The organism is Methanomassiliicoccaceae archaeon (assembly GCA_034928305.1).
In the GTDB taxonomy this organism is placed as follows: Archaea; Thermoplasmatota; Thermoplasmata; order Methanomassiliicoccales; family Methanomethylophilaceae; genus VadinCA11.
Genome location: JAYFOZ010000002.1, coordinates 453420 through 657181, shown reverse-complemented (window position 1 = coordinate 657181; position 203762 = coordinate 453420). Strand labels below are relative to the sequence as shown.

Sequence of the window (203762 nt, the reverse complement as noted above, 5' to 3'; positions counted from 1 at the left end):
GCGGATGGACATGTATTACATATATTGAGCTACGATTATATAAACTTCCGCTTTATATACGGTTTATATACGCTATATAAAGATAACAAGCTCATAAAAATGTAGCTACATACTTGTAGCTCGTCATTCGGGAATTACGGTATACACTCACATAGACGACGTCAAATAGCGCGAATTGTCTCCTTTAAATTTTTTCATATCACATTTGTGTTTGCCATAACCGAAAAGTAGAACCGATAATCTTTCCCATAATTATATCTCAAAAATATAAATTTAGATTATCGGAATGATAAATTCTGATCACATTGCATCCTTTCCGAGGCAAGAACATCTCGAATATCAAGAAATAATATAATAAAATTCTAAATTTATCGAATACGAGGTCGACACCTGTTTTGAAAACTATCGATATATGCACTATGCTCGCATTCGATTAGTTATCTTGCCATGTTTCTATCCTGGTTTGATACTTATGGCTATGACATGTTTAGCTAGCTGATAGTTGTTTAACCCGTAAACACAAACCGTACTCCATATACAGTGTTTAACGGTAATAATAAAAACCTGGCCGCTATATACGATACGATGGGGAATGGTAAAGGGTATACTTTCGGCAGCCTCTTTGCCGGAATCGGTGGCATTTGTATTGGATTCAGCCAAGCCGGGTTTACCTTAGAATGGGCTAACGAGCTCGATAAATATGCGTGCCAGACGTATCGCCACAACATGTCCAAAATCAACAAAAATCTCAACTTATCTGAAGGAGACATCTGTAAATTTTACCCGCCATATAAAGTGGACGTTCTTGGAGGTGGATTCCCTTGCCAGCCTTATTCCGTCGCTGGGCACATGAACGGCCTTAATGATAAACGGGGCCTCCCGATGTTCAAGGAAATAATCAGGATTGCAAAAAATTTTCAACCTAGGGCCATATTTCTTGAAAATGTTGGCAATCTGAAGACTTTCGACGACGGGAAAACCTTTTCAATCCTAATGGATCATCTCAAAGAAGCCAAATATCCTCACATATTTTCAGCTGTGCTCAATAGCAAGGACCATTCAGGAATCGCACAATTTAGGAATAGAATATATATTGTCGCTTTTAAGGACCCAAGTGATGCTGAAGCATTCAAAAAACTATATGGGGAAGGGTTATCGAAAGTGAAGATATCTTCTTCGTTTTACCAGATTGTCAGCAACAGTGACGTTCCTTTGAAATACTACTATAGTTCGGATGATAAGAATAAATGTAGATCCATTCGCTATAATGAGCATTTTGTCCCAAATGTTACCGAAAAAGGTGTATTTTACCAATATCGTCGCAATAAGATGAGGGCGAACAAGAATGGATTGTGCCCTGCATTAACGGCAAGTATGGGTGCCGGAGGCCATAACGTACCAATTATTATCGACGATTGCGGAATAAGAAAGCTAATGCCACTCGAATGTCTGAAAGCACAGGGCTTTCCAGATTGGTATAATTTTCCCGATGACATGGCGGATTGCCATAAGTACAAACAAGTTGGAAATTCCGTAACTGTTCCTGTGATCGAGCGTTTTGCAAATTTAATCCATAAAGCGTTTGAAGATGCAGATGCGAAACAGTAACGTTCATTTATCAGACGATGATCCGTCGTTCGAGGATTCAGAATTCAAGGTCAAGCGTACGTGTGCTACGATTCGGAGAAGCGCGGACGCACCGGTGGCCCGGCGAGCACACGCGGAAGTCTGCTGATCGAATCCCTGGCCCCGATGGTCGAGTCAGGATGCAGATAACGGCCTCGAGGAGCAAGTCGAAGAACCTCGCTGTGGAGAACGCGCTGATGTCCGCCGCGACGTACGGGTTCGTCAAAGCCACGGAGCGAACGTCAGTTCCTAGAAGGCCAAGCGCGCGAGGGATACATCCGAGGCGTTCGGGGTCAAAGACCCGAGCGCCTCGAACTCGTCAATCGGTGTTCATCGGATGCATAGCTCAATTCAGGAGATTTCGGCGGAAATAAAATCACTCTGTTTTGCTATATCCGAGTTAGATTCCCTTCATCACAGGTATGAAATAATTCATAGGGATGAGCGGGGAGATCCTGATAAGGTCAGATTACTTCGATCATTGTCTCAAAAACCATGAATTCAGATCATATGCGGAAGACGCCGTTGAATGCGGTTTGATGATTTTTTCTACGGAATACAACAAACAGACGGACGGAGCCTTCAAACTTTACGAGAGATATACTAGGATGGACGTGGTCCGTCTGTTGAATTGGGACAGTTATGAGATTCCTCTCAACATCGGCGGATATAAGATAAAGAACAACGCCATGCCTATTTTTATCACATACAATAAGGATGAAAATATAAGTTCAGTGGTTGAATATAAAGATGCTTTTATCGATCCTGGCACAATGCAATGGATGTCAAAACATTCACGTACAATGGAAAGCCCGGAAATAAAGAGGATAATAGGTAGCGATGAAGCGGGGATATCCAATTATCTTTTCGTAAAAAGAAGCGACTCTGATGATAATGCTGATTTCTACTATTTGGGAAGGGTTCATATCAAAGGTGCTTCAGACGACACAGACCTGGATGAGGATGGGAAAGAATACAATGTTGTAAAATTCAAACTGGGTTTGGAACATCCGGTTAGGAATGATATTTATGAATATCTTACGGCATGAGACACAAGACTAAATTACGATGAACAGCGATTGCCGTATGGTAAAAAAAAATGATTGTTTCGGTAGACGAGTCGGAATGCATCGGATGCGGAAAATGCGAAGAGGAATGCCCCATGATCTTCGAGCTTGACAGAGACCTCGTGTCGAAAGTAAAGCGCCAGCCCAAAGCAGACGAGGAGGAGTGCGCCGAAGCGGCGGCGGACGCCTGTCCGGCGACCGCCATATCCATAGAGTGATCAGTCCACTATTCTGAAACCGCCGCTTTCCTTGGCGCCGCCGGTCTCGAATTTGACCTGTCTGTCTTTCAGCATCGAGGCGATGGTCTTGACATGGACGCCCATGCCCACGTTCAGGAACTGGTTCTCCACGACCGTTTTTCCCTCGTATTCGACGGTTGGATGGAATCCCAGCGGGAGATGGACGGTCTGTGCCTGCATGCCGCATATCCTGCAGTCCTTGTCGTAGATCGGCCCTCCGGACTGTCCCCTCAGCCCCGGCGTGGACGTCTCGACGTAAAGCATCTCGTAGTTCCCGTCCACGCTGCGTCCTTTCAAAACGTTGCGTGTGTGCATCCCCTCGTTGGGGAACAGAGGCATGGGGAGGACGCCTTTACGTATCCTGAACGAGTTGGTCGTCTCGTCGAAGTCCGACGCCACGTTCACAAAGGGGAATCCAAGCCTGCAGAGGCTTGTACCGGGCCTCATCGTTTCAGGGTCCCTGAAGACGGGATATTCTTTCACCCAGCTCGGGTCGAAGGGCTCCAATTTCCCGATCGTGATGTCGATCTGCCTGTTGACATATGCGTTCGTCAGGCGTACGCCGTCCCACCCCCACCAGAAAGAATGGTTGGTGATCCAGGACGGGTCAGCTTTGATGTCGTTTTTAGGGAGTCCGGAGATGACAGTGTGCTTCTTGTTGAGTTCTTCTATCTCCTTCAGCTTGTTCTGGTCGGACTGGTATTTCACATAGGAATCGAAGACGTGTCCCGCTGTGATGATCCATCCCTCGTCGTTGATCACAAAGAATGTGGCGCACCCAGCATCCACGACCCCGTCGTAACGCCGGGTGGAGACTATCACCGGTCTGACGAACTTAGCTGCCCTTTCGCAGGCATCGGCGAACATGCCTCCGCAATACCATATCGGTATAATGAATTTGCTTATCCGTACGTTATTATTTTATCCGATGCGTGAATGACCGTCATCATGAGGGAAGAGGACGTCAGAGTGGTCAGGGACAACGAATCCGGCATTATGGAAGGAGAGGGGTACCGCGGAGTCTTCCGTAAATCGGACCACAAGGAGCGTTACGAGCTCCTGAAAGAGAGGCTCGTACACGACACCGAGGTCTTCTGCAGGAAAAACGACCCCGACACGCTGCTTGACCTTATCGAGGTGGCGTACGCGCTCAGCAGTCTGATGGGATATCCCGAGGAAGAGATGGCCAGGATGCGCAAGATAGTCAAATCCGAAAGAGGAAGCTACTCCCGCGGGACGGTATACGAGCCGGAAGAATAAACTCATCTTTCCATAAATTTCTGTAAGATAATTCGGATATGTTGCAGCGGCCGCACCGGACCCCGGGGCGGTCGATGCATCGTTAAAAACATGACAGAAATGATACAATGCGGTGCAAGCTCAGGTTCGTATCGACCCGATCGAAGAAACCAAAGCGATAACTATTTTTCAAAAAAGTCTCGAGGGCCGCGACACTTTGAATTTTCTGAAGCAAATGTTCCAATGAGCGGAAATAACGTCATTATTGAGGGATCGCATTTTTTCAGACGATCCCGATTCTATCGGCACAAGGTTCTGAAACTCCCTGAATTCAAGGAGATCGAGCCTCAATATTCACACAAAAATCCGTTCGGCTCAAAATTATATAGGGCGAATCAAATTATATCCTACGAAAAAGCAAAGGTCTTTGGAAAGAAAGGATAAAAGAACCGACAGAAGGAATTCTGTCATCCGTATCATCATTCTGTTCGGGATCGTCAGTCTTTTCGGGGATATGCTGTACGAAGGTGCCCGCAGCGCCAACGGTCAGTATTTGGAACTTCTCGGGGTGAGCGCCACTCTATTGGGCCTGGTCTACGGCATAGGGGAATTCTTGGGATACGCCCTGAGGCTCATTTCGGGATATCTTTCTGATAAGACGGGCAGACACTGGTTGTTTATATTTTTCGGATATGCAACGCTCATAGTCGTTCCCATAATGGGATTGACTACAAATTGGCAGATCATAATCATCCTTATTCTTCTGGAACGTGTAGGTAAGGGATTACGCGGTCCTCCCAAGGACACGGTGCTCTCCCGGGCGGCCGAACAAGGGGGCACGGGACTGGGGAGGGCGTTTGGCATACAGGAGGCAATAGATCAGTTAGGTGCGTTCTCAGGACCGCTGATATTCTCCTTGGCATTCTTCCTCAGCGGACAAGAAGGCATCGAGGGGTACCAGCTGGGATATCTGTCCCTTTTCATTGCATTTATTCTGCTTCTTGCGGCACTGTCCCTCGTATTTAAGAATTACAAGCACGGCAACTTCGATATCGATGTTATAACAGAAGAAAATAAAAAAGAAAAACTGACGCGTCACTTCTGGATGTTCACGCTGTTCGCTTCCCTGACCGTTATGGGACTTGTCAATTTCAGTCTTATAGGGTATTATCTCAAGGCTGAAAATATTCTGCCGGACCAAGCGATCGTACTATTGTATTCCTTGGCCATGATAGTCGATGCCGCGGTAGCATTATTGATCGGAAATCTATACGACTCGTTGAAGAAAAGGTCCGGCTCGAAAAGCGGAGGCATAATCGTCCTTGCATTTGTTCCGATAATTACAATGATGATACCGTTTTTCGGATTCAGCGGCACCGTCATCGGAGCGGTGGTCGGAATGGTCCTGTTCGGTACCGTCATGGGCGCCCACGAGACGGTCGTCCGTTCTTCGATAGCAGATCTGACATCGTTCCATAAACGCGGTACTGCTTACGGGGTATTCTTTACGGCATACGGCATATCCTTTTTGATCGGTAGCACAATGATGGGATCGATCTACGATAATTTTGGTACGATATATATCGGAATAGCTGTCGCAGCAGTGGAGATATTATCGCTTATAGTGTTCATGTGGATGAGGTCGGATATCAGGAGAAATATAACGGCCGCATCTTGATGGATGTTCAAATCGCACCCTATGTGGGGGCCGGACCAAGATTCTGTTCATGCGGTCGGTAGATTCAGCCGTGACGCAATAAAAAACCGAATGGTAATAGGTTTAGGAAAGGCCGTTCAATTATCCTTGTCATCATCGTCGAGGTCGAGCTTGTCCGCGATGCGTCTCAGGAAGTCGTTTATCGTCAGAACGTCGCCGCGCAGGCTCGAGATCTGCGCCCTCAGCGATGAAACGTCCCTCTTCAGGTCGTCCGTCTCGCCGTCGGAGGGTGCGGCGCACTGGGCCCTTTCTGCCTTCATGTCCTCGATGAGGTCCGAGCGCCTGGATTTCAGCGCGGAAAGGGACATCGACAGCTTCGTCGACCCGGTCATGTCGCCTTCTATCTGTGCGTTTATCAGCCGGACCTCCAGTTCGGAGATCTCCTTGGTTATGGACTCGATCTCGGACATAGGGGTCCTCTGAGGCTCCGGTGCATTATATCCGGTCGGCCGTGCAGCGGTCGATGCAGGGGCGTTCCTCTTGACCCTCATGGTCTCGAGATACTCTTCCATATCGTTCTCGATATAGGATTTTTCGATATCCCTGAGACGTTCGTCGAGCATTTCGACCTCGGCACTTATTTCTTTTTTACGGACCGCTACGAGCTTCTTTTCCTCATCGTCCCCGGTGATCGCATCCAGCGAGGTCAGCTGTCCGCGCAGGTTATCCATCTTGGACCATATGAACTGGAGTTCTCGGTCGTACTTGCATGTTGAAAACGCCATTTTTAATTCTCCGCGAGGGAGCATCCCGCAGAAAACTGCGGGACGCTCCGGTTTAATAAATTTTATTATCCGTTCCTGAAGGGAAGGATCTCACTTCTTCTTTTTCTTTCCCTTCTTCTTGGACTTCTTCGTACCCTTCTTGGAGCCCTTCTTCTTGGACTTTTTCACATCCTTCCTGTAAGGCGTGTCATCGTCATCTTCCTCGTCCCCGTCGCCCTCGGCGTCGGTGAATATCAGGTCGTAGAGCGAGTCCTCCATCACGGCGGCGCGTCCAAGCTCGGTGACGACGAAATCGCATTCGGCCACGGCATCCAGCAATTCTTCGCTGGAGAGTATCTTCATCCCTACGGCGTAGAAGACATCCTCGAGGATGTCGTCGCAGTAGTCGTTCCTTATCGAGTCGGCCAGGGTCTCGGCGTCTTTGTCCTTCTCGTTCAGTCCCTCGAGGTACTCGTTGTAGAGCTCCTCGCTGTCGTAATCGGGGACCTGGTCCGGGTCGTACTCAAGGTCGCTGAGGTCGCACTCGGCGTCGGTAAGGTCGGATATCACGGTGCGGTACCCGACTATGTCGGACACAAGGAAACTGATGAGGTCGCCGTATTTTTTCTTGTTGGCATCAGACCTGGCACGTGATTGTTTGCTTTTCAGCTCGGCTATCTCGCGGATCTTCCTGTCGACCGCGGCCTGCAGGATCTCCATGTCGTCGTAGTCCTGTTCCAGTTCCTGTTCCGCATCTGTCTCAACCTCGCAGATCTCGTCGGGTTTCTCCTCAGATGCAGTTTCAACGAATTTTTCATCGGTCATACGGAATCCTCCACGCGTATATTGTCCCCTCTTTATTATATCCTTACCGAACAACCGCCCCCGGCGGCCGTCCATCGGGAAAAATATCAGCAGGTCTTGGGAACCTGTTCGCACCTTTTACCGCAGAACGGGCACTCTTTCAGTACGACCTCCTGTCCCTTCTCGTCGAGGGCGCATATCGCCGGCCCCCTGTAGGTGTCGATGAAGTAGATGTCCCCGATCAGCACAAAGTCGAGCATATCTTTGCAGCATACAGCTTCGATGCCGTTCTCTGAGACCTGCAGGTCCAGCAGGGGGCGGGACCTGAGCAGTGCGGAACGCTCCCCGTCGTAGATCTTCTGAACACGGTCGTGGTCTTCTTCTGCCCCGGGGTATCCGAAGCTGGCGGCGAACGCGTACAGGCGTATTGCGCTCACAAGGTCCCTCGCGATGCAGTTCCCGGTCTCGTACATCATCGCCAGATAGTACAGCGAACGGGGGTCCATCCTGTCCACGGGCCCGCGCAGCAGGTCGTAGGCCTCGGTCTCCGTCCTTCCCTTCACGGACCCGGAGGCGATAAGGATCCCGAGCTCCCTGTTGGCAGGGAGATAGTTGTTCCCTGCGGCCCTGCGGAGCCATTTTTCCGCCAGCGAATAGTCCTGGGGGACCTCTTCCCCTCCGATGTATAGCATAGCAAGCTGATATTGCGCCTCGGGACTCCCGTCCTCGGCAGAAGATAATAACCCGTCGATGGCCATGCTGAATGGAAGGGCAACATCGTTTATAAGGTTCAGGTCTCGGTGCGATCCGAACCGTCCACCCCGTTATCGGCGGCGAGTTTCATCCATTTTTTCGATTCTTCGCCGTCGGCCTCGGTGCCGTAACCGTCCCTATAGCAGATCCCCACGGCGTACATCGAGTCGGCCATGCCCTCCAAGGCCGCGGCGAGGAACCATCCGAACGCCTTATCGGGATCCTCTCCGACGCCCTTAGAGTCCCTGGAATAAATTATTCCGAGGCGGTGCATCGCGAACGCATCGCCCTCCTTGGCGGCCCTGTCGTACCATTCCACGGCCTTCGTCAGATCCATGTCGGCACCTATGCCGTATTCGAAGCAGACCCCGCAGCGGAACATTCCGTTGATGTTGCCGGCCTTCGCCGCAATGCTGTAGAGCTTGAACGCCTTATTCTCATCCTTCGGAACTCCGAGCCCTTCCTCGTAGAGGTATGCAAGGCTGTTCCTCGCCTCCTGCACGCCGGCGTTGGCGGCCTGCCTGAAAAGGTCGGCGGCCATCGTGTAGTCGTTATCGACCGAGAGACCGTCCATGTACGCGGTCCCGAGGTACAGCTTCGCCTCGGGGATCCCGGCATCGGAGGCATGCCTCGCGTAATCTACCGCTTTGACCGGATCGATCCCGAGATATTGTCCCGAAAAGAACATCTTCACCAGGAACAGCATGGCATCGGCCTGTCCGCCCTCGGCGGCATCTTCGAGATATCCATATCCTGCCTGCTCGTCCACGTCGGTATCCAGGCCGAGCACCAGCGAAAGGCCGTAAGCGTACCGGCCGTCGATGTTTCCGGAATCGGCGAATTCCTTTACCTCATCGATGTCCATCTCGACCCTTCCTTCAGGGGTTTCGAAGACGTAGTTCTTCTCATTTCCGGCCATGTCAGGCAGAGCGCTTATGTCTACTTCAATCTATCCGGAAGACTGCTTAAAACGAAGAATTTATTCGAAAGATGGAGGTACTTTTACGTTATTTTCAGTCGGATTTAAGGCACCTTTATTTTTGCTCTCCCAGCCAAATTCTGGTTAAGAGTATTGCTTTAAACTCATAAGCATGGATTCAGAAATTATGGCAAAAGAAGCTGCCAAACCCGCTGACAAGAAGGCCCAGCCTGCTGCAAAGAAGGAAGAGCCTAAAAAGGGCGGATTTGTTCCGAAAAAGAAGTAAACGTCCGGAAGGATAGTTTTCAAACCTCAGCGGGGACAGGAGACTGTCCCCCTCCTTTTCATTTATTCCTCTTCTGTTTCTTCTTCATTTTCATCAGGTACTTTTCGCATTCCTCCCAGCCTGGGAACATGTGCTCCGATTCACGGAACGCAAGGTCATGCGCTCTGCGGTTCGGACGGTACCCGCGTCCGAGATGCAGGGACTCGTGATATGTCACGAAGTCCAGGACCTTCTCGGGGACGTCGGGGGAATCGAGGGAGGACGACACGGTAACAACGCGGAACATGGCGTTGCAGCTGCCCACCTTGGTGAAGCCGGGCCCCACGGTCCAAGTGAAGTATGAGTTGTCGATGTCGGAATCCGTCAGAAGTCCCGATTCCAAAAGCCTGTCCAACGATCCCCCTATGTCCCTGTGGGACCCGACGGTGCTCATAGATATGTTGCGGCTCCTCTCCAGGTATATGGGGCGTTTTGAAAGAATAAAGCTGTCAGAAGAGACCCACTCCATGTATTCTTGCCCATATCCTTTCTTGCGGCCTGTCATGCGGGATATCAGCGTATCTAGGAAATCGTACAGCACATCGTCCGGGGAATCAGAGATGTAGTCGGAGATCCTGTAGGATTTTTCGTTGCCGTTTCGATTCCAAGTTACCTTAAAATCCTTGAATTTTTCAAAGCTGGCACTTTTAACTTCATGCTCATATTCTTTCGCAACTTCGTTGATCAGACGGAAAAGGCGCTCATCTTCTTTCGTGCCCATCTCCCCTCTTGATGACGGCGTCCTTCTGTGCCTGTTTGCCCGAATCGGTACGTTCGACGAACACTTCGTCGCCGTCCATAGTCCTCCCGGTGCAGTACATCATGGTCGAAACGGTCGAGGGCGTCGGAGTGAATATCTGGACCTGCTCGGGGTTCGTTTTAAGTTTTGTTCCGCAGAACCTGCTCAGCTCGTCCATGTCCCTCTTCATACAGCCGGGATGTGCGGCCATGAGATAGTATGTGAGGAACTGCTTCTTGCCGAACTCCGCGTTGGCGTCATCGAACATGTCCTTGAATTCCAACAATCTGCCCTTTCCCGGTTTGCCCATAAGTGCCAGAACTCTGTCCGAAGAATGTTCCGGAGCGACCTTGAGCTGTCCTGAGACGTGGTTTTTCACTATTGCGTCCACATAATCGATCTTATTGTTTTCGTCGGCCAAAACCATGTCGTACCTTATTCCCGAGGTCACGAACACCTTCCTGACGCCCGGGACGTTCCTGGCCCTTTTCAGCAGGCGCATCTGCGCCGTGTGGTCAACGTGCAGGGACCGGCATACTTCGGGGAACAGGCACTGCTTGTCTTCGCACGCCCCCGTTTCCATCTTCTTTTTGCACTCGATCCCGTACATATTGGCGGTCGGCCCTCCAAGGTCGTAGATGATGCCGTTGAAGCCTTTTTCTTTGGAGAACTTCTCTATCTCTTTTATGATTGAGTCCTCGGACCTGCTGATCACCCTTCTGCCCTGATGGACGGCTATGGCGCAGTAGTTGCATCCTCCGTAGCAGCCGCGATGGGTGGTTATCGAGTTTTTTATGGTGTCTGCGGCCTTTACTTGGCCGTCTTTCAGGAACGAAGGGTGGACCTTGTTCTCGTAATCAGACGAATATATCCTGTCCAGTTCTTCGGTAGTAGGGTCCCTCTGCGGAGGGTTCTGGACGAGATATCTGTTACCGTGCTTCTGGCACAATCCTTTTGCCGTTATCGGGTCGCAGTTGTGGTAGAATTCACGGTATGCGTAGGCGAATTTTTCCATATCTTCGGAACATTCTTCGTAAGAAGGCAGCTCGATATGTCCTTCTTTCAGCTCTTTCGAGATATAGCATATCCCTCTTATCTGCGAAGGATCTTCGCCATCACGCAAGGCATTGGCAAGTGCCAGATTCGAAAATTCTGCCATTCCGTAAGTTATATAGTCGGCCTTGGCATCGAAAAGTACGCTTCTCCTGACAGAATCGGACCATACGTCGTAATGGGCTATCCGTCTTAGGGAGGCCTCTATCCCGCCGAGGACTATGGGTCTGTCCTTGCAGAATTTTTTGATCATGTTCGTATAGCTGATGGTGGCCCGGTCCGGACGTCTGTTGTTCATTCCTCCGGGCGTGAAGTCGTCGTCGTTCCTGATCTTTCCGGTCGGAGTGCGGTTGGCGACCATGGAATCGACGCAGCCGGCCGAGACGGACCAGAACAAATTGGGAACCCCGAGCTTGCCTATATCCCCTTCTCCGGGCTGCGGGATTATCCCCACCTTGTATCCGTTATCGATGAGCCAGTGACCGATTACCGAGCTACCGCTGTAAGATGTGTCATAATATGTGTCTCCTGATACCAGGATGATATCGAGGGATTTCCATCCCCTTTCTTTAGCCTCCTGCAACGTGGTGGGTATGAACATATCGGCCGTTCAACGCTGATAGATTATAGATTGATTTTGATTAAGTTGCTGAAGACGGAAACATGGATGGGGGTCGCATTCGGGATATGATCTTCCAAATGGCTGATATCTCCCACTTCCCAGCTCGAGTCGCGGCCGTATATCACCGGATCATCGGTCGTCTCGCAGAACATGAGGCCGGGATATCCGTCGAAGTTGCCCTCCAGGCCGGGGATGACCACGCCTCCCCCCATATGCACGATCATGGGGATCATGTAGACGTCGTACCCCATATATTCGGCGATGGAGACGAAGAGTATGGACGTATCTTCGCAGTCTCCCGACCTGATATACAGTATCTCATACGCCGTAGCGAAATATTCGTCAGTGCCGTAATTTTCTTCGTCGTACCTGTAATCCACAGTGAAGCTGACGAAGTCCAGAGCGCACTGGACCTTATCGATGTCGCTTGTGTACCCGGATGTTATTTTTTTGATGTTATCGGCGATCGTCTCGATCGTCGGGTCCTCTATGATTATATAGTCGAATAATTCCATCGAACGGAACAGCCTATCATAGGCACGGTTCCAGTTCGATGAGAAAAATCCGTTCAAGTCAAATTTTTCGGCGTCGAGTACCAAGAACATAGCGTATTCGTTGTACGCGTCGTCGACCGGGCTGTAATTTTTCCATGCGTACGAGCTTGTCTCGATGGAGCTGCTGAACGAAGTGCTGTCGGGATATGACGAAGTGTGGGTTATGGTCATGCTCCGAAGGTCGGAGAGCCTTCCGGAATTGCCATCGACCGTGAGGGTCCAGGAGCCAGGAGCATCCTCGTAGTAGTTGCATTCGAGGACCTCTTCGGTGCCGTCGGAACAGATGCCCGTCGCCGACCACGTATCTGTCGAATAAGGCGAGAACACGTCAAAGCAGGTGAAAGAGAAGGGTTCCACAAATCCGGTCTGCGTAAACGTGAAGCCCGCATCCTTTTCGATCGCAGAGCTGACGTAGAGCTCTGCATCTCCTCTGACCGTGTAGGAAATGGACGTTCCGTTACCGACAAGGGCACCGTCTTCGTTCCATTCGTCGACAACATGATATGGTTTTGCGACCGCTGTGAGCGATATGACCGTACCGTATTCGAACGTGCCCTGCCCGGTCACCGTTTCGATATTATCGTCGTACGAGACCGTTATTTCGTATGGTAATCTGTCGTCGGTCGATCTCTCTCCGTTGTATCCGTCCGTTGCCAGGCTGATACATGCCGTAACGGCGAATATGACTGTCAACAGGACGGCTGCCGTGCCGGCGGGGTTCACACACGCCTAAGGATTCGATAATATATCAGCTCTTGCCGACGGGCAGCTCCATGATATGGTCGCACATCAAGAATCCGTTCCCGATATCCCTATCGACGTCCTCCAAGGCGACGAATCCCATGTGCTCGTAGGCGGAGATCGCCCTGGCGTTTTTCCTGTGGACCGTCAGATAGATGGACCTGAGCCCCATCCTCTCGGCGATATCCACGATATGCCGTAAAGAGTACTTGGCAAGACCGGATCCTCTGTAGTCCTTCTTTATGTAGAATTTACTTAGGAACAGCCTTCCGTCGTCCTTTTTATACGCAATGAACCCCACGTCCTTGCCGTTTTCTACAATTAACTCATAGACCGTGCCTTCGGAGATCTGCTTTCCGATCGATCCCGTTGACAGATTCTTTTCAAGCATGTATTCGATCTGAGCATCGGTCACCATGTCCGCGTAGGCCTCATGCCAGATTTCGGATGCCATCGAGCTTGTCTACATAACGTCGTTCTTTTCCGTCACTGTCCGATGGCCTCTGACGCGGGAGACCCTGGCGCCGAAAGCGCTCAGGCTCGATTCGAAATTGACGCCGTTCTTGATGTCTTCTTTGTCCTCGACGGACTTACGGATGCTTGAGATGGTCAGGTCCTCGGTGATATCGACCGCATCGGGAAGCGACCATCCGTGGACCAAGGCCGCAACCAGCCCCGAACCGAAGATGTCCCCCGTGCCGTGATAGTATCCCGGTATGCGCTCCTTCATCACGTACTGCACCTGATGGGTCTTGCAGTCGTACGCTGCGGTCCCGAGCTCCGTTTCGTCGAAATATACGCCGGTGAGCACCACCTTTCCGGCCCCGAGGACTTCCGACTTCCTGAGCAGGCCCATAATATATTCTTCGGAGTAGGGGCCTTCTTTGTACGGTTCTCCGAGCATTAGTGTCAGTTCTGTGATGTTCGGCATTATTATGTCGGCGTCCCCGCACAGCTTGCGCATCTCGGGCGGGAAGTCGGGGCCGAACGTCGAGTACAGTTCGCCGTTGTCGGCCATGACGGGGTCCACGTACACTTTGGTGTCCGGTCCCTTCAGCATGGCGATAGCCCTTCTGACCACGTCGACCTGGTCCTTGGAGCCCAGGAACCCTGTGTATATTGCGTCGAATTCGAAGCCCATATCTTTCCAGTGCTCGACGATCGGAATGATATCCTCCGTCATATCCCGGTATGTGAATTTCGGAAACGGTCCGACGTATGTCGACAGGACCGCGGTCGGGATGACCGGGGTGTTGATGCCGGCGGCCGAAAGGATCGGCAGAGCTACAGTAAGCGAACATCTTCCGTAGCATGAGATGTCATGGATTGCGACGACCTTCTTTTGGGCCATATCGCAACGCATTGCGACAAACTAATAAAAACTTCTGTGAATGACAAAATAACGGCGCTATTCCGATGCTGTTGCGACTGCAATGCTTTTTAGCATCCTCCGTTATCATCGTGGGTGATGAGAAAGTCCGATCGGCACCTCGAAGAGGCACTTGAAGATTACAATAGAAAGGTGGAAGAGTACGAGGAGAACGGGACCAACGAGCAGCTTCTCGAAGCATACGTGAACAGAGGATGCGTCCTTTCGATGATGGACTCTTTCATTTCGGCGATGACGGACTTCGACGATGCAGAAGAAATCATGGACATCATGGGATCTCTTGGGGAAAAAGTCGATGCCGGCACCTATGTAAAGGCATACGTTTCGAGGGGCGAGATCCAAACATCCGACGGGGCCGCAGGAATGGCCGAGGACTATGCCACAGCGTCGGAACGTCTGGACGACCTCAATTCGAGCTCGAGGCATTTCGACCAGCGGGGCATCGTAAAAATGTGCATTTCATGTGCCGAAGACCTCTTGGACGAAGGATATCCGGGAAACCTGGAACCGTTCATCGTCAAAGCGGAGAAGATGCTGTTCGACAAGAATGATACATGGTCCAGGAACCGTTACGTCGAAGCCCTGAATCTGATGGGGCAGGCCGAGCACGAAATGGGCAGAAAAGAGGAATCCCTCCATTACTATGACCGTTCCATATCCGTCTGCCAGGAGCTCATGGGCGAAAACTCCCTCGATGACGAGATGGCGCTGATATTCGCACTTGTGTCGAGAGGGGACCTGGAGGTCGAAGACGAATCGTTCGAGGACGCCGTCAGGGACTATGAGGCCGCCATCGCGATATTGGAAGTGATGCTTTCGTTCCACCGTCCGGAGACCAGGGAGTTGCTTATGCAGGTCCACAGGGAGGTTTCCGAGGTGCTCATGGGGATGAACGAGTCCGGAGAGGCGGAAAAGCATCTCCTTCGCGCGCTGGAGCTGAACATCGGCAAAGCGGCGGTCAAATTCGCCGAGGACGACGAAGAGCACCCCTGATCCAGGCGGACCTCATACTTTCGGAACATTCGGGGGACCCCGGGGAACGGTTATAACAGGGACGGCATTATCCGAATTATGCAAGGTCTGTTCTGCAAACGCTGTAGAAGCCTGAACCTTCCGGGAGCTGAACGTTGCCGCATCTGCGGCACCCGGTTGAGCGAGGACGCCGTCAGCGCGCAGAGCTGTCTTCTGGAAACGGAAGACGGCAGCGAAGACACATTCGTCGAAGACACTCCGGCGTTCGCCGAAACCGAGAACGAGGCTGCCCCGTACCTACCGTACGTCCCGCGCCCCGGGCAGATATCGATAATCAGCGACATCAGGGGCTGTCTGGACTCCTCCCGCCATATCGTAATGGAATCCGGGACCGGTACAGGCAAGACCATAGTTTCCTTATCGGCCGCGCTGGAGCACGCCATTCCCAGGAAGAAGAAGGTCGTTTACCTCACACGAACGGTATCTCAGAGCAATCAGGTGATGAGCGAGCTTAAGGCCATATCCAGGGTTAGGCCCGTTTCGGGCCTCCCGATAACGGGGCGCGGACGTTCGTGCCTCCTTTTCAGGAACGAGTCGCTTCCCGCGAACGTCCTTTCCTCGCTGTGCGAGAACCGCAAGCGGGGAAAGGGGGACAAATGCAAATATTACGGGCGTACGAACCAGATGATCGAGGCAGTATGGGATTACTGCAGGACCCAATTCCCGACATCCGATCAGCTGGACAATTATTGCGAGGCCAGGGGCGTGTGCCCCTACGAGGCTAAAAAGGTGATAATGAAGTCTGCCGACGTAGTCGTGGCGCCCTATATCCACATCCTCTCGGACAACATACGGGATACGTTCATGGGCAACATGGACGTAGACAGTAAAGACATCGTGGTGATAGTCGACGAGGCCCACAACATAATCGATGCGGCAAGGGAGCAGGAGAGCTTCCGCATATCGGTCAAAATGGTGGATGCGGCGATAGACGAATGCACAACCTTCAAGGCCACCTCAATAGGTGAGGGGATAAAACTCGAGGATTTCCTAAAGCAGACAAAGTCAATCATCAAGAAAACTGCCGTCGATAAGCTGGAACTTGGAAAAAAAGAGGAGATCATAGAAAGGGACGTCCTCAAGGAAGGGCTGACCCAGAAATACGATATCGGCGAGAAAAGCTTGGATGTCGCCATATCAAACATGGCTAACATAGGTTCCGAGAGGACGGTGCTGCTGTCAGAGAGCGACGACCGCAAGGTATCGGACATAGATACGCTGGCAATATCTCTGCAGAGCTGGCTTGGCGCCACGGGAAGCAACTACATCAAATCGATAAAGGCCGGCGAAGACGGGGATTATCTTTACGCGGCATGCGTGGAACCGACCGACGTGTCGGACTTCATGCGGGGCCTGGACGGCGGGGTGCACATGTCCGGTACCCTGCGCCCCTTGGAACAGTATGTCAAGACAATGGGGCTTCCTACAGGGACGGTAAGCAAGACCTACCCGTCCCCGTTTCCAAGAGAGAACCGCCTCGTCGTCTACATGAACGATGTCACCACAAAATATGACGAGATGAAAAAGGATCCCAGCATCTTCTCCAGGATAGAGCGCAGGACCGCCAAGCTCTGCAATGCTGTCAACAAGAACACTCTCGTTTTCTTTACATCTTACGGAACAATGAACAAGATGAGGCCGTTCCTGGAGCGGGACATAACCCGGCCGATGTATTGGGAATGCTCCGGTCAGCCACGCCGTACAATGGAAGAGCTGGCACAGTTCAAAAAAGGGCGTGACGGAGTATTCTTCAGCGTAATGGGGGGGTCCATAGCAGAAGGAATGGACTTTCCCGGCGAGGAGCTTTCTCTGGCGGTTATAATCGGGATACCTTATCCGCCTCCCTCGCTGGAGGCCAACGCGCTTTCCGAACTATATGATACAAGGTTCGGCCAGGGTTCGGGATGGAAGTTCGTCAGCGAGGCCCCGGCCACAAGAAAGATAAAGCAGGCTATCGGACGTCTGATACGAAACGAGACCGACAGGGGCATGTGCGTGATCATGGACAAACGCGCCGCGAGATACGCTTCCGATCTGGACGCACGTCTGACCAAGGACCCTATCGCTGACGCAGAGCGGTTCTTTGAAAAGACCGATTCTGCTGAGAACCTGACCTGAGAGTTGATTTGGTGGAAAGCGATGATCTCAGGAGTCACTATGTATCGAATGCTATGATAAGTGCCGTCAGGGGGAACAATTTAAGTATCGTCTGCAACGTAGCAACGGTCAGTATTGGGTGGGTAACCAAATACGACAGAGGTGGGAAATATGGAGCAGAATGACAGGATTGTGTTCGTAACGATGAGCGGTAGCGAGTCTTGTACCAATTTTGCAACATATTGTTTGCGTTTCGCCCCCGAGATATCTTTCGAAGCTCCGATAAGCTCGTTCATTAAAGAGGAATCCGGTGTAGATGACGCTACGATTCACAAATTGGCATCGTATTACAGCAGCACGCTCAAATCCTTGAGCGAATGACGTGATTCTTCTTTAATATCTGACGCTACAGCTCTGACGAATCTATCGTTCTCGTCGGTGTTATTCTGGATTATGTATTCTGTATCGCACTATATGATCAATGCAGCGGTCATGAAGGCTGTGCGCTTGTTTCCTTCCATGAACGGGTGGCGGTGGCGATCCTGTGAAGTCTGATGACGAGCTCAGGAGTTATCTTCAGCACGGCAGCTTATATCCTTTATGAATAAACAATGTTGCGTTTTTTAAATATATTGCCAAAGATACAAACCCATGTGGGTGAATAATGGTGCGACTCTGATATTTTTGCCCTCATAATATGCGCATCTCTTTGCTGTAACCGATCTGGTCCAATGGCTTCGCATCTGTGATATGTTTCAGCAGCCTCCGGTGATGACGGTAGAAAGGAAGAGCCGATGAACGAGATCCAACCGAGGGCTCAACTGCAGTATAAAAGAACGCCAAAGCAATATCAAAATGATAAAGAATAAATCCAACGTGGTTCTGGTATGTTACGATGGCCCTTATCGATGTCTTTGCGGATCTCAAAGTCTGGATATCATTGGGATTCATCGCAGGTCTGCTGTTCGGTTCCATAGGGCAGGTCGCATCGTCCGTAATGATAATCGTGCTCATAATGCAGATGAGCGTTTCCCTGGATGGGCTGACCTTCCGCAAGGAAGATATGAAAAGTTACCGGAAACCTATACTTTGGGGAATAGTCTGCTGTTTTGTCGTAAATTCCGCGATAACGATATTCATCGGTTCGATGTTCATACCGACAAGCACAGCGATATGGTATGGCTGGGTCATGCTAGCGTCTGTGCCATCTGCGGTTTCCGTCGTTTCCGCATCCCTCTACCTTAACGGTGACACCAAGGCGACGGTCCTGATGACCAGTGCGATCTACATCTCGGCCCTGGCGATAACTCCTCTGATAAGTTGGGCCCTTTTGGGTTCGGCAGTGAGCCCGCTGGAAGTATTGCGGTACATAGCGCTTTTCATCGCGATACCATTGGTCGCGTCTCAGGTGTTAAAGAGATTTTCCCTTCCGCGGCGCGGAAAGATCGTATTCATCAACGTCATGATGTTCTTTTTGATGTTTCTGGCACTCGGGTCGAACAGGGATTACATAATCTCGGAGCTCGACATAGTGCTCTGGATAATCCTCGCATGTTTTGTTAAGATATTCGTGCTCGGCATCGTCGCGACATATATTCTGAAAAAATCGGCAGTGAGCCGCGACATGGGGATGATATACATCTTATTCACGGTATGGAAAAACTCCGGGATGGCTGTTTCCCTAAGCATGGTGCTCCTCGCAGGGATGACCGAGGCCGCAGTACCTTGCGCCATATCCCTCATAATGGAAACTATCTGGTTCACGATATTCACGACCTACAGCGAAAAGATATGGCCGAAAGAAAAGAAGGGCGCAGTTTTAAGCGGTTGACGATCTCGAAACCTCGATAACTAACACATAAATCCTGGTTTACGAGAGTTCCCGTTAAATATGGAGTCCTTTATTATTCGTGCGAGCGGAGGTAGCTCAGCCTGGACTAAGGCGCCGGTCTTGAAAACCGGTGGCGTCTCGCCCCGGGGGTTCGAATCCCTCCCTCCGCGCCTTTTACGTTTGTCCATTAAAGATCGCAATCAGTTTTTACGTCCGTCGGCAATACGGTGTTATGAATCCGGTCCTGGAGAATATCAACACCCGCGTATCCGTACGTGAATACACAGAAGAGAAAGTACCCGAAGAAACGATAATGGATCTTCTTAAGGCAGGATTCCGTGGCCCCAACGCAATGAACAGGCAGGCCCTGGCTTTTGCGGTTGTCGAGAACAGGGAACGTGCCAAGGAATACTCCGATAGGGCCAAGAACCTCAGGATAGAGGGCGAGAAGCTTAAGTGCAGTCCGAACGAGGGCATTATCGATAAGCTATCCCGCGAGGACTTCAATATATTCTTCAACTCCCCGGTACAGATATTCATTTTCGCATCGCCCGATGCCGTAGAGCCTGTGGAAGACGCATCGATCGCGGCCGAGAACATAATGCTTGCAGCCCATTCCATGGGCCTAGGAAGCTGTTTCATAGGCTTCGCCCAGGGACTGGGACGCGACACGGGATTCCGAAAGGACCTGGGCGTCCCTGACGATCATATGTATTTGGCTGCGATAACGCTTGGAAGGCCGGCCGGCCAGACTCCGGTAAAGCCCAGGAAAGAGGTCAAGGTCCTGGGCTGGATCAGATGATATATCCCGACACGGTCAGCGCAACTTTCATCGAGCGGCCCAACCGGTTCATCGCCAAAGTGGAACTTGACGGTGAAGAAGTGATATGCCACGTAAAGAACACGGGACGTTGCAGAGAGATATTGGTACCCGGAACAAAGGTAATACTGGCACATTCCGACGATTCCAAAAGGAAGACGTCTTATGACCTCATTTCGGCATACAAGGGGGATGTCCTCATCAACATCGATTCACAAGCGCCCAACGCCGTATATGCCGAGGCCATATCTCTCGGCAGGATCTACAACGGCCCGACACTGGTGAAAAGGGAGGCAAGGCACGGAGATTCGCGTTTCGACTTCTATATCGAGGATAATGGAAGGAAGATCTTCGCTGAGGTAAAAGGCGTGACGTTGGAAGACAACGGAAAGGTCCTTTTCCCCGATGCGCCTACAGAAAGAGGAGTCAAGCATCTAAGAGGTCTGGCACATTGTGTTTCAGAGGGATATTCGGCGTCATCGGTTTTCGTGGTACAGATGTCGGAGGCGGACTATTTCGTTCCGAATTACGAGATGCACGAGGAGTTCGGGATCGCACTGGAAGAAGCCGTCTCCGCAGGTGTGGAAGTTACGGCGTACACATGCGAAGTCAGTGAAAATTCTTTACATCTGGCACATCGCATTCCCATAAAATTGAGGAACGGAGTTACGCTATAAGTCTCCTGATCCTTTCCTGGGTCTCTTCGGGCGATGTGGTCGTGTTGACCAAGAATATCCTGCAGTTGTCGAAATATTTCCGCAGGAAATCGGTTCTCAGTTTCATCTTGTCCCCGGTGCGTACCAGCTGATGGGGGTTGCACAGGTCGTTCCGAAGCATGTACTCTATCGCCATCTCCGTGTCAAGCTCCGTCTCCAGGGCAGGGTCCGACCGGTCGCGCTTAAGGAATATCACGGTCCGTACGGAAGTGGAGGGGATAACGGACGATTCGCCGCGGACCCATCTTATGTTTGCGACGCACCGCCCTTTGTTATCGAACTCTGTGCACGTGACAAGCGGCCTGTACTCTTCCCAGACATCGCCGATATCGGCATCGATGTAGCAGTTTTTCTCGGAACCGAGGGCGGTCGGCCTCCCGTTCCCAAGGACGACAAAGTACCAGTCGTCCGATATCAAACGAGCGTTCTCCATCCTCAGGAGCCCCCAGGACTGAGTGGTCTTACCTGTCTTCGAGGGTGCGATAAGTGTCACTCCCGAGCCGTCGATGTCGATGACCGCCCCGTGTATCGAGTAGATATTATGGACGTCCTCCAGCAGATTGCCCGTGACGCCCAGGGCGATGCTCTTCACCCATCCGTAGTAATCGAAGTTAAAAATAAAAACCGTGGATGACAGCGGATCATAGTCCACATGGGCATCCTCGTCGGGGTCCGATACCTCGTATGCGCGGGCATGGGACCGCACACGGTCCCCCATCGCGTAGAAATTCTCGGTCCACATCTCGAGGTATCCTCGATTTTCGGTGTAAAGCTGGAAACAGACCCCGCATATGTCCGCCTTCGACGTGAAGAACTTTCGTTCGGAATATCGTTCCTTAAGCTCTCGCACACGTTCGGTGCTTATGATATCTACTCTGTAGCCCATCTTATCTTGGCTACATGCAGGTATGTCTATTAAAAACGGGCACGGCCGACATAAGGATAGTACACGGTCACTCTAACAATATAACGTCCTTGAACACGTTTTCGAGGCCCCATTTCGCCAGGCATCCGAGAACCGGGCCTAGGGAGCGGCCTCTGTCGGTCAGCGAATATTCAACTTTGAACAATCTGTCCCCAGTTACGTTCCGGTCGACTATACCGTCCGACTCCAATTCTCGTAATTGTTTGGTCAGTATCCGTGGGGATATCGGCGGTATCATTTTCCTGATCTCGGAGAAACGCAGGGTCCCGTGTTTGGACAGAAGGCACAGGATCGTGGTCTTCCATCTGCCTTCGATGACAGACATTGTGGCATCTGCAGCGCAGTCATATCTTGGCGGGTCCATGATGAGAGTTTATAGTATCAAAAGAATATTAAATCATTATCTACGTACCGATGACAGGACGAGGCCGAGAGGAAAAACAAAATGTCTGACATAATCGCAATCATTAGCAGCCCGAGGACCGGATGTAACTCAGAGACCATCGCCAGAGCTGTTGCGGAGGGCGCTGAGGAGAAAGGGAACAAAGTCAGGTTTGTCCACATAAAAGATCTGACCCTCAACCCGTGCAAAGCCTGCAACTACTGCAAAAAGAACGACAGGTGCATCATCAGGGACGAGATCTCGGAATTGATCGAAAGCATCAGGAAATGCGATGGGCTCATTCTCACGTCGCCGCTGTACTTCGGTCAGACATGTGCGCAGTACCGTGTGTTCGAGGACCGTCTGTATTCTGGTATCGGACCCAACGGAAGCAACATTCCTGCCGGTAAAAAGGTCGTATCCGTAGTTACGTGCGGTTCGGACGGCGACGACGCCCAGATCCGGGCCGATCATATGAACCACGTGCTCAAGAAATATTTCGGCGGAGTTCCCATCGGGACCGTTACATTCAAGGACATGGGCGACAAGGACGCCGCGTCCAAGGACCACGCGGTTCTTAAGAAGGCCAAGGACCTGGGAATGAAGTTCTGAGGTGACCTGATGACGGAGACCGTTGTGATTTACGCTTCAAAGCTGGGAAGCACGGGGAAAACCGCACATTACATCGCGGAAGAGCTCGGGGCCGACATATTCGACCTCAAGGAACAGTCCATCATCGATCTTTCGCGTTTCGACCGTGTTATAATCGGCACCGGAATATATGCGGGGAAGCCGAACAAACTTGTCGCCTCGTTCATACAGCACAACAAAGGACAGCTCGATGGGCGGAATGTCGGATTGTTCTTATGTTGTGCATTCAGGGACGATGAGGCCGCCGCCCAATGCGAGACCGTTTCAAAAGAGCTCGGAATCGGGGATGCTGTATTCTTCTCGGGTGTCAGGAAACAGCTCAGAAAAGGCCAGTTGCCCGGAGTGGACAGTTACATATCGAAGCTTAAGATCGTCGGATGAAGCGTTCCCTATGCAAGGCCTGAAGAAAAACTGCGCAATACGCCGCAGGGCATACATGCACAGACATGTATTTCGGAAAACCGAATAAGTCCGCTTTTTCTTCGGTCCGGAATAACACGGACCGGTCCGAGGAATGCAGTGTTCCTTTACGTGAATAATAGTGGTAGCAAGGCCAGCCTGTGCCTGAAATATACAGGCGCATGGCAAAGCCGAAGAACGGTCCCCTTTCCGATCTCATATCAAGACTTTGAAAAGGTCGCTTTTTGTCAATGTATTTTGAGCCTGCCGGCACAGACCTTCCTCACGTCCGTTTCCACACCGGGCGTTCCGAGTAGCACGACCCTGCTGTCGCGGCGCTCCTTAAGGACTTCCATGCCGATGAGTTCGCCTAATTCCGTCGAGAAATTCAGTATTCCTTCGAATGACGGCATGTTTGCCATCGAAAGGCGTTGCCTAGATCCTCCGACGAAAACATACCCCTTGGGCTCTATGAGGTCGGGGTCCGCAATTTTATCCAATTTTGCGTAACCTTCGGGATCGAAGAAATTGATCCCATCCACCAGGGTGTGCCTGATGACGGTCCTAGTATCCAATGACGGCAGAAGTTCCAGCGTTTTCACAATCTTTTCCCATCCGTCGTCTATCTTCGGCCTGCAGGCATCGACGTAGGTCTTTTTGTCGGGGGCGGCAACTGTCACGTAGAGCTGGCACGGCAGTTCGTCAAGGGCTTCCAGCCTCTCGGGATATGTGCCGTTCGTAACTAGGAAAGTAGTCATTCCGCGCATGTGGCATTCCTTGAAGAAATCCGAAAGGTACGGGTATGTGATAGGCTCCCCCGCCAGCGAGATGGCGACCTGATCCGGATTGCTGGCCTCTTCGAAGGCCTCCGGAGTGACCCGGGGATCTCCTTTGTATCCCGTTATGAGCATACGCTGCTGTTCGATCAGACGGTCCAGCATGTCCTTGGGCTCCATCCATTCCGTTACTTCGTAATCCCTGCCCTGGACACGCCAACAGAACGAGCACTGATGGCTGCATTCGTTGATCGCAGGCGTCATCTGAAGGCATCTGTGGCTCACGATCCCGTAAAAATCCTGCTTGTAACAATGTCTCCTTCCCGTTATGGATTCTTTCGCCCAGTGGCATAGCTTGACGGCCGCGTGGTCCCCGCAGAGACGGTATTGCTGTTTTTCGAGCAGGGATCTATATTTCGGGTCCATGTGCACCTCAGAAGTCGAAAAGGCTTTTCTGGGCCCCTTTCGGAGCGGGTTTTTCTTCGGCGACCTCTTTGACAGGCTCGGCGACCTCCGGATAGTCCTCCTTCAGGACCGGGGCCTTCGGGTCTACCTTCCTGTACGGTTCCGGCGCCGCCGCGGCGACGGCATCTGTAACTTCGGGCGAGTCGATCTTCTTCCTTATCAGGAAGGCCAGCTCTTCCGAGTCCAGGCCAACGTTTTTGACCAACATTGTTCTGAAATCCTTGTCCACGGACGCTATCTCCCTCAAGTAGGGTAAAATATCCAGCTCCACGCGCTTGGTGGACGTGTGCAGGTGAACGGCGAGTTTGAGGCAGACGCTCTTTTTGGTTCCGCGGACCTCTTTGCTGCGGGACATCTTCATGAGATATTGGGGAAAACGTATCCTTCCGTTGGCATAGATGTTCGAGTGTCTGGCCGTCGCCACTCCCGCGGTCATCATTTCCCCGGCGTACGACCAGAAACCATAATACTGGCGTCTGTGGACCCTGCCGAGATAGATGTCGGCGCGGCTGAGCTTCTCGTATCCTCTGACAAGGTCCCCCTTGTCGACATACTCGTAGGGCATGTTCTCGTCAACCCATATGATTGCGTTTTCCGGGTCGGTATCCGAATCGAGTAGCGCCCTTCTGGACCCGGCCGGGTCGTTCTTTCTGAAAACCGAGTATACCATATCGTACATCGAGGTGCGGTTGTCCCTCTCCGATAACATTTCTGCCGACGCATTGGTAACTATCGTCTTTCCCTCGGCGATCGACTGCAGGTCGCTGACCGCCGCCCTCATGTCGCCGTGGGCATTGTTTGCTATAGTCTCTATCGCCGTGGAGTCCATCTTGAAGTTTTCCCCTTCGGCGATCTTCCTCAGGGTCTTGGATATCGAAACGGAAGTGGGCCTCTTGAATGTTATCTGCAGCGTCTTCGTTTTTATCGAGGAACTTTTTTTGCTCAGCGAGTAGAAATCGTTCACGATCAGAACCACCGGCTGTTGCGTCTCGTTTATCAGTTTTACGATGGCCGGCATCGCCCCCCTGTCCTGGCGGCCGAACAGGCTGTCGGCCTCGTCGAGTATGATGAGTTTCCTTCCGCCGTCTGTAGTCCTAAGATATTCTCCTTTGTCGGTGAACGTGTTGAACATCGCTCCTCTGAGGGCGATGTCCTCGATGGCGTCCCCGGTGCGCTGGTCGGAGGCGTTCATCTCCACGACCCCCCAGCCCATGTCCGATGCGAGTGCCAATGCGGCAGAGGTCTTCCCGATGCCCGGCGAACCTATCAGCACGACGGCCCTTTTTTCCGGAACCCCGTTCTTCCACGACTCGCCCCAGGTTTTCAGATCTCCGACTGCGCCGGGGTTTCCCAGGACGTCTTTCAGCGTCCTCGGGCGGTACTTCTCGGCCCAGTCGTCAGACGTATCATTCCCTCCCGTAAGCCAGGGCCGTCACTTCCATAGACTGTCTGAAGAAAATGAAAAGCGATATCAGCATCACCATCGTGATGAAGTCCCCGGTCACGATATAGATATACCAATTCACTGCCGACATAGCCAGGAACATGACCCCTCTGGACCACTTTTTCAGTGCCAGGTGGCCAAGGCCGTATATGCCGAGGAACCCGAAAAGGAACGCCAGGCCCATGGCCAAGGCGCCGTTCTTCTTTAGAGTCATAGGAATTAATCCATATGACCTCCCCATCACTTTCTGGACGGGGACCGATTCCGTCTCGATGCCGCAGTGCCTGCAGAACTTTACGCCTTCGTCGATGGGTTTTCCGCAGTTGGGGCAGGGAACCTCTCCCAGATCCATGTTGCCGCCGTCTATCTTGAAAGCATCGCTCTTCAGGCTGCCGCATTGATAACAGAAATCCGAAACATACGGGATCTCGCTCCCGCATTCGGAACAAATATACCTGGTCACTCGTCCATCCTCATTGAATATATCCCTTTAATGCATTGTACATTAATAGGTTCATCGAAAAGCGCGCTCACGGTATCGGATGTAAGCAGCTCCGTTTTGGGTCCGTCGGCGAACACCCGCCCGTCTTTTATCATTATTATCCGGTCCAAAGTGACGGGGATGTCGGTAAGGTCGTGAGTTATCATGACTATGCTCACTCCCGTCTCGGTCATGATATCGAACATCTTTCTGAATCTCGACTTCATGACTATATCCAGTCCCGTCATAGGCTCGTCGAGCACAAGCATGTCGGGGCCCGTGACCAGCGCGCGTGCTATCAGTATGCGTCTCATCTCCCCCAGCGAAAGGTTGGACAGGTCCCTGTCGATAAGATGGCCCACGCCCATGTATTCGGCCGCGCGTATCGCGCCCGAACGCATCCGGTCCGTGATGTCGTGGTTGCGGAATATGTCAAGGCTGCTGAAGTATCCCGACAGTATGACGTCCACGACGACCGCATCGTTGCTGAACATGCTTTGCAGGTCCATCGAAACCACGCCCATCCTGCTTCTGACATCGTAAATGGACCACGTCTTTTCACCGAAGATCTTCATGACCGCCGGCCGGTCCTCATCATAATAGGGGAAGATGTCTCCCCTCAGAAGTTTGATCAGTGTCGTCTTCCCGGAACCGTTCGGACCTATCACGGCAACGTTCTCGGAGGCACCGATATCGAGGCTGACGGAATCCAGAATCCTCTTTCCGTCCCTGACCACCGAGACGTTCCTCAGCTCCATTGCCTTCTCCATGTTCCCTGCTATATCTTCAATTTATCTAAACATGGCGGACGTCGGAAAAGAAATTGCATATCAGTTATAACTCAGAAACATATACGGGTTTTCGTGAACAGCATAAGGTTCCGTGGGATGGACATATCTCCTGTGGGCATAGGCACCGCGGCATGGGGCGGCGGCATCAACGGCGGCGGTCAGATGTACGGCAGCAGCATTTCCGCCAACGAGCTGAGCTACATATTCAGACAGGCCGTGGTCCAAGGCATCAATCTGTTCGATACTTCTCCCGCTTTCGGCACGGGCGAGACCGCACTGGGCTACGCCAGCAGGTCGAACAAATCCGTAAAATTCTCCACAAAGTTCGTTCCATCAGGCTTCCAGACCAAGAAAGCGATGCGCAGGTCGGCCATGAACAGCATGGAGGCGATCGGAACGAACGCCATCGAATTCTATGGTATCCAGACGCCTGCCGATGTGAAAAAATGGACCGCTGAGCTAATCCCTCTCCTTGACGAAGGCATCGTCAAGAACGTAGGGGTATCGAACCATAATCTCGACGAGATCGTCCAGGCCCAGGAGATACTGGAAAAGGCCGGTCATTCCCTTGCGTACGTTCAGAATCACTACAGCATCATCAGCCACGAGGAGAGGGACGAAGGGATAATCGATTGGTGCAGAAACAACAACGCGCTTTTCTTCACATACATGGTACTGGAGCAGGGCGCGCTCACCAGGAGATATTCCAGTGCATCGCTTTTCGACGCCGGCACATATCGCGGACGCATTTACAATCTGCAGGTCATGAATGCGCTCTCTCCCCTGAAGACGGAGATGGAAAAGCTGGCCGACAGCTACAACGTATCAGATTCGCAGATCGCCATCGCTTGGAGCATAGGGCGCGGTGCGATACCCATCGTGGGCGTCACCCGCTCCTCGCACATAGGCGGAATCGTCTCCGCCCTGGACTTCTCCCTCGACGAAGACGACCTGAAGCATCTGGAGGACACTGCCAATTCCATAAAGGTGGATATAAAGGGTTTCTGGGAATTAGAGGTCTGAGGCCTCCGCTCCGGATCTGACCGTTTTTCTGTTAGCCAGCAGCACAACGAGCATCGCAATGATGGATATCGGCAACGCTATTATCATCGCGTCTATCTCCGACATAAATGTGCCCGGGAACAGCACGGCGCTTCCGGTGAGCATCTTGCATATGGGTAAAAAGCTCGCCGTTCCCGCATTGACGAACAGGGCCCAGATCATGTAAGTCACGGTTCCGGACGCCATGCTCGCTATCGCCGCCTTGGTGTTCGGGGCCTTGGAATACAAGGCATGCGCGAACGCCGGAAGCAGCGCGGCGGCCGTGAGCCCCATGAACACCGAAGTCGCCTTGGCTATGATATCTTTAGGCATAGCGTAACAGTATACCACCACCACGATCAGCATGATCATGGTGAATATCCTGTTCACCCTGATGGACTGCGAATCCCTGTCCTCTCCCGTTATGCGGTTCCTTACCAGGGTGAACATGTCGTAGCCCCCGGCCACCCCTATGGTGTGCATCAGCGCGCTCAAGGTGGAGATCGCCGCGCTTATCAGGGCGAGAAGGAACAGCGAGATGAACACATCGCCGAACGTGGTGTTACTGAATATTTCGGAGAGGAACTGCGGTATGATGAAGTCCGTCCCGAGCCCCAGACTTTTTATGTACTCGAAAGAGCCCATCCCGTACTCGTTGGCAAAGTAGATGTTGCTCAGAGGGCCGACCGTGTATGCCGACCCCACGACTACAAGCATGAAAATGCTGCCGATTATCAAAGATTTGTAAAGCGTCTTATCGTCCTTGGCGGACATGAATCTGACGACCAGCTGCGGTTGGGTCAGGGACCCTATGCCCACGCCCATCAGGAACGTGGTCACCACAAGCATCCATTCGGAGCTGCCGAACTCCGAGAAGCTCGTCCATCCTCTGGCGCCCTCCAGTGTGCCCAGCTGTTCTACTATGCCGGCATCCCACAGGTTCGTAAGCTGTCCGTTGGCCGACGTGACCCCGCCGAACATAACGTAAGTGAAGATCAGAATGACGGCCATTCCGATGAACATTATCGCCGCCTGCAACGCATCGTTGTACATCACGGCGATTATCCCGCCATACACCACATACAGTGCGACCACCAGGGCCAATACCACCAATACTACGTCGTAGTACTGCGTGAGGCCTGTGATGACGGAAAGCGAGTTGACTGCGCCCTTCAGCACCGCCGCGCAATAGATCGGCATCATAACTATGATCAGTATCGCGGTGAATGCGCGTATCCCTTTCGATTTGTATATTTTGCCGAGCAGGTCGGCGAACGTGGATGCCCCGAGCTTGGTTCCCAGCTTGCGGGTCCTCGGGCCGAAGACGACGAAAGCTACCACGAGACCGATGAACAGGTTCAGGAAGCACAGCCATAGTATGGACATCCCGTGCACGGCCGCCTGTCCGCCGAACCCTATTATCGCCGATGCGCTCAGGAAAGTGGCGCCGTACGACAGCGCGATTATCACGGGGCTCGTCTTGTTCCGCCCGAGCATGAACTGCTCGCTGTTGCGGGTGTTTTTATATCCGTAATAGCCCAAGATCGCGGTGGCGATCGCAAAAACCAAGGCCATGGCACCGAAGATGACAAGATTTACGCCATCAGTCATCGGCGTCATCCTCCTCTTCTCCGGTCCCCGCTTTTCCTTTGATGAGGCCAAAAATTATGCAGAATGCTGTTGTCAGGAAGCATGCCGCATAGGCTCCCCAGATGTATGGGTCGGTTATTCCGAACATTTAATTATCTCCGAGTTACGTGCTAACACATAGCACGGTATTTAACATTATTGATAAGATATATTCAAAATGCCGTCTGGATACAGGGAATAAATGTAAACACGTCACCGCATATGGGCTGTCATGCGGGACTTCACAGCGACGGTGGACGAACTGAAAACGATCGTACGTTTATTCTGCGAGGACAGAGACTGGGATAAATTCCACAACCCCAAGGACCTTGCGATCGGCATATCTACCGAAGCCTCGGAACTTCTTGACATTTTCAGGTTCAAAGACGCGTCCGAGTGCAAAGAGATCTTCGAGAATATGGAGAGCAGGGACGCCGTCCGCGATGAACTGGCGGACGTGCTCTATTTCGTACTGAGGTTCGCACAGATGAACAACATCGACCTGGCATCGGCATTGGTAGATAAGATCTACAAGAATGGTAACAAATATCCTGCAGATAAATTCAAAGGCTCGAATAAAAAATACAACGAGCAATGAAATATACTTCAGATGTGACAAGCGGTTAAATATCTGGTCGCTCGTTAGTGGACTGTTTGGCTTGACCGGGGAGTTCGGCGTGCCCTATACCTGAAATCGTCGATATGCTGGGGTGACAGCATGGGACGGCCCCGTTGAACATTCAAGCCCGTATTGGGACAATGAGGTCTTGTCCTGCAGAGTCGGAGCATGCGTCCGAAGCGGCCGGAGGGTCGCGGAAGCGCACTAATCGGGGGAACCGGGTCAGGTCCTGACGGGAGCAGCCTTACCCTGAGCTACTGACGTTTGCGGGATTGCAGGGCCGAGGAACGGTGCGGGGCTCTTGATTCGGGATGCGGGGTCAACCTATGTGGCCAAACACTTGTTCTTTTATTTTCCGTCTTTCGGGTGGCACCCAGTTATTATATCTTTGGAGAAGTCGAAAAGCACCCTGGTCTCTCCGCCCATTGTGAGCTTCAGCTCCCTGGAGCTGTCTACGCTGCCGACTACGGCGCCGGCGACCCCCACGGATTCGAAGAGTTCGATGACCCTCGCGGAATTCTTAGGCGGGCACGAGAACACAAAACCGAATCCCTGGTAAGAAAGACACCATTGTACGAGGTCGACCTTGTCCGGTATCGGGATTTTAGAAACATCTACGGTCCCTCCGATAGACGAGACCTCGAGCATCATTCCCAATGTCCCTATGCTCCCGGGGTTGCTCATGTCCTTGCCTGCGTTCACGAGGTGCTCGGCCGCAAGCTTCGGAAGGACGGCCATCTGTTTTTGGACCTCCGCATCTGACTTCAGGGTCGTGGTGTCCCATGCATAGGGGAGGTTCTTAGGATAGGATCCGTCGAGGTCGATGACGAACACGATATCGTCACCCGCCGCGGCGGTGGAGCTTAAGATTATATCGTCTTTGGGTACCGAGCCGACTATGGAGATCTCGATGGAATCGAAATCGCTGTCGGGATGGGTATGCCCCCCGACGATGGGGACATTGAACTTCTTGATGCCCGCCTCCATGCCGCGGAGTATCTGATTGCAGACCTTCGAGCTCTTCATGGATATTACATCGACCATCGCGATCGACTTTCCGCCCATGGCCGCTATATCGTTGACGTTAACGAGTACAGCAAAATATCCGGCGTAGAACGGATCGGACCTGACGAGCGTACTCATTATGCCGTCGGCGGCAAACAGGAGATAGTCGTCCCCGTAATCTATCGCAGCCGCGTCCTCGCCCTCGGCGGCGAAAACCTCAGGGAATTCTTTCAGGGGCAGAAGATCTACTATTTCGTGGATCGGACGTTTCCTGGTTACGCCCGGAAAGGTGCGTATTGCACCCACAAGTTCATCCAGCGACATGGGTCGATGATGAACCATCGTTGATAAAAGGATATTGTTCTCATATGAGGCGCATCTGTTTGGTCACAAGCACCAGGTGCGAAGAGTCCGTCGAGTCGACCAATATGTCCGAAAGTATCTCCGACATCTCGTTGGGGTAGTCGGAGCGGGGATAGAATGCATCTTGCGTGGGAACGATATTTCCTGACCGTTTCAGCAGTTTTCTGCATTCTGTAATTTCTTGTTGCTGGGCGAGGCGGCCGTTATGGTTCGTTGCCCCGGCCAGACGCAGTTCCGATTCGAAGACGGGACGTTTGAGCAGTTGGCACAGCATGTACACTATGATGTCGTCGTTTCCGGGATATTTCTTCTTGCATGACCGCCCGACCGACTCATATATGTTGTTGGACGGCGTTTTTATGATCTGATAGATCTTCGATGGAGGCACGGACCGTTCTCTTACAACGTTCATGTCGGCAAGGGCCCTGAGGTAACCTGTGAGAATGAGTCGATGGTGCTTGAAACCCAGCGCCTCCAGGTCCTTGGACAAGGCACTTATCGATTTGCCATCTTTCCCGAGACATCCCAGCAGTATTCTGAAGAAGTCTTTCTCAGGATTGAACATAAAGATTGGTAACAAATCTGGTAACTTAAACTTACTGTTGGGAGATGATCTCCTCTCGGCTTTTTTGAAGAATGCGCGTGCCATCTCGGGCACGGTTTTATTCAGATGTCCACATTGATGCAATATGTATCATTAATACATATTCTAAACATCTGGCCATTTAAATGATAACAATATTGGTAACAAATATGGTAATAAACAGTCGTCAATCTTTTACCAGTTATAGTTCAAAAAATACTTTATATCGACCAAGACCAAGCCGTATGGTCAGCCGAAAGAGAGGGGATAGGAAAGATGTACACGGAATCAGACAATATCATTAAGGGCGGATCCGAGTCCACGGATATAGGCCTCTTCGTCAGGTCTTCTGACGATAATCTTAAAAAGTGGGACAAAAAAAGGATTTATGACGCTCTCCTCAAAGAGACGGACATTACCGAACTCAATGCCATGCTCATAGCGAACGACGTCGACCGTATGGTCAAGCAGATCGGCATCCGCTATATCACCGCACCTCTGATCAGAGAGCTCACCAACGCCAAGCTCATGGAACACGGCCTCGAGGACATCAGGAAGCAACATACTCGCCTGGGTGTGCCGATATATGATGCGAGGGAGATCATCATGTCTCCCAACAGAGAGAACGCCAACGTGCCCCATGGCCCGGAAGCGACCAACCTTACGCTGGCGGAGAACATAAAAAAAGAGTTCGCACTCCTTGAAGTGTTTTCTCCCGATGTTGCAGACGCCCATATGTCCGGGCTCATTCATTTGCACGACCTCGGTATGGTCGACCGTCCGTACTGCAGCGGCCAATCTATAGAGTATGTAAAGAAGTTCGGACTGAACCTTCCCAATGCGATGTCTATCGCGAAGCCCGCAAAACATCCGGAGGTGCTCATAGAGCAGATCATCAAATTCTCCGCCGCGTTGCAGGGCCACTATGCCGGAGCGATAGGATGGGACGCATTCAACGTGTTCCTGTCCCCCTTCCTCGTGAACCTGGACGACAAGAGGATGCACCAGCTCGCGCAGATACTCGTATACGAATATGCGCAGCAGGCCGTCGCCAGAGGCGGCCAGTCCATATTCAGCGACCTAAACATCTACTGGGAGACGCCCAAGCATTTCATCGGCGTCCCGGCGATAGGTCCCGGAGGCGAATACACCGGGAAGAACTACGAGGACTACGAGGCCGAATCCCAGAGGTTCGCGATGGCGCTTATGGACGTCTATCTCGAGGGAGATGCGAACGGGAGGCCGTTCTTCTTCCCCAAACCCGAGGTCCATATCACAGACCGTTTCTTCCAGACGCCCGGAAACGAGGAATTCATGCTGAAGATCTGCCGTCTCGCTTCAGAGATGGGCAACACGTATTTCGTGTTCGACCGCGGAGACACCGCACGCGTCTCGGAATGTTGCAGGCTCTCATTCAATCTCGACGAGCAGGACATAGAGGATGCTAAGACCCCATGGAAGATGCGCTTCTCCGCCATGCAGAACGCCACGCTGAACCTCCCCCGCATCGCATATATGGCGAGAGGCGATGATAACGAGCTTTACAAGGGCATAAACGACGCTCTCGGGCTCGTGGTGAAGGCCCATAAGCAAAAGAAGGCATTCATAGAGGAGCTGCTCGCATTGGGCAACAGCGGCCCCCTGGGGCTGCTGACCATGAACCTTGACGGCGATCCGTATTACAGGATAGAGAAGTCTTCCTATCTTATCGGCATCCTCGGTCTAAACGAGATGGTCCAGTTCCATACCGGACAGGAGATGCATGAGTCCAAGGATTCGGTCAAATTCGGACTTAAGGTAATATCTTACATGAGGAAAGAGGCCGAGAGGATGTCCAAGGAGAGCGGGCTGAAACTGTCCCTCGAGCAGACCCCCGCCGAGTCGACCGCGTACAGGTTCGCAAAGCTGGACCTGAAGGATTTCCCGAAAGAAGCCGGTTCCGTGGTAAAGGGAAACCGCAACACCGGAGAGGTCTACTATACCAATTCCACATATCTGAACGTCGGAGCGGACGTCGGTCCCATCGAGCGTGTGAAGATAGAAGGGATGTTCCATCCCATCATAGACGCCGGAGCGCTCACCCATATCTGGCTGGGCGAATCGAAGCCGTCGGCGGAAAGTGTCGCATCTTTCGTGAAGAACACGTTCGAAAAGACACAGAACGGGCAGATCGCATTCAGCCCCGAGTTCACCTCCTGCCTGGATTGCGGCAAGACGTCGCGCGGACTCTCGGAGAAGTGCCCCTGCTGCGGGTCGGCCCGCATCGAAGGGATAACGCGCGTCACAGGCTTCTTCTCCAAGGTCTCCGGATGGAACAAAGGCAAGAAGGGCGAACTCGTGGACCGCCGCAAGGGCCAGTGTCTCTAAAACGGTTTCACTTCACAGGCGGCCCCCGAAAAGGGGCCGCAATCCGACCTTTCGGCCGGAGTGCGGTCATCTCCACAGATTACGTCTGCGCAGATATTCTATTCCGAAAACTACCGACACTACCATAAATATGATGATCGCCCAGAATCCCCATTCGTATCCCGAGAGGGGAATGAAGGAGAAGTTCATTCCGAATATCCCGGAGAGCATGGTGGGTATCGATATCACGAGTGTTATGGACGTCAGGAACTTCATAACGCTGGCCAGCGAGTTGTTGATATCGGATTCCACCAACTGGCGCGTACCTTTGATGATCTCGCTGTACGTCATGGTCATGTCTAGGGCCTGATCGGTCTCGATTGTCACGTCGTCCATTAGGTCGCGGTCATCGGGTTCCGTAATGAATTTGAACTGTTTGCTGAGCCTGTCGATCACCGAGAGGTTCATGCTGAGAGACGTCTTGAAGTATACCAGGTTGGACTCCAGCTCGTGCAGTTCGAACAGGTCGTTACGCTGGGTGCTGTTCCTTATCGATGCCTCGATGGCCATACGTTTCTTCTCGATGAGTTTGAGGTGGTTCTGGTACTGAAGAGCGACCCTGAACAGTATCTGCAGGGCGAATCGGGTGTGCTTTTCAACATTTATCGTGTTGATCGGCTTTACTTTACCGTTCATCAGCGAGCTTATGGCGAAGATGTTCTGCAAACACACCGTCACTATTGCGTTGGACGTTATGGTGATGGACAGCGGATAAGTGGTATACTCCTCGCGTTGGTTCCTGATCTCCGTTGCAGGAGCGTCGATCAATATAAGCGAATAATCGTTCTGCATCTCGAGCCTGGAGCCTTCTTCGTCATCCAGGGCCGCCGTGATACAGTCCCTGCTCACTTTCAGCTTTGTGCTCACCTCGATGATCTCCTCTTCCGTCGGTCTGATCATGTTGATCCATACATTGTCTTTTATCTCGTCGATCATGACCGCGCGACCGTCAACCATTCCATAGATCTCGTACATTCTTCACCCCCTTTAGAACATGATAGCAACGATAACTAGTATTAATAAGAATATCATGAGGCCCGATACCGCGCGCGTGACGTTTTCAGCCATGGCGTCCCTGGCCTTTTGATCCTTGTAATTCAGCCTGTTGAGCAGCTGGGTGACCCATCCTTTGAACAGGAATCCTCCATCGAAGGGGATCGCCGGGAGGGCATTCGTTATTCCCAAGAGGATGTTTACCCAGAACATCCAGTAGAAAAATGCTGCGACGATCCAGAAAATTTCTCCTCCGGGGGCGTCGAACCACCATTGGCAGTTTTCCGGGACGGGAGAGAACCCGCTCCACGCGATGAACGGATAACTGAGCAATGTCTGTATGCCGTCGGTAAGGCCCGTCGACCCGAAAGTGGGATCGGAAGCCGTCCCCATAATGTATCCGGGAGTAAGGAAGCTGATACCGCTGTAGGTGACCCCGATCCCTATGTATCCGACGCCGTTGTTGTTCCCAAGCGTGAGCGTCTTGCTTTCGGACGAGCCGTCGCTCAGAACGGTGTATGATATCGTCACTTCCTGGCCCTGCTCGGAGCCCGAAATGAAGTCTCTGAAATCCCTGATCCCGGTAATTGTATAGGACTCCGACCCTGTTGAGATGTTGTTGATAATGATGTTGTTCGGAAGTCCCGCCGATGAAGCGGGAGAATCTGACGACACGAATGACACGTAAAGGCCCAGCATCATTTCGGCGGTATGTTCCCCGTCTTCTGTGAGATAGGTCACGGTATGCGTAACACTGCCGTAATCCTCCTCCAGGGACAGAGTGAAGTATCCCATGTACTCGCTGGCGGTAACAGGCACATCGTCGATCATCGTTATCACCGCACCGGCCGGTATGCCCGCATCATCGGCAGGTGAGTCCGCGGTCACGCCGTAGACGCCTGCACCGTCGTCGGAGACGCCCGCGGCCGTCCCGACCGAGCCCAGCATCAATACTGCAAATATGAGGAACGAAACGACAGCGACAGCGAAATTGATCGAAATTCCGGCAGAAAATACGCTCATCTTACTGCGAAGAGACGCTTTCTCGGTATCTTCTTCGTTCATCTCGACGAATGCACCGAGAGGCACCACGGCATACATCAGTCCGGCGGACTCGACACGGATGCCGTTCGCCCTTGACTGAACGCCGTGGGCGAATTCGTGAATTACCATCGAAACGACCAGTGCGATCACTCCGAAAACAATGAACTGGGTCATATTGAGCCCGGCCGACACGAAAGAGGCGGTCCCGGAGGATGTGAACGCATAAGGCAGGTTGATGACCGCATTCGCCATGAAGAATATCATCACGGCCATCAGCACTATCGAAATTACACTGGATATCGCCGCGAACGCACCGCACAGCCTGCGGTGGGACCCGATGCTTCCCATAAGCTTCTGGCCCATATTCGTTCTGTACATCACCATCGGGCCACGGACCGAAAGCCCGAGCTCTGCGGCCTTAGGCGAACGCCAGACCCAGACAAAGATGGGTACATACAGAACGGCGAGCAGAATAATGATAATCCAGATAATGCTGATGCCAAATCCCTCGGACACACAATTACTTTGACTTATTAATCTTTACTTTATGCGATCCACAGACATAGGTATAGGCACGGCAAAGGAATTTCCCGGACCTGAACTTAAGGCATGACGATATCCACATCGGGAGGGTTCATCTCATAGATGATCCTCCGGGCCCATTCAAGCTTTTTCATTGAACGTTCCATATCGTCCCTGGGCTTAAGTCTGGGCTTTTTGAAATCGAATCCTTCGAGAAGTATCCTTTTGGCGCCGAAATGTCTCGCTGTGCAGACCGAACGGTCCCCGTCGGTGAATCCTCCGTAGTTCATGACCGTTCCGAACGGACGGCTCTGGGTCGTCAGTATGAGCGGTCCCCTGAACTCTCTAACATAACGCGCGACCGCGTCGTAATTGTCGCCGTGAGCCAGTACCAGCGTCACCGCGCCCGAGCCGCTGGCCTCGATCTGGGAGTCCACGTTTCCGTCGAGGTCGGTGACCACCATATGCGGCACGATCCCCGCTTCCAACACCCTCTCCGTCGCAGAGCCTGCAGATATCAGGGTCCCGCAAGGTTCTGTTTTTCCGATATCGTCTTCAAGCGATCCCGCGTCCCCGAAGACGGTGACATTGCGCCCTATAAGGTCGATGAGGACGTCGTCCATCACAAGGTCGGAGTTCAGCGTCAGAGCCTTCATGGCCCTGACCGAGTTCTCGTCCTCGTCGATCTCGAGGCCGAGGTCCTTCACTATTTCAAGGTATACGGGCTCCCACTCCGAATATTCCAACGTTCAGCCCCCTGCTTCCAAGGGGATACGCATCTCGCGTCTGAAATATGTCCTGACAATGGTCGCGACAAGTGCGAGCACAATTCCTATCACTATCTCGGCGGCGATGAGGCTGGTGATATTCAGGCCTATGCTTATGTAGGACAGCATAAGGTCTATCGCACCCGTGATGACCATTCCGATTCCCAGGACGTTTATGGAACCGGTTATGAAGCTGAGCTTGACCGCCCCTTTCGAAAGATATTCGTTTATGAAACTGCCCACGGAGAAGACCAATATCGAAAAAACTATAGGCCATGTGGCCACGGCGCAGAATCTGAGGATCATCTGATACTGCGAGGGGGAATAATAGTTCTGAACTGTCAGGACCCCCAATATCAGGCCCGACGCGGCGAGCGCCAGGGATATTAGGGAGAACGTGATGACCACGCTTCCGGACCTCAGATTCGCCGCCCAGCGCGACAGCCAACGCGAGACCCTGTCCACAAGGCTGTACCCATAGACGAGCAGGAGGGCACCTATTACCAGGATGGTCAGCACCCCGGATATTCTGGAGAAGCTGTTGGCGTCCAGCCCGTAGAAGTACATCATCGGCAGAATGTAGACGAACGTCATCAGCACCAGAAGCCACCCTACGGGCGTCATGTACCTCTTACGCTTTACGGGGTCCTCCAGCATCTTTGTTATTATGTAAACTGTACCTTCAAGCCCGGGGGACTGTTTCACGACGACCTTCCTGACGGAATCTATCGGGACCCGCGAAGAAATGACCGGGTAGACGTACTCGTCCTCCGCGCCGTCGCCTACAAGGATGATCCTGTCCGGATTCACTTCCTGTATGACCAGGTCCAGCTCCTCGATGACGGCCGAATCTGAACGGTATCCTATCTTCGAGTTGCCGCATATAAGGGCGATCTCGACGTGGGAGCCCTCGGTCAGCATGTCGCGGTAGATATTTATCGCGGCGTAAAGAGAATTTATGTCGGAGTCTTCTGGGTCGGCTATACCCAGGGCGGCCGCTGCCACGGAACAGTTCTCCACGCCGATGACAGGGGTCTCCACTCCCCCTTTGACGCCGAAATCGTCGTCCCTGTCGACAACAAGGACCAGTGTCTTCTTCACACGGGTAAACCGAATCCCAATGATAAACGCTTTGCCCCTTGGGAAATGATTAAAGACAGCGGTGCACTGTCATCGGTATGCTCATCAGATGGCACGGTCACTCATGTTTCGAGTTCGGATGCGAGCTCGGCACCATTGTAATCGACCCTCATGACGGTAAATCGATAGGTATCAAGGCACCTTCTCCGAGAAACGCGTCCGTGGTTCTGATGACCCACGACCATTACGATCATAACGTATCCCGGGTCATAAGCGGGGAACACAGGGACTATATGGGAAAGATCGGGAAGTTCAAGGTCGGACCGTTCGAGATCGAGGGCCTGCAATCATACCATGACGGCGAGCGCGGAACGAAACGAGGACTGAATACGATCTATCGTTTCGAGATGGATGGGGTATCTATATGCCATTGCGGGGACCTCGGCGCCATGCCCGATGAAAAAACGATGAACCGGGTCCGCGGAGCAGACATACTGTTCGTACCCGTAGGAGCCAATTACACCATGGAACTCCCGGAAGTGAAGGAATTTATAGCAAAGGCCGACCCAAGAGTGATAGTTCCGATGCACTATCGCGTGTTCGGCCTCTGTATAGCTTTGCTTCCGTTAGATGACTTTTTGAAGATGGTCCCTTCCGAAAATATCGACTATGTCGGCAACGAGATCGATCTGTCTCATGACGAGCTGCCGGAGCACAGCGAGTGCTGGGTGTTCGACCGTTGATCAGTCGTACAGGTCCAGCCCTTCTTCTATCCTTCCCATCTCGATGGGCATCGTAAGGTCGCCGACGAGTGCGCCTTTCGAATTGGCGATTATACCGGATGCGAGGAAATCGACGCCGTGGTTGACCGTCGTCCTCTTGCATTCGACCTTCAGGACCTCGGCTATCAGCCGTATTTCCTCGTCCGTCGTATCGTTATGACAGACGCATCCCTTGTTGGTCACTACGCAAACGGAACCGACGGTATCGCACCCCGCTATCGAGGAACGGACGCATTCGACACCGAAAACATCCGAGAATTCCTTAATGGCGGCATCCGTGTATATCGGATTCACGATCGCACCGCGGTCGTTTACAAGGATGTTGTTCCCCGCCGCGTTGAATCTTCCGGGGACTGTAGCTATGTTACCGGCGAACGACCTGATCTTTTCAAGTTCGTCATGCTCGGCCATTCCCGAGACCGCGATGCCGTTGGAGTTCATCGCCGTAAGCGATCCGACGACGAACGATCCGGCGACCGACGTAAGGATGGTTTTGACACCGAGGATTATCTCCAGGTCCCTCACGAAACCCGGTTCGGCGTCCCCGGCTACTAATGCAAGGTCCTCCCCCGCCGCGGCGAACACGCCGATATTGCAGTTTCCGCCGTAACGGGAGAGTCTTATCATGTTTATCACTCTGCGAGCGTTACTTCAACGAGCCCGTCATCAAATTTGGTGGCCTTCACGGCGACCTTCGAGGGCGGGTTCTGAATCCCGTTCTCCCAGATCTTCTCGTTGAGAGCGGTGTCCAGCCATACGTGTTCCTCGTCGACCTTCATGTGCCTCATCACGTGCTCCCTGACCTCTTTAACGGCGCGCTTGGCCCTCTTTGTGCGGGGTGCCTGCTTCGTCGCTCTGAGCGGGATAATGATGATCCTTTGAATTTCATCTGCCATCCGAATCACTCCTTGAGCTTTCCAATGCGCCACGATCTCCTCTTGGGGTGGCGGAGGAACTGTCTGCTAGTCCTTATCATAACCCAGGCCGGAACGCGGCGGTTCTGTTTGATCTTCTTGTTCAGCCTTGCCTTCATCGCAGGCGGTTTAGTGCTTGACATTTTTATCTCCTCTCGATTTTGATATCCCTTTTTTTAGGGGCGATCTGCTTGAGAAGTTCTTTGAGCATATCTTCGCTGATGACCTGCTGCAGTCTTCCCGACTGTGCAAGCTGGATAAGCTGATTCTCCACCATGTCGGCGTGCTGGGGGTCGGCCAATTTGACGTTGGCGAGCCTGTCCCTGGCCTCAGGAGTGAGAATCTGTCTTAGAATAGCCTGTTTTTGAGCTTCGTACTGCTGTCTCTGTTCATCTGCCTGCTGTTGCTGGGCGTACTGCTGCTGGGAAAACGACTGCTGCTGTTGCATTTCAGTCATCCTCTTTCTTCTCAAAGCTTCTAATTCAGGGTCATCCATATGCTCAAACCTCCTCATGCATTCATTTCGTCGTAGACCTCTTTGGCTGCGTTGTCGAGGAGCGACTGTCCTGCAGGAGAGATTGCCCTTCCCTGCTTGTCTTTAGAGACCAGCAGTCCTGCCGCCTCGAGCTGCATCATGCACTTTCTGGCGATGTTGCGGCTTCCCTTGACTGCCCTGTTGGGCATCGATCCCTTGTCAGCAAATCCTCCGTACTCGGCTGCGAGTTTGGAAGATCCCATCGGTCCTTTAACATAAAGCTTCCTAAGGATAGAGGCGGACCTGGTGTACCACCAGTCCTCCTGCATCGGAGCTTTTTCCGTGTGCCTGCCCGTCTTCGCATACTCGGCCCACTCAGGAGGGGAGATATTGTCATTCCTCTTGAGCTTTTCAGCCGCTTTAAGTATGAGTTTCTCGGCGGGAACATCATAGACAGTTACCATGCTTGTACCTCATGCGTCCGATACGTAAATATGCGGACAACAGCACTGGTATTGTGAAACTGTATAAAAGCATTGCTAGTAAAATAACAAAATACTTCAAACCCGCACGTTCGGCCACTTGCCCCCGTATGGACTGCGGACGAAATATCCGCCACGGCACCATGTCGGAACTGTCCGGCAGAGCGATCTCCGTGACAGGGACTAAGATGTTGCCGTATATTAATCATTTGGAACGGGCCGATACCTGAGAAACAATCTAATAAATGTTGATGATAATGGGAACATATGGGAGAAAATGTACAAGAGTTCTGCACCCATTGCGGGGCCAAGCTTGAAACGGGCTCGGCGTTCTGCCCCGAGTGCGGAAATCCTGTGGAGGGATCCGACTATCTGTACAGGTCCGGACCGGAAAGTGCAGGGTATGTCGTCGGCGTTCAGGATGCCGATAAGGCAAAAGCAGAAAAGAAACTGACCTGGATCTATTTCCTGATGGCAGGCTACGTGATTTTAGGTGTGATAATGGCTATCGTGTGCGTAAGCTTCGGGGCCCTTGTCGAATACATCGAATCAGACCCAGATTACATAGCCATGATGGCCGAATACGGGCTAACCTCCGCGGACATGTCCGCGCTCGTGGACTCCATGTTCATCCTCGGCATCATGTTCGCTGTTTCCGTGGCACTCGTGGCGATAAGTTTGGTCCTGAGCGTAACAAAGAGAAGGCACACTATCGCGGTCATACTCTGTCTCGCAGGCTCAGTGGTCTTGCTGTTCGGAGGGATCGATGGCATTCTGTTCCTTGCGGTAGGACTTCTGGTGTCGCATTTCTTATACAGAACGAAACCCGCGTTTAAAGACTGATAGCAAAACATTTTCCATAATTTCCGTAAATATCGGACGGAAATTATTATTATTTTTATTACTGGCACAATCCCTAATGAAAAAAAGTAAAGGGTTTGTCGAAGAGCGGTTCAGCTGAAGACGCCGTGCACGTAGTTCTTTGTAAGCTCGTTCTTGGGGTCGTTGAATATCTGCGCGGTCTCGCCGAACTCCGCGAGTTCGCCCATGTACATGAACGCGGTGTAGTCGGCGATGCGCATCGCCTGTTGCATATTGTGGGTCACGATGACCACGGTGTATTCTTTTGCAAGCTGGACGGCCAGTTCCTCGATCTTCTTCGTGGCCAACGGGTCCAGGGCGGAGGTCGGTTCGTCCATGAGAAGAACATCCGGATTGATCGACAGTGCGCGGGCGATGCACAGCCTCTGCTGCTGGCCCCCGGACAGTTTCATGGCATATGTGCTCAGCCGGTCCTTGACCTCGTCCCACAAAGCCGCTTTCTTAAGCGATTCCTCCACGATCTTGTCGAGCTTCCTCTCGTCCCTTATGCCGTGAATCTTGGGTCCATACGTTATGTTGTCCCTTATGGTCATCGGGAAGGGATTGGGGCTCTGGAAGATCATTCCGATCTGCGCCCTTACATCCAGCACGTTGGCCTCGGGCGCGTAGATGTTCTGCCCGTTGTATTCCACAAGTCCCTCCACCCTGCATCCGTCGACCAGGTCGTTCATTCTGTTGAAAACCCGTATCAGTGTCGACTTGCCGCATCCGGAGGGGCCGATGAGAGCTGTGATCTTGTTCCTCCTTATCGGCATCGAGACGTCGAATATCGCCTGGTTTTTTCCGTACCACAGGCTAAGGTTCTTAACATTCATAGCCAGATCTGTATCTTCGTTCAATATGATCACCATTTTGTGTTTTTAGAGTAATGATATCTGATCAGCGATGCCAACAGGAACATCGAAAGGACGATGCCCAAAAGCACGACCGCGGTGCCGTACTGGTTGGTAGTGGAACCTGTGACCTCGCCTGCCAGGAAATAAAGGTGGTATGGCAGGGCCATGACAGGTTCGAAAAGTGAAAACGACACCTGGGATTTGAATGCCACCGCAGCGGTGAACATGATCGGCGCGGTCTCTCCCGCGGCGCGCCCCAGGCTCAGGATTATTCCCGTGATGACCCCTCCTAAGGCCGCAGGAAGGACGACCTTGTAGATCGCCTGCCATTTGCTGGAACCCATTGCCATGGATGCTTCTATGAGGCTCTTGGGCACGGCTGAGACGGCCTGCTCGGTGGTCTTGATTATAACCGGCAATATCATGAACGCCAAAGTGACCGAGCCGGCGATCACGGAGTAGCCCCATCCGAGAGCCATCACAAGGGCGGACATACCGAAAAGTCCGAAAACTATGGACGGGGTCCCGTTTAGGGCGTCTACCGCGTTACGGACGGTGTGTGTGAACTTGTTTTCGCGTGCATACTGGGACAGATAGATTCCCGCGCCGATGCCCATGGGCAGTGCGATCAATGCGGTGAATGTCAGAAGCTCGAGGGTACCGGTGATCGCGGGCCAGATGCCCCCGGCGCGCCCTGAATCGCTGGGCATTCCGAAGATGAAATCGGTGGAGATCGCCGGAAGGCCCTTAATCAAGATATCCCCGATTATGATCGCCAGCAATATCAGCACAAAGACCATTAGTAACTTAAGTGACGCGTGCGCCGCCGTTTGTTTGTCGGTGGAACTGACATATTTCATCCCTTTCGATATCAGGACATATCCTATGGCGACAAGGCCGCCGATTATCAGTGCCAGATTGTTCGCGAAGAACAGGGAGAGCATCATCGAGGCCAACATGAACAATACCGCGGCCTTGAATACCATTTTTATGAGCGGCTTCAATCTGTGTATCGTTCTAAGGGTCTCGGCGTCGATCCTGCGGATTATCATGCTCTTAAGGTCGAAAGAATGTTCCGAGGCTTTGATTATACCGAGTTTCCTCTTCGTCCTTCTTCCGATCGCGTTCGCAGTGAGATTTACGATTATTACCGAAATAAGCAACAGAATTGCGACGGCGAACAACGAAGAATAGTGAATGCTGTTATAGGCCACTTCGGGCATTTCCAATGCAATGGTGGCCGTCAGCGTCCTGATGTTGGAAAATATGTTGAAAATGGGGTCCGGGATGATAGGTGAGTTGCCTGTGACCATTATCACTGCCATGGTCTCGCCCATTGCCCTTCCGATACCCAGTATCACCGCGGCGATAACTCCGGAAGATGCGGCCGGAAGAACGACCTTGGTGGTGGTCTCCCATCCGGTGGCTCCCATCGCCAGGGAAGCGCGGCGATATGAGACGGGCACAGCGCGGATGGCATCTTCGGATACAGATATGACCGTGGGGAGTGCCATGATTCCCAAAAGTATCGATCCTGCGATCCAGGATGTAGAATACATCAACTGGTCAGGGAAAAGATTTAAAAGGAACGGGCAAAGGACGACCATTCCAAAAAATCCGTAAACAATGCTGGGTATTCCCGCAAATACTTCGCATACAGGTTTCAATATGTTTCTGACCTTCTCCGAAGCTATCTCCGAAAGGTAGATCGCAGCTCCTACGCCCAGGGGGACCGCGAACAATATGGACCCGGCCGTCACCAATACCGTACCTGTGATCAGCGGAAGCGCCCCGTAGTATCCCTGGCTCGGATACCACAAATCTCCAGAAACGAATTCCCATATGCCGACTTCCCTAAAAGCCGGCAGGCTTAGGCCCGCGATGTAGATTATTATAAAAAATACTATGACCACGGCCGAGACGGCCGTGGCTGCCAAAACAAGTTTAGGTATGGCGTCCGGATTGAAGCGACGGGTCGTTATGCTCCTGCCTTTACCGTCGGGGGTTTCAAAACCCGTTCCGGTCTTTTCGACCTCTTCGAACCTGAACGCCATATTGCTGGAAGCCATGATCAGACCTCATGATTTGATGCAACAGGGGCGAACTCGTCCATGCATGACTGTTTGAATAACAGTTCTTTTCTTTTTTTGTGTTCCCCTTTTGTTGCATACATGTAAATCATCTCACAGCTCGGACAGACTGCCGAGGTTGACATACCCGATGGACCCGCCGATGCTCTTGCAGAGCGCAAGCATAGCGCCGGTCGAGTTAGTGGCAGAGTATCCCATCATGTTCTGACCGAATTCGCTGACGGTTATGCCGAGCGACTCGACCATCTTGGTGTCGAACGTCTCCCTGGTTCCGGATCCGTCCTCCCTTATTATGGGGGCGATATTGAGGTCATTTCCTCCGACTTGGTTCCAGTTTGTGTATTCGCCGTTGAAGATCTTGGCGATCTGGTTGGTGGTCAGGTCGGTCACGCCGGCGGCCTTGTCTACGACGATTATGACTCCGTCCTTGGCGATCGTCGTGGCTGTCAACGCGGACTCGGAGGGGGAGGAGGACTTAAGGTCCCTCGAGAGCATCCCTATGTCTGCGGTTCCGTTAATGGCTGCCGTTGCACCTGCTCCTGACCCTCCGCCGGTGACGTTGATCTCCACACCGGGGTACTTGGCTTCATATGCCTCGACGAATTTGACCATCATCGGCTGGACAGTGGTCGAACCGGCGACATTGAGTGTTCCGCTCGGGGCGGGGCTCATGGCCGTGTACTCTCCCTCGGTGAGCTCGACGAATCCTTCCTCAGAGACTATAGCCTGCCCTTCCGCGCTTAGGATCCACTCTATGAAATCCTGGGCCAGGCCGGTGGGCGCTCCATTCGTTGCAAGGATAAGGTCCCTATAGATCGTGTATGTACCGTCCTGGACCGTCTCGGCAGACGGCACCACGCCGTCTACGCTGAGTGCTATGTTCTCCATTTCGGAGCCGTTGTTTCCGTCCGACCCCCATACGAAGTAACCGGCACCGATGCCGATCCCGGCTCCGATAATTAAAAAGGTTGTCATAAGTGCTATTGTTTTGCCTTCCAAGGTTTACGCCTCACATTATAGGAGTATCGGATTGCATATATACCTCGTCGAAATATTATATGGTGGTCTATATATCGATATATTCTATTTTCACAATTAATGCGGGATAATTGGCACAGTTCAGGTTATCATGTCTGTATAATCGTTCATGTTGTTATTTTGGGAAGATACTTTAAAAAATTGCACCGGATCCCCATCGATCCGGGTTTGGATTTCTGTTTATCCATATCCAAACATGCTTGAAAACAATATCTTATTTTTAACTATATATGCAATATAGAAATATACATATTGATATAGATAAGCTTAAATCTAGATGTATCTTTAGTATGCTCGTGGATATAAGACGCATTCAGATCACTGGCGGATCATCTTTCATGGTTACGCTGCCCAAGGATTGGGCCGATTCCGTAGGACTTAAGAAAAACGACTCCGTCAGCCTTCAGGGTCAACCGGACGGCAGCATAGTCATCTATCCCCAAGGTACACGTAAGACAGCTGAACGGACGATCAAGACAATCGATGTAGACACTATAAACGACAGAGATTATCTCTATAGATTATTGGTGGGCTCATATATAGCCGGTCACAGTGCGATCGAACTGAAGTCGTCCGGGCAGATATCCAGTCTTGTTGCCGGAGTCGCTTCCTCGTTCACGCAGACCGCCATAGGCCTCGAGATCATGGACGAGAGCGACAACAGGATTCTGATAAAGGACCTTATGGACCAGACAGAGATGCGTCCCGCCAAATCGATAGAGCGCCTCCGGGTGCTTATAAAAAACCTTCTGACGGACGTTCTTGACGATGCCGAGGCCAAGAGGAAGAACATATATGAGGGCCTGGTAGACAAGGACAGAGAGATAGACCGTATCGATTGGCTCATCTCGCGCCAGGTCAACATCTATCAGAAGGAGTTCTCCCTTGCACGCAAGATAAGCTCGAACCTTTGCGAGATCACCAGAAGCAATACGGCCAGCAGGGCACTTGAACGCATAGGCGACCACACTCTTTTGGTCGCCAAGAATCTGGATATCCTACTTGCGGAACCCGGCACCGCTGAAATAGTCAAAGAAATCGTTTCGATCGGAAGGGAAGTGTGCGAGCAGATATCCACATCTGTCATCAATTGGCTGAACAAAGACGTGATTATGGCCAACAAGTGCATCGAGGAGAGCACCCGCCTTGTCAAGCGCACCGAACTGCTTTCGAGGATGGCCGCCAATCTGGACCAGAACGGAGGCACGTCCTCCAGTATGATCGCCGGGAGCCTTAGGCGTATGGCCGAGTACTCGATGGACCTGTCCGAACTCGCAATAAATTCGGCAATGGACTGACCGTCAGGTATTATATCTTCCGCGTACATCGGCAGGCATGAAATTCGCAGTCGCGATCACTGGCGCATCCGGTAGCATTTATGGCATCCGTTTGCTTCAGAATCTTCCCGGCGAGACGATGCTGATAGTTTCAAAGACCGCAAAGAAGATAATCCCCTCGGAGGCCGGGATGTCCATCGACGAAGTTTACGGCCTGGCGAACGAGGTCTACGAAGACGACGATCTTTTTGCTCCGCCTTCTTCTGGAAGCTACAGATACGATTGCCTTTTCGTCGCTCCCTGCAGCGAATCTTCTGTCGGGAAGTTCGCGAACGGCATAGCGGACACATTGATATCCAGGGCTGCCAGCGTCCGCATAAAGGAAAACGGCAGGCTTGTTCTGCTGATCAGGGAAACTCCGAAGAGCCAGATAATGCTAGAGAACGAGCTGAAACTCGCCCGTTGCGGAGCTGTCATACTGGACGCTAACCCGGGATTTTACTCCAACCCCAAAACTGTGGATGAAATCGTCGATTTCGTTGTGGGAAAGGCCATGGATTCGGCCGGAATCGACAACGAAATGTTCGCCAGATGGAAATGATCATTCCAGATATATGGCGGGCCTTCCGGGCACCGCCACGGATGATTTTCCCCTGGGGTCGTATTTCGTGCCGTCATCCGCGCTCAGCACAATGACCGGTATCCCTATCTCCTCGCTCATGAACCTGGATGCTTCCGAGAGGACCGCATGTTCGTCCGAGTCGGAATAAAGATGCAGTTTTGCGGGAGATTCCCTTACCATCTCCGTGGCGACCTTCTTGGCGAGCTCCGATGCCGCCTTTCCGTTGTTCCTTATCTCCGGGTCCGCCATGGATTCTTTCGTCAGGCCCGGAATGGTGAGTCCGTTGCCCGATTCTAAAATATCGGCGGCTATAGAGTAGATCTTTCTCTTCCAGGACGCTGCGGTGTAGATGTAGATCTTGGTGGCTTCTATGGATGCTACCTTCCTTATCTGTGCCACGTCCGATATGGTGGAACGTATCAGGTCCTCGCCGTACTCGGCCGAAGGGTCGGTCCCGCCGGATTCCGGATATAGCGAATCGGAAACGAAACCTTCGAATCCGGACATTTCCCAAAGCTCCTCTGCCATGTGCGGAGTTATCGGCATCATGCTCTGGATCCATATTCTCAGCGCATCGTTTATGACGGTCTTGTCCGAACCGCCGCGTCTGACGTACCACTTAAGGTCGTTGAACATTTCATAATATGCGGCGGTGGCCAACTGCCTGAGGTCGTACCTTTCCATAGAGCCACGTATGCCGGCCACATGGGCATGGAACCTCGAGTGCAGCCATCTGTCGATGTCCGACGTATTGCCGGACATCTGTATCAGGTCTTCCGTGAAGGAAAATATACGGTCGAGCCTCTGTTTATAGGATGCCACCATCTCTTCGTTCCACTCCACATCGACGAACATCGATGCGACGTGCGAATAATAGAGGCGCATGGCATCCACGCCGAAGGCCTCCACCGCTCCAGGAATGGGCTGGGCGCCCCCCTTGGATTTCGATATCTTGGACTTCTTACCTGTAATGTACCAGTTGACGATTATTCCTTTGGGCTGCATGTCCTCAGGCAGTATCGCCATATGATTGAACAGGAAGACGGGGAAATGGACCGTCATATGTTCCTTTCCTCCGAGGTTGACGTCCAGAGGATACCAGTATTTCACATCCTCGCGGATGTTGCCGAGCAGAGAAACACTGATCCCCGTCTCGGCGGCGACCTCCTTTGCGTCACCCCTGCCGAGCATAACATGATCGAAGAACTTCTCCGTCATGTTCTCCGGTTTGATGTTGCCATTGTTGGCATAGACTGAGATGATGTAGTATGCGGGATATAATGTAGAATCGGAGATGGCTTCGATGATCCACTTATCGTCGAACGGGAACCTCGTACCGAGCCAGTTTCCCTGTCTTACACAAGCGCGCTCCCTGAACCAGTCCAGTACGCCGTGGACGTTGGCGTAGTATTCCGGAGGATAGATGTCCATGTCCCTGCAATGCTCGGACGTCTTCCTTGTAAGCTCCTGATTGCCATAGTCGATGAACCACTGGTCGTCTACCCTTTTGACGTGTACGGTCTCGCCGCACCTGCATACGACCTCTTCCGAGAGGTCATAGAATATTTCGGCATCGCCGGAGTCGATCATCGCCTGCTTGATCTTGTCTTTGGCCTCGTCGACCCGCATTCCGGCATAGGGGCCGCAGGTCTCCCTCATACGGCCTGCATGGAAGCCGTCCTTGTAGACCTGCTTCTTGGCTTCTTCGAGCCTCGGATCGTCAGGGCCCGTGATGCCCATGGATTCAATGACGTCTTTTGCCGGCATGTCCCCGTATCCTTCGATTTTTATTATGGATATCGGATTGATCGAGGAGACGATCTTCTCGTCGAGACCGTATTTCGCGTAATCATTCGGGTGATCCTTGATATGTTTCAGGTTGATCCAGTCATCGGGCGAGTCGGAAGGTACGGACGTGACCATCCCCGTGCCCACTTCCGGGTCACAGAATGCGGCCGGAAGAATGAAAATAATGCGTCCGACAACAGGCGCCTTACAGGTCCATCCTATCATGTCGCGACCTCTTATCGTACCGATTACCTGGATATCGTCGAATTGCATGGCGAGCTTGTCTGCAGCGGTTTTGGATACGACCCATGTCTCGCCGTTGTGCGTGATTTTGACGTATTCCGTGTCAGGGTTGATCCAGAAGCAGACCTGACCGTAGACCGTCTCGGGCCTTAGTGTGGCCGCGACAAGTTTCATCTCTCCGAAGTCGAACTTCAGGAGAGTGTATTCCTGAGTCTCTGCGTTGCCGCCCTTGGAGATGTCCGTTTCCGATGCATCGATGGCTACGGGGCCGCAATTCGGACAAAATGGAGCGTAATATGGTTTCTGGATCAGCAGTCCCGCTTCCATGAGCTTTCTGAACTGCCATTTGATGAACATTCCGTAATCGGGATACAGGGTGCATGTGAATCTGCGCCAATCGGCCAGGAAACCAAACCTTTTCCAGTAGTCGTTCACATATACATTATTGAAGAAATCCACGACGGACATCGGGTCGTTGAGTTCCTTGAGCTGCCCGTCTGTGCAACCGTTGTCCTTCATGTATTTGATGATGTCCTGATCTTTACGTTTTATCCTTTTCGCAAGGCTGATGGCGCCGTTGCCTGTGGCGTGCGTTCCTACAGGGAACATTACGTTGTAGCCGAGGATTCTCTTGTATCTGCCTATGGCATCGGCATACGTGTAGCCGCGGAGATGCCCTACATGTAAGTATCCGGTCACCCCGGGATACGCGAATATTATCATGAATTTGGGCCTTTCGTCGCGAGAGGCCACGTTGATTCCGGCGGCCGACCACTTAGCCTGCCATTTTGTTTCCACATCAGTATAGTCGCGCGCCATAATTACTACCCGATACTGGCGATATGAAGTGCACACTGATTAAATAGTATTCTGTCGATCGAGCCATAGCCTGGTGGGGATCTTAAAGGCCCTGTCTTCGGCGTATTGTGTTCTTGTCGGACAAAGTAAGACAATGTCCGACAGTTTTAAATATCCTGTCATACATGTTATCGTAGAGCTAGAAGGGATGGGACTCTACAGGCTCTGCAGTGAGGTGGAATGGATGACTGACGACACAAAGGTCACGCTCAGGATGGGACCCGAGGAGATCCAATTGATGGATGACTATGTGGCTGAGCACCCCGAGGTCGGAACGAGGTCCAATTTCATACGCGCTGCGGTCCGTGCGTTCGTCGTCGGAGACGCAACCGACATCGACGGGCGTGCGGAGGAAAGCGGGATCTTCGTCCGCTTTCCCGAGGTACAGCTGATAGCCTTATCCTTGCTTAAGAAACAAGGAATATGCCTTAGCGAGGAAGAGTATGTCAGAACGTGTGTTCTGAAGAAGCTGATCACCGAGGAAACCGAAAAGGAATCCGCGGTGAACGCTTTCAAGACCGCGCAATATACCTCGAAATTGAAGTGAAGAGAAAAGGGATGGGATATCGAGCGCCCCGGCGGAGGGATGGGACGAGTCCGCCGGGTGTGCTTGGTCAAACGGTTTAAAGATGGGGGATGCACGAAATGGTTACGATCGGGACGGGCGATGGCGAGGTATACGTGGAGCCCCGCATCGCGGTAATCGGTGTCGGTGGCGCCGGATGCAATGCGGCAGGAAGATTCTACGATGATCTTAGGCCGGTAGACGTTATCGCTGTGAACACGGACAGGGCGGCGCTTGAGGACGCCCATGCCGACGTGAGGATCTTTATCTGCAAAGATGTGACCAAGGGAATAGGCACCCGAGGCGACGCAATTCTGGGAAAGAAGTGCGCCAGGATTCATGCCGAAGAAATCAGGGATGCTCTTAAGGGGCATGATATTGCAATAATCATCGCGGGAATGGGCGGCGGCACCGGTTCAGGTGCTGCAGCCGTAGTTGCGGAAATAGCACAGGGGCTGAACATGATCACAATGGCCATAGCCATCAGGCCTTTGTCCATGGAAGGAAGAGGCCTTGTGGCCGGAGAGGGCCTGAGGGCCCTGAGGTCCGTCTGCCCCAGCACGGTTGCTGTCGAGAACGACAGGATAGTCGAATTGTTCCCCGATATGACGATACAGCAGGCTTTCGATGCGGTAAACGAGGGCATCGAAGAGTATGTTATGAAAAAGGCGGACCATATCGCCGAGGCTTTAGCCGAGGAGAGCAATAAGGTCGGCCTGTCCGAGACCAAGGTAGGCGACGGACCGAGCGGTACCGCTTCCGCCGGAATGACGGTTTAAATAAAAGTAGCAGGAACGGCCCGGAGTCCTCCCCCGGGCCCGGTTCCTGATTTTAATTGGTTTTTGAGCGGTCCGCTCAAGCTTTCCCTTTCGAATTATAGTATTCGTACCCGAGGTCGAAGGCTTTCCTGTTGATGTCTGCGAACCTTTCGGGAACGGTCTCCAGAAGGGCGTCAAGCAAGATATCTCTCCCGATGGGGAATCCGTCGGCCGCGGCTACGGCGCCTATCATCACCGCGTTGGCGGCCACGGCCTTTCCCGCCTTCACTGCGAGGTCCGTGGCATTGATGGTTATCAGCCTCGGCGTTATCTTCCTCACGGCCTCTACAATTTCCTCTACGTCCGGATAGATATCAAAACCCGCCGCGACAGACGACGGAAAGATAGGCTCCATATTCATCAGTATGGCCGTATCCTTGTTGCACAGGACCAAGTTTCTGCAGGTCTCTGCAGGTTCGAAGCCCATCAACAGGTCCGCGCCCCCTATAGGTTCAAGAGGACTTGCAATGCCGTTTCCGAACCTGACCGTAGATAGTACGCTGCCGCCTCTCTGCGCCATGCCGTGGATCTCGCTCATAGCCACGTCATATCCTTCCTTCATGGCCGCATTTCCGAGCACCATAGAGGCCAAAAGAACACCCTGGCCTCCGACGCCGACGATCTGTACGGTATATTTCATTGCTTCACCTCCAACGCGCTTTTTGGACATACGTTGGCGCACATTCCGCATCCGATACATTGAACATCGTCTACGTTGACGGAGCCGTCTTTGCCCTTGAAAAGCGCCGGACATGCTATCGTCTTCAGACATGTGTAACATCTGATGCACTTGCTCTGGTCGATCTCGCATCTCTTGCTTACGAGCATCTTCTGCTTCTTGAGCTCGAGCGGACAGGCGCATTTAGCGATTACAACCGCTACCCCGTCGAATTCAATGGCCTCCTTGACCGTCTTCTGCATGGCCTTCACATCATACGGGTCCACGGTCTTCACGAATTTGACGCCTATGCCCTTCACCAGGTTCTCGATGTCTATCGGATCCGTCTTGATGCCTCCGAAGTCCCTCCCCGTGCCTGGGTTGGGCTGGTGGCCGGTCATCGCCGTCGTACGGTTGTCCATTATTATCATTTTGATCTTGTGGTCGTTGAAAAGGGCGGACATGAGGGGTTGAACTCCCGAATGGAAGAACGTAGAGTCCCCTATGAACGCAATCGGCATCTGGTCCGTAGACTGGGCGAACCCTCCTGCGGCCCCTGCTCCTCCGCCCATGCAGATGATGAAATCGGCAGCGTGGAACGGAGCCTGGGAACCCAGGGTGTAGCATCCGATGTCCGAGCAATAAACCACCTCCCTGTTGCCTACTGCCCGTTTGGTCGCGGCGAAGGTGCCGCGGTGGGGACACCCTGCGCATAGGGTCGGAGGCCTGCCCGGCAAAGATATGTCGGCCTTCGGCAGAGGTTTTCTGAAATCCTTAACCTTGACAAGGGTCGCTATGCCCGAAAGAACGTCGGGCGAGTACTCCCACTGCCGAGGGAAGTTACCGCTTCTTTTCCCGTAAATGGGAACTGCAAGGCCGTTCTGGGCCGAGATTCGGAGGACGGCGTCCTCAAGATAGGGCTCCAGTTCTTCAACGACGATTACTGCCTTCTTTCCTCTGACGAAGTCCGCCATCTTTTTCTCGGGAAGGGGCGCGGTGAATCCCAGCTTCAGCACCGAGACCCCGGATACGAACTCTTTGACGTAGGTGTAAGAGACGCCGGACGTGATGACCCCTACGTCACCTTCTCCCTCTATGAAATTAAGGGGGGATCTTTCGGAAAGCTCCATAGCTTTTTTCTGCTTCTCGAGCAACCTTACTCTGTTGGGCTTGGAATATGCAGGTATGTTCACGAACTTAGGGTCGTCCTTCACGAAATGTCCTTTTGCGACCGTTTCCCTGATAGGTCCAAGCTCCACGGGGCCGCGGGCGTGGTTCATCCTCGTGGTCGTACGGAATATGACCGGAAGCTCAACGGCCTCCGATATATCGTAGGCCGCCGATATCATGTCCTTGGCCTCGGCCGGCGTTGACGGCTCGACCATCGGAAGCAACGACAGTGTTGCGTAGTACCTGTTGTCCTGCTCGTTCTGAGAACTGTGGCATGACGGGTCGTCGGCCGTCATGATCAGCATGCCCGCCCTTACGCCGGAATAAGCCAACGTCATCATGGGATCTGCGGCCACGTTCAGTCCCACATGTTTCATGAATACGAATGAACGGACTCCGGAAGATGCCGCCGCTGCCGCGACCTCCATGGCCGTCTTTTCGTTCGTGGAGAATTCGAAGTACATCCCTCCTCTTTCAGCCTCCGTCTCCAACAGGTTCCCGACCTCGGAGGAAGGCGTGCCCGGGTATGTCGACGAGCACTTTACCCCCGCCTCGAACAGGCCCCTGGTGATGGCCTCGTTCCCGAGAAGGAGCTGCTTTCCATCTTTTGCCAATATATCCGACATTTTCATCCTCTTGTGTTGCTGTGTATTGCTACCGTTTTATTAAAATAGCTTACTTGAGTCATAAATAATAAAAACAAGTCCTACATACTTCGGCTGAGCGGGGGTTGCCAAGCTGGTCAACGGCGCAGGACTTAGGATCCTGTCCTTAGCGGTTCATGGGTTCGAATCCCATCCCCCGCACTTTCTCTGAATGGTTTCCGAACGAATACTTGCGGTATGTATACTGTGCCGTCGATTACTCCGTATGAAGAGACAGATGATCAAGATCGACGAAGAAAGGTGCAACGGCTGCGGACTGTGCATCGATGCATGCCAAGAGGGGGCATTGGCGCTCGTAGACGGCAAAGCCAAGTTGGTACGCGAGGACTACTGCGACGGACTTGGAAACTGTCTGCCGGCGTGCCCCCAAGATGCGATATCGTTCGAAGTGAGGGAGGCTCCGGCCTTCGTCGAGAACCCCGGTATCCAGAACGTCCCGTGCAGCTGTTCGGATGTGCCCTCGGTGATCTCCATCGGCGGCAACTCCACGGCCGAGGGGGAATTATCCCAGTGGCCGATACAGATCAAGCTCGTCCCGGTGAAAGCTCCTTGGTTCGAAGGAAGGGACCTCCTGATAGCGGCCGACTGCACCGCTTTCGCAGTGAAGAATTTCCACGAGAAGTTCATAAAAGGGCGTATCACGATCGTCGGATGCCCCAAGCTGGACTCAACCGACTACAGCGAGAAGCTCTCCGAGATATTCAGAAGCAACGATATCCGTTCCGTGACCTTGGTGAGGATGGAAGTTCCCTGCTGCGGGAGCATGACCCGCGCGGTGAGGGAAGCGCTCAAAATCAGCGGCAAGAACATTCCTCTGAAAGTATACACGGTATCGAGGGAAGGAAAAGTCCTGAGCGTCGAGTGACCCGGCAAACGGTTATCTTGTTGTACCTGCTTCCAGGAACCGAGGCGTAAGATGAAGATCGCCATATTAAGCGGGACACCTAGAAGCAACGGCTATACTTCGGAACTTATCAAGAATCTCAGCGCCGGGCTGAAAAACGCAGGATGCGATGTTGATGTCGTAACCCTTTTTGACAAGGACATCCGCGGATGCAGCAACTGCGGCGTCTGTCAGAAAAAAGGCAACGAAGGCAAGTGCACCATAGTGGACGACATGCAGCCCATATTCCATATCGTTGACGATTCCGAGCTGCTGATAATAGCCAGTCCGATCTATATGTGGCAGTTTACCGCATGCACCAAAGCGTTTTTGGAACGCCTGCATTGCATGTACGACTCCCTCGACGGCAAGAGGGTCGCCCTGGCAATGACCATGGGCGACGACGAATATGTCGCATCTTACGCGGTAAGCGGGATGCTGGATATGTGCGAATACTATCATATGACGTATTTATCGTCCTTCGCCGTCCCGTACGCGGACAAGGACGAGATAAACCGCCCCCTTTATACCGAGAAGATGAGGGACTTCATCAACCGCATCACGGGATGATCAATCGTATCTGCGCAGGTCCTTCACGTGGCAGGACTTCCCCTCGAACCTTTCGAGGGAGCCCGGCAGCGTAAGATGGACGGTCGCCTTGATGTTCAGGACATCTTTCAGGCGCGACTCCACAGAGCGGGCCATCTTGTCTATGGATACCGTATCCTCGGTCAGGGAGTCTTCACTGATCTCGACATCGACCGTCATGCTGTCCATGAAATTCTCGTTCGTGAGCGTTATCTTATAGAAAGGTGTCAGGAACGCGAACTCGCCGATCACGCCCTCGATCTGCGACGGGAAAACATTCACTCCGCGGACGATGAGCATATCGTCCGTACGTCCGGATATGCGCATCAGTCTCGGGTGTGTACGTCCGCAACCGCACTTCTCCCACGTAAGCGAGGAAATATCACCGATCTTGTAACGGATAAGCGGGAACGCCTCTTTCTTGAGCATTGTCACGACGAGCTCTCCCCTCTCCCCGTCGGCGCACTGATCGCCGTTCTTATCGAGCACCTCGACGTACGCAAGATCGGCCCATACATGCAATCCGTCCTGTTTGTCGCATTCCAGGAACATGGGCCCATAGAACTCGCTGGCACCGTAGCAGTTATGGACCTTTATCCCGGTCCTTTCCTGAAGCTTGTGCCTCATGCTCTCCGACCAGGGCTCGCCGCCTGCAATTGCATAGCGGACCTTCGTATCCCTCCTGATGTCGATGCCTTTCTGGTCGCATACATCGGCGATATGGAACATGTAAGAGGGCGTTCCCGCGAAAGAGGTGATGGGGAGGTCCTGCATCATCTTGATCTGCCTTTCGGTATTCCCGGTGCTTATCGGGAGGACGGTCACGCCCATCCTCTCTGCAGCGTAATGGACTCCGAGGCCCCCGGTGAATAGGCCGTATCCATGGAAGTTCTGAAGAATATCGTCCCTGGACATGCCGAAGGACGTCATTCCCCTGTCCAGCGATTCGGCCCAGTTGTCAAGGTCGTTCTGCGTATATCCCACGACGGTGGGATTCCCGGTCGTACCGGAGGAAACGTGAAGCCTCACAAGCTCGTGATAGGGTTTAACGAACAGGTTGTCCGGGTAATTGTCCCTCAGGTCCGTCTTTTTCATGAAGGGGACATTTCTGAATTTCTCGAAACTGTCGATATCCTCGGGGAGAAGACCGACAGACTTCATCTTGTCGTGTATGAACTTGGAGGAATCGTACATTGTCCGCAGCTCGTTCCTCAACAGAGCCAGCTGCATCTTCTGTAATTCTTCTTTCGGCTTGGTTTCCAATTCTTTGTTCCAGTATGCCATGCGATACACGCTCCGTGCTATCGACTAGCACGTTATTTCCCGAATATTGAGCTACGACTTATAGCTTTAGGTCTCCAGGCTTGAAAACGGCATCAGAGGGTCACGGTACCTGCGACCCTGAGCTTCCCGCCTTCCAAATACATCAGCACCGCCTTGTCGCCGGGCTTGTAGATCAGATCGGACTCCATGTTGAGAGTGACTTCTTCTCCCGAGACGGATACAACGCATGGGACCATCTGCATCCAATGTCCCAGATGCATGACCATCCCGTCCTTCAGCGGATTCTTCCAATACTTCACCATTTCTACTTTACCGGTGAACTTACGCGTCATCGTCACTTCGCGGTCGGTTGTGAGCACAAATCCCCTGTCGAGATCGTCGGACTCTATGCCCCTGAGCGCGAGTCCTACGTGGTCGCCTTTCACGGCGTCATCTGCGTCTATATCATGCTTCTGGATCGATTTCAGGACCACTTCCCGCTTGAGCGGCAGGAGGGTCATCTTGTCGTGCTTTCGGAAGTGTCCTTCGGCGACGGATCCGAGAACGACCGTCCCAACCCCCTTGACGTTGAAATGGCTGTCCACCGGGCAGGAACCGCTTGTACCGTCCCCCGGCTTCCTGTTCTGCTCGGCCACCAGCTTAAGGAGCTCGTCCCTCATCGTTATTGGCTCAAGCTCCTTGAATTCGTAATTTTCCATGCATGTTCCGGCAATCAGCGGTTTCAGCTGCTCGGGCTGAATGTAATTTCTGAGTACGATCCATCCTTTGGATATTCCGACGCAATCCGCCATCAATATGGTCTCGCCGAGGAACGAATCTATCTTATCGACGACCAGTATTGCGAATTCGGCCATCTCGACCGTGTAGAATATCGAAGACATCTTCTCCGGATATTTCGAAGGCTCCAGCAACGTGACGGAATCATTCCCTTTCTTGAGTTCGAAAAACGTGATATCGGTAACTGTGCCTTTCTTCCCGATATCCCCTGCGACATCCTTGGCGCCCAGTACAGCGACATTGAGGTTGCTCATCAGATATCCGTTCCTTTCACGAGGGCTATGCCTGCTTTTTTGAGTGCCGCTACGGCCCTGTGGGGGTCGTCGACACGGATGAAGAACGCAGAGAGTTTCTTTCCTGCATATGCGTATCCGTATTCGATGTTTATTCCCTCGCGGCCGCAGACATCGGCGGCATCGAAAAGAGAACCGGGCGCATCATTGATGACTATTCCTATCACCTGGGTCTTTTTGACGATTATGCCTTTCTGTTTTATCTTCTCGAACGACTCCTCGGGATCGTCGACGATTGCGCGCAGTATCCCGAACTCGGCGGACTCCGCAAGGTTGAACGCCTTCATGTTAACGTTGCTCTCCTTTAGCGTCCTGGCTATCGCGGCCAGACGTCCCGGCTCGTTGTTCACAAAAATTGAAAGCTGAATGATCACGTTCTCTTCTGGCATTATAACGACCTCTTGTCTTTCACTCTCGACGCTTTACCGTCGAACCTCGGTAGCTCTCCCGGGGCCTTGAGCTCCACGTGTACAGCAAGGTTGAGGTATTTTTTAAGTTCGCTCTCTATGTGGGAGCGCAGGGAAATCATGTCTTCGACCTTGTCGCTGAAAGATTCCGGATTTATCTCGACCTGTACAACCATGTTATCCAAAGCGCCGTCCCTGGTGAGCAGGATCATATATTGGTTGCCCACCTGCGGGACCTGCATGAGCGCGTACTCGATCTGGGATGGGAATACGTTGATGCCGCGGACGATAAGCATATCGTCCGACCTCCCTGATATCCTGGCGATGCGGGGGGAGCTCCTGCCGCATGCACATACGTCGTCATAAACCGCGGAGAGGTCGCGGATCCTGTACCTTACGAGCGGGAATGCTTCTTTCTTCAGCATGGTGATGACGAGTTCCCCTCTCTCTCCGGATTCCAGAGATTCGCCGCTGTCCGGGTCGATGGTCTCCATATAGGCCATGTCTCCGCATATGTGGATGCCGTTGCGCTCCTCGCATTCGGTGAACATCGGACCGGCCAGCTCGGACGTTCCGTAAATGTCGTAGGCTCTGATGCCGGAAGATTCCTCGATGCGTTTTCTGATCCCTTCGCTCCAAGGTTCGGCCCCGAGGACCGCCTTCCTCAGTTTGGTGTCCCTCAGGAAATCTATCCCTATCTCCTTGGCCACGTCCATCATGTGTATGAAGTACGAGGGGGTACATGCGATCACAGTGACCTCCAGGTCCTGCATCAGCTCGAGCTGGCGCTCGGTGCTTCCGGTGCTGGCAGGGAGCACGGAGGCCCCGACCCTCTCGGCACCGTAGTGGAGTCCCAGCCCTCCCGTGAACAGCCCATACCCATAGGAGACTTGCAGGGTATCGTCCTCGCCGACCCCTATGGACGTCAGCGAGCGTGCAAGCGCATCTGTCCAATAATCGAGGTCGTTCCTCGTATATCCGACGAGCGTGGGCTTACCGGTGGTACCGGAAGAGACGTGGTATCTTACGATGTCCGTGTTCGGAACAGAGAACATCTTGGTCGGATAGTTGTCCCTGAATTCCTGTTTGGTCATGAAGGGAAGCTTGGAAATGTCGGATAGGGATCTGATATCGTCCGGTTTTACATTTACGGAATCCATCTTGTGCTTGTAAAATGCGTTGGAAGAATAGAGCTTCGATATGAGGGACTTAATACTGCTGTACTGCAGTTTCCTCAATTCTTCCCTGGGCAAACATTCTATCTCGGAGTTCCAGAACATGGTAGTCCACTGCGTTTCCTTATCGAATCCCTTTATTTATATTGAGCGAGCCCGTTGCACTGCCAGTATGGAAGGGGACAGGAAAGCTTGGGACGAGCTGTACCGCAGGCAGCCGAGAGCATGGAGGGGGGCATCTAAGGTACCGGACCTGGGCCTTTCCGCAGGCAGCTCTGTTTTGGACGTGGGATGCGGGAACGGAAAGACGTCCACGGCACTTATGGAAATGGGTTTCGATGTCACAGGCATAGATTTCTCCCCCGGTGCGGTTAGTTCATGCGAGGAACGCCTGGGCGACAGCGCACGGTTCATCGTTTCCGACTGTACGGAAATGCCGTTTTCAGACGGGACTTTCGACGGGATATACGCCGTTCACGTCACGGAGCACCTGGACGACGACGGACTTGAGAAGTTCGCGTCCGAATGTTTCCGCATACTCCGTCCGGGAGGGAGGCTGTATATCAGATCGTTCTCGCCCGACGACATGCGGGCATCCGAGGGCGACACTGTCAGAAACGGGATATCGTACCGTTACAGGACGCCGGAAGAGATCGCTTCGCGATTTTCCATTTTTGTCAGAGGATGTCTTGAAACCGTTACCGACAGGACCCGTTTCGGGACCGTAAGGAGCCGTTCCGAGTGCAATTTCATAAAACCCGACGGTCTGGGCCCCTAAATTCTCCTGTTCCGATAGGGTTAAATCCAGGAAGAAAATGGCAGTGTTTATGATCTGTCCGAAATGCGGAACCGATAATCAAGAAGACACATTGTTCTGCGAAAACTGCGACTGGCGCATGGACATGCCGTTCAAGGCCGCAAAGAAACGCAACGTGAATGTGCTGGCATGTGCTGTTCTGGCATGTGGTGCGCTATCCATTGTTCTGGCGTTTTTTACGGCTTTCGCCGGGATAGCTCTCGGAGCGGTCGGACTGCTTATCGGCGGTTACGCGATCAATGCGGTCCGCATTGTGAAGCCCGACAAGGAGAAGGTCCTGATGGTGGCCGCGGCGGCGGGGCTTCTGCTCTCCATGGTGGGGTTCATCCTGGGATTCGCACACATCTGAGGGGCTTTTGAATGGCTGTATACAGGGGACGTTACGTTCTTCAGGGACTTGCAGAGATATCTGAGATGATGAAGAAGGATCTTGACCTTGCATATGGCATCTGTGAGCAGTACAATGCCTCTTTCCCATGCCAAGAATGCGGCAAATGTTGCCACCAAAAACGGATAACGATCCTCCCCGAAGAGGTCGATAGGATATCTTCCGCGGCCAGGGTCCCGCTCGGAGAATTCATGTCTAGATATGCGGCGGTCGCCGGGGACGGGAAGATAATGCTCCTTAAGACGAACCCATGCGCATTCCTGAGCAAAGACAAAGGATGCACCGTCTGGAAGGACCGCCCGGAAATATGCAGGGAGTTCCCCTATCTTGTTTCCACCTTCATGAGCCGCGTATATCTGGCCATAGTCAACGAGAACGCTGATATCTTGGAGCTCGTCGATTACATGGATGATTCCTGGCCATGCACGAAAAATATCAGGGATACGATCGCTTCCAAAGTAGAGGAAGCTAGACTCATCAGGTCCGACGGTTACCTTCCGTGAGACATCGCGAAGGAAAAATAACTTTCCACGTACTTGGAAGGCATGATGTTGTGGCCTTCGCCTCTAAGTCTTATCATGGTGCAGTCCCGTATCCTGTCCGCCAGCGCATCGCCGAACTCCGGCGGCACCATATAGTCTTCTGAACCATGTATCGAAAGGGTCGGCGCCATGATCATATGTGCGTTGTCTTCCGTCGAATAAAGGTCCACCGCTTTTATCTGGTCGGCCAAGCCGTCGACGCTGTATCCGAAATCCTCCGCAGCCGTCCTTTTCTTGACGATGAAATACCTTTCGGGGAAGCACATGGCCTTCAACGGAACACTGAGGTATTTCAGCGGCATCCCATCCCTTATGGCCTCGATCATACCGTTGAGCATGAAAGAGGAACGCTCCGGCCTCCGGAGATATGAAGAAACAAGTGCCAGCGTGGAAACGCGTTCAGGGTAGCCGATCGCGAGGGACTGCGCTATCTGGGACCCCATGGACCATCCAAGGACGTGGGCTTTTTCAAAAGACAGCTTTTTCAGGAGTTCGGCGACGTCCTCGGCCATGTCGTTTATGGTGAACGGGCCGTCATATTCTGTAGCACCGGACCCCCTGTTGTCGACCGTGACGACCGTAAAGCGTTCGGAAGCCTCGGGTATCACATCTTTCCAGAAATCCATGCTGCTGCCGAATCCCGCAAGGAGGACCAAGGGGTCTCCCGACCCCGTTACGGAGTAGGAGAACCTTACCCCGTTCAGCTTGGCTATGGGCATAGCTACGGATTATAATTCCCCTACATATACGTGACGAGCCCGTCGATGGGTCATTTATTAAAAGATAAAGCGCTTCTCCCGATTGCGAAAAGCAGGACGTCCAAATGAAAGTCACAGCATTCAATTGCAGCCCCCGTAAGAATGGGAACACAGCGCACATGTTAATGTCGGTATTGTCCGTCCTTGAAGAGAACGGCATCGAGACCGAGTTCGTGCAGGTCGGAGGAGTGGACATGCACACATGCCACGCCTGCGGAAGATGCAAAAAGAACCTGGACGGCAGATGTGTCCAAGACGACGATCCGCTAAACGAGTTCTCCCAGAAGATGGTGTCTTCCGACGGAGTGATCATAGGTTCGCCCACATATTACGCCGACCTGAGCCCGGAGGCGAAGATCCTCATGGACAGAATCGGTTACTCTTGCAAGACAAAAGACGGCAACCCTCTCAGAAGAAAGGTCGGGGCCGCGGTCATTGCCGTCAGAAGAGCCGGTGCAATACACGCTTTTGACAGCATAAATCACTTTTTCCTGATCAACGAGATGGTGATCCCCGGTTCCACTTACTGGAACATGAGCCTTGCCAGAGCTCCCGGGGACTACGAGAACGATGCCGAAGGCGTGGCTACAATGAAGGCTCTCGGCGAGAACATGGCATGGCTTCTCAAAAAACTGGAGTGATCCCATGTCCGCTCAGAAAAAGAAGATATTGCTGATAGTGATGGACGGGCTCGGTGACCGCGGGAACGGGGAGCTCGATTGGCTCACCCCTCTGCAGGCCACGAAAACACCTAATTTCGACTGGTTCGCAAAGAACGGGATGTCCGGCATATGCGACACCATAGCTCCCGGCGTCAGGCCCGGGAGCGATACGGCCCACCTATCGATACTCGGATACGATCCGCGCGAAGTCTACACCGGCAGGGGGCCCTTCGAGGCCGCCGGGATCGGGCTCATAAGCAAGAAGGGCGACATAGCCTTCAGATGTAACTTCGCCACCGTAGACGATGACATGAACATCATAGACCGCAGGGCCGGAAGGATCAAGGAGCCCGATACCACCGAGCTGGTCAAGTCCCTGCAGGGCCTGACCATAGACGGGGTGCAGGCCATTGTGAAGGAGGGCACGGAACACCGCGCCGCTTTGCTCCTGAGGGGACCTGGGCTTTCCCCGGAAGTATCGGACCCTGACCCTCATGACCTTGCAAAGGTGCTCGAATCCAAACCTAAATGCTCCGGGGCGGTTTTCACCGCGGGTGTTGTAAACAAGTTCGTGACGATGAGCTACGAGGTCCTCAAAGACCATCCCGTCAACAAGAGAAGAGTAGCGGAGGGGCTTCCCCCTGCAAACGTTCTCCTTCCCAGAGGCGGAGGTTCTTTCCCCAACATCGAGCCGTTTCCGGAGATCCACGACATGCGTTCCGCATGTGTTGCCGGCGTCGGCATGATAAAAGGCATCTGCGGCGTTTGCGGACTGGATGTTCTCGACGTTCCGCCAAAGTGCACCGGGGGAACAGATTCGGATTTCACACTGAAAGCGAAGTTTGCGCTCGAAGCTCTGAAAAAATATGACTTCATACTGATGAACTGCAAAGCCCCCGACGTCTGCGGTCACGATGGAAACGCCAAACTGAAGTGCGAGATAATCCAGAGACTCGATGATATGGCCGGATACATACGCGACAACTTCCCGAAGGACCTGGTCATCGTGTTCACTGCCGACCACAGCACACCATGCAGCCTTATGGACCACAGCGGAGACCCGGTCCCCATCACGATATACACTCCGGGCATCGTCGTAGACTCGGCGACCGAATTCAGCGAGTCCGGTTGCGCGATGGGATCGATCGGCCGCATAAGAGGTTTCGATATCGTGCCCATATGCATGGACCTTGCGAACAGGACGGAGAAGTACGGAGCATGATCAATACACTGTCAGAATGTACACTGCTGTGAAATTATCCCCGGTGATCTTCTGAGAAAAAGAAGAGCCCGGCGTTCCGGCCCCGGACCCCACGGTATAGGACATCCCGTTGTGCTGGACCGTGAGGACGTACGCCCCTTCCCTCAGAAAATGCGAATCGAGTATCTCCTCCGCCGCCCGGGCGGCATCGCAGTCAGTGTACATTCCGTATACCAGCGCTTCGCACATTTTGACCGTGACCGGACCGCAGTCCTCCTCTATCTGTATCTCCACGTCGGACTCGAGAAGCAGAGGCAATATGTCGGATGCGCCCTGGAATTCGCTTTTTTCGGACGTTTCCAAAAGAGAGAACATCGCTGAAAATGCGATCGTCATCATGACAATGAATATCATGGCATCCACCGTCGCGGTGAATCCCTTTTTGTTTTTCAGGCCCATGTTCTGACCTCCAGATTTACCAATGCCGTTCCTCCGGCATGGTCGACGGAACAGATCCTCCTTTCCGTGGACATCGTGCCTTCGAACGTGCCGGCGCTGAAATACAATCGGCCTTCGAACCTGGGTTCTCCTGCAGAATCGGGCACCGAAGTGCACATTACCGAGGCGCCTCTGATACCCCTGAGATCCATCTGTGATTGCAGCTCGCCCTGAAGGTCCCCTTCGATCCTGCCGTCCGCGATACGTATGCCGCCGGCAAGGGAATCGATGTCAAGGGCCCTGTTCTCGACATCGGTCTCCAAGGCGTATATCGCAGTTGCACCTATGAACGCCGTAAGGACCAAAGTTACCGTCATGGCGGCCGCCATGGCCTCCATGAAACCGATATCCCCTTTTCTGTTCATCCTCATATGACCGGGGTCGGTCTATGTGATGAAATAAGCCTGAAGTTACAGTTAAATTAATTGACCCCGCGCTGGTAGTGGCCGTACGTAACGGAGCCGCACATCTCGGAGATCTTCGACTTCTTCGATATGTCGCGTTTTGCATATGCCTCGGCCACCAGTTTCGCCAGCTGGGCAGGGCGCTTCCTCAGGTCGATTCCGAAAGAGTCCACTCCCATCTTCTGAAGCTCCGGCAACTGTTCAAGAAGCATGAGGTCCGATGAATTGAGCAGATGCGACATCCCGTTGCCGTCCTTGTATACGGGGAACTGGAATTCTTTTTCGTCTTCCATTATCCCGTTTCCCATGGCCGGGTCGCGCGTGACCATGAGCTCTTGTCGCCCGAACACCATTACTTCCACTAGGCCGCTGTAATATTCGGTGATATTGCGGATCTCGTTCTTTGAAAGCTCCATTGAAAGAGTGGTCTGATTGACTGTCAGCGGATAGTACGAGTTGAAAAAATTCATGAACGTGCTGCCATAGATCTCCGGCGACCTCCTGTTGGCATACAATTGGCCTACGGTGTTGACCATCACGTGTGTGTCTTCCAGGGCGATATCGGTGGGGTCGAACCTCGGGAGCAGAGTTACGCACTCTATCTTCCCCGCCCTGCATATCTCCCTGGCCTCCTCTATGCTGTCGCCCAGTTCAAAATAGACCCTGTCTGCGTGGTCTGCGACAGCCTCAAGGTTCCTTATCGAGTTCACATAGAACGAAATCTCGGGCTTGGTCTCCTTCCTGTGGACCCTTTCGGGTATCGACCTGCGTTTGGGTTCGTTGCGCTTTGTCTTTCCGGTGAAAACGGGAACTGCCCCGATCAGGTTCTTCACCTCGTCTATGCGGGGGTCGTAGGTCCTGTATATCTGGTACTTTCCGTTGGGCACTTTGAAAGGGGCCGTCACCTTCTTGGTCTCGCCGACCTTGAATCCGCCGATCTTTTCATCGCCCTTGAATATGGATATCCCGTCCCTTGTGTTCAGGACCTCGCTGAGGTCAGACTGCAGGAAGGAGCGGTCTATGATGTCTGCCGTCCCCAGGTAATATCCTCTATTGTCGGGATATAAGGATTGCACCGGCGAGATGACCCCGCCGAAATACCCGTCGCATATACCGCGGTTGAATATCGTATGCAGCAACCCCGAGGTGGCGGCTATCGTCTTGTTGTCCTCTCCGTTCTCCTTCATCGAGTAGACCTTCGAAGCAAGATATGCGTATGCCGGGCTCCGCATCCTGCCTTCGATCTTCGCCGAGGTGATACCGATCTCCTTCAGCATGGGAATATAATTGAGCCCGTAAATATCGGCGCAGCTCATTATGTACTCGTTCCTGGCTCCGAGCTTGTATTTCTTTCTGCACGGCTGGGCGCATTGTCCGCGGTTGCCGCTCCTGCCGCCGATAATGCTTGAGAAGAGACAGCCGCCGGACACGCAGTAGCACAATGCGCCCTGGACAAAGACCTCGGTCTCCACGGGCGAATCCTTGACGATTTTTCTTATCTCCTCCAAAGTGAGCTCGCGTGCGAGTATCGCCCTGTCTATTCCATTCGAGGCGCACCATTCCAGGCCAGCTCTCGAATGGATCCCCATCTGTGTCGAAGCGTGCTTGGGTATGTCCACCTTGCTTAATTGCTTCAGAAGTCCCAGGTCCTGGACCAAGACCGCGTCCGCATCGATGTCCGACAGGAACCTCACGAACGAGAGCGCATCGTCCATCTCCGAGTCCTTTATGAGCGTGTTAACGGTGACATATACTTTGACGCCGTGGTCATGCGCGTACATAACTGCGCCCTCTATCTGCTGGTCGGTGAAGTTGTCCGTGAAAGCTCTGGCTCCATACGATTTACCACCTAGATATACGGCGTTGCATCCGCCTTTGATCGCAGCGACCAACCCCTCGGGGGAACCTGCGGGAGCCAAAATTTCCATAGCGGACACTAGGTAAGCCTATCCTTTATAACTTATCCCTCGGACATGTTCTGAATGCTAACTGTAATTTTCCATTTTAATACCCCGATCCGTCGGTCAAATGGCCATGGAACAAAAATCCCCGAAAAAAAAGAACAGAAAGAACGGTGCGGCAATGTCCGAGATCGACGGAGATGTGCTCAGCATAGATTGCAGGGGCTGCAGAAAGATACCGGATGCGGGCAGTGCGGAATGCATAAGATGTATCGTATCAAACATATCCGATAACGGTTGCGTAGCGCGGATCCGCCTCAGAACGGGCAGAGATATGGAGATATCCGGGCCCGCCGTCGAAATACTGTGCAAACTGTCTTTCATCGATAGGTCCGCCTCATCTATCGATAACGATAGAACGCATAGGTGCAGGTCGTGTCATTACTCATACGATAGGATCGTCGGCATAGCATGGAACAGCTTTCCTACTCCGGACTTCTCGGGGGCCCGCGGGAAGCTGATGTCGTTCAGGGCCGCCAACAATGTCTGCGATGTCTGTATCCAGAAAACATACAGGGCCTTGGATCAGGCCGAGCTCTCTGTTTCTGAAATCTCCAAAAGAACTTCCGCCATGGCCGGCGGCAAGGGGGTCTGAAGCATGCCGAGGATATGGAGCGGCAGACCCATGAAAGATTATGGAACGTCGGGGGTTTTCGGCGGCGCTGAAGAAAAGGCTGAAAAAACCAACGGCCCGGTCCCACGGTACGGAGCACCGGTGAGACTGGAGTCTAACACAGCAGGCCTTGTAGCCGATATTGGCAAGATCGCGGCATCCAATATGAGGGTGAAGCCCACATACGCGGACTGCTGGCTGATCGGCTCGGCAGACGAATTGGACATCATCTCGGAATACAGGCTTCCGGGCGCCGGCGTCATCATCGGTACCTCCTCTGAAGGCGAGACCGAATATAATCTCGCACCGGACGAGTACACTTCGGCAGATTCTATAAACGCGGTCGTGTCCAAGGCTATCGACGGCATCCGCGATTCATACAGGAAAAGAGGGGGGAGAATGGACAGGCAGAGCGTCCTGAGCGAGTCCCGCGGAAGGATAATGGAACTTTCGGATACGATCGAGGCCGTCTACGGAAGCAACTGCATCGATCTCGACAAGGTCATCGACGGCCTCTGCGAGACCGTTCACAGATACACGGTCGGGCTGGGAATATTCGACATCCTGCTATCGGACCCGAGGTTGGAGGACATATACATCGATGCACCGTGCGATAAGAACCGCATACATGTGACGATGAGCGGAGTGTCCGGCATCAACTCTAATTTGCGTTGCAGGACGAACCTGATGGTGGACCGCAAGGAGGTGATGAACCTGATAAGCGTGCTCAAAAGGGACAGCGGCCTTCCGTTCTGCGAGTCGGAGCCTGTCCTGGAGACGGACATGAAGGGCCGTGACGCAAGGGCTACCGTGATCGGGTATCCCATGAGTCCCAACGGGGATGCGGTATCGATCAGGAAACATTCCACCAGGCCGTGGACTCTTACAAGGCTTATAGCAAACGGTACGATCGACCACGAAACGGCGGGGCTGCTGTCGTTTCTGGTCGATAACCGTTGCACATTCCTGATATGCGGAGCAAGAGGTGCAGGAAAAAGCTCGCTCCTGACGGCGCTGATGTTCGAGTTCCCTATGGCCCAGAGGATACTGACCATCGAGGACACGATAGAGCTCCCGGGCGAAAGTATGAGGAAGATGGGTTACAAGGTCCAGTCTATGCTCATAAACGAAAAAATGGACGGGGACAATCTTTCCCGTGCAGACGAAGCTCTGAGAGTATCTCTCAGGATGGGGGAATCGGCCATCATCCTGGGCGAGGTCAGAGGCGAGGAGGCGAAAACACTCTATCAGAGCATGAGGACCGGACGTGCCGGAAGTTCGATAATGGGCACAATTCACGGGGATTCTGCAAAATCCGTCTATAATCGTGTGGTGCACGACATGGGCATCGCCCCCGAAGCCTTCATGGCCACCGACATCCTGGTAACATTGGGTTCTCTCAGGGACAGGCGGGCGGGCAACCAGAAGAGGATGCTCAACGAAATCGTAGCTACCGGCGAAAGGGCAGGGGAGTTTGTAGACGTCTCCGATGCAGAAGGGCTGTTCTCGTCCCCCATGATGAAAAGGATATCCTCCTCCTGCGGTATGGACAGGAAAGAAATCCTGAACGATATCCGCGCAAGGTCCGGTATCAGGAAGCTGCTGGCAGAGAAGGGTGCTCAGGACGACAGGTTCCTCGGGCCCGAATGGATAATCGTGGCGAACGACCACATATCCAGGAACTCAAACAAGGACTCTGGTATTCTGATCGGGTCCTTTGAGGCAAAGGTCCGCAGGGCAGAGGGGGGCGAATGAATTGAAATCCAAAAAAACAGACTTCAGACCGCTGATGGGCGAGGGGCCGAGAGCGGTCGGGATGATGTCGGTCGTCATCGAATCCGGAGGGTCTTTGGACTCGGCCGTCAGAGATGTGGCGGCGGAAGGTCCCGACAATACAAAGAAGCTGTTCTCCGGCATCGTCCAAGACACGGACACCAGGGTTGCCCCGGACATCAGGTCAGGTTTGAACGATCTCATGGCCCAGCTGCCCAAGGAACTGGCGACCTTCAGACGTTCGGTCCACATGCTTATGGCGGCCTCCGAGATGTCTTCTGGTTCCGAGAAAACAAGGATTTTAAAGGATGCGACCGACATCTCGCTCGCCGGGCTGAAGGAAACGGGAGAAGCGTACAGCTCTTCGCTTTCGAACCCCTGCATGATGATCTTCGGCCTGGGCATCATGGTCCCCATGATCATGATGTCCATACTTCCGATACTGCAGATAGGCGGCATGTTCGGCGCATCTTTGGGATTGGCCCCTGTGATCGTAACAACTCTTGTGATTGTGCCTGCATGTGTTCTATGCGTCACACTGTCGATCAATGCGAAGAACCCGTTTGGAACAGAAGAAGGTGACAGGGACTGGAGATGTCTAATGCCTCTGCTTGTATCCGTCCCGTTGGGGATCGTCGGTTGGAACATTACGGGAGACGTGGTTCAAACGATGGTCTTCGCGGCGGTGCCTGCCGGTGCTCTGACCTTCGCTTTACTGAATCCATCTCATGTCAAGGAAAAGAAACGTGCCGAGACGGAAAAGCTTCTTAAAGATTCCATCTTCGAACTGGGGAACCGTCTGATATCCGGAGATAATTTCGAGAGCTCGGCGATAGGCGCGTTGGAGGCCAGAAAAGAGACTTTCGACATTTCGGACATTCTCAGAAAAGAAATGACCCTCTGCAGGGGCGATGTCCGTTCAGCGATACGGTCCGCCCTCGGGACCATATCTCCTCTTACGGCCGACACTTATTGCGAGGTATACGATGCGTCTCTGAGGGATGTCCGGGAAGCAGGACGGCTCGCAATATCGATGGGAAGACAGATGCAGGACCAGGAAACCGTGAACAAAGGAATATCGAACAAATTGAAAAGCATGTTCGACATGATGACTGCTACCGCCGCGATCTTTGCACCTATGGTGCTGGGTCTTTCAGTATCGATGCTGAGGCCATTGTCCGAAATATCCGAGGCGGCGGACATGACGGGAACTTCCGCGGTGATCGCGATATATCTGGTGGAACTGTGCGCAATGATGGCCATACTGACCGCCGCACATACAGGAAAAAACGGTGTGAGGAATATTGTGTACAGGTTCTCGATGATGCTCCCGCTGTCGATGACCGTCTTCTTCGCATGTATGTCCGTCGCGCTCTAAACCCATTATTACTTTTTAATATCAAACGGATATCCTTAGCCGATGAGGGCTGGCATTCCCGGGCTGATGATATCCGCTTTTCTATTTACGATACTGGCACTTATCGTTGCAGTCCCTCTGATCCATCAGCCGGGGATATTTACAGGTCTTGACGGCACAACAGGCGTCATGGACCATAGTTGGAGCGCAGAACAGTTCATTTACGCCCTCGGAGACATGTTCTGTCACCAGCAAACGGAAAGGAGCTTTGTGATAAACGGGTCGCAGACCGCTTTCTGCGCCAGAGATATCGGGATCTTCGTCGGATGCGCCCTCGGGCTCATACTTACATACAGGTCCGCGGGAAGATATCCGTTCACCGACCGGAAAACGATGTACCTGGGTTTTGTCCTCTTATCGGTGATGGCGGCCGAGTGGGCGGCCGGAACGGCAACAGGTTATGATCTGGACCGCCTGAGGTTCGCGGCGGGAGCCGTCGGAGGGCTGGGCATCGCCATGGTGATACAGAACATCGCCTCTGAACCGTGGAAAAGTGAGGGAGCGAGCTGAGGCTCAACGCGGGCCTGTCTGAGTTCTCGATTTGAGGCGCACGGATTTATACGGTGCGATATAGAACAGGTCTTATCGCTGCTCCCTCGGAACAATATTGTTTTCGCAGTATTAATCACACTTGGTCCAGCCACAGGATTTGCATACATTGCACCCTCCCTGGAACTCCAGTTCGGAACCGCACTTCGGACAGGGGTTGATGATCTTCCTTATGGGCTCCGCGGGTATGTTGTCGGCGCCCTTCACTTCGATCTGCATCTCCTTCCACATATCGACGAGAGCGTATCCTATCGCCATGGGGCAACAGGAGCCTTTGCTCGTATCGTGCTTGGTGAACGTCCTTACCGTGTAAGACGGGCACGAACCGCAGCTCTTCAGCTGGTCCACTATAGAGTAAACATCGCATCCGCTCCTTGCCGCGAGCGATATCATCCTGGAGAGCCCGATCATGAAATTGTTGCATCCGCCCGTGGACCCTTTGTTCAGATATGCTTCTACGAGATCTCCCGTCTCCGGGTCGAAGAACGCCGTGCAGTGCAGGCTGCCGCACCCGGTCATGAGCTTTCTCTTCTTGCCCACAACGTTGTCTGCGACCTCGACTACCGAACCGCGCCTCTTTTTCTCGGCCTCGGCCTCTTCTTTATCTCTCTTTTCCTTGTCCTCGGCCTCTTTGGGAGTGAGTATGCTGTCGCGCTTGCATCCGTCCCTGAAGACGGTGACGCCCTTGCAGCCTCTGTTCCAGGCATATAGATAAAGGCCCTCTATTTCGGCCTCGGGAAAATCCTTGTGCAGATTTACCGTTGAGCTTATCGAAGCATCGATACGCTTCTGCCAGGTCGCCTGCATGTCTATGCGCTGCCTGTAGTCGATCACCTGCGCGTTTGTGAAGTAATCCGGAAGCTCGGAATCATCCCGGTAGCCGTGCTCCTCCATGAACTCTTTCACTACGGGAGTGTATACCCTATAGTACTCGTCCTTGCTTGAAAGGGACACGGTCCTGCGCTCATAATAGTTGGCGAATATGGGTTCTATCCCTCCGGATATGCCCAACATCGTGGAGAGCGTCCCTGTGGGGGCGATGGTCAGCAGCTGTGAGTTCCTGAGCCCGTACATGGCGACGAGGTCCCTCGTCTCCTGGGTCGTGTTCTCCATGAAATACGGCGAGGCGAGCACCTGCTCGATCACGCACTTGGGGAACATGCCGTCTTCCGAGGCCATGATCGCCGATTCGCGTATGGCGGCATCCGCCATTACGAACGCCAGCCTGTCGCAGAACTCGACCGCCTCTTCGGAGCCGTACCTGAGCCTGAGCTTGATGAGCATGTCGGCGAGCCCCATTATGCCCAGGCCGATCTGCCTCCAGTCCCTGACGGACTCCCTCTGTTCCTGAAGGGGATGCAACGGAAGGCCTTCGTCAAGAACTTCGTTCAGACCACGGACCGATATGCCCACGGCCTCCCTGAATTCGTCCTCCATGAATAGCCCTTCTTTTATGAATGCGGCGAGGTTTATGCTCCCCAGCAGGCAGCTTCCTCCGGCAGGCAATGGCTCTTCGGCGCACGGATTGGTTCCCGCATACGAATAGTCCGGGAACTCGCTGAGCAGATTCCAATCAGATATACGGTCCCAGAAAAGGCATCCTGGCTCACCGTAGTCCCAGTTCGCGTTGCACAATTTTTTGAAGAATGCGTTGGCATCGATGTCGCTGTTGACGGTCTCGCCCGTTTCGGGCCTTGTAAATTTCTGTGTGTATGTCTTGTGGTCTTTGACCGCATGCATGAACTCGTCTGTCATACGTATCGACATATTGGCCTTCGTTACACGGGTGAGGTCTGTTTTCACGCCCATGAACTCCTCCATGTCCGGATGTTCGCATGAGAGCGAAAGCATGAGCGCCCCGCGGCGGCCGCGCTGGCCAATAAGGCCCGTGACCATGGAGTACAGGTCCGTGAAAGACACCGACCCCGATGTCTCGGAGGCGGTGTTGTTAATCTTGGCACCCCTGGGTGCAAGCTTGGAGAGATCTATGCCCGCCCCCCCGCCGTAGCTGAACGTTCGGGCGAGCTTTCCTGCCGTCTCGAATATAGATTCGATGGAATCTTCGGGAGGCGTCAGAACGTAACAGTTGGAATAAGTCACCTTTATGCCCGTTTTATAAAGGCCGCGGTTGGCTAGTATCCTTCCGCCGAACAGGAATTTCTTCTCCGCGACCATCCTACGGATGTCCCTGTTACCTTCGGAAACGCGGTCGAGCCACATATCGAAAGACTCTCCGCTGTGACAGTATTTCTTCTGCCAAATATCAATTCCCAGTTGGTTATCCCTACCGAGCCAATCCTCGATCTCCATTTTTTACAGTCTCCGTCCGATGTGATATCCTATTGGTTAATAATCAATTGGGATGGACTTTTTTAAGTGCGAGATACGCAAAAAATAGTAGTCCGACACTATGCATAGGTAAAAAAAATAAAAAGTTTCACGATGCGCATCGAAGCCGTGTTCAGGCAGACTCGGGCTTGAACACATGCTTGTAGAGCAGACCGGCGATCAGTGCGCCGACGAGCGGAGCGGCGATGAACACCCAGACCTGCTCGAGCGCGATCGTCGTACCGGCAACCGCCAGGAATATGGCGGGCCCGACGCTCCTTGCAGGGTTGACGGAAGTTCCCGTGAGTCCGATGCCCAGCAGGTGGACGAACGTCAGGCTTCCGCCGATGGCCAGTCCGGCCTGTTCGGCCGTCTTCTTGGAGTTCGTGACGCCCAAGACCGTCAGGGTGAAGAATATGGTGAGGAGTATCTCGACGACGATCGCTCCGACCATCGTTATGGAGTAAGCGCCCTGTCCGAAGAATCCGTTGGTTCCGAGCCCCGCGACAATGTTATCGCCGATGACGACATCCATGCCGTTCGCGACCACTATGTAGTACAGGAGCCCTGCACCGACGATACCTCCGACGAACTGGAACACCCAGTAAAGAACCATCGTCTTTGTGTCTATCCTGTCATCCACGCGAAGCGCCAGAGAAACCGCAGGGTTGATATGGCATCCCGAAATGTCCCCTATGCAGTATGCCATTGCGACGATCGCCAAACCGAACGCCAGAGCAGTCGCGACGAGGTTTCCGCCGGAAATAACCGCTACACCGCAACCCATCAATGTCAGCACCATCGTGCCGACCATCTCTGCAATATATGCTTTCCATTCCTTTTTTTCCATCTTTATCCCTTCATATCTGCAATACCACACAATGTGGCGATGAGTAATATTTGAATCATGAGATAAATCTTTTTAGCACGTTGCAGAAATGAAAACTTATATAATCAACGAAACTATGAGTGTCAATAAGCCCGATACGGCTGATTCTTATTTTAAAAATCTGAGGTACACAAATGGCAGGGGATGAAATTCTTAAGACAGGCACAACCACGATCGGCCTAAGACTGAAGGACGGTGTGATACTGGCCACCGATCAGAGGGCGACAATGGGGAACTTGATCGCAAACAGCGACGTTAGGAAGGTCTACCCGCTATCGGACAACATCGGCATGACTATCGCCGGCTCCGTCGGAGACGCACAGCTGATGGTCAGGTACATGACGGCAGAGATTTCCCTTTACTCGATGAAAAAGGGCAGCCAGATATCCGTCAGGTCGGCAGCGACGCTCGTTGCCAACATTATCCGCCAGGGATTCTACCTCGGGCTCATCATCGGAGGATACGACAAGACCGGAGGTCACGTATACAGCATCGATGGTGCCGGAGGGTACCTCGAAGACAGATACATGTCCGTAGGTTCAGGCTCAGTGTTCGCACTCGGTTCCCTGGAAGCCTCGTTCAAGGACGGGATGACCAAGGAAGAAGGCATGGACGTCGCCATAACGGCCCTCAACTCCTCAAGGAGAAGGGACACCTACAGCGGCGATGGCTTTATGATTGCGTACATCGGTAAGGACGGATATCAGGAGATCCCGCAGCCCGAGATCATCGAGCGTTGCGAAAAGCTCGGGTTCCGCTACCCGAATTAAACCCACTTAACAAACCTTTAATTTTTAACAACTTAGAATATAACTGGTGCCGTTGTTTTCTAACGGCGCCTTGGCAGGATTCAAATGAACGCAGACAGGCTGTTCGACAGCCTTAGGGAAGAGATCACCCGGCTAGCGCCGGAGAACCTCGAAATATCCTCAATCGAATTCGAGGGACCCTTGGTTGTCGTCTATACAAAAGAGTACGACAAGGTATCAGGCAACAACAAGGCCGCGAGGGATCTAGCGCAGAGCCTCCACAAAAGGGTGGACATCAGGCCCGACCCTTCGACGTTGGGCGACCCATCGATAGTAGAAGAGAAACTCCGCTCGATGATACCCGAAGAAGCAGGAATATTCGACATATTTTTCAACGATGAAACGGGAGAGGCCACGGTAGAGGCCATAAAACCCGATGTCGTCAAAGGCGACGAGGGATCGCTGATACTTAACCTGAAACAGGAGACCGGATGGAACGTCAAGGTCATCCGCACGCCCCCTATCCCGTCCAAGACCATATCTGACGTCCGCGGATACCTCAGGGCATACAAGGACGAGAGGCACGAGATGATGCGCCGGGTGGCCAGAAGGCTTGCCCGCCCCACCATCGGGGGCGAACAGTGGGTAAGGGTGACCGCAATGGGAGGTTTCAGACAGGTCGGAAGGTCCGCATCTCTCCTCACTACGAGGGAGAGCAAGATCCTCATCGACTGCGGTCTCGACCCGGGCAGCGACGACACTCCGTACTTTGCCATTCCGGAGGCGCAGCCTCTCAGCGAGCTCGATGCCGTTGTCATCACACACGCACATCTCGACCACTGCGGGACCCTTCCCGCACTTTTCAAGTACGGATACGACGGACCGGTGTACTGCACCGCGCCCACCCGCGACCTGATGGCGCTCCTTCAGCTGGATAATATCAAATTGGGCTTCGGCGAGGCCAGGAAGAACCTCTATGAAGCGAAGGACGTGCGCAACGAGATGATGCATACGATACCGCTCAAGTACAACGAGACCACGGACATCGCTCCCGACGTCCGTCTTACACTGTACAACGCCGGGCACATACTCGGTTCGTCCATAGCGCATTTCCACATCGGCGACGGCTTACACAACGTAGCATTCACCGGCGATACAAAGTTCGAGAAGACCTGGCTGTTCAATCCGGCCAACAACAAGTTCCCACGCCTGGAGTCGTTGGTCATAGAGTCAACGTACGGCGGCAGGAACGACGAACAACCTTCCAGGGCCGACGCCTCGGAAGAGCTGGGAAAGCTGATGAAGCAGGCCGTAGAGAGCGGAGGCAAGGTACTTGTCCCTGTTTTTGCAGTAGGAAGGTCACAGGAAGTCATGCTTGTCATAGAGGAACTGATGCGCACCGGCAAGATCCCGACGATGAACGTCTATCTCGACGGAATGATCTGGGAAGCAACGGCTATACACACAGCCTATCCAGAATACCTCAACAGCCAGCTGAGGACACGTATATTCCAGCTGGATGAGAATCCTTTCCTTTCGCCCATATTCAAGAGGGTAGAGACCTCCGGTATGAGAGAAGAGATATGCCATTCCCCTGACCCATGCATCGTGCTCGCGACAAGCGGCATGATGTCGGGAGGCCCTGTAATGGAGTATTTCAGAGAATGGGCGGACAACGAGAAGAACTGGTTGCTGTTCGTGGGATATCAGAGCGAAGGCAGCATCGGGCGCACCATACAGAGAGGGCGCACGGACATAACCCTCAACCACCGCGGAAAGTCGATCAATCTGAAGATCAAGATGAACCGCGAGACCGTGGACGGCTTTTCTGGACACTCGGACCGCAAGCAGATGATGAAGTTCATATCCACAATGGAGCCCAGACCGGATAAGATCCTGATAGGTCACGGCGAGGACCGGAAGTGTTCCGATCTTGCATCCTCCATCTATAAGAAATTCGGCATCGAGACGAAGGCGCCTCAGAATCTGGAAACCATAAGGCTCAGATGAACCGCCCCCGAAGGGTAAGTTGTTTGACCTGGCATCACCAGTTCATAGCTCTTAATTCGAAGTATGACTGGGGGTGCTTGCATACGGGGCACACCTTGGGGGCCTCTGCTGCGATATGTATGTAACCGCAGTTGATGCACTTCCACATGACGACCTTGTCCTTCTTGAATACGATGCCCTGCTCAAGGTTCTTCAAAAGTGCCAGATACCTGGCCTCGTGCTCCTTCTCTACGCCGCCGACGGCTTCGAAGAGTGCTGCTATCTGTTTGAATCCTTCCTCGCGGGCGACCTTGGCGAACTCGGGATACATTTCATTGGTCTCGTAGTTCTCGCCCTCGGCCGCATCTTTCAGGTTGGCGACGGTGTCGGGTATGCAATCGTCATGAAGGGCCTTGAACCAGAGCTTGGCATGCTCCTTCTCGTTCTCGGCGGTCTCCATGAATATGTTTGCAATCTGTTCATATCCTTCTTTCTTCGCCTGTGACGCATAGTAGGTGTACTTTGTCCTTGCCATGCTCTCTCCGGCAAAAGCGCTGTTAAGATTCGCTTCTGTCTTAGATCCTTTGAGTTCCATATTTCACCTCGTTCCAGCTAGGCGGTTGGCAAATATGAACTTATCTTTAATCAGTTCACAATGTTAATTGTTTTTTACAAGATGGTCAAATCTTTTTCGGTTTGTGGCCGAAACCCCTCTTAAGGTTGCCGTCGGAGTCAAAATGATTGCTCAATAGTTTGGTGAGATTCTTCCTCACGTTGTGATTCTCCGGGTCGAGAGTTATGATGGTCTCAAGTTCCTTCTTTGCCGACACATAATCTCTGAGGTCGTTAAGCAGAAGCGAGGCGTAATTGATGCGATAATCGCTGTTCTTCGGGTCTTTGGCTATCGCCTTCGAGTAGTATTCTGCGGACTTTTTGAAATCGAGCATCTGCATCCTCAAAAAAGTTCCATATGCATCGAATACATCTGCAGAGGGATCGATCTCCGCCAGATGTTGGTACAGCTCGTTTGTCTCTTTGTTGAACTTCTTTTTTGAACTGAGAGCGGTTACCTTGGCCTTAAGGCAATCAACATTGTCCGGCTCCAGCTCGGATACGATGTCGAGCTGAAAAATGCCGAAATCAAACATATTCAGGCTGTAAATGTATATGTTGGACAGAAGAATGCGGGGTTTTGCATTGTGCGGATCCTTGACCAGATACTCTTCCAATGTTTTCGCTGCACCCTGTGGGTTTCCGCTAGAGCTCTGGCGTTTGGCACGTTCCATAGCCTCATATGCGAGGTCTTTCATAGTGCCCCCGAAGACAAACTAGGGTATAATCCTTCTTAGCAACGTTTTTCATATTCCCGGAAGATATGCCCGGGATGGCAACGAAGATATATCTGGCAGGCCCGCTTTTCTGCAAAGCGGAACTCGATTTCAACATAAAGCTTGCTGAACAACTGAGAAACTACGGCTTCGACGTCCTTCTACCTCAGGAGCTGAAAATCAACGTCAGAAAAATAATGGAATCTTATGGAGATGATGCGTACCGCTGGGTCTTTGAATCGGACCTCGCCGCCATCAGGAGTTGCGATATCCTTGTAATGATCATGGACGGGAGGGTTCCCGACGAGGGTGCATGCGTGGAGCTCGGAATCGCCTTTGAGTCGGGCATCGAATGTTTCGGCATCAAGACCGATGTGCGGACCTCGGAGTACGGCACTGACAATTTTATGATAACCGGAGCTCTCAGAGGCAGGATCGCCAGGGACGCGGAAGGCCTCCGCGACCTGATCGATTCTGCCATTGGCACATCTAACGATTAAATACGGTCAAGTCGATTAACACTCCGATGACGGCAACTAACGCGGAAAAACCCGATTCGGACGAGAAGGTTACCAAGTCGAACTCGAAGACCTATAGGATAACTCACGACAAAGACGAGAACAAATGGAGAGTGAAGGCCGACGGAGCAAAACGCGCCATCGGTTTCTATAACACAAAGGTCGAAGCCGAACAGAAGGTCAAAGAGCTGAAGGCCAACAACAAGGAAGCTAAGGTATCGATTCACAAAATGGACGGAAAGTTCCAGAAACTCAAGTGATCTACTTCCTAGGCCTGCGTGGCGAGGTCTATATCAGAGGTCTCGTTAAAGGTCCGTTTCGCTGCGCCTGTTCAATTTCTTTTCCTTCTCTTCGTTGAAACTGTCTATTAGCCCCTTCTTAAACTGAGTATAGAAATTGTTCACATATACGAAAGAATAGATTATCGATGTAACACCCACCAGCAGTATGTAGCTGCCATAGGTTATCAGAACCTTCGAAAAGTCCATATTCAGATATGCCAGCAATGTTATTAACATCATGAAGACCGTTATAGCCAAGATGCTCATGCTGAGACGCCCCTTCATCCCTTTCCACAGATAAAGGTCCCTTGGGGCCTGCGACTTTGCTTTCGCCCCTACCGCCCTGATAATGTGCCAGGGTATTATGAGGGCCGCTATGAACAGAGACAGGAGCATGGAGACCATTATCATTTCCTCTATCGGCATCTCGTTAACGAAATATGGGTTCAGGAAGATGTAAGAGCAGATGATGAACCCCATGTAGAATATGTCGAAAGCGACCTCCTTGAACACTTCCGTGTTGAATTTGCCGTCGTCATATTCAGGATCCAGGACGACGTCCTCCACATCTATAATGTCGGGCACATCAAAGAGCCAGGTAGCTATCTTTTTTGATTTGTTTTTAGGGTCTCTGCTTATAAGCCCCAGCATCAGCTTGGAAAAATATCTCCTGAAATAGGCCGAGATGACAGAAGATACCGAAATGGCGACGAATATTATGGTCGTCTCTATCACATAGAACCCGGCAAGCATCGTTTCTACCGTGACATCTCCGTCGCCCATGAAGAAATAGAAGCGGCTGATGAAAAGGTTGGGCGCGAAACCCTTCCCATATATGTAGAACAATGCAACGGAAAGGACTACCGGGGCCAATATCAATAACGATAACACATAGCGGTACTTTATCATCGGGCGGTCCATGTAGAACGCGCATACGATGCCTAAAACAACAAACCCGACGACAAAACCTACACATAGCCAGTATAGGATATCGAAAGGAGTTTCGGCCGAGAACTCGATGGATAGTATTCCCACAAGCAGAAGACAGCTTAAAATTACGAGCGGAAAATAACCTATAATGAGGGCGTCGAGCTTTTCATGCCTCGTCCTAACGTTATCGGATTCCAACTCAGACGCACCCTCTCCCCGATGTATCGTCCACCTAGTATCAAATTCTTTCGCAAATATATTATTAATAGCAATCGATAGGGTTGTATCATGGCCGACCCCAAGGGATTGAAAAACAGGGGCTATTCTCACAGCGATGTGGACGAGCGCCGTGCCGCAGCGGAGGAATTCAGCGGCACATCAATGGAGAGCATATCGAAATACTGCTTCAGCTCGGAAGCAGCCTCCAAAAATGTAGAAAACATGATCGGGTCTACACAGATCCCGCTGGGATTCGCAGGACCGGTCACTATAAACGGAGACTATGCCGCGGGCAGATTCCTTGTTCCGTTGGCCACAACAGAGGGAGCGCTGATCGCGTCGATATCCCGCGGAATGTCGGTAACAGAGGACAGCGGCGGCATAAGGGCCAAGGTTTTCTGGGACGCTATGACCCGAGCCCCGATCTTCAGAGTAAGGAATCTGGCACATTCCGCAGAGGTCATGGATTGGATAACAAACAACATGAGCCTGATAAACGAAGCTGTCGGTAAAACCACTTCCCATGGAAAACTGATCGACATAGAAATGCTTCCCAACGGGAGAAGCCTCTATCTCCGTTTCGTTTATGCTACCGGCGATGCGATGGGCATGAACATGGCCACGATCGCCACGGAGGCGGCAAGCAGGCTCATCGAAGAGAAAACCGGAGCAACGATGATCTCCGTCTCCGGCAACATGTGCAGCGACAAGAAGGCCGCAGCCATCAATATAGTGAAGGGGCGCGGAAAAACCGTAGTCGCCGAAGCTCTCATTCCCGGAGAAATCGTCGACAGGAGGCTCCATACGACCGTCGGTTCGATAGTGGAGGTAAACTACCGCAAGAATCTAATGGGAAGCGCTTTGGCTGTTACGATGGGCGCTAACGCGCACGCCGCCAACATGGCCGCGGCGCTTTACATAGCCACTGGACAGGACCCCGCACAGGTGGTGGGTGCAAGCATGTCGTTCACTTCGTGCGAGGACGTCGACGGGGACCTGTACATATCGGTCAGGATGCCCGTCGTCGAGGTCGGGACGGTAGGGGGAGGGACCTCACTTCCATGCCAGAAAGAGGCGCTTTCTATGATCGGATGTTCCGGTGCCGGCAAGGCAAGGAAACTGTCTGAAATAGTGGCCTCCACAGTCCTTGCGGGAGAACTGTCGAACCTGGCCGCACAGGCCGCCGGACAGCTAGGTTCCGCCCACAGCGCCCTCGGACGCTGATCCTGAAAGTCCTTTTATAGGGAATTATCCATGATGCGGATATGCCAGTTATCAACTTCAGCTACAGCGACCTTTGTTCGCTGATAGGTGAGGAAGTACCACAGTCATTGCTCGTCGAGAAAATACCGTTGCTGGGCGCCGATATGCACGACACCGAGACAGGCGCCGACGACATGTCCGTCGAATTCTTCCCGAACAGACCTGACCTTTACTGTGTCGAGGGGCTAGCCAGGGCGCTAAGGTCCTTCCTCGACATACAGCCCTGTATGCATGAGTATTACGTCGAAGACACCGATATCGATGTCACGATCGATCAGAACGTCAGATCTCTGCGCCCGTATTTCCTTTGCGGAGCGGTTTTCGACGTAGAGGTAGACGACCGCCTGCTGAAGTCCATGATGGAACTTCAAGAGAAACTTCACCTTACCATCGGACGCAAGAGAAGCAAGCTGGCGATCGGAATCCACGACCTCGACAAGGTCGCACCTCCGTTCACTTATTCCCTCGAGGACCCGAAAAAGATCAGGTTCGTTCCGCTCGCTAAAACCGAAAAGATGGACCTGCATGAAATATTGGAAAAGCACGAGAAGGGACGCGAATATGCCGATCTTCTGAGTGGCGCCGAGAAATATCCGATAATCAGGGATTCTGAGGGCAAAGTTTTGTCGTTCCCACCGATAATAAACGGAGCTTTGACCACAGTTACGACAGAAACCCGTAACCTGTTCATAGATGTCACCGGTACCGACCGCAAGGCCGTGAAAGGAGCTTTGGACATCGTATGCACCGCTTTGGCGGAGAGAGGAGGAAGAATCGGCGCGGTACATATGCAGGACGGCGCAGATAGTTTTGTTTCGCCCGACCTCGCACCATCGGACCGTATCGTTTCGTCCAAAGAATGCGATAAATTCCTAGGAACGGCCCTTGGGCAGACGGGAATGGTCGCGGCGCTGCGCAGAATGGGGCTCGACGCCGCCCCCGTGGAAGAGAATGGCGACGGGGTTTTCGTATCCATTCCGTCCACAAGATTGGACATAATGCACGATGTGGACATCTATGAAGACGTGGCCGCAGGTTATGGCTTTGAGAAGTTCGGAGGACCGTACAAGTTAGACCAGACAGTCGCTTCGCGCCTTACAGACACTGTTTTCTCCGACAACATCCGGAACATCATGATAGGTCTGGGGTACACCGAGGTCACCACTTTGACATTGAGCAACGAGACGGACGAGTTCTGCATTTCGGGAATTCCTGAAGTTAAGACCGTTCAGATCAAGAATCCGATAACCGAGGACCATACATGCCTCAGAGCCAATCTTTTCCCGAGCCTGATGAGGATCCTCAGACACAATCGCCACAGGGACCTTCCCCAGAAAATATTCGAAGCAGGTTACGTCGTAAGGGAATGCGCGAACAGACTCCATCTATGCGCCGTCATGGCCGCTTCCAAGACGTCTTTCACCGAAGCGAAGTCCCTGACAGAGGGCATTCTGAGGGAGATCGGATGCAGCTACCTGATAGAAAACTGCGGGTACGATACGTTCGTTCCGGGAAGAGGAGCGTCCGTAGTCGTTGGCGGCGAGTCGGTCGGCATCTTCGGAGAAGTATCTCCGAAGGTCATCACGGATTTCGAGATCAACCACCCGGTGATCATGATAGAATTAGATCTTGGCCCTTTCATATCGAAGGGCTCCAGCATGTTCTGAGGTTATACCATGGAAATAGGAGACAGATTTCCGGATTTCTTGCTTGCCGATGAAAACGGTGAAATATTCGATAGCAAAGCGCTCGCAGGCGTACGCCATGTGATTTATTTTTATCCGAAGGACAACACTTCCGGATGCACTCGCGAAGCTGTTGACTTTTCGGGACTTATCGTAAACTTCATGCTGCGCAACATCGCCGTGATAGGGATCAGCAGGGACTCCCCTGCAACGCACAGGAAATTTATCGACAAAAACGGACTGAAAATAAAACTCCTCAGCGACCCCGACCATGCCCTTACCGAAGCCGCCGGAGCCTGGGGCAAAAAAGTCATGTACGGCAAAGAGGTCGAGGGAGTCATCCGCTCCACATTCATTGTGGGGAGGGACGGGAAGGTCGAAGCCGCCTGGAAAAAGGTGAAGGTCGACGGACATGCACAGGAAGTCCTAGACCGCGCGATCTCGCTTACCAAGAGCCCATGATTACAATATCTGTTTGATTTTGTTCCCGCGGTACTGCCAATAGAATGCGGTGCCGCCGCGCCCCTCATCGACATCGGGTGATGGGAAAACGTCTTCCTTTACTGTTGCCACTTGGGGAAATGATACACACTCGTAACGTATCTTTTTACCATTGGAAACACGGAACATGCTAAGCTTTCTCCCCTCGAGTGCCAGATCGCTGCAGTCCGTCACGATGCCCGTTCCCATTGAGGCTGCCGTCCTCGGAGCCAGCTCCGTACCTCTCGCAGTAGATCCTATGAGCACGACGGCAGGAATGATGCGTTCGCATATCTTTGCAATCGATTCCGCATAGGCTTCCGGATGAAATGTCGAAAGACGGACGTCCCTGACATGATAAAGCGTGTCCACTCCGTAGGAGAATACTCTTTTGTAGATTTCTTTCCGCTCCGGCCCACCGAACATGACTCCGAACAGACGCCCCCCTCCCATTTCAGAAGCTTTATTCAGCAACTGCAAAGAAACGGGTTCGATTACCTGCTCGCCTTCCTTGTCCGATACCTCTATGAACACAAGCGTACCGTCAGCCGTCGATTGGTTTGTATTGTAATGTTCCAGCATCCCCGGAGGAAGCTTCTTTTCCCCTCCGCATGAGCCGGTGCTGCATGAGTCGCCGGAACTGTAGGAGGGGCATGAACCGCTCGACGCACATCCGTCGCATCCTCCCATCAGCACACCTCTCTGGCAAATACACGGGAACCACGGAAGCCGACAGACATCTTCGCCAGTTCCAGGCCTTCCCTGTCAATGTTTTCGATCTTGGATGCGCTGGCACTTTTATCTTCATATGAAAACTGCGTGTTTTCTTTAAGAGAGATGACCGATCCTCGAGGCACGCGGCATTTCCTCCTCTCGTCCCCGTAGTCCTGGGTGACAATGATGCCTTCCGCGTCACTTGCGATTTCGGTAACATAGCAGAACTGCTGCACCCCGATCAAATGTGCCAGCATCGGTAATGCGGAACTGTAGCGACTGAATATCATCAATTCCATCTCGGGACTGTATTTTTGGACGAAGGCCGCATATATCCTGGCCAATGCCCATGTATCGGAGCCTTTGAAATCCTCGTCCATGAGCCGGTATGTCCTCGAAGCGCCCGCAGATATGCAGGTATTGAGCGTATCATCGAGTTTTTCTGCCCCTATGGCAACCGCGATGAGTGTGTCATCATTCTTCATGACCGCCTGCAAGGCACCCAAAGCCGAAGCGGGATCGCCTGTCACGGATAGAACATACTCCATGGGCCATATACGGTCGCCAGGATATTTATATCAATAACCGAGGTCCGAAGAAATGCGCGGGACCATCGCTGCGATCACCGACTGCTCGGTCAGAGTTTTACGGTCCAGCAGACCGTTGCTGAGCATTCCGATGGCGCCCTGCCTTTTGCCGACCCCTTTGTTACCATAAAGCTCGGCGATCGCTTCGGCAACGGTAAAACCGTTGCGGACCAGATCGGCTATGTCGTCTGGGTATGTGAATCCGGGCCCCATGCCTACAGTGAGCGTGCCATTCCTGTCGAGCACGGCGCAGTATTGGATGTCGAACAGACCCTCCTCCCTCTCGAAGACCCCTGCTTCGATGCCGAATGCCATAGTGTGGTCTCCCAGCGCATTGCGGGCCCTGTTGATGGCCCCTTTCCTGACGTCGGACTCGAACGGCTGTTCCGGAACGCCGCTGTCGACATCTGCGGCAGTTATCCTGACACTGCCGTATATCTTCTCGAGCACGCTCCTTACGGCCTCTATCTTTACGGGATTCAGCGATCCGACTGCAATATCCGGCACATTGCTGACCCCGTTTTTACCATATCTTCCTTCTAAAATAGCACTGGAAGATATCTTAGCCCCGTCGTCCGCCATGACCAGCTGCACTACCGAGAACTCCAGTGGCCGCACCCCGCGGGATCTGCGATCATCGTTGATCTTCTTGCCATTGGAAAGAGTCTCCTCGGTCAGAACAAGCACATCAACCAGGTCCATCATTTCCTTCGGGCCGTAGATATCGTCGATGATAAAGATCTCCCACGGCTTGGAAGTTCCAGCAAGGAACGCCCTGAGCGCAGATATCCTGAGTTCCAGCGGAAGAATAATCTTTCTGCCCTTGGCGGCCATTTCGTCCGACGTTATACCGACTGCGACCGCGTCTCCGATCTCGAAGGCTCGCCTGAGCAGAGCGCGGTGCCCGTCATGCAGAATATCGAATGTTCCGGCAACCGCAGAGCGCATGATCAGATCCCGCTGATGATTATCGCGATAGTGGCGACCATGATGACGGCCAGCACAGCGACGTATATCTTCAGTTTCTTCTTGACGTCTTTGCCGGAGGTATCCCTGCATTCGTTGCCGCAGTAGTTCCCTACACCGACGAACGCCTTTCCACAATTGATGCAGTGCCTGTGCTGCGGTATCCTCTCGCCTTCGGCCATGATGTGTCATCCAGGTTCAGATAATAAAGGTTCACTCTGCTCGATCCATCTCGTTCTGGACGACGACCACGCACTGGTTGGCATGGAGGCTGCGGGGCCCCAGGCATATCTTTGCCGGCGAACGCTCCAGAAGGAACGATTCTTCTTCTTCGGTCAGGTCCTTGTCGTCCCCTAGCACGAATATCGGGTTTTCAGGGAATGTGAAATCGCGGACGTCGGTGCCGTCCTCCTTGAGATAGACGAGCTCGCCCTTCTCCGAAAGGAACGATATAACGTCTTCGAACGACATCCTGGATATGTACACGCCGGGAGAAGACCTTTTCTCTCCCTCCTGCGGGACCTTCTTAAGCAGCGCGTTCCGGATTAGGGACGCCGTGCTCCTCTCGTCCGGGTTGAGATACCTTATCTCCTCCCCTGAGAAACGCACGGTCTTCGGTGCGTCGCCCCCTCCCTCGAGGATCAGGTAAACCTCTGTGTCCTTTCTTATATCGTGACTGAGAAAAAACGCCGACGTGACGCATCTGACAAGGACATCCAGTCTTCCGGCGCCCCCGCATATGTCGTCAAGCTTGAAATCGGGAGTGCTGTATGCTCGATGCCCCGTAACGACGAAATAACGCATACGATCACTGCCCCATGTCGGCATCCATGTCGCCGAACTGCTTCATCAGCTTTTTACGCATCTTGCGGTCCTTTCCGATGGTTCCCATCATCTTTCTGCTCTGATTGTACTGTTTCAGAAGCAGACGGACGTCTCTGGGCTCGACCCCGGCACCGGCCGCTATCCTGTCTATGCGCTTTCCCTTGATGATTGCGGGCTGCTCTTTCTCCTGAAGGGTCATGGAGTCCATGATCACCCTGAACTGAGCGAGTCGTTTCTGCGACTCTTCGTAATCGATCTTATCTTCCATGTTGCTCATGCCCGGCAGCATCGACATGACCTTCTGCAAAGGCCCCATCTTAGTCACGGCGGCCATCTGCTGATACATGTCGACAAGTGTGAACTTTCCGGACAGCATGTTCTTGCTGGCCTGTTCCACCGACTCGTCACCGCCGAACTCGTCCTTCGCGATCTGGACCAGATAAGACAGGTCCCCCATCCCCAGAAGCCTGGAGATGAATCTGTTCGCGTCGAACGGTTCCAGGTCGCGTATGTGCTCCCCCGTACCGATAAATACTATCCTGGCGTCGGTTTTGGACACGGCCGAAAGCGCGCCGCCTCCCTTGGCCGTTCCGTCCATCTTGGTCAGTATGACCCCGGTCACTCCGACGGCCGCATGGAACGCCTCTGCCTGTGGGCCTGCCTGCTGTCCTACCTGTGAATCCAGAACAAGGACCCTCTCGTCGGGCTTCGCGGCCGCATCGATGTCCTTCAGTTCCTGTATGAGGTCGTCCTCGAGCGCGTGGCGCCCCGATGTATCCACGATGACGATCTTCTTGTCCTTGAAGGCGACCATCCCGTTCTTGACGATTTTAGCAGCGTTCTTCTCGCCGGGCTCCCCGTATACTTCGGCACCTACCTTTTGGCCGAGCTGGCTCAGCTGGTCCAAGGCTGCCGGACGGTAGACGTCGGCACCTATCAGGCCGACCGTGAAACCTTTTTTGATGAAATAATTGGCTAGTTTGCCGCAGGTGGTCGTCTTACCCTGTCCGTACAGGCCGACCATCATTATCTTCTGCGGTTTGAGATGCAGCCCCTCGCCGTTGTCGAGCAAAGAGACCAGTTCGTCGTAGATTATGCTGATGACATGCTCTTTAGGGCTCTTCCCCGCCGGCGGCTTCTCGTTCAGCGCGCGTTCCTGAACTTTGGCGGTCAGTTGCAGCACGAGCTGCACATTGACGTCTGCCTGCAGGAGCGCACGCTGTAGGTCTTTGGAAATCTCCTTTATCAGTTCGTCATCTACAGAAGACGCGATGCTTATCTTGCCGAGGACGTTCCTCAGCGACTTACCTAGACCTTCCAGAACCATGGGAACGAGTCCTAAATGGGCTTAGATATATTATAGATTTCCAGAGAATTAAAATTAAAAGTGCGGGAAGAGGCCAGCCGGTCAGAAGGGATGGGATGCACTCTACAGAACTGACCTGATCCCCGTATAGCTTGATTGGTTCCGGTGCTATATAAATATTTGTAAAATACGATAAGTGGTTTTTATTGCCTGCGGATGTCCGCAGGCAGATGTTTTCAGAGGTAGCCGGATCTCTGGAGGGCCATGAGGTCCTCCGTGCTGAGCTTGTCCCCGTTCTTGAACCGCTCGAAGATTTCCTTGGCCTCTTTCTTATTATCGGCTTCGACTTTCTTCTTACGGGCATTGGACTTGCGGTTCCTGATGCCGGATGCTTCCCTGTCGGTGTCCTGTATGGACCTTACGAGCTCGATGTGCATCCTGTGCTCTTCGTCGCCGAGGCGCTTATACTCTACCAGCTTCGCCTGGGCTGCGTCGGCCTCCTTCCTGAGCCTGTCAGCCTGATCGTACAGTGCGATCATCTTCTCATGGGCGGACTGTGCGAGGTCGGCGTTCTTTGACATTTCGGTGTGGAAGCCCTCGGCGGTCGCCTTGGCCTCCCTGAACATGGTCTGTATCTCCCTGTACTCTGCGTTGTGCTCGGTAGAGGATTCCATCTCGGACTCGCGTTCGTCTATCTGTTTAGCCAACTGCGAAATGAGTTTGACGAGCTTGTCATCGGCCGCTTTTGTGAGCACGCCGGTCTGCTGTTCGAGTTCCATCCTTCTGAGGTTTCTCTTCATCTCTTCGAGCGATGGCCCGGATTTTTCCTTGTCTTCAGGTTTCTCTGGCCTCAGTTCTGTCAGTTTTCCTTTGAATTCAGATACTTTAACGTTCCACTCGTCCCTCTGAGCTTTGGCTTCCCTGACCAGCGTGTTGAACTGATCGCGTTCGTCCCTGCACTTTCCCGCGTCGGTGACCAGTTCCCTGACCTGAGAGTTGAGAGCGTCCCTCTTGGACTTCCACTCTTTGGTCATGGCGTGATATTCGTCCCTGAGCTTCCTGTGCTTGTCGGCATCGTTGTTCACAATGCTGCGTTTCTCCTCGAGGGTCTCGAGCCTTTCCGCAGACTCCTTCTCATCCTCTTCCGTAGTCTGCACTTCCGTCTCTTCGGTCACGACGTCCTCTAAAACATCGTCCTCGACCTTTTCGACTTCTTCTTGCTGAACTTCTTCAGAATTCTGCTGAACTTCCACATCAACCTCTTTCATAAATCCACACTCGTGTTCGACCGACCATGAGTAAAAGCATGGTCCACTTACGTTTTGCGCTATGAAACAATTCACTTATAAGATTTTCTCTTAATTTCATCTTATAAGCGCCCTTGTTCGCACGAAACCCGCGTCAGGAACACGTACTTAATCAGTTATAAATAATGAGATTCACTCACACACATGATTCACATGAAGGAACTATGCCCTCTGGACTACAGATACGGCCGCGAGAATATGAAGTCCATATTCTACGAGGACAGCCGTCTTCGGTACCAGATGGATGTGGAGTCGGCTCTCGCAAGGGCTCACGCATCCCTCGGCACGATAACCAAAGAGGATGCTGACGAGATCACCAGGATTGCCAACCTCGATTTTGTAAAACCGGAAAGGGTCAAGGAGATCGAGAAAGAGACCAGGCACGACGTGATGGCGATGATCAGGGCCATGACGGAACAGTGCTCCGGCAACGCCGGCAAGTACGTACATCTGGGAGCCACGTCCAACGATATCGTCGACACGGCAACCGCACTTCAGATCAAGGCCGCCCTGGACATCGTCGACGAAGACGTCGATTCCCTCATCTATACATTCGCAAAGCTCGCCAAGAGGGAGAGGGACACGCTCGAGATAGGGAGGACCCACGCGCAGTTCGCGATCCCCATCACTTTCGGGTTCAAGATCTCCGGATATATCGCAGAGATGCTGAGGCACCGGGACAGGCTGAGGGAGATAAGGCCCCGCGCCTGCGCCGGAAAGATGGCTGGCGCCGTCGGGACCGGTGCGGCCCTGGGAAAGAACTTCTTCAAGGTTCAGGAGGCCGTTATGAAGGACCTCGGCCTGGAATACGAACCTGCCGCAACACAGGTCGTCGGCCGCGACAGATATACCGAGCTGATCTGCCTGATGGCGAACATCGCCACTTCGCTCGAACGGTACTGCACAGAGGTCAGGAACCTCCAGAGGTCGGAGATAGGCGAAGCGTCCGAGGCCTTTGACGAGAGCAAGCAGGTCGGAAGCTCCACCATGGCGCATAAGCGCAACCCGATCAACTCGGAGAACGTCTGCGGACTTGCGAGGGTTCTGCGTGGTTTCGTTACGCCGACCTTCGAATGCCAGGTCCTCTGGCACGAGAGGGACCTGTCGAACTCCTCTGCGGAGAGGTTCACGATACCGCACGTGTTCGCACTGATGGACGAGATGTTGAAGAAAACCGACTACATATTCGACGGACTTACCGTCCATTCAGACATAATGCTCCGCAACATAGAGTCTTCCAAGGGACTTGTGATGGCTGAGCCTGTGATGATGAAACTCACCGAGAAGGGTATCGGCAGGCAGGATGCCCACGAGATCGTCCGCAAGGCGTCGATGGTAGCCGTAGACCACGACCGCCAGCTCCGCGACGTGCTCCTCGAGACTGAAGAACTGAAAGGCGTGTTGACCGCCAGAGAGATCAAAGAGGTCATGGACCCGGCAGGATATACCGGAGGTTCCGGAGAGATCACCGACCGCATGGTCGCCGCCGCCGAGAAGGCCCTGGGCAAGAGGGTGTGACCATGGTGACCCGCAGCTCCAGACTGAAACAGGCCACTATATTCGGCCTTATAGTCGGGTCCGTGGTTTTCTCGATATTCTATTATCTGGACCCGTCCCTCAAGTATCTTCTGTTCATACCGTTCGGCGGCCTGATAGGATTGGCCACTTTGTATGTTGACAAGGGAGAATGATCAGAGCTTCTTCCCGGCGTGGTCCCCCGGTGTGACGTAGAAGACGTCTTCCACAGTCAGCTTAAGCAGGGTTTTGGCCGGATAGGTCTCCTTCCTCTCATGTGCCAGCGCTACGGCTTTCTCATAATCGATGCCGGAATCCTCTATCTTCACAGAGCACTTGACCTGATAGCTTTCTTTTACTCCGTCGTGCCATATGTAGAACGAGGCCACGGGGTTCTCGCGAACGTTCTTCAGGGTCTTGCCCATATAGTTGTCGATGACCCATATATTTCCGTCCGGTCCCTCGAAAAGGAAACCTACGGGAACGACGTTCGGGACACCGTCTTTGGAAGCGGTCGCCAGGGCATAGATCCTCTGCCCTTCCATTGCACTCTGAACTTCTTTGCTGAGGCCTGTTATAGTCATGACCGGACATGGCGTTTCTGACGTAAAACTATCGTCAGTTCATGACAGGGTATGCGGGAATGCCTTCATCGGCCTTCGTTACGACTCCCCTGGTGGCATCGGTCCCCAGGATGACCTCCACGTCGAAACGGTCGTCGTTCCTGTCGAGGGATATGACCTCCTCCGGGGAGAGATGAGAATAGTAGGTGTCAGGAATGTATTTTCTGGCCGCCCTGCAGGCGGCCTCCATCTCCCTGAGGGTCGGCCTAGGATAGGACTGGCCCGGGACCGGGATATAGCCCATGATGTGGAATTTTGATATTCCTATATTCGATAGGTGCTCGGCGGCGGCCTCGATCTGATCGGTCTCGACGCATCCGGGGATGTAGATCATGTTGGTGGCAACGTCCATTCCGCGCCCCACGGCCGATCTGACCTCGCCGTAGATCTTCGCCTTGGTAATCCCTGTCAGTAGCAGGTGGCAGCCCTCGTCCCAGGCTTTGAGGCCGACGTTGGCCGCATCTATGTTATCCAACGAGAGATTGGATCCGTTGGTGTGCCCGAGGGCCGTGGTGGCTCCGAGGGAGCTCTTGCAGAAGGCGAGGAGCCTCGGCAGGTCCTTGGAAACGGTGGGCTCGCCTCCCATGAAGTTGACGCGCGACGGGCAGACCGAAAGCAACGCATCCTCGATCTCCTCCGGCCTCAGAAACTTCTCGGGTCTCGGATATGCGAGGCCGGGAGTTCCGTTGGGACCGCTGCGGAGCTTGTAGCTGCAAATAGGACATCGGAACGTGCACCCATAATTATGTACGGTTGCAAAATCGTGCTTCTTATTATAGGTCACATTATAGAATGCCATGCAAATCCTATGTTAAAATGTGGCCACCCATATATAACATTATTACCGATTTGAGATTAGTGTTACCAGGATAATACATTCTTGTTATCCGTATGCATCAAGAACTGAAACAGACTTTGCTGGTACGATATTTACGGTTCGATGTTGCAAATGTTTTATATCTTACCTCTGAATGACAGTCACTGATGGGCAAGTAGATCAGCCCGGTAGATCGCTTCGTTCGCAACGAAGAAGTCGCGAGTTCGAGTCTCGCCTTGTCCACCATTTTCCCATCCGAGTGTTAAAATCGGTCGGTCGATTACGATTGGTCGCGTATCTCTCGCGGCGACTTCGACCGGTCCGACATATTACGTCATAAAAACGTTCTGTCATTTTTCTCGGGTTCTTTGAGCGAACATCTGACCCGTTCGACAAACAATCGAAGAAAGCTTGGAAATCAAAGACGGTAGAACAAACGTTTAAAATACAATGAGCCTGTGGCCCGTTCATTCGAATGGATATCCTTAACGTGCATTTGCAGGATGGGGCATTGGCAGCGGTATTCTTCGTCGCTGTATTCGTACCCGCGGTAGCGGGTATGATACTGGGCACTTTCTCGAAATCCAACAAAGTCGCCAACGTGGTGGCCAGCCTATGCATTGTTTCATGCTTGGCGGGGGCGTCGACATATTTCCTATGGCGCGCCGGGGTCGATCTCAGCTATACGCTGCCTATCTCCTCTGCCACAGGAGCGTATATGCTGTCGATCGATCAGCTTTCCGCATCCATGATATCCTTTTCGTCCGTGATATTCATGCTGATCGTGGTCCACGTTGTCAAGTCCACATCGGATTCCGGATGCAGATACAGCGCTTTGCTCAACGTACTTTTCCTTGCATGTTTTTCATGCATGGCGGCCGACAGCGTGCTGGTTCTCCTATTTTCCTGGGAAATGGTCACGCTGACGACCTTCCTCCTTTCCAAAAACGACAACAACGAAAAAGCCAGATGGCTGTTCTTCGTGATAGCCCACATAGGAGGCGTGCTCCTCATATGCGCCTTCCTTTACATCTCATCGGTCACCGGGACCCAGGTACTCTCCGAATGGAGGGACCTCGGCTCTTCCCTGGGGGCCGGAACTTCAATGATCCTGATATTGATGATCGTCCTGGGATTCGGTTCAAAGCTTGGCCTTGTGCCCTTCCACGCATGGATGCCGAATCTGTACGCTTCCGCCCCCATACATACCACCGCGCTGCTCTCCACCGTCTGCTCGAACGTGGCCGTACTGATACTCATTAAGAGCATATTCTCATACATCGGGGCCTCTCCCGCCATGACCTGGGTAGCATTTGCCATATTGGCCCTTGCCGCCGTAACGGCCCTATGGGGGGCAATGGAATCCCTGGTCCAGAAGGAGCCCAAGAAGATACTTGCATATTCCAGCATGGAGAATATGGCCCTGGTAGTCCTTTGCATATCCCTCGGGATGATATATTTCGGTGAGTCTCCGGCGCTGGCCAAGCTCGTTCTGATAGCGGCGGTCCTCCATACCATGAATCATGCCGTCTTCAAATCCCTGATGCTGATGACCATCGACACCGTCGAGGACTGCACAGGAGAGAAGAACATAGGAAGGATGGGCGGGCTCTCCAAGGCCCTTCCCGTTCTGTCCGCCGTTGCGATAGTAGGCGTGCTGTCCATGGCGGCCATACCGCCCACCAACGGGTTCGTAAGCGAATGGCTGATGATCCAATCCCTTATGGGGGCCGACCTGGAATCCAAAGGCATGAGCCTCCTTATGCCTCTCGCCCTTGCCGCCGTGGGGATATGCGGCATGATGATGGCTGCATCGTATGCACGCCTCTATGCTTTCGTGTTTCTGGGCAGGCCTCGTTCCGAGGGGATGAAGAATCCCCGCCCCATGAAGAAAGGTACCATACTCCCTATGGCGATATTGGCCATGCTCTGCCTGGGAATGGGTTTCTTCGCCACGGTTATAATGGATGTCATCTCGTCCGGAATAGTATCCGTCACGGGAATGCTTCCCGAGCCCGGGTACAGGAGCGTCATGTCCGGGGAGCTCCTGCCGTTTGTTCTGGGAGCGACAATAGTAGCGATATTGGCACTCCTGCTATGGATTTTTAAAGGGGAGAAGCACAGGGAGAGGTCGACCCGCACATGGGGTTGCGGCGGGAGACTCGAAGACGACATGCAGTATTCGTCCGTAGGATTCTCCCAGCCCCTGGTGAGGGTGTTCCATCCATTCTACGGGGATACGGCAACCGTTAAGGAGTCCGAGGGCAAAGATGAGAAGATCGTTGTAACCGAGTTCACAGAACCTTTTGTAAAGTATCTGTATAAGCCGTTATCTGCAATAATACTGTTCCTGTCGGAGAAGATAGGAAAGACCCAGACCGGTAATATCCAGACATATTTCGCGTACCTGCTGGCGACGCTCGTCGTCGCTCTCCTGGCGGTGAGACTCCTATGAACTATGCGGAATTGGCGATCATGCTGATACAGGCCGCGGCCCTGGTCATGATATCTCCGTTGATAGCAGGCATAATAGGCAAGTTCAAGGCCCTTATGCAGAACAGAGTGGGGGCAAGCATATTCCAGCCTTACCGCGACCTGCGCAAACTCATAAAGAAGGAGTCCGTGGTATCCGAGAACGCATCCTTCCTGTTCCGCGCAATACCTCTCATATGCATTACTTCCATGCTCCTGCTTGCGGCAATGACGCCGTTCATTTACACAGGCGTCCTGGCACCCTATGCGGACGTGATCGCCATGGTCTACATTTTCACCATGTTCAGGTTCGCCATGGTCCTCGGAGGGCTGGAAGGAGGTTCCGCCTTCGGAGGAATGGGCAGCAGCAGGGAGGCCATGATGTCCGTTCTGATAGAGCCGGCCCTTCTACTTTCCATAATGACCCTTTCCGCCATAACAGGAGTGGGATTCGATATAACCGACATATCCTCTTCCATAATAGGGGCCGGTGCATTCGCCATATCTCCGGCCCTGCTGTTGGCCGGAACGTCGTTCGTTATAACCATGGTGGCCGAGAACACGAGGGTGCCCTTCGATAACCCGGACACCCATCTGGAACTTACCATGATACACGAGGGCATGCTTCTGGAATATTCGGGCAGAGGCCTCGCCATGATGGAGATGGCCTCCATGCTCCGGTTGACCATATTCATGGCCCTGCTGGGAACGCTTTTCTTCCCATGGGGAACGGCGATTACTATGGCGCCCCTGGACCTGGCCGTTTCGGTCATTGTAATAATTGCAAAAATGCTTGTGATCGCCTTCGGAATAGCTCTCCTCGAGAGCACCATTGCGAAGATGAGGGTATTCAGGATGCCCAACATGCTGACGGTGTCCTTCGCACTGTCCCTGATGGCAATGATATCGCTGTATGTTCTGTGAGGTATATTTTATGGACCAGATATTGACCAACAATCTCATTGACATCTTCGCCGTATGCATGCTGCTGGCATCAGTGCTGGCAATGGCAAGCGTAAGGATGCAACCTCTCATCAGGTTGTTCATATTGCAGTCCCTGTTCCTTGCGGCCTTCGAGTTCACGGTCGCATATTCTCAGAACGAGCCTCACATTTACATCATGGCGGCCATGACCTTCGGGATCAAGGTCCTTCTGATACCGAGGATGCTGAAATACATCATGTCCCGCATAAAGGCGGATGACGAGATGTCCCTGTCCCTGGGAATACCCGGGTCTATTCTCCTTTCCGCCGCCCTCATAATATTTTCATATTATGTGTCGGAGCCGCTGATAATAACTTTAGATACCGCAGAGAGGAACTCCCTGGTGCTCTCCTTCTCTATAATGCTGATAGGGATGCTCATGATGGCGACCCGCCGCAAAGCCATAAGCGAGGTCGTGGGTCTGCTGATGGTCGAGAACGGTCTTTTCCTTGGAGCTATAGCCCTCTCCAACGGAATGCCCTTCATAGTCGAGCTGGGGGCCTTCTTCGATGTGCTCATGGCCATGATAATTATCGGAATATTCGCATTCAGGATCAACAAATCCTTTGATTCGGTGGATACCACTTTACTGCGGAGGCTGAAAGAAGAATGATCGTAACGATAATGATCCTAGTACCCCTCTTGGCCGGTCTGCTCTGCCTCCTGCCGTTTGGCACCAAGGGCCTGTTCCGCATATCCATAATGGGGGCATTCGCCTCGCTGGCCGCTGCGATCTACTGCTGCATCTCCCCGATAACAGGAAATGTCCTGGACACATCGATATGGTATATAGACAGCCTTTCCGCATTCTTCCTTCTGATCACTGCATTCGTTTCCTTTGCAACGCTGCTGTATTCGAAGGATTATCTGAAGACCGAATGGGACGAGGGCCGCCTTAACGCGAGGGAGATGAGATGGTTCTACTTCACCATGTTCGTATTCATCTCCACGATGCTGATAACCTTCGCCGTACGTTCGGCGGCGCTAACTTGGATAGGCATCGGATCCACCACGCTAGTATCGGCTTTCCTTGTGGGCCTATATAAGGATAAAAGTGCCACCGAGGCATCATGGAAATACATAATGCTCTGTTCAGTGGGCATAACACTGGCACTCTTTGGGATCGCCATGCTTTACGCCGCATCCTCCGGATTCATACCGGACGACAGAGCACTGGATTGGCCGGCCCTCGTGGCCAACGCCGCAAATCTGAATCCGATTTTTATGAAATTCGCGGCCATACTCTTCATAATAGGCCTTGGAATGAAGGCGGGCCTTGCTCCCCTCCATAACTGGTTGCCGGACGCCCACAGCCAGGCGCCCAGTCCCGTGAGCGGAATAATGTCGGGAGCGCTTCTAAACTGCGCCATGTACGGGATAATGCGGTTCTACTCCGTATCGGAGATCGTGAACCCGGACTTCGCCCGGCACATTCTGCTTTTGTTCGGTATCACGTCTCTTCTGGTAGCGGCGGCCTTCATACTGGTATCCAAGGACTTCAAGAGGATGCTGGCATATTCCAGCGTGGAGAATATGGGCCTCATAGCCATAGGTCTGGGAATAGGTACGCCCCTGGCTCTTTTCGGAGCTATGTTCCAGGTTATGGCCCATTCCATATGCAAGCCCCTGGTATTCTTCTGCGCCGGCAATATAACCCAAATCTACAAAACCAGGATCATGTCCGAAATAAAGGGCGTATCTCAGAAGATGAGATTTTCGGGATTCGCCACTGCCGCAGGAGGACTTGCAGTGGCAGGAGCCCCGCCTTTTCCTCTTTTCATTGGCGAGCTGCTCATTATTGGCGGCGCCATAGGTGCCGGAATGTATTATCTCGCAGGAGCTCTGGCTATTCTGCTGGCATTCGTATTCGCCGGCCTTGTCCTGCACATATTCCCGATGCTGTCCGGAACGACCGACAAAGATGTATCGGAACCTGTATCGCGTCTCAGAGCGGGATCTATGGTCCTACTGATGATATTCGCCCTTTTCTTCGGTCTTTTCATGCCGGAAATGGTAAGAGATGTCTTTGACAGCATGGTCCTCATACTCTCAGGAGGTTCCGTATGATAATAAAAGACCCAACGCTCTGTGAATCCAGCATTCTGGGACAGTATCTCAGAACGTATTTTGACGACGGGTGGAGGATCATGTCGATGTTCGCCTCGGAGTCTTCGCCGGGAGCCGAATTGAACATACTCCTCAGAAGAGGAAAAGATATCGTCAGGATAACTTCAGATGTGGAGGGGTCGTATCCGGCCGTTGCTCCGCGCGTGCCGTCCGCCTCCGTATTCGAGAGGGCGATCTGGGAGATGAACGGGATAATTCCCGAGGGTCACGACAATTTGATACCTGCCATATATTGGAGGAAGGGCAACGGCCATCCGCTCCAGAAGGGTGTGTACATCACAGACGGCGAGGTCAGGGCCCCCATACCAAAAAACCATGTGTCCGGACCGGGAGTGTTCGAGATACCCGTGGGGCCGGTCCATGCAGGTGTCATCGAGCCGGGACATTTCAGATTCAGTGTAGCGGGGGAGCCGATAATCCGTCTGAAAATACATCTGGGATATGCCCACAAGGGTATCGAGAAGCTCATGGAGGGGCCCGTATCCTATAACCGCTCATACCTGGCAGAAAGGATATCCGGAGACAACGCGGTGGCCCATGGCCTTGCCCATGCCCATACCATGGAGGGAGATACCGATATACCCGCCAGGGCACGGTACATACGCGTCATACTCTCGGAACTGGAGCGCATACACAATCACCTGGATATTATAGCGGGCCTGTGCACGGACACGGCCTTCAGCGTAGCAGCGGCGCTCGGGACAGAGGCCCGCGAGGAGCTGCTTAGGGCAAACAGGGAGATCTTCGGCAGCAGGATGCTCATGGGCAACATAATTCCCGGAGGAGTGAAGAAGGACATACCTCCCGAGAACATGCCCAAACTGGAAAACGCCGTGATGCGGGCCGGTTTCGCAACCATGAAAGTTGACAGCTATATGAGGCGCTCACCTTCCGAAGTGGACCGCCTAGAGACGACCGGTGTATTGAGGGCCGAAGATGCCGCGAGATTGGGCACTGTCGGCGTCTTGGCAAGAGCCAGCGGTATCGTTTCCGATGTCAGGGCCGAACTGCCCTACGATGCTTACGGGGACCTGTCGTTCAATACCATATACAAGAAGAACGGCGACGTGATGTCCCGTGCGGCCGTCAGGGTGGAAGAGGTATCGGAATCCGTTAGCCTCATTCTGCAATGTTTAAAAGACATGGAGGAGGGGGAGATCAGAACAGAACCGGAAATACCGGACGGCTTCTCCTGCGGCATGGTCGAGTCTCCGAGGGGAGAGCTTCTCCACTGCGCCGATATAAGGAACGGAGATATCTGGAGATACAGCATAAGGGACCCGTCCTTTGTCAACTGGCCCGCCTTGGAGCTGGCCGTTATGGGAAATATAGTGCCCGATTTCCCTATGATCAACAAGAGCTTTGGGCTGTCCTACAGCGGGAATGATGTTTGAGGTGCGGACATGATAAGAAGAAGCCTATTGAATTTTATATCGCAGAAAAGGCCGGCCGAGCCCCAAGATGAGATGGGTGCCAGGCTGCTCCTGATGCCGTTCGCGAATGTTGTACACGGGAAGTGCAGAAAATGCGGCAAATGCGCGGACGTCTGCCCCACCGATGCCATCGACGTCTCCATGGAATGGACCGTGGATCTGGGAAGATGTATATTCTGCATGGACTGCATCGGATCGTGCCCCGCATCCGTCATAGAAGAGATTCCAGCGCCCCTGTACGCCACATCCAGGGACGGGCTTCTGTTCAGCGGTTCAAAACCTCCGAAGGAATCGGATGGCACGATAGACAGAGCCAAGGCGGAGATATTGGGCGAATCCATAGCCTTTAGAGAGCTGGATACTGGATCTTGCAATGCTTGCGAGGTGGAGGTCAACTGCATGTCCAACCCATACTACGACATGAGCAGGTTCGGGATGAAGATAGTCGCATCCCCTAGACATGCGGACGTGCTTCTTGTCACCGGGCCGATGGCCAGAAATATGAGGGAAGCGGCCCTGGAGACATTCGATGCCATGCCCTCCCCGAAGGTCGTTGTAGCCATGGGGACGTGCGCCATATCCGGGGGCATTTTTGTCGAAGGGGACGTCTCCGGAGAGGGCATAAAGGACACCCTGGAAGTGGACTTGTACATACCCGGATGCCCACCTTCCCCTGAAAGGGTGGTCCTGGCCCTCCTTAGAGCTTTCGGACGGAATTAATGCACCACGACCACGTTGCATTTGGCATGGCTCACAACATACTGTGAAACGCTTCCCAGGACGACCCGGTCGATAAATGTCTTATCCGACCTTCCGACCACGATCATATCGCACTTGAATCTTGACGCAGCGGCAAGAACGTTTTCGGCGGCAGGCCCCGGCTCTATTACCGAATGGACCTCTATGCCCTCCTCTCTTGCGGCGTCCTCCGCCTCTTTCATATACGTTTTGACCTTGGCGAACTCTTTTTCATGCTCCACAACGTCGCGTGAAACTATGGAGGAATAGATGTAAAGAGGCATTTTGGAAATCTTGGAATAGTTTATCGCAAAATCCAAAGCTCTCCGCGTCCCCGGCCTCCCGTCATATGCCAGGATAATAGACATGGTAACGTAATCTGTTGCTTTGATTAAATATCTTTTATCGCTCCGGGAAATTAAGCGACGTGCGGTCATCCGCCCATAAAGGTTGCCATGATAGTAACAGACCACCCCACCAGGGTCAGAATAATGGCCATCTTCCACTTATTTGCGCCTATGTATTTGCTCATGGTATAGCCTACAAAAAATAAAGCCACGGCGCCCAGAGCAGAAGCAATAAAGAGGGCCGTTGTAAGATCGGGTATCAGAAGCAGAGGGATCAGCGCCGGAAGGGCCGCGAGAATAGTTATCACGAAACTAGATATGCCTGTCTTAAGGAGGTCGGCCCGGTCCTTGCGCAACTCTTCTTCGGATTCTATCCTCGAAGATAATATCTGCCGCACTATCTGCCGCTCGTCTTTTGGATCTATGGCGCCCAGAATGGTACCGGACAGATCGTCCTCTACTATGGCCTCGCATTCCTCGCAATCGTTATCTCTGCTCTTGGACAGTATCTGTATGTCCCTCTTCCTCTCCAGGCTCCCGACCAGAATGATTATCAGCGCATCGATGACACCCCACGTGAAGTTCATAGAGAATATGATGAAGGCCAGATGGACGTTGGAATCAAAGGTGAATATTCCGGCCTGTGCGGCGTTGACAAAGATCATCGCCATTATGAAACCATAGAGAGCTTCCTGTATGGCCAGCCCCGGCCCCGTATTGGATATTAACTTCCCGGTAAGCCGCATGACCATATTGTGTCAACGGAATCATCCGTAAAAACCCTATCTGTTTCCGTGGAGTTTTCTGAATCCCTTCTTTTGCATTCGAGAACTGGCCCGATTTCGGGCCGTAATTCCTATCCTATGGATATATATCCATTCCATCGGACAATTCTCCCGTGAGATGCCTCCGACAGATGAGCGTCTCGCCTTTCAGGCGTCTTTTTCTGTGTAGGGTCCATATCTCTTCGATGTGCCAGATCGGATTTATTCCCGTTGCGACCTCTGATTAATTCGACATGAAAAATACATTTGGAAATGGATCGGCATATTTTATCATGCATTTGTTGACTGTACTGATGATAGAATGATATTGACATGACAAAACTGTCGACATTAGATCCGTTTTAATATCCTATGCATCTATTAACTGGCTCTTTTTGAAGTTCAATCGTATTCATTATAAGAAAATCAATAGAATATGTCTGAATAATTTTATTTTTTATTATACATATATTTATAAATATATATCTATGCTCTGTTTCATATATATACTACCTAAATTAGTTTTAAATATATGTCGAACAATGTATGGATAGAAGTTGTGAGCGGCGGAAGCCGGGTACCCGGTATAGGTCCTCGCCATGTGGCGTGGGACGGGTGCGTTTCACACCTTCCAAGCCCTCGGGCTTTCTTCTTCCCCCCCCTATTTTTATTGCTTTGGAAAGAACGCATTCTGATGTCACAGATTGTTGTGCAAATATATTCAGACGAATACAGACATGAAAAATGAGCCTCTGTGCCTGCCGCGATCATAGAGGAGGGGCGGCCCCCGGATGGGGGCCTAAAAGGTTTGTTTGAAGTTTTTCCGATGCCTCAGAGCCCGTAGTTCTTTATGTTGAACGCAGGGACGTCCTTGTACAACTTGGTGCAGTACTCGACGAACTTCGCCTCGTCGTCGGGCAGCGCGGCCATCTGCTTCTGGCATTCCTGAAGGACTTCCAGCTGCTTCTTGGTCAGCGGCAGCTCCTTGGAGTTGTATCCGTCAAGGATGATCTTCGCTGCGGTCTCACCGGCGGCCTTGGACCTGAGGTACAGGTTGTTTCCGTTGTCGGCGATGGCCTTTCCGATCATGAAGGCATGGTCGTAGGCGAGGATGTATGCTTCCGGTCCCCTGATTCTGTCGGTGTACATGTACAAGTCCCTGAGGGTCTTGTCCTGTCCCATCTGGATCGAGGTGTTCATCAGAGCGACCTCGTATCCGAGGGCTCCGAGCCAGCATGCGACAGAGGATCCTCCGAATTCGGGGTGGTACTCGACGGACTCGTTGGACCACATGTCACAGGTGGACGCCATCAGGTTGCCCTGCAGATCGCAGTGGGCGCACTGGCAGTTCTTTCCTTCCTGAGAAGTGGGCTTTCCGGCGACCGCCTTGCATATGGGTCCCTCGTAGCCGCAGTCCTTGTCGGGACCGGTGGCTCCGCACTCCCATGCGCACAGGGTCCTCGCTGCCGAGATGGCCCTGGTGATCGCGGAGAACGTCCTCTGAACATCGTTGTCCAGGAATCCGCCGGCCATGAACATGGACGTGTTGGCTCCGGAACAGTTGGTGTCTCCTCCGGGGGTCACCTTGTTCTTCTTGCATATGTCCACGAACTGCTGCCAGATGTAGGTCATGTCTATGGATCCGAGGTAACCGACACCGAAGAGGAAGGCTACGATGTCACCCTGGGTGACCGCGTGGTCAGCCAGCTCTTTTCCGCCTACTGATTCGACGGAGAAGACGTGGGCACCGTTCTCGCATGCCATCTCGGTACATTCGATGAGCTTCTCGGGATAGGTGCGCTCCTTGTCCATTCCGGGGCGGAGTCCGTGGTCTGCCTCACGTTGGTCTGGCACTGTGTGCCTGACGGCGGCATTGATACCGTATTCCTCGTGGTACTTCTCGCACATCTCGGTCTGTCCGGCGATGACAGGCACTGCCAGCTTCTTCTGGTTCATCTGAGAGACCCACTCGGTCTCCAGCTGGAGGTCGGGCATTCCCGCGGTTACGGCCCTGTCGAGGGCGTCCTTCGTTATGTAATCAACGTACTCCCTTCTGAACTTCTCTACGTCCCTCTCCGTTCCCGGGCGGGGCGCGTAGTTTATTTCGGGAATGACACGGCCGGCTCCGACCTTTATTCCGAATCCATACGAAACGGGGTGCTGCGCGCGTCCGAAGATCAGTTCGTCAGCATCTTTGTATGCCATCTTTGTGTATCTGCTAACTGCCATCTTACTCACCTCTAATGATATTGTCCCACTCTTCCCTTACCTTCTTCCAGTCGTATCCGGCAAGGATCTTGTCGGCGATCGGGGGTGTCTGGGCAGCCTTGTCGGAATAAATTCCGAGGTCGTACGAGTTGGCGTACTCCCTGTTGACCGCACCGCCGCATCCCATGAGGGGGGTGTTGAGGCCTTTCGCAATGAATTTTTCTGCAATCCTCGGGAAAGCGGACATCGTCGTGGTCATGAGCGCGGTTCCGGAGACGAACAGGGGCTTGACCTCCATGGTCTTGGCCACTACATCTTCGACAGGGACATCTCTTCCCATGTCGATAACGTCGTAACCGGCCGCCTTGGTCATGATGGCCGCGATGTTCTTTCCGATGTCGTGGGGGTCTCCCTCGGCAGCGTGCATTATCACGGTGGCCTTGGCCTTCATCTTTCCGCCCTCGAGCTTCTTCTCCGCAAGGGCTATTCCGATCTCCATGGTCTTTGCGGCCATCATGATCTCGGGCAGGTAGTACACGTGCTCTGCGTAAAGCTTCGCGACGATCTCCATTCCTGCAACAAGCCCCTCGTTGATAACATCGAGCGGTTTCTTCTCCTTCAGGGCGTCGTTGACGACGGGCCCTACGGTCTTAAACCTCATGTAGAGTACCTCTTCCGCGACCTTTTTAAAAACGGGGTCATGCGGGAGCATCTCTTTAGCCATCTCTTGCGGGGTGGCCGCGACCTGCTGGTCGACATCATAGCGCCTCAGTATTCCACTGAAGTCTACTCCTTTGCTGCTAAGCATATTATTTTTCCTCCCAGGTTTGCACCTGCGAGTTGGCAATAAATCGATGCTATAAATTCCGTTTCGTGGATGGACGATGTATCCAATAATATTTCAAATATGTAATAATATTAAAATTTATGCTTCTGGTACCAATCAAAAAAAAATGCAGTATATAATATCAATAACTTATTATAAATATCATTAATTTTGGAATCGTTATTATTTTTTATTCAAATAAAAAACTATGCATTGTGATTAACATTGTGAAATGAATAATGAAATTTATCGATTATATGATGTAAAAACTGATACCCGCAGTAAAAATGTAATGAAACCATTCCGCGACTGCAGTTAGAAAATTTGTTTTTACGAACTTAACCGATGAATAAGTGGCTATCGCCACTGCATTCGCTGACCATATTATCGTATTCTAGACCTATTGCCAAAAAGCCTACCTTATACGAATCTCAGTCGCGTATACGGGTCAAATATTCGCGCGAATAAGGCCGACGAAAAGAAATCTGTATATACTTACGTTGAAAACAGATTTCGCCTCACGAAACGACCTACAAACGACCGAATGCTCGAGCTCTCATTTATCGCATCGGGGGCGGGAGACAGGCGGGATTAACATCACACGGTGCCGAGGGGTTTCTTCATCTCATGATTTCCTTCCATTATCTATTTGAGCCTTGCCCTGAGGCCTGCGATTTGCGGGAGGACGGGCAATCTTAAGAAAGTGAGATCTGACGTGGAAATTGCAGAAAGAGAAAGAAGGGTGCCCCGTGCTACGGGGGCTTAAATGGTTTGTTTAAGAGGTTTGCCTGATTTCTCAGAGCCCGTAGTTCTTTATGTTGAACGCAGGGACGTCCTTGTACAACTTGGTGCAGTACTCGACGAACTTCGCCTCGTTGTCGGGCAGCGCGGCCATCTGCTTCTGGCATTCCTGAAGGACTTCCAGTTGCTTCTTGGTCAGCGGCAGCTCCTTGGAGTTGTATCCGTCAAGGATGATCTTCGCTGCGGTCTCACCGGCGGCCTTGGACCTGAGGTACAGGTCGTTTCCGTGCTCGGCGATGGCTTTTCCGATCATGAACGCATGGTCGTAGGCGAGGATGTATCCCTCGGGCCCCCTGGTCCTGTCGGTGTACATGTACAAGTCCCTGAGGGTCTTGTCCTGTCCCAGCTGGATCGAGGTGTTCATCAGAGCGACCTCGTATCCGAGGGACCCGAGCCAGCATGCGACTGAGGATCCTCCGAATTCGGGGTGGTACTCGACGGACTCGTTGGACCACAGGTCACAGGTGGATGCCATCAGGTTGCCCTGCAGGTCGCAGTGCGCGCACTGGCAGTTCTTTCCTTCCTGGGCCGTTGGCTTTCCGGCGACCGCTTTGCATATGGGTCCTTCGTAGCCGCAGTCCTTGTCGGGACCTGTGGCTCCGCACTCCCATGCGCACAGGGTCCTCGCGGATGCGATGGCCCTGGTGATCGCGGAGAACGTCCTCTGAACATCGTTGTCCAGGAATCCGCCCGCCATGAACATGGACGTGTTGGCTCCGGAACAGTTCGTGTCTCCTCCGGGGGTCACCTTGTTCTTCTTGCATATGTCCACAAACTGCTGCCAGATGTAGGTCATGTCTATGGATCCGAGGTATCCTACACCGAAGAGGAAGGAAACGATGTCACCCTGGGTGACCGCGTTGTCCGCCAGCTCTTTTCCACCCATCGATTCGACGGAGAAGACGTGTGCACCGTTCTCGCAAGCCATCTCAGCGCATTCGATGAGCTTCTCGGGGTAGGAGAACTTCTTGTCCATTCCGGGGCGGAGTCCGTGGTCGGCCTCACGCTGGTCAGGAATGGTCTGCCTCATAGCTGTGTTGATTCCGTACTCCTCGTGGTACTTCTCGCATATTTCCGCCTGTCCCGAAACGACCGGCACGGCCAGTTTCTTCTGGTTCATCTGCGAGACCCACTCGGTCTCCATCTGGAGGTCGGGCATACCTGCGGTGATGGCCCTGTCGAGAGCATCTTTGCATATGTAGTCGACGTATTCTCTCCTGAACTTCTCGACATCCCTCTCCGTTCCCGGGCGGGGGGCGTAGTTGAGTTCGGGTATGACCCTTCCGGCTCCGACTTTTATGCCGAATCCGTACGAGACGGGGTGCTGTGCGCGTCCGAAAATAAGCTCGTCAGCGTCCTTGTATGCTACTTTTGTGTATCTGGTTACTGCCATTTTTAATCACCCCTTACAATGTTGTCCCACTCTTCCCTGACTTTCTTCCAGTCATATCCGGCAAGGATCTTGTCGGCGATCGGGGGCGTCTGCGCGGCCTTGTCGGAATAAATTCCGAGGTCGTACGAGTTGGCGTACTCCCTGTTGACTGCGCCGCCGCATCCCATGAACGGGATGTTCATGCCTTTCGCCATGAATCCCGCTGCGATCCTGGGGAACGCGGACATCGTCGTGGTCATGAGCGCGGTTCCGGAAACGAACAGCGGCTTTACCTCGACGGTCTTGGCTATAACCTCGGTGACAGGGACGTCTCTTCCCATGTCGATGACATCGTAACCGGCCGCCTTGGTCATGATTGCCGCGATGTTCTTCCCGATGTCGTGGGGGTCTCCCTCGGCAGCGTGCATTATCACGGTGGCCTTGGCCTTCATCTTTCCACCCTCGAGCTTCTTCTCTGCAAGGGCGATTCCGATCTCCATGGTCTTTGCGGCCAACATGATTTCGGGCAGGTAGTAAACGTGCTCTGCGTAAAGCTTTGCGACGATTTCCATTCCTGCAACAAGCCCCTCGTTGATAACATCGAGCGGTTTCTTCTCCTTGAGGGCTTCGTTGACAACGGGGCCCACGGTCTTAAACCTCATGTAGAGTACCTCTTCCGCGACCTTTTTAAAAACTGGGTCATGCGGGAGCATCTCTTTCGCCATCTCTTGCGGGGTGGCTGCGACCTGCTGGTCGACATCATAGCGCCTCAGTATCTTGCTGAAGTCTACTCCTTTGCTGCTAAGCATAGTGTTTTTCCTCCCAGGCTTGCGCCTGTGAATTGGTATTCTACTTGAGGGTATAAATGTCGTTTCGTGGATGGATGATAGGTCCTCATCTATATCTATCAAAAATGCCTACTGATACATATATATTTAATATCGGTGTTAAGATTTACTTTATAAACATTTGCCATAAGATACAACAGCCAGCTGTTTTTGTATGTATTATATTTACATCCATCATGACAAAGGTCAATGATGGTCCAATCGATAAAAAACAAGCCTTTTACCACTTATCCATTATAATAATCAGACATCTTGGCGATTCATACATATATAAAGATTTTTTTAACACAGAAATGATATTTGTGTTACTGTATTGCGATCATTGTGGGTCGGTTTGTTATTTCCGAATGTCGTTGGTAAATGCATAAATAACATCTCCTCAGTTCACTAGTCATGTATGTTTATATTCTGGGCGGTTTCCTCGGAAGCGGAAAAACCAGCCTGTTGATGAAGCTCGCGTCAATGTACATCGAGAGAAAATTACGTGTGGCGCTTCTTGTGAACGAATCCGGCGAGGTCGGCGTGGACGGCGCGACCCTCAAGGCCGAGGGATACGATGCGATCGAACTCCCCAACGGGTGCATATGCTGCTCGCTTTCAGGAACGCTTCAAAATGCATTACAGAATATTAAGAGAGACATAGATCCCGACATAATAATCGTGGAACCCACCGGGCTCGCCTTACCGCACAAAGTGAAGGAGCTGGTTCGCATATCTATGATCGACCCAGACGGGACATTCATAATCGGAATTGTAGATGTGCAGAGATTTGACGACCTGATAAAGAAGAAAGAAGAGTTCTTCAGGAGGCAGATGCACGGAAGCGACTTCATACTGATCAACAAGAGCGACCTTGCCACTCCTGAGAAAATGAAAGAAATCAAAGAATGGATGGCTTCCGAATTCCCGAGCAAGCCCTTATTACCTATATCTGTAAAGACCGGCGAGAACTTGGATAAAGTATACGAGATGATGAAATGAAACAGCACGACCACACAGAACACGATGATGCGGAACCGGAGAACTCCATAGAGGAGGCCGGCGGGGCCGCCGTCGGTTTCACAGGGCGCATCATAGGATTCAATGCAGACGCCCAGGCAAGGATGGTGGACGCGCTCTACGAGATCGGCAAATGGGTCGGCGGCGAGTCCGGCGTGCTCCTGGGCCACATCAAGTGCGCAATCTATCTGGAGGACGGCTCCGGAATAACGCTGAACCTCATCGATATGGAGAACGGGGTCGAGATACACGGCACGATCGAGCCTTCCGAAAAGGTGTCGTTCACTCTCATGTGCGCCGTCCTCGATGTCGACGAGGGCGAGCTCGACCATACCATGCACCATGTTCTGGAAGACACCAATCTGGACATCGAGCTCGATCATCACGACTGCAAATGCCACGGGCACGGGCACCACCACGAACATGGGCACGAACATGGGCACGGGCATGACCATGAAGAGGGGGATCATCACGAACATGGAGCGCACGACTGCAAATGCCACGGTCACGAGCACGAGAATGCCCACGAAGGTCAGCATCATCACGATGATGACGATGACGACGGCAGCGAACACCGCGGAGGGTGTTGCGGCCGTCGAAGTCACCGTTATTGAAACGTATTAACAAGCGGAGGAAAAACAATGGAATATGGAATATCTCTAGATTTGGGAACAAGCGGCTTCAGGGCCCATGCGGTCGACCTGAAGGCAAAAAAGATCCTATCGACATCGATAACGGAATGCCATCCTTTGCCCGGCGCCAATATCATGGACCACCTGACATTCAGCATCAGGGTCGGACAGGATGTGGCGCATAACATCGTCATCGACACTGTGAACAAGCTCATCAGGACCCTGGGGATAGACCTGAAGGATGTAGTCAGGCTCAGCATCTGCGGGAACCCCATCCAGCTTTCGCTGGCGCAGAACATTCCCGTGGAAGACCTCGCTTTTGCGGGCGAGAACGCCAAAAGGGTCAGGGGGATCAAGGAACAGAAGAGGGATGCGGGCGTGTTCAGCGCTGTAGCCTGCGGGTTCGACGTCCCGGACAAGACCGAGCTCTATGTGCCGCCCGCCATAAGGCACGAGATAGGCGCCGATGCGCTGGCGATGATGTACAAGAGCGGTTTCCTGGAACAGAAGAAGAACTGCCTTGTCACCGACTACGGCACCAACGCCGAGATGGCCCTGAAGGTAGGAGATGACATATACACCGGGTCGGCCGCGGCCGGTCCGGCAATGGAGGGGCAGTCCATAGAGTGCGGGATGCTCGCGGCCCCGGGAGCGATAAGCGACCTGGAGTATGATTTCCAATGGATCTGCAAGGTCCTCGACGATAATCTGATCCCCCAGAACGGAGACCGGTTCGACTTCAGCCTCGGCATCATGTCGGAGGAGGGCCCCATGCACGGAAAGGCCGCCGGAATAACCGGTACCGGCGTCATAGCGGCCGTCGCCGTGGCGATAGAAAGCGACCTCTGGAAGAAAGGTAAACTGACCACCGATGACGGAAAGATGCATCTTCAGGATGGCGTCTTCATCACCAGCAACGACATATCGGAGGCCATGAAGGCCATCGGTGCAATGAGGGCCGGCCATTTCACACTGGTGGAGCACGCGGGCATCGATTTCAAAGACCTTAGGACGATGTACATGTGCGGCGCGTCCGGTACATACGTAGATGCTTTGAAAGGAAGAGACATAGGCCTGATACCCCCGACATGCGACGATATCTATCAGTACGGGAACACGTCCCTGGCGCTTTCCACGGACATCCTGATGAACCCCGAGATCCTGGATGAACTGCAGGAGACCGCGAACAGCATCCGCGCCAACCACATAATGTTCGCCGGGGACTCCATATTCGAGCAGATCTACGTCCAGGAGCTGGCTTACTGCGAAGAGGGCATGAGCATGACCAAGTACAACGATAACAACGTTGCCGCCGGTCTCCAGGCGCTGCCCAAGCCGACCGGGCACCCGAAGGTCACGCGCATATCCATGCGTGACATCGCCGACCTCGGCGAAAGGGGCCTGTTCATCCTTCACGACCTAGGTACCGACCTGACGGGAAAGATGGCCGGTTGCACCGGGTGTAAGAAGTGCGAGCGCGAATGCCCCGAGAACGCACTGACCGTCAGCAAAGACAAGACGATCACCGTGAAGACCAAGAACTGCCTTGGAACGGCGTGCTACAGATGTCAGTACGTATGTCCTGAAAAAGTCATGCAGTTCGACACCCTCAGGCTGTCTTGAAGAAAACTATTTGGGCGGGGTCGTTCCCCGCCCTTTTTTTGTTTATTGCCCGTTCAGAGCCTCCGTGTGCACGATGGGTCTGACGTTCTCGTCCTCCAGTTGGTTCAATATGTGCTTGCGCAGTTTGATGAACTCGGGCGAGGCGCGGTCCCTGGGCCTCGGAATATCTATTTCGACAATATCCTTGATGCTTGCCGGGCGTTTGGTCAGAACCACTATCCTGTCGGAAAGGTAAACGGCCTCGTCCACCGAATGCGTGACGAATAATATCGTCGTGTCCGTCTTTTCGACTATCCTGAGAAGCTCCCCCTGCATGATGTTGCGGGTCTGGGCGTCCAATGCGCCGAACGGCTCGTCCATCAGCAGCACGTCGGGTTTGGTCACAAGCGCCCTTGCGATGCCCACGCGCTGCTTCATTCCTCCCGATAGCTCGTGCACTCTGTGGTCCTCGAACCCTTCGAGGCCCACCGCCTTGATGTAACGTTCCGCGGTCATCCTGCGCTCTTCCGCAGGAACACCGGCGATCTCCAGGCCGAACTCTACGTTTTTCCTTACCGAGCGCCACGGGAACAGTGCGAACTCCTGGAACACCATGCCCCTGTCCGGGCCCGGCCCGGTGCACTTACTGCCGCCGATGACGACCTCGCCCGAGGATGGCTCCATCAGGCCCGCTACCAGCCTCAGCAGGGTCGTCTTTCCGCACCCCGACGGCCCGACGATCGAGACGAGCTCCCCTTTATCGATCTCGAGGGAGAAATCTTCCAGCGCCACCGTTTCCTGTTCGTCTGTCTTGTAGACCTTCCTCAGATGGTTTATCACAATTTTTTCGCTCATTCTATCCCCATCCTTCTGGTGATGACCTTATGCACATAATCAGCAAGGCTGGTTGTCAGTATACCGAGTATCGCGATGATCACTATGCCAGCGTAAACGTTAGGCCAGTATCCCATCTGCGCCTGGATGCTGATGAAGTATCCCACGCCTCCGCCGAACGATGCGTACAGTTCGGACGCGACGATACACATCCATCCTACTCCCATACCTATGCGGAGGCCGTTCATTATGTACGGCACCGCTGCGGGAAGCATTACCTTCACGAACGTCTGGACCTTGGACGCTCCAAGCGTTTTGGCGGCGTCCAACCAGTTCGGGTCTATCTTTTTAACACCGAATATCGTGTTCGTCAGTATCGGGAAGAATATCCCCACGAACACCACGAGGACCGGCCCCCAGGTGTAACCGACGGTGAAAAGGAAGATCGGCGCCCATGCGATCGGCGCGATGGGCCTGAGAGCTTCCAAGGTCGGGGACGAGAACTCCTTCAGAGTATCCGAGTATCCGAGAAGCAGTCCGAACGGCACTGCGAGCGCGAGCGCAATCAACAGTCCGGCGAAGAACCTCTCGAGGCTTATCCCCATATGGCCCCACATGGTCATTCCGGAGACCGCATCGCCGTTCTGGAACAGGAACACCAGCGCGTCCCACGTCATCTTGGGCGTGGGGATCGCCGGATTGTTCAGTATCAGCGACAGGTTCCACCATATCAGGACGAACACGACGAGCGATACGACGGTGATTATGCCCTTCCGCACCATGCGGTGACTCTTTTTGTCCTCGTCGTAGCGGATGTCTTTCAGTGATACTCCCATGTTCTCAGCTCCTCAGCGCGTTGATGGATGAAGAAACTACTGGCGGGGAACCGACGAATCCGATGCTCGCGTGGCCGGAAAGCAGCGCGTTCATGACGTCGCCACCGGACGCGAAAGGCCCTATCAGCTCTATTTCGATCCCGTATTCAGCAAAGAATCCCTGTTCGATCCCCACATGCAGGGCGATCTGGTGTATGTCGGCCGCCAGGTACGCCACCCCTATGTGGGTGACGGCTCCGCCGTAATAACCCAGCTCTTCCGCCGATTTGACATTCCCTTCATCATCGAGCGCATCGGCGATGTACTGCCCCTGTACCAAATGTTCGGTGAATTCCAGCGATGATCCGTATCCGGCATCGCTCAACGTGCTCTGCTGCACGATATTGAGCGATTTGTACGTATCCACGACATCAGCAAGCTGTTGGGCGAGGTTTCCTATCTCATATGCATAGGTGATGTTCGCCAGCGCGGCCTCCGCTACCTCATCGGACATCGGAGTGGCCGAAGAAGACGCAGGGGTGCCGATCCTCTTGGTTATGTCCAGAAGGGCATCGTGATCTTCAGATATTTCGGACGTCGCCTCGGTCACCCATAGAACGGACTTTATGTATGCCGCAAGGAATCTTTCTGTTGCATTCACGTTGCCTGAAAGGAACGAGTTGTTCGCCGCTATTACACAGCAAGGGTGGCCTTGCCAATAGTCGCTGGTCGTCATAAGTTCGATGCACAGGCCGTCATTGACCGCAACCGAATAATGGGGCTCCCATGCGATTCCCCCGTCGATATCGCTTTTTGCATTCATGGTGCTGAGCATAAGGCCCGGACCGACCTGCGTCCAGAACACGGCACCTTCGCTCTCCGTACCGTATTGTACGAACTTCAGGCCCAGATCTTCCTGCACTATGTCCATGAGGATCATGTGTTGGATCGAAGACGGGCCGGGCGTCATGAACACCAGTCCCTCCCACAGTTCGGGATTGACCGCTGTCAATACCCCGTCGACCATCTCGGTCATATCATCTACATTCTCGGTATCGGCCCTGATAAAAATTCCAGACCCGTCGTTGTTCACCCTGGCAAGTATCGAAACAGATTCTTTCTCGGAATCTTCCATCGACAGTATCAAGCCGGATGCGGAGAGGAGCACTATTACGACTCCCACTGACCCCCACATTTTGTAATTCCAGTTCGAGCTCACACATGTAACTGGGATTTTTCAAATATAAATGTTTGTAATTTTAACACATTTTGGATACAATGATACAATTAGGATAATCAAATATGTTATGTTCCTCTGATGAAACAAAACGCTGGCCTAATTGGGATATCGAAAAAGATATCGGCATGAAAATGGTACAAAATGGAAAAAAATATCTCTCTGTATGAGAGAAAAGGGGTTTAGATGTCCCTGAAGGACACCGAGTACTGCATCTTCTTGGCGCCAAAGTATTCCTGTGTGTACTTGGCGGCATTTTCGGGACCGAACTCCCTGCATGAGAATATGTCGACGAATGCGCGGTCAGTGTCCTCGGCGAAGTGGCCGGAGATCAAAGACGTCTCTATGAGCTGTACGAGGGAATATCCCTGGACCTTGGGTTCGTCTCCGAAGAAAACTACCTGAGGTTCACCGTATCTTTTCATGTTGATGTGCTTGGCGAGGTCGATTGCATACTGTGTGATGTGCTCTTTGCTTGCGATCTTGGAATGGTCGCACTCTCCGAGGTCGATCGAGACGAGCAGACCCCAAAGCTTCTCACCATTGTATTTTTTCATTGCCTCCTCGTCGCTGAGGAGTTTGCCGGAATAGGGACTCATTGTGTACATTGTAATTCCTCACAACGGGGATTGTTTTCCCGTTGAACAGTGTAAATACTTTCTGTATTTCAAACAATGCCCGACCTTATAAATTCCGGTCAATTAATTTTTTACACCCAGCACAACGAATTGTCGAGTGAGGAACACTCAAAGTCCAAGGAGACAAAATAACACTGTTTGTAACAAAAACAGCAGATTTTGACCCCTTCGTACGTCCGCTCCCGCCACGTGAAAAAAACCCGATTTATATAGGGAACGTCATGGCTTATGCATCATGGCATCCGAGGTTTTCTTCACAGACATGCGCACCGGGACGGGAGATTCCATACCTGACAAACTGCTAAGGCTCGTAGAGAAGGCAGGGATCGGCAGGATGGACTGCGACAGGAAGTTCGTGGCCATCAAGATGCACTTCGGCGAACTGGGGAACCTTGCGTACCTCAGGCCGGGAATACCCAGGGTTCTGGCCGAGAAGACCAGGGAGCTCGGAGGGATCCCTTTCCTGACAGACTGCAACACGCTGTACGTGGGTCGCAGAAAGAGCGCCCCCGAGCACCTGGATACCGCGAACTACAACGGATTCAACCGCATGTCGGCAGGATGTCAGATAATAATAGCCGACGGCCTTAAGGGGACCGACGACGTCGAGGTCCCGATAAACGGCGAATATGTGGAGACGGCCAAGATAGGCCGTGCGATTTACGACGCGGATGTTATCGTAACGGTCACGCATTTCAAATGTCACGAGCTCACCGGATACGGAGGGGCCCTGAAGAACCTGGCGATGGGGTGCGCGTCCCGCCGCGGTAAGATGGAGATGCATTCGGCGGGAAAACCCTCCGTGGACCGCGATAAGTGTGTCGGGTGCGGCACGTGCGCCAGGCAGTGCGCGGAGTCCGCGATCGCCTTAACACGGAGAAAGGCCGCCATCGATAAGGAAAAGTGCGTCGGATGCGGAAGATGCATCGGCTCCTGCCTCTACGATGCCATAACCGCCGAGAACGACCAGGATGCAGGCGTGCTAAATGCCAAGATCGTGGAGTACGCTATGGCCGCCATCAAGGGCAAACCGAACTTCCACGTGACCGTAATGACGGATATATCTCCGAACTGCGACTGCCATGCCGAGAACGACGTCCCGGTCATACCCGATGTGGGGATGCTCGCATCCTTCGATCCTGTCGCTTTGGACAGAGCCTGCATAGATATCGCGATGCGACAAACGCCCATCGAAGGCAGCGAACTTTACGAAAAATGCGCCGGTGAAATACCGGAAGACATGTTTGCCTGTATACATCCGACCACGAGATGGCAGAGCACCTTCGAACACGCGGATAAGATGGGGTTCGGCTCTTCCGACTACGTCATAGTGAATATCAAGTGATATCATGCGGGCATTTGTTGCCGTTAAGATACCTGACAGACCGTCGTTGATCCGGCCGTTCAAAGGCCTGTCTGCGGACGGTGGAATGAAGATCTACGGCACCGGGGACCTGCATATCACCCTCAGCTTCATCGGAGAGATAGAGGACGGACGGCTCTCCGATGTTACCGAGGCCGTTGAAAGGGCGGCCCGTGGCATAGGCCCGTTCGAGATCGAGGTCGGAGGGCTCGGGTCGTTCCAGGGAAGGTGGGGGCCCAGGACCGTCTGGGCCGGCGCAGGGTCGGGAGGAAACCTGGAGAAGCTTGCCGAAAGGATCTCCGAGGAGCTTGATAAGAAAGGGATCGGGCACGACAGGAAAAAATTCGTTCCCCACATAACATTGGCAAGATTTCGGGACGGGAGGGGCGCGCCATCCGCATCGTCCGTCATCGAAAGATACGAAGGAGGGGATTCCTTCACTTTCACCTGCAAAAATATAACGATATTCAGCAGCGAGCTTGGCCCGTCGGGCGCCGTCCATACCCCCGTATCTGAGATTTTCCTCTGATGTATGTTTCTTAAGGTTAACTGTAGCTTTCGCCCCTTATACTCTGCAGATCCGAATAAGATATCATGAGAATAACAAAGCGTCTCATGAGAAATAATAGGATCAGGATTTCGAACAACCGCCGCGGAGGAATAGAAGGCCTCCCGCTGCAACTGATGATCGTGATACTGGTGGCGACACTCGGTACCGGCATCATACTGGGATGGATGGGCAATATAGAGAGCCCGCAGTCCATCGGTTCCGTGGACGTGACGTCCGACGACATCGTGCTCGTAAACGGAAGCACATCCGACGGCATCATCGAGGTGCGCGTAACGGACCAGGACGGCGAACCGATCGAAGGCGCCGCGGTCGTGCTCTCGGGCCTCGGAATAACAGACTTGAACGGTAAGACCGCTTATGACAGCACAGATTCCAACGGACTTGCTGTATTCACGGGCCTCAATATCACGATGGACAACAGTTCTGTCGGATTCATAACCGTAAACGTCTCGGCGTCCGGATACGGCGAGAACAACACTGCAAGGGTCACCGTGATAGCATGAAGATGGACAGGAGGGGGACCATAGGCATGCCCGTCAGGCTTGCCGTCACCTTCCTGATCCTGGCCCTTACCGTGCCGCTCCTGATGGGGGCCGTGGATGATTATCGGAGCGATGCCGAAGCTTCCGGACTGAGGGCCCAGGCGGGCATCGTCTCCGATACCGCGGAAAAAGCTTATTATGCCGGCGAGGGGGGAGCTTTCACGGCAGAGGTTTCGATCGGACATTACAACAGGATCGTTATCGGCGGCGAAGGCGCCGACGCCTACATGATAAATATATTCTGCGGGGACGACAGCATCGGCCGTTTGGTGATGGACCGCCCTGCAGTAAGGATCGCCGGCGACGGAATATCGATTTCGGGCGAAAGGACGCTGTTGTTCGAATGCGTGAACGACGGCAGAGGATATGCGGTGGAGGTGAGCGTGATTGCTTGAGTTCACGATGTCCAGGGTCGTCCTGTGCATTTGCGGGGCCGTCCTTCTAGGGGCCGTAGCCATACCGTTTTCAGGAATCTGCTCGTCCAACGAAGACGTGCAGATGACCGAGACCGCGGACTCCATAGCGGAGATGGTCGACTCTTTCTACCGTTCGGAGGCTGATGAGATGACGCTCAGAGGATGGGACATTCTTCCGGACCCGGGATGCTCGATGCGGGCGGAGGGCCACATCCTGATATTGGAAAACGATGGAAAGGAATATCGTTCGCTGATCTCCTGTATATCCGAGGGTTTTTCACTTTCTTACAACGGAACGGTCACATTGGAAAAATCTGATGCCGGGATCGTCGCAGTGTGATCATTTTCCGAAAGCGTCGGCCGCTTTCCTGAGAGCCGCGGAGAAACGACTTACATCTTCCTCATTATTGTAGAGGTAAACTGAAGCTCTGGCACTCCCCTCTATCTTCTTCCCCTCGAAGAAGGGATGGGCGCAATGCAGCCCCGAGCGGATCATTATGCCATCGATGTTGTCCAGCATCATGGCTATGTCATGGGGCGACAACCCTTCGACATTGAACGAGAATACGCTGCCGCGCCTGTCCGGGTCCGTTGGGCCGACGAGCTTCAGCCCCCTGATGTCCTCCGTCTCCCTTACCATCTGCCTCATGAGCTTTTTGTCCCATGCCTCGACATTGTCCATACCCGCCTTCGACAGATAGTCGAGGGCCGCCTTGGTCCCCGCTATGCCCGCATAGTCCTGAAGCCCCGCCTCGAACCTGTCGGGCGGCGGCGCCAGTCTGACCGAATCGTATGTCGCAAGGCCGACCGTCCCTCCGCCGTAGGAGAGGGGCCTGAGCTTTGCCAGTTCCTCGGACCTTCCGTACAGTACGCCCATTCCCGAGGGGCCGAGCATCTTGTGCACCGACAGACAGTAGAAGTCCGGATTGATCTTGTCCAGGTCCACCTTGATGTGCGGTGCGGCCTGCGCACCGTCGATCACGACTTTCGCGCCGGCGTCGTGGGCTATCTCCGATATCTCTGCGACAGGCATTATGCACCCTGTGACGTTGCTCGCGTGTATCACGGAAACGACCTTGACGCGCTTTTCCATGCATTCTTTGAACGACTCGATGTCCAGTTCCCCTTCTTCCGTCGTCTTGGCATAGCGCCTCTTCGTCCCTTTCTCCTCCGAAATGATCAGCCAGGGGACGTGATTGGAGTTATGTTCGGAATCGGTTGTAACCACCGTATCTTCTTTCTTCAGCGAAAGGCCGAACGCGACGGTGTTGAGCGCCTCGGTCGCGTTCTTGCAGAACACATAGCAGTCCGGATCGTCCGTGCCGAAGAATTCGGCCAAGGATTCACGGGCCTCGTCCACTGCCATGGAGACCTTTGCGCCCATTGCGTGGACGCTGCGGCCTCCGCACGACGGATATTCATTATAATATCTGAGTATCGCCTCGATGACGCTGTCGGGGCGGAGCGATTGACATGAGCTGTCCAGGTATACGCCGCGGTTGTTCCTCATCGTGGGAAAATCGTTCCGCAGAGACGATATGTCCATGGAAAGGCCATGATTTCCTTGTTCATTACGCTTGCGCATTCGAAAGGGGTTTTTATTAAGAGACCTGCATGCGGTAGCGATGGGTAGACTGGAAATTACCTTCGGACGGCTGAGGCTGGAACGTCCCGGGATGGTCGCATCGGGAATAATGGATGAGACAGGGGACTCGATGGCGCGCATGATAAGATCGGGAGCGGGCGCCGTGGTCACAAAGTCCATAGGCCTCGAGCCGAGGCCGGGGCACAGAAATCCCACCTTCACCGAGGTCGAGGGAGGTTATGTCAACGCTATGGGCCTTCCGAACCCGGGAATAAAACTTTTCGCCGAGGAGATGGAGATAGCTTTGCGTGCGGGGCCCGTTGTCGGTTCCGTGTTCGGCTCCAATGCCAAGGATTTTGCAATGCTGTCGGCCAAGATGGAGGACTATGGGGCATCCGCCATCGAGCTGAACCTCTCGTGCCCCCATGCCGAAGGATACGGGGCGGAGATAGGTTCCGACCCGAAGAACGTACGCTCGATCGTTTCGGCGGTAAGTTCGTCCGTCGATATCCCCGTATGGGCAAAGCTGACGCCCAATACCTCTTCGATAGTGGAACTGGGCAGGGCCGCGGAGGACGGCGGCGCCGAGGCCGTGGTGGCGATCAACACCCTGAAGGCCATGGTCATTTCGGCAGAACTGCGAAAACCCGTCCTGAGCAACAAGTTCGGAGGCCTCTCCGGGCCCGCGATAAAGCCTGTGGGCGTCAGGGCGGTCTATGATCTTAGGGGCGCGCTCAGCATCCCGGTCGTAGGCGTCGGGGGCATCTCTAACTGGAGGGACGCCGCCGAATATCTCCTTGCAGGGGCCAGCGCATTCCAGGTCGGAAGCGCCGTGGGCACGAAGGGGCCGAAAGTGTTCGGAGAGATCAACAGGGGCCTGGAGATGTTCATGTCGGACCACGGTTACGGGTCCATCGCGGAAATGGTAGGTGTTGCGCGTGAGTGAGACCGTCAAGATCATCGGAAAGATGAAGGAAAGCAAAGACACGTACACTCTGGAATTCAAATGGGACGCTCCCGCGATGCCCGGACAGTTCGTCATGGTCTGGATACCGGGCGTCGACGAGGTCCCTATGTCGCTCTCCCGCATAGGGAAGATCAAAGCGATAACCGTCAAAGGCATAGGGGAGGCCTCCAATGCTATACACGGTCTGCAGGTCGGGGACTACGTCAGGCTCAGGGGCCCCTACGGCAACGGATTTTCCATAAAGAAGGCCAAAAGGATCCTGGCGGTCGCGGGCGGTGTAGGCGCCGCGGCGCTGATCCCCGCAATAAAGGAGACAGGCTGCGATACCATCATAGGCGCCAGGTCCGAAGGCGAGATCATTCTGGACGATGTAGCGAGGAAATACAGCAAGAGCGTCTGGATATCCACCGATGACGGCAGTCGCGGTTTCCACGGAAACGCGGTACAGCTTGCAAAGGAGAAGATGGCCCTCAGGGACTATGATCTGGTGATCGGTTGCGGGCCCGAGGTCATGCTTTATTTCCTTCACAGGGCGTGCAAAGAGAACAATGTCGAATGCCAGCTTTCCCTGGAGAGGTTCATGAAATGCGGCGCCGGCGTATGCGGGTGCTGCATGATGGACGAGCTCAGAGTTTGCAAGGACGGGCCTGTGTTCGGCACAGAGGAGCTCGACGGCCTTTCCGACTTCGGGACCAGGAAAAGGGACGAGTGCGGACGCATCATAAATCTAAGGTGAGAGCTTGCCGGTTCCAAGCGGACATATCGAGGTGCATCACGGGAACCTTACCGTGCATGTTCCCAGAGGCATTTTCAAAGCGGGAACCGCGGAGATCGTTCCCGAACGCGCGGCACCGTTCAGAGAGATGGTCATGGGGAGATACCCTTGGCTTACCGCCAACTCCGTGAACGTCCTTATGGAGCGCGCCATCAAAGAGATGAGACAGGTCCTCGACGAAGAGACGGCGGGACGTTCCGTCAGCCGCGTCCTTGCGGAGGGCGGCCGCGTCGGCGAGGCCATAGACCATCTGACCAAAAGTCTGGAACGCAACCCCGACGATGCCGATTCCTGGTATCTTCTCGGGGAACTGCTATGCAGAGTCGGACGTACCGATGAAGGATACAAAGCGTTCGCAGAGGGAAGGAAGCGTTTCTGATCAGCGGAACAGCGCCTTTATCGCCGCGACCACTTCCGGAACCGTGGCTCCCCAGGGCACGACCGCCGTGTCGCCCTCTATCACATGGCCCTCTCTGACCTTGCAGCACCTTACGATGGTTTTTACCCCGTCCTTGGGGCAGAAGTCCCTGGGGCATATATCGATCGTAGCGGTGTCCCTCCCGTAGAGTTCCCTGAATATCCTGCGGGAAGTATCGCACCCCAGCAATGTGACCTCGTGATTCAGCTCGGGGCTCTCGTCCAGGAAATAGAACGGTTTATCGGCCCTGAGGCCGGATACCTTGCAGGGGAACATGACTCCTCCGGTCCTGACCTTCGATACCATGTCCTGGATATCGATGGTCAGATTTTCGGTCACTATCGGAAGGTCGATATATCCTGACTCCAAGGCCTTGTTGACCAGTATCTCCGTCTTGGACGGGTACGGAGGAACGCTGTCTACGACCCTCAGCGTCATAGGCTCGATCCCGGTGACGAAACTGATATGGTAGAACATCCCGCGGACGACCACGGTCTTCCCGGGATGCTCCTTCTGGATCTGCGCCCTTTCCGGAAGGTTGAGGACGTCCGCCCCGGGCATGTCCACGAACACGGTATCTTCGGGCAGAGATATTATGTCCACCGACTCGACTGTCCTGAACAGCCCCGCCCCCTCCGACTTGTGCAGCTCGGCGACCGCGTACCTGCCATCCCTGGACATGACCACATACTGTGCCCTGACATAGGCCTTGTGCCCCATCAATCCTTTGCGGATCCCTTCCTCGGTGAGAGGGAAATCCGCTTCCAATATGGAAATGTCCTTGCAATGCATGCCCGTGTATCAGACTAACAGACCTATAACCGTTATCCCGTCCGATGACGAAATGATTTAATACGTTCAACCGATGAAGTGACTGGCTGTCGGGGTAACACAGTGGCTATGTGGCGGACTGCAGATCCGCATACGGGAGTTCAATTCTCCCTCCCGACCCCATTTTATTTTTCCTTTTAACGTCGGGTTTTGCGTAATCTATTTAAATAGGCTTTAAATAGCCTATATAAGGTACAAAAATGGCAAAAATGAAAATAGAGAATGTTGTCGCCTCGAGCTACCTGGGACAGGAACTCGACCTCAACGCGATAGAGGCCGCGCTCGAAGGTGCGGAGTACAACCCTCAGCAGTTCCCGGGGCTTGTGTACAGGCTCAAGGACCCCAAGACGGCCACGCTGCTCTTCAGGAGCGGCAAGGTCGTATGCACGGGCGCCAAGTGCTATGACGATGTGGTCAGGGCCGTTACCACCGTCGCCAAGGACCTGGAGAAGGCGGGCATTACAATAACCATCGTGCCCAAGATCGAAGTTCAGAACATCGTCGCCTCTTCCGACCTGGAACAGGAGATAAACCTGAACACCGTGGCCATAACTTTGGGACTTGAGAGGGTCGAGTACGAGCCCGAGCAGTTCCCCGGCCTGGTTTACAGGCTGGACGACCCCAAGGTCGTAGTGCTTCTATTCAGCAGCGGCAAGATGGTATGCACGGGAGCGAAGGTCCCCCCGGACGTCACCCGCGCGGTCGACAAGATCGCCGCCGAGCTCAGGTCCGTCGGACTGATGAAATAAACGCTTAACTCCGGCGGGGGTTCCCGCCGGATCACATTTTCCTGAAACCTCTGGACATCCAGAGCCCAATCGATCTGATACCGTAGCGCAAAGTGCTCCCCGTGTGCCTGTTCGAGCTGATTGCCGACAAAGGTCCCGACATCATCTCTCTCAGAACTTCCGACCATGACGTGAGCCCGTCGGGCAGCGTGACATATCCGAATCCGATGTGGCGCGTGGTGTGCGCATCGCTCCCCGCCGATACCGGACATCCGACCTTTGCGGCGAGCGCCGCAGAACCCAAATTGTCTTTATTGTACGATCTGGAGTTCGCCGCCTCTATGCCGTCGAAGGGATTGTCGAGCACGGCCTGCTCTCCGAGCCCCGACCACCATCTGTACGGGTGTGCCGCAAAGGCGATCCCTCCCGCATCGTGGATGGCCTCTATGGTTTCGATGATCGAAAGCCCCTTCTGTATCTGTCTGTCGATGCCGTAAGCGAGGATATGCCCTCCCTTCGAGGATACTTCCTCCCCCGGTATTACTATGAGGCGGCCGTCGTCTTTGATCAGGTCGTATGCCTCGAAACTGTTGTGATCCGTTATCGCTATGCAACCGATGCCCCTCTCGACCGCGACGTCCACTATCGTGACGGGGTCTGTGCGCCCGTCCAAAGAGAACGAAGAGTGAATGTGCAGGTCCGCCTTCATCTTACGCCAGCACCGTCCTTGATCTCGCTTTCGACGGTTGCAACGCTGCCGTTGCCGTCGCTGAGCAGAACTGTTCTATCGCCATCTATCACGGCCGCGGCACGGGTGGGGCATCCTTCCGACGGCTCCAGCTTCCTGGACCCGGCGACGAACATACCGTCTCTGACCGTGGAGACCTTGAGGACCGCCTTCTGGAAATCCTTGTACTCGATACGAGAGGATGACGAATCCATCCCGGACGAGAACTTCGTCCCGTTTGGAACCTCCTTCGAGGGAGTTAGCAGTAGCACGGCGCTTCCGCCTATGTCCTCGTCGTCCGCCGCGAGCAGCATTCCCGAAGACATTATACCGCGGAGCTTGGCGGGCTTGAGGTTGGAAACCACGAGGACCTTGCGGCCGAGCATCTTTTCCCTCGGATAGTAGGCCTTGAGACCTGCAACTATCTGCCTGGGGGATTCTTCCCCGATATCCACGCTCAGCAGGTAGAGCTTGTCGGCATCCGGGTGGTCCTGAACGCTGATCACGCTTCCGGCCCTGAGATCGAGCTTCCTGAAGTCCGCGAACGGCCCGGAGATGTCCGGTTCAACAGCTGGCACCTTGTTCTCTTTCTCCTTTTTGTCCTCGAACTCGACCTTCTTGTAGACAGGCACGGGTTCGGGCATGGCGGCGCCGCTGGGAAGCGGCCCGGTCATTCCTTCGTATCCGCATTCCTCTATCGTGCCGCCGATCGCCAGATACTCCCATATCTTCTCCGACGAGCGGGGCATGTACGGCCATGACATGACCGCGAGGGCTTTGACTATGCGGAGGTTTGTGTTCATGACCCTTCCGCACGCTTCCTTGTCGCTCTTCAAAAGCGCCCATGGCTTGGACTGGTCAAAATACTTGTTCGCAAAATGGGCCAGGTCCATGACCGCCTTCAGAGCCTTCTTGAAATCGCATTTCGAAAGATACTCGTCGTATTCTTTGAAGGCCGATCCGATCCTCCCCATGACCTCCGCCGACTCCTCGGGGAGGGCCGCTTCGGGTATGCTTCCGTAATTCTTCTGCGTGAAGCTTAGACACCTGTGATAATAGTTCCCGAGGTCGGAGACGAGTTCGTTGTTGATCTTTATCTTAAAGTCCTCCCAAGAAAAATCAGAATCGTGCGTGTCCGGCATGTTGATCGACAGATAATATCTGACGAGGTCCGCGTCGTATTCGTTAAGGACGCTGGGCACATCTATTGCGCCTCCGCGGCTCTTTGAAAGTTTTCCGCCGCCGAACATCAGGTACTCGTTAGCCGGTATGTCGTAAGGCAGGTTCAGACCGCCCTCGCCCATCAAGATGGCGGGCCAGATTATCGAATGGAAAGGAATGTTGTCCTTACCGATGAAATAGTAGTGCTTGACCTCCGGGTCCTGCCAGAACTCTCTCCAGTAGTCGGGCTTGCCGATCATCTTCGAATATTCTATGGATGCGCTGAGATATCCGATGACCGCGTCGAACCACACATAGATGACCTTCCCGTCCCAACCGTCCACGGGCACAGGGACGCCCCAGGTCATGTCCCTGGTGATCGCCCTGTCGTTGAGGCCCTCGTTGAGCCAGTTCTGCGTGAACGTTTTCACGTTAGATCTCCAGTGGCCCTTATCGGCGATAAAATCGAGAAGTCTTTCCCTGAAAGCGCTCAGCTTCAGGAAATAATGCTCGGTCTGCCTGACCTCCGGCACGTTGCCGCACTGGATGCAATGGGGCTCCTTAAGGTCGCCCGGCTCGAAAGTGGTTCCGCAGGTGTCGCACTGGTCGCTCCTGACGTCTACCGCCCCGCAGGTAGGGCAGACTCCCTCGACATACCTGTCGGGGAGGAACCTTCCGCAGTCTCCGCAGTAATACTGGTCTGTCTGCTTTGTATAAAGATATCCTCTGTCGAGAAGGTCGAGGAACAGCTTCTGCACCACCTCGTAATGGGTATCGCAGTGGGTCTTGTTGAATAGCGAATATTCTATGTCGAGGTCCTCGATCGCCTTCTTGTTGATCTCGTGGTATCTCTCGGCCACGGACTCGGGCGTGGTGTGCTCCTTCTCGGCGGTGACGGTTATGGGGGTCCCGTGCTGATCGGACCCGCCTACCATCAAAACCTCGTTACCGGCGAGGCGGTTGTATCTGCTGAAGATGTCTGGCGGCAGAAGGGACCCCGCCACGTGTCCCAGGTGTATCTTCCCGTTGGCATACGGCCAGGCGATGTTGATGCAAACTTTTGACATGATATGGCCTCACAATGTTCTGTTACCTATAAATAAATCGATAGAAGGACGGCAATTTCAGGCCGCCTGTCCTTCTTTGGGATGATATTTTTCCGCATGCTTCAGGAAGTTCCTCAGAATGCTTTCTCCCCATATGCCGGCAAGCAGAGAACCAACGATCTCGCCGAACGCCACTCCCCACCAGATGTAGTCCAGGGTGCCGCCTATTCCGAAAAGGAATATGCATACGGGGATCTGCACCAGATTTCTGACCAATGTGGATATCAGGGACTTCGTGCCCATCCCCAACGACTGGAAGAACGCGGAAGCTGTGGCACCCCAGCTGGCGAACGGCAGGAATATGCATCCCACATGCAGGAGCATGACCATATCTTCGCGTAGATAGAGCGTCGATTCCGTATAGGTGAATATCATCACCATGTACTGTGCGGCGATCGCCGTTATTATGCTGATCGCAAGCATGATCACCACGACCAGCTTCAGGGTGTAGCGGTATGCTTCGTTTACGCGGTCGAAACGCCGGGCTCCGAACGCCGCGGCGCAGACCGGGACCATCGCACTTCCGGTGGCCATGAGGGGAATCATCAATATGCTGATGATACGCCAGCTGCTGGTGTAGATTGCAACCGCATCGTCGCCTCCCGCCCCTATCAATATGATGTTCATCACTATCGAAACGAGAGATATGATCATCATCTCCAGGCTTGCGGGGATTCCGACCCTGAAGATCATCCTGTCGATCTTTCTGTCGAATTTGAATCCCTTAAGCGAGAGCGTGAGGTATGTATCGTTCTTTACCTTGAACCAGTAAATAGCCACGCTCAGGCCTATCAACATCGAGATGACCGTACCGACGGCCGCACCGGCTATGCCCCATCCCAGTCCGAATCCGAACGGCTGGTATATCAGGAACGGATCGATGGCAAGGTTGATGCACGCCGTCAGTATCTGGATCATCATCGATCTTTTTGCGGCGCCTTCGGACCTGAGGAGGTTCGAAAACAGGCTGCTGAGCATCAGTATCGGTGAAAAGATGACTATCGGCAGAGCATACTGATAACACTCATCGATGATGTTTCCTCCGCCCATCAACATGAGGAGCGGGCGCAGGAATACGCCCAGGATGGCCGCTATCATAAGCGACGCGATGATCGTCAGCACTATTGCCTGGACGGCAGACCTGTCGGCCCCCTGCTTATCGCCCATGCCTATGTGCAATGCGACGGTCTGCGAAGCACCGACACCGATACCGTTTCCGACCGCTAGGATTATGAAGAAAACGGGAAAGACCAGGCCGACGGCGGCCAGGGCGCTCGGACCAAGGCCGGCTACCCAGACCGAGTTGATGATGCTGTTGAGACTCTGGAATGTCATCGCTATGATGACGGGTATCATCATCAGGACAATGGCCCTTTTAGGGTCGCCGAGAAGCTTTTCCACATCTTTTGTCATTGCTTCGCCCATAAGGCGGGCTAATTCGATGTTGTATATTAGAGTTGCGAGATTGGTTTTCCAATATGGGAAATGTGCCTGAAAAGAACGATGGCGACTACCAGAGTAACGATTCCGAAAGCGATCTCGCAGATGGTCATTCCCCACCACATGTATGATGCCACCCTGAATGAGGAAAGCCACGCGTAGACCGCGGCTATGAACAGATTCCTCACCACCGTCAGAAACAGAGATGCCGTCCCCAATCCCATAGACTGCATCAGCGCCGACGATGCGTTGATCAGTGAGAAAGCAGGGAAGAAAAGGGTGCAGACCACCAGCATGTCGGCCATGTACGGCCTCAGCCTGGCGGAGTCGTCGGAGAGCGTCATGAGCTCTGTCAGGTGGGGGGCGAGCAGCGCCGTGAGTGCCGCGATCGCCACCATTATCGCAATAGACAGTTTAATGCCGTGTATAAAACTGACATTCGCTCTGTCTGGGTCTTTCATCCCAAACGATGCCGACAATATAGGTACCAGAGCAAAACCTATTGCCTGTGCCGGGACCATCATTATCATTGCGATCCTCCACGTTATCTCGAAAACCGCGACGAGGTCGGTACCTCCGGTAAAGGATATCGAGCGCACGAAGAAAACCGACATCAAGGACATGATCACCAGTTCCACCGTCTGGGGGACGCCGACCTCGGAGATCGATCTCACTTCCGAACGGGTGAACCTGAAAAATTTGAAGGAGATCGGCGTAAGCACGTCCTTCTTCACCGAGTACCAGTATATTGCGGGTATCATGGATATCGCGGCCGATACCACCGTAGCGTAGGCCGCTCCGGCGATTCCCATGTCCAGCCAGTAAATGAACACCGGGTCCAGTATTATGTTGAATACCGCGGCCACCACCAGGATGAACGTGGACCTTTTCGCTGCGCCTTCGCCCCTCAGACATCCTGAAAGCACCCCTCCCATCATCAAAAGGGGAGCGAAGAGGATCACGGGATATGCGTAATCGGTACAGAGTCCGATTATACTTCCGGCCCCCATGTACCGCATGATTGGCTCGACCATTACTGCCAGCAGGACAAGGGATACCACTCCGGCGATCAGGGTGATCACGACCGACTGAACCGCAGCGGAAGAAGCGGACCTCCGGTCCCCGGCACCTATCCGTTTGGATATTGCATAGGATGCGCCTATGCCTATCCCGTTCCCGATGCTGATGATCGCCATGTAGATCGGCGTGACGATGCTTACGGCCGCGAGGGCATCTGCCCCCAGCCCGGATACCCAGAACATGTCCGCCACGCTGTTGAGGTATTGGACCAACAGTGCCAGCGCTATAGGTGCCGACATCCTAAGAACTGCTTTTCGGGGGTCACCGAGTATATTTTCCGAAGAATCAGTCAGATGCGGCTCCTCCTTCCGGTCATGGGCCATTATCGCTCTGACAGATTATAACTTTCGGGATATTCCCTTCGAACGTTCGAACAGACCCAACCTCCACAGTGCCAGTCCGAGCATCAGGAGTCCTCCTACTATCTCTCCCAGGGTGAGGGACCACCAAAGAGAATGGGGCGTACCTATCAGGTACGCTGCGACGGCGAACAATATGGCCAGCATCAAGTTGCGCATGAACGATGATGCAAGTGCTATGTTCGCGTTCTCGAGCGACTGAAGCAGAGACGAGCCTGTGAATATAAGGGACATCACAGGCACCATGATGCAGAATACACGGATGATGTAGGTCATCTCATCTCTTTTGGCCGCAAGTTCCCCCTCGTAAGTGAACGCGGCCGATGCCAGATCGGCAGTGATGAACAATATTATGGCCAGTACTATCAGTGTTTCGACTGTTTTCCTCACACCGTAATAGTATGTCTTCCTGATCTTGCCGTATTGTTCTGCTCCGTACTGCGCCGAACAGATCGAAACTATCGCTCCTCCGACGGCCTGGGCCGGTATCATGAGCAGGTAAACGACCCTCCAGCCCGTGGAGTACATCGCAACTCCCACGGTTCCGGCGACCATTATGACGGATAAATTCAGGAAAACATTGAATATGTTCATCACTGAAAGTTCGGTAGCTTCCGGTAGACCTACCTTGAGGACTCCCTTCATCTCTTTAGGGCTGTATTTTACTTCTTTTCTCCCGATCTTTAGATACATATCCTTTTTGATGAAATACCAGTAAAATGCCAGTATGATGGAGGAGCCGAATGCGATGACTGTCGCCCAGGCCGCTCCGGCGACCCCCATCCCCAGTCCGTAGATGAGGATGGGATCCATAATTATGTTGACCGCTGCGGAAAGAAGCTGAATGTACATCGAACGTTTAGCGGCGCCCTCCCCACGGATAATTCCTGTGATTATCGCGTTCAGTATGATTACGAACGTGGCAAGATAGAGCGGCGTGGCATAGTCTTTGCACAGTCCCAGGATATCGGATCCTCCGAAGAGGATTATCGACGGCTCCATGGTTATCAAAAGAATCGGCGTAAGGGCCACCGATACCAAGACCGAAAGCAAAAGGGACTGCCCGGCCTTTCTTCCCGCCTCCTTCCTATTATTCTGGCCTATGCTGCGTGCTATCGCGGCAGAAGCTCCGATGCCCAGTCCGCTTCCGATGCCCATGACAGTGGCGAAAACCGGATAGACTATGCTGATGGAGGCCATCGGGTCCGCTCCGAGCCCTGCGACCCAGAACGTATCCACCAGGATATTGATATGCTGGATCGCCAAAGCCACAGCTATCGGAATAGAAAGGTGCCAAATCGCCCTTTTGTAATCGCCCGTCAGTATTTTGACATCCTCGGAGGTCCCATCCGCTTCGGCCATGATTATTACTTCCCGCAGTACTTTATTTGTTTATCTGTGGTACCATCCTTAAAGGTTATATCTTTAATAGGTCTAGGCGGAGGCATGCGTATAGCGGCCGTCCTGCAGGACAGATGCCAGAACAGAAAATGCAACAAAGAATGCTACAAATTCTGCCCACTTGTCAGAACCGGAGTGGAATGCATAGTTTTCGGGGAACGCGGCAAACCCCTGATCTCCGAAGCCCTATGTCAGGGATGCGGAATATGCGTAAACAAGTGCCAGTTCGACGCGATCAAGATCATCGGGCTCGCAGACGAGCTCAAGACCGAGATGGTTCATCAGTACGGCGAGAATACTTTCCGCCTGTACAGGCTTCCCGTACCGAAGAAGGGGATGGTGACCGGAATACTGGGCCCTAACGGAATAGGAAAATCGACGGCGATAAAGATACTTTCCGGCGAACTTGTTCCCAACCTCGGCGACTACAGGGATCCTCCCTCCAAGGAGGAGGTGCTTCAGCACTACGACGGCACCGAGGTCAAGACATATCTCACCGACGTCTACGCGGGAAAGGTCCGAACGGCCATCAAACCACAGTACGTCGACCTCATCCCGAAGGCTTTCTCGGGACCCGTAAGGGGCTTTCTTTCAGGGATCAGGGGCCGCCTCACCTTGGACGAGGCGGCGGTCATGTTCGAGCTTACGGAGCTGCTTGACAGAGATATCAAGAAGCTCTCAGGCGGAGAGCTGCAGAGAGTGGCCATGGCTGCAACGATCATGAAGGATGCGGACGTCTACTTCTTCGACGAGCCGACCTCGTATCTGGACATATACCAGAGGATAAAAATCGCCCGTATCATCAAGGCCTTGAGCGTGGATAAGCAGGTGGTCGTCATCGAGCACGACCTTGCTATCCTTGATTTCCTGGCCGATATCGTCAGCGTCGTCTACGGTACCGAGGGAGCTTACGGCGTATTCACCCTGGCCAGACAGGTGAGGACGGCCATCAACGTATACTTGGACGGTTACCTTCCCGAAGAGAACATACGTTTCAGGGACAGGCCGATAGAATTCTTCGCCTCGCCTCCCAGGAGCGACTGGGTAACGGCAGACCTGCTGTCCTTCGAAGGTTTAAACAAAGACTTCGGCGAGTTCACGCTCGACGTCGTCGGAGGTTCCATCAAGATGGGCGAATCGGTAGGGGTCGTTGGTCCCAACGCCACGGGCAAGACGACGTTCGTCAAGATGCTGGCCGGAGAAATATCGCCGGATGGCGGGAATATCGACGCGAAGGTGAGGGTCGCATACAAGCCCCAATACATAACCGGGGACTTCGACGGCACGGTAAGGGACATGTTTTACCGCAAAGATTACGACAGGGTCACTTCGAGCTTCTTCGAGGGCGAGGTCATCGAACCTCTGAGCGTAAAATATCTGATGGACAAACAGGTCTCCAACCTTTCGGGAGGAGAACTTCAGAGGGTAGCCATCGCGATGTGCCTGCTTTCGGACGCAGACATCTACCTGTTCGACGAGCCTTCGGCATATTTAGACTCGAACCAGAGGATGAACGCGGCGAAGACCATACGCAGGATGATGGAAAAATCGGGACGCAGCGGAATGATAGTGGACCACGACATCTACTTCCTCGACATGGTCTCGGATTCAATGATGGTCTTCGGCGGGGAGCCTGGGCACCACGGAATCGGAGAAGGCCCGTTCGATATGAGGGACGGCATGAACAGATTCCTTTCGGCGGTTGACATTACGTTCAGAAGGGACGCCGAAAGCCACAGGCCCAGAATAAACAAGCCGGACTCCAGGCTCGACAGGGAACAGAAGTCCAACGGCGAGTACTATTACTCGTGATCACAGGACTCCGCTGGTCAGCTGCGGGAATATCATCATGAGTGCTATATAGGCGGCATATACCAGGAACAGGAAGACACCTTCTCTCCTGTTGACGCGGTCGTGAGTCCTTACAAACAGGAAAACCAAAAGTGCCAGTATTATCATTACCGGTATGTGGAAGGCCAAAGTTGTATCGCCTATCGGGATGTTTGTGAACAGCGCTCCGATGCCCAGTGCGAAGAAGCTGTTGAAAACTATGCTTCCGACTATGTTGCTCACGACCAGCTCGTCCTCGTGACGGTAGGCCGCCATCAGGCAGATGCATATTTCCGGAAGCGCAGAGCCTACGGCGACCAGTATCAGTCCGATCATCAGGTCCGATACTCCGAATATCTCGGCGAGGCGGACCGCACCGTCGATGAACCAGCTGGCACCGAAATACAGCGCGGCCATTCCGATTATAATCATTAACGAACATATGGGCACAGAGGTCTTGGAAACATCGACATCCGGCGCCTCTTCCGTACGGCCCTCTTTCACCTTCACCTTATATACGGAGAATATGAAGACCATCAACAGTGCCAGCAATATTATTCCATCGATGAATCCGAGCACTCCGTTGAGAGAAAGCGCCAATATTACAAGTACCGCTATGATCATCGCGGACATCTCGAACCTGATCTGGGCGAACTTACATGCTATCGGGCTTATAATGGCCGCCAGACCTACTGCGATCCCGGCATTGGCCGAATTGCTTCCGATGATGTTGCCTATTATGATCTCGGGGTTCTCGCTGCTGACAAGAGAAGTTATCGCCTCAGGAGCGGAGGAACCTATAGCAACGATCGTAAGCCCCACCACGAAGGGAGTTACGCCGAGGCGGATCGCCAGCTTCTTAGCTCCGTCGACCATCGCCTCCGAACCTATGTACAGGAGCACTATGCCGATCGGTATGCCTAGAAGGGCCCATTCAATCATGTTCGGCCGAATACGAATATATCTATAAGCCTGTCCATCGCAACGATCTGTGATCCGCCTGCAATGCATGTTCCGATTACCTCTTATATGCAGGTGATATTGCGGTTACATCATGCCCGAGATGGGAAAAGCAGACACCCACGTGCACACAGAATATTCCGGCATCGCAAGACTGGGCGTCATGAAATTCCCTGAATCCGTGTCGGCCCCCGCAGACCAGGTCGAACGTGCCAGGAAGAACGGAATGGATGTTCTCTGCATCACAGACCACGATGAAACCGTGGGTGCTTTCAAGGCGCAGGAATACGCAAGAAAATACGATGACATAGAAGTGGTCGTCGGAGAGGAAGTTACGACGGCCGACGGAGAGATCATAGGTCTTTTTCTTAACGAACGTATTCCCGACAACTTATCAGTCGAAGAGACCGTGGATATCATAAGGTCTCAGGGCGGGCTGACGATGGCGCCCCATCCTTTCAGTTTCCACGTTGCAGGGCTCCAGGAAAAAATATTCTCCCTGGACCTCGATGGGTTCGAGGTTCTGAACGGCGGGCATGTAGATTCATATTCCAACGCATTCGCAGGCGCGGTGATGGACAAGTATCCCGGCAGATGGGCGGCGATTTCGGGTAGCGACGGCCATTCCGTACACACCGTAGGTTACAATTGGACGGAGTTCGAAGGGAACACGGCCGACGATTTCAGAAAGGCCGTCCTTCAGAAGAAAACGTCTGCGGCAGGGCGACCGACCCCTGTCTTCGGAGTGCTCCAGTGGAGCGCGGAAGTTGTCTGGGGAGGACAGAAAATGATGTACCGCTCGATGATACACCGCCTTCCGGACGATGACGAAAAACCACTGGTAAAGAAAATAAACAGCCTTACCAGATTGAAAAAAGCTACGGGCATAATCTCTGGTTTCGCCTATGTGGTACCGCCTGCATGCTTTATTGCAACATGGCTGAGCACATCCTATCTCAACCTGAACGCCAGGAAGATGAATAAAGGAATGGAAAAAAGATTGAACAACATAGATTGGATGGTATCTCAGCCTCCATCCGATGTGATCAAAATAATCCACTGACGCGTAGGGCCCCTTATTGTGCCGATGTATCCATAAGATGATATTGTTTTATCTTTCGGAACCTGTCATGTACCATGGACCGTATCTTCAAAATAGCCGTCAACATTCCCGAAGAATTTTTAAAAGATCTTACCGAGAAGATCAACTCTTCGATGACCCAGGTATATCCGGGCTACGACATGGTTTTCTCCCTGACAAAGGTCACCGGCATCTGGAGACCGCTTCAGGGTTCCGATCCTTACAACGGTGAAACGGGCAAGTTGACAACTGCCGACGAGATCAGAGTCGAATTCGCCGCAAGGGAAGACGACCTGAAATCCGTCATAGAATCGATAATCAGCGTCCACCCCTACGAAGAGCCGGCGATAGATGTGATCCCTATGTACGCCTGGAAGAGCTTCATTCGGTGAACTTGTACGAATATATCGAATCGAAAGTTATCTGCAGCCTGCGGACCTTGAGGCTCTGCTTTCTGAAGACCAGGTCCTCATCGGAAAGTATGCCCATGCTGTTGAACTTCTCCAGCATCTCCGTGGCGCCGTCATAGTCGTTCTCCACTCCGACCATTATATCGATGAGCCTGTTGCGACAAGATATGTTCTCGGGTACCTGACCGTCTTTTCCAAGTATGTTCGGGAGGATGTCGGGAACGAGTCCGAGGTTTAAGAGGCACATCTCCTTTGCCTTGGCATAATCCTCTTTCTCAAAAAGTGCCAGTATATACTCTTCTCTAAGTTGGAAACGCTCCATGGCAGTGAATTTCTGGGTTTCCGCAAACTCTCCCAAAGTGATAGTGGCGGAGTTGTTACCTTCCGCGTTCGCCTTCGACATCATGTCTTTGAGGACGGCCGCCTTGGAAGAAGTGTCCGCGCCCCCCACGTATCTGGAGAGCCTGATCTTCTCCCTCTCGTCCAGGGCGTCGTACCACTTGGACAATTTGACCGCAGATATCTCTTTGGGAACGTCCTTCTTGAAAATCATGGGGCGTAATCGGCCGGCCCGTATAAATCATTCATCATTTGGCGAATGCTGTTTTTTAGCCACCATATTGTCTTCGTCCCACTCGATTATCCTGACGAATTTCGAATCGCGGATATCGCAGTCCCTATTGCATATCCTGCATGAAAAGTCCCGGCAGGGTTCGGACTTGACGGTCAGCTCGACGCAGTCCCCGAACTTTTCCATTATACATTCTTCGAGCTCGTTTGTCTCGTCGTCTATCTGTCCGACGGTCATGTTCCTCGGGAATGTGGCATGGAGCTCCACCACGTACCTGGTGCCGAACTTCATCACTCTGAGGGCGTGGATGTCCACCCAGTCGTCATGCCTGTGTTCGCGCAGGCATTCCACGATCGTGTTGACTGTCTCCTCCTCCGCGCGTTCCATGACGGTGTCGATGCATCCTTTCAGGACCCTTGCGCCCGTGGTCATTATGAAAGCACCGAAGAGGATGGCCATCACCGGGTCCAGCCAGGCGACGTTATAGCCGTAATGCATGCCGACGACCACGACGACCAGGCCCGCTATTATTCCCATGGAGTCCAGTGTATCGGTGCAAAGATGCTTGCCGCTCGCCTCCAAAGCCTGGGAACGGTTCTTTCTGGCTATCTTTATCGCGGTCCTTCCCATTGCCAGATTGACCAGGGCAGCAATGAATATTATTATCAGACCGTAATCCATCTGCTGTAAAGGCTCTGGATTGTACAGCGACTCCACTGCCGAGAATATGATTATCAGGCCTGCTCCGAGGATCATCAGTCCTTCGAAGGCCGCAGATACGACCTCCACGCGCCCGTGCCCGAAAGGGTGGTCCTTATCAGGGGGCTTGGGTGAAATGAACAACGCATAAAGGCCTACGAGCCCTGCGATGACGTTTACGATGCTCTCCATCGCATCGGTGAAAATGGCCACCGAATTCGTCATGAAATACGCCACGAACTTTGTGACCATCAGGATTGTACCGACTGTGACTACCACTACCTGGAAGCGGAAGTTCTCTCTGGAACCAGAGATCATGTCGGCCATAAATCGTTTAGCGGAAAGCGGGTATATAGGGGTTTGCCAAGGTTATCCGAGTTAGGCTCAATTAACTTTTCGCGTTATGCTGGCTCTTCTCTCGGGCGGGGCTCCTCTGAACCATGAAACCAACATGGCGAACAGGCACATCACGGCCGATACAAAGAAGGAAATACGTATCACCATGACGAAATTTCCATATGTGCTCGGGCCCAATGTGTCGAGTCCCCCCATTATGACGGCTATTGCGAACATCGCTATCCCCATGGACGCCATCATGCCCGTCTGTCTTACGACGGCAACCATGGCCGATGCCGCGCCGCGGTCGACGGGGGAGACGGAAGACATTATCGCCGTGGTGTTGGGGGCATTGAAGATCGCGTTGCCCAGTCCGAAGAATAACAGTGCCGCGATCACCAATTGGAGGTTTAGGTCTATCGACAGCGCCATTATGAGAATTATACCTATCCCGCTCACGGCCACGCCGACCGTCGGCAGAAGTCTCTTGTCTTCCATCCTGTCGTACAGTTTTCCGAAATAAGCGGTGAGGGCTGCCTGTACGAGGGGCTGGGAGAGCATTACGATTCCCGCTTCGGAGGACGTGAGGGCGCCGATGGTCTGAAGATAGATCGCAACGAAGAACGACACGGCATAGTTCGCTGAGTTCATCATGAACGAGGCCAGGCAGGACCGGGAGAAGGTCTTGTTCGAAAATATGCGGACATCGAGAACAGGTTCCTCGACGCGCTTCTCGTATTTCACGAAAGCCCACAGCAGTAGCAATCCCACGATCATCGAAACTGCGGACAGGAGGCGGGGCATGTTTATCAGGCCTATCATCGTCAGCGTTATTGCCAGGGAGCACAGGACCGTTCCCGTAAGGTCGAAGGTCTTGCCGTGATGCATTTCGTTGTTACTTCTCACACTCAATATTGTGAAGGATGAGATTATCGCCAGAGGTATCGTGACCAGGAAGACGGACCTCCAACCCAGAGCGTCGTTTATGATTCCTCCGACGACCGGCCCCATTGCCGCCCCCAAGTAGACGCTTGCGGTATTCAGTCCGATAGCGGCCCCCCTTTCGGACGGGCCGAAAGCATCGGTAAGCATCGATATCGCAGTTCCGGCTATGGCCGCGGTCGCCAGTCCCATTACTGCTCTCAATATCAGCAGCATCTCGAAAGACACGGAGAAATACGCAACTATGGATGCGATCGTGAAAAGGATGAGGCCGAATATGAAAAGCTTCCTCCTCCCGTATATGTCGGCGATCTTCGCGATCGGCACCATGAACACCGCCGAAGAAAGCAGGAACGCCGTGTTGACGTAAGCGAGTGCATGCGCACCGACGCCGAAGGTCAGACCGATGCTCACAAGGCTCAGATTCATCATCGTGCCCGTAAGAGGAGTTATCGCCGATGCTATGCATGATGCAATTAGCAACGTCCTCTTCTGCGCCTTCGACATCTCCTCCATTGCCCTGTCGATTGTTCGGCGTTTATTTTAACCATTGCCGGTGCGGTATTATTAATTCGGAGACGCCGATACTGCAAACATGGACGTGAAAAACTGCTGCAAGAAAGACGAACTGGGCCTTGTACACGTTTATACCGGTAACGGGAAGGGAAAGACCACGGCCGCCCTGGGGCTGGCCTTCAGGGCGGCCGGTTGCGGCCTCAAAGCGATAATGATCCAGTTCCTGAAGCCATCGGAGGAATACGGCGAGCAGCTGGCCGCGAAAAGGTTTGAAGGATTCGAGATCCTGTCCATGGGCCTTGACCATATGTGTTCGGATGTAACACGTCCCGAAGATATACGCCTGGCACACGAGGCGCTTGACCGTCTTTCGGATATCCTCTCCTCCGGTAAGTACGATCTGGTAATCGCCGACGAGATAAACGTAGCGATGTCGTGGGAGCTTCTTAAGCCCGAAGAGGTCATCGATGTGTTGGACAAAAGGGCCCCCTTTACGGAAGTGGTCCTGACCGGGAGAGGCGCACCGGACAAGATCAAAGATTATGCCGACCTGGTGACCGAGATGGTCCTTATAAAGCACCCTTTCGACAAAGGAATTCCGGCACGTCGCGGCGTGGAGTTCTGAAAAACATTAAGTTGCCGATAGTAGGTGCGGTGAGACATTATGACAGTATATGACAGCGTTCTCGAATGCATCGGCGAGACGCCCATTATAAGGCTGAGGAAGATGGCCCCGGATAAATCGCACATCTATGTTAAGATGGAACGCGGCAACCCCGGAGGGTCCGTAAAGGACAGGGCGGCGGCATCTATGATAGCGGACGCCGAAGCCAAGGGATTTCTTAAAGAGGGCGGAACCATCGTAGAACCGACTTCGGGCAACACGGGCATCGCCCTCTGCATGGTGGCCGCGGCCAAGGGATATCGTACGGTGATAGTCATTCCGGACACGATGTCCGAGGAACGCATGGCGTATATGAGGGCATACGGCGCCGATATCGTCCTCACTCCCGGGGCCGAGGGCATGAGGGGGGCGGTCGACAGAGCGCGCGAGATCGCCAAAGAAAGGAGCGCGTTCGTTCCCGGACAGTTCGATAACCCCGCCAATACTTTGGCTCACAGGGTCGGCACGGGAAAAGAGATCCTCAGGGACCTTCCCGATGTGGATTTCGTTTTCTCCGGCATAGGTACCGCAGGGACCGCAACGGGAATTGCTCAGGCTTTCGCCGATGCGGGCTCGGATGCAAAGGTGATAGGAGTGGAGCCTGAAGAGAGCCCCCTCCTGACCGAAGGAGCGGCGGGGCCGCACGGCATCCAGGGCATAGGGGCGAATTTCGTCCCGGGCTGCCTCGACATCGACATGATATGGAAAGTCGTCAGGGTTTCGACCGAGGACGCGGAAAGGACGGCCGTCAGACTGGCAAGGGAAGAGGGCATCTTTGCAGGGATTTCCTCCGGTGCGGCCGTCGCGGCCATGCTGGAATTCGGCAAAGCTAATAAAGGTAGGAAGCTACTTGCAATCTTACCCGACGGTGGGGAAAAATACCTCAGTACGGGCATCTACGGAAGGTATTGAATTGCCGATAAAAATCCCCGACGACCTGCCAGCCGCCTCCACCCTGGAGTCGGAGAACGTTTTTGTAATGACCGAAAAGCGTGCGGTGTCACAGGACATAAGGCCTCTGGATATCCTCATCATGAACCTGATGCCCACCAAGGTCGAGACGGAAACGCAGATACTGCGTCTTCTGAGCAACAGCCCTCTGCAGGTCAACATAAATCTGCTGCAGGCGGCGACCCACGAGTCGAAGAACATATCCCAGGAGTACCTGGACCGCTTCTACACCAGGTTCGACGACATAAAAGACAGAAAGTTCGACGGAATGATCATAACGGGTGCGCCGGTGGAGAACCTTGCATTCGAAGATGTGGACTACTGGGACGAGCTGTGCGAGATCATGGAGTGGACAAAGGACCACGTGGTATCCACCCTCTTCATCTGCTGGGGCGCCCAGGCTGGCCTGTACCATCTTTACGGCATTCCGAAACATCCTCTGAAATCGAAACTGTCCGGAATATTTCCTGTCAAAGTTATGACCAATGGCGAGCGCCTTTTCAACGGGTTCGACGACGTATACAATATGCCGCACTCCCGTTACACGGAGGTCCGGGCCGATGACATAGTCAAGAACCCGCATCTTCACATCATTGCGTCTTCGGCCGAGGCGGGCGTATCGGTCGTTATCTCGGAGGCGGCCGGACAGGTGTTCGTCACGGGGCACATGGAATACGACCGCGGGACGCTGGCATACGAATACGAAAGGGATCTGAAAAAGGGTATAGGACCGAACATTCCCGAGAATTATTTCCCGGACGACGATCCGCGTAACGACCCGGTCATGAGATGGAGGGGTCACGCAACACTTTTCATGACCAACTGGCTGAACTATTACGTCTATCAGGTAACACCGTACGATATATCTCAGATAGGCTCCGAGAAGAAATAAGCTTCAGAAGTTCACTATTCCGGGGTTGATGAGCTTGCCCAGCACGGCATCGCGAACGAACATGTTATACTGGGACATGTCGGGCCTCTCCGAGAGTATCCTGTCGACCTCTTCCTTTACGTGAAGGAATACCGCCTTGAAGATCTTGCACGAAGGTCCGCCGTTCTTCTCGATACCGGTCTCGCATTCGGCATCGATGCTGCAGCCTCCGGCGCAGTAACGGTATATCTCGCATGAAGAACACTCGTTCCTCCGGGCTACTGTACCTTCGAGGATGTCGGCGAAACCGTCGGTGGAAAATACATCCGATATGGATTCGATCTCGCTCACGTTGCCCATACGGTATTTGGAAGGGCAGCCTTTGGCGCATGGATACAGGTCCCCGTTGGGATAGACGCACAGCCACCTGCCCATGCAAGATGTGTGGGGGCAGTCGGCGAACGCCGGTTTGCCCAAGGCGTTCAAAACATACAGATAATACGGGAGAAGGGGGACCTCGGCGTCCTTGTCGAACAGCCACTCGTCGAACGCATCGATGCAGCCTTTGATATATACGTCGGTATCCGGTATCATAGACGGGTCTACGGCCGCGCATCCCTTCGGCAACACTGGAGAGAAGGACGGGGCGATCCCCAAGTCCCTGAAGTAACGGTAAATTTCCGGTTGCTTGTCTGCTGTTTCTGTCGATAACGTGCAACTGACAGAGAACTTGGAACCGTGTTTCTGCATGACCTCTATGGACCTTCCGGTCTCCGCGGTCATGTTCCTCAGAATGTCGTTATACGGACCCTCATAAGAAATCCCGACATTGATGCTCCTGTCCTCGCATAGCCTCAGAAGCCTGCGGTCGATGTTGATCCCGTTTGTCTGGATCGTATTGCCGACCCTATGTGAATCCTTTCCAAAATACTTGTCCTGAAAATCTAACGCCCTGCGATAGAAAGAGAACGGCATAAGCAGGGGATCTCCGCCGTGCCAGATGAACCAAACCGACTGGTACTCTTCGGAAGCCAGCTTGAAGATCTTCTCCAGAGTCTGGAACGAAATGTTACCGGAATTCCTCTCCTCGGGGAGGTGGTAACAGTGGCGGCAAGAACGGTTGCACTCCAAGGTAGGCTTTATGAGTATCGCAATATACGGTTTCACGGCATCACCGTTTCAAACCGTCCGGATCGGGATCAGTTGGGCCAATAGGTCCATACACCGTTGAATCCATCGGTCGTGTAGCAGCAGAGCAGGCAGCAGCATGCGGCGGCCGCTATGAGGCATACAGTGCATCCGGGGCTGCAACAGCCCTTCTCGGTGCAGCAATCGTAGCACGGTTTGTTCCCGTGGTGTGCTTTCTCCGTCATGGCTTCGTTGTAGTCCTCGGGAAGAACGTCGGGGAGCTGGCGCATGTAGAGCTTGTTGGCCATCATGGCCCTTGCGCCGTCGCCCTTGCATTCACCGGAGGAGTTTTTTTTACCTTCTGGCTTGGAATCGACAGCTGCTTTCTCTGCCTTTGCCGCTTCGTTCGCGACCTTATTCTCGGATTTAGAGGCACTTGACATGATTTTCACCAACCGATATAATGTATCGGGAATGTTGCTCTCGAACCTCGTACGAATATATTAAAGGTTTGACCCTTCTAAGGCTGATGGAATATGTTGGGATACACCACGCCTCTCTACAGCCGCATGTCGGCACCTGACCTGGCAGATTACCGCAGATATTACTGCGAAACGTGCCACGAGCTGAGGCGCGGTTTCGGTCTTTTCTCCACCGCTGCCGTGAACTACGACATGACTTTCAACACGGTCCTATTGAACTCGCTCTCCGGAGACGTGCTCGACTTCATTCCCACTAAGAACGGTCCCGCATGCGTTTTTCGCGGGCCGTATGCGGAGTCCGACGTGATGAGGAAAATGGCCGGATATACGATTCTTCTTACCAAGTGGGAACTCGTCGACGATACTTACGACAAGCCCTCAAAAAGGAATAAGTTCATATCTCTGGCACTTAACCGTGCCATCAGAAAGGCGGAATCGCTTTATCCTGAATACGACGGGACAGTAGGGGAAGGATACACGAGATTGCGACAGATGGAGCTGGATGGTTGCACGGACCCTGTACGGATGGGGTCGGAGTTCGGTCTGGCACTTTCAAAATCTTTAGAGGATATAGCAGGAAATCCATCAGATAGGCACCTCCGAGAACTTTTTGTCAATCTGACTTCCATCGTATATCTTATGGATGCCGTCGACGACCTCGACAAAGACTATATGGACAATACGTACAATCCTTTCCTGGCACGTTACTCTGATTTTATGGAGAAACGGGGAACGGAATATGAAAATATAGAGTGCCGGTGCTCGAACACTTACACAAATCGCAACTCTTTCGTCAATGAGAATCTTTATGAGATCACGGACATGATGAACTCCGTGATAACGGACCTTCAGACTTCCTACTCGTTCGTGAGAAAGAGTATGAGGTCCTCTGTGGGAGTGACCGACAATATAGTCATGCACGGCATTCCCGAGTCTGCGAAGAACGTTGTCACCGGAAGAAGCTCCGCCAAGACCGGCGTAAAAGACCTTATGGACAGCCATAAGGAGCGTAACCGTTCATCCTGACCTGAAGTCCGGCTCATAGAGGGAACATACATCGAAACATATGGTCTCCCTCGAAGTGGCATTGCAGAATTCCTTTCCGTCCGTTATACTGTAGTAATTGCAGCTCTCGCATATCCCAGGCCTATATCTGGCACATGTTCCTTCGGGGCCACTGTCCATTCCTGTGAAATGACATTTCCAGATACTGTCGGAATGAATGCAGAAGCGGCACGATTTGCACCTTTTGTAGCTATCGTCTGTCATGTGGCCCGTATATGCTATTTCAGATAAACCATTTCCCGGTCAAAGTTAAATCCGATATTGTTATCTTGGACCATGGACGAGCTTGCAGACCTGAAAAAAGAAGCGGATAGGCACAGAGCATCCGCCGACGATCTTTCAAAAGAAGCCGATCGCCTCATGAAAGAACACTCTGCACTCGTAAAAAGGGGCAAGAATCTAGCCTCCAGATCATCTAACTCGATAAAGATGAGAGACGAATGCGCACGGGAGGCCGCCAATTCGGAAGAAAAGGCGAACTCCTGGAAATCACGCCATGACGACAGGAAGAGCAGGGATGCACTGGACCTCAGCAACGAAAGGAACCAGATCCATATGCATTCTCAGGCTGCGAAAGGAATGCGCGTAAGAGAAAAACGCGCCGAGTCGGAACGCATAAATCTGGAAAAGGAAGCGGAAGAATGCAAGAAGAGGGCCTATGACATAAAGATCTAGGTGAACTCCCTGCACCGGAAAGCCAACAGGGAGTACGAGCTGTACCGAGGATTGATAAGAAAAATCTGTAAAATCGAAAATAAAGATGATACCGGGGCCTGAGCCCCGGTTTTTAGGGTTTAAGCGCTTCCTGACCTGCTGCGACGCAGCAACAGTACAGCTGCCACGGCGATTATGATAATCGCAGCGACCGCTATTCCGATGTAGAGCATCGTGTTGTCATCTTCTGAGTCCGGCACCGATATTGCAGAGAGCACGTAGCTCGAGCAGTGGTCGAGATCGAAGGTCACCTTTCCGTCTACGACAGTAGCATTCCTTACAGGCTCGAGGCCTATGATGTTGCCGTCTCCGTCGGTTATGACGTAGTAGATCTGAAGGACCGTTCCGTCTGCGAACTTATCGCCGACGTTATAGGTCACCGTGGTCTTGCCGGGCATCAGTCCGGATGCCGCGAAGTCGATGTACATGAAGCTGGTCTCTCCGGAAATCAGACTTTCGGACAACTTTTCCAACTCTTCGTCGGTAAGTTCTCCTCCGGCTATGTTCAGGTCCATTACCGTGCTGGGATCAAGTGGCGTTCCGTCGTTGTATATCGTCCACGAGAAGAGGTATTTGCCGTCGTCGTCGTATACATCAACATACATTGTTCCGTTGAACTCGAAATTTCCAGAACCGAGGAAATCAGCAAGATCTGCAACGCCGTCGATTCTGATGTACCCGTATGCGGGCACGGTCGGGTCCGACTTCATGTATGCGATCAGATCACTTACGTTCGTGAACTCCTCGGCGTACACCGGATACAGAGTGAGGTCTCCCTTCACTCCCCAACCGGCATTCCACTCAAGGCCGTCCTCTGTCATCCATCCCACGCACTTCATGGTGTTTTCTCCGACTGTCTTGTCCGGAACCGCCGGAGGGTTTACAAATTTGTTGAAACCTACCGTCTGGGTCGTCTCGACTTCGTCGACAACGTACGTGACAGTGAACTTCAGATCAGACGCGGATCCGTTGTAGGCGGACAGTATCTTGTTGAAAGTGCCACGTACTTCACTCTTCTCCGTGCTGTCGAGGTAGTACTCGAATTCCGGGTCTACGTCTACGTCAGCAAGGGTTTCGAAGTAAGGCAGATCTGATGGCAACAGGGTCTCAGTTCCAAGGTGCAGGCCTTCGATATCGAAAGCGTACTCGAACGTTCCGTCTTCATTCTCTACACCATTTTGTTCAGCGTCCAACGAGATCTCCATGTCCGTCATAACAGTGTCACCCATTGTCATGCTGGCCTGGATCGTATCTTCGTCGATTATGAAGTCCCCATAATCGGAATCCTCGGGCATCATATAGATAAGCGCCTCGGCTATTTCCCCATCGATGTTGGCGAACACCGAGGCATTCACAGAGTGCTTACCGTCAAGAGTGAGCACATATGCCACATCTCCAAGGTCTTCGATGGTGGTAACTCCCGATTCGCCGGCAGAGTACATGCTGTATCCGATGGACGCGCCCGCCATCAGTTCCGAAGTGTTGTCGGTTTCGGTGAAGACGTATGCGGGTCCTATCTCTCCCGTTTCATCGTTCATAAGTTCAATATAATTCATTATACTGAAGTTCGTCGTCAATTTCGCATCTATGTAAGCATCTATCGTTACGTCGACGCTCGTTATATTGTATTCCGCATCAAGGTTTACCAGGCCCTGGAAAACGATGACAGCCTTCAAGGATGCATCGGCATTCAAACCATACGTTCCATCGCCGATTTCGATTTCGTCATCGAATTCGACGGATACCTCGATGAGAATCCCGCCGTCGACTGAGATAGTGTATCCGCTTTCATCGGCACGGATAACCTCGATTATCAGTGCTGCGTCCATATTTGCTTTTTCTATGGAACTGTGGATTGCGTTGTACATCTCCAGATATTCCGCAGGTACTTCTTCGCCGTCAAGCAGTAGTTCGATCAGATCGTCTTTGTCGCCCGAGTACTCGATTCCCCAGGCATCGCCCAAAGCCAGACCTGATGGTTCTTCCACCGCACCAGCAGTTGTAGATTCCATTGCCGCGGCACATGGCACTACCATGGTGACCGCGATCAGAACCGCGATTATTACTTTCAAGTTCAATGTCTTCCCCCCAAACACAATAAGTGTTTTGATATAATAGTGAATTAACTGTACTTAAAGCATATTGAAGGTACGTTAAGGACACGAATTTAAATATTATTTTGAATAAAACACCTGGCTCTTTTCATTGCGAAGCCGTTTGCTCATTTGGGCGGCTGGATGCTATGATAATCCAAGGACTGGGGCTTCGGCCGGTAAAAAAGTATGTGTCCATAAATAAGCCAACCTGCCGAATGGCGGGCTCATTGAAAAAAGTTTAAGTGCGATTACTCCAGTGCCCAGCCCCGATCATCTTTTCCGTTTATTCCCTGCCTTTGAAAACCTTCAACCTCTCCCCGATAGGTTCGAAGGTCTTTTCTTCTGCAGGGGACTCGATGCTCCCGAAAGGCATCTGTGCGATCAGCTTCCAATCCGACGGCAGGCTCCATCTCTCCCTGATTTGCTTGTCGATCAGCGGATTGTAATGCTGGACCGATGCTCCGAGCCCCATGTCCTCCAGGATGGTCCAGACAACATACTGGAGCATTCCGGATGACTGCTGCGCCCAAACGGGGAAATTTCCCACATTGGAAGGATGACTGTCGCCCATCTCGCATGTCCTTGTCATGTTATCGAAAAACAGCACGGTTCCATAAGCAGACCTGAAGCGTGAGATCTTCTCCTCGGTGGATCCTTGATAACGCTGGTCCCCGATTTTCTTCCTGAGGGCCGCCTCTACTATCCCCCATAGCTCCTCGTGCTCCGAACCGAGCATGACAGCGACGCGCTGGCTCTGTGAATTATAAGCTGATGGCGTATATTTGACCGCGTCTTCTATAGCACTGACTATATCTTCGTCGCTTGCTTCCACGCCACGTCCCAAATAGTAATATGACCTGCGTGCCGATACGATCTCCCTCAGTTCCATTTCCTCACGGGTCGAATACGCGCTTCTCTCTAATTAATCGTTTCTTAGGCCGATATCGGCAATACAAATCTTTTACGAAGGCCGGACTAATCGACGGCGCGATTTCCTGGCCGTTCATGACATACCATATTATCGGCCTCGATCGGCCCGTCGACTCATATACTCCCGTTTAGGGGCCGGCCCATATCTCAGAAACGCATGTTTTTGCGTTGATTAGAAAATCCTCTGTAATATGCAGATAAATATCCGCCCCCGCCGAGTTGCCACGACGGGGGCGATCCGTTCCGGAGAGATTTTTCCGGCCTCAATGCCTCCTGACCAGAAATATCGCTAGGGCTCCGACAATGGCGATAACAGCCGCGATTATTCCTCCGTATAAAACGAGGTCTTCGTTGCCCTGAGCGGGAGATGATACCTGGTTCCATACCGTGCGGTCATCCGGGTCCACTACGAAGGTCTTCCCGGCAAGAGAAGAGGAATCGGATATCACCATGCCGGAGGAGTCCTTGAATGTCAGCCCTTCCATGTCCGAATTGACAGAGACGGAGGTGAAGATCATCTTGTTCACCGTCTCGGAGCCCGCGATCTTGTCCAGCTCTACGGTCGACGCGCTATCGACAGTGAAAGTGATTATGCCCGGCATGCTCATCAGCAACGCCTCGTAATCGATGATCTCCGGATCGGACCGGCCCTGCACGGTCACCGAGTCGAGCGATGTTCCTTCCGTGAAGCAGTCGTAGGCGAATCCGGTCCTGTCCGATATTGTCAGAGATTTCAGTGAACCGCAGCCGCCGAAGGACTCTCCGACGATCATGAGCTCTCCGGACATCGTGACCGACCTCAGCGAATCGCAGCCGTTGAACGAGAATAGCACCATGAATGTGCTGTCGGGTATCGTCACGGAGGTCAGAGACGTGCATTCGTTGAAAGACCCGTTGATGTCGAACACGCTGTCGGGTATCGTCACGGAAGTAATCGACGCACAGCCGTTGAATCCGTTGCGTATGTGGTTGACGCCCTGGAGTATGTTCACCTCGCCAGCCTTGCCGGCGGGGCATATCAGAAGTTCCTTACCGTTCTTCAGATACAGCAGTCCGTCTATGCTCCTGAACGTGTTGTTCTCCTCGTCCACGTTTATGGCCGTAACGTACTGGCACTCTTCGAAGGCGTCATCGTCGATCTGTGTGACGACATCGGATATCGTCACCTCGCCCGTCTTGCCCGCCGGGCAGAGGATGAGGTTTCTGCCGTCCTTGGAATAAAGCAGTCCGTCTATGCTCCTGAATGTGTTGTTCCCCTCGTCCACGTTTATGGCGGACAGGGAAGTACATTCCTCGAAGGCGCAGTTATTGATGTACGTGACGCTCTCGGGTATATTGATAGATGATAGGGATGTGCATCCGCCAAAGGCATATTCCCTTATGTCCGTTACATCGTCATGGATAGTGACGTACGTCAGGGATGTGCATCCTAAGAACACATCATTGTTTATCTCGGTCACGCTTTCCGGTATCGTCACCGACCCGAGGGACGTGCAGTCGCGGAATGCGCCGTCGGATATGCTGGATACCCCGTCGGGCATCGTCACCGACGTGAGGGAGGAGCAACCGACGAACGCCTCGTATTCGATCGTCGTGACGCTGTCGGGCATCGTCACCGACGTGAGGGAGGAGCATCCGTTGAACGAGTGGTAGTATATCCTGGTGACCCCGTCAGGCACCGATAACTCGCCGGTCTTGCCGGCGGGGCACTGCATCAGTATGGTTCCGCTATCATTGTAGAGCACGCCGTCGGAGCTCATGTATATCGTGTTCGCTTCGTCGACGTTTATGTCCGTCAGAGAGGTGCATCCCGAGAACACGTCGTATCCGATGAAAACTACGCTTGCTGGCACGTCGACGGAGACCAGGGAGGTGCAGCCGTAGAACACGTAGTTGTTCATGTCCTGCAGACCTTCGCCGATGCTCACCGACGTGATGTTCCTGCATCCCGAAAAGGATTCGGGAGATAAGAAATACACTCCGCTCGGCACTTCCACCGCTCCGGTCTTGGCCTGGGGGCACCTTATCAGTTCCGTTCCGTCCTTGGTGTACAGTATCCCGTCCATGCTCTTGTAATCGGAGTTCGAATCGTCTACGTCGAATGCCGCGAGGGAGGTGCAGCCGTCGAAAGCGCTGGTCCTTACCGTCGTGACGCCGGCCGGTATCGTGACCGACGCGAGGGAGGTGCATCCGCGGAACGTGCCGTACTCGATGGTCGTGACGCCGTCGGGTATCGTCACCGACGTGAGCGAAGAGCATCCGTCGAACGCATAGTCCATTATGACCGTGACGCCGTCGGGAATGGCCACGGACGCGAGGGACGTGCAACCCTTGAACGTCCCGTACTCGATCAGGACCACGCCCGAGGGTATGGTGAAAGACGTGAGCGAAGAGCAGTCCTGGAAAGCATAATCGCCTATCAGTGTCACGCTTTCCGGAATAGTGACGGACGTTAGAGATGCGCAGTGACGGAAGGCCTCGTCGCCTATGACCGTCACGCCTTCGGAAATTGTCACAGATCCGAGGGAGACGCAATAGTAGAACAGGCCTTCTTCGATCGTGGTCACGCTGCCCGGTATCGTCACGGACGTGAGGGACGTGCAGTCTTCAAACGCGTATTCCCCTATTGTCGTGACGCTGTCGGGTATCGTCACCGACTTCAGGGACCTGCATCCTTTGAACGCATCTTCCCCTATGCCTGTCACGCTGTCGGGTATCGTCACGGACGTGAGGGACACGCAGAGCTCGAACGCATCGTCTCCTATCGACGTAACGCTGTCGGGTATCGTCACGGACGTGACGAACATGCAGAAGTAGAACGCTTCGTCCCCTATGCCTGTCACGCCGTCGGGTACGGAGAAAGCTCCGGTCTTGCCGGCGGGACAGCAGACCAGCTGCGTGCCGTCCTTCGAATAGACGACCCCGTCGACAGACTTGTAATTGGAATTGTCTTCGTCGACGGTTATGCTTATCAGGCTCACGCATTCGCGGAACGAGTCCGGCTGTATCGATGCGACACCGGCGGGTATTGTGACGGTCCTGAGGGAAAAGCATTCGAAAAAGGCGTAGCCGTCGATGGACGTAACGTTTTCGGGAATTGTGACGGACGCCAGAGATACGCAGCCGTAGAAGGCCCCGTATCCGATCGACGTCAGGCTGTCGGGCATCGTGACCGACGTGACTGACATGCAGGCGTCGAACGCCCCCCCGGATATATTCTCGACCCCTTCGGGCACCGTGACGGCCCCCGTCTTCCCTGACGGGCAGATCAGCAGCCATTCGCCGTCCTCCGAGTAAAGGATGCCCTCGTCGCTACTGAAAACGGTATTGGAATCTTCGACGACGATCTCGGACAGCGAGGTGCATCCCGCGAACACGCGGTACCCCATGGCCGTCACGCCGCCGGGTATCGTGACGGACGTGAGGGACGAGCACCCTTCGAACGCATAGTTGCCTATGCCGGTCAAGCTTCCGGGCATCGTTATCGATGTAAGGGACGCGCATCCGTAGAATGCATCGGAGCCTATCTCCGTGACGCTGTACGATACGCTTTCGTATGTGACCGTGGCGGGGATCGAGATCTCGGACAGCAGCAGACCGGCACCGCTCACGCCGGTCACGGCGGCGGTGTTGTTGTCGGGGTCGGAATCGCCCATGTCGTCAAGATAGTAGACAAGGTCGCCTACAGTGACGTTGTCGTAAGATGTCGCGTATGCTTCATCGGTCCCGTAAAGAACCGCGAAGGACGAGACCAATATAACTGCGAACGCCAGAGCGGCCGCGGCGGCGAATTTTCCTTTGTTATCGGATATGGCTGGGAGCGGGGACATGTTATCTTTGCGAAGATTTTTTTGCCCGTTATTAATGATATTTCGCCAGTATTTTTATGGCAGATTTTAATAAAAATATGCGCGTTTCCGGACCGGAAATGACGCTCTTCCATGACCGGATTTAAGAACCGTTAATAATGATTAAATACCGAATGCGCTCCACCCCGGGAACGTACATCCTTACTGCGAGGCCAGCTGTATTTGCACACCCTGCTTCCTTTTATACTATGACATGCCGGCCCGGGACGGGGGGGTCAGCAGAAACGCTTATCGTATCTCTCCAGGGTGTGCTCGATTATCGCCCTGACGTCTTCCGACCCGATGACCTCGTCCACGGCGGTCTCTTTGTTCTCCAGAGTCTTGTAGACCGTGAAGAAGTGGGCCATCTCGTTGAATATGTGCTCCGGAAGTTCGGATATGTCCCTGAAAGAATTGTACATAGGGTCCCCGAAAGGTATCGCTATCACCTTTTCGTCGTTCTCGCCGCTGTCGATCATCTTTATAGCTCCTATGGGGTAGCATCTGACCAGCGTCATGGGGGCGATGGGCTCGGAGCACAGGACCAGTGCGTCCAACGGGTCGCCGTCGTCGGCGAAAGTCCTCGGGATGAAGCCGTAGTTGGCAGGATAATGCGTAGAAGTGTAGAGAACTCTGTCGAGCATCATCAGGCCCGTCTCCTTGTCCAGTTCGTATTTGTTCTTGCTGCCCTTGGGTATCTCCACCACTACGATGAAATCATCGGGGGAGATCCTGTCCGGGCTGATGTCATGCCATATGTTTTTCACATTCCGGTATTGATACGATGGTTATTAACCCCCGCGTCTGACGATCGCCCGTGATATACGATACCGCTTCCTCGGACCGCGGTCCGGGTGACGTTGGAACACCGGTCCATCTGCCGCAACGTTGCCGGCAGGTGGCCGAGTGTTGTTTTCAGACCACGTGACGGACATCCTGATCCAAAGTTGCTTTCTTCAGCAACCGAGCCCGTTCGTCAGGGACCTCCCGACTCGCTACCGGACGGTCCGGTCCTCGCCCGGCCCCGTGTAACATCAGCCGGGCTCGGATGACCTGGGAGAACCGTAAGCGTCACCGAATGTGCGCCGATTCGGAAGGAGATGATCTACAGAAGGACCGACCGCGCGATCAGTTGAAAGGAAGAACGAAAATGCCTATGTATATAGCCAGAACCGGTATTGCTGAACATGTCAAAAACAGGCATATTCATGGCGGCCGCCGTGGCCATTGCTTTGATCGGCGCCGGTGCCGGGGTTTATTTTACTCCGAACGAGAACGATACGGTGGAGATTGAGATCAAAGACCTTTTCGAGGTCGGAGATAAACATACGATGGTGGTGGAACTAGGCACCACGGAATACTGGATATCCGATGTAAAGACGGTCGGCGGCGATCTGAGATTCGACATCGTTGCGAACGGGGGCCCCGTTATATCGGATGTGACATATGAAGAGTTGAGTGATGTCCTCCTCGGCGAGATCGCCTTCGATGAAACGGAGAGCGATGCCACGGCGGGTGACGAAGAACGTATATCCACGCCCTTCGGCGAAAGGGACTGCATAGTTTACACCGAAGATCTGGGAGAGGGCTCAGAGGACGTTTATTACGTCGGGAAAAATAACGATGTTGTCTACAGACAGGAACATCTGGTGAACGATGTTGTCACCATGGCCATTATCCTGCAGAAGTCGAGTCTGATGGTCGAATCGAACACGGCGATCGGTCTGAAGAATGCCGAGGATATAGCAGAGGGCGATTCCGTATCGTTTAAGATCGCGTATATGTCCACTCTCGTTATCGAAGGGGTCAACCTCCCGGAGGGAGACGGTACCGTAACATACGATGTGCGGATATCGGGATTAGCATACGGGGAGCCTCTGACCCGCGACGAGGTGATCGAAGAAGCAGGCCTTGTCTTCTCCGGAGACCTCGAAAACGACTTAATTGACGCCGGAATAGAAATTATTGATACGCCTTTGGGAAAAGTAAAGTGCGATGTTTACAAAAACGCGGTCTTTCCGGTTTTAGAAATGACGTACTATGTTTCCAAAGATGTGTTGGTACAGAACGCCGGCATCATTTTGGGCATCACACTGAAAATGTACTGGGAGCACACAGACCTGGTGATCGTGAAATAATCTTGCGGGCCGCGATCATTCGCGAAATCGAAACCTCTTAACCCCCATTTATTATTCCGTCTCCTATCCCGGCCTGACGTTCGTATCACGCATGACCATGGTGGGGCCCATGACGTAAGCACGCTGCAAATACTCAGACCGAAATCATGAAACGCAGGCCAGGGTGCTTTTCCTGTCGCGCATATGATATTGAAGATCGAAGATCTTATGTATTTTCCATGGGAGGCGGACGGACAGCGCGTCATAGGCTGAAGCCTTAGCCTCGATGAAGGGGCCATCCCGCGTCAGTATGCTACAGGGGATGAGGACCGTCCATTGAACGCCTCCTGGTATCACGACGACCGGTGCCCTGCGCAGGCCGTTGGGCCGTCTCCCATCTTGAGGTACCGCCCGGTCGGCCGAGTGAAAAATACGTGTATATATAATAAAAAACGGTTTCAATATATATGTCGAAATCAGGCATTATTCTGGCCTTCGCAGTGGTCGTAGCATTGGTAGGTGCCGGCGCAGGGATTTATTTCACCCCGAACGAAAACGATACGGTGGAGATCGAGATCAAAGACCTTTTCGAGGTCGGAGACGAGCATACGAGAGTGATGGAATTAGACATCGTGTTGGAGATATCCAACATCAGAACGGTCGGCGGAAACCTGATATTCGACGTCTATGAGGACGGGAGCCTCGATTCATCGGACCAGACATACGAAGACCTGACCGATTACATCATCGGCGGGATTGTCTTCGATGAAACGGAGAGCGATGCCACGGCGGGTGACGAAGAACGTATATCCACGCCCTTCGGCGAAAGGGACTGCATAGTTTACACCGAAGATATGGGGGAGGGCCTGGAGGACGTTTATTACGTCGGAAAAAATAACAACGTAGTATACAGAGACGAACAGCTAGTCAACGGTATGGTATTAGCAACCTATACTTTGCAGAAGTCGGATCTGCTGATCGAATCGAACACGGCGATCGGTCTGAAGAATGCCGAAGATATAGAGGAGGGCGACTCCTGTTCGTTCAAGATCATGTACATGTACACTTTCGCGATCGAGGGGGTCAACCTCCCGGAGGGAGACGGTACCGTAACCTACGATGTGCGGGTATTCGGGTCTTCATTGGAGGAGCCTCTGACCCGCGACGAGATGATCCAAGCGACGGTCCTTTTCTTACCTGAAAGTATCAGGGACAGCGCGGTCGATGTCAGAATAGAGAACGTGGACACCTCCTTGGGAAGGGTCAAGTGCCTTGCATATACATGCGAAGACGGTCCCGGTATCGAGATCACATACTACGTCTCGAACGATGTATTGGTTATGATCGGCGGCATTTCGGGCGGCATGGCGAAGATCTACTGGGAGCACACCGACCTGGTGGTTGCGAAATAATCGCGCGGATGATTATTTTTCGCAAGATCCAAACCTCTTAATTTCAATTTGATCTTCTATCTCCCATCCGAACACGACATCCCCAAATAATGTCGGAACCATAAGGAGGGTATCCTCCCTTTATTTCGACGAACTCTCGGGTCCGATCCAAAAATGCCTGGGTCTGAAAAATTGATTTTCAATTTCAGAACGCTGGCAATAACAAGTGGCGAACGGGGAGGGATTCGAACCCTCGGCCTGCAGCTTAGGAGGCTGCTGCCATATCCTGACTAGGCCACCCGTCCGTAAGGGCTCGATATATGGATGCGGTTAATAAGTTTTGTGATGCGGGAAAAAGGAGCCAGCGTGAAAAACGCAGTTCCGAGAGCGCATGAGGATGAGAAACGAAGATCGAAAGAAAGTAAATGATTTAAGAAGAGGTTTGAAAAGAAGTTCACTCCTCTGCGGGAGCTTCCTTCTCTTCCTTGTCCTCTTTCTTGGCGGACGCCCATACCTCGACGAACTCGACCCTGTCGACGCCGAAGACGGACCTCATGTCGCTGACGATCTTGAACCTGGCCATCGTCCAGTTCTGGTTGAACTTCGCCATGTCGGAGACCGTCACGGAAACTTTGTCCTTGGAGATATCGAACTCGAATCCCTCGGAGGTTCCGAACTCGGTCTCCAGGATCGCTTTAGCCTTCTCGGTCGGGTCTTCGATCGGGTCCGATACGGAGAACCTGTAGGTCAGGTCGTGTCCCGCGAGGGGGCTGTTGAAATCCACCTTGACACGTCCGGCGGCGGCCGTGAGAACGGTTCCGGTGCGGTCGCCGAGCGTCACCCTGAGCCCGGGGTACGGGTTGATCTCCTGCTTGTAGAACTCCTTGTCGCGGTACATCTCGATGAGCTTGGGGTCTCTTGGGCCGGCGGCCTCTTCGCAGGGGATGGATATCTCCGTGACCTTTCCGGGCGCCGCGTCTTCGATCGCCTTTTCGAGGGCGGGGAAGAGCATGTTGGAACCGGTGATGTAGACCATCGGCTTGTAAGTGAACTTCTCGTCGAAGGCTCCGGCCTCTTTGGCCTTGTCTTCCTCGGTGGTGTCGAAGAGCTTCATGTCCTCGGCGAAATATGCGCAATATCTCAGGTTGACGATCTTCTTTCCGTCTTTCTTGTCCTTGGGTGCTTTGTCAGCGGTCTTCTTCTCTGCCTTGGGTTTAGCGTCAGTTTCTGCCATTTTATATCACCAAACGGTAACGTTGGAATGCAACGCCTTCGCGATTACATAACCCGTATTAAATATGTCGGTCATGCACGCGGTGCAGTATGTCTTATCAGATAAGAGAAGCGGAATGACAACAATATGCGTCGGCCGGCTTATAGATGCTCCCGCTCCCCAGTTATGCATTTATCTGCATTCGTTGACCGAAATCATATCCGGTAACGGATAAAACCTTGATTTTTGACTTATTTAAATCTGACCTGAAGATTAAGCTTCATCGTGTACTTTCCATACAGATCTTTCTCGATCGAACCGAAACCGTAACGCGATACGGATGCCTTATCCATCTTGGTATTATTCAGAAGATAGTCTTCAAAATCATTTCTGTTGTAAAGGTGATAACACAGCACTTCTCCATCCTCGCGTACGACTATGTATCCTCCGTTAGCCTGACCCATGCCATCCCAGACACTTCCCGGATTCATACCAATGGCGGAGGAAGTAAGGAATTTCTTTACCTTGTAGGAGTAAAACGGTTGTCCGGTGTTCTTGCCATACTCCAGAGGATCTCTTTCATTTAAAATTCCAACCTGTTTCGATATATCCGAGATGCCCTCGAGGTAGAAAATTTTCAGCATTTCCGCGATGATGCGGGGGAGCTGCGAATCGACCATTCTCAAGTTACCATCAAAGGTGTCGCTTTCGGTATGATATGTGCCCTCCCGTATGATAAAAAATTATAACAATTTATTGATCCCTATACCATCGTTTTCGATGTTGAAAACAAATAATTGATTACTGATTACGTCCAACCACCAGAAACCCTTAAAAGCAAGATATCTGTCCGGAAAGACAAGGCCACCTTTGCATAGCCCGGTAGTGCGGCTGACTTGTAATCAGCAGGTCCAGAGTTCGAATCTCTGAGGTGGCTCCATATCTTTATATACAATTACCTTTGAAGCTTATAAAGAACTGCTGTTTTTTCGGTTTATCCGACACTTTGTAAAATGACGAGGCCCCCAAAAAGCCCCCAATTTTCCCAATCTCCCTAAACAATATTAACGTAAGCAGGTTGAAAATCACCCGATTCCGGGGGCCTCGCGCGTATTGTCATGAAATGAATAATATCTTGAAGATAATAGAACGGATGTGAAGGGAACGAAGGTCACTAAGGAGATAGCAGAGAACTTCGAACGTTTCGTCAACGAGGTCGAATACGACAGGTCGCATAATCACACCGAAGCGTTCGAACGCGGAGTATCGGTCCTCGAAGAGGACTTCTCTGCTGCCATGATGCTGTGGAGCGACGGATTCGAACTCGTGCTGGAAGAGGAGTTCGACGCATACTATGGCAGAGTGCTCGATGCCATGGAATGTTACATCACCCATAAGACATGGAGATCCGCAGAGGACATCGATCTCCCCGGTATCGAGGAGATGGCCGTCATGGCCCAGATCTATATGACTTCATACCAGACCTCATCGCGAGGACGATGAAGCATGCGGATGATATGAAGTACATCGAATACGGCATCGATGTCCTTCTTGTGACGATATATCTTTCACAGATCGAGTTCCATATCGAAGCACATTCCGATGTGCTCTGTACCATGTGCAGGGACATGACGAGATTCTGCGAGGATTCCCGGAACAGATGCGAAAGACTTGGCAAAGAATATATCGACACCGATGCCGGCAACAGGGGTCAGGCCATATGCATCATGTACGCCGAACTGTTCGATAGACTCTTCAAATCTCTGACACACGAGAGGGCGGTACGTTCCGATGATCAGCTGTTCGCTATAGGATTCGAATGGAAGTATGAATCTCCGGAACTCAGCTATGTGAAACACATCGACGAAGCTTACGGATTCACCGCGAAGGCACTTGAATGCACCCCGCAGAATCTGGGAGATATGAGGTGGGTGCGCAACACCGAGATCGAACTCTTCCTATCGGAGTACTTCGAGATCGGGATCAAGAAGACGGGTTGACGATACCCAAGTGCAACGGACTGTTGCTCGATAAGATTTTTACGCTCTCCCCGATTCCAGAGGGAATATGTTCTGCCCCTCATGCAACAAGATCATCGACAACTGCCAGATATCGATTTGTCCGCTTTGTGGAGGGTTGATGATGAAATCTGCAGACGAATGATCGGTTTTATCCTCTCATTTATCCTCTCAAAATACAGATATGAATAGATCGTTTTTCACTATCCAGCGACCATTGCGGGTGCTTCCTGTTCTAACGAGCAAACCTTTTCTCTTCATATCTGATATTACGCACTCAAGACACAACAAATCAACCTTGGACAGATTCGTCATTTTCTAATATCTGTCCAAAACAATTCCTTAATTGTAGGTACTGCTCATCTTATATATGACACTGCGATACTGTAGTGTTCAGCGCGGAGACCGCGACCTCGCAATCAGTGTGAGAGAGTACGGGGTTCCGCGCGATTAATCTTCTCTATGTATTCTTTCATGTCCAGATACGTTATAGCGCATCTGATATCAGATTTCATACGTCCGTCCTTATCAGTGCATTGGCCATCGTTGCACATCTTGAGAAGCCTTCTACGGCAATCCTCCCTGTTGATGAGACCTGCATACTGAAAATACATCAATGCTACCTGCGTTCCCTTGACGATGTTGTCTATCGTTCCGGAAACTGACAATCCTGCTGTGACGGTGAATGTGATGTGCTGATAAGCAGTCTGAGAAACAGGCTGACTCATCGTTGCTTTAAGGACGAGATGATAAACGGTTCCTGCTGCCGCAGTTGTGGGGATAGTTACGGTCGTCAGACCGGACGAAGTGATGCTTACCCAGGTTCCCGATGTGCCGTAGGATGTTCCCTGTGTCTGAATCGTCGTTGTCACATACGATGAGATATCGGAAGGATACGACGGTGTGTACGTCCATGAGTAACCCGGAGCGATGTTGACATTGGCGGCTGTGCCGTAATCATCGAATCCCGCTGCATCCGAAGAGTCGGGAACGACAACGGCGAACATTGTCGAGAGAACTATCAACGCCATTATCGGCAACGCAAGAAACCTGCTGCGTTTAATCTCGTATGACATCATGCGGCCCCGTTCGAAAGGCCGAGCGGCCACCATTCCAATACGATGTAACCTGTCGCGATGAAGGTGACAAGAACACCGGCGGTCAGAAGCACTAGCGCCGGGATCGCGACCTCCAAGGAGAGTATGGTTCCGGAGAATATTCCATACGCCAGGATTGCAATCCCGATAACGAGCAATGCGACGGCAAGATAGCCTGTCACGCAGCTCAGATCAGAAATCAATTGGTCTAACATTGATATTCCTCCCGGACCTTTCCGATAGAGATCGAAAGATCGGGTGAATGTCATGAGGTGTCATATGATTATGAACGATGACAATAATGTGATTTTGAAAATCTCATTATCATAAATATCCAGCACATTTTTTCCATAGAAAAATAACTTCTAAGAAATACAAACATTGAAATAACATGAAACAAAAAATTACCACAGGTAATATTTATTTGAAATGTATCACAACCGCATGGATGAGGATGTGGAACTCGATGATTACTCGGATGTTACCCTTATTGCAATAATGTTAATTGGCACTTCGAGTCAGTATAAAATCGATCACGCACTACGTATCCATAAATTAGCATTTCTCGCAGACAAGATAATTGCAGATTCTGACCTTGATGATGATTTTGATTTTGATGCCAATCATTTTGGTCCATTTTCAGAAAACTTAGATGATTCTCTTACTGAATTGAGAAATTGGGGCCTGATTAAACCTGTTTCATCATCTTCAAAAGGATCTAAATTGACGTTAGAAGGAGAAAAAATACTTGAAGCTGCATCTAAAAAATACAAAGGTATTTTTTCCATTTGTTCTGAATTGAATTCGAATTTACGTAATTTGAGTACAGATGAGATAATCAAACTTGTATACAGACTGTACCCCAGTTTAACTAGTAAATCCCTCATTAAAGACAAATTAGTCAAAACAGAAAGAGTCGATTCTTTTTCAATTCCCATTGAATCGAATAGTGAAATACATATCGTGTCGGAAAACGGAGTCGAGTACACAGTTGTATATAAAAACGGTAAAGCTACGATTACGGAGGCCCGACATGTTTGACGTGCAATTAGAATCTCCGATAAAGCTGGAAAAAAAGAAACTGAACCTCGAATTAAATCAGTTTAAAAAATGTACTGTATCTACAACTGAATCGGGCCTCATAAATAAAAAAATTGTTTATGCACACTTCGACGGAAAAAGGATCTACATTACTATCGTGGATCCAAAAACAGGCGAAGTTACACGCCAGTAACTTTCTTAGCAACCTTCTTCGCTACTTTCATTACATATTCGGGTGTATTCTTGGATTGAATTAAATCAACAAGTGTATTTTCAGAAATGGATTGATTGATATTAGGAATATTTTCTGATCTTGCATTATGATTGAATGCGGCTGTTAATTCCCGCATTTTATCATATTTTAGTGTAGAATAATCTATCCCCCACATATCATCAACAAATGTTGAAAAATCTTCGGTGACACGACCGCTACGAATAGAGTATTGACGATAGTCATCTTCACAAAATAACTTGCAAACGTCCAATGGATCGGATTCACCCAATAATTTTGCTATATTTGGCGGGAGTACAGTCCTTTTCCTTTTAGGTCCCACTGCATTTAATCCAACAGATGCTAGTATCTGTGATTCGATAAAATCCTTGTCTGTACCATTTTTAGGATTAGGGCGTGCATCGAAACCGTAGAAAAAACTACCCTCACCATATTCTTTTTCAAGATTACGAATACCGCCCATAACCGTACGTAACGAAATCTCATTTGAAGGGCTTATCACCTTTTGCCCATCAAAATCAACAACAAAAATCTGACAATGTTTACCACCTAATTCGTTCATGATTTGCCTAATATCTTTTGTACTAGATTGCCCAGGAATCGGACATGCTATTGAAGAGATTGTCGATCCTAAATAGTCTTCAAATGTCCTGTAGTAACTCAAATACTGATCAACATCAAACTTGGATTCTTTTGATATCTTCACAAACGGCGGTACAATGATATCATTTCCAGATAATTGCAAAAGATTTGAAAGCATAGATATGTGCCGCTCTTCCAACTTTTCCTTCGAAACATCAACACGAAATACCATCATGTTCATTTCATTACTATTTCTCAATTTGGAAAATTTATCTTTTGTAAATTTATCCAATTCACCTCTATCTGCATCGAGCTCATCAAGCCTTGATGGAGTGATGTCGATTGCATATTCACGTATCTTGTTTTCACCGAGTTTAGAATAAACGCCACGCTCAAATTTTGTACAATTACTCTTTTCAGACAATTGGAATCCATCGATCCGCTTATTATTAACACGTAAACTTACATTACTTCCAAGTAGCGAATCCTCCCTATCAATTAACTTTATTTCAACTGACATTTTTACCACGACTGTTATCTTCTAGAAAGTTCCTCACATTCTGGAACGAATACTTCCCTTGATTCTTCAGTCTCCAAGTCGTGATAGATGAATCTAGCTTCAGAGAATTCTCCATCAGGTTGAATACGCTTGAGCTGCTCTTTCACCCTGGATCTCATCTCCATTGCGAATTCCAATATCTCGCGAATCTCGCCTTTGTCTGCTACACCATTGGGGTAGATGATCTTCATCATTGCAGAGACCGTCTTCTTGATCGATGTCACATCCCTCTGCTTCAGGCTCTCGTCAAGAGTGAAGTACTTGTCGATTACATTGGAATACTGCATCTTCCTCAATTCTCTGGAGATCTCAGCGAAATAGTCGCATATGAATCCATAATCGTTAGTAAATAATCTCGGAGAGAACGGTTCGATCTCCCATCCCGGGATGTAACAATGGAATCTGTCGAGGAATGCCGTATCCTCGTTCATCCCCACTGGGAATGGTTTAAATAGACTTGCCTGGAGAAGAAGAGTGTTGATGTTCTCATTGATGTTGCCTACGAACACCATGGAAGCTTTGCCTTCAAGCTGCTCCCCGCCTCTGGAGAACGATCCCGAGGCCATGTAGTCCTTCATGATCGTTATCGCATCCTTGTCCTTGAACTTGATCTCGGCGACCTCGTCGAATGCCACAACATCCCAATTGCACACCAGGCCCGGCGTATGGGACGACATATTGTAGAACAAACTGGCAACAGATGCCTGACCCCCTGACACAAGTATGCTGCTCGGAGAAATCTCCTTGTAAACATGAGATTTACCAGTGCTGCGCGGGCCGAGCTCACATACATTTATGTTGTTCTCGACCAACGGCATGATGCGTGCGAGAAGCAACCATTTCGTGCGTTCATCGATGTTATCTGGTTCTATGCCGGTGGATCTGAGCATCAACGCGATCCACTCATCCTTCGTGAAGTTCTTACGTTGATGAATGAATTCATTCACATCCACGAATGGCATTTGAATAGGTGAAAGACGTGTGATCTTGAAAGGATTGACAAGTTTGTCATCTTCAAGATACGAGTAATTGAATGTGATGATGCACCAGATACCGCCGGAAAGGAGCCTTGGATTAGAGACCACCATTGATCTGTCGATTGGTACGTTCTTCAAACCCAAACTGAGGAATGTGGCGACATAGATATCTTTCTTGAAATCGAGTGTTACAGACACTTTATCGATTATCGAATATCCCTCTCCGGCCTCACGAATGTTGGATTTGATCCTCTCGGCCTCATCTGGACGTATGTACAAGCGGGCGAGCTTCTTCTTGACCACTTGGAGGCCTTCATCAATCTCTGCCTGATCACTGGAAGAGCAATGCATCCCGAGAAGATATTCGAGAACGAATATCGGGACGTTAGCTCCCTCCTTGATTTTCTTCGTCAGATCCTTCCTTACGATACATCCATCGAATGCATCCGTCAAACGATCGACATCTATAGTGACGGACCCAATGTGATCGGACGATCTAGAAACGGATTTGATCGGTTTGTCTCTGACATCCTCAAAGACAAGATTGCTTTCAACAACTGATTCGGCTATCGGAGAAACAGGATCGTCAATCGATGCAGAGCCATCGACAGGATTGGTGGCAGGAGCCATCTCGCTTCTTCCGATGCTCTCGTAGAGCACATTGATCTTTTTGGCAACATACTTATCAAAACATTCGCACAGACGTTCCATCGTATCAAGTGCCCTTCTGGCATCCCTGTCGGAGAAATCATTACCTCCAATATGCGCGGATTTGTTACGGACGTTCAGCAGCTCTTTTGCCCAACTGCGTGAATCTTTCATGAGACCAGGGCCTTCACGGACCACTTTGTCCCTAAACGTCTCATTCCAATTGATATCAAGAAGAATTATCACACGCGCGATATCAAGACTGGCAACGCATTCGTCGAAAGATCCTTGCTGCGGAAGGTCCCATTTCTGCCTGTCATCGAATTTATTGAGAACTGCGACGTTCCACCATTCATCACCATATTGCTCATATAATGATGATGTCACGTATTTGGACAACACCGGCAACAGCTGGTTGAATCCAGCCACTATGGTCGCGTTGTTATCCATCAGAACCCACCTAAATCCGTAAACATGATCTGCACCTGATATTCTTCCTTCACAGTCGGAACGTCATCGTCCGTTTTATTCTTGATGTTAAGATATGCTGTTCCCTTGTTCATACTGAGCGTGAAACGAACGTGGTGTTCCATCTCCTGACCTACAACCTTGTTTGCAATAATCGATTGAACATCGGAGACGCGCTGTCCATCCTCATTCTCGAACCAGAGTTCATAGGTCGCCTCACGATATTTGTCGGATACAGGGTTTTCCTGCCAGAATCCCAAATTTGGTTTACTCTTCTTGATCGTAGGTTTGGAAACGGCCTTCAATCCAACGTACTCTTCCTTGACCTTTCCCTTATTTGTATGTACTTCCAGAACAGGTACGACAATCTCCTGCGGAGACATACCGCCATGGACGAAATTCTGACCTGCGCCGGGCACCTTGAATATGCCACTGGTCGTCGGAACGGAAACGTAGAACTCTCCATTTTCCACACCGAGGTAATCCAGAGACAGCTCCTGTGTCTGAATGAAATCACATGAGACATCGCTCAATATGTAACGCTTCTCGGCTGATGCATGACTGGGCAACAGGATTTTATCGAGTTCCTCGATCTTCTTCCTTCTGTAAATGAAACCATGATCCGATGTCACTATGAAACGTGTGTAGCTCAATCTGTTGGTGACTATCTCGATCAATCTTCTGATCTCGTCCACCGCATCCCTGCACGCGACGAATGTCCTCATCTCATTCTGAGGTTTATCGCCGGTCGCGTCTATTATATCGTGGTAGATATAGACCACACGTTTTCCCTTACAAGCATCTCTGAGATCCTGTGTTTTCATCGAAATGGCATCTTTGTATTTGAGAACCACCGATGCAGGATTCCTTGCTTTGAGGACGACTTCGCGATCGTCCATGTTGGTATTCATACCATCGATCCTGACAGAATAATTGTCTCCGGGACAAACCTCCAATCCGTTGTTAGGCAATAAGGCGGCCATGCCGAACTTTGTTATCGACGGAAGAGTGGATATGATGTGGTCGAGTTTTTGTTCCTTGACCCTTGACGATTTGTCAAGCACTTCACGCAACTCGGTAGCGCACTCATACCTGAACGCATCCGATATGATGACGACCGTGGCCTGATCGGTTTTCTCGACGTATTTATCATAGAATCCGGTTTGTTTGACTCCCGGAAGATCTGCATAGGACTCAACCATCGAAGACAGTCTCTCGGAGATCTCGTTGAGGAATTTGTTGTTGTATGTGTTCTCAATGAAATCAATGAATCTCTCCATATCTGGGGTTTTTTCTTCAATCTTGTCCGTATTGAAGACGAACCCGCGATAGCAACGATCGATGCAATACCATTTCGAAGCATAATTATCAATGATATCTGCGGGGTTTTTCGTTGCAGAGAGATCTAATGAGAAATTCAATGTATTATCAAGAAGATCGTGTCCGAACAATATGGCATTATATTGTGATTCGTAATCATTGTAATAGTGCAGCGTCTCCCTCTTATGCAACAATGCAACATCTGATGCATCTAGTGGTTTGCAGGTACTGCTCATCTGACCAATGAGGCGATTGATGATGATCTCATCGATGCATCTGAATGCGTCCGAATCGCCAAGCGCTTTGAGATCGAACGAATCGAAATAGAAATCGAGCTTCATCTTGTCCGCTACCCAGTCGGATAAGAATTCTGCCGATTCGCTGTAGTTTGAGTTGTTGTACATCTCATTTATGAATGTGGTTATCTTCCCGCTCTTACTGGAGATGTGCGGCGCGATCGTCTTGTTCGGGTCCAATTGTATCTTACATGATGCATAGGATATGAAGAATATACGGACCAATGCACCGATGGTCTGATCTTCTATTCCGAACTCTTTTTTACATTGTTCCCAGAACGGTTCAGTCAGATCATATGTCTCGAATCCGTCCAGAGCAGTCGATTCGATCCCTGATTCGGTATCTTCCGAGAATGATCTTAGAACATCCATCAGAATTTGTTTGAAATCGGATGCATCGGAATTCATTACTGTGGCCATGATCCCCAAAACGATGGAATCGGGGTTCTTTCCGTCAACATCGTAATTCAAATACTTTCTCCTGCGTTCGTTGCTGTTTAAGAATTTGATATGCCTCTTGACAACATCAACATTCTTGATATCGATCCTGAGATCTTCACATAGTAAAGACGGCTTATCCGCACAGAATGGTGGATTGGTGTAGTGAATCATATCGGCCAAGATGTTGTTCTCGTCTTTCGGTAAAGAATATGGCACATAGACAAGATGCCTCGATTCAAGATCATCGTGTTCGAGGATATATTTCACCTTGAAAGAATTGTATCTGTCAAGCTTCAGTATCTTGATATCTCCGAGATCCAGAGAATCTATGGAATCCTTGAACTCCCCGGTTTCGTCCATCCAGAATACGATCCTCTGAGATGTTGTATCGAGTCTTTTGGTCGCTTCGAAACGACCTTTGATCCTTCCTTCGATGTTATCTTGAGCCAAACGATCACCTCAGATCTTGTAAAGTAGGTTTATCTTGTCCTTAGAGGATTTGCTGTTCTCTATGTTCTGGAATTTTGCGTAATTGACCTTCACACCATCGTCGAGATCTATTGAAACAGGATTGGAAGCATACAGCTCCATGGCAAGATCGTAACGTTCGATCTCATCCAATTTCTTTTGAATGGAAGTACGTTTGACCTGATCCTTTTCCCTCCCGATATGATCGATGTACCTGCGCTGCATCGGGAGAAGGTAGTTCTGACGCATTTTCACTATGAGATTCTCGTCATAACGGTGCAAGTAGACCAAAGCCTTGAATCCATTCTCCTTTCCACTATCAAAAAGCCAGTATATCGGAAGGTTACTGTACATTTTCAAATGATCTTTGTAGAAATCTTTCAGGAAATAAGTACGTATCTTATCACGCGACGATCCTGAACCTTTGACCTCAAGGCAATCGGCAATGTATTTCAGGTTATCTTCTAAGAAGTCTTTACCGAATACTATTTTGATGAACTCAATGAACCTAGTTACAATATCGTCTCCAAAATACTCATCTTCATTCAATGGGATGATATTGTCTGCATCGGCTGTAAACTTAGTATATTTTGAAGAATCCCATTGACCACCGGCATATACCAGGCCGTCAACATCCAACGAATATCTCCCAAACATACATCCAACAGCATAAGATAATAATTGTTTAATTGATTCTGCTTGATTCATTTGAATGATCTTTGAGCCATAATCGTACTTTTGTATATCATCAGAACTAAATATGTATTCATCTGAGGTCAATTGATCTATAAAATACTCATAAATCTCATTTTCCTTCTTATGTAAAGTTGATATCGTCTCATTCATTTCAAGATTGTATTTTTTATACCCTTCTTTTATCGTAGACTGTCCCAATAATGGACATTTTTGATAATTCCACGATAATTCTCTGGAATCCCAATCACGTTTTGATATTGATATACAATCTTTCACCAAAGATTCAATGTGCTCCCTTTGTGATATATCTACATGATAGGGTGGTGCAATTGCAATAACATGTCCAGATTCGATTTTATTTCCAGCATATGTTGTTATCCGGACATATTCAGATACGGGAGAGTTATAATACCCCAATAAATAAAAAATATCATTAAAAATACACGGTGATGTGTTATCAAAAACAAAACCAGTTGGATAATACCTCATATTCATTTTGGATGATACGCGTGTCCAGCTAATTGACTCTTTAAAATAATATTCTTTATTTGACGTCTGCCCACCATGCCGATATACACAATTGCCGTCTAATCCGTATTTCAACACCCACAGCTGATTTCCATACCATTTGCGATATTTTCCACCCTTGTTGTATGGAACGTATATTGGATTGTTGTGCTCAACTTCCCACCATAAAAAAACCAATTCGGACCCTGGTTGACATCCAATCTTCGATATAATAGACATACTTTGATGATAACAGGATTCAAATAAGGGTGCATTTTTATCCAAATCATCACATATTGGACTTTTTATTGACTCAAAACTCGAATCATGTTGTAAAAAAATATTCTCTTTACTAGCACTTCCTTTTACAGAAAACAGATCTACATACACAACATTATTATTAATAATCCCATTACAAAATACAAACATGACAGATTGTACTACCTCTCCTTGAATTTCTTCAAACGCACCTGGACCTAAACGTACAATGCTATTGAATGATATGCCACATCTCAAAGAAGCACGCATTTTCTTGAATTGTGCCTTGAAAAGAAAGCCAGTCTGAGTAATCATCCCGCAATAACCATGATTATTTAAAAAAATACTGCACCTTTTTATGAAAGTAGAATATAAATCAGGAGAATAATCAGAGTACTTACCTGCTAAATATTGCCCTAATTCCTCACTTTGATAAGCTTTTTTTGAATAGGGTGGGTTTGTAGTAACTACATCGTATTTCTGCGAAAGAACCTTCGAAATAGCAACCAATTCGTTGAGCCTCTCATTTATCTCCGGAGAATTGTATACCGAAATAGAACGATCCTTTAGGAAAGCATCGATGAAGTCCCATCTGACGGTCTTAAGTGTTATCAAGGAGCCATAGGTCTTTCCATTCTTGAATTGAGTAATCAGATAATTAATGTCTGACAATGCAACATATCTGTCCATGGAACCCATCTTAGAGCCATATCCTTTCAACACATCATCTGTGATGACATCCGATTCAACGATAGCATGGATGTTGTTCGATATATGCTTGTCAAATACATTGCGATTGTACTGACGTGCCTTCATCATCACCGCAAAATATGCGAGTTGATATGCACGATCATCGACATCCAATCCATAGAGATTCTTCTCCACGATCGAGATCGCTGCTTCGGATCTACTGTAACCATACGATTCGTAGATCTGGATCAGAACATCAAATGCATAGACGAGGATGTGTCCGCTGCCCATACATGGATCAATGACTCTGATATCTTCGGGTGTGAGTTTCTTTCTTTCAGTTCTCAATGATTCCAATTGTTTGACGACTTCCGGTTCCTGCTTAGCCTCGTCCAGATAATATTTCCACCCTGCTTTGAGTGAGTCGTCCTTGTGACCTTCCAGCCAAATCCTCCCAACCGAATTCTCCACCATGTAACGGACGATCCAATCCGGCGTGAACAGCTGCGTGGCTGAAGGGATACGTTCCTTGGATATCTTGACGTTCTTCTTCAACTTGGCAAAGGTATCATCCTTTAACTCCGAGTTGTAATATTGATACATCCACCCGATGATCTGGACAGCATCTCTGAAATCATCCTCGGGAATCGTATCCACAAGATCTCTCACAACACTGTTCGGATCCGTGAAAGAAATCTTCAGAAGGAGGTTCTCATAGGACTTTGTGATGGTGAACAATTCGGGAAGTATCTTGTTCAACTCCCTGCATTGGATAAGGAACAATAGTCCGAACAGCCTGTCTGATTCCTCGGCATCCTTCAATTTGATGATGCGATCCCTTTCACCAGGTGAGTATCCAAGATCGACCTGGAGACATTGCGATATGAGGTCGGGTTCTTTCCTCCCAGGGATCGTGGAAGAGAGAACGCGAACGTGTGTCGGAAGAAAATCGTTGACCTCCATGTATCTGATGGCGATCAGTCTGTTGAACCAGGTGTATGCAACCGATTCTATGACGTTGTCGTATCCAGCCCTGCCGACCTCTTTGATGAGCTGGTCGCGATGTCCTGATTCGTCTTTCGTCAAACGTGTCTCCATACCGTTCGACAGGTTGAGGATCACGACATCCCCTATAACTTGAGCTGATGCCGTGACACCGTCGGCAGTGATCCCCAACGCTGCCATCCTCTGTTCGACGGATTGTCTCAGTTTGACCCTTGAAGAGATCGCGAATTTCTCGATTGCACCTTTATCCATCAAATCACCAATTGATGTTAAACGGACCGTTCTTCAGTTTCTCTTTCATCTTCTCTCTGGCCGAGTTCAATATCTTCTCGATATCCTCTTCGGAATTCACTTCGGTTCCCGAGAAAATGACACTTGCATAGACCGATCCTTTCTTTGGCACCGCTTTGTCAGGTTGCTGCCTCGGATCTTGCGGAATCTGCTTTTTAGGGATCTTCGCAACGACGTTTTTTGCCTTTATGTTGAAACCATTAGGTATCTCACACAGCTCCGATATCGATCTCACGGGGTCCATCTTACTCATTGAATCTTCGAAAAGATTGTCCAATTCTGCTGCGAGGTCCTGATGATCAGCGAATTTCGAAGAATACATCTCTTTGAATGCTGCCATCTTTTCCTTCTCGCCATGCTTTGCAGCATCAATCAAAGCATTCAATTCAGATTCGAATGAATCGCACAACCCGTTCAGTTTATGGAGATCCTTCAGACCTTCGGAGTTCATCGCCGATTCGATATCAGATCTTGTCTGAACGATCTCGCCGACCACGTAATTCTCATCCTTGGTATACGCGGCAAGACATGAGAGGCCTCTGTCGAACAACCTTCTTCTGGGGCTGTCCTCTGCGAAGAACCCTCTGAGGCTGTCCAGATTGTCACGAAGATTCCTGAATGCATCCTCGTTGTGGTCGATATATTGGAATATGTCCGGAGAACCCATGCTCGCAGTGCTGTTGAGCATCAAGCGCATTGCATCCAGCTGTTCCTTTCCGGGGTATTTGGGGTTCGACCTTATCTTATCAAGATATCCATCGATCTCGTGCATCAGCTCTTTCGAACCGCTGTTGATCGCACCGACCAATGCACTCTCATCAAGCTGCAGTGATTTCGCCAGTATCTCCTTGAAGATATCGGCGGCCTTGTTGATCGATGCCGACGAGACGCTTTCACGCAATTTGATCTCCACGCGATCGTAGTTCTTGGCCCTGGTTATCAGATCGATACCTTTGTCTGCATCCACCTTCTTACCATCATATGATACTCCTTCGAACACAAGCCCGATCTTATTGTGACGGAACAGGATCGCCAATATCCATTGAATATCCACGTCATTGAACCCGTACGGTCTCTTCCTGAACTTCTCCATCACATTCGATATCCTGACGGTAGCGTTGATCTTCGCCTGTTCAGAAATATAATCAACAACAGAATCAATGGCGTTCCTTTCGCTTCCGCAGGCCTTATCGAATGGGATTATCGATCTGTTCCTGAAGATCTGTTCCACGATAGTTTTGCTCTTCGGATTCCTCATGTAATCCATTTTGCTGTATGTGGCCTCGATCAGCTGACTCATGGCCTTTTCGACACGAGCTCCCGGCTTGGATTCGTTGATCTGCACCGGTGAACCGTTGATGTATATCTTGGCAGACTGAAGTGCATCGGAAAGCAGTTCTCTGAATCTGTCCTTCATGTCCTTAAGCTCGGATTCCTTGGCTTCCAGTATCGCCCTCTTCCCTTTGGGGAGGTCGGAGCTCATATTCTTGCAAAGATAACTCTCGGTCGAGATGTATTCATTGCATTGAATGATCACACGATCGTCGCCCGGCAATTCGAGAACGACAGAATTGATGGATTCCATGGTCAACGTGGCAGGATCCACTCTACTTGCCGGTGTGGATATGGCAAGACCCAATTCGTAACTCGTACCATCGACGTTCTCCCCGTCGACAATTCTGTTGAACGGATACGGGTGATCGCTGTCATACTTGTATTTACCGCTAAGTCCAAGGATCTCTCCGAATGCGATACGGGATATCTCCTGGATACGTTTGCCTACATCTACGGATTCCCTCTTGATCTCAAGATTTATCTCCTGCTCCACGTTCGTAAGGAAAACGTATGTGTCCCCATTCCTCTGCACAAGATTCTGAGTAACGAGGCGATCCAACGCTTCCTCGACCTTCTTCTTCAGGGTGATCCTGTTCTCGTCGAACGAAGATACCATCATCGATGTGATGTTAGTGACAGATATTGTCAATCCGTCGTAATATTTCACAAGGAACAGTGTCTTCAGAACATTGAGGTCGAAATCGACATCGAGCATATCGTTCTTGCTCGCATCGTAGAACGCCTGCAGTGTCGGACTGTCCAACTCCGGTGTGAGCGAATCGTAGAACGCGTACATCGGGATCACCGACAAAGAATCGTTATCCTTGTACTCGACGACCGTATCCCTAAAGGTCTTCAGCATCGAACGTGCTGCGTTACTGATGTTCTTTCCTGCTCTGCTCTTGTTCCTCAGCTGGGTGAGCATGGTCTGTAGCATCTGATACTGATACGGGACGAACGGATATGTGTTGGAATACTCCTCCTTGTTCTTGTACAGCCTGATGTTCACACCGTTGTCGAAGTTGAGCTTGTTGTGAATGGCATCGCGATTCACATCATAGTATGCTTTCAACTCATCGACATAATTGCTCTTCTTCAGAAGTATCCTCTTCTCGATGACCTCCTTCACATCCGACGAGGACATCTTCACACGAACACCGAAACGTCCTTGGATCTTGGAGAAATCCTTGTTATTGACTCCGGCAACGACCTGATCGATATCCTCCTGACTGGTGACGATATTCCAAGCCTGTCTATGGCAGGCAACACCGAGTTCCTCGGTGATTGTCTGAAGCTTCAACATCAGCTGTGTGTTGCCCGAGATGAACTGTCCGACCTCATCGACCAGGAAGAACAATGTGTAATCCTTCCCCTGCTCCGCGCAATGTTCCTTCACCAGTTTTGCGAAGTCCCTAACACTGACCTCGAGCTTTTTCGTAGCGGTATCCGCGACGTCGGTGGCATCTGATTCATTGTAAAGACCCGCGGCCACCAATGCGGCCTTGATCTTGGGCTTGACAAATGCAGGCTTGGTCCTGTCAAATTCCCATGTCTTTCCGGAGATCTCCTGATATTTGGATTTGAAGAGATCGTACTTCCCTTCCCGGATGATATGACGTTCCATCTCCGCGACGGATGCGACGGTACTCAGACCGAGCATCCTGTTGAAGACCATCAAATAGATCTGGACGAGATTGTCCGCATTCTGGCCTTCCTTGCTCTCGGCATCGATATCGAAAAGGACCGTCTCGACATTCTTCCTTCCGATAGTCTGCATATACGAATATACTGCCTCGGACACCTTGTTCTGAAGATACGTTATGGCCTCCTTGTCGCGGATCTTACTGTTCTTGAGAAGGAATGAGAGTATCTTCAGGAAATGGGATTTACCGCTTCCGAAATCACCAGAGATCCAGACGCCAACAGCATCGGTGTTGGTCTTCATGCCATCGGCGATACCTTTGTAGAACTTCTCCAGATTCTCATCGATCTCCTGTGTGACCACGTACTCGTCAAGCTCCTGGAATATCACATTCTCATCATTCTGATCGCTAACCTTGATGACCGGGTTCATCGGCCTGCTGATATCTTTCTCGAACATCTCCCCTATTTTTGACATGATCATTCACTCCTTTCTACAAGTTTCATGGAACGGTAATAGTTCTCACTGGGAATCGTTCCGAAAAGTTTCAGTTCATCCGAGTTGTAGTCCCCCGGGTAGAACAGGACGGTCTTGACGCCGTTCAATTTGCTGTCGAAGTTATTCAGTATCTTATGCGAACGTATGAACGGATGGCATTTTCCGACACCCGTGATGAATAGCACATTGCCTTTGACAGCATGTTTCTGAATATAATCAATGAAGATGTCGTTCTGACTGTCAGCCTGGAACAGATCGGCCATAGCGCGTATCATGTACCCTATGCCTTCCTTCTCGTTGCGGCATTCCTCTTCCAATTCGAACGCAGTCTCCAAATAGCCCTGTTCCTGGAGATACCCAATCATGATCTCGAAGAGATCGAATTCCTGGACATCGAAACCGAGGTCCTTCCTGTCCTTGAAATTCTTGACGAATTCCCTGACGACGAGTTCATCTTCCGGATCATAATCGAAGATATACCCTCCGGTGCCGCTGCTCAATGATTTGCCCCCGAAGAACGGATCGTTGATGATGACATCCTTGATCCTGTTCAGCCTCTCGTCTATTCCAAGTATCTTCATCTTCTTCCCAGTGTAACGCTAATGTAAGTTCCGTATCCTTCGTCGCACAGCGCATCTATAGTTGAACGTCCGATATACGGTGTGCATATCTCCCTGCTCCCTGTCGACGACTTCAGCAATCCAGCTTCGAAAAGGACACGTGCATAGAGTCTTCTTAATTTGTACACGGTCACATATTTCCAGGAAGCAACGTTTGGGTCCTCACGCCCCTTCCTCTCGAAATAGGACATGATATCATAGTCGGTTATCGGATTCTTGTTGATCAATCTGTCATTGTAGACTTCGACCACGAAATCCATGAACAATGCATCCCACTTCATGATCGAAACAAGATTCACGAATCTTCCATCGGATTCATCGCCGGAAACGATTATACGTTTCAGTTCATCAGATAATTGACTCATCCGGCCATATGCATAGTTGAAGATCTTCTCCTCATTGCTGTCGGTCTTCACCTGCAGAAGATTGTTATCATGGACCACTTGTTTCACGACTGATCTATCATCGGAATCCAGCATCAGCCGTGCTACCAATTTGGTCTCAGGGAAAGCAAATGGAGTTGCAGGCATTGCCGCTGAATAATGAAGAACAGAACCCATCTTTTGTTGAATGTTGTTGCCTCAATTTAATAATAATGCTGATTCGAGAACAACACGACACATTTTGAACAAATTCAACGTACAATCTGTCTAATAAACAACACGATTCACAACGATTTAATGCAAACTTCGGCATCTGATAAATAAATCTGGAACAGCAAAGGAACGACAATCTGTAAAGATTTGAATAGTGATATCCTAACGCCATTATGTCTGAAAATGAACCCTCTGTCGAAAAATACCTGGTCGCATATATGGATATCCTAGGTTATCGCGACAAGATAAGACTCCATCCGGAACTCGTCGATGAATTCCTGAAAACGACCTTGGCCACGGTGGAAAGGATAAAGAAAATCGAAAGAGAGAGCAAGGATTACGATCCCTCGATGATACCGCGCATCAGGACGAAGATCTTCTCGGACAACTTCATCATCTGCATGAAATGGGATCCAGAAAAAAAGATCATCCCACACCATATGTTTCATGTCAGCTTCTTCAGAGAGATAGCGGAACTTCAACGCGTGCTTCTATGGGAATTCAACGTCCTGACGCGCGGTTCATTCACGATCGGAGACCTGTATATCGATGATGATTGTGTTTATGGTCCTGCTCTCATCGATGCCTATGAGATGGAAAACAAAGAGGCAAAAAATCCACGTATGATCATCGGTGATGACACATTCGATGAGATACTCGCATCGATAGACGAAGATCACACGGATCATATGAGGGTAGAATACTTCTTCCTCAAAGATGCGGATGGTTGGAGATACCTCGACTATTATCGTCCGATGTTATGGTTTGAACCGAATTTCCAAGATGAGCCGTCATCGGAAGAATGTGAATTGATGGATTGCCTGAGTAAAATAGACGATTCGATCTTGAAAGTGGTTGAGAATGCAAATTCCAATACAGATTTCATCAGAGAAGAACGTAACAGGATGAAACTGTCTTGGATCATTGACAATTATAACAATGGGTGCGAACACATGCGCATGAAGAAACATCTGTCATGCACAATCAGAACCGAATCAGGATTGAAGAGATTGGACGTCCGTCGTGATGATAAGAAGTAAGTTGTTTCCCCCACGCTGGATAGAAAAAGCGTGGGGATAGTTGGACGTTCAACTCTTCGAATATCTGCGATTGCAACTCTCCTTTTCTCCTGGACAAATTGTGAACTCCGAACTCGGATGGGTGTATATCCCGTGCTCGCCCAGGAAGATGCAGCGCGATACCACTTCGATCTCATTCTTCGTCGGAATCACTTCGGATCTTTCCCAGAAATCGAATTCCGGACTCACGCGGATCCCTCCTTGTAACTTGTCTTCTTGTTCTCAGTGCATTTCGTTATCATTGTGACTTGTCTCCTTTGTTTTTTTCTGAATCGGTTTGTTTCCCGTTCCTTCCCGGACCGGGTGTGAAATTGACCTTGATCTCGATAGGCACGGATGTCTTCGAATACCTCTCGAACATCAGATGGATCGCCTCGTTGACTCCAACGCCTTCCTTCATGCAGACCCTGTCGATTTCCTCGAACAGCATCGTGGTCGACATGCGCAGGATATCCGCATACGTCAGATCGGGCGGCAGCCACAGTCTGGTGATCGACAGCGCCTGAACAGTCCCCGCGTCGAGGATCCAATTGCGTTCCATCTTGTCCGGGGCGGTCATTCTCTATCATCCCATCCTATCTTCCTCGCGAGCGTGAGCGACCTCTTCTTCCGGAAGAACTTGTAACGGTACGAGCACTCTGTGCATCTTGCGGAATAGAATGTGATGCTCAACCGGGGACTCACGCCCTCGATGACACCGCGGGATCCGCAGACGGGGCACGGTGGCATCGGGAATAGTCCGGGCCTGTCCTTATCGCTCCTTTCCCGTGTTTCGGTCGCAAAGGGTCTCTTCCCCGTCGCAAAGGGTTCCTTTCTGTACATGCTCAATCCGACCCCCTTTCCGTACGGTTTTCCTCGGTATTCCCGACCCTTTCGGTCGTACCACCTTTTGTACCGCTGTTCTTCGCTTTGCCGCAGATTTCAAGGAACTCCTCCTTCTCCCCTTCGGACACGAGGTTCGCCGCGAGCGCGATCTTAGACACGCCGAGCACCTTGGCCGCCTTCGCCAGGGAGTAGCCTTCAGACGCGAGCTCCATCACCGCTTTCAGGGAGACGATCTTCGTCTGCTGCTTCCCGTCCGTCTTGATACATGCTCTGTTCTCCTCTACGCGATGGGTGAACACCATCGCCAACGGACGTCCGATATGAATGCCCTGCAGCTGACGCGTCCTCATCCCCTGGGAGGTCTTGATGCCCAGCACCCTGCGCTCCTCCGCACCGAACGCTTCCTCGACAGCAGTGGTGATACGTCCGCCGACGCTGTCGGGATCCAACGGATCCATGACGAAACGGATCTGCGTACGGAACGGCTCGATCATCTTCCTTACCTCGCCGAGCTGGTTGTTCCTCGTGAGACGGGTGACATCCAATGCGAGGAGTATGTTGACATCTCCTGTCGCGATGCGTCCGACGGCCTGCAGGAACTGCGGACAGTCGAGGTCCTTGCCGGACTGCTTGTCCTGGAATATCTCCAACACCTTCACGCCTTCGCGTTCGCACCACTTCCTCATCTCGCAAATCTGCGTCTCGTTGGTCCGTCCCTTGTCATCGGTGGAGACTCTCGCGTAAAGGACTGCGGTCAGCCTTCGTACGGTGACGTCACCATATCCTCCTCCTGACGACGATGGCCTTCTCGTCCCCGTCCACGTAGATGTCGGCATCGGGATACTTACCGTGAACTCCTCCAGCTCCTCTCTGAGCTGCTTCAGCGTGAACGTCTCGTCGTCGAAGCGGATGAACTCCTTCTCCATGTACTTCTCAGAGCGTTCGGTCATGGTACTCCTCCCGGAACTTCTCCGCGTACGCCACGCCCTCGACGGCGCATACGATCAGCGCGTGCATCGTCCGATGCATCCTTTCCACGATAAGATCGACATCCTCGTTCTCGCCGTGGCCGTTAGCTATCCGCTGCAGTCTCTTCGAATCGTCGGCAAAATTCATCTGGCAGTTCATCAGCCCCGTGCTGGCCGTTCTCGTTGCGCAGTATGCGATGTTGTTCTCCGGAACGCGCTTCTCCGTGGATTCTATGATCCTCATCAGTTCATCCGCTTCGAACATGTCCTAGCGGACCGCGTATTCAGTAATCTTCTCACAACCAGTATGCGGACCCTCGCCGCGCCCCGGGAGTCGTCTTCTTGGGGGAATCGATAGCGAAACGCGAATCGATCGTCTCTGTCAGACCGCACTGCTCGAACATCGCCACCTTCATCGTCTGCATTGATAGCCTTCTTACCCTCTGTTGCAGCCTGTGTCGAGCGTCATCCTATCATCCTATGGACGACCCCAAAATCTCTACAAGGTACGCTCTCCGCTTGTCATTGATTTTAGCGGTTATGGTCGGGCCTTGCCCGACATACATCGCTAAATTTTTATGCACTTAACGGTCGACGAATTGCCGGGTATGCGGTTATGCTTCAGCGCCCCTCTTCGGACAGCACGGGGGCGAGATTTTCACATATTCCACGCATTCTTAAATATCCCTGTTCAGATTGCGTTGTGATATATCATGTATATAGAGCACATCACCGGACCCATCATCATCGCTTCTTCAATTCTCTTCGGGAACCGCTCGGACGAAGTGTCCGGAAAAGGGGTGCTCCAATGAGCGACACGAGGGTCGCGCTGGTAGGCGCCTGCGGCAGGATGGGCAGCCTGATCATCCACCGCCTCCTGGCGACCGACGGCGTAAAGATATCGGCGGCCTTTGACCTGGTCAACATAGGCAAGGACATAGGGGAGGTCGTCGGAGTGGGAAAGCTGGACGTCCCCGTATCGGACTCCAAGGACCTGGCGTCCGTCCTCAAGGAGAGCAGGACGGACGTGCTCATCGATTTCACCATCGCGCCTGCGACCGCGGCCAACGCACCGGTCGCCGCCGCGGCCGGAGTGAACCTCATCATCGGGACCACCGGACTTACGGCCGAGCAGAAGACGAACATCACCCAGGCCGTCGTTAAGAACAACGTCGCAGCCGTGATATCATCGAACTACTCGATCGGGGTCGGAGTCTTCTTCAAACTCATCAGGGAGGCCGCAAGGTACCTGGGAGACGGATACGACGTGGAGATCGTCGAGGCCCACCACAACCAGAAGAAGGACGCTCCCAGCGGCACCGCGATGACCGCGGCCGAGATCATCAGCAAGGAGATGGGCGGAAAAGAATTCGTCTTCGGACGCGAGGGCGTCTGCCCCCGCGGCAAGGAGATCGGCATACATGCGATCAGAGGCGGAGACATCGTCGGCGACCACACCGTGATGTTCATAGGCAACTCCGAACGCATCGAAGTACGGCACCAGGCCCATTCGAGGGAGATCTTCGTGGGCGGGGCGGTCATGGCCGCGATGTGGGTCGTCTCGCAGAAGAAGGGCGTCGTGTACGAAATGTCGGACGTGCTGAGCTGACCGTACATTCTATCGGCATAGCTCATGTAATCCGGGGGCAGGAAGCCGGGGGCTTCCGAACCCCCGTAAAAATCATTAAGTTCAAGATCGATCGAACTTTTCAGTTCTCCACAACATACTTTCCGGCGATCTCCATGAACGCCCCCCTATCGGAATCGAACCACGACCTGTAGTCCGTCCCTGCTGCACATACAGCCTTGCCCACATCCTCCAGGAACAGCGGGATGTCTTCTTCCTTCATCTTTCCAACAGATCCGCCGAACCTCTCCTCTCCCGCCATATGGGACCCGTCGGCGAACACCGAGAACGCGGGGACCGACGTACCGCCTTCTCTGACGGACGTCCCCTGGAAACCGATGGTCCCGATCTGATGTGTAGCGCAGGAAGAACCGCAGCCAGAGATGTTCACCCTCGGCAGCACCCCGTCGGCGAATTTGTTCCTCCTCGACATCTCGACGAGTTCGTCAAGCAGCCCCCGGGAGTCCCTAAGCCCCTGCTGGCATATTTCGGAGCCTACGCATGACACGGACGATTCGAAAAGGGTCTCCGCCCCGTCTTCCGTTATTGAAGATATTTTCTCCGCCTCCTCCGCGGTGCAATTTATAACGTATAGCGTCTGGTCCGGGGATGTGCGCAGTCCCACGTGCGACATGTCCTTTATCGTATCGTATATCTCTCCCAGCTTGGACGGTGCAGGGTCCCCTCCGATGGGATGGTACGAGATGTAATATAGCCCGTCCTGTTTTTGGGGGCGTATCCTCTTCCCCTCCGCGGTGCCGCATCCCTTCTTGTCCGCGGATACGTCGTAAACGGCGATGTCCATCCCGCCTTGCGCCAGAACCGTATCGAGCTCCTTTCTGTACGCGTTCACGTATCCCTCCCTTCCGAGCGTGTCTTGCATATAGCGGGTCCTGGCCCTCGCCCTGTTGTTATAATCGCCGTGCTTCACGAAGATGTTAACCATCGCTTTGATGCAATAGAGCGTCTTCGACGGGTCCACATCTTCCGCGACGAGAAGACCCATCTTCGGCTCGTTGCCCAGCCCTCCGGCGCTGTAGACGTCGAACGTCCCGTTGGGTTTGGCCATAAAACCCAGGTCCCTGAACGTGGCATGGGTCTCGTTGGCGACGGAGTTCGAGAAGCCAACCTTCAGCTTGCGCGGTAACTTTACGTCATCTACGATGCCCAGCAGATACCTCTCCGCCTCCTTCGCATAAGGAAGTACATCGAACGACTCGCCTTTCTCCACGCCGGAAAGCGGCGAAGCCGTCACGTTGCGAGGATAGTCGCCTCCTCCGCCGATAGTGATGATGCCGTTGGCGCAAGCCTCTTCGGCCAGGCCGCAGGCCTGCTCTCCGGAGAGGCCGTGTAACTGGATCGCTTGGCATGTGGTCACGTGTACCATCTCAACGTCGTATCTGGATATGACGTCGGCGATGGACCTCAGCTTCTCCTTTGATACATCTCCTCCCGCAAGGCGGAGGCGCACCATGTGCTTCTCCCTGCCCTTCTGCGCGTAGCTGCCGTATCTTCCCGAGATGCCCTTGTACTCCTTGACACCGATCTCTCCGCGGCCGAATCCGGCGTTGGCCTCTCTTAATTTATCGAATCCGTAGCGGTCGCCGACGGTTTCCTGCCGCATGTCGCTTTCGGGCCTCATGGTTACGGTCGATGCAGATGGCGGGCTTTATGATTTGCCTTTAGGAGACGGACTACAGGGACATCGAAAGGATTCGGGCCCCTGGGTGAAATGATGTGAAAGATATGGCCACCATATCAGATATCGAGCGTGGTCTGCCTGTTCTTCTCCGGAAAACGGCGGATGAACTCGAAACATGCGTCCGGGTCGGATATGATGCCATTCTCCATGCATCTGCTTCTGAACATCCTCATCAGACTATCGGCGTTCGGTGAACGGACGATGTATGAATCCGCGTACGTCCGGATGTACTTCTCCTTCAGACCCGGGAAACGATCGTCGAGGGCCGCGTAATAGTACTCTCTGTCCCCATCTCTGAGCGTCATCCCCATGTCGAAGCATATCACCCCGCTCACGCGGGCTTCCTCGCAGTAGCCGAGTATTCCGGATATGTTCTCCCACGTATCGTTTATGAACGGAAGCACGGGCGTGAGCCACACCACGGTGGGAATTTTCCGGTCCCGCAGCCCCTTCAGGACCTCGTAGCGTCTTTCCGTGCCGCAGACGTTCGGCTCCAATATGCGGCACATCTCTTCGTCGTATGTGGTTAGAGTCATCTGTACGACGCACCTAGCCTTGCGGTTGATGCTCTCCAGAAGGTCGATGTCGCGGAGCACCAGGTCCGATTTCGTTATGAGTGTCGCACCGAAACCGTGGCCCTCTATGATCTCCAGACAGCTCTGGGTCAGCCGCAGGTCCTCCTCGCATTGCATATAGGGGTCGCTCATGGAGCCCGTGCCTATCATGCACTTCCTCCGCTTGGACGATAATGTTTTCTCGAGAAGCTCGGGGGCGTTCCGCTTCACCTCCACGTCCTCGAATGGATGCGTGAACCGGTAGCACCTGCTGCGCGAATCGCAATAGATACAGCCGTGGGTGCACCCGCGATATATGTTCATCCCTCCGCGGGCGTTCAAAAGTGTCTTAGCGTCGACGAAGTGCACCATATCCGAGCCGTGACAAAGATATCTGTACCGATATATTTCTGATTCCCAAATGATGTATCTCGGGGGTTTTCAGGAGCTGTCCAGAACTATGATTTCGTTTAATCGTGCATGATATGGTTCCTTAATCGTCTCTCGAAGAAGATTTCTGACATTATTGCACCCTTCTCATCCGTTAAAAATGAGATTCCTTCCGTTTCCTCTCCGAGTCCGGACAAGCTGATGCACATATCCCATATTGCAAACCTGTTAGGATTTCTACCGATCTGAGAACAATCATATGTTCGATTCTGGACGGCTCCGCGGTCGTCTTTTTGTGAATTATCAGTATCTTTAATACTATAAAACGATGCGAAAAGGGGACCTCGATATGAAAAGAGATTTCAAGAAGGAGCGCAAAGATCTGTACTCTCCCAAGGCAGGCATCTTCGAAGTGACCGTCCCGTCGATGAAGTTCATAGCCGTGGACGGCAACGGACCGCTGAACGGAGAGAGCATCCAGAAGATGATGGGGATCCTTTTCAATCTGGCATACGGGATCAAGATGAGCAGAATGCACGGAGCCCAGCCTGAGGGATATTATGAATACACCGTGATGCCGCCCGAGGGCCTGTACGGAACACGCGATATGCCTTTCTGCATTGATGACAATAATACCTGGGTATGGAAGATGGCGATCCGCCAGCCCGAGTTCGTAGACAAAAAGTTCTTCGAAGCGATAAAGGAATCCATTAAGAAAAAGAAGCCGGGGCTGGACCTGGATGCGGCGTATCTTTTTGAATCCGAGGAAGGTCCGTCTGTGCAGACGCTGCACACGGGAAGCTACGGCTCCGTCGGCGGATCCATCGGAAAGCTGATGGAATACATCGAGGAAAAAGAGTACGCCGTGAACGGCCCCTATCATGAAATATATCTCTCCGACCCGAACAGGGTGGAAGAAGATAGACTCAAAACCATCATCAGATTCCCGGTCGTCCCGAAATCATCGTAAGTCACCGAATCAACAAAGAAACATATTATTCTGAACGGGACTATACCCCGTTATGTACCTGAGGCGCGGAAGGGACGGCGTATGAGCATCGGATATGCATGCCTCGCCCTGGGCGTGCCGGGAAGCGGCATGAAGAACTGCATCATGAAAAATGCAAACGAAGAGCTGCTTCTCTCCCTCATCGGCAGCAACCTCGATGCCCTCGAAAGACTTATTACATACAACGCAAGGAACGGCATCGGGATGTTCCGCATATCTTCGGACCTGATACCTTTCGGCTCGAGCCTGGCGGAAAAGCTGCCGTGGCAAAATCATTATTCCGATAAGCTGGAATCCATCGGCGGAGAAATACGCAGGTCGGGTATGCGGGTGTCGATGCACCCCGGGCAGTACACCGTTCTCAATTCGACGGACGAATCGGTAGCCGACCGGGCCTCGCGGGACCTGGACTACCACGCGAAGGTCCTTGACGGCCTGGGACTAGGGCCCGAGCACAAGATGATACTGCATCTCGGAGGCGTCTACGGCGACAAGGGGCGTGCCAAAGAACGTTTCGTGTCCAGATACAAACTTCTAGATGCCGAGGTCAAGAAACGGCTGGTGCTGGAGAACGACGACAAGCTGTTCAATATCGAGGACGTGATCGAGACCGCATCTGCGACGGGGATGCCGGCGGTGTACGACAACCTGCACAATGCCGTTAATCCTGCAGACGCATCATGCAGGGACGTGGACTGGATCGAGAAGTGCCGGGAGACTTGGACCATGGAGGACGGCCCGCAGAAGGTCCATTATTCCCAGCAGAATCCCGACAAGAGGCCGGGCGCGCATTCCGGATCCATAAGGATCGACGAGTTCCTCGATTACTACCGTGAGGTGTCCGGTACCGGCACGGACATCATGCTCGAAGTAAAGGACAAGAATATGTCTGCGCTGAAATGCATCAACTGCGTCTCCGACAGGGGCATCAAGGCGCTTGAGGCCGAATGGGCGCGCTACAAGTACTCCGTTATGGAGAGGGCGCCCGATAAATATCACGCGATCCGGAAACTGCTGCAGGACAAGACGTCTTATCACGCACTGGAGATGTACCATTTAATTGAGGGGTCCCTGGTTACGCCGATCGGAGTGAACAACGCCGTCAACGCGGCGCAGCATGTATGGGGATATTTGAACGATAAAGCGACGGATTCCGAGAAGAAACGCTTCCACGACACGCTGAATGCCTTCATATCGGGAAGAGCGGAACTGAAGTCGGTCAAGAACATACTGCATACGCTGGCGCGGAAGTATCAGGAGGACTATCTTCTGAACTCCTATTATTTCTACATATGAGAATGGTTTCACGGCGCCCGTTTTCCTCCGCCATGCGAATAATATGATCTCTGGCCTCATCGTGCGTCAGATGATCATTTCCGTATGGTTGCAACCTTTACCGTCTTCCCTGTAATTGGTACATCCGTAGAACAGGCTGTGTTTTTCTTTCACAATAAGATATCCGTCGCAATCCAGACACTTCTTGATGTCGTACGGATGGTCTTTGTCATTGGTCATGAAATCGCAGAGCTCGGGCTCATTTGTACAAATATACAGCTGCAATCCATAATTCTTATTCCTTTGATACTTGAGTGGAAAACCGCATAACGGACAATAGGAACGTGTTTTTTCCGCACGGTTTAGATTCATTCCTTCGGGGCACTCGAGATATCCATCATGTATCATCTCGACGATGAATTTAGATGGTCTTTTCAGAGGTACCGTCAGGAACGCGCGGTTTCTAGTACGAGTGAGCGCAACATAGAACAGACGTCTCTCTTCGGCATACTCTATTTCACTCTCGGGAGGAATGAGCAACCTCATTATAGGGTCATCCTCTATCTGACAGGGGAAACCGTATTGATCTTCCGAGAGATTTAGTATTATCACATTGTCGAAGCTTAGCCCCTTGGATTTATGCGCAGTGAGGAAAGTAATGTTGGCATTCGGATACTTTTCGCACGAAATGCCGCCACCGTCATCCATTTTTGTGAATTTTTTGGTGTTTGCCAATTTGAACGCATCGTAATTATAGCGCCCTATGATCAAAATTGATGATTGCTCCCCGAATTCATCGACGATGTCTCCGACGGTCTCCGTCACTACATCGGCAAGATTTACCATATATGAATTGCTGTCGTCGAACGCACGCAGTACTACAGGATCTTCCACGTGCTTCTGGGAAATGAGGGACTTAGGAATCTGATTGATGTTTTTCTGTACGAACGCACCTGCGACATCGATAAGCTCCTGGGAGTTACGGTACGTGTGGGTTATGTTCATCCTTCTGCCCCCGCCCATTAGGTCCAAAAACTTGGTGAATATGTCGAGTTTAGACCCTGCAAAGGCGTAAATCGACTGCCAGTCGTCGCCGACTGCGATTATTTTCGCATCGGAGACTTTCGAAAGCTGTCTTATGAAATCGAACCTCTGTTTGGCGATATCTTGGAACTCATCGATTATGATGTACTTGTACGGCAACTTGATGCCTTTTGACTCTTTCTCTTTCAGATCTTCGTAGGCCAGATTGATCATATCATTGAAATCGACCTTGTTCCCGCTTTCCAGAATATCCTGATACTGGGCGTATACTTCCTTTGCCAGATCGAGGAAGAGCAGAGTACGATAATTGTCCGTGCGTCCCTTCAACGCTTCAAAGTCTTCCAGTTTGAAGTTGGAGGTTTTGAAGAGTTCTATGAACCTGAACATGAATTTGCTGAAAGGAAAAAGATATTTCTCCTTGCCAACCTCCTTCATCCGCCTGTAGACGTCCTCCGGGTTGCGGGGGCTGAGTACGAACCCGTTGTTCACCAGCAGCTCCGAAAGATGGTCGATCAATTGCCTCTTATCATTGTATTGGGACCATGTCTCCAGCAGTTTGGTTTTGTATTTTCCGTGGATATATCTCTTGTTGCCTATGCTGGCCATATATGTCTCCAACGTCTTATCGGAATACATATCATTCTTCAGGTCTTCTGAAAGACCAAAATGTTCCAGGTAAGCCTCATTATCTCCCTGTTTGATGAAAAAATCCGGAGTGTATAGTTTTCTGGCCCCAGGGATGTTGTGCGGGTATGTCTTCTCGTACTCATAATCGATTCCGTTTAGATAAAGGAAGTTCGCTATGGCAACCTCCTGGGCCGAGTTTACGTACTCCCCCATAAGCGTCTCCTTGTTCTTCGAACATCTGTATTCGATCGCAGAGACATATTCCTTCATTCCGCTCTTAAGGGTCTCGAATTCCTGTTTTGTCTTCAGCTCGTGATATTCGTCAAGATTCTTACACTTCAGAGCTTCTTCCGGAATATTCATGTAATAACTGAAAAACAGCATGAGTTTTCTAAGCAACTCGCTGTCCTTGAAAACAAAATTACCAAGGATGTCGGACAATATCTTTCCTCCTTTGCTCTCGACCTTGGGCGTAACTTCCATATCCTCTCTTAGAATTTGGAATGCAAACGCGTGGAACGTGAACACATTGGCATTTATGCGCATCTTTACGTTGACTGTTTGTTTCAGTTCGTCCACGGCCTTGTTTGTGAAGGATGTTATCAGGATATCCTTGGGGTCGATGTTGCAGCGTTCCACCAGGTATTTCACCTTCGCAGCCATTGTGGTCGTCTTACCCGAGCCGGCCCCTGCGATGAGAAGACAATAATCATCTTCGGCCAATACGGCGGCGCGCTGTTCCTCATCGAGCACTATGTCAGGATCCACATCTGACATGATCTTGTCCAGATAACTGGAAAGGGCTTCTTTCCTCCCGGGTGGCGTGATTTTACATTCAGCCTTGAATTCACGATAACTTCTGTTCATCGAAGAAATTTCGTTTCTCAACTGTCCGAGCCCGGAATCATCTTCCGAAATCATATCTAGTATTTCATCATCGGACATCAGTCTTGAGAAAACTTCGTACTTCGACCTGAAATCATTTTGAATCCTGACGTTGTCAGGGCGTCTGCTCACGAGGTCCAAATCTCTTGCGAACTGGGACACCATGTCCTTCATTGATCCATACATCGCCGTCTTCACCGAGAGGTCTATGCCGCCACTGTTCTTTTTTGGTTTAAACAGCCCTTTCTTCGCCTGATAGAAAGCAAGAAATTTTGACAGTACAGTCATATCGGGCCTTTCGTACCCTACATCCCCCATTATATTGACCATGGACTTGCAGATGCGCAGTATCCTGAGATACTCATTCCAGTCATCGGAGCTACTGCAGACATTGCCGCTGATGGCGGCCAAGCCTCTCTTAATGCTTGAATTGCAGTAAATATAATTCACGTTGTCCAGATAATACAAGGGCTCGCTGGCTCTTGACATGGACACCATTTTATTATTCACGAAACCGTTCCAGGTCTCTTCGTTGATGCTATTATCATACAGTCCCGCATAATACTCTCGAAAGACACTCAGGTCCGTGTAGATCAGGGCGTTGTCTAGATCGTCCTCTCTGATGAATGATCCGAAGCGAAGCAGATACGCCCTGAATTCATCAACGGACATCTCTCTGATTTTGTCGGAAGTAAAGGATCTGAAGTAAGCTGCTTTTTCATTATACATATCGGGGTGACGGCCCGCGCACTCGTTGAACAGTTCGAGTTCGTCACTCAGAATCTTCCTGACGGCTTCGATATCCAGTTCCATGTTGAAGGATGTTCAGGGCCATCTCTTTAGATAATTGTTTGTCGGCCGAGGCCCGTCAAAACTCTCTATCTTACATATTTGCCCTTTACTCGCGGACGACGTCCCCCTCGCCGCACCCTCATAGACGGACGCGATTACAGTTGTACGTCATGCCCTTCTCCTTGGCGAGTGCGCGAACGATGTCCGTCGTCCCCGAGCCGTACTGTGAGGATTTCTTCTTTATTTCTGCTATGACTGGATATCCAAAGTCTATAGCTACTTCCCTGGGGACGGCCGTCCTGGAGTCCATGTCCTTCGGCCTCAGTTCTGCGGGATCCATCTTACCTATCTCTGTTGTAACAGACTCGTCGAGATACAGATATACTATATCTTTTCCGAAATGGGCCGCTATGGCCTTCTCTCAAATTGACATAGCCGCCGCCACAGCGTTGATGCACATTGACGCCGCGATGTTCGCCTTCGTCCTCGACATGGAATCGGACAGACACTTCAGATACGGCATACGGGATATGTCATCGCCCATAAGAGCTATATCGGCGGCCTCGATTGCGATATCACTTCCGATGCTGCCCATGGCTACCTCTTTTCCATGTCCACGCAGCTCTTGTATCATCTGTTTTTCATGGTCTCCGATAACCGTCCCCTTCTCGGCGAGTCATCAGAACTACGGCCACCTCACAATATATCGGAATCCGGATCCATAGGGGCAGGTTCCGTTATTGTCCCGATCCTTCAAAAGCTTGTTCCCCCTGTTGTAATGCCTGCACCAGGCCTCGCAGTTGGCCACCCTGACAATGTCCGAAAGGGACGAGAAGAGATGCCTTCCGAACTCCCTGAGCCTTATGCACCCCTGCCCTCCTTCGGCGGTCATGCGGTGCATCACAAACTCCAGATAGGGCTTGTCCACCATGCTGTCGTCGTCCAGATGGCATATGTAGGTCTCCCTGCCATATCCCTCCCGGCGGAGCCATTCGTTGCCGTACTGCATCGCCCGCATCTTGTTCCTGGAACCGTTCGGACATGTGTAATCCTTGGGAACCGTGATCTCCCTGCAGCTGTATGCGAATCCGTCCCTATGCTCCTTGATGACAAAAATCTCCAGACCCAGCTCATAGCTTCTGATGTTGGATATTATCTTCTCTACCACGTCCGTGGCCATGCCGTTGGTGGTTATGGTGACGATTACATTGTTGGCATTTTCCAATACGGGTTTCCTTTCCGCATCCTTGGCATCGTTGCCGTATAGGCTGATGATCATGAGGTACATTTGGTAAATGGCGAACGGGGCATATGACAACACGATGGCGACGAATGCATACTGCAATAGGGGCAATGACATCACATCACAGAGCAACATCGTTAATGTCATACGGGCTACCCTCCGCGATCGGGGAGATATTTTTCCCTTATCTGCCCCTAAAAATCAGGAAAGATTCCGCGAGGGCGGCCGTCTGTGAGAACAGAACCAGGATCATAGGGGGCAATCTTATCGTGAACTTTACCGAAAGCATCAGAATACCATCGGGACACCTGCCGGTAACCTATGTTCCGCAACAGGATATCCGCGTCCGACTTGACGAAATAAATTGGTTCCATACTCTCGCATCCTCTCTGATGGTGCTTCGAGAATTTCAACCATACGCCTATTCTGATACGGAAACCCATGTTTTGCTCAGGTTCGTGTAACCTAGAAACCCTTGATATGATGTATCTAAGGGATACCTTGCTCGGAGGAATTCTATTTCGATCTATCCATGTACCTCGGGACTCTTTCCTAAGTTTAGTATTGTTATATTGCGAGCCGAATCGCCGCATTCTTGATCGTCGCCGAGCCTACGGTAGCATCATACGGATCTGAAATTCCGTTTCTGGCTATTTCAGAAAAAGATCTTCATCTGAAATTCAGATTCCGTTTCCTGTTACCTCGTCGTATAGGGACGCTATGTACTGATTGTACATCATGCCCTTCTCCTTGGCAAGGGCGCGCACGATGTCCGTAGTACCAGAGCCGTATTGGGAGGATTTCTTCTTCCTTTCCGCTATGACCGGATGTCCCAGATCTATGGCTACTTCCCTGAGGACGGCCTTCCTGGAGTCCATATCCTTCGGCCTGAGTTCTGCGGGATCTATCTTCCCGATCTCCGCGATCACCGCCTCGTCGAGATATGGATATGCTATGCTCTGTCCGAAATGGGCCGCTATGGCCTTCTCGCAGGGAATGGATACGTCCAGGAGCCTTTTCACGCTGTCTTTCCTGAAGATTTCGTAATCGGCATATGGACATCCAACGAATTTGGCACATCCCATGAAGTACTCGTCCGCACCCTGGCCCGTCAGGATGCTGTCCTCTCCGGATGCCTTGCACACGCAGAACAGCTGCAGCTCGTATGAGATGGTGAACGGGTCCCGGGTCCCGGTCGCGGCTATCAGTTCACGTATGTTGGATTCTACGTTGTCTTTGGATATCGATGCGTGGACCCAGGGGAGGCCTATCTTTTCCGATAGGTCCCTGGCCATAATAACGTCGTAAGAAGTATCCGTTCCGCAAGTGTACAGAGTGACCGATCTGGCATATTCCTTGGCGACCGCGGCGGCCAATCCCGAATCGAGCCCGCCGGAAAAGGCTACACCTATGTCCTTTCCCTCGGTGTTTTTCTTTATAGAGGCGATTATAGAGTCTCTCAACCCGCCGTACCTGAAGGACATGCGGCGGGGATGATGGTCATAGTCTATAATTGCGACGTACCGTTCGATGGGATGCAAGCACCGTGACGGAAGGAGACGATGCGCTTCCAGGCAGATATTAATAAAGACAGGCGACTCGTTTAAAGACGGGGCCGTTAATGGATTTCAAGGGCGAGGATATGAAGGGTTGCAGGACCACATTGATCCTGATGGCGTTCGTGGCGCTGATGGTCATGTTCATCGATATCATGCTTGTCCCGGCCCTTCAGCACATATCTTTGAGCTTTCCGGACTACGCCGGGTGGGTGCCCTGGATCCTGTCCATCTATCTTCTTGTCGGCGCGGTGCTGAACCCCATCGTCGGAAAACTGGCAGACCTTTACGGAAAAAGGAAGATGCTGATCGTCACCCTGGTCATATACACCGTCGGACTGATGGGCTGTGCGCTTACCTACGGCAATTTCATCTGCCTCATCGCCTTCCGTGCGATGCAGGGGATCGGGCTCACCATGTTCCCCATATTCTATGGGATAATCAGGGACACGTTCCCCAAGGAAATGGTGCCCATGTCGATCGGCATCGTCAGCGCCATGTTCTCCATCGGAGTGTCCATCGGACTGCTGGGAGGCGGATGGATAGTTTCGCAGTTCGATTGGCAGTATTGCTATTACATCACGGCGCCGCTGTTCCTCATACTCATTCCGATATTCTACTTCAAGGTACATGACGCGGGAATATTCGTAAAGGGGAGGAAGGTCGATTATGTCGGAGCGGGCATGCTGTCCGTCTGCATACTATCTTTGCTGATCGCCCTTACGGCCTTGGAGGAACAGGGCCCTTCGAGTCCCGTCGTGATTTCATGCCTTGCATTCTTCATCATCTCCCTTACGTCGTTCATATTTTGGGAACGCAGGGCGGCGGAACCGCTTATGAAACTCGGCCTGCTCACCGGGAAAGGCGCAGGCGCCCATGTGACCGCGTTCCTTTTCGGGATATCCATGTTCATGCTGTTCCAGACATTGCCGTATTTCCTCGCGGGACCGGGGATGTACGGCGGATTCGGCATCGATGACACGTTCGATATCGGCCTGATAATGATGCCCATGGCCGTCATGGGCCTGATATTCGGCCCTATGGCTGGAAAATGGTGCAGGAAGCCCGGCAATTCCGTGAAAGTTCTGGCCGCAGGTATGTTCCTGTTCGGCGTCGGGGACCTGATGCTGATAGTCTTGCTGACCGCGTTCCCCCCGGAACTTTGGACCGTCGTGCTATCAATGTGCGTCGCAGGCATCGGAAACGCATTGGCCATGGTCTCCATGATAAACGTAGTGGTGGAGACGAGTCCGGCGGAGGACTTCGGCATCGCATCGGGAATGAACACGATGTTCCGTCTGATCGGCGGTTCGATCGGCCCTGTCCTAGGCAGTGCGATACTTTCAGGTTTCGTGGTTTTCGAGGTGTTCGGACTCAGATACTACGGATTCGACGGTTATGTCTGGACGTGGGTTGCGGGGATGCTGTTCTGCGTGGTTGGCGGAGTGTCGGCATATATGCTGAAGCTGAAGGCGGATGCTTCCGAAGCTTGAAACCGCTCGGGCAGTTCCCATGAAGTATATCGATGATCTGAAGATTCGGATTCTGAATCGTACGTGAATATTTCGATATGGATCGAGACATTCAGCAATGAGCTCGCGCCCTGATATGGTACTTTTTATCTTAAGTGTAAGGCCTCATTGGTCCGTTCACCTTCACCCGAGTGATGCATCAATTGATGATCGGAATCACACCTGTACCGAAGTATCGGCCCCTACGTCCCCGTACTTCCTGCGGAAGCCTCTCTCCACCATAAAGTGGGAGACCGTAGTTGCAGCGATAGCCATTATGACCACACACGAGAACGTTACAGGCTCCAACGCGCCGGACATCACCCCTATTGTGGCTATGACCATTACGACCTCCGCCTTCGGCACCATGCCCCAGCCGATTATGTTCATGGATCTGCGGTCCAGGGAACGGTCGCCTGCCTTAGCGCCAATCGAACATGCAAGATACTTCGAAAGTATGGCTATAGCCGATATGCCGATCGCGAACGCAATCACCTCAAGGGATGCAAGGTCGCTCAGCACAACACGTATACCTACGCTTATGAAGAAGAAAGTCATGAAAAACTCCTTTAGGGGTTCGATCTCCTTTATAAGATGCCATTCTTCGGCATTGTCGGCGAACATCATTCCCGCGAAGTATGCTCCGATGATCACTGAAAGGCCGATTGTATCAGCAACGATGGCCAATGCAAAACAGACACCTATGCCTACGAAAAGCATCGTCCAGTCTGGGTGCTCCCGTCCGCGGTGATTGTTTATCGAGTCGTGTATCCTAGGCATCACGTATATGCACACAACAAGTGCCAGCACTACAAAAAGCAATGATTTAAAAACTATCACTAGGACTCCCGACGAGGAGTTGTCTCCTCTGGCGACACCCGACATTACAGCCAATATCACCAATGTTACAATCTCGGATATCACGGCGGCACCAAGTATTATCTTGCCCTCTGTAGTGTTGGACATTTTAAGGCTTTTCAGAACGTGAGCGGCCACTCCCGCGCTGGTAGTTATCAGCGCGGTGGCCATGAACAGCGAAGACATCGTGTCTCCTCCCGTCATGCCCATGAATATAAAACCGAGTGCGAAAGGCACGGCGATACCCAGAATTGCCGCGAATACCGCAGGTTTACCTACCTTGAAAAGGTCCGAGACCCTGGTCTCCAGCCCTACGGTGAACAGCAAGAATATCACGCCCAGTTCTGAGAACAGCATCAGGACGTTGTATCCTTCGCTTCCCGCCGACGTCGGGGTCTGAACGATGATATCTATCTGATCCAGGAGATTCCATCCACCAAGTCCGGCTATGACTATGTTCGCTGCGAGGATTCCGAAGACGATCTCCCCCATCATCCCGGGCAGGTGCATCTTCTCAAAAATGAAGGAACCTACGTTGGACAGGAAGAATAGCACGAACAGCATCACTACGAGCGATATTACGTCCACGTAAGACCTAGGAATTAATGAAATAAAAAACCAGATGAAAAAATGCGGTCTTTTTCGATTGGACTAAATGCAAAAAATGTAAAAAAATTATATGTCACCAGGTCATTCGGTACCTCGTGGCTGATTCTGTATATAGGACTAAACGAGGGCTTTGGTATTATCTCGCCCCCCTGTTGGCTATAGTTGTAGCCGTGACCTGGTTCCTCTTCCTTGACGAATGGATATGGTCTATAGCGTGCATCGTCGCGATCGCCGTGATGCTGTTCGTTTTCGTGGCCACCACCTACGTTTACCGCAGAACATATTACACTGTGACTGCAACCTCGGTGACGATCGATTCCACTGACGGACGAATAGAAATAGCGTTCTCGAAAATCACTTCCGTAGATACCGAAAAAGACGATCGCTCCGCATTCTACGGGATGTCCGGCGACACCGTACGTATAAAATTCGGGAACTCCTCGTCGGTGATCATATCTCCCGCAAGGAAAAAGGAGTTTCTCGAAGAGCTCAGAAGGGCCGGGCTCAACGTGGTCGGCTGAGAGTTCAGTCGCTAACTGTCTCTTCAGCGGACTGGATGCATTTGGTCAGTACTGAGTATGCGTTTATCATGTCGATTTCGCCGACGATGAATATCGTGTCCGTATAGCAGCTGACGGTCTCTTCGATGTTGATCCCCGCATCGGAGAGGTTTGTGATCAGATACGCTATCACTCCGGTGGTCTCGACTATCTTCTCAGGGGATTTCACCACGATCTCGACGAGGTTCTCCCTGACCTTTATGATGTTGAATCTTCCGACGGTGTCGGTGATCCTGTCCTTGAGCATCTTGTCGGCGATTATCGTGACCGCGGATGCGGACTGAACTACCTGCATTATCGAGTTCTCGTTCCACAGGTCCTTGAATAGATTGTCCATCTTGTGGAGGACCGACCAGTCGTTCTTCGCAGTGATGATGCACGTCTTGGTCCTCATCTCCAGCCTGCTGTCCTTTAGAACGCTCAGTATGTCCATTTCGTGGTTGGTCGTCAGGCTCAGTTTCGATGCGTACCTGCGGCATGCGATCATGACCGCCTCTTCGTTATCGACGCCGATGTCTTTCATTATCATACGTGCCAGCGACGAATAGTTTATCAGGCCTTTGGCAACGCAGTCCTTGATGCTGGGGTGTGTGTCAATGTATACTCTGGTCTTCTCCGCCAAACTCTCTTTAGACATTCCCTTGGACATGTACCGTAGATGATTTTCTAAGTATATTATGTTTTATTAGAAACAAATATTAGACAAAAAGTTTCAGATGTGTGCATTATTGTTTATCTGGACAGATGAGGATAACACGGTGCTACAATTTTAATTGTAAAAATAAAATAAAAATATAAAAAACATCTGGCATACATGATATACTAAAAAAATCAGGGCCCTGAGAAATCGAGCATACCTGAGCATTTGATCTGTCATTCCGTGCCTATACGAAGAAGCATTGATTTTTGAAATCCGTTACAGCTTAACCGTCTTATCTCCTTGAATAAGTACAATCGCTCGATCGGGTGCATCTGTCAGGATAATCGGATATCGATCGATTCCGTAAAATGCAGATTTTCCACATTTAAGACGCCGAACGTAGGCATTATATATTGAAAAAATTATGTTGGATATATCATCCAATAATCTAATTCGATGGTTATTTGAAAATCGATCGAAAATCACCTTTGCCTGATAAACTATGAGAGTGGTGAATGAATGGACAAAAAATACATGGCGATCTTCGCTGTAATAATCCTTGTCGTAGCAGGGGTTTCAGCATATGCCGCCGCTAACGGCGGAACATCCGACGGAGACGATGACACCATAACCATCACACAGAACGACGGTGTCGAAGTGACCGTATCTACACCTGTCACGAGCGTATGCGTTGTGAACACTAATGCGGCGGAATTCTTATCTATCCTCGGACTGAGCGACAAGGTGGTCGGCGTAAGTTCGACAATGAAAACGAAACCGATAGAAGATTGGTGGGCAGAACGCACAGATGTTGGATCGTATAACACCCCTAATCCGGAAATTGTTCTCAGCACAGGCGCAGATGTCGTCATCGGACAATGTACATCGATGCCGATAACCAACATAGATGCGTTGACCGCCATGGGTATAACCGTCATCCTCCTGGATTGCTACGGCTTTGATACGCAGGTCAGCGATCTCAAACAATTAGCCAGCTTATTCGGAGATAGCGACGCTGCGGCGATTGCTGATTCGTACGAGAGTTTCTTTAACGGCATGGTGGACGCCCTGAAATCTGCAAGCTCGACATTGACAGATGATGAAAAGAAGACATTCGTCTCGACAATGGGGACGAATGCCGGCTCCAAATATTATACGGGTGCCGCGGAACTTTCCAAAATGCTCGAAGAGATATGCGGCCTCAAAAATGCGGTTGCGGAAATAGACAGCTCCGCCACGTCATCTTCGGCATCGATATCTGAAGACGCCATAGTCGGGTATTATGAAGAAAACGGAATAGATCTGTTCGTTCTCCGTAACACTACTGCATATAGTCAGGGAGAATCCGAGATCAACGCATTCCTGTCCTCGCATACCGTGATCGACAATAGCCATATGTTCGACGAAATGAACGTCGTCAAGACCGTCGATTCCAAGGTGCTTTCCGGGCCCCGGTGTTTCGTCTCGATGATATATTTCATCACATTGATGTATCCGGACCTGGACATCGGAGGATTGACCGTAGAAAGTGCGATATCGGATTACAACTCGACATTCGAAACGAACTGGACGTCTGAAGAGTTGTTCTACGAATACGGATAAACAGGTGGGTTGACTCCACCTTACTTTTTATCAATCGATTAAGGCAGAATTGACATGACGGTCTCTGAAGACATAGAAAGGATCGATGACGAGGATCGAACATATCTGAAGGATAAAGGATCATACATAAAGGCTATTTACAGTGCGTCCACACGAAAAAAGAAGATGTTCATAGCCATGATGGCGGTCGTCCTGTTCGCAACGGCCGTAGTCTCGCTGAGCCTCGGATCGGTGAATATCCCGACATTCGATGTCCTTGCTTGCCTTTTTAATCAAATAATTCCTGATTCCTTCACTCTTTCAAAATCTTACTTCTCGAATATCATAATAAACGGCCGCGAACCGCGCATCCTTCTCTGCATCTTCACCGGCATCGCACTCGGTGCATCCGGTACGGTCATGCAGAGCCTTCTAAGAAACCCGTTGGTGAGCCCGTTCACATTGGGTGTTTCGTCTGCTGCGGCTTTCGGCGCCGCAATGGCGATAGCGTTCGGCGCCGCCATATTCGGATCCGCATATTACGGGATCGTAGAAGTCATAGGCATCTCGTTCTCGGCGAAAACGCTTATCACGATACTGTTCGCGTTCCTATTCGGAACGCTCAGCATGGCCCTGGTACTGATAATTTCCAAGAATAACATCGCATCACAATCTGTATTGGTGCTCTCGGGAGTCGTTGTCGGATATCTTTTCCAGGCCGGAGTATCGTTTGCAAAATATATCTCGGATGATGCCGCCCTCCGTGAAATAGTAAATTGGCTCATGGGGGGCATGTGGGGGGCGACGTGGAGCAGCATTGTGTTCGTTATTCCGATAGTGTTGGTGGGATTCGTAGTGTTGGAACGCCGGGCGGTCGATATGAATACCATGTCGAGCGGTGATGATGTCGCAAAAAGTCTCGGTGTCGACGTTCATAAGATAAGAAGAAATCTCCTGATAGTCTGTACTCTGATAACGTCTGCATGTCTTGCGTTCACAGGGGTAATCGGTTTCATCGGTCTGATGGCCCCCCATATCTGCAGGATACTGATCGGCAACGATAACAGGTATCTCATCCCCGCATCTGCATTGATGGGAGCCATAATTCTGCTGATATCGGATACGGTCGCCAGGATATTGATGAGTCCGCAGGAACTTCCGGTCGGCATACTTCTGTACCTTATCGGAGGGGTGTTCTTCATTTGGCTGGTCTCGAGAAAGAACGGGAGATATCTCGCATGAAACTCTCTGTAGAATCTCTTTTCCAGGGGTATGATGGCAAAACAGTGATCGAAGACATAGAATTTCAGGCCGACACGGGAAACATCCTGTCTATATTGGGGCCCAATGGGTCTGGTAAATCCACATTGATAAAAACACTCTGCAATCTTCATGACCCTATGCGGGGGCATGTGAATATCGATGACCGCAACATCAAAAATTACACAAGAACAGAACTTTCCAAGATTTTAGGCTATGTTCCCCAATATTACAACTATGCTCAGTTCACAACAGTATTGGATACCGTGTTGATGGGCAGAAGACCGTACATCAATTGGGATTATACGGAAGAAGACTTGAATATGGCCGAACGGTCCATGAAGAGAATGAATATCCTGGATCTCGCATCCAGATACATAAATGAGATATCCGGGGGTCAGCTTCAGAGAGTATTCATTGCGAGAACACTGTGTCAAAACCCAAATTTCTACATATTCGATGAACCCACGAGTTCTTTGGACCTCCGACATCAGATCGAAACCATGAAAATCATGCGTGGGATCGTTCACGGAGAGGACCGTGGAATGATAATTGCGTTGCACGATCTCAATCTGGCACTTAGATATTCCGATAAAATCCTCATGCTCAGTAAAAAGAAGATTTACAGTTACGGTCCACCCAGGGAAACGATCACAACTAAAGCGATAAAGGATGTTTACGGCGTTGAAGCAGAGATAATCGAGAGTGAAAAAGGACCCTTTGTTCTTTCTTATGATTCTTGCTGAACGATATCGATCGAAATGAAAAATGTCAAGGCGATGGACTTGAAAACTCTTAAACTGGCTCTTGTTCAAATGCGATCTTCTGTAGGCGATATGGATGCAAATCTGAAAAAAATGTTGATGTTCATCGACCGCGCCGCCGAAGAGAATGCTGACATCATCTGTTTCCCTGAAGCATCTCTCACCGGATATTCGTCGGACCATGGTCCTGACGACACCATATATGATTGCAGCCCCCTCGTAGAGTCTGTCAGGAATGCTGCCTGCACCAATGACATCATCATTGTTTTCGGATTCATGGAGAAAAACAACAAAGGCCTCCCATATTTGACACAGTTGACCATATGTCCCGACGGGACATCCATGAAATATCGCAAGACTCACCTGGGAACAAGAGAGGCCGGACGCTTCACAGAAGGTGATTCGATAGATGTCCTGGATACTGAAAAGACCGTCATAGGTGTTGCTCTGTGCTGGGAGGCGCACATGCCGGACATATTTACAGTACTCAGGAGAAATGGTGCGGAATTGATCGTCATACCTCACGCATCCAATCTCGGAGGCGGAAGAAGGAAGGAAACCTGGATGAGATATCTTCCTGCCAGGGCATGGGACAATGATGTGTATATCGCGGCCTGCAATTCCATAGGGGATAACGGGAGAGGATCGATATCCGGCGGAGGGTCGATCGTTCTTAACAAAAAAGGAATTGTGATCTTCGAGAATTTCAACGGTACCGAGTCCTTGGACATCGTCGAGCTGGACGGATCCGATCGTGACGACATACCGTCTGAGGACATGTGCAATATCAAGTACTTTCGGAGAAGACGCCCGGAATTGTACCGATGAGAAGCGTCGATATGATCTGTACAATTGTGTCGTTTGATTTTTTCGTCTCCGGAAAATCAAATAGAAATGAACTGCCCCTATGATTTTCCGTGCTGACGTCCGGATCCGCTGGGATGAGTTTGCGGCTGAATTTTCGATGCGGTTATTTTTATCGCACCGTGAAATTTTATTGTGCTAATCATCCCTGATGAGTTCGAAATTGATTTTCGGGCCGGAGATTAGACTCTTTGATTGCGTCGTATGCACCGGTTTTTATCAAATCCCGTAAAGTGCCAGCATTGCTGCGGAAACTATTGCCAAACCTAAGAATTCCGCCCGCATACCTGATTCCGATAACATGCGATATACGAACTATCCTGTCGTTCCACATAAAATTATCAGATAAGAAAAAATTGTGGCGTTTTTGATATTTGTCTCAAATAATATTATTCGGGCCATAAGGGCCGGCGGACCTGCCGATATGGTTGTTGCATCAGGCAAGATCTCGTACCTGCTTAAATCGGCGCTCGGCGATATGAAGTCCGCAACCGGTCATGCGATCCAAATTCCTGTAATTACGGGCCCGAAAGGATAAATCATAAAGTCGGCCCGCCCGCTCATGTTGTCACCCCTCGCCGATTATACAGTGCCCTGCGGGAACGCTCGATCTTCTCGGTTTTTCCACTGGAAATGTGATAGCGGAACATAATATGTTCGGTTTTATTGTTTAACATTACTTGATTGTTGATTTTCACATATTAAGCTTTCAAAAAATTGAAAGAATTGCAAGACCGTGATTTGAAATGAGCGTCCATCTTTTGTACAGAATACGTGTGCTCAATAGATTTATTTTTAATTTTAAAATGTAATAAAAATATATCTGGCACATAAGATATCAGAAAAATCCATAGACCTCTGCTTGCCATGGATTGTTTTAGGAGGTTTCTGCTGCCGGACGGTTCGGAGGCATGACCGGCAGCAGTCTGGGCGTTCACTTGATGCCGCGGATGTACATCGTCACCTCCTCCTGCACTTTTCGCAATCTTTGCACCCGGCGCACTTTCCGTTCCTGAAAGACCTCACCGAGCAGTATGCCGCGACTGCAAGCACTATCCCCACCACTAGCCCTACGGCTATTGTTGCGAAGTTCATGCCGTTGCCTCCGATATCTTCTGCCTTGTCCTGGCGAACGGGTCCTTGCTTACCAGTATATACGCTATCAGCACAACCGTGGCGAAGGCCGCGACGGTCCAGACGCCGAACATTCCGTATATCAGCAGGCTGCCGACCTGGAAGATTATCATGGATACGGCATATGCCAGAAGGCACTGGTACATCACCGCCGCGCCCGTGGCCTTCCATGTTCCGAGCTCACGCCTCATCGCACCTATCGCCGCGAAACACGGGGCGCAGAGCAGGTTGAACACCAGGAACGAGAATCCCGCTATGGGGGTCAGCAGGGCCGCTATGATAGGCCATATCTCGTCACCCGATTCGGCGACCTCGGAGAATCCGAACAGTACGCCGAACGTGCCGACAACGTTCTCCTTGGCCAACAGTCCCGTTATCGTACCGACTGAGAACTGCCATTCATCGCCCCATCCGAGAGGCACGAATATCCAGGAGATCGCGTTGCCTATGTCTGCGAGCATGGAATCATTGATGTCCCCGACCATCGACATACTCCAATCGAACGCGGAAAGGAACCATATGATGCCGCAGGCCAACAGTATGAACGTCCCGGCCTTCCTGACGAACGCCCACCCCTTCTCCAACGTCGACCTTATGACCGTTGCAATGCCTGGCACATGATATGGCGGAAGCTCCATTATGAACTCGGAAGGGGACCCTGAAAGGGACGGCCACTTCTTCAGGATAATACCTGACATCAGTATTGCCAGCACTCCGATGAAGTACGAAGCCAATGCTACAGCCGCCGAACCTCCGAACAGCGCTCCGGCTATGAGCGCTATTATGGGGAGTTTGGCCGAACATGGGATGAAAGTGGTCGTCATAGAGGTGATCCTCCTGTCCCTCTCGCTCTCGATCGTACGTGAGGCCATTATCCCCGGCACACCGCACCCGGTCCCGATCAGTATCGGGATGAACGATTTGCCGGAAAGCCCGAACCTTCTGAACACGCGGTCCATAACGAACGCTATCCTTGACATGTATCCGCTGTCCTCGAGCATCACAAGAAGAACGAACAGTACCAGCATCTGAGGCAGGAAACCGAGGACAGCACCGACCCCGGCGATAAGCCCGTCGACTATGAACGCTGTGAGCACGGGGTCCACGGCCATGCCTTCCAGCCATTCGGTCGCCGCGGGGATCGCCCATTCGCCGAAGAATACATCATTGACCCAGTCGGTTCCCCATCCTCCCACCGTGGTTATCGAAATATAGTAAACTAGGAACATCACTCCCGCGAAGATGGGGAGTCCCAACCAGCGGTTGGTGACTATCCTGTCGATCTTATCGGACGTCGTGTAGTCTCTGGAGGACCTCTTCGACTTTACGGCGGATGCCACCACATCGCTTATGGCCGCATATCTCTCGGACGCCACAATTGAGTCCGACTCGTCGTCTTCCGCCTTTTCCAGGGTTTCGACGGCCTTCGAAACATCATCCCATGATGTCCCTATCCTTTCGATCGCAAGCTTGTCCCTCTCCAGGGCCTTGACCGAGTACCATCTGAGCTGTCCGTCCGGTACCTTCCCCCTCAGTATGTCCGAGATCTGGGCGATACTGTCTTCCAGCGCATCGGAAAGCTTTATCGGCTTCGGCACCGTGTCCGCGGACGACACCGCGGCAAGCAGTTCGTCCATTCCTTCGCCTTTGAGCGCAGATATCCCGACGACCTCGCATCCCATCGCTTTGGACAGCTTTTCCGTATCGATGACGGTCCCGTCCTTCCTGACGGTATCCATCATGTTAAGCGCTATGACCGTCGGAATGCCCATGTCGAGTGTCTGGCTTGTAAGGTACAGATTCCTCTCCATGTTCGTGGCGTCGACGATGTTGATTATAGTATCGGGGCTGTCGTCCAGGAGGAAATCGCGGGAAACGACCTCTTCCGGAGAATACGGGGAAAGGGAATAAATTCCGGGGAGGTCCACAAGGGTAGCTCCGATGCTCTTTATCTTGCCCTCCTTCCTGTCTATGGTCACTCCGGGCCAGTTTCCTACTTTCTGGGAACTGCCGGTCAGCCTGTTGAACAGTGTAGTCTTTCCGCAGTTGGGGTTTCCTGCAAGGGCTATGATTCTGCTCAATCCCCCGCCTCCTTCCATAGCTCACGCTGTTTTATATCGAAAAATGACATTTTTTCACTCCACTTCTATTGCTTCGGCCTCGCTTTTCCTCAAACTCAACTCATATCCGCGCACGCAAACTTCCATCGGGTCTCCCAGAGGCGCTACCTTCCTGACCATGACCGTGCAGCCTTTCGTTATGCCCATATCCATGATGCGTTTCCTCATCGGGCCCTGTGCGCTTATCCGTACGACCTTGGCGGAACCGCCGCAGGCCACCTCCCTGAGCGTGACCATCAGCAGACCTCCGGGATAACGAAAACCTTCGACGCCATCGACCTGTCCATCGCTATACGGGTTCCCCTGATCTCAAGGAGAATATTCCCGGAGATCGTGTTAACCACGGATATGTCGGTCCCGACGACGAATCCCAGGTTTGAGAGATATCTGCGCAGCTCGCTCCTCCCCGATATGCGAACTATCTTTCCGGAGTTGCCGTCCTTTACCATCGCCAAAGGTATCCCTCCGGCAGATGGGTCCGAGAGCTCTTCCTCGTCCGATGTGTTCACTTTCACGCAACCGTGGCAGGAACTGCAGGTTGCATTGCATGTTTGTTGCATAAATTTAGGAACACCTAAATACTATATAAATTTAGGTCTACCTAACTAATTTTAACAATAGAGAATTTTTTCTGTTTGAGGTAAAATAAATCGGTCTGGCACTGCAGATGGCATTAATATCTCAATTGCACCATAAAAAATGAAAAAGTAAGAAGTTTGGTTATTATCGATAATTTCAGTAAACGCATTCCTTCAGCAGAGAAGTGAATACATCCTTTTCGGCATCGTTTATGATCAGCGGAGGTATCAGACGTACCACGTTGCCGTGGCAGACGTTGACCAGCACACCGTTGTCGCGGCAGTACTTCTGAACGTACGTTGCCGTTCCCGGAGAATCCATCTCGATCCCTATGATGAGCCCGTATCCGCGAACATCTTTGATCTTGGACGAGTTGATGGACTTCATGTCGTCCATCCAGCGTTTTCCGACCGATGCGGCGTTCTCTACAAGCTTTTCTTTCTTCATTATATCGATGACGGCTTTTCCTGCAGTGCATACGAGAGGGTTTCCGCCGAAAGTTGTGCCGTGGGAGCCGGGCGTCATTACCTTGGATATTTCCTCGGTGGAGACCAGCGCGCCTATGGGCGTACCCCCTCCCAATCCCTTGGCCATGGTTATGATGTCCGGAACGATGCCGAAATGCTCTATCCCGAACCATTTTCCGGTGCGTCCCATTCCGGTCTGGACTTCGTCTACGACCATTAACGTGCCGTTATCGTTGCAGATGTCCCTTACGGCCTTGAAGAACTCCTTCGGTGCAGTGGCAACGCCTCCTTCTCCCTGTATAGGCTCGATGAGGAGGGCCGCGGTATCTTTCGAGATGACCGATTTTACAGACTCGGCATCTCCGTAATCATAGTAGCTGAAAGCGTTGCTTATCAGAGGTTCGAAGGTCTTCTGGTACTTCGTCTGACCTGTGGCCCCCAGCGATGCCGCCGTACGTCCGTGGAAGCCGTTAAGCGCCGAGATCACCTTATGTTTTCCCGTATAGCGCACTGCGAGCTTCATAGCGCCTTCGTTGGCCTCCGCCCCGCTGTTGACAAAAAGCGTGCGGTCCAGATCTCCCGGGGTTATCGTGGAGATGCGCTGTGCCAGTTCTGCCTGTTCCTTCACATAGTAAAGATTGGATGTGTGGGTCATGCGGGCGACCTGGCCCTGGACGGCTTTTACCCACTCGGGGTGCGAATATCCCAGCGCGTTGACCGCTATGCCTGACACCAGATCGAGGTACTTCTTGCCCTCGGTGTCATAAAGATATGATCCTTCTCCGTGGGTGAAAGCCATGTCTATGCGCCCATAATTCTGGAAAAGATACTTCTGGCTCATTTCTTTGATTTCTTGGAAATCCATATTATCACTTCGTAATGACAGTTCCTTTGTTGCTTTCGGCAGATATGTTCGAAACTATATTGTCCGGGTCCTTACCGTTCACCATGCGCACCGCGCGGGCTCCGGCGCGGACGGCTTTGATGCAGGCTTCGACCTTGGGGATCATCCCGCCGGATATTGTGCCGTCCTTTATAAGTGCCAGCACCTGTTCTGTCGTCAGCTTGTCATATTTGGACGAGGGATCTTTAACGTCCTTCAGAACACCCGGGACGTCCGTTATCGCGATCATCTCGTCGCATTCCATGCCCGCAGCTATCCCGGC

General features: G+C 52.0%; 200 protein-coding genes, 6 tRNA genes, 1 other RNA gene and 1 pseudogene (1 of these 208 only partly in view). 90 read left to right on the top strand and 118 right to left on the bottom strand.

All coding sequences use genetic code 11. The features are described 5' to 3' along the window. Positions 1-585: 585 nt before the first annotated feature. The 3 genes from dcm to VB016_05215 all read left to right on the top strand — a co-directional run bounded on the left by dcm (position 586) and on the right by VB016_05215 (position 2911). The gene (dcm, locus tag VB016_05225; protein MEA4977930.1) at positions 586-1608 is read left to right on the top strand and encodes a DNA (cytosine-5-)-methyltransferase; all 1023 of its coding nucleotides are present in this window, start codon (positions 586-588) and stop codon (positions 1606-1608) included. A 458-nt stretch (positions 1609-2066) separates the two neighbouring features. After that, a complete protein-coding gene (locus VB016_05220; GenBank protein ID MEA4977929.1) occupies positions 2067-2675 on the top strand; it encodes a DUF3427 domain-containing protein in 609 nt (202 codons plus the stop codon). A gap of 50 nt (positions 2676-2725) precedes the next feature. After that, positions 2726-2911 carry a ferredoxin gene (locus tag VB016_05215; protein ID MEA4977928.1) on the top strand — a complete coding sequence of 62 codons (186 nt, stop codon included), beginning with the start codon at positions 2726-2728 and terminating at the stop codon, positions 2909-2911. Here the strand turns inward: VB016_05215 and VB016_05210 are convergent, their stop codons facing one another. Further along, the gene (locus VB016_05210) at positions 2912-3799 is read right to left on the bottom strand and encodes a trypsin-like peptidase domain-containing protein (protein MEA4977927.1); all 888 of its coding nucleotides are present in this window, start codon (positions 3797-3799) and stop codon (positions 2912-2914) included. A 69-nt stretch (positions 3800-3868) separates the two neighbouring features. Here VB016_05210 and VB016_05205 point away from each other — a divergent pair, with 69 nt between their 5' ends. Together VB016_05205 and VB016_05200 are read left to right on the top strand one after the other, a co-directional pair. Beyond that, positions 3869-4192 (top strand): hypothetical protein, encoded by a 324-nt coding sequence (locus VB016_05205; GenBank protein ID MEA4977926.1) that lies wholly within the window; start codon positions 3869-3871, stop codon positions 4190-4192. A gap of 406 nt (positions 4193-4598) precedes the next feature. Next, positions 4599-5849: an MFS transporter gene (locus VB016_05200; protein ID MEA4977925.1), complete on the top strand. Its 1251-nt coding sequence runs from the start codon at positions 4599-4601 to the stop codon at positions 5847-5849. A gap of 116 nt (positions 5850-5965) precedes the next feature. Here VB016_05200 and VB016_05195 read toward each other — a convergent pair whose 3' ends face one another. From VB016_05195 to VB016_05155, 9 genes are all read right to left on the bottom strand, one after another. Further along, positions 5966-6613 (bottom strand): hypothetical protein, encoded by a 648-nt coding sequence (locus VB016_05195; protein MEA4977924.1) that lies wholly within the window; start codon positions 6611-6613, stop codon positions 5966-5968. A 90-nt stretch (positions 6614-6703) separates the two neighbouring features. Continuing rightward, entirely contained in the window at positions 6704-7417 is a 714-nt protein-coding gene (locus VB016_05190) for a hypothetical protein (GenBank protein MEA4977923.1), read from the bottom strand. Positions 7418-7503: 86 nt separating this feature from the next. Then, entirely contained in the window at positions 7504-8154 is a 651-nt protein-coding gene (locus tag VB016_05185; GenBank protein MEA4977922.1) for a tetratricopeptide repeat protein, read from the bottom strand. A gap of 32 nt (positions 8155-8186) precedes the next feature. Next, entirely contained in the window at positions 8187-9068 is an 882-nt protein-coding gene (locus VB016_05180; protein ID MEA4977921.1) for a tetratricopeptide repeat protein, read from the bottom strand. A gap of 344 nt (positions 9069-9412) precedes the next feature. Next, positions 9413-10114, bottom strand: coding sequence for a hypothetical protein (locus VB016_05175; GenBank protein ID MEA4977920.1), 702 nt, complete (start codon positions 10112-10114; stop codon positions 9413-9415). After that, on the bottom strand, positions 10095-11786 hold the full coding sequence (locus VB016_05170; protein MEA4977919.1) for a YgiQ family radical SAM protein: 1692 nt from the start codon (positions 11784-11786) through the stop codon (positions 10095-10097). Before VB016_05170 ends, VB016_05175 begins: the two co-directional genes overlap by 20 nt. Positions 11787-11809: 23 nt before the next feature. Further along, entirely contained in the window at positions 11810-13084 is a 1275-nt protein-coding gene (locus tag VB016_05165) for a transglutaminase-like domain-containing protein (GenBank protein ID MEA4977918.1), read from the bottom strand. Between the two features lie 25 nt (positions 13085-13109). After that, positions 13110-13556, bottom strand: a complete 447-nt coding sequence (locus VB016_05160) for a GNAT family N-acetyltransferase (GenBank protein ID MEA4977917.1) — start codon at positions 13554-13556, stop codon at positions 13110-13112. 9 nt (positions 13557-13565) lie between these two features. Further along, on the bottom strand, positions 13566-14453 hold the full coding sequence (locus VB016_05155) for a pyridoxamine kinase (GenBank protein ID MEA4977916.1): 888 nt from the start codon (positions 14451-14453) through the stop codon (positions 13566-13568). A 117-nt stretch (positions 14454-14570) separates the two neighbouring features. Here VB016_05155 and VB016_05150 point away from each other — a divergent pair, with 117 nt between their 5' ends. From VB016_05150 to sfsA, 7 genes are all read left to right on the top strand, one after another. Continuing rightward, positions 14571-15485, top strand: a complete 915-nt coding sequence (locus tag VB016_05150; protein ID MEA4977915.1) for a tetratricopeptide repeat protein — start codon at positions 14571-14573, stop codon at positions 15483-15485. Between the two features lie 78 nt (positions 15486-15563). Next, complete coding sequence (locus VB016_05145; GenBank protein MEA4977914.1) at positions 15564-17642, top strand: ATP-dependent DNA helicase; 2079 nt, start codon at positions 15564-15566, stop codon at positions 17640-17642. Between the two features lie 150 nt (positions 17643-17792). After that, complete coding sequence (locus tag VB016_05140; protein ID MEA4977913.1) at positions 17793-18002, top strand: hypothetical protein; 210 nt, start codon at positions 17793-17795, stop codon at positions 18000-18002. A 514-nt stretch (positions 18003-18516) separates the two neighbouring features. After that, positions 18517-19452, top strand: coding sequence for a Na+-dependent transporter (locus VB016_05135; protein MEA4977912.1), 936 nt, complete (start codon positions 18517-18519; stop codon positions 19450-19452). Positions 19453-19537: 85 nt separating this feature from the next. Further along, positions 19538-19622: transfer RNA gene (locus VB016_05130), tRNA-Ser, on the top strand. A gap of 62 nt (positions 19623-19684) precedes the next feature. Beyond that, entirely contained in the window at positions 19685-20254 is a 570-nt protein-coding gene (locus VB016_05125) for a nitroreductase family protein (GenBank protein ID MEA4977911.1), read from the top strand. Next, complete coding sequence (gene sfsA / locus VB016_05120) at positions 20251-20949, top strand: DNA/RNA nuclease SfsA (GenBank protein ID MEA4977910.1); 699 nt, start codon at positions 20251-20253, stop codon at positions 20947-20949. Before VB016_05125 ends, sfsA begins: the two co-directional genes overlap by 4 nt. Here sfsA and VB016_05115 read toward each other — a convergent pair. Together VB016_05115 and VB016_05110 are read right to left on the bottom strand one after the other, a co-directional pair. Continuing rightward, a complete protein-coding gene (locus VB016_05115; protein ID MEA4977909.1) occupies positions 20939-21874 on the bottom strand; it encodes a hypothetical protein in 936 nt (311 codons plus the stop codon). The genes sfsA and VB016_05115 overlap by 11 nt on opposite strands. Positions 21875-21941: 67 nt before the next feature. After that, positions 21942-22277, bottom strand: coding sequence for a helix-turn-helix domain-containing protein (locus VB016_05110; protein MEA4977908.1), 336 nt, complete (start codon positions 22275-22277; stop codon positions 21942-21944). Between the two features lie 81 nt (positions 22278-22358). Here VB016_05110 and VB016_05105 point away from each other — a divergent pair, with 81 nt between their 5' ends. Next, on the top strand, positions 22359-22907 hold the full coding sequence (locus VB016_05105) for a flavodoxin family protein (protein MEA4977907.1): 549 nt from the start codon (positions 22359-22361) through the stop codon (positions 22905-22907). 9 nt (positions 22908-22916) lie between these two features. Beyond that, positions 22917-23327 (top strand): flavodoxin domain-containing protein, encoded by a 411-nt coding sequence (locus tag VB016_05100; protein MEA4977906.1) that lies wholly within the window; start codon positions 22917-22919, stop codon positions 23325-23327. Between the two features lie 266 nt (positions 23328-23593). Here the strand turns inward: VB016_05100 and twy1 are convergent, their stop codons facing one another. The 4 genes and pseudogenes from twy1 to VB016_05080 form a co-directional block, all read right to left on the bottom strand. Continuing rightward, the gene (gene twy1, locus VB016_05095; GenBank protein MEA4977905.1) at positions 23594-24547 is read right to left on the bottom strand and encodes a 4-demethylwyosine synthase TYW1; all 954 of its coding nucleotides are present in this window, start codon (positions 24545-24547) and stop codon (positions 23594-23596) included. 7 nt (positions 24548-24554) lie between these two features. After that, a pseudogene (locus VB016_05090) lies at positions 24555-25970 on the bottom strand (replication factor C large subunit). A 22-nt stretch (positions 25971-25992) separates the two neighbouring features. Continuing rightward, entirely contained in the window at positions 25993-26493 is a 501-nt protein-coding gene (locus VB016_05085) for a zinc ribbon domain-containing protein (protein MEA4977904.1), read from the bottom strand. Beyond that, positions 26490-27281 carry an ATP-binding cassette domain-containing protein gene (locus tag VB016_05080; protein MEA4977903.1) on the bottom strand — a complete coding sequence of 264 codons (792 nt, stop codon included), beginning with the start codon at positions 27279-27281 and terminating at the stop codon, positions 26490-26492. The genes VB016_05085 and VB016_05080 overlap by 4 nt, the downstream gene beginning before the upstream one ends. A 93-nt stretch (positions 27282-27374) precedes the next feature. On the opposite strand from VB016_05080, the gene VB016_05075 reads away from it, so the two are divergent. Next, the gene (locus tag VB016_05075) at positions 27375-28325 is read left to right on the top strand and encodes an aldo/keto reductase (protein ID MEA4977902.1); all 951 of its coding nucleotides are present in this window, start codon (positions 27375-27377) and stop codon (positions 28323-28325) included. Here the strand turns inward: VB016_05075 and VB016_05070 are convergent. Together VB016_05070 and VB016_05065 are read right to left on the bottom strand one after the other, a co-directional pair. Next, positions 28314-29954 (bottom strand): sodium:solute symporter family protein, encoded by a 1641-nt coding sequence (locus tag VB016_05070; GenBank protein MEA4977901.1) that lies wholly within the window; start codon positions 29952-29954, stop codon positions 28314-28316. The two genes, VB016_05075 and VB016_05070, sit on opposite strands and share 12 nt — an antisense overlap. Next, positions 29947-30081: a heme exporter protein CcmD gene (locus VB016_05065; GenBank protein ID MEA4977900.1), complete on the bottom strand. Its 135-nt coding sequence runs from the start codon at positions 30079-30081 to the stop codon at positions 29947-29949. The genes VB016_05070 and VB016_05065 overlap by 8 nt, the downstream gene beginning before the upstream one ends. 123 nt (positions 30082-30204) lie before the next feature. On the opposite strand from VB016_05065, the gene VB016_05060 reads away from it, so the two are divergent. Both VB016_05060 and ffs read left to right on the top strand, forming a co-directional pair. Continuing rightward, positions 30205-30570, top strand: a complete 366-nt coding sequence (locus VB016_05060) for a nucleotide pyrophosphohydrolase (GenBank protein ID MEA4977899.1) — start codon at positions 30205-30207, stop codon at positions 30568-30570. Positions 30571-30623: 53 nt separating this feature from the next. After that, an RNA gene (gene ffs, locus VB016_05055) (signal recognition particle sRNA) lies at positions 30624-30930 on the top strand. 9 nt (positions 30931-30939) lie between these two features. Here the strand turns inward: ffs and VB016_05050 are convergent. Next, positions 30940-31920 carry a methanogenesis marker 2 protein gene (locus VB016_05050; GenBank protein MEA4977898.1) on the bottom strand — a complete coding sequence of 327 codons (981 nt, stop codon included), beginning with the start codon at positions 31918-31920 and terminating at the stop codon, positions 30940-30942. A 40-nt stretch (positions 31921-31960) separates the two neighbouring features. Further along, positions 31961-32524: a hypothetical protein gene (locus VB016_05045; protein MEA4977897.1), complete on the bottom strand. Its 564-nt coding sequence runs from the start codon at positions 32522-32524 to the stop codon at positions 31961-31963. 294 nt (positions 32525-32818) lie between these two features. On the opposite strand from VB016_05045, the gene nrdD reads away from it, so the two are divergent. Then, a complete protein-coding gene (gene nrdD, locus VB016_05040; protein MEA4977896.1) occupies positions 32819-34909 on the top strand; it encodes an anaerobic ribonucleoside-triphosphate reductase in 2091 nt (696 codons plus the stop codon). A 66-nt stretch (positions 34910-34975) separates the two neighbouring features. Here the strand turns inward: nrdD and VB016_05035 are convergent, their stop codons facing one another. The 4 genes from VB016_05035 to VB016_05020 form a co-directional block, all read right to left on the bottom strand. Next, positions 34976-35923 carry a magnesium transporter CorA family protein gene (locus tag VB016_05035; protein MEA4977895.1) on the bottom strand — a complete coding sequence of 316 codons (948 nt, stop codon included), beginning with the start codon at positions 35921-35923 and terminating at the stop codon, positions 34976-34978. 12 nt (positions 35924-35935) lie between these two features. Continuing rightward, positions 35936-37501 (bottom strand): site-2 protease family protein, encoded by a 1566-nt coding sequence (locus VB016_05030; protein ID MEA4977894.1) that lies wholly within the window; start codon positions 37499-37501, stop codon positions 35936-35938. Between the two features lie 86 nt (positions 37502-37587). Continuing rightward, positions 37588-38253: a 6-hydroxymethylpterin diphosphokinase MptE-like protein gene (locus VB016_05025; GenBank protein MEA4977893.1), complete on the bottom strand. Its 666-nt coding sequence runs from the start codon at positions 38251-38253 to the stop codon at positions 37588-37590. 3 nt (positions 38254-38256) lie between these two features. Then, on the bottom strand, positions 38257-39375 hold the full coding sequence (locus VB016_05020; protein ID MEA4977892.1) for a DUF373 family protein: 1119 nt from the start codon (positions 39373-39375) through the stop codon (positions 38257-38259). A 77-nt stretch (positions 39376-39452) separates the two neighbouring features. Between VB016_05020 and VB016_05015 the strand changes: the two genes are divergently transcribed. Further along, the gene (locus VB016_05015; protein MEA4977891.1) at positions 39453-40097 is read left to right on the top strand and encodes an MBL fold metallo-hydrolase; all 645 of its coding nucleotides are present in this window, start codon (positions 39453-39455) and stop codon (positions 40095-40097) included. On the opposite strand, the gene VB016_05010 is transcribed toward VB016_05015, so the two are convergent. Genes VB016_05010 through VB016_04990 form a run of 5 tightly spaced genes read right to left on the bottom strand, consistent with a single transcriptional unit; the run spans position 40098 to position 41989 of the window. Further along, entirely contained in the window at positions 40098-40763 is a 666-nt protein-coding gene (locus VB016_05010) for a translation initiation factor IF-6 (GenBank protein MEA4977890.1), read from the bottom strand. Between the two features lie 5 nt (positions 40764-40768). Next, complete coding sequence (locus VB016_05005) at positions 40769-41032, bottom strand: 50S ribosomal protein L31e (GenBank protein MEA4977889.1); 264 nt, start codon at positions 41030-41032, stop codon at positions 40769-40771. A 5-nt stretch (positions 41033-41037) separates the two neighbouring features. Beyond that, positions 41038-41193 (bottom strand): 50S ribosomal protein L39e, encoded by a 156-nt coding sequence (locus VB016_05000; protein MEA4977888.1) that lies wholly within the window; start codon positions 41191-41193, stop codon positions 41038-41040. A 2-nt stretch (positions 41194-41195) separates the two neighbouring features. Continuing rightward, positions 41196-41546, bottom strand: a complete 351-nt coding sequence (locus VB016_04995) for a DNA-binding protein (GenBank protein ID MEA4977887.1) — start codon at positions 41544-41546, stop codon at positions 41196-41198. Positions 41547-41560: 14 nt separating this feature from the next. Next, a complete protein-coding gene (locus tag VB016_04990; protein ID MEA4977886.1) occupies positions 41561-41989 on the bottom strand; it encodes a 30S ribosomal protein S19e in 429 nt (142 codons plus the stop codon). 53 nt (positions 41990-42042) lie between these two features. Here VB016_04990 and VB016_04985 point away from each other — a divergent pair, with 53 nt between their 5' ends. Then, a complete protein-coding gene (locus VB016_04985; GenBank protein MEA4977885.1) occupies positions 42043-42237 on the top strand; it encodes a hypothetical protein in 195 nt (64 codons plus the stop codon). Positions 42238-42274: 37 nt separating this feature from the next. Beyond that, complete coding sequence (locus VB016_04980) at positions 42275-42850, top strand: zinc ribbon domain-containing protein (protein ID MEA4977884.1); 576 nt, start codon at positions 42275-42277, stop codon at positions 42848-42850. 110 nt (positions 42851-42960) lie between these two features. On the opposite strand, the gene pstB is transcribed toward VB016_04980, so the two are convergent. The 3 genes from pstB to VB016_04965 all read right to left on the bottom strand — a co-directional run bounded on the left by pstB (position 42961) and on the right by VB016_04965 (position 46814). Continuing rightward, positions 42961-43740 (bottom strand): phosphate ABC transporter ATP-binding protein PstB, encoded by a 780-nt coding sequence (gene pstB / locus VB016_04975; protein MEA4977883.1) that lies wholly within the window; start codon positions 43738-43740, stop codon positions 42961-42963. Next, on the bottom strand, positions 43734-45794 hold the full coding sequence (gene pstA, locus VB016_04970; GenBank protein MEA4977882.1) for a phosphate ABC transporter permease PstA: 2061 nt from the start codon (positions 45792-45794) through the stop codon (positions 43734-43736). The genes pstB and pstA overlap by 7 nt, the downstream gene beginning before the upstream one ends. A 114-nt stretch (positions 45795-45908) precedes the next feature. Continuing rightward, entirely contained in the window at positions 45909-46814 is a 906-nt protein-coding gene (locus VB016_04965) for a substrate-binding domain-containing protein (GenBank protein MEA4977881.1), read from the bottom strand. Between the two features lie 335 nt (positions 46815-47149). On the opposite strand from VB016_04965, the gene VB016_04960 reads away from it, so the two are divergent. Both VB016_04960 and VB016_04955 read left to right on the top strand, forming a co-directional pair. Next, positions 47150-48151, top strand: a complete 1002-nt coding sequence (locus VB016_04960) for a phosphate uptake regulator PhoU (protein MEA4977880.1) — start codon at positions 47150-47152, stop codon at positions 48149-48151. A 37-nt stretch (positions 48152-48188) separates the two neighbouring features. Then, on the top strand, positions 48189-48731 hold the full coding sequence (locus VB016_04955; protein ID MEA4977879.1) for a UbiX family flavin prenyltransferase: 543 nt from the start codon (positions 48189-48191) through the stop codon (positions 48729-48731). Here VB016_04955 and leuS read toward each other — a convergent pair whose 3' ends face one another. After that, entirely contained in the window at positions 48732-51602 is a 2871-nt protein-coding gene (leuS, locus tag VB016_04950; protein MEA4977878.1) for a leucine--tRNA ligase, read from the bottom strand. Between the two features lie 133 nt (positions 51603-51735). Here leuS and VB016_04945 point away from each other — a divergent pair, with 133 nt between their 5' ends. Together VB016_04945 and VB016_04940 are read left to right on the top strand one after the other, a co-directional pair. Further along, positions 51736-52188 (top strand): hypothetical protein, encoded by a 453-nt coding sequence (locus VB016_04945; GenBank protein ID MEA4977877.1) that lies wholly within the window; start codon positions 51736-51738, stop codon positions 52186-52188. A 98-nt stretch (positions 52189-52286) separates the two neighbouring features. Then, positions 52287-52985: a cell division protein FtsZ gene (locus VB016_04940; protein ID MEA4977876.1), complete on the top strand. Its 699-nt coding sequence runs from the start codon at positions 52287-52289 to the stop codon at positions 52983-52985. Between the two features lie 76 nt (positions 52986-53061). Here VB016_04940 and VB016_04935 read toward each other — a convergent pair whose 3' ends face one another. Further along, a complete protein-coding gene (locus VB016_04935) occupies positions 53062-53664 on the bottom strand; it encodes an indolepyruvate oxidoreductase subunit beta (GenBank protein MEA4977875.1) in 603 nt (200 codons plus the stop codon). Next, the gene (gene iorA / locus VB016_04930) at positions 53661-55484 is read right to left on the bottom strand and encodes an indolepyruvate ferredoxin oxidoreductase subunit alpha (GenBank protein MEA4977874.1); all 1824 of its coding nucleotides are present in this window, start codon (positions 55482-55484) and stop codon (positions 53661-53663) included. The genes VB016_04935 and iorA overlap by 4 nt, the downstream gene beginning before the upstream one ends. 91 nt (positions 55485-55575) lie before the next feature. Here iorA and VB016_04925 point away from each other — a divergent pair. The 3 genes from VB016_04925 (at position 55576) to VB016_04915 (ending at position 56970) form a co-directional block, all read left to right on the top strand. After that, positions 55576-55658: transfer RNA gene (locus VB016_04925), tRNA-Leu, on the top strand. Positions 55659-55722: 64 nt separating this feature from the next. After that, a complete protein-coding gene (locus VB016_04920) occupies positions 55723-56382 on the top strand; it encodes a 4Fe-4S binding protein (GenBank protein MEA4977873.1) in 660 nt (219 codons plus the stop codon). A gap of 51 nt (positions 56383-56433) precedes the next feature. Next, the gene (locus VB016_04915) at positions 56434-56970 is read left to right on the top strand and encodes a flavodoxin family protein (protein ID MEA4977872.1); all 537 of its coding nucleotides are present in this window, start codon (positions 56434-56436) and stop codon (positions 56968-56970) included. On the opposite strand, the gene VB016_04910 is transcribed toward VB016_04915, so the two are convergent. The 4 genes from VB016_04910 to VB016_04895 all read right to left on the bottom strand — a co-directional run bounded on the left by VB016_04910 (position 56971) and on the right by VB016_04895 (position 61029). Then, positions 56971-58272 (bottom strand): phenylacetate--CoA ligase, encoded by a 1302-nt coding sequence (locus VB016_04910; GenBank protein MEA4977871.1) that lies wholly within the window; start codon positions 58270-58272, stop codon positions 56971-56973. It lies immediately after the preceding gene. Between the two features lie 92 nt (positions 58273-58364). Further along, complete coding sequence (locus tag VB016_04905; protein ID MEA4977870.1) at positions 58365-59303, bottom strand: EF-Tu/IF-2/RF-3 family GTPase; 939 nt, start codon at positions 59301-59303, stop codon at positions 58365-58367. Further along, positions 59303-59731 carry an amino acid-binding protein gene (locus VB016_04900; GenBank protein MEA4977869.1) on the bottom strand — a complete coding sequence of 143 codons (429 nt, stop codon included), beginning with the start codon at positions 59729-59731 and terminating at the stop codon, positions 59303-59305. The genes VB016_04905 and VB016_04900 overlap by 1 nt, the downstream gene beginning before the upstream one ends. Further along, complete coding sequence (locus tag VB016_04895) at positions 59731-61029, bottom strand: phenylacetate--CoA ligase (protein ID MEA4977868.1); 1299 nt, start codon at positions 61027-61029, stop codon at positions 59731-59733. The genes VB016_04900 and VB016_04895 overlap by 1 nt, the downstream gene beginning before the upstream one ends. A gap of 67 nt (positions 61030-61096) precedes the next feature. Between VB016_04895 and VB016_04890 the strand changes: the two genes are divergently transcribed. From VB016_04890 to VB016_04880, 3 genes are read left to right on the top strand one after another with little or no spacing between them, the layout of a single operon-like run. After that, a complete protein-coding gene (locus tag VB016_04890; GenBank protein ID MEA4977867.1) occupies positions 61097-61702 on the top strand; it encodes a class I SAM-dependent methyltransferase in 606 nt (201 codons plus the stop codon). A 49-nt stretch (positions 61703-61751) separates the two neighbouring features. Next, the gene (locus VB016_04885) at positions 61752-62090 is read left to right on the top strand and encodes a zinc ribbon domain-containing protein (GenBank protein ID MEA4977866.1); all 339 of its coding nucleotides are present in this window, start codon (positions 61752-61754) and stop codon (positions 62088-62090) included. 11 nt (positions 62091-62101) lie between these two features. Further along, a complete protein-coding gene (locus VB016_04880; GenBank protein ID MEA4977865.1) occupies positions 62102-62632 on the top strand; it encodes a YkgJ family cysteine cluster protein in 531 nt (176 codons plus the stop codon). On the opposite strand, the gene VB016_04875 is transcribed toward VB016_04880, so the two are convergent. Then, positions 62620-63390, bottom strand: coding sequence for an alpha/beta hydrolase (locus VB016_04875; protein ID MEA4977864.1), 771 nt, complete (start codon positions 63388-63390; stop codon positions 62620-62622). The genes VB016_04880 and VB016_04875 overlap by 13 nt on opposite strands. Before the next feature lie 104 nt (positions 63391-63494). On the opposite strand from VB016_04875, the gene VB016_04870 reads away from it, so the two are divergent. Next, positions 63495-64070 (top strand): flavodoxin family protein, encoded by a 576-nt coding sequence (locus VB016_04870; GenBank protein ID MEA4977863.1) that lies wholly within the window; start codon positions 63495-63497, stop codon positions 64068-64070. Between the two features lie 4 nt (positions 64071-64074). Next, a complete protein-coding gene (locus VB016_04865; GenBank protein MEA4977862.1) occupies positions 64075-65313 on the top strand; it encodes a 2,3-bisphosphoglycerate-independent phosphoglycerate mutase in 1239 nt (412 codons plus the stop codon). Here the strand turns inward: VB016_04865 and VB016_04860 are convergent, their stop codons facing one another. The 3 genes from VB016_04860 to VB016_04850 are packed head-to-tail and all read right to left on the bottom strand — an operon-like array spanning position 65314 to position 68122. After that, positions 65314-65751, bottom strand: a complete 438-nt coding sequence (locus VB016_04860) for a hypothetical protein (GenBank protein ID MEA4977861.1) — start codon at positions 65749-65751, stop codon at positions 65314-65316. Then, on the bottom strand, positions 65742-66161 hold the full coding sequence (locus VB016_04855; protein ID MEA4977860.1) for a hypothetical protein: 420 nt from the start codon (positions 66159-66161) through the stop codon (positions 65742-65744). Before VB016_04855 ends, VB016_04860 begins: the two co-directional genes overlap by 10 nt. 50 nt (positions 66162-66211) lie before the next feature. After that, entirely contained in the window at positions 66212-68122 is a 1911-nt protein-coding gene (locus VB016_04850) for a U32 family peptidase (protein MEA4977859.1), read from the bottom strand. 106 nt (positions 68123-68228) lie between these two features. Between VB016_04850 and VB016_04845 the strand changes: the two genes are divergently transcribed. From VB016_04845 to VB016_04830, 4 genes are read left to right on the top strand one after another with little or no spacing between them, the layout of a single operon-like run. Then, complete coding sequence (locus VB016_04845) at positions 68229-68750, top strand: hypothetical protein (protein ID MEA4977858.1); 522 nt, start codon at positions 68229-68231, stop codon at positions 68748-68750. A gap of 3 nt (positions 68751-68753) precedes the next feature. Continuing rightward, a complete protein-coding gene (locus VB016_04840) occupies positions 68754-70523 on the top strand; it encodes a type II/IV secretion system ATPase subunit (GenBank protein ID MEA4977857.1) in 1770 nt (589 codons plus the stop codon). Position 70524: 1 nt separating this feature from the next. Next, positions 70525-71919 carry a hypothetical protein gene (locus VB016_04835; GenBank protein MEA4977856.1) on the top strand — a complete coding sequence of 465 codons (1395 nt, stop codon included), beginning with the start codon at positions 70525-70527 and terminating at the stop codon, positions 71917-71919. A 42-nt stretch (positions 71920-71961) separates the two neighbouring features. Continuing rightward, on the top strand, positions 71962-72468 hold the full coding sequence (locus VB016_04830) for a DUF2085 domain-containing protein (protein MEA4977855.1): 507 nt from the start codon (positions 71962-71964) through the stop codon (positions 72466-72468). 111 nt (positions 72469-72579) lie between these two features. Here the strand turns inward: VB016_04830 and VB016_04825 are convergent, their stop codons facing one another. Together VB016_04825 and VB016_04820 are read right to left on the bottom strand one after the other, a co-directional pair. After that, the gene (locus VB016_04825) at positions 72580-74817 is read right to left on the bottom strand and encodes an adenosylcobalamin-dependent ribonucleoside-diphosphate reductase (protein MEA4977854.1); all 2238 of its coding nucleotides are present in this window, start codon (positions 74815-74817) and stop codon (positions 72580-72582) included. A 151-nt stretch (positions 74818-74968) separates the two neighbouring features. Further along, positions 74969-75685 (bottom strand): aquaporin, encoded by a 717-nt coding sequence (locus VB016_04820; GenBank protein MEA4977853.1) that lies wholly within the window; start codon positions 75683-75685, stop codon positions 74969-74971. A gap of 173 nt (positions 75686-75858) precedes the next feature. Between VB016_04820 and VB016_04815 the strand changes: the two genes are divergently transcribed. Next, positions 75859-76494 carry a proteasome subunit beta gene (locus tag VB016_04815; GenBank protein ID MEA4977852.1) on the top strand — a complete coding sequence of 212 codons (636 nt, stop codon included), beginning with the start codon at positions 75859-75861 and terminating at the stop codon, positions 76492-76494. A gap of 84 nt (positions 76495-76578) precedes the next feature. Beyond that, positions 76579-78483 carry a beta-CASP ribonuclease aCPSF1 gene (locus VB016_04810; protein MEA4977851.1) on the top strand — a complete coding sequence of 635 codons (1905 nt, stop codon included), beginning with the start codon at positions 76579-76581 and terminating at the stop codon, positions 78481-78483. Positions 78484-78517: 34 nt separating this feature from the next. Here the strand turns inward: VB016_04810 and VB016_04805 are convergent, their stop codons facing one another. Both VB016_04805 and VB016_04800 read right to left on the bottom strand, forming a co-directional pair. Further along, positions 78518-79057 carry a rubrerythrin family protein gene (locus VB016_04805; protein MEA4977850.1) on the bottom strand — a complete coding sequence of 180 codons (540 nt, stop codon included), beginning with the start codon at positions 79055-79057 and terminating at the stop codon, positions 78518-78520. Between the two features lie 85 nt (positions 79058-79142). Then, positions 79143-79772: a hypothetical protein gene (locus tag VB016_04800; GenBank protein ID MEA4977849.1), complete on the bottom strand. Its 630-nt coding sequence runs from the start codon at positions 79770-79772 to the stop codon at positions 79143-79145. A 74-nt stretch (positions 79773-79846) separates the two neighbouring features. Here VB016_04800 and VB016_04795 point away from each other — a divergent pair, with 74 nt between their 5' ends. Both VB016_04795 and VB016_04790 read left to right on the top strand, forming a co-directional pair. Further along, the gene (locus tag VB016_04795; GenBank protein MEA4977848.1) at positions 79847-80290 is read left to right on the top strand and encodes a nucleoside 2-deoxyribosyltransferase; all 444 of its coding nucleotides are present in this window, start codon (positions 79847-79849) and stop codon (positions 80288-80290) included. Between the two features lie 26 nt (positions 80291-80316). Continuing rightward, positions 80317-80568: a DUF2188 domain-containing protein gene (locus tag VB016_04790; GenBank protein ID MEA4977847.1), complete on the top strand. Its 252-nt coding sequence runs from the start codon at positions 80317-80319 to the stop codon at positions 80566-80568. Positions 80569-80613: 45 nt separating this feature from the next. Here VB016_04790 and VB016_04785 read toward each other — a convergent pair whose 3' ends face one another. After that, a complete protein-coding gene (locus VB016_04785) occupies positions 80614-81717 on the bottom strand; it encodes a hypothetical protein (protein MEA4977846.1) in 1104 nt (367 codons plus the stop codon). A 90-nt stretch (positions 81718-81807) separates the two neighbouring features. Here VB016_04785 and VB016_04780 point away from each other — a divergent pair, with 90 nt between their 5' ends. From VB016_04780 to VB016_04770, 3 genes are read left to right on the top strand one after another with little or no spacing between them, the layout of a single operon-like run. Then, positions 81808-82962, top strand: coding sequence for a hydroxymethylglutaryl-CoA reductase (locus tag VB016_04780; GenBank protein ID MEA4977845.1), 1155 nt, complete (start codon positions 81808-81810; stop codon positions 82960-82962). A gap of 41 nt (positions 82963-83003) precedes the next feature. Beyond that, complete coding sequence (pheT, locus tag VB016_04775; GenBank protein ID MEA4977844.1) at positions 83004-84668, top strand: phenylalanine--tRNA ligase subunit beta; 1665 nt, start codon at positions 83004-83006, stop codon at positions 84666-84668. A gap of 9 nt (positions 84669-84677) precedes the next feature. Continuing rightward, entirely contained in the window at positions 84678-85148 is a 471-nt protein-coding gene (locus tag VB016_04770; protein ID MEA4977843.1) for a peroxiredoxin, read from the top strand. Here VB016_04770 and VB016_04765 read toward each other — a convergent pair whose 3' ends face one another. The 7 genes from VB016_04765 to VB016_04735 form a co-directional block, all read right to left on the bottom strand. Next, positions 85149-85856, bottom strand: coding sequence for a hypothetical protein (locus VB016_04765; protein MEA4977842.1), 708 nt, complete (start codon positions 85854-85856; stop codon positions 85149-85151). Continuing rightward, positions 85856-86428, bottom strand: coding sequence for a hypothetical protein (locus VB016_04760; GenBank protein ID MEA4977841.1), 573 nt, complete (start codon positions 86426-86428; stop codon positions 85856-85858). The genes VB016_04765 and VB016_04760 overlap by 1 nt, the downstream gene beginning before the upstream one ends. A gap of 30 nt (positions 86429-86458) precedes the next feature. Next, positions 86459-87415: an inosine/xanthosine triphosphatase gene (yjjX, locus tag VB016_04755; protein MEA4977840.1), complete on the bottom strand. Its 957-nt coding sequence runs from the start codon at positions 87413-87415 to the stop codon at positions 86459-86461. Between the two features lie 2 nt (positions 87416-87417). Continuing rightward, positions 87418-87615 carry a DUF2116 family Zn-ribbon domain-containing protein gene (locus tag VB016_04750; protein MEA4977839.1) on the bottom strand — a complete coding sequence of 66 codons (198 nt, stop codon included), beginning with the start codon at positions 87613-87615 and terminating at the stop codon, positions 87418-87420. Positions 87616-87646: 31 nt separating this feature from the next. Continuing rightward, positions 87647-88237: a tRNA (pseudouridine(54)-N(1))-methyltransferase TrmY gene (trmY, locus tag VB016_04745; GenBank protein MEA4977838.1), complete on the bottom strand. Its 591-nt coding sequence runs from the start codon at positions 88235-88237 to the stop codon at positions 87647-87649. Between the two features lie 4 nt (positions 88238-88241). Next, positions 88242-89585 (bottom strand): signal recognition particle protein Srp54, encoded by a 1344-nt coding sequence (locus VB016_04740; protein ID MEA4977837.1) that lies wholly within the window; start codon positions 89583-89585, stop codon positions 88242-88244. A 215-nt stretch (positions 89586-89800) separates the two neighbouring features. Next, entirely contained in the window at positions 89801-90832 is a 1032-nt protein-coding gene (locus tag VB016_04735) for a phosphoserine phosphatase (GenBank protein MEA4977836.1), read from the bottom strand. Positions 90833-91015: 183 nt separating this feature from the next. On the opposite strand from VB016_04735, the gene purB reads away from it, so the two are divergent. Both purB and VB016_04725 read left to right on the top strand, forming a co-directional pair. Then, complete coding sequence (gene purB / locus VB016_04730) at positions 91016-92389, top strand: adenylosuccinate lyase (protein MEA4977835.1); 1374 nt, start codon at positions 91016-91018, stop codon at positions 92387-92389. Between the two features lie 2 nt (positions 92390-92391). Next, a complete protein-coding gene (locus VB016_04725) occupies positions 92392-92562 on the top strand; it encodes a hypothetical protein (protein MEA4977834.1) in 171 nt (56 codons plus the stop codon). Here VB016_04725 and VB016_04720 read toward each other — a convergent pair whose 3' ends face one another. Continuing rightward, positions 92563-92970 carry a pyridoxamine 5'-phosphate oxidase family protein gene (locus VB016_04720; GenBank protein ID MEA4977833.1) on the bottom strand — a complete coding sequence of 136 codons (408 nt, stop codon included), beginning with the start codon at positions 92968-92970 and terminating at the stop codon, positions 92563-92565. It abuts the gene before it with no gap. Between the two features lie 34 nt (positions 92971-93004). Further along, positions 93005-93808 (bottom strand): radical SAM protein, encoded by an 804-nt coding sequence (locus VB016_04715; GenBank protein MEA4977832.1) that lies wholly within the window; start codon positions 93806-93808, stop codon positions 93005-93007. 187 nt (positions 93809-93995) lie between these two features. Here VB016_04715 and VB016_04710 point away from each other — a divergent pair. From VB016_04710 to VB016_04680, 7 genes are all read left to right on the top strand, one after another. Then, positions 93996-94072 (top strand) — tRNA-Ala (locus tag VB016_04710). A gap of 229 nt (positions 94073-94301) precedes the next feature. After that, positions 94302-96281, top strand: coding sequence for a proton-conducting transporter membrane subunit (locus tag VB016_04705; GenBank protein ID MEA4977831.1), 1980 nt, complete (start codon positions 94302-94304; stop codon positions 96279-96281). Next, positions 96278-97222: an NADH-quinone oxidoreductase subunit H gene (locus VB016_04700; GenBank protein ID MEA4977830.1), complete on the top strand. Its 945-nt coding sequence runs from the start codon at positions 96278-96280 to the stop codon at positions 97220-97222. Before VB016_04705 ends, VB016_04700 begins: the two co-directional genes overlap by 4 nt. A 10-nt stretch (positions 97223-97232) precedes the next feature. Then, positions 97233-97895: a hydrogenase gene (locus tag VB016_04695; protein ID MEA4977829.1), complete on the top strand. Its 663-nt coding sequence runs from the start codon at positions 97233-97235 to the stop codon at positions 97893-97895. Further along, on the top strand, positions 97892-99349 hold the full coding sequence (locus VB016_04690) for a proton-conducting transporter membrane subunit (GenBank protein MEA4977828.1): 1458 nt from the start codon (positions 97892-97894) through the stop codon (positions 99347-99349). Before VB016_04695 ends, VB016_04690 begins: the two co-directional genes overlap by 4 nt. Next, a complete protein-coding gene (locus tag VB016_04685; GenBank protein MEA4977827.1) occupies positions 99346-100803 on the top strand; it encodes an NADH-quinone oxidoreductase subunit C in 1458 nt (485 codons plus the stop codon). Before VB016_04690 ends, VB016_04685 begins: the two co-directional genes overlap by 4 nt. Positions 100804-100812: 9 nt before the next feature. Next, positions 100813-101562: a 4Fe-4S binding protein gene (locus VB016_04680; protein ID MEA4977826.1), complete on the top strand. Its 750-nt coding sequence runs from the start codon at positions 100813-100815 to the stop codon at positions 101560-101562. On the opposite strand, the gene VB016_04675 is transcribed toward VB016_04680, so the two are convergent. The 6 genes from VB016_04675 to VB016_04650 all read right to left on the bottom strand — a co-directional run bounded on the left by VB016_04675 (position 101559) and on the right by VB016_04650 (position 108707). After that, the gene (locus tag VB016_04675) at positions 101559-101948 is read right to left on the bottom strand and encodes a universal stress protein (protein MEA4977825.1); all 390 of its coding nucleotides are present in this window, start codon (positions 101946-101948) and stop codon (positions 101559-101561) included. The genes VB016_04680 and VB016_04675 overlap by 4 nt on opposite strands. A gap of 65 nt (positions 101949-102013) precedes the next feature. After that, positions 102014-102679, bottom strand: coding sequence for a VIT1/CCC1 transporter family protein (locus VB016_04670; protein MEA4977824.1), 666 nt, complete (start codon positions 102677-102679; stop codon positions 102014-102016). A gap of 843 nt (positions 102680-103522) precedes the next feature. After that, positions 103523-104920 (bottom strand): methyltransferase MtaB domain-containing protein, encoded by a 1398-nt coding sequence (locus VB016_04665; protein MEA4977823.1) that lies wholly within the window; start codon positions 104918-104920, stop codon positions 103523-103525. A gap of 1 nt (position 104921) precedes the next feature. After that, a complete protein-coding gene (locus tag VB016_04660) occupies positions 104922-105707 on the bottom strand; it encodes a cobalamin-dependent protein (protein ID MEA4977822.1) in 786 nt (261 codons plus the stop codon). Between the two features lie 814 nt (positions 105708-106521). Next, on the bottom strand, positions 106522-107919 hold the full coding sequence (locus VB016_04655) for a methyltransferase MtaB domain-containing protein (GenBank protein MEA4977821.1): 1398 nt from the start codon (positions 107917-107919) through the stop codon (positions 106522-106524). A 2-nt stretch (positions 107920-107921) separates the two neighbouring features. Next, positions 107922-108707 carry a cobalamin-dependent protein gene (locus VB016_04650; protein ID MEA4977820.1) on the bottom strand — a complete coding sequence of 262 codons (786 nt, stop codon included), beginning with the start codon at positions 108705-108707 and terminating at the stop codon, positions 107922-107924. A 432-nt stretch (positions 108708-109139) separates the two neighbouring features. Here VB016_04650 and VB016_04645 point away from each other — a divergent pair, with 432 nt between their 5' ends. The 3 genes from VB016_04645 to VB016_04635 are packed head-to-tail and all read left to right on the top strand — an operon-like array spanning position 109140 to position 112000. Beyond that, positions 109140-109727 (top strand): GTP-binding protein, encoded by a 588-nt coding sequence (locus VB016_04645; protein ID MEA4977819.1) that lies wholly within the window; start codon positions 109140-109142, stop codon positions 109725-109727. Next, positions 109724-110359 (top strand): hydrogenase nickel incorporation protein HypA, encoded by a 636-nt coding sequence (locus tag VB016_04640; GenBank protein ID MEA4977818.1) that lies wholly within the window; start codon positions 109724-109726, stop codon positions 110357-110359. The genes VB016_04645 and VB016_04640 overlap by 4 nt, the downstream gene beginning before the upstream one ends. Positions 110360-110386: 27 nt before the next feature. Beyond that, positions 110387-112000 (top strand): methylamine methyltransferase corrinoid protein reductive activase, encoded by a 1614-nt coding sequence (locus VB016_04635; protein ID MEA4977817.1) that lies wholly within the window; start codon positions 110387-110389, stop codon positions 111998-112000. Positions 112001-112042: 42 nt separating this feature from the next. Here the strand turns inward: VB016_04635 and VB016_04630 are convergent, their stop codons facing one another. The 4 genes from VB016_04630 to VB016_04615 form a co-directional block, all read right to left on the bottom strand. Continuing rightward, entirely contained in the window at positions 112043-112834 is a 792-nt protein-coding gene (locus VB016_04630) for an ABC transporter ATP-binding protein (GenBank protein ID MEA4977816.1), read from the bottom strand. Beyond that, complete coding sequence (locus VB016_04625) at positions 112831-113649, bottom strand: ABC transporter permease (GenBank protein MEA4977815.1); 819 nt, start codon at positions 113647-113649, stop codon at positions 112831-112833. Before VB016_04625 ends, VB016_04630 begins: the two co-directional genes overlap by 4 nt. Before the next feature lie 4 nt (positions 113650-113653). Beyond that, entirely contained in the window at positions 113654-114847 is a 1194-nt protein-coding gene (locus VB016_04620) for an ABC transporter substrate-binding protein (protein MEA4977814.1), read from the bottom strand. A 200-nt stretch (positions 114848-115047) separates the two neighbouring features. Beyond that, complete coding sequence (locus tag VB016_04615; protein MEA4977813.1) at positions 115048-115473, bottom strand: S-adenosylmethionine decarboxylase; 426 nt, start codon at positions 115471-115473, stop codon at positions 115048-115050. Between the two features lie 265 nt (positions 115474-115738). Here VB016_04615 and VB016_04610 point away from each other — a divergent pair, with 265 nt between their 5' ends. The 5 genes from VB016_04610 to VB016_04590 all read left to right on the top strand — a co-directional run bounded on the left by VB016_04610 (position 115739) and on the right by VB016_04590 (position 118735). Continuing rightward, on the top strand, positions 115739-116848 hold the full coding sequence (locus tag VB016_04610) for a DUF362 domain-containing protein (GenBank protein MEA4977812.1): 1110 nt from the start codon (positions 115739-115741) through the stop codon (positions 116846-116848). Positions 116849-116852: 4 nt separating this feature from the next. Then, positions 116853-117395, top strand: coding sequence for an RNA 2',3'-cyclic phosphodiesterase (gene thpR, locus VB016_04605; protein ID MEA4977811.1), 543 nt, complete (start codon positions 116853-116855; stop codon positions 117393-117395). 86 nt (positions 117396-117481) lie between these two features. Then, the gene (locus VB016_04600) at positions 117482-117940 is read left to right on the top strand and encodes a hypothetical protein (protein MEA4977810.1); all 459 of its coding nucleotides are present in this window, start codon (positions 117482-117484) and stop codon (positions 117938-117940) included. After that, positions 117937-118374, top strand: coding sequence for a hypothetical protein (locus VB016_04595; GenBank protein ID MEA4977809.1), 438 nt, complete (start codon positions 117937-117939; stop codon positions 118372-118374). The genes VB016_04600 and VB016_04595 overlap by 4 nt, the downstream gene beginning before the upstream one ends. Then, entirely contained in the window at positions 118367-118735 is a 369-nt protein-coding gene (locus VB016_04590) for a hypothetical protein (protein ID MEA4977808.1), read from the top strand. Before VB016_04595 ends, VB016_04590 begins: the two co-directional genes overlap by 8 nt. Here VB016_04590 and VB016_04585 read toward each other — a convergent pair whose 3' ends face one another. Continuing rightward, complete coding sequence (locus VB016_04585) at positions 118736-119941, bottom strand: cysteine desulfurase (protein ID MEA4977807.1); 1206 nt, start codon at positions 119939-119941, stop codon at positions 118736-118738. It abuts the gene before it with no gap. 79 nt (positions 119942-120020) lie between these two features. Here VB016_04585 and VB016_04580 point away from each other — a divergent pair, with 79 nt between their 5' ends. Genes VB016_04580 through VB016_04570 form a run of 3 tightly spaced genes read left to right on the top strand, consistent with a single transcriptional unit; the run spans position 120021 to position 122101 of the window. Next, entirely contained in the window at positions 120021-120926 is a 906-nt protein-coding gene (locus tag VB016_04580; protein MEA4977806.1) for a dihydroorotate dehydrogenase, read from the top strand. Then, positions 120919-121683 carry a dihydroorotate dehydrogenase electron transfer subunit gene (locus VB016_04575; GenBank protein MEA4977805.1) on the top strand — a complete coding sequence of 255 codons (765 nt, stop codon included), beginning with the start codon at positions 120919-120921 and terminating at the stop codon, positions 121681-121683. The genes VB016_04580 and VB016_04575 overlap by 8 nt, the downstream gene beginning before the upstream one ends. Before the next feature lie 4 nt (positions 121684-121687). Next, positions 121688-122101, top strand: a complete 414-nt coding sequence (locus VB016_04570) for a tetratricopeptide repeat protein (GenBank protein MEA4977804.1) — start codon at positions 121688-121690, stop codon at positions 122099-122101. Here VB016_04570 and VB016_04565 read toward each other — a convergent pair whose 3' ends face one another. Beyond that, positions 122102-122932 carry a hypothetical protein gene (locus VB016_04565; GenBank protein ID MEA4977803.1) on the bottom strand — a complete coding sequence of 277 codons (831 nt, stop codon included), beginning with the start codon at positions 122930-122932 and terminating at the stop codon, positions 122102-122104. It abuts the gene before it with no gap. Between the two features lie 88 nt (positions 122933-123020). Between VB016_04565 and VB016_04560 the strand changes: the two genes are divergently transcribed. Continuing rightward, positions 123021-123094: transfer RNA gene (locus tag VB016_04560), tRNA-Cys, on the top strand. A gap of 77 nt (positions 123095-123171) precedes the next feature. Further along, on the top strand, positions 123172-123720 hold the full coding sequence (locus VB016_04555; GenBank protein MEA4977802.1) for a TATA-box-binding protein: 549 nt from the start codon (positions 123172-123174) through the stop codon (positions 123718-123720). 31 nt (positions 123721-123751) lie between these two features. Here the strand turns inward: VB016_04555 and VB016_04550 are convergent, their stop codons facing one another. The 5 genes from VB016_04550 to VB016_04530 form a co-directional block, all read right to left on the bottom strand. After that, positions 123752-124408 carry a PHP-associated domain-containing protein gene (locus tag VB016_04550; protein ID MEA4977801.1) on the bottom strand — a complete coding sequence of 219 codons (657 nt, stop codon included), beginning with the start codon at positions 124406-124408 and terminating at the stop codon, positions 123752-123754. Next, complete coding sequence (gene metG, locus VB016_04545; protein MEA4977800.1) at positions 124405-126654, bottom strand: methionine--tRNA ligase; 2250 nt, start codon at positions 126652-126654, stop codon at positions 124405-124407. The genes VB016_04550 and metG overlap by 4 nt, the downstream gene beginning before the upstream one ends. 57 nt (positions 126655-126711) lie before the next feature. After that, positions 126712-128106 carry an MATE family efflux transporter gene (locus VB016_04540; GenBank protein MEA4977799.1) on the bottom strand — a complete coding sequence of 465 codons (1395 nt, stop codon included), beginning with the start codon at positions 128104-128106 and terminating at the stop codon, positions 126712-126714. A gap of 38 nt (positions 128107-128144) precedes the next feature. Beyond that, complete coding sequence (locus VB016_04535) at positions 128145-129452, bottom strand: MATE family efflux transporter (GenBank protein MEA4977798.1); 1308 nt, start codon at positions 129450-129452, stop codon at positions 128145-128147. 99 nt (positions 129453-129551) lie between these two features. After that, the gene (locus VB016_04530) at positions 129552-130934 is read right to left on the bottom strand and encodes an MATE family efflux transporter (GenBank protein MEA4977797.1); all 1383 of its coding nucleotides are present in this window, start codon (positions 130932-130934) and stop codon (positions 129552-129554) included. An 84-nt stretch (positions 130935-131018) separates the two neighbouring features. Between VB016_04530 and VB016_04525 the strand changes: the two genes are divergently transcribed. Further along, positions 131019-132785 carry a ribosome biogenesis/translation initiation ATPase RLI gene (locus tag VB016_04525; protein ID MEA4977796.1) on the top strand — a complete coding sequence of 589 codons (1767 nt, stop codon included), beginning with the start codon at positions 131019-131021 and terminating at the stop codon, positions 132783-132785. Here the strand turns inward: VB016_04525 and VB016_04520 are convergent, their stop codons facing one another. Continuing rightward, entirely contained in the window at positions 132786-133745 is a 960-nt protein-coding gene (locus VB016_04520; GenBank protein ID MEA4977795.1) for a calcium/sodium antiporter, read from the bottom strand. A 112-nt stretch (positions 133746-133857) separates the two neighbouring features. Between VB016_04520 and VB016_04515 the strand changes: the two genes are divergently transcribed. Both VB016_04515 and VB016_04510 read left to right on the top strand, forming a co-directional pair. Beyond that, a complete protein-coding gene (locus VB016_04515) occupies positions 133858-134826 on the top strand; it encodes a PHP domain-containing protein (GenBank protein MEA4977794.1) in 969 nt (322 codons plus the stop codon). Positions 134827-134900: 74 nt separating this feature from the next. After that, positions 134901-135236, top strand: coding sequence for a hypothetical protein (locus VB016_04510; protein ID MEA4977793.1), 336 nt, complete (start codon positions 134901-134903; stop codon positions 135234-135236). Here VB016_04510 and VB016_04505 read toward each other — a convergent pair. From VB016_04505 to VB016_04495, 3 genes are read right to left on the bottom strand one after another with little or no spacing between them, the layout of a single operon-like run. Further along, on the bottom strand, positions 135226-135807 hold the full coding sequence (locus tag VB016_04505; protein ID MEA4977792.1) for a hypothetical protein: 582 nt from the start codon (positions 135805-135807) through the stop codon (positions 135226-135228). The two genes, VB016_04510 and VB016_04505, sit on opposite strands and share 11 nt — an antisense overlap. A gap of 27 nt (positions 135808-135834) precedes the next feature. Then, a complete protein-coding gene (locus VB016_04500; protein MEA4977791.1) occupies positions 135835-136851 on the bottom strand; it encodes a cation diffusion facilitator family transporter in 1017 nt (338 codons plus the stop codon). A gap of 57 nt (positions 136852-136908) precedes the next feature. Further along, positions 136909-138318 carry an MFS transporter gene (locus tag VB016_04495; GenBank protein MEA4977790.1) on the bottom strand — a complete coding sequence of 470 codons (1410 nt, stop codon included), beginning with the start codon at positions 138316-138318 and terminating at the stop codon, positions 136909-136911. Between the two features lie 79 nt (positions 138319-138397). Here VB016_04495 and cobO point away from each other — a divergent pair, with 79 nt between their 5' ends. Genes cobO through metA form a run of 3 tightly spaced genes read left to right on the top strand, consistent with a single transcriptional unit; the run spans position 138398 to position 140825 of the window. Continuing rightward, on the top strand, positions 138398-138943 hold the full coding sequence (cobO, locus tag VB016_04490) for a cob(I)yrinic acid a,c-diamide adenosyltransferase (GenBank protein MEA4977789.1): 546 nt from the start codon (positions 138398-138400) through the stop codon (positions 138941-138943). Positions 138944-138982: 39 nt separating this feature from the next. Next, entirely contained in the window at positions 138983-139894 is a 912-nt protein-coding gene (gene cysK / locus VB016_04485; protein MEA4977788.1) for a cysteine synthase A, read from the top strand. A 1-nt stretch (position 139895) separates the two neighbouring features. Further along, positions 139896-140825, top strand: coding sequence for a homoserine O-succinyltransferase (gene metA / locus VB016_04480; GenBank protein ID MEA4977787.1), 930 nt, complete (start codon positions 139896-139898; stop codon positions 140823-140825). Between the two features lie 3 nt (positions 140826-140828). On the opposite strand, the gene VB016_04475 is transcribed toward metA, so the two are convergent. Both VB016_04475 and VB016_04470 read right to left on the bottom strand, forming a co-directional pair. Continuing rightward, positions 140829-141971, bottom strand: a complete 1143-nt coding sequence (locus tag VB016_04475) for a radical SAM protein (protein MEA4977786.1) — start codon at positions 141969-141971, stop codon at positions 140829-140831. 32 nt (positions 141972-142003) lie between these two features. Then, positions 142004-142375, bottom strand: a complete 372-nt coding sequence (locus VB016_04470) for a hypothetical protein (protein MEA4977785.1) — start codon at positions 142373-142375, stop codon at positions 142004-142006. A gap of 93 nt (positions 142376-142468) precedes the next feature. On the opposite strand from VB016_04470, the gene VB016_04465 reads away from it, so the two are divergent. Continuing rightward, positions 142469-143440, top strand: coding sequence for a DUF5685 family protein (locus tag VB016_04465; GenBank protein ID MEA4977784.1), 972 nt, complete (start codon positions 142469-142471; stop codon positions 143438-143440). Here VB016_04465 and VB016_04460 read toward each other — a convergent pair. Continuing rightward, entirely contained in the window at positions 143432-143683 is a 252-nt protein-coding gene (locus tag VB016_04460) for a hypothetical protein (protein MEA4977783.1), read from the bottom strand. The genes VB016_04465 and VB016_04460 overlap by 9 nt on opposite strands. Positions 143684-143755: 72 nt before the next feature. Here VB016_04460 and VB016_04455 point away from each other — a divergent pair, with 72 nt between their 5' ends. After that, on the top strand, positions 143756-144154 hold the full coding sequence (locus VB016_04455) for a hypothetical protein (protein ID MEA4977782.1): 399 nt from the start codon (positions 143756-143758) through the stop codon (positions 144152-144154). A gap of 119 nt (positions 144155-144273) precedes the next feature. Here VB016_04455 and VB016_04450 read toward each other — a convergent pair whose 3' ends face one another. The 4 genes from VB016_04450 to VB016_04435 all read right to left on the bottom strand — a co-directional run bounded on the left by VB016_04450 (position 144274) and on the right by VB016_04435 (position 151834). Then, positions 144274-146271, bottom strand: a complete 1998-nt coding sequence (locus VB016_04450; protein MEA4977781.1) for a hypothetical protein — start codon at positions 146269-146271, stop codon at positions 144274-144276. 301 nt (positions 146272-146572) lie between these two features. Beyond that, the gene (locus VB016_04445) at positions 146573-147178 is read right to left on the bottom strand and encodes a nitroreductase family protein (protein ID MEA4977780.1); all 606 of its coding nucleotides are present in this window, start codon (positions 147176-147178) and stop codon (positions 146573-146575) included. Between the two features lie 304 nt (positions 147179-147482). Next, positions 147483-151049, bottom strand: a complete 3567-nt coding sequence (locus VB016_04440) for a leucine-rich repeat domain-containing protein (GenBank protein MEA4977779.1) — start codon at positions 151047-151049, stop codon at positions 147483-147485. A gap of 254 nt (positions 151050-151303) precedes the next feature. Further along, positions 151304-151834 (bottom strand): inorganic diphosphatase, encoded by a 531-nt coding sequence (locus tag VB016_04435; protein MEA4977778.1) that lies wholly within the window; start codon positions 151832-151834, stop codon positions 151304-151306. Positions 151835-152254: 420 nt separating this feature from the next. On the opposite strand from VB016_04435, the gene VB016_04430 reads away from it, so the two are divergent. Both VB016_04430 and VB016_04425 read left to right on the top strand, forming a co-directional pair. Then, on the top strand, positions 152255-153205 hold the full coding sequence (locus VB016_04430; protein MEA4977777.1) for a hypothetical protein: 951 nt from the start codon (positions 152255-152257) through the stop codon (positions 153203-153205). Positions 153206-153651: 446 nt separating this feature from the next. Further along, the gene (locus tag VB016_04425) at positions 153652-154596 is read left to right on the top strand and encodes a hypothetical protein (protein MEA4977776.1); all 945 of its coding nucleotides are present in this window, start codon (positions 153652-153654) and stop codon (positions 154594-154596) included. A 206-nt stretch (positions 154597-154802) separates the two neighbouring features. On the opposite strand, the gene VB016_04420 is transcribed toward VB016_04425, so the two are convergent. The 3 genes from VB016_04420 to VB016_04410 all read right to left on the bottom strand — a co-directional run bounded on the left by VB016_04420 (position 154803) and on the right by VB016_04410 (position 156522). Beyond that, positions 154803-154880, bottom strand: a tRNA-Arg gene (locus tag VB016_04420). Between the two features lie 149 nt (positions 154881-155029). Continuing rightward, the gene (locus VB016_04415) at positions 155030-155809 is read right to left on the bottom strand and encodes a peptidylprolyl isomerase (GenBank protein MEA4977775.1); all 780 of its coding nucleotides are present in this window, start codon (positions 155807-155809) and stop codon (positions 155030-155032) included. A 230-nt stretch (positions 155810-156039) separates the two neighbouring features. Then, a complete protein-coding gene (locus tag VB016_04410) occupies positions 156040-156522 on the bottom strand; it encodes an HpaII family restriction endonuclease (GenBank protein MEA4977774.1) in 483 nt (160 codons plus the stop codon). 129 nt (positions 156523-156651) lie between these two features. On the opposite strand from VB016_04410, the gene VB016_04405 reads away from it, so the two are divergent. The 3 genes from VB016_04405 to VB016_04395 all read left to right on the top strand — a co-directional run bounded on the left by VB016_04405 (position 156652) and on the right by VB016_04395 (position 157788). Further along, positions 156652-156728, top strand: a tRNA-Thr gene (locus tag VB016_04405). A gap of 215 nt (positions 156729-156943) precedes the next feature. Beyond that, the gene (locus tag VB016_04400; GenBank protein MEA4977773.1) at positions 156944-157291 is read left to right on the top strand and encodes a hypothetical protein; all 348 of its coding nucleotides are present in this window, start codon (positions 156944-156946) and stop codon (positions 157289-157291) included. Next, positions 157288-157788, top strand: a complete 501-nt coding sequence (locus VB016_04395) for a hypothetical protein (GenBank protein ID MEA4977772.1) — start codon at positions 157288-157290, stop codon at positions 157786-157788. The genes VB016_04400 and VB016_04395 overlap by 4 nt, the downstream gene beginning before the upstream one ends. 437 nt (positions 157789-158225) lie before the next feature. Here the strand turns inward: VB016_04395 and VB016_04390 are convergent, their stop codons facing one another. Together VB016_04390 and VB016_04385 are read right to left on the bottom strand one after the other, a co-directional pair. Next, entirely contained in the window at positions 158226-158882 is a 657-nt protein-coding gene (locus VB016_04390; GenBank protein ID MEA4977771.1) for a hypothetical protein, read from the bottom strand. Further along, entirely contained in the window at positions 158882-159118 is a 237-nt protein-coding gene (locus tag VB016_04385; protein MEA4977770.1) for a hypothetical protein, read from the bottom strand. The genes VB016_04390 and VB016_04385 overlap by 1 nt, the downstream gene beginning before the upstream one ends. A 229-nt stretch (positions 159119-159347) precedes the next feature. Here VB016_04385 and VB016_04380 point away from each other — a divergent pair, with 229 nt between their 5' ends. Beyond that, a complete protein-coding gene (locus VB016_04380) occupies positions 159348-159944 on the top strand; it encodes a hypothetical protein (protein ID MEA4977769.1) in 597 nt (198 codons plus the stop codon). 179 nt (positions 159945-160123) lie between these two features. Here VB016_04380 and VB016_04375 read toward each other — a convergent pair whose 3' ends face one another. From VB016_04375 to VB016_04345, 7 genes are read right to left on the bottom strand one after another with little or no spacing between them, the layout of a single operon-like run. Further along, positions 160124-161278 carry a hypothetical protein gene (locus VB016_04375; GenBank protein ID MEA4977768.1) on the bottom strand — a complete coding sequence of 385 codons (1155 nt, stop codon included), beginning with the start codon at positions 161276-161278 and terminating at the stop codon, positions 160124-160126. Positions 161279-161292: 14 nt separating this feature from the next. Continuing rightward, positions 161293-163392: a protease Lon-related BREX system protein BrxL gene (gene brxL, locus VB016_04370; GenBank protein MEA4977767.1), complete on the bottom strand. Its 2100-nt coding sequence runs from the start codon at positions 163390-163392 to the stop codon at positions 161293-161295. After that, the gene (gene pglZ / locus VB016_04365; protein MEA4977766.1) at positions 163392-165917 is read right to left on the bottom strand and encodes a BREX-1 system phosphatase PglZ type A; all 2526 of its coding nucleotides are present in this window, start codon (positions 165915-165917) and stop codon (positions 163392-163394) included. Before pglZ ends, brxL begins: the two co-directional genes overlap by 1 nt. 9 nt (positions 165918-165926) lie before the next feature. Beyond that, positions 165927-169343: a BREX-1 system adenine-specific DNA-methyltransferase PglX gene (pglX, locus tag VB016_04360; GenBank protein ID MEA4977765.1), complete on the bottom strand. Its 3417-nt coding sequence runs from the start codon at positions 169341-169343 to the stop codon at positions 165927-165929. A gap of 4 nt (positions 169344-169347) precedes the next feature. After that, the gene (gene brxC, locus VB016_04355) at positions 169348-172836 is read right to left on the bottom strand and encodes a BREX system P-loop protein BrxC (GenBank protein ID MEA4977764.1); all 3489 of its coding nucleotides are present in this window, start codon (positions 172834-172836) and stop codon (positions 169348-169350) included. A gap of 2 nt (positions 172837-172838) precedes the next feature. Further along, positions 172839-173438 (bottom strand): DUF1788 domain-containing protein, encoded by a 600-nt coding sequence (locus VB016_04350; protein MEA4977763.1) that lies wholly within the window; start codon positions 173436-173438, stop codon positions 172839-172841. Then, entirely contained in the window at positions 173435-174037 is a 603-nt protein-coding gene (locus tag VB016_04345) for a DUF1819 family protein (protein ID MEA4977762.1), read from the bottom strand. The genes VB016_04350 and VB016_04345 overlap by 4 nt, the downstream gene beginning before the upstream one ends. A 209-nt stretch (positions 174038-174246) precedes the next feature. Here VB016_04345 and VB016_04340 point away from each other — a divergent pair, with 209 nt between their 5' ends. Continuing rightward, a complete protein-coding gene (locus VB016_04340) occupies positions 174247-175113 on the top strand; it encodes a hypothetical protein (GenBank protein MEA4977761.1) in 867 nt (288 codons plus the stop codon). A 48-nt stretch (positions 175114-175161) separates the two neighbouring features. On the opposite strand, the gene VB016_04335 is transcribed toward VB016_04340, so the two are convergent. Genes VB016_04335 through VB016_04310 form a run of 6 tightly spaced genes read right to left on the bottom strand, consistent with a single transcriptional unit; the run spans position 175162 to position 177370 of the window. Then, positions 175162-175341, bottom strand: coding sequence for a hypothetical protein (locus VB016_04335; protein MEA4977760.1), 180 nt, complete (start codon positions 175339-175341; stop codon positions 175162-175164). Positions 175342-175390: 49 nt separating this feature from the next. After that, complete coding sequence (locus tag VB016_04330) at positions 175391-175711, bottom strand: hypothetical protein (protein ID MEA4977759.1); 321 nt, start codon at positions 175709-175711, stop codon at positions 175391-175393. Next, positions 175708-175974 (bottom strand): hypothetical protein, encoded by a 267-nt coding sequence (locus VB016_04325; protein ID MEA4977758.1) that lies wholly within the window; start codon positions 175972-175974, stop codon positions 175708-175710. Before VB016_04325 ends, VB016_04330 begins: the two co-directional genes overlap by 4 nt. A 2-nt stretch (positions 175975-175976) precedes the next feature. Continuing rightward, positions 175977-176927 (bottom strand): recombinase family protein, encoded by a 951-nt coding sequence (locus VB016_04320; protein ID MEA4977757.1) that lies wholly within the window; start codon positions 176925-176927, stop codon positions 175977-175979. Then, entirely contained in the window at positions 176911-177210 is a 300-nt protein-coding gene (locus VB016_04315) for a hypothetical protein (protein MEA4977756.1), read from the bottom strand. Before VB016_04315 ends, VB016_04320 begins: the two co-directional genes overlap by 17 nt. Positions 177211-177241: 31 nt before the next feature. Continuing rightward, the gene (locus VB016_04310) at positions 177242-177370 is read right to left on the bottom strand and encodes a hypothetical protein (protein ID MEA4977755.1); all 129 of its coding nucleotides are present in this window, start codon (positions 177368-177370) and stop codon (positions 177242-177244) included. 383 nt (positions 177371-177753) lie between these two features. Here VB016_04310 and dapB point away from each other — a divergent pair, with 383 nt between their 5' ends. After that, entirely contained in the window at positions 177754-178554 is an 801-nt protein-coding gene (dapB, locus tag VB016_04305; GenBank protein ID MEA4977754.1) for a 4-hydroxy-tetrahydrodipicolinate reductase, read from the top strand. A gap of 100 nt (positions 178555-178654) precedes the next feature. On the opposite strand, the gene VB016_04300 is transcribed toward dapB, so the two are convergent. Continuing rightward, positions 178655-180196: a nitrite/sulfite reductase gene (locus VB016_04300; protein ID MEA4977753.1), complete on the bottom strand. Its 1542-nt coding sequence runs from the start codon at positions 180194-180196 to the stop codon at positions 178655-178657. Positions 180197-180330: 134 nt separating this feature from the next. Then, positions 180331-181200 carry a radical SAM protein gene (locus tag VB016_04295; protein ID MEA4977752.1) on the bottom strand — a complete coding sequence of 290 codons (870 nt, stop codon included), beginning with the start codon at positions 181198-181200 and terminating at the stop codon, positions 180331-180333. A gap of 367 nt (positions 181201-181567) precedes the next feature. Here VB016_04295 and VB016_04290 point away from each other — a divergent pair, with 367 nt between their 5' ends. Next, positions 181568-182188: a GyrI-like domain-containing protein gene (locus VB016_04290; protein ID MEA4977751.1), complete on the top strand. Its 621-nt coding sequence runs from the start codon at positions 181568-181570 to the stop codon at positions 182186-182188. 81 nt (positions 182189-182269) lie between these two features. Further along, on the top strand, positions 182270-183523 hold the full coding sequence (gene uvsE, locus VB016_04285; protein MEA4977750.1) for a UV DNA damage repair endonuclease UvsE: 1254 nt from the start codon (positions 182270-182272) through the stop codon (positions 183521-183523). 66 nt (positions 183524-183589) lie between these two features. Here uvsE and VB016_04280 read toward each other — a convergent pair whose 3' ends face one another. The 5 genes from VB016_04280 to VB016_04260 form a co-directional block, all read right to left on the bottom strand. Further along, positions 183590-186871 carry a UvrD-helicase domain-containing protein gene (locus VB016_04280; protein MEA4977749.1) on the bottom strand — a complete coding sequence of 1094 codons (3282 nt, stop codon included), beginning with the start codon at positions 186869-186871 and terminating at the stop codon, positions 183590-183592. Between the two features lie 118 nt (positions 186872-186989). Next, on the bottom strand, positions 186990-187190 hold the full coding sequence (locus tag VB016_04275) for a hypothetical protein (protein MEA4977748.1): 201 nt from the start codon (positions 187188-187190) through the stop codon (positions 186990-186992). A gap of 81 nt (positions 187191-187271) precedes the next feature. Further along, positions 187272-187484: a hypothetical protein gene (locus VB016_04270; GenBank protein MEA4977747.1), complete on the bottom strand. Its 213-nt coding sequence runs from the start codon at positions 187482-187484 to the stop codon at positions 187272-187274. A 51-nt stretch (positions 187485-187535) separates the two neighbouring features. Continuing rightward, a complete protein-coding gene (locus VB016_04265; GenBank protein ID MEA4977746.1) occupies positions 187536-188138 on the bottom strand; it encodes a hypothetical protein in 603 nt (200 codons plus the stop codon). 635 nt (positions 188139-188773) lie between these two features. After that, the gene (locus VB016_04260) at positions 188774-189577 is read right to left on the bottom strand and encodes an asparagine synthase-related protein (GenBank protein MEA4977745.1); all 804 of its coding nucleotides are present in this window, start codon (positions 189575-189577) and stop codon (positions 188774-188776) included. A 137-nt stretch (positions 189578-189714) separates the two neighbouring features. Here VB016_04260 and VB016_04255 point away from each other — a divergent pair, with 137 nt between their 5' ends. Then, the gene (locus tag VB016_04255; protein ID MEA4977744.1) at positions 189715-191142 is read left to right on the top strand and encodes an MFS transporter; all 1428 of its coding nucleotides are present in this window, start codon (positions 189715-189717) and stop codon (positions 191140-191142) included. Positions 191143-191337: 195 nt separating this feature from the next. Here the strand turns inward: VB016_04255 and VB016_04250 are convergent, their stop codons facing one another. Continuing rightward, complete coding sequence (locus VB016_04250) at positions 191338-192606, bottom strand: cation:proton antiporter (GenBank protein MEA4977743.1); 1269 nt, start codon at positions 192604-192606, stop codon at positions 191338-191340. A gap of 173 nt (positions 192607-192779) precedes the next feature. On the opposite strand from VB016_04250, the gene VB016_04245 reads away from it, so the two are divergent. After that, complete coding sequence (locus tag VB016_04245) at positions 192780-193148, top strand: PH domain-containing protein (protein MEA4977742.1); 369 nt, start codon at positions 192780-192782, stop codon at positions 193146-193148. Between the two features lie 4 nt (positions 193149-193152). Here VB016_04245 and VB016_04240 read toward each other — a convergent pair whose 3' ends face one another. Then, complete coding sequence (locus VB016_04240; GenBank protein ID MEA4977741.1) at positions 193153-193836, bottom strand: ACT domain-containing protein; 684 nt, start codon at positions 193834-193836, stop codon at positions 193153-193155. 510 nt (positions 193837-194346) lie between these two features. Between VB016_04240 and VB016_04235 the strand changes: the two genes are divergently transcribed. From VB016_04235 to VB016_04220, 4 genes are read left to right on the top strand one after another with little or no spacing between them, the layout of a single operon-like run. Beyond that, positions 194347-195429, top strand: a complete 1083-nt coding sequence (locus VB016_04235) for an ABC transporter substrate-binding protein (GenBank protein MEA4977740.1) — start codon at positions 194347-194349, stop codon at positions 195427-195429. A 54-nt stretch (positions 195430-195483) separates the two neighbouring features. Further along, positions 195484-196650: an iron ABC transporter permease gene (locus VB016_04230; GenBank protein ID MEA4977739.1), complete on the top strand. Its 1167-nt coding sequence runs from the start codon at positions 195484-195486 to the stop codon at positions 196648-196650. Then, positions 196647-197414, top strand: coding sequence for an ABC transporter ATP-binding protein (locus VB016_04225; protein ID MEA4977738.1), 768 nt, complete (start codon positions 196647-196649; stop codon positions 197412-197414). Before VB016_04230 ends, VB016_04225 begins: the two co-directional genes overlap by 4 nt. Before the next feature lie 15 nt (positions 197415-197429). Continuing rightward, entirely contained in the window at positions 197430-198260 is an 831-nt protein-coding gene (locus VB016_04220) for a nitrilase-related carbon-nitrogen hydrolase (protein ID MEA4977737.1), read from the top strand. A 996-nt stretch (positions 198261-199256) separates the two neighbouring features. On the opposite strand, the gene VB016_04215 is transcribed toward VB016_04220, so the two are convergent. The 6 genes from VB016_04215 to argB all read right to left on the bottom strand — a co-directional run. Continuing rightward, entirely contained in the window at positions 199257-199391 is a 135-nt protein-coding gene (locus VB016_04215) for a hypothetical protein (protein ID MEA4977736.1), read from the bottom strand. Further along, on the bottom strand, positions 199388-201511 hold the full coding sequence (feoB, locus tag VB016_04210) for a ferrous iron transport protein B (protein MEA4977735.1): 2124 nt from the start codon (positions 201509-201511) through the stop codon (positions 199388-199390). Before feoB ends, VB016_04215 begins: the two co-directional genes overlap by 4 nt. Before the next feature lie 54 nt (positions 201512-201565). After that, on the bottom strand, positions 201566-201787 hold the full coding sequence (locus VB016_04205; GenBank protein ID MEA4977734.1) for a FeoA family protein: 222 nt from the start codon (positions 201785-201787) through the stop codon (positions 201566-201568). Next, entirely contained in the window at positions 201787-202110 is a 324-nt protein-coding gene (locus VB016_04200) for a FeoA family protein (protein ID MEA4977733.1), read from the bottom strand. The genes VB016_04205 and VB016_04200 overlap by 1 nt, the downstream gene beginning before the upstream one ends. Positions 202111-202285: 175 nt before the next feature. Continuing rightward, complete coding sequence (locus VB016_04195; GenBank protein ID MEA4977732.1) at positions 202286-203461, bottom strand: acetylornithine transaminase; 1176 nt, start codon at positions 203459-203461, stop codon at positions 202286-202288. A gap of 4 nt (positions 203462-203465) precedes the next feature. Beyond that, a protein-coding gene (gene argB / locus VB016_04190) for an acetylglutamate kinase (GenBank protein ID MEA4977731.1) crosses the window boundary here: on the bottom strand, positions 203466-203762 show its 3' end. 510 nt of this gene lie beyond the right edge of the window; 297 of the gene's 807 nt are visible here — the last part of the coding sequence; the start codon falls outside the window, past its right edge; the stop codon is at positions 203466-203468.

Coding starts and splice junctions, on each gene's coding strand:
- dcm (MEA4977930.1), top strand. CDS start 586: ATGGGGAATGGTAAAGGGTATACTTTCGGCAGCCTCTTTGCCGGAATC.
- VB016_05220 (MEA4977929.1), top strand. CDS start 2,067: ATGAGCGGGGAGATCCTGATAAGGTCAGATTACTTCGATCATTGTCTC.
- VB016_05215 (MEA4977928.1), top strand. CDS start 2,726: ATGATTGTTTCGGTAGACGAGTCGGAATGCATCGGATGCGGAAAATGC.
- VB016_05210 (MEA4977927.1), bottom strand. CDS start 3,799: ATGTTCGCCGATGCCTGCGAAAGGGCAGCTAAGTTCGTCAGACCGGTG.
- VB016_05205 (MEA4977926.1), top strand. CDS start 3,869: ATGACCGTCATCATGAGGGAAGAGGACGTCAGAGTGGTCAGGGACAAC.
- VB016_05195 (MEA4977924.1), bottom strand. CDS start 6,613: ATGGCGTTTTCAACATGCAAGTACGACCGAGAACTCCAGTTCATATGG.
- VB016_05190 (MEA4977923.1), bottom strand. CDS start 7,417: ATGACCGATGAAAAATTCGTTGAAACTGCATCTGAGGAGAAACCCGAC.
- VB016_05185 (MEA4977922.1), bottom strand. CDS start 8,154: ATGGCCATCGACGGGTTATTATCTTCTGCCGAGGACGGGAGTCCCGAG.
- VB016_05180 (MEA4977921.1), bottom strand. CDS start 9,068: ATGGCCGGAAATGAGAAGAACTACGTCTTCGAAACCCCTGAAGGAAGG.
- VB016_05175 (MEA4977920.1), bottom strand. CDS start 10,114: ATGGGCACGAAAGAAGATGAGCGCCTTTTCCGTCTGATCAACGAAGTT.
- VB016_05170 (MEA4977919.1), bottom strand. CDS start 11,786: ATGTTCATACCCACCACGTTGCAGGAGGCTAAAGAAAGGGGATGGAAA.
- VB016_05160 (MEA4977917.1), bottom strand. CDS start 13,556: ATGGCATCCGAAATCTGGCATGAGGCCTACGCGGACATGGTGACCGAT.
- VB016_05155 (MEA4977916.1), bottom strand. CDS start 14,453: ATGGCCCAAAAGAAGGTCGTCGCAATCCATGACATCTCATGCTACGGA.
- VB016_05150 (MEA4977915.1), top strand. CDS start 14,571: ATGAGAAAGTCCGATCGGCACCTCGAAGAGGCACTTGAAGATTACAAT.
- VB016_05145 (MEA4977914.1), top strand. CDS start 15,564: ATGCAAGGTCTGTTCTGCAAACGCTGTAGAAGCCTGAACCTTCCGGGA.
- VB016_05140 (MEA4977913.1), top strand. CDS start 17,793: ATGGAGCAGAATGACAGGATTGTGTTCGTAACGATGAGCGGTAGCGAG.
- VB016_05135 (MEA4977912.1), top strand. CDS start 18,517: ATGGCCCTTATCGATGTCTTTGCGGATCTCAAAGTCTGGATATCATTG.
- VB016_05125 (MEA4977911.1), top strand. CDS start 19,685: ATGAATCCGGTCCTGGAGAATATCAACACCCGCGTATCCGTACGTGAA.
- sfsA (MEA4977910.1), top strand. CDS start 20,251: ATGATATATCCCGACACGGTCAGCGCAACTTTCATCGAGCGGCCCAAC.
- VB016_05115 (MEA4977909.1), bottom strand. CDS start 21,874: ATGGGCTACAGAGTAGATATCATAAGCACCGAACGTGTGCGAGAGCTT.
- VB016_05110 (MEA4977908.1), bottom strand. CDS start 22,277: ATGGACCCGCCAAGATATGACTGCGCTGCAGATGCCACAATGTCTGTC.
- VB016_05105 (MEA4977907.1), top strand. CDS start 22,359: ATGTCTGACATAATCGCAATCATTAGCAGCCCGAGGACCGGATGTAAC.
- VB016_05100 (MEA4977906.1), top strand. CDS start 22,917: ATGACGGAGACCGTTGTGATTTACGCTTCAAAGCTGGGAAGCACGGGG.
- twy1 (MEA4977905.1), bottom strand. CDS start 24,547: ATGGACCCGAAATATAGATCCCTGCTCGAAAAACAGCAATACCGTCTC.
- VB016_05080 (MEA4977903.1), bottom strand. CDS start 27,281: ATGGAGAAGGCAATGGAGCTGAGGAACGTCTCGGTGGTCAGGGACGGA.
- VB016_05070 (MEA4977901.1), bottom strand. CDS start 29,954: ATGACTGATGGCGTAAATCTTGTCATCTTCGGTGCCATGGCCTTGGTT.
- VB016_05065 (MEA4977900.1), bottom strand. CDS start 30,081: ATGTTCGGAATAACCGACCCATACATCTGGGGAGCCTATGCGGCATGC.
- VB016_05060 (MEA4977899.1), top strand. CDS start 30,205: ATGCGGGACTTCACAGCGACGGTGGACGAACTGAAAACGATCGTACGT.
- VB016_05050 (MEA4977898.1), bottom strand. CDS start 31,920: ATGTCGCTGGATGAACTTGTGGGTGCAATACGCACCTTTCCGGGCGTA.
- VB016_05045 (MEA4977897.1), bottom strand. CDS start 32,524: ATGTTCAATCCTGAGAAAGACTTCTTCAGAATACTGCTGGGATGTCTC.
- nrdD (MEA4977896.1), top strand. CDS start 32,819: ATGTACACGGAATCAGACAATATCATTAAGGGCGGATCCGAGTCCACG.
- VB016_05035 (MEA4977895.1), bottom strand. CDS start 35,923: ATGTACGAGATCTATGGAATGGTTGACGGTCGCGCGGTCATGATCGAC.
- VB016_05015 (MEA4977891.1), top strand. CDS start 39,453: ATGCTCATCAGATGGCACGGTCACTCATGTTTCGAGTTCGGATGCGAG.
- VB016_05010 (MEA4977890.1), bottom strand. CDS start 40,763: ATGATAAGACTCTCCCGTTACGGCGGAAACTGCAATATCGGCGTGTTC.
- VB016_05005 (MEA4977889.1), bottom strand. CDS start 41,032: ATGGCAGATGAAATTCAAAGGATCATCATTATCCCGCTCAGAGCGACG.
- VB016_05000 (MEA4977888.1), bottom strand. CDS start 41,193: ATGTCAAGCACTAAACCGCCTGCGATGAAGGCAAGGCTGAACAAGAAG.
- VB016_04995 (MEA4977887.1), bottom strand. CDS start 41,546: ATGGATGACCCTGAATTAGAAGCTTTGAGAAGAAAGAGGATGACTGAA.
- VB016_04990 (MEA4977886.1), bottom strand. CDS start 41,989: ATGGTAACTGTCTATGATGTTCCCGCCGAGAAACTCATACTTAAAGCG.
- VB016_04980 (MEA4977884.1), top strand. CDS start 42,275: ATGGGAGAAAATGTACAAGAGTTCTGCACCCATTGCGGGGCCAAGCTT.
- pstB (MEA4977883.1), bottom strand. CDS start 43,740: ATGGTGATCATATTGAACGAAGATACAGATCTGGCTATGAATGTTAAG.
- pstA (MEA4977882.1), bottom strand. CDS start 45,794: ATGGCTTCCAGCAATATGGCGTTCAGGTTCGAAGAGGTCGAAAAGACC.
- VB016_04955 (MEA4977879.1), top strand. CDS start 48,189: ATGAAATTCGCAGTCGCGATCACTGGCGCATCCGGTAGCATTTATGGC.
- leuS (MEA4977878.1), bottom strand. CDS start 51,602: ATGGCGCGCGACTATACTGATGTGGAAACAAAATGGCAGGCTAAGTGG.
- VB016_04945 (MEA4977877.1), top strand. CDS start 51,736: ATGTCCGACAGTTTTAAATATCCTGTCATACATGTTATCGTAGAGCTA.
- VB016_04940 (MEA4977876.1), top strand. CDS start 52,287: ATGGTTACGATCGGGACGGGCGATGGCGAGGTATACGTGGAGCCCCGC.
- VB016_04935 (MEA4977875.1), bottom strand. CDS start 53,664: ATGAAATATACCGTACAGATCGTCGGCGTCGGAGGCCAGGGTGTTCTT.
- iorA (MEA4977874.1), bottom strand. CDS start 55,484: ATGAAAATGTCGGATATATTGGCAAAAGATGGAAAGCAGCTCCTTCTC.
- VB016_04920 (MEA4977873.1), top strand. CDS start 55,723: ATGAAGAGACAGATGATCAAGATCGACGAAGAAAGGTGCAACGGCTGC.
- VB016_04915 (MEA4977872.1), top strand. CDS start 56,434: ATGAAGATCGCCATATTAAGCGGGACACCTAGAAGCAACGGCTATACT.
- VB016_04910 (MEA4977871.1), bottom strand. CDS start 58,272: ATGGCATACTGGAACAAAGAATTGGAAACCAAGCCGAAAGAAGAATTA.
- VB016_04905 (MEA4977870.1), bottom strand. CDS start 59,303: ATGAGCAACCTCAATGTCGCTGTACTGGGCGCCAAGGATGTCGCAGGG.
- VB016_04900 (MEA4977869.1), bottom strand. CDS start 59,731: ATGCCAGAAGAGAACGTGATCATTCAGCTTTCAATTTTTGTGAACAAC.
- VB016_04895 (MEA4977868.1), bottom strand. CDS start 61,029: ATGTTCTGGAACTCCGAGATAGAATGTTTGCCCAGGGAAGAATTGAGG.
- VB016_04890 (MEA4977867.1), top strand. CDS start 61,097: ATGGAAGGGGACAGGAAAGCTTGGGACGAGCTGTACCGCAGGCAGCCG.
- VB016_04885 (MEA4977866.1), top strand. CDS start 61,752: ATGATCTGTCCGAAATGCGGAACCGATAATCAAGAAGACACATTGTTC.
- VB016_04880 (MEA4977865.1), top strand. CDS start 62,102: ATGGCTGTATACAGGGGACGTTACGTTCTTCAGGGACTTGCAGAGATA.
- VB016_04875 (MEA4977864.1), bottom strand. CDS start 63,390: ATGCCCATAGCCAAGCTGAACGGGGTAAGGTTCTCCTACTCCGTAACG.
- VB016_04870 (MEA4977863.1), top strand. CDS start 63,495: ATGAAAGTCACAGCATTCAATTGCAGCCCCCGTAAGAATGGGAACACA.
- VB016_04865 (MEA4977862.1), top strand. CDS start 64,075: ATGTCCGCTCAGAAAAAGAAGATATTGCTGATAGTGATGGACGGGCTC.
- VB016_04860 (MEA4977861.1), bottom strand. CDS start 65,751: ATGGGCCTGAAAAACAAAAAGGGATTCACCGCGACGGTGGATGCCATG.
- VB016_04855 (MEA4977860.1), bottom strand. CDS start 66,161: ATGAGGATGAACAGAAAAGGGGATATCGGTTTCATGGAGGCCATGGCG.
- VB016_04850 (MEA4977859.1), bottom strand. CDS start 68,122: ATGGAAATTTTGGCTCCCGCAGGTTCCCCCGAGGGGTTGGTCGCTGCG.
- VB016_04845 (MEA4977858.1), top strand. CDS start 68,229: ATGGAACAAAAATCCCCGAAAAAAAAGAACAGAAAGAACGGTGCGGCA.
- VB016_04840 (MEA4977857.1), top strand. CDS start 68,754: ATGCCGAGGATATGGAGCGGCAGACCCATGAAAGATTATGGAACGTCG.
- VB016_04830 (MEA4977855.1), top strand. CDS start 71,962: ATGAGGGCTGGCATTCCCGGGCTGATGATATCCGCTTTTCTATTTACG.
- VB016_04825 (MEA4977854.1), bottom strand. CDS start 74,817: ATGGAGATCGAGGATTGGCTCGGTAGGGATAACCAACTGGGAATTGAT.
- VB016_04820 (MEA4977853.1), bottom strand. CDS start 75,685: ATGGAAAAAAAGGAATGGAAAGCATATATTGCAGAGATGGTCGGCACG.
- VB016_04815 (MEA4977852.1), top strand. CDS start 75,859: ATGGCAGGGGATGAAATTCTTAAGACAGGCACAACCACGATCGGCCTA.
- VB016_04810 (MEA4977851.1), top strand. CDS start 76,579: ATGAACGCAGACAGGCTGTTCGACAGCCTTAGGGAAGAGATCACCCGG.
- VB016_04805 (MEA4977850.1), bottom strand. CDS start 79,057: ATGGAACTCAAAGGATCTAAGACAGAAGCGAATCTTAACAGCGCTTTT.
- VB016_04800 (MEA4977849.1), bottom strand. CDS start 79,772: ATGAAAGACCTCGCATATGAGGCTATGGAACGTGCCAAACGCCAGAGC.
- VB016_04795 (MEA4977848.1), top strand. CDS start 79,847: ATGGCAACGAAGATATATCTGGCAGGCCCGCTTTTCTGCAAAGCGGAA.
- VB016_04790 (MEA4977847.1), top strand. CDS start 80,317: ATGACGGCAACTAACGCGGAAAAACCCGATTCGGACGAGAAGGTTACC.
- VB016_04780 (MEA4977845.1), top strand. CDS start 81,808: ATGGCCGACCCCAAGGGATTGAAAAACAGGGGCTATTCTCACAGCGAT.
- pheT (MEA4977844.1), top strand. CDS start 83,004: ATGCCAGTTATCAACTTCAGCTACAGCGACCTTTGTTCGCTGATAGGT.
- VB016_04770 (MEA4977843.1), top strand. CDS start 84,678: ATGGAAATAGGAGACAGATTTCCGGATTTCTTGCTTGCCGATGAAAAC.
- VB016_04765 (MEA4977842.1), bottom strand. CDS start 85,856: ATGGGAGGATGCGACGGATGTGCGTCGAGCGGTTCATGCCCCTCCTAC.
- VB016_04760 (MEA4977841.1), bottom strand. CDS start 86,428: ATGGAGTATGTTCTATCCGTGACAGGCGATCCCGCTTCGGCTTTGGGT.
- yjjX (MEA4977840.1), bottom strand. CDS start 87,415: ATGCGCTCTGCGGTTGCCGGAACATTCGATATTCTGCATGACGGGCAC.
- VB016_04750 (MEA4977839.1), bottom strand. CDS start 87,615: ATGGCCGAAGGCGAGAGGATACCGCAGCACAGGCACTGCATCAATTGT.
- trmY (MEA4977838.1), bottom strand. CDS start 88,237: ATGCGTTATTTCGTCGTTACGGGGCATCGAGCATACAGCACTCCCGAT.
- VB016_04740 (MEA4977837.1), bottom strand. CDS start 89,585: ATGGTTCTGGAAGGTCTAGGTAAGTCGCTGAGGAACGTCCTCGGCAAG.
- VB016_04735 (MEA4977836.1), bottom strand. CDS start 90,832: ATGAAAGAGGTTGATGTGGAAGTTCAGCAGAATTCTGAAGAAGTTCAG.
- purB (MEA4977835.1), top strand. CDS start 91,016: ATGATTCACATGAAGGAACTATGCCCTCTGGACTACAGATACGGCCGC.
- VB016_04725 (MEA4977834.1), top strand. CDS start 92,392: ATGGTGACCCGCAGCTCCAGACTGAAACAGGCCACTATATTCGGCCTT.
- VB016_04720 (MEA4977833.1), bottom strand. CDS start 92,970: ATGACTATAACAGGCCTCAGCAAAGAAGTTCAGAGTGCAATGGAAGGG.
- VB016_04715 (MEA4977832.1), bottom strand. CDS start 93,808: ATGGCATTCTATAATGTGACCTATAATAAGAAGCACGATTTTGCAACC.
- VB016_04705 (MEA4977831.1), top strand. CDS start 94,302: ATGGATATCCTTAACGTGCATTTGCAGGATGGGGCATTGGCAGCGGTA.
- VB016_04700 (MEA4977830.1), top strand. CDS start 96,278: ATGAACTATGCGGAATTGGCGATCATGCTGATACAGGCCGCGGCCCTG.
- VB016_04695 (MEA4977829.1), top strand. CDS start 97,233: ATGGACCAGATATTGACCAACAATCTCATTGACATCTTCGCCGTATGC.
- VB016_04690 (MEA4977828.1), top strand. CDS start 97,892: ATGATCGTAACGATAATGATCCTAGTACCCCTCTTGGCCGGTCTGCTC.
- VB016_04685 (MEA4977827.1), top strand. CDS start 99,346: ATGATAATAAAAGACCCAACGCTCTGTGAATCCAGCATTCTGGGACAG.
- VB016_04680 (MEA4977826.1), top strand. CDS start 100,813: ATGATAAGAAGAAGCCTATTGAATTTTATATCGCAGAAAAGGCCGGCC.
- VB016_04675 (MEA4977825.1), bottom strand. CDS start 101,948: ATGTCTATTATCCTGGCATATGACGGGAGGCCGGGGACGCGGAGAGCT.
- VB016_04670 (MEA4977824.1), bottom strand. CDS start 102,679: ATGGTCATGCGGCTTACCGGGAAGTTAATATCCAATACGGGGCCGGGG.
- VB016_04665 (MEA4977823.1), bottom strand. CDS start 104,920: ATGGCAGTTAGCAGATACACAAAGATGGCATACAAAGATGCTGACGAA.
- VB016_04660 (MEA4977822.1), bottom strand. CDS start 105,707: ATGCTTAGCAGCAAAGGAGTAGACTTCAGTGGAATACTGAGGCGCTAT.
- VB016_04655 (MEA4977821.1), bottom strand. CDS start 107,919: ATGGCAGTAACCAGATACACAAAAGTAGCATACAAGGACGCTGACGAG.
- VB016_04650 (MEA4977820.1), bottom strand. CDS start 108,707: ATGCTTAGCAGCAAAGGAGTAGACTTCAGCAAGATACTGAGGCGCTAT.
- VB016_04645 (MEA4977819.1), top strand. CDS start 109,140: ATGTATGTTTATATTCTGGGCGGTTTCCTCGGAAGCGGAAAAACCAGC.
- VB016_04640 (MEA4977818.1), top strand. CDS start 109,724: ATGAAACAGCACGACCACACAGAACACGATGATGCGGAACCGGAGAAC.
- VB016_04635 (MEA4977817.1), top strand. CDS start 110,387: ATGGAATATGGAATATCTCTAGATTTGGGAACAAGCGGCTTCAGGGCC.
- VB016_04630 (MEA4977816.1), bottom strand. CDS start 112,834: ATGAGCGAAAAAATTGTGATAAACCATCTGAGGAAGGTCTACAAGACA.
- VB016_04625 (MEA4977815.1), bottom strand. CDS start 113,649: ATGGGAGTATCACTGAAAGACATCCGCTACGACGAGGACAAAAAGAGT.
- VB016_04615 (MEA4977813.1), bottom strand. CDS start 115,473: ATGTACACAATGAGTCCCTATTCCGGCAAACTCCTCAGCGACGAGGAG.
- VB016_04610 (MEA4977812.1), top strand. CDS start 115,739: ATGGCATCCGAGGTTTTCTTCACAGACATGCGCACCGGGACGGGAGAT.
- thpR (MEA4977811.1), top strand. CDS start 116,853: ATGCGGGCATTTGTTGCCGTTAAGATACCTGACAGACCGTCGTTGATC.
- VB016_04600 (MEA4977810.1), top strand. CDS start 117,482: ATGAGAAATAATAGGATCAGGATTTCGAACAACCGCCGCGGAGGAATA.
- VB016_04595 (MEA4977809.1), top strand. CDS start 117,937: ATGAAGATGGACAGGAGGGGGACCATAGGCATGCCCGTCAGGCTTGCC.
- VB016_04585 (MEA4977807.1), bottom strand. CDS start 119,941: ATGGACATATCGTCTCTGCGGAACGATTTTCCCACGATGAGGAACAAC.
- VB016_04580 (MEA4977806.1), top strand. CDS start 120,021: ATGGGTAGACTGGAAATTACCTTCGGACGGCTGAGGCTGGAACGTCCC.
- VB016_04565 (MEA4977803.1), bottom strand. CDS start 122,932: ATGCATTGCAAGGACATTTCCATATTGGAAGCGGATTTCCCTCTCACC.
- VB016_04555 (MEA4977802.1), top strand. CDS start 123,172: ATGGCAAAAATGAAAATAGAGAATGTTGTCGCCTCGAGCTACCTGGGA.
- VB016_04550 (MEA4977801.1), bottom strand. CDS start 124,408: ATGAAGGCGGACCTGCACATTCACTCTTCGTTCTCTTTGGACGGGCGC.
- metG (MEA4977800.1), bottom strand. CDS start 126,654: ATGTCAAAAGTTTGCATCAACATCGCCTGGCCGTATGCCAACGGGAAG.
- VB016_04540 (MEA4977799.1), bottom strand. CDS start 128,106: ATGACAAAAGATGTGGAAAAGCTTCTCGGCGACCCTAAAAGGGCCATT.
- VB016_04535 (MEA4977798.1), bottom strand. CDS start 129,452: ATGTCGGCACCTATAGCGCTGGCACTGTTGGTCCAATACCTCAACAGC.
- VB016_04530 (MEA4977797.1), bottom strand. CDS start 130,934: ATGGCCGAAGCGGATGGGACCTCCGAGGATGTCAAAATACTGACGGGC.
- VB016_04525 (MEA4977796.1), top strand. CDS start 131,019: ATGCGTATAGCGGCCGTCCTGCAGGACAGATGCCAGAACAGAAAATGC.
- VB016_04520 (MEA4977795.1), bottom strand. CDS start 133,745: ATGATTGAATGGGCCCTTCTAGGCATACCGATCGGCATAGTGCTCCTG.
- VB016_04515 (MEA4977794.1), top strand. CDS start 133,858: ATGCCCGAGATGGGAAAAGCAGACACCCACGTGCACACAGAATATTCC.
- VB016_04510 (MEA4977793.1), top strand. CDS start 134,901: ATGGACCGTATCTTCAAAATAGCCGTCAACATTCCCGAAGAATTTTTA.
- VB016_04505 (MEA4977792.1), bottom strand. CDS start 135,807: ATGATTTTCAAGAAGGACGTTCCCAAAGAGATATCTGCGGTCAAATTG.
- VB016_04500 (MEA4977791.1), bottom strand. CDS start 136,851: ATGGCCGACATGATCTCTGGTTCCAGAGAGAACTTCCGCTTCCAGGTA.
- VB016_04495 (MEA4977790.1), bottom strand. CDS start 138,318: ATGGAGGAGATGTCGAAGGCGCAGAAGAGGACGTTGCTAATTGCATCA.
- cobO (MEA4977789.1), top strand. CDS start 138,398: ATGGACGTGAAAAACTGCTGCAAGAAAGACGAACTGGGCCTTGTACAC.
- cysK (MEA4977788.1), top strand. CDS start 138,983: ATGACAGTATATGACAGCGTTCTCGAATGCATCGGCGAGACGCCCATT.
- VB016_04470 (MEA4977785.1), bottom strand. CDS start 142,375: ATGTCAAGTGCCTCTAAATCCGAGAATAAGGTCGCGAACGAAGCGGCA.
- VB016_04465 (MEA4977784.1), top strand. CDS start 142,469: ATGTTGGGATACACCACGCCTCTCTACAGCCGCATGTCGGCACCTGAC.
- VB016_04460 (MEA4977783.1), bottom strand. CDS start 143,683: ATGACAGACGATAGCTACAAAAGGTGCAAATCGTGCCGCTTCTGCATT.
- VB016_04455 (MEA4977782.1), top strand. CDS start 143,756: ATGGACGAGCTTGCAGACCTGAAAAAAGAAGCGGATAGGCACAGAGCA.
- VB016_04445 (MEA4977780.1), bottom strand. CDS start 147,178: ATGGAACTGAGGGAGATCGTATCGGCACGCAGGTCATATTACTATTTG.
- VB016_04440 (MEA4977779.1), bottom strand. CDS start 151,049: ATGTCCCCGCTCCCAGCCATATCCGATAACAAAGGAAAATTCGCCGCC.
- VB016_04430 (MEA4977777.1), top strand. CDS start 152,255: ATGTCAAAAACAGGCATATTCATGGCGGCCGCCGTGGCCATTGCTTTG.
- VB016_04425 (MEA4977776.1), top strand. CDS start 153,652: ATGTCGAAATCAGGCATTATTCTGGCCTTCGCAGTGGTCGTAGCATTG.
- VB016_04415 (MEA4977775.1), bottom strand. CDS start 155,809: ATGGCAGAAACTGACGCTAAACCCAAGGCAGAGAAGAAGACCGCTGAC.
- VB016_04395 (MEA4977772.1), top strand. CDS start 157,288: ATGAAGCATGCGGATGATATGAAGTACATCGAATACGGCATCGATGTC.
- VB016_04390 (MEA4977771.1), bottom strand. CDS start 158,882: ATGTCATACGAGATTAAACGCAGCAGGTTTCTTGCGTTGCCGATAATG.
- VB016_04385 (MEA4977770.1), bottom strand. CDS start 159,118: ATGTTAGACCAATTGATTTCTGATCTGAGCTGCGTGACAGGCTATCTT.
- VB016_04380 (MEA4977769.1), top strand. CDS start 159,348: ATGGATGAGGATGTGGAACTCGATGATTACTCGGATGTTACCCTTATT.
- VB016_04375 (MEA4977768.1), bottom strand. CDS start 161,278: ATGTCAGTTGAAATAAAGTTAATTGATAGGGAGGATTCGCTACTTGGA.
- brxL (MEA4977767.1), bottom strand. CDS start 163,392: ATGGATAACAACGCGACCATAGTGGCTGGATTCAACCAGCTGTTGCCG.
- pglX (MEA4977765.1), bottom strand. CDS start 169,343: ATGGATAAAGGTGCAATCGAGAAATTCGCGATCTCTTCAAGGGTCAAA.
- brxC (MEA4977764.1), bottom strand. CDS start 172,836: ATGTCAAAAATAGGGGAGATGTTCGAGAAAGATATCAGCAGGCCGATG.
- VB016_04350 (MEA4977763.1), bottom strand. CDS start 173,438: ATGAAGATACTTGGAATAGACGAGAGGCTGAACAGGATCAAGGATGTC.
- VB016_04345 (MEA4977762.1), bottom strand. CDS start 174,037: ATGGGTTCTGTTCTTCATTATTCAGCGGCAATGCCTGCAACTCCATTT.
- VB016_04340 (MEA4977761.1), top strand. CDS start 174,247: ATGTCTGAAAATGAACCCTCTGTCGAAAAATACCTGGTCGCATATATG.
- VB016_04330 (MEA4977759.1), bottom strand. CDS start 175,711: ATGACCGCCCCGGACAAGATGGAACGCAATTGGATCCTCGACGCGGGG.
- VB016_04325 (MEA4977758.1), bottom strand. CDS start 175,974: ATGTACAGAAAGGAACCCTTTGCGACGGGGAAGAGACCCTTTGCGACC.
- VB016_04320 (MEA4977757.1), bottom strand. CDS start 176,927: ATGACCGAACGCTCTGAGAAGTACATGGAGAAGGAGTTCATCCGCTTC.
- VB016_04315 (MEA4977756.1), bottom strand. CDS start 177,210: ATGTTCGAAGCGGATGAACTGATGAGGATCATAGAATCCACGGAGAAG.
- VB016_04310 (MEA4977755.1), bottom strand. CDS start 177,370: ATGCAGACGATGAAGGTGGCGATGTTCGAGCAGTGCGGTCTGACAGAG.
- dapB (MEA4977754.1), top strand. CDS start 177,754: ATGAGCGACACGAGGGTCGCGCTGGTAGGCGCCTGCGGCAGGATGGGC.
- VB016_04300 (MEA4977753.1), bottom strand. CDS start 180,196: ATGCGGCAGGAAACCGTCGGCGACCGCTACGGATTCGATAAATTAAGA.
- VB016_04295 (MEA4977752.1), bottom strand. CDS start 181,200: ATGGTGCACTTCGTCGACGCTAAGACACTTTTGAACGCCCGCGGAGGG.
- VB016_04290 (MEA4977751.1), top strand. CDS start 181,568: ATGAAAAGAGATTTCAAGAAGGAGCGCAAAGATCTGTACTCTCCCAAG.
- uvsE (MEA4977750.1), top strand. CDS start 182,270: ATGAGCATCGGATATGCATGCCTCGCCCTGGGCGTGCCGGGAAGCGGC.
- VB016_04280 (MEA4977749.1), bottom strand. CDS start 186,871: ATGGAACTGGATATCGAAGCCGTCAGGAAGATTCTGAGTGACGAACTC.
- VB016_04275 (MEA4977748.1), bottom strand. CDS start 187,190: ATGGATCCCGCAGAACTGAGGCCGAAGGACATGGACTCCAGGACGGCC.
- VB016_04270 (MEA4977747.1), bottom strand. CDS start 187,484: ATGATACAAGAGCTGCGTGGACATGGAAAAGAGGTAGCCATGGGCAGC.
- VB016_04265 (MEA4977746.1), bottom strand. CDS start 188,138: ATGTACCTCATGATCATCAGCCTATACGGCAACGATGCCAAGGATGCG.
- VB016_04260 (MEA4977745.1), bottom strand. CDS start 189,577: ATGTCCTTCAGGTACGGCGGGTTGAGAGACTCTATAATCGCCTCTATA.
- VB016_04255 (MEA4977744.1), top strand. CDS start 189,715: ATGGATTTCAAGGGCGAGGATATGAAGGGTTGCAGGACCACATTGATC.
- VB016_04240 (MEA4977741.1), bottom strand. CDS start 193,836: ATGTCCAAGGGAATGTCTAAAGAGAGTTTGGCGGAGAAGACCAGAGTA.
- VB016_04235 (MEA4977740.1), top strand. CDS start 194,347: ATGGACAAAAAATACATGGCGATCTTCGCTGTAATAATCCTTGTCGTA.
- VB016_04230 (MEA4977739.1), top strand. CDS start 195,484: ATGACGGTCTCTGAAGACATAGAAAGGATCGATGACGAGGATCGAACA.
- VB016_04225 (MEA4977738.1), top strand. CDS start 196,647: ATGAAACTCTCTGTAGAATCTCTTTTCCAGGGGTATGATGGCAAAACA.
- VB016_04220 (MEA4977737.1), top strand. CDS start 197,430: ATGAAAAATGTCAAGGCGATGGACTTGAAAACTCTTAAACTGGCTCTT.
- VB016_04215 (MEA4977736.1), bottom strand. CDS start 199,391: ATGAACTTCGCAACAATAGCCGTAGGGCTAGTGGTGGGGATAGTGCTT.
- VB016_04205 (MEA4977734.1), bottom strand. CDS start 201,787: ATGGTCACGCTCAGGGAGGTGGCCTGCGGCGGTTCCGCCAAGGTCGTA.
- VB016_04200 (MEA4977733.1), bottom strand. CDS start 202,110: ATGCAACAAACATGCAATGCAACCTGCAGTTCCTGCCACGGTTGCGTG.
- VB016_04195 (MEA4977732.1), bottom strand. CDS start 203,461: ATGGATTTCCAAGAAATCAAAGAAATGAGCCAGAAGTATCTTTTCCAG.